171 protein-coding genes, 2 tRNA genes and 2 pseudogenes (1 of these 175 cut by a window edge) are annotated in these 208,457 nt (G+C 36.5%); 65 read left to right on the forward strand and 110 right to left on the reverse strand.

What is annotated here, in order from left to right; translation table 11 throughout:
- Positions 1–2,097, reverse strand: partial view of a translocation and assembly module lipoprotein TamL gene (gene tamL / locus LVD47_RS07375; RefSeq protein ID WP_236974936.1) — the 5' portion only. The gene continues 222 nt to the left of window position 1, outside the view; the window shows 2,097 of its 2,319 coding nt (coding positions 1–2,097); the start codon lies at positions 2,095–2,097; the stop codon falls past the left edge of the window.
- Between the two features lie 28 nt (positions 2,098–2,125).
- Here tamL and LVD47_RS07380 point away from each other — a divergent pair, with 28 nt between their 5' ends.
- Positions 2,126–2,881, forward strand: a complete 756-nt coding sequence (locus LVD47_RS07380; RefSeq protein WP_236974937.1) for a TrmH family RNA methyltransferase — start codon at positions 2,126–2,128, stop codon at positions 2,879–2,881.
- Positions 2,882–3,228: 347 nt separating this feature from the next.
- Here the strand turns inward: LVD47_RS07380 and LVD47_RS07385 are convergent, their stop codons facing one another.
- Together LVD47_RS07385 and purL are read right to left on the reverse strand one after the other, a co-directional pair.
- Positions 3,229–4,299, reverse strand: coding sequence for a peroxiredoxin family protein (locus LVD47_RS07385; RefSeq protein ID WP_236974938.1), 1,071 nt, complete (start codon positions 4,297–4,299; stop codon positions 3,229–3,231).
- Positions 4,296–6,530: a phosphoribosylformylglycinamidine synthase subunit PurL gene (gene purL, locus LVD47_RS07390; protein ID WP_236974939.1), complete on the reverse strand. Its 2,235-nt coding sequence runs from the start codon at positions 6,528–6,530 to the stop codon at positions 4,296–4,298. Before purL ends, LVD47_RS07385 begins: the two co-directional genes overlap by 4 nt.
- 445 nt (positions 6,531–6,975) lie before the next feature.
- Here purL and LVD47_RS07395 point away from each other — a divergent pair, with 445 nt between their 5' ends.
- Both LVD47_RS07395 and LVD47_RS07400 read left to right on the forward strand, forming a co-directional pair.
- Entirely contained in the window at positions 6,976–8,013 is a 1,038-nt protein-coding gene (locus tag LVD47_RS07395; protein WP_236974941.1) for a PA0069 family radical SAM protein, read from the forward strand.
- 74 nt (positions 8,014–8,087) lie between these two features.
- Positions 8,088–9,053, forward strand: coding sequence for a DUF3078 domain-containing protein (locus LVD47_RS07400; protein ID WP_236974943.1), 966 nt, complete (start codon positions 8,088–8,090; stop codon positions 9,051–9,053).
- On the opposite strand, the gene LVD47_RS07405 is transcribed toward LVD47_RS07400, so the two are convergent.
- The 8 genes from LVD47_RS07405 to LVD47_RS07440 form a co-directional block, all read right to left on the reverse strand.
- Positions 9,036–10,766 carry a dynamin family protein gene (locus LVD47_RS07405; RefSeq protein ID WP_236974945.1) on the reverse strand — a complete coding sequence of 577 codons (1,731 nt, stop codon included), beginning with the start codon at positions 10,764–10,766 and terminating at the stop codon, positions 9,036–9,038. The two genes, LVD47_RS07400 and LVD47_RS07405, sit on opposite strands and share 18 nt — an antisense overlap.
- A gap of 362 nt (positions 10,767–11,128) precedes the next feature.
- The gene (locus LVD47_RS07410) at positions 11,129–12,889 is read right to left on the reverse strand and encodes a MutS-related protein (protein WP_236974947.1); all 1,761 of its coding nucleotides are present in this window, start codon (positions 12,887–12,889) and stop codon (positions 11,129–11,131) included.
- A gap of 27 nt (positions 12,890–12,916) precedes the next feature.
- Positions 12,917–13,390 (reverse strand): OsmC family protein, encoded by a 474-nt coding sequence (locus LVD47_RS07415; RefSeq protein ID WP_236974949.1) that lies wholly within the window; start codon positions 13,388–13,390, stop codon positions 12,917–12,919.
- A gap of 9 nt (positions 13,391–13,399) precedes the next feature.
- Positions 13,400–13,786, reverse strand: a complete 387-nt coding sequence (locus LVD47_RS07420; protein ID WP_236975191.1) for a hypothetical protein — start codon at positions 13,784–13,786, stop codon at positions 13,400–13,402.
- Positions 13,764–14,522, reverse strand: coding sequence for an SDR family NAD(P)-dependent oxidoreductase (locus tag LVD47_RS07425; RefSeq protein ID WP_236974951.1), 759 nt, complete (start codon positions 14,520–14,522; stop codon positions 13,764–13,766). The genes LVD47_RS07420 and LVD47_RS07425 overlap by 23 nt, the downstream gene beginning before the upstream one ends.
- A gap of 119 nt (positions 14,523–14,641) precedes the next feature.
- Entirely contained in the window at positions 14,642–16,414 is a 1,773-nt protein-coding gene (gene sppA / locus LVD47_RS07430; protein ID WP_236974953.1) for a signal peptide peptidase SppA, read from the reverse strand.
- A 160-nt stretch (positions 16,415–16,574) separates the two neighbouring features.
- Positions 16,575–17,054: a 2-amino-4-hydroxy-6-hydroxymethyldihydropteridine diphosphokinase gene (gene folK, locus LVD47_RS07435; RefSeq protein WP_236974955.1), complete on the reverse strand. Its 480-nt coding sequence runs from the start codon at positions 17,052–17,054 to the stop codon at positions 16,575–16,577.
- Between the two features lie 15 nt (positions 17,055–17,069).
- A complete protein-coding gene (locus LVD47_RS07440; RefSeq protein WP_236974957.1) occupies positions 17,070–18,692 on the reverse strand; it encodes an alanine/glycine:cation symporter family protein in 1,623 nt (540 codons plus the stop codon).
- Positions 18,693–19,080: 388 nt separating this feature from the next.
- Here LVD47_RS07440 and LVD47_RS07445 point away from each other — a divergent pair, with 388 nt between their 5' ends.
- The 15 genes from LVD47_RS07445 (at position 19,081) to LVD47_RS07515 (ending at position 36,290) form a co-directional block, all read left to right on the forward strand.
- Positions 19,081–19,875, forward strand: coding sequence for a thymidylate synthase (locus LVD47_RS07445; protein WP_236974959.1), 795 nt, complete (start codon positions 19,081–19,083; stop codon positions 19,873–19,875).
- 128 nt (positions 19,876–20,003) lie between these two features.
- Entirely contained in the window at positions 20,004–21,410 is a 1,407-nt protein-coding gene (locus LVD47_RS07450) for a c-type cytochrome (protein ID WP_236974961.1), read from the forward strand.
- Between the two features lie 53 nt (positions 21,411–21,463).
- Positions 21,464–24,691 carry a TAT-variant-translocated molybdopterin oxidoreductase gene (locus tag LVD47_RS07455; RefSeq protein WP_236974963.1) on the forward strand — a complete coding sequence of 1,076 codons (3,228 nt, stop codon included), beginning with the start codon at positions 21,464–21,466 and terminating at the stop codon, positions 24,689–24,691.
- 23 nt (positions 24,692–24,714) lie between these two features.
- The gene (gene nrfD / locus LVD47_RS07460) at positions 24,715–26,145 is read left to right on the forward strand and encodes an NrfD/PsrC family molybdoenzyme membrane anchor subunit (protein WP_236974965.1); all 1,431 of its coding nucleotides are present in this window, start codon (positions 24,715–24,717) and stop codon (positions 26,143–26,145) included.
- Positions 26,146–26,155: 10 nt separating this feature from the next.
- Positions 26,156–26,686, forward strand: coding sequence for a DUF3341 domain-containing protein (locus LVD47_RS07465; RefSeq protein ID WP_236974966.1), 531 nt, complete (start codon positions 26,156–26,158; stop codon positions 26,684–26,686).
- The gene (locus LVD47_RS07470) at positions 26,687–27,538 is read left to right on the forward strand and encodes a c-type cytochrome (RefSeq protein ID WP_236974967.1); all 852 of its coding nucleotides are present in this window, start codon (positions 26,687–26,689) and stop codon (positions 27,536–27,538) included.
- Positions 27,539–27,573: 35 nt separating this feature from the next.
- Entirely contained in the window at positions 27,574–28,881 is a 1,308-nt protein-coding gene (locus LVD47_RS07475) for a hypothetical protein (RefSeq protein ID WP_236974968.1), read from the forward strand.
- Between the two features lie 21 nt (positions 28,882–28,902).
- Positions 28,903–30,402, forward strand: coding sequence for an OmpA family protein (locus tag LVD47_RS07480; RefSeq protein WP_236974969.1), 1,500 nt, complete (start codon positions 28,903–28,905; stop codon positions 30,400–30,402).
- 21 nt (positions 30,403–30,423) lie between these two features.
- Positions 30,424–32,283, forward strand: coding sequence for a cytochrome c oxidase subunit I (locus tag LVD47_RS07485; RefSeq protein WP_236974970.1), 1,860 nt, complete (start codon positions 30,424–30,426; stop codon positions 32,281–32,283).
- 47 nt (positions 32,284–32,330) lie between these two features.
- Positions 32,331–33,224, forward strand: a complete 894-nt coding sequence (gene cyoE / locus LVD47_RS07490; protein WP_236974971.1) for a heme o synthase — start codon at positions 32,331–32,333, stop codon at positions 33,222–33,224.
- A gap of 18 nt (positions 33,225–33,242) precedes the next feature.
- Entirely contained in the window at positions 33,243–33,812 is a 570-nt protein-coding gene (locus LVD47_RS07495; RefSeq protein ID WP_236974973.1) for a cytochrome c oxidase subunit 3, read from the forward strand.
- A 10-nt stretch (positions 33,813–33,822) separates the two neighbouring features.
- Positions 33,823–34,674 (forward strand): cytochrome c oxidase subunit 3, encoded by an 852-nt coding sequence (locus LVD47_RS07500; RefSeq protein WP_236974975.1) that lies wholly within the window; start codon positions 33,823–33,825, stop codon positions 34,672–34,674.
- Positions 34,675–34,689: 15 nt separating this feature from the next.
- On the forward strand, positions 34,690–35,127 hold the full coding sequence (locus LVD47_RS07505; protein WP_236974977.1) for a cytochrome C oxidase subunit IV family protein: 438 nt from the start codon (positions 34,690–34,692) through the stop codon (positions 35,125–35,127).
- Between the two features lie 88 nt (positions 35,128–35,215).
- A complete protein-coding gene (locus tag LVD47_RS07510) occupies positions 35,216–35,764 on the forward strand; it encodes a hypothetical protein (RefSeq protein WP_236974979.1) in 549 nt (182 codons plus the stop codon).
- Complete coding sequence (locus tag LVD47_RS07515; protein ID WP_236974981.1) at positions 35,754–36,290, forward strand: DUF420 domain-containing protein; 537 nt, start codon at positions 35,754–35,756, stop codon at positions 36,288–36,290. Before LVD47_RS07510 ends, LVD47_RS07515 begins: the two co-directional genes overlap by 11 nt.
- 40 nt (positions 36,291–36,330) lie before the next feature.
- Here LVD47_RS07515 and LVD47_RS07520 read toward each other — a convergent pair whose 3' ends face one another.
- The 10 genes from LVD47_RS07520 to LVD47_RS07565 all read right to left on the reverse strand — a co-directional run bounded on the left by LVD47_RS07520 (position 36,331) and on the right by LVD47_RS07565 (position 45,269).
- Positions 36,331–36,729 (reverse strand): VOC family protein, encoded by a 399-nt coding sequence (locus tag LVD47_RS07520; protein WP_236974982.1) that lies wholly within the window; start codon positions 36,727–36,729, stop codon positions 36,331–36,333.
- Positions 36,730–36,754: 25 nt separating this feature from the next.
- Positions 36,755–37,261, reverse strand: coding sequence for a DUF4199 domain-containing protein (locus tag LVD47_RS07525; RefSeq protein WP_236974984.1), 507 nt, complete (start codon positions 37,259–37,261; stop codon positions 36,755–36,757).
- Between the two features lie 428 nt (positions 37,262–37,689).
- Entirely contained in the window at positions 37,690–38,169 is a 480-nt protein-coding gene (locus tag LVD47_RS07530) for a helix-turn-helix transcriptional regulator (RefSeq protein ID WP_236974986.1), read from the reverse strand.
- A gap of 83 nt (positions 38,170–38,252) precedes the next feature.
- Entirely contained in the window at positions 38,253–38,738 is a 486-nt protein-coding gene (locus LVD47_RS07535) for a DUF4199 domain-containing protein (RefSeq protein WP_236974989.1), read from the reverse strand.
- Between the two features lie 208 nt (positions 38,739–38,946).
- Entirely contained in the window at positions 38,947–39,423 is a 477-nt protein-coding gene (locus LVD47_RS07540; RefSeq protein ID WP_236974991.1) for a papain-like cysteine protease family protein, read from the reverse strand.
- Positions 39,420–41,672 (reverse strand): tetratricopeptide repeat protein, encoded by a 2,253-nt coding sequence (locus LVD47_RS07545; protein ID WP_236974993.1) that lies wholly within the window; start codon positions 41,670–41,672, stop codon positions 39,420–39,422. The genes LVD47_RS07540 and LVD47_RS07545 overlap by 4 nt, the downstream gene beginning before the upstream one ends.
- Complete coding sequence (locus LVD47_RS07550) at positions 41,650–42,453, reverse strand: SagB/ThcOx family dehydrogenase (RefSeq protein ID WP_236974994.1); 804 nt, start codon at positions 42,451–42,453, stop codon at positions 41,650–41,652. Before LVD47_RS07550 ends, LVD47_RS07545 begins: the two co-directional genes overlap by 23 nt.
- A gap of 33 nt (positions 42,454–42,486) precedes the next feature.
- On the reverse strand, positions 42,487–43,821 hold the full coding sequence (locus LVD47_RS07555) for a YcaO-like family protein (protein ID WP_236974996.1): 1,335 nt from the start codon (positions 43,819–43,821) through the stop codon (positions 42,487–42,489).
- Positions 43,811–44,896, reverse strand: coding sequence for a hypothetical protein (locus LVD47_RS07560; protein WP_236974998.1), 1,086 nt, complete (start codon positions 44,894–44,896; stop codon positions 43,811–43,813). Before LVD47_RS07560 ends, LVD47_RS07555 begins: the two co-directional genes overlap by 11 nt.
- Before the next feature lie 58 nt (positions 44,897–44,954).
- Positions 44,955–45,269, reverse strand: a complete 315-nt coding sequence (locus LVD47_RS07565; RefSeq protein ID WP_236975000.1) for a hypothetical protein — start codon at positions 45,267–45,269, stop codon at positions 44,955–44,957.
- A gap of 619 nt (positions 45,270–45,888) precedes the next feature.
- On the opposite strand from LVD47_RS07565, the gene LVD47_RS07570 reads away from it, so the two are divergent.
- The 5 genes from LVD47_RS07570 (at position 45,889) to LVD47_RS07590 (ending at position 53,821) form a co-directional block, all read left to right on the forward strand.
- Positions 45,889–47,805 (forward strand): Na+/H+ antiporter NhaC family protein, encoded by a 1,917-nt coding sequence (locus LVD47_RS07570; RefSeq protein ID WP_236975002.1) that lies wholly within the window; start codon positions 45,889–45,891, stop codon positions 47,803–47,805.
- Positions 47,806–47,832: 27 nt separating this feature from the next.
- Positions 47,833–48,936, forward strand: coding sequence for a family 20 glycosylhydrolase (locus LVD47_RS07575; RefSeq protein WP_236975004.1), 1,104 nt, complete (start codon positions 47,833–47,835; stop codon positions 48,934–48,936).
- Positions 48,937–49,630: 694 nt separating this feature from the next.
- On the forward strand, positions 49,631–51,037 hold the full coding sequence (locus LVD47_RS07580) for a Gfo/Idh/MocA family protein (RefSeq protein WP_236975006.1): 1,407 nt from the start codon (positions 49,631–49,633) through the stop codon (positions 51,035–51,037).
- A 96-nt stretch (positions 51,038–51,133) separates the two neighbouring features.
- Positions 51,134–52,513, forward strand: coding sequence for a putative oxidoreductase C-terminal domain-containing protein (locus tag LVD47_RS07585; RefSeq protein ID WP_236975008.1), 1,380 nt, complete (start codon positions 51,134–51,136; stop codon positions 52,511–52,513).
- A 24-nt stretch (positions 52,514–52,537) separates the two neighbouring features.
- Entirely contained in the window at positions 52,538–53,821 is a 1,284-nt protein-coding gene (locus LVD47_RS07590) for a DUF6807 domain-containing protein (protein ID WP_236975010.1), read from the forward strand.
- Between the two features lie 393 nt (positions 53,822–54,214).
- Here the strand turns inward: LVD47_RS07590 and LVD47_RS07595 are convergent, their stop codons facing one another.
- Both LVD47_RS07595 and LVD47_RS07600 read right to left on the reverse strand, forming a co-directional pair.
- Positions 54,215–54,502, reverse strand: a complete 288-nt coding sequence (locus LVD47_RS07595; protein WP_236975012.1) for an acylphosphatase — start codon at positions 54,500–54,502, stop codon at positions 54,215–54,217.
- Positions 54,474–55,832 carry a DUF389 domain-containing protein gene (locus tag LVD47_RS07600; RefSeq protein WP_236975014.1) on the reverse strand — a complete coding sequence of 453 codons (1,359 nt, stop codon included), beginning with the start codon at positions 55,830–55,832 and terminating at the stop codon, positions 54,474–54,476. Before LVD47_RS07600 ends, LVD47_RS07595 begins: the two co-directional genes overlap by 29 nt.
- 194 nt (positions 55,833–56,026) lie before the next feature.
- Between LVD47_RS07600 and LVD47_RS07605 the strand changes: the two genes are divergently transcribed.
- Positions 56,027–56,515, forward strand: coding sequence for a C40 family peptidase (locus LVD47_RS07605; protein ID WP_236975016.1), 489 nt, complete (start codon positions 56,027–56,029; stop codon positions 56,513–56,515).
- 4 nt (positions 56,516–56,519) lie between these two features.
- Here LVD47_RS07605 and LVD47_RS07610 read toward each other — a convergent pair whose 3' ends face one another.
- Positions 56,520–58,121, reverse strand: coding sequence for a sulfatase (locus tag LVD47_RS07610; RefSeq protein ID WP_236975018.1), 1,602 nt, complete (start codon positions 58,119–58,121; stop codon positions 56,520–56,522).
- A 60-nt stretch (positions 58,122–58,181) separates the two neighbouring features.
- On the opposite strand from LVD47_RS07610, the gene LVD47_RS07615 reads away from it, so the two are divergent.
- Complete coding sequence (locus LVD47_RS07615; protein WP_236975020.1) at positions 58,182–58,844, forward strand: peptidoglycan recognition protein family protein; 663 nt, start codon at positions 58,182–58,184, stop codon at positions 58,842–58,844.
- Positions 58,845–58,877: 33 nt separating this feature from the next.
- Positions 58,878–60,407 carry a glycoside hydrolase family 10-like protein gene (locus LVD47_RS07620; RefSeq protein ID WP_236975022.1) on the forward strand — a complete coding sequence of 510 codons (1,530 nt, stop codon included), beginning with the start codon at positions 58,878–58,880 and terminating at the stop codon, positions 60,405–60,407.
- 61 nt (positions 60,408–60,468) lie between these two features.
- On the opposite strand, the gene LVD47_RS07625 is transcribed toward LVD47_RS07620, so the two are convergent.
- From LVD47_RS07625 to LVD47_RS07640, 4 genes are all read right to left on the reverse strand, one after another.
- Entirely contained in the window at positions 60,469–60,936 is a 468-nt protein-coding gene (locus LVD47_RS07625) for a DinB family protein (protein WP_236975023.1), read from the reverse strand.
- Positions 60,937–61,147: 211 nt separating this feature from the next.
- Entirely contained in the window at positions 61,148–61,966 is an 819-nt protein-coding gene (locus tag LVD47_RS07630) for an alpha/beta hydrolase (RefSeq protein ID WP_236975024.1), read from the reverse strand.
- Positions 61,967–62,395: 429 nt separating this feature from the next.
- Entirely contained in the window at positions 62,396–62,614 is a 219-nt protein-coding gene (locus LVD47_RS07635; RefSeq protein WP_236975025.1) for a VOC family protein, read from the reverse strand.
- A gap of 19 nt (positions 62,615–62,633) precedes the next feature.
- On the reverse strand, positions 62,634–63,587 hold the full coding sequence (locus LVD47_RS07640) for an NAD(P)-dependent alcohol dehydrogenase (protein ID WP_236975026.1): 954 nt from the start codon (positions 63,585–63,587) through the stop codon (positions 62,634–62,636).
- A gap of 360 nt (positions 63,588–63,947) precedes the next feature.
- Here LVD47_RS07640 and LVD47_RS07645 point away from each other — a divergent pair, with 360 nt between their 5' ends.
- Positions 63,948–64,787, forward strand: a complete 840-nt coding sequence (locus LVD47_RS07645) for an alpha/beta hydrolase (protein ID WP_236975027.1) — start codon at positions 63,948–63,950, stop codon at positions 64,785–64,787.
- A 6-nt stretch (positions 64,788–64,793) separates the two neighbouring features.
- On the opposite strand, the gene LVD47_RS07650 is transcribed toward LVD47_RS07645, so the two are convergent.
- Positions 64,794–65,756 carry a glycoside hydrolase family protein gene (locus LVD47_RS07650; RefSeq protein WP_236975028.1) on the reverse strand — a complete coding sequence of 321 codons (963 nt, stop codon included), beginning with the start codon at positions 65,754–65,756 and terminating at the stop codon, positions 64,794–64,796.
- Between the two features lie 416 nt (positions 65,757–66,172).
- On the opposite strand from LVD47_RS07650, the gene LVD47_RS07655 reads away from it, so the two are divergent.
- From LVD47_RS07655 to LVD47_RS07665, 3 genes and pseudogenes are all read left to right on the forward strand, one after another.
- On the forward strand, positions 66,173–67,048 hold the full coding sequence (locus LVD47_RS07655) for a helix-turn-helix domain-containing protein (RefSeq protein ID WP_236975029.1): 876 nt from the start codon (positions 66,173–66,175) through the stop codon (positions 67,046–67,048).
- A 263-nt stretch (positions 67,049–67,311) separates the two neighbouring features.
- Positions 67,312–67,806, forward strand: coding sequence for a (R)-mandelonitrile lyase (locus tag LVD47_RS07660; RefSeq protein ID WP_236975030.1), 495 nt, complete (start codon positions 67,312–67,314; stop codon positions 67,804–67,806).
- A 25-nt stretch (positions 67,807–67,831) separates the two neighbouring features.
- Positions 67,832–68,693 (forward strand): annotated as a pseudogene (locus LVD47_RS07665) (aldo/keto reductase).
- A gap of 269 nt (positions 68,694–68,962) precedes the next feature.
- On the opposite strand, the gene ygiD reads toward LVD47_RS07665, so the two are convergent.
- Positions 68,963–69,865 (reverse strand): 4,5-DOPA-extradiol-dioxygenase, encoded by a 903-nt coding sequence (ygiD, locus tag LVD47_RS07670; RefSeq protein ID WP_236975032.1) that lies wholly within the window; start codon positions 69,863–69,865, stop codon positions 68,963–68,965.
- Between the two features lies 1 nt (position 69,866).
- Positions 69,867–70,736: an SDR family oxidoreductase gene (locus LVD47_RS07675; protein ID WP_236975033.1), complete on the reverse strand. Its 870-nt coding sequence runs from the start codon at positions 70,734–70,736 to the stop codon at positions 69,867–69,869.
- A 117-nt stretch (positions 70,737–70,853) separates the two neighbouring features.
- Here LVD47_RS07675 and LVD47_RS07680 point away from each other — a divergent pair, with 117 nt between their 5' ends.
- The gene (locus LVD47_RS07680) at positions 70,854–71,210 is read left to right on the forward strand and encodes a winged helix-turn-helix transcriptional regulator (protein WP_236975034.1); all 357 of its coding nucleotides are present in this window, start codon (positions 70,854–70,856) and stop codon (positions 71,208–71,210) included.
- Positions 71,211–71,287: 77 nt separating this feature from the next.
- Here the strand turns inward: LVD47_RS07680 and LVD47_RS07685 are convergent, their stop codons facing one another.
- The 15 genes and pseudogenes from LVD47_RS07685 to LVD47_RS07755 all read right to left on the reverse strand — a co-directional run bounded on the left by LVD47_RS07685 (position 71,288) and on the right by LVD47_RS07755 (position 86,190).
- Positions 71,288–72,100, reverse strand: coding sequence for a DUF4349 domain-containing protein (locus tag LVD47_RS07685; RefSeq protein ID WP_236975035.1), 813 nt, complete (start codon positions 72,098–72,100; stop codon positions 71,288–71,290).
- The gene (locus LVD47_RS07690) at positions 72,090–72,485 is read right to left on the reverse strand and encodes a VOC family protein (RefSeq protein ID WP_236975036.1); all 396 of its coding nucleotides are present in this window, start codon (positions 72,483–72,485) and stop codon (positions 72,090–72,092) included. Before LVD47_RS07690 ends, LVD47_RS07685 begins: the two co-directional genes overlap by 11 nt.
- An 11-nt stretch (positions 72,486–72,496) precedes the next feature.
- The gene (locus LVD47_RS07695) at positions 72,497–72,862 is read right to left on the reverse strand and encodes a DUF2200 domain-containing protein (RefSeq protein ID WP_236975038.1); all 366 of its coding nucleotides are present in this window, start codon (positions 72,860–72,862) and stop codon (positions 72,497–72,499) included.
- A gap of 26 nt (positions 72,863–72,888) precedes the next feature.
- The gene (locus LVD47_RS07700; RefSeq protein WP_236975040.1) at positions 72,889–73,278 is read right to left on the reverse strand and encodes a DUF1801 domain-containing protein; all 390 of its coding nucleotides are present in this window, start codon (positions 73,276–73,278) and stop codon (positions 72,889–72,891) included.
- Between the two features lie 237 nt (positions 73,279–73,515).
- Positions 73,516–74,256 carry an SDR family oxidoreductase gene (locus LVD47_RS07705; RefSeq protein ID WP_236975041.1) on the reverse strand — a complete coding sequence of 247 codons (741 nt, stop codon included), beginning with the start codon at positions 74,254–74,256 and terminating at the stop codon, positions 73,516–73,518.
- A 64-nt stretch (positions 74,257–74,320) separates the two neighbouring features.
- The gene (locus tag LVD47_RS07710; RefSeq protein WP_236975042.1) at positions 74,321–74,860 is read right to left on the reverse strand and encodes a Crp/Fnr family transcriptional regulator; all 540 of its coding nucleotides are present in this window, start codon (positions 74,858–74,860) and stop codon (positions 74,321–74,323) included.
- A 58-nt stretch (positions 74,861–74,918) separates the two neighbouring features.
- Entirely contained in the window at positions 74,919–75,302 is a 384-nt protein-coding gene (locus LVD47_RS07715) for a hypothetical protein (RefSeq protein ID WP_236975043.1), read from the reverse strand.
- Positions 75,303–75,408: 106 nt separating this feature from the next.
- A complete protein-coding gene (locus LVD47_RS07720; protein ID WP_369427758.1) occupies positions 75,409–77,058 on the reverse strand; it encodes a hypothetical protein in 1,650 nt (549 codons plus the stop codon).
- Positions 77,059–77,796: 738 nt separating this feature from the next.
- Positions 77,797–78,704, reverse strand: a pseudogene (locus LVD47_RS07725) (pirin family protein).
- 1,024 nt (positions 78,705–79,728) lie between these two features.
- The gene (locus LVD47_RS07730) at positions 79,729–80,079 is read right to left on the reverse strand and encodes a VOC family protein (protein WP_236975046.1); all 351 of its coding nucleotides are present in this window, start codon (positions 80,077–80,079) and stop codon (positions 79,729–79,731) included.
- 104 nt (positions 80,080–80,183) lie between these two features.
- Complete coding sequence (locus LVD47_RS07735; protein WP_236975047.1) at positions 80,184–80,750, reverse strand: DUF305 domain-containing protein; 567 nt, start codon at positions 80,748–80,750, stop codon at positions 80,184–80,186.
- 635 nt (positions 80,751–81,385) lie between these two features.
- A complete protein-coding gene (locus LVD47_RS07740; protein WP_236975048.1) occupies positions 81,386–81,967 on the reverse strand; it encodes a YdeI/OmpD-associated family protein in 582 nt (193 codons plus the stop codon).
- A 562-nt stretch (positions 81,968–82,529) separates the two neighbouring features.
- Positions 82,530–83,273 carry a class I SAM-dependent methyltransferase gene (locus tag LVD47_RS07745; RefSeq protein ID WP_236975049.1) on the reverse strand — a complete coding sequence of 248 codons (744 nt, stop codon included), beginning with the start codon at positions 83,271–83,273 and terminating at the stop codon, positions 82,530–82,532.
- Between the two features lie 552 nt (positions 83,274–83,825).
- Positions 83,826–85,010 (reverse strand): metallophosphoesterase family protein, encoded by a 1,185-nt coding sequence (locus LVD47_RS07750; RefSeq protein WP_236975050.1) that lies wholly within the window; start codon positions 85,008–85,010, stop codon positions 83,826–83,828.
- 79 nt (positions 85,011–85,089) lie between these two features.
- Positions 85,090–86,190 carry a DUF6920 family protein gene (locus tag LVD47_RS07755; protein ID WP_236975051.1) on the reverse strand — a complete coding sequence of 367 codons (1,101 nt, stop codon included), beginning with the start codon at positions 86,188–86,190 and terminating at the stop codon, positions 85,090–85,092.
- A 144-nt stretch (positions 86,191–86,334) separates the two neighbouring features.
- Here LVD47_RS07755 and LVD47_RS07760 point away from each other — a divergent pair, with 144 nt between their 5' ends.
- Positions 86,335–86,946: a hypothetical protein gene (locus LVD47_RS07760; protein WP_236975053.1), complete on the forward strand. Its 612-nt coding sequence runs from the start codon at positions 86,335–86,337 to the stop codon at positions 86,944–86,946.
- On the opposite strand, the gene LVD47_RS07765 is transcribed toward LVD47_RS07760, so the two are convergent.
- From LVD47_RS07765 to ung, 13 genes are all read right to left on the reverse strand, one after another.
- Positions 86,936–87,511 carry a Crp/Fnr family transcriptional regulator gene (locus LVD47_RS07765; protein ID WP_236975055.1) on the reverse strand — a complete coding sequence of 192 codons (576 nt, stop codon included), beginning with the start codon at positions 87,509–87,511 and terminating at the stop codon, positions 86,936–86,938. The two genes, LVD47_RS07760 and LVD47_RS07765, sit on opposite strands and share 11 nt — an antisense overlap.
- A 430-nt stretch (positions 87,512–87,941) precedes the next feature.
- Complete coding sequence (locus LVD47_RS07770) at positions 87,942–88,793, reverse strand: HAEPLYID family protein (RefSeq protein ID WP_369427751.1); 852 nt, start codon at positions 88,791–88,793, stop codon at positions 87,942–87,944.
- 75 nt (positions 88,794–88,868) lie between these two features.
- Entirely contained in the window at positions 88,869–89,255 is a 387-nt protein-coding gene (locus tag LVD47_RS07775) for a hypothetical protein (RefSeq protein ID WP_236975059.1), read from the reverse strand.
- 102 nt (positions 89,256–89,357) lie between these two features.
- Positions 89,358–89,762, reverse strand: coding sequence for an OsmC family protein (locus LVD47_RS07780; RefSeq protein ID WP_236975061.1), 405 nt, complete (start codon positions 89,760–89,762; stop codon positions 89,358–89,360).
- 65 nt (positions 89,763–89,827) lie between these two features.
- Positions 89,828–91,219 (reverse strand): TolC family protein, encoded by a 1,392-nt coding sequence (locus LVD47_RS07785; protein ID WP_236975063.1) that lies wholly within the window; start codon positions 91,217–91,219, stop codon positions 89,828–89,830.
- A 1-nt stretch (position 91,220) separates the two neighbouring features.
- A complete protein-coding gene (locus LVD47_RS07790) occupies positions 91,221–92,597 on the reverse strand; it encodes an HlyD family secretion protein (protein WP_236975065.1) in 1,377 nt (458 codons plus the stop codon).
- A gap of 5 nt (positions 92,598–92,602) precedes the next feature.
- Entirely contained in the window at positions 92,603–94,198 is a 1,596-nt protein-coding gene (locus LVD47_RS07795; protein ID WP_236975067.1) for a peptidase domain-containing ABC transporter, read from the reverse strand.
- Between the two features lie 665 nt (positions 94,199–94,863).
- The gene (locus tag LVD47_RS07800) at positions 94,864–95,331 is read right to left on the reverse strand and encodes a MarR family winged helix-turn-helix transcriptional regulator (RefSeq protein WP_236975068.1); all 468 of its coding nucleotides are present in this window, start codon (positions 95,329–95,331) and stop codon (positions 94,864–94,866) included.
- Positions 95,321–95,809 (reverse strand): glutathione peroxidase, encoded by a 489-nt coding sequence (locus LVD47_RS07805; RefSeq protein WP_236975069.1) that lies wholly within the window; start codon positions 95,807–95,809, stop codon positions 95,321–95,323. The genes LVD47_RS07800 and LVD47_RS07805 overlap by 11 nt, the downstream gene beginning before the upstream one ends.
- Positions 95,810–95,815: 6 nt before the next feature.
- Positions 95,816–96,238, reverse strand: coding sequence for a DoxX family protein (locus tag LVD47_RS07810; RefSeq protein ID WP_369427759.1), 423 nt, complete (start codon positions 96,236–96,238; stop codon positions 95,816–95,818).
- A gap of 1,138 nt (positions 96,239–97,376) precedes the next feature.
- A complete protein-coding gene (locus LVD47_RS07815; RefSeq protein ID WP_236975071.1) occupies positions 97,377–97,826 on the reverse strand; it encodes a hypothetical protein in 450 nt (149 codons plus the stop codon).
- 60 nt (positions 97,827–97,886) lie between these two features.
- Positions 97,887–98,276 (reverse strand): DUF423 domain-containing protein, encoded by a 390-nt coding sequence (locus LVD47_RS07820; protein ID WP_236975072.1) that lies wholly within the window; start codon positions 98,274–98,276, stop codon positions 97,887–97,889.
- Positions 98,277–98,289: 13 nt separating this feature from the next.
- On the reverse strand, positions 98,290–98,967 hold the full coding sequence (gene ung, locus LVD47_RS07825) for a uracil-DNA glycosylase (protein WP_236975073.1): 678 nt from the start codon (positions 98,965–98,967) through the stop codon (positions 98,290–98,292).
- Positions 98,968–99,085: 118 nt separating this feature from the next.
- Between ung and LVD47_RS07830 the strand changes: the two genes are divergently transcribed.
- A tRNA-Arg gene (locus tag LVD47_RS07830) sits at positions 99,086–99,159 on the forward strand.
- 168 nt (positions 99,160–99,327) lie between these two features.
- Here LVD47_RS07830 and LVD47_RS07835 read toward each other — a convergent pair.
- Positions 99,328–99,948, reverse strand: a complete 621-nt coding sequence (locus tag LVD47_RS07835; RefSeq protein WP_236975074.1) for a hypothetical protein — start codon at positions 99,946–99,948, stop codon at positions 99,328–99,330.
- A gap of 150 nt (positions 99,949–100,098) precedes the next feature.
- Positions 100,099–100,818, reverse strand: a complete 720-nt coding sequence (locus tag LVD47_RS07840) for a sulfite exporter TauE/SafE family protein (protein ID WP_236975075.1) — start codon at positions 100,816–100,818, stop codon at positions 100,099–100,101.
- Positions 100,819–100,968: 150 nt separating this feature from the next.
- Between LVD47_RS07840 and LVD47_RS07845 the strand changes: the two genes are divergently transcribed.
- The gene (locus LVD47_RS07845; RefSeq protein WP_236975077.1) at positions 100,969–101,385 is read left to right on the forward strand and encodes an Lrp/AsnC family transcriptional regulator; all 417 of its coding nucleotides are present in this window, start codon (positions 100,969–100,971) and stop codon (positions 101,383–101,385) included.
- A gap of 498 nt (positions 101,386–101,883) precedes the next feature.
- Here the strand turns inward: LVD47_RS07845 and LVD47_RS07850 are convergent, their stop codons facing one another.
- From LVD47_RS07850 to LVD47_RS07880, 7 genes are all read right to left on the reverse strand, one after another.
- Complete coding sequence (locus LVD47_RS07850; RefSeq protein WP_236975079.1) at positions 101,884–104,067, reverse strand: insulinase family protein; 2,184 nt, start codon at positions 104,065–104,067, stop codon at positions 101,884–101,886.
- A 2-nt stretch (positions 104,068–104,069) separates the two neighbouring features.
- Positions 104,070–105,392 carry a M16 family metallopeptidase gene (locus LVD47_RS07855; protein WP_236975081.1) on the reverse strand — a complete coding sequence of 441 codons (1,323 nt, stop codon included), beginning with the start codon at positions 105,390–105,392 and terminating at the stop codon, positions 104,070–104,072.
- A gap of 32 nt (positions 105,393–105,424) precedes the next feature.
- Positions 105,425–105,628, reverse strand: a complete 204-nt coding sequence (gene xseB / locus LVD47_RS07860; protein WP_236975083.1) for an exodeoxyribonuclease VII small subunit — start codon at positions 105,626–105,628, stop codon at positions 105,425–105,427.
- Complete coding sequence (gene xseA / locus LVD47_RS07865) at positions 105,621–106,841, reverse strand: exodeoxyribonuclease VII large subunit (RefSeq protein ID WP_236975085.1); 1,221 nt, start codon at positions 106,839–106,841, stop codon at positions 105,621–105,623. The genes xseB and xseA overlap by 8 nt, the downstream gene beginning before the upstream one ends.
- Positions 106,842–107,088: 247 nt before the next feature.
- The gene (sucC, locus tag LVD47_RS07870; protein ID WP_236975087.1) at positions 107,089–108,288 is read right to left on the reverse strand and encodes an ADP-forming succinate--CoA ligase subunit beta; all 1,200 of its coding nucleotides are present in this window, start codon (positions 108,286–108,288) and stop codon (positions 107,089–107,091) included.
- Between the two features lie 109 nt (positions 108,289–108,397).
- Positions 108,398–108,607 (reverse strand): YgaP family membrane protein, encoded by a 210-nt coding sequence (locus LVD47_RS07875; protein WP_236975089.1) that lies wholly within the window; start codon positions 108,605–108,607, stop codon positions 108,398–108,400.
- A 171-nt stretch (positions 108,608–108,778) separates the two neighbouring features.
- Positions 108,779–110,728, reverse strand: coding sequence for a heavy metal translocating P-type ATPase (locus tag LVD47_RS07880; RefSeq protein WP_439651993.1), 1,950 nt, complete (start codon positions 110,726–110,728; stop codon positions 108,779–108,781).
- Between the two features lie 475 nt (positions 110,729–111,203).
- Here LVD47_RS07880 and LVD47_RS07885 point away from each other — a divergent pair, with 475 nt between their 5' ends.
- The 5 genes from LVD47_RS07885 to rfbD are packed head-to-tail and all read left to right on the forward strand — an operon-like array spanning position 111,204 to position 115,472.
- Complete coding sequence (locus tag LVD47_RS07885) at positions 111,204–111,788, forward strand: hypothetical protein (protein WP_236975092.1); 585 nt, start codon at positions 111,204–111,206, stop codon at positions 111,786–111,788.
- Entirely contained in the window at positions 111,775–112,683 is a 909-nt protein-coding gene (gene era / locus LVD47_RS07890; protein ID WP_236975093.1) for a GTPase Era, read from the forward strand. The genes LVD47_RS07885 and era overlap by 14 nt, the downstream gene beginning before the upstream one ends.
- A 53-nt stretch (positions 112,684–112,736) precedes the next feature.
- On the forward strand, positions 112,737–114,041 hold the full coding sequence (der, locus tag LVD47_RS07895; RefSeq protein WP_236975094.1) for a ribosome biogenesis GTPase Der: 1,305 nt from the start codon (positions 112,737–112,739) through the stop codon (positions 114,039–114,041).
- Between the two features lies 1 nt (position 114,042).
- Positions 114,043–114,591 carry a dTDP-4-dehydrorhamnose 3,5-epimerase gene (gene rfbC / locus LVD47_RS07900; RefSeq protein ID WP_236975095.1) on the forward strand — a complete coding sequence of 183 codons (549 nt, stop codon included), beginning with the start codon at positions 114,043–114,045 and terminating at the stop codon, positions 114,589–114,591.
- Positions 114,591–115,472 (forward strand): dTDP-4-dehydrorhamnose reductase, encoded by an 882-nt coding sequence (rfbD, locus tag LVD47_RS07905; protein ID WP_236975096.1) that lies wholly within the window; start codon positions 114,591–114,593, stop codon positions 115,470–115,472. Before rfbC ends, rfbD begins: the two co-directional genes overlap by 1 nt.
- A gap of 77 nt (positions 115,473–115,549) precedes the next feature.
- Here rfbD and hemN read toward each other — a convergent pair whose 3' ends face one another.
- The 4 genes from hemN to LVD47_RS07925 form a co-directional block, all read right to left on the reverse strand.
- Positions 115,550–116,914 (reverse strand): oxygen-independent coproporphyrinogen III oxidase, encoded by a 1,365-nt coding sequence (gene hemN, locus LVD47_RS07910; RefSeq protein WP_236975097.1) that lies wholly within the window; start codon positions 116,912–116,914, stop codon positions 115,550–115,552.
- 632 nt (positions 116,915–117,546) lie between these two features.
- Positions 117,547–118,116: a MarC family protein gene (locus tag LVD47_RS07915; protein ID WP_236975098.1), complete on the reverse strand. Its 570-nt coding sequence runs from the start codon at positions 118,114–118,116 to the stop codon at positions 117,547–117,549.
- A gap of 359 nt (positions 118,117–118,475) precedes the next feature.
- A complete protein-coding gene (locus tag LVD47_RS07920) occupies positions 118,476–119,783 on the reverse strand; it encodes a cryptochrome/photolyase family protein (RefSeq protein WP_236975100.1) in 1,308 nt (435 codons plus the stop codon).
- Positions 119,784–119,795: 12 nt separating this feature from the next.
- Positions 119,796–120,230, reverse strand: coding sequence for a cytochrome B (locus LVD47_RS07925; protein ID WP_236975102.1), 435 nt, complete (start codon positions 120,228–120,230; stop codon positions 119,796–119,798).
- Between the two features lie 68 nt (positions 120,231–120,298).
- Between LVD47_RS07925 and LVD47_RS07930 the strand changes: the two genes are divergently transcribed.
- From LVD47_RS07930 to LVD47_RS07960, 7 genes are all read left to right on the forward strand, one after another.
- A complete protein-coding gene (locus tag LVD47_RS07930) occupies positions 120,299–123,235 on the forward strand; it encodes an FAD-binding and (Fe-S)-binding domain-containing protein (RefSeq protein ID WP_236975104.1) in 2,937 nt (978 codons plus the stop codon).
- Between the two features lie 284 nt (positions 123,236–123,519).
- Positions 123,520–125,844, forward strand: a complete 2,325-nt coding sequence (locus LVD47_RS07935) for a TonB-dependent receptor (RefSeq protein WP_236975106.1) — start codon at positions 123,520–123,522, stop codon at positions 125,842–125,844.
- Between the two features lie 3 nt (positions 125,845–125,847).
- Entirely contained in the window at positions 125,848–126,684 is an 837-nt protein-coding gene (locus LVD47_RS07940) for a DUF4249 family protein (RefSeq protein ID WP_236975107.1), read from the forward strand.
- A gap of 433 nt (positions 126,685–127,117) precedes the next feature.
- Positions 127,118–127,504 carry a BlaI/MecI/CopY family transcriptional regulator gene (locus tag LVD47_RS07945; RefSeq protein WP_236975108.1) on the forward strand — a complete coding sequence of 129 codons (387 nt, stop codon included), beginning with the start codon at positions 127,118–127,120 and terminating at the stop codon, positions 127,502–127,504.
- Complete coding sequence (locus tag LVD47_RS07950; RefSeq protein ID WP_236975109.1) at positions 127,485–128,900, forward strand: M56 family metallopeptidase; 1,416 nt, start codon at positions 127,485–127,487, stop codon at positions 128,898–128,900. Before LVD47_RS07945 ends, LVD47_RS07950 begins: the two co-directional genes overlap by 20 nt.
- 362 nt (positions 128,901–129,262) lie before the next feature.
- Entirely contained in the window at positions 129,263–131,719 is a 2,457-nt protein-coding gene (locus LVD47_RS07955; RefSeq protein ID WP_236975110.1) for a TonB-dependent receptor, read from the forward strand.
- A gap of 3 nt (positions 131,720–131,722) precedes the next feature.
- On the forward strand, positions 131,723–133,027 hold the full coding sequence (locus tag LVD47_RS07960; RefSeq protein WP_236975111.1) for a PepSY-associated TM helix domain-containing protein: 1,305 nt from the start codon (positions 131,723–131,725) through the stop codon (positions 133,025–133,027).
- Between the two features lie 135 nt (positions 133,028–133,162).
- On the opposite strand, the gene LVD47_RS07965 is transcribed toward LVD47_RS07960, so the two are convergent.
- On the reverse strand, positions 133,163–134,254 hold the full coding sequence (locus tag LVD47_RS07965) for a site-2 protease family protein (protein WP_236975112.1): 1,092 nt from the start codon (positions 134,252–134,254) through the stop codon (positions 133,163–133,165).
- A gap of 41 nt (positions 134,255–134,295) precedes the next feature.
- On the reverse strand, positions 134,296–136,188 hold the full coding sequence (locus LVD47_RS07970) for an amidophosphoribosyltransferase (protein WP_236975113.1): 1,893 nt from the start codon (positions 136,186–136,188) through the stop codon (positions 134,296–134,298).
- Between the two features lie 97 nt (positions 136,189–136,285).
- On the opposite strand from LVD47_RS07970, the gene LVD47_RS07975 reads away from it, so the two are divergent.
- The 7 genes from LVD47_RS07975 to LVD47_RS08005 all read left to right on the forward strand — a co-directional run bounded on the left by LVD47_RS07975 (position 136,286) and on the right by LVD47_RS08005 (position 142,211).
- Positions 136,286–136,621: a hypothetical protein gene (locus LVD47_RS07975; RefSeq protein WP_236975115.1), complete on the forward strand. Its 336-nt coding sequence runs from the start codon at positions 136,286–136,288 to the stop codon at positions 136,619–136,621.
- A 4-nt stretch (positions 136,622–136,625) separates the two neighbouring features.
- Positions 136,626–138,437, forward strand: coding sequence for a DNA mismatch repair endonuclease MutL (gene mutL / locus LVD47_RS07980; protein WP_236975117.1), 1,812 nt, complete (start codon positions 136,626–136,628; stop codon positions 138,435–138,437).
- A gap of 1 nt (position 138,438) precedes the next feature.
- Complete coding sequence (locus LVD47_RS07985; protein WP_236975119.1) at positions 138,439–139,095, forward strand: rhomboid family intramembrane serine protease; 657 nt, start codon at positions 138,439–138,441, stop codon at positions 139,093–139,095.
- 2 nt (positions 139,096–139,097) lie between these two features.
- Positions 139,098–139,964 (forward strand): rhomboid family protein, encoded by an 867-nt coding sequence (locus tag LVD47_RS07990; protein ID WP_236975121.1) that lies wholly within the window; start codon positions 139,098–139,100, stop codon positions 139,962–139,964.
- A 3-nt stretch (positions 139,965–139,967) separates the two neighbouring features.
- Positions 139,968–141,017, forward strand: a complete 1,050-nt coding sequence (locus LVD47_RS07995) for an endonuclease/exonuclease/phosphatase family protein (protein WP_236975123.1) — start codon at positions 139,968–139,970, stop codon at positions 141,015–141,017.
- A gap of 13 nt (positions 141,018–141,030) precedes the next feature.
- Positions 141,031–142,032: a M28 family peptidase gene (locus tag LVD47_RS08000; protein WP_236975124.1), complete on the forward strand. Its 1,002-nt coding sequence runs from the start codon at positions 141,031–141,033 to the stop codon at positions 142,030–142,032.
- Positions 142,033–142,136: 104 nt separating this feature from the next.
- Positions 142,137–142,211: transfer RNA gene (locus tag LVD47_RS08005), tRNA-Val, on the forward strand.
- Between the two features lie 455 nt (positions 142,212–142,666).
- Here LVD47_RS08005 and LVD47_RS08010 read toward each other — a convergent pair.
- The 3 genes from LVD47_RS08010 to LVD47_RS08020 are packed head-to-tail and all read right to left on the reverse strand — an operon-like array spanning position 142,667 to position 144,618.
- Positions 142,667–143,497: an energy transducer TonB family protein gene (locus LVD47_RS08010; RefSeq protein WP_236975125.1), complete on the reverse strand. Its 831-nt coding sequence runs from the start codon at positions 143,495–143,497 to the stop codon at positions 142,667–142,669.
- Between the two features lie 7 nt (positions 143,498–143,504).
- Entirely contained in the window at positions 143,505–143,906 is a 402-nt protein-coding gene (locus LVD47_RS08015) for an ExbD/TolR family protein (RefSeq protein WP_236975126.1), read from the reverse strand.
- A 7-nt stretch (positions 143,907–143,913) separates the two neighbouring features.
- Positions 143,914–144,618, reverse strand: coding sequence for a MotA/TolQ/ExbB proton channel family protein (locus tag LVD47_RS08020; RefSeq protein ID WP_236975127.1), 705 nt, complete (start codon positions 144,616–144,618; stop codon positions 143,914–143,916).
- A 247-nt stretch (positions 144,619–144,865) separates the two neighbouring features.
- Between LVD47_RS08020 and LVD47_RS08025 the strand changes: the two genes are divergently transcribed.
- The 3 genes from LVD47_RS08025 (at position 144,866) to LVD47_RS08035 (ending at position 149,989) form a co-directional block, all read left to right on the forward strand.
- Positions 144,866–147,253, forward strand: a complete 2,388-nt coding sequence (locus LVD47_RS08025) for a 3-hydroxyacyl-CoA dehydrogenase/enoyl-CoA hydratase family protein (RefSeq protein ID WP_236975128.1) — start codon at positions 144,866–144,868, stop codon at positions 147,251–147,253.
- A gap of 284 nt (positions 147,254–147,537) precedes the next feature.
- Positions 147,538–148,707 (forward strand): thiolase family protein, encoded by a 1,170-nt coding sequence (locus LVD47_RS08030; protein WP_236975129.1) that lies wholly within the window; start codon positions 147,538–147,540, stop codon positions 148,705–148,707.
- Positions 148,708–149,062: 355 nt separating this feature from the next.
- A complete protein-coding gene (locus LVD47_RS08035) occupies positions 149,063–149,989 on the forward strand; it encodes an alpha/beta hydrolase (protein ID WP_236975130.1) in 927 nt (308 codons plus the stop codon).
- A 65-nt stretch (positions 149,990–150,054) separates the two neighbouring features.
- Here the strand turns inward: LVD47_RS08035 and LVD47_RS08040 are convergent, their stop codons facing one another.
- Complete coding sequence (locus LVD47_RS08040) at positions 150,055–151,383, reverse strand: T9SS type A sorting domain-containing protein (RefSeq protein ID WP_236975132.1); 1,329 nt, start codon at positions 151,381–151,383, stop codon at positions 150,055–150,057.
- A gap of 1 nt (position 151,384) precedes the next feature.
- Positions 151,385–157,819 carry an Ig-like domain-containing protein gene (locus LVD47_RS08045; RefSeq protein ID WP_236975134.1) on the reverse strand — a complete coding sequence of 2,145 codons (6,435 nt, stop codon included), beginning with the start codon at positions 157,817–157,819 and terminating at the stop codon, positions 151,385–151,387.
- A gap of 881 nt (positions 157,820–158,700) precedes the next feature.
- Between LVD47_RS08045 and LVD47_RS08050 the strand changes: the two genes are divergently transcribed.
- Positions 158,701–162,000, forward strand: coding sequence for a T9SS type A sorting domain-containing protein (locus LVD47_RS08050; RefSeq protein ID WP_236975136.1), 3,300 nt, complete (start codon positions 158,701–158,703; stop codon positions 161,998–162,000).
- A 53-nt stretch (positions 162,001–162,053) separates the two neighbouring features.
- Here the strand turns inward: LVD47_RS08050 and LVD47_RS08055 are convergent, their stop codons facing one another.
- From LVD47_RS08055 to LVD47_RS08105, 11 genes are all read right to left on the reverse strand, one after another.
- Complete coding sequence (locus LVD47_RS08055; protein WP_236975138.1) at positions 162,054–163,700, reverse strand: arylsulfatase; 1,647 nt, start codon at positions 163,698–163,700, stop codon at positions 162,054–162,056.
- Between the two features lie 65 nt (positions 163,701–163,765).
- Positions 163,766–165,238, reverse strand: a complete 1,473-nt coding sequence (locus LVD47_RS08060; RefSeq protein WP_236975139.1) for a sulfatase — start codon at positions 165,236–165,238, stop codon at positions 163,766–163,768.
- Positions 165,232–166,749, reverse strand: a complete 1,518-nt coding sequence (locus LVD47_RS08065; RefSeq protein WP_236975140.1) for a RagB/SusD family nutrient uptake outer membrane protein — start codon at positions 166,747–166,749, stop codon at positions 165,232–165,234. The genes LVD47_RS08060 and LVD47_RS08065 overlap by 7 nt, the downstream gene beginning before the upstream one ends.
- A 12-nt stretch (positions 166,750–166,761) precedes the next feature.
- Complete coding sequence (locus LVD47_RS08070) at positions 166,762–170,271, reverse strand: SusC/RagA family TonB-linked outer membrane protein (RefSeq protein WP_236975141.1); 3,510 nt, start codon at positions 170,269–170,271, stop codon at positions 166,762–166,764.
- A gap of 49 nt (positions 170,272–170,320) precedes the next feature.
- Positions 170,321–171,697: a sulfatase-like hydrolase/transferase gene (locus LVD47_RS08075; protein ID WP_236975142.1), complete on the reverse strand. Its 1,377-nt coding sequence runs from the start codon at positions 171,695–171,697 to the stop codon at positions 170,321–170,323.
- A 10-nt stretch (positions 171,698–171,707) separates the two neighbouring features.
- A complete protein-coding gene (locus tag LVD47_RS08080; RefSeq protein WP_236975143.1) occupies positions 171,708–173,231 on the reverse strand; it encodes a RagB/SusD family nutrient uptake outer membrane protein in 1,524 nt (507 codons plus the stop codon).
- Between the two features lie 13 nt (positions 173,232–173,244).
- Complete coding sequence (locus LVD47_RS08085) at positions 173,245–176,793, reverse strand: SusC/RagA family TonB-linked outer membrane protein (protein WP_236975144.1); 3,549 nt, start codon at positions 176,791–176,793, stop codon at positions 173,245–173,247.
- A 31-nt stretch (positions 176,794–176,824) separates the two neighbouring features.
- Positions 176,825–177,859 carry a FecR family protein gene (locus LVD47_RS08090; protein ID WP_236975145.1) on the reverse strand — a complete coding sequence of 345 codons (1,035 nt, stop codon included), beginning with the start codon at positions 177,857–177,859 and terminating at the stop codon, positions 176,825–176,827.
- A gap of 1,062 nt (positions 177,860–178,921) precedes the next feature.
- Positions 178,922–179,542 (reverse strand): RNA polymerase sigma factor, encoded by a 621-nt coding sequence (locus LVD47_RS08095; RefSeq protein ID WP_236975146.1) that lies wholly within the window; start codon positions 179,540–179,542, stop codon positions 178,922–178,924.
- Positions 179,543–179,687: 145 nt separating this feature from the next.
- The gene (locus LVD47_RS08100; RefSeq protein ID WP_236975148.1) at positions 179,688–181,259 is read right to left on the reverse strand and encodes a bifunctional GNAT family N-acetyltransferase/carbon-nitrogen hydrolase family protein; all 1,572 of its coding nucleotides are present in this window, start codon (positions 181,257–181,259) and stop codon (positions 179,688–179,690) included.
- A gap of 14 nt (positions 181,260–181,273) precedes the next feature.
- The gene (locus LVD47_RS08105; protein WP_236975150.1) at positions 181,274–183,664 is read right to left on the reverse strand and encodes a S8 family serine peptidase; all 2,391 of its coding nucleotides are present in this window, start codon (positions 183,662–183,664) and stop codon (positions 181,274–181,276) included.
- Between the two features lie 113 nt (positions 183,665–183,777).
- Here LVD47_RS08105 and LVD47_RS08110 point away from each other — a divergent pair, with 113 nt between their 5' ends.
- On the forward strand, positions 183,778–184,635 hold the full coding sequence (locus LVD47_RS08110) for a hypothetical protein (protein ID WP_236975152.1): 858 nt from the start codon (positions 183,778–183,780) through the stop codon (positions 184,633–184,635).
- A 245-nt stretch (positions 184,636–184,880) separates the two neighbouring features.
- Here LVD47_RS08110 and LVD47_RS08115 read toward each other — a convergent pair whose 3' ends face one another.
- Positions 184,881–185,789: an SH3 domain-containing protein gene (locus tag LVD47_RS08115; RefSeq protein WP_236975153.1), complete on the reverse strand. Its 909-nt coding sequence runs from the start codon at positions 185,787–185,789 to the stop codon at positions 184,881–184,883.
- A 124-nt stretch (positions 185,790–185,913) separates the two neighbouring features.
- On the opposite strand from LVD47_RS08115, the gene LVD47_RS08120 reads away from it, so the two are divergent.
- The 4 genes from LVD47_RS08120 to LVD47_RS08135 all read left to right on the forward strand — a co-directional run bounded on the left by LVD47_RS08120 (position 185,914) and on the right by LVD47_RS08135 (position 188,992).
- On the forward strand, positions 185,914–186,396 hold the full coding sequence (locus LVD47_RS08120) for a hypothetical protein (RefSeq protein ID WP_236975154.1): 483 nt from the start codon (positions 185,914–185,916) through the stop codon (positions 186,394–186,396).
- An 89-nt stretch (positions 186,397–186,485) separates the two neighbouring features.
- On the forward strand, positions 186,486–187,190 hold the full coding sequence (locus tag LVD47_RS08125) for a DUF547 domain-containing protein (protein WP_236975155.1): 705 nt from the start codon (positions 186,486–186,488) through the stop codon (positions 187,188–187,190).
- A 108-nt stretch (positions 187,191–187,298) separates the two neighbouring features.
- Positions 187,299–187,883 (forward strand): outer membrane beta-barrel protein, encoded by a 585-nt coding sequence (locus LVD47_RS08130; protein ID WP_236975156.1) that lies wholly within the window; start codon positions 187,299–187,301, stop codon positions 187,881–187,883.
- A gap of 149 nt (positions 187,884–188,032) precedes the next feature.
- Entirely contained in the window at positions 188,033–188,992 is a 960-nt protein-coding gene (locus LVD47_RS08135) for an NAD(P)-dependent oxidoreductase (protein ID WP_236975157.1), read from the forward strand.
- Here LVD47_RS08135 and LVD47_RS08140 read toward each other — a convergent pair.
- From LVD47_RS08140 to LVD47_RS08155, 4 genes are all read right to left on the reverse strand, one after another.
- A complete protein-coding gene (locus tag LVD47_RS08140) occupies positions 188,984–189,769 on the reverse strand; it encodes a thioredoxin family protein (protein WP_236975158.1) in 786 nt (261 codons plus the stop codon). The two genes, LVD47_RS08135 and LVD47_RS08140, sit on opposite strands and share 9 nt — an antisense overlap.
- 26 nt (positions 189,770–189,795) lie before the next feature.
- A complete protein-coding gene (locus LVD47_RS08145; protein WP_236975159.1) occupies positions 189,796–190,932 on the reverse strand; it encodes an acyl-CoA dehydrogenase family protein in 1,137 nt (378 codons plus the stop codon).
- Positions 190,933–190,956: 24 nt separating this feature from the next.
- Positions 190,957–192,222, reverse strand: coding sequence for a replication-associated recombination protein A (locus LVD47_RS24050; protein ID WP_236975161.1), 1,266 nt, complete (start codon positions 192,220–192,222; stop codon positions 190,957–190,959).
- Between the two features lie 94 nt (positions 192,223–192,316).
- On the reverse strand, positions 192,317–193,051 hold the full coding sequence (locus tag LVD47_RS08155; protein WP_236975162.1) for a glycerophosphodiester phosphodiesterase: 735 nt from the start codon (positions 193,049–193,051) through the stop codon (positions 192,317–192,319).
- A gap of 371 nt (positions 193,052–193,422) precedes the next feature.
- Between LVD47_RS08155 and LVD47_RS08160 the strand changes: the two genes are divergently transcribed.
- Entirely contained in the window at positions 193,423–193,791 is a 369-nt protein-coding gene (locus LVD47_RS08160; RefSeq protein ID WP_236975163.1) for a hypothetical protein, read from the forward strand.
- 10 nt (positions 193,792–193,801) lie between these two features.
- Here the strand turns inward: LVD47_RS08160 and LVD47_RS08165 are convergent, their stop codons facing one another.
- From LVD47_RS08165 to pnuC, 14 genes are all read right to left on the reverse strand, one after another.
- On the reverse strand, positions 193,802–194,455 hold the full coding sequence (locus LVD47_RS08165) for a WbqC family protein (protein ID WP_236975164.1): 654 nt from the start codon (positions 194,453–194,455) through the stop codon (positions 193,802–193,804).
- Positions 194,456–194,553: 98 nt separating this feature from the next.
- On the reverse strand, positions 194,554–196,380 hold the full coding sequence (locus LVD47_RS08170; RefSeq protein ID WP_236975165.1) for an acyl-CoA dehydrogenase FadE: 1,827 nt from the start codon (positions 196,378–196,380) through the stop codon (positions 194,554–194,556).
- Positions 196,381–196,482: 102 nt separating this feature from the next.
- Positions 196,483–196,830 carry a 4Fe-4S binding protein gene (locus LVD47_RS08175; RefSeq protein ID WP_236975166.1) on the reverse strand — a complete coding sequence of 116 codons (348 nt, stop codon included), beginning with the start codon at positions 196,828–196,830 and terminating at the stop codon, positions 196,483–196,485.
- A gap of 102 nt (positions 196,831–196,932) precedes the next feature.
- The gene (locus LVD47_RS08180; protein WP_236975167.1) at positions 196,933–198,000 is read right to left on the reverse strand and encodes a hypothetical protein; all 1,068 of its coding nucleotides are present in this window, start codon (positions 197,998–198,000) and stop codon (positions 196,933–196,935) included.
- Positions 198,001–198,253: 253 nt separating this feature from the next.
- Positions 198,254–198,814, reverse strand: coding sequence for a DUF4256 domain-containing protein (locus LVD47_RS08185; RefSeq protein ID WP_236975169.1), 561 nt, complete (start codon positions 198,812–198,814; stop codon positions 198,254–198,256).
- A gap of 12 nt (positions 198,815–198,826) precedes the next feature.
- A complete protein-coding gene (locus LVD47_RS08190) occupies positions 198,827–199,405 on the reverse strand; it encodes a YdeI/OmpD-associated family protein (RefSeq protein WP_236975171.1) in 579 nt (192 codons plus the stop codon).
- The gene (locus LVD47_RS08195) at positions 199,402–199,821 is read right to left on the reverse strand and encodes a DoxX family protein (protein ID WP_236975172.1); all 420 of its coding nucleotides are present in this window, start codon (positions 199,819–199,821) and stop codon (positions 199,402–199,404) included. The genes LVD47_RS08190 and LVD47_RS08195 overlap by 4 nt, the downstream gene beginning before the upstream one ends.
- Before the next feature lie 48 nt (positions 199,822–199,869).
- Positions 199,870–200,334, reverse strand: a complete 465-nt coding sequence (locus LVD47_RS08200; RefSeq protein WP_236975174.1) for an SRPBCC domain-containing protein — start codon at positions 200,332–200,334, stop codon at positions 199,870–199,872.
- A gap of 6 nt (positions 200,335–200,340) precedes the next feature.
- A complete protein-coding gene (locus LVD47_RS08205) occupies positions 200,341–200,664 on the reverse strand; it encodes an ArsR/SmtB family transcription factor (protein WP_236975176.1) in 324 nt (107 codons plus the stop codon).
- Positions 200,665–200,798: 134 nt separating this feature from the next.
- Positions 200,799–201,191 (reverse strand): hypothetical protein, encoded by a 393-nt coding sequence (locus LVD47_RS08210; RefSeq protein ID WP_236975178.1) that lies wholly within the window; start codon positions 201,189–201,191, stop codon positions 200,799–200,801.
- A 267-nt stretch (positions 201,192–201,458) separates the two neighbouring features.
- Entirely contained in the window at positions 201,459–201,845 is a 387-nt protein-coding gene (locus tag LVD47_RS08215) for a hypothetical protein (protein ID WP_236975180.1), read from the reverse strand.
- A 41-nt stretch (positions 201,846–201,886) separates the two neighbouring features.
- Positions 201,887–202,459, reverse strand: a complete 573-nt coding sequence (locus LVD47_RS08220) for an NUDIX domain-containing protein (protein ID WP_236975182.1) — start codon at positions 202,457–202,459, stop codon at positions 201,887–201,889.
- 25 nt (positions 202,460–202,484) lie between these two features.
- Positions 202,485–203,027 carry an AAA family ATPase gene (locus LVD47_RS08225; RefSeq protein ID WP_236975184.1) on the reverse strand — a complete coding sequence of 181 codons (543 nt, stop codon included), beginning with the start codon at positions 203,025–203,027 and terminating at the stop codon, positions 202,485–202,487.
- Positions 202,994–203,569, reverse strand: a complete 576-nt coding sequence (gene pnuC / locus LVD47_RS08230) for a nicotinamide riboside transporter PnuC (RefSeq protein WP_236975186.1) — start codon at positions 203,567–203,569, stop codon at positions 202,994–202,996. The genes LVD47_RS08225 and pnuC overlap by 34 nt, the downstream gene beginning before the upstream one ends.
- Positions 203,570–203,813: 244 nt before the next feature.
- Between pnuC and acnA the strand changes: the two genes are divergently transcribed.
- Positions 203,814–206,540, forward strand: coding sequence for an aconitate hydratase AcnA (gene acnA / locus LVD47_RS08235; RefSeq protein ID WP_236975188.1), 2,727 nt, complete (start codon positions 203,814–203,816; stop codon positions 206,538–206,540).
- 605 nt (positions 206,541–207,145) lie between these two features.
- Here the strand turns inward: acnA and LVD47_RS08240 are convergent.
- A complete protein-coding gene (locus LVD47_RS08240; protein WP_236975189.1) occupies positions 207,146–207,787 on the reverse strand; it encodes a thioredoxin domain-containing protein in 642 nt (213 codons plus the stop codon).
- A gap of 196 nt (positions 207,788–207,983) precedes the next feature.
- On the opposite strand from LVD47_RS08240, the gene rbp reads away from it, so the two are divergent.
- Positions 207,984–208,238, forward strand: a complete 255-nt coding sequence (gene rbp, locus LVD47_RS08245; RefSeq protein WP_236975190.1) for an RNA-binding regulator — start codon at positions 207,984–207,986, stop codon at positions 208,236–208,238.
- Positions 208,239–208,457 lie beyond the last annotated feature (219 nt).

The following is a 208,457-nucleotide window of genomic DNA, read 5'->3' on the forward strand; positions in this document are numbered from 1 at the left end:
TGTCATATTGTCCAGGCTCCAGATATTACCCACGTCCAGGAATACCGCACTGTTCAATCTCCAAAATAAGGGAAACCGATACTCCGCATTCATCTCCAGTTTGAGGTCTCCCACCTGAGCATAGGGGATGTTAGATTCTTGATTGAGTACCACGGAGTCAACTAAAGATCCGGGGCCTAATTCCCGAATCCTCCATGCTCTCATACTGGAAGGTCCTCCCAGGAAAAACTGTTTGATAAAAGGTATTGTTTCGGAACCGGGAAGTGGTAAGGCAATACCGACATTTAACCGAGAGGCAAATGATGTGGTTGCAGATAAATCTTTCGAAAATCGCCCATCCAGATCGAGCTTAACAAACTTGGCAAACTCAAATCTATCGAAAAGCCGTATAGTATCCTGAAATTGATTAATAGCATAATTAGCTAACATCATTTCCAGCCCGGATACTTCAAAATTACCATTAAAGGTATATTGTCGACGGGCGTAATCTTTTTGACTTACATGAGTGAAAAGCGCATTATTAAATACCAGGCCGGTAAACAATTGTGGCTCCATGGATCTTCGAATAAATTCATATCTGTCATTAAAATCCGGACCAAGTTCCGGGAAGAATACATTAATACCTAATGTATTAATTCTCAAACTGTTTCGCCCTGCAGCCCAGTTGAAATTATTGCCCAATTGAAACTCGAATGAATGATAGGTATAAAAACTATCAATGAGAACATAATCATAGTCCAGATTGATCGAACTCAGTCCATTGCTTTCCAGTGTCTCGTAAAATTCAGGGAAGGGTTTTTTTAATAGTTTATATGTTCCCAGGAAATCTACAAACCTTGGGATGCTCAGATTATTACGTAAACCAAGGATGAAGGTTTGAAATATATTATTATCGCGGTCCCAGGGATTGAATTCGGAGACAAACTCCAGCCCACTGGTTAAATTTTCCCCTTTACCAAAGAAGTTTCTATTAGAGATTTCAGGGCTCAGTGAAATTCCCAATAAACTTCTGGAGGAGAATTCTGTATTATTAAAGTCAAAGTTAACATTGAATTCGTACTTCTTGGACGGAGTAAGAATAAAATAGATATTGAGTATATTGGGATTCACAGGAGAAGGTATCCTTTGGATCAGTACGGATGAATAGATGTTATAGCGAAGAATATTTTGCCGTGCTTCTTCCAATTCGCCTGCATCAAATACACTTCCCCTCCGGAAAGGTATAATGGAACTCATAACCTGTTTATCCAGTGATTTGCCACTGTCAAAGTTCAGGTGTTGGATCCCATCGATAGTAGCTGTATCACTGACGGCATGAAATTGGAGAGGGTCAAAATTATGGTTAACTACAATATCTCCAAAAAAATACTTTTTAAGGGTGGTACTATCTGTACCTTCCTGGATTTCAATTTTGACATCTACTTCGGTATCTAATTTTACGGCTTCCGGTCTTTTACTGATATTCAAAGGGGTAAAATAGGGATAACCGTTATTTTGCATAATTGACGATATTCGATTCCGCTCCTTTTCATACGCATTGAAGGATAAGACATCCCCAATTTTAATATGGGACTCATTATCAAAAGATGAAATGAGCTCCTGAATTTCCGGGTTGGGAAAAATAATTTCCTTACTGGCTATAGTATATAGCGGTCCTGTATTTATATCATAGCTTATTGATGCTTTTCTCTTCCTAAGGGTTTCAGCAAAACGAGTGGTGGCATCATAATAACCCTTTTCCATTAAATAGCGGGTAATAATATCGGTGACCCCTATACCTGCTCCGGTTTTATAAATATTGGGGGTACTTGCTGCCTGTCTGTAGATAAAGTTTTTTATAGTCCCCGTATCTGCATCCCGATATTTATAATAGAGCCAAATTCTCCAATTTTGTTTTTCAATTTGTTGGAGGGAATCCAGGTAGTAAATTTCACTTTCCAATATTTTTTGATCACGTGTAGGAATTGGACCCTCCACTTCAATTTGATAGTCCGTTAGCAGATATTCATCTTCTCCAATAAATTTGGTAACATTACAGGAAGAAATCAGTAATGCTAGTAAACAAACGGCAAAAATCGGGATTTTGAGATTCCTCATATTACTTCATCCGTAAATTAACCAAACTATGAGTCAATTATTGTCTAAAAATCAAATAAAATTGATTCGCTCTTTAAAACAAAGAAAATATCGATATAAATTACAAAAATACATCCTGGAAGGTGAAAAGATGATTCTTGAATTATCGAATGTAGATCCTGCAAAAATTGATTTCATCGTTGTGGACGAGAATTCTAATTTCCCTAGTTCTGATAATCTATTCAGAACCAGTGGTAAGACTTTTAAAGAACTGTCTTCTTTAATGAATCCACAAGGCGTTCTCGCAGTATGTAATATTCCGGATTATTATTGGGAACAGGCCACAGTAAGAAATCAATTTTCTGTATTTCTGGATGGTATACAGGATCCAGGTAATTTAGGTACAATAATTCGAAGCTCCGATTGGTTTGGTATAACAAATGTCCTTATTGGACCCGGTACGGTAGATCCATTTAATGAAAAAGCTGTTCAGGCAAGTATGAGTAGCCTTTTTAATATTAAACTATCAATGGTTTCATATGAATTTTTACGAACTTCCGGGGTGAAAATGCTTTCTGCAGATATGAAAGGAGAGGATGCTTATACTTTTGATTGGCCGGATGAAGGAATTTTAATAATGGGAAATGAAGGCAATGGTATCTCTCGTTTTGTACAGGAATTAAACCCCGAAAGAATTACGATTCCTTCCAGCCGGAAATCCTTTTCAGAATCGTTAAATGTATCCATGGCTTATACTTCATTGCTGACTTTGCGAAGTGTAAAATTGAGAGGGAGAAAAGGATAATTCTAAGGTTATTGCTATCTGTATTATTTAGCCTTTTTGCCTGCCAACATGGTTCATCTGTACAACACAATCACTTTTCTTTTCAGAATTCAACATTCATATTTATGGGAAATGAAATAGGATTCTACACGATCCCATTTTTTGCAACAATTTTTGCTTTGTAATGTACAGTACTTTTTATTTACTTCAGGTACCAACCATTCCCAAAATATAATAGAACATCCCTGGGTGATGTGTAGATCCGGAATGTCATAAGGTCCAGTAAGCAATTATCATATCAACTAGAATTCAGATATGCTTGACCTCAGGACAAGAGGTTTCTCTCTGTGAGATATTCGTACTGATTCCTATAACAATTCTTTAATTGACTGTTCCAGCGTATTTCTCGGATTTAATTTGCGAATTACCCCTTCACGGTCGATAAGGAATGTGGCGGGAATAGCGCGTACCCCGTATCTTTGGGCAGGGGCGGATTGCCAATATTTCAAATCGCTAACATGACTTTTCCAGGCCAGTTTATCCTGTTCTATAGCCTGTACCCATCTTTGTTTTTGGCCATTTCGGTCCAATGATACGGAATATACTGTAAAGCCTTCGTCTTTGTATTTATTGTACAGGGAAACCACATGGGGATTTGCTCTCCTGCAAGGTCCACACCAGCTAGCCCAAAAATCCAGTAATACTACTTTTCCACGGAGGTCAGACAATTTCATGATTTCACCCTCTGGATTAGGGAGTGCGATATCCGGAGCCGGTTGTCCGATGTCAACTGCAAATCTACCCGCACTACCGGTACTTTGTGCTGCTTTTTTATCGTAGTATTCTACAAATTCCTTGAATTCCCTGGTATAAGGGGAGTTTGGCATTTCTGCGTCAACTTTATTGACAATTTCGCGTACGTATGCATAATCATCAGGACTTCCCATGAGAAAGGCGATTCCAGTCTGAATAGCTACTAATGCATTTTCCTGATTGTTGAAATAATCAACCAGCATCGGTTTGGGCCATTGCTTTTTTATTATTTTTTCATAGGCCAGGGTTTGACTGCCGGTTAATTGGGATCCTGTAAGATCAAAATCATATTGTTCCAGTGTGTGGAATGATCCATTGATATTGATTTTGCGATCCTGCCCATTTAGCACAAAAGACACTCCTTTGCCACCGACGGAAAATTGATAAATTGCTTCCTCAAGGGCTTTGTCAGTTGTAAGTAAAAAATTTCCGCGGTCATCGGCGGTTGTGGATGCTATTAAAGATTTTTGACCCGTTAGGGTAACTCTGTTCAAACTAATGGCTTTATTTCCTGCATCGGTAATTTTACCGGAAAGTTCAAACTGAACTTCTTCTTTTTGTTCAGTACAGGAAATAAAAACTAATGATAGAGAAATGACAAATAGGGTATACCTTAATAATTTCATTTTTCTAATTTTTCCTCAATTAAATTTTCAAATAATTCTTTCCATTTTGAAACGTGTCCAAAATCTATACCTGCTATATCCAGATTCGTTTTGGTAACTGTTCCAAGTCTAGTAATTGGAACTGAATTTTGATGTGAAATGTTTTCTAATGCTTCTAATTTTTTTGGATCAACTGATACAATGATTCTCGACTGAGATTCACCAAAAAGGAAGCTGTCTTTTCTCAATTCTTCCGGGGCGTCAATTTTAACCCCCATGCTATTTTCATAACACGACTCCAATATAGAGTTGAATAATCCCCCATCACTAATATCATGTGCAGACTTTAATACTTTCAACTTGTTGGCTTCATACACTGTCGTTTGAACATCAGCTTCATCTTCCAGAGAGAAATATGGTGCCTTAGAGTCTTTTATTTTATGATTCCATTTTATATATTCGGAATTGTTGAGATCAAAGATATTTTTGCCTATAAGGACAATAACATCTCCTTCATCCTGGAAGCTTAAACTCAAGAAATCATCTACGGAATCCAATAGCCCCAACATTCCTATCGTAGGGGTAGGGAAAATGGGTTCTACTTTGTCAGGTAACACTGTTTGGTTGTAAAAACTTACATTACCGCCTGTTACCGGGGTATTGAATTTCAGACAGGCGTCTTTCATACCTTTTATTGTATTGACAAATTGCCAGTACACTTCTTTATTATAGGGATTCCCAAAATTCAGACAATTGGTGATAGCTACTGGTTTTCCCCCTGAACAAACGATATTTCTGGCACCTTCCGATACGGCAATCATACTTCCAATATAGGGATCTGCATAGACGAAACTGGAATTGCAATCCACACTCATCGCCAATGCTTTTTCTGATTCTTTCACCCTGACTATAGCACTATCGGATTGACGATTTGTTTTCATTGTATTGACACGCACCGTATGGTCATATTGTTCGTATATCCACTTCTTGGATGCCAGATTAGGGGATCTCATTAATTCTTCAGCGGCGGCAATATAATCATTGGGTTCGTCAATGGTCCCTGCATTTATATCTCTGAGTTTTGAGTAATATTTAGCTTCCTCATATTCCCTGTCATAAACGGGCGCACCCCCTCCTAATACTAATGGTTCGGATGGAACGTCTGCAACAATCTTTCCATTGGATAAGAATTCCAATCTTCCCGAATTAGTTACTTCTCCAATAATTTCACATTCCAAATCCCATTTATCAAAAACTTTTAGCAATTTATCCTCCTGACCTTTTTTGCATACAATCAGCATTCTCTCCTGCGATTCAGAAAGCAAAATTTCAAACGGCTGCATATTGCTTTGCCGGGTAGGAACTTTATCGAGATCAATCCGCATTCCTGTTTTGCTTTTAGCACTCATTTCAGATGTGGAACACGTGATTCCAGCTGCTCCCATATCTTGCATGCCGACAATGGCTCCAGTCTGAATAGCTTCCAGACTGGCCTCTAATAACAATTTTTCCTGAAAAGGGTCGCCGACCTGGACGGCAGGCAGGTCATCTGCGCTATCCTCGGTGAGGTCAGCAGATGCAAAGGTTGCACCATGGATTCCGTCTTTACCAGTTGCGGATCCTACAATGAATACGGGGTTCCCCGGGCCATCTGCGCTGGCAGAAACCGTCTGACCTTCTTTTACTATGCCTACGGACATTGCATTGACCAGGATATTTTGATTATAACAATCGTTGAAATATACTTCTCCCCCTACAGTAGGCACACCCAGGCAATTTCCGTAATCCCCTATTCCTTTTACTACCCCCCGAATTAAGTGTTTAGTATGAGGGCGTTCAATATCTCCAAACCTAAGGGAGTTGAGTGCTGCTATTGGACGGGCGCCCATAGTAAATATATCCCTGTGAATACCGCCCACACCTGTTGCTGCTCCCTGATAAGGTTCAATAGCCGAAGGGTGGTTATGTGATTCAATTTTGAAAGCGCATCCCAGTCCGTCTCCGATATCTACCAACCCGGCGTTTTCTTCCCCGGCTCCTACAAGGAGGTTTTCTCCTTCCCGCGGAAGAGTTTTTAAATACTTTATTGAATTTTTATAGGAACAATGTTCCGACCACATTACAGAAAAGATACTGAGTTCGGTAAAGTTAGGTGTCCGTCCCAGAATTTCTTCGATTTTATAGAATTCTTCCTCTGTTAAACCCAGTTTTTGTGCTGTTGACAAATCCGGCATTATTCCTTCTTCAAGCATTTTGCGTGTTTTATTTTCAAAGCACAAATATAATACAATTTGCGGCCATGAATAATTTGTATCATATATTATTTAAGAGTTATATTAACCCGATCTCGACGAATAGTTATAGGTTCAGAGGGATTGGAAGGAGAATATACAAGGCATCTTCCTATGGCTTTATAGAGATAAAGCAAAGGAAGAGAACGCAGTAGTTTCACCTTATCGATCCACTCTTGAATAATAGTATTAAAGAGATACCCCTTGAAAACAGGGAGTTTTTTCCTAACAGGAGCTCTAAATAGTCCACTATGTATCCGCCCCTTTTAGTCGAACCTCACTATTCTCAAGTACTCTGAATCTTAAAATTTCAATGAACACGGGTTGTTTAATAAATATTACCATATTATTTAATCTATTTTATGGAGGTTTTGTTACATTAACATTCACAGAAATTTTTTCGGAAATGGGGAAAAGTTTTAATAGTCGTGGTGCCAGGAAATATACTGAGAATCCATATCACCGATTATCTGATTCACGCATCAATGATCCTGACAAAAAAAGGTCAACAATATTTCGGGAGGTAGAAGCGAAATCCATCGTGAACAAAGTGGAGAGTCCGGATCTTCCTTTTTATTATAGTATGAACCCGTATCAGGGATGTGAGCATGGCTGTACATACTGTTATGCGAGAAAGACCCATTTGTACCTGGATCACGATGCAGGCCTGGATTTTGAATCCATTATTTATGTAAAAACCAATGCTGCTGAATTGCTGGAGAAAAAAATCAGGTCCGGAAATTGGGAAGGGGATGTGATTGCCCTGTCCGGGAATACTGACTGTTACCAACCGGCTGAAATAAAGTATGGCGTGACCAGAAAGATTTTGGAGGTTTGTCTGAAATATGGTAATCCGGTTTCAATTGTGACAAAGAGCGGGTCTATAACCAGGGATATTGATATCCTGAAAAAAATGGCAGAGAAAGGACTGGTGAAAGTACATTTTAGTATCCATACACTGAATGATGAGTTGAGACGAAATATGGAGCCCAGGGCCAGCTCAATTCCTCTGCGGCTGAAAACTGCGGAAAAGTTATCAACCGAAGGTATTAGAGTGGAAGCGTTGATTGCTCCCGTCATTCCGGGGCTTAATGACTACGAACTTATGGCAGTAGCAAAAGAGCTTAAAAATAGGAGAGTGGCTGATATAAATTATATGTTACTTCGATTGGACGAATTTGGATATGATGTATTTGAAGATTGGTTAGAGCATTGTTACCCGGATCGAAAGAACAAAGTTTTGAATTTATTGCGGTCTGTACATAATGGTTCAACGACCTCGACGGCAAGAAATGGAAGGAAATCAGGAAAAGGTACGTATTCCGAGCATATAAAGCAAGTTTTTCATTTAGCCAAAAATACCCATTTTAACAACGTGATTCCCTTTGAATTTCAACGGAATGAATATTATAAAAAAAATACATCCCAGTTATCTTTATTTTAAAAAAAATATATACAATATTTGTAACCAAACTGCACGTTATTTTAGGAATTAATGAAATCAAAACCGATTCCAGAATGAGATTTTTTTTCGCTTTGCTTTTTTCTTTACTTCTTAATAATGTTTATTGCGCCGCCCAGTCTAATGATGGAGAAAAAGCAGATACCGCGGCACAGGAAGAAGAAAAATCATACTGGAGTTTTGAAAATGATGCTACCCTTTATTTATCTCAAATTGCCTATAGTGAATATTGGAAGGGGAGTGGGTTCAATAATATCACTTTTGGTGGAGCCTTTGATTGGAAAGCCATCTATAAAAAGGATAAGAACAATTTTACATATAGTACCAATATCCAGTATGGTTTAATGAAAAGGGATAAGCAGGAGTGGATAAAAAACAGGGATAAATTGGAAATGACTGGAAATTATGGATATAAGTTTTCTGATAAGATGTTTTTATCTGCTGTCATGACGACCCGAACTTTTATGACAGAGACTTACAAAATTAATAAGGCTGGGATGCGAGATGCTTATAACGGTAAATTTGCTTCTCCATTGACTATAGATATCGGTTCGGGATTAAATGTCAAGAATCTCTTACAAAAGAAGGATGAGGAGGAGACTAAAAATAAACTCGATATATATTATACCCCTATAAATGGTAAAATAACTGTCGTAAGAGATTCACTCTCAGCAGTCCAGTATTTACCTGAAAAATTTCGTGAGGATATGTATCGATTTGAGTTGGGAAGTCTAGTGAAATTTGTGGCGTCATTTACGTTAATGGAAAATATAACATTGCAATCCAGAGCTGATTTCTTTACCAATCATTTATCCAATTTCGGAAACTTTGATGTAAATATTGAAAGTAAAATAAAAATGAAGGTCAATAATCACATCACCGTTGATATTCTGGGTAATTTAATTTACGATGAAGATATACAATTTGAGATTTTTGACGAAAATGGAGAGGCAACCGGTCGAACCGGCCCAAGAACTCAATTTAGTGAATCGATCAATGTAGGGTTAACCCATTCTTTCTAACCGATCCCGGATATTTAATATTTCGGCATTTATTTCATCAAAAATTACTTCCATATTTTGAATTTCTTCCTTTTCGTTTTTCAATAATTTGTCAAAGTCTGTGAATTGTTCTTCGATTTTGGTTTTGATGATCAGGATATATTCATTGAGTTTCTGAGAAAGTTCTCCTTCAATTTTTTTTCGCGTATCGATGACTTCTCTTGAAAATGTTTTTAAGATTTTCCTCCTTTTTATTCCTGTAGTGATCCCCGCAAATAAGATTCCTAAAGTAGTAATCAAACCTCCGGTTATATCGAAAACCGCCCCGTTTGTTACGGCGGTGAGAATTATACCTATTACTGCCAATCCACTACCTGTGGCTATACCGGGACTGATCGACTGGCTCTGCGCAATCAGGTCTTTATTTCCAAAATTTTCTGTATCCTTTATAAAATTTTGGAATGAATTTTTCAAATCTTCAATTACCAGGCGTCTTTTTTCTGCAATGTGACCAAAGAGTTCATCATTATCTTTCAGTACGGTTTTATTCTTGAGTATTTTCAATTCTACCACTTTCGCCATATTCTGAATATTATCTGCCAGGTCATTGACGCCATCCTGCAACCGATTGGTCATTTCATCCTTCAGGTTTTTCTCTAATTCATCTTTTATGGACTCCAACCACGCTTGCGGGGATTCTTTTTTACTAAATATACTTTTAAATGATTTTTTGATTAAGCGCATAAAAGATAGACCTTCCTTTAGTTCGCGCTCACTAATTAAGGTAGCTTTATCATATCCGGTAAGAATATTTCCCACCAGCGTATCTACTTGTTTTTCGGCGTTGTGAACGTGGTTGGTGATTGTTTCGTCTACGTCCTTTCGAAAGGCCCTGTCAGATTCAAATTGTTGTTTTCGCGCCTGTAAGCCATCATTTATTTTATTATTTAATGTATTTATTAATTCTAAAAGATTTTGAATTTTGGAGATGAGTGCTTTTGCTCCGGTTATGTTGGATAGTATGTATTCGCGAAGTTTCTTAAACCCGCTTTTTTCAGTCTGCCCTTCTAATTCATCCAGGGCGGATACTGCAAAAACTTCGGGATTGGGAACCCCTTGTCCGGAGGCATGGTTGATCACCCCTTTAATATTTGTGGACAGGTCCTTTTCGTTAATTAAATCCTTTTGTTGTAGGATAAAAATGACCTTTTTCTTCCATTCTTCATTTATGAATTTGAGAAAATCCCAGGCACTTTGCCGATAAGGGTTCTTGGCTTCAAAAACAAATACTACCAAATCAGATATTGGGACGAATCGCTCGGTTATTTGCTGATGGTTTTCGATGATTGTATTGGTACCCGGGGTATCGACGATTGAAATTTCCTTCAGGATCGGTTCCGGGTAATAGATCTGTTTGAGATGATCATTAATTTTTATTTCATCCCTATTTTTCCCATATTTTATTTGCTGGATCGTATCCGTTTTAGGATCCGGAGCCACTGCGCACAATTCTTCCTGGCTTGACAATAAGGCATTAATAAAGCTACTTTTACCCGCTTTAACTTCTCCTACAATCACAAATAAAAAGGGTTCATCTATCCGCAGTTTCAATTGATCTACGGTGGCTTGGGTGTCGCTATTGTCTATTTTTGCCGCTTGTATCCCCAGCTTTACGACTACATCCTTGATCCTTTCGTAATAGGGAAGTAATTTTTTGTTGGTAAGCGATGTCATATTTCTATGGTCTTTGGTTAATAAAGTTCGATTCCTGACAATAGATAAAGATATTTAATAAATTTTAGAAAGACTTACTTGTTGTGAAATGGTGATGGATGCTTTAAGTCTCTAGGCGTAAACTCGAGGTAAATCAATTACCATTGAAGGGTGTATGGCCATTATTAAAATGTTGGATGGGAGCTTCTACATCCTCAGGGGTCCATTGTTTAGTATTTTGTGAAAGGAAACAATAGCTCCCTATTCTCTATAGGAATTGAATATTGGAGATGGGTATTTGCTATATTGCTCCTTAGTATCTTTTTTAATAAAAGGAAGATTAAAAAGGTATTAGCTAACCTATATTACATATTTATACCGGGTTAAATTATTCCCATCTTTTCCATCAGGAATGTGGCATTTTTATTTTTAGCCACTCCTTTTTTTATTTTATAATCAAAGATTAAATCTCCGTCCCGAATGATGCTTTCAAAACTAAAATTTTGAATAATCGGTCCATACTCGTTTTCAAGTTTCGATAGATTGAGGTCATGGGTAGCTAAAACAGTAAGTGCATTTCTCTCCTTTAGCTTCAATAATATTTGATAACTTCCATAGTATTTATCATCTGAATTGGTGCCCCTTAAAATTTCATCCAGCAAAACTAAAGCGGGAATACGGGATTGGTCCAGATTATTGAAGATCATTTTCAACCTCTTTAGTTCATCATAAAATAGAGATGTGCTTTCCTGTATGGAGTCAGACTTGCGGAATGAAGTATAAATATTAAAGAAGTCCGTATTGAAAGTATCTGCAGCAACCACGCTACCAGCGGAAGCGAGAATCTGATTGATTCCAACGGAACGTAAAAAAGTACTTTTACCGGACATATTCGAGCCAGTAACCAGCATTACTTTGAAATCGGGATGCATATAAAAATCATTACCTATATTTTCCCCTTCCGAAATAAAAGGATGTCTGATATTTTTACCAGAAATAGTCCCATTCCCTTCGAAAACAGGAAACTTGTACTGGGGGTTGTTTCGGGCAAATGTAGCGTAGGAAAAAATAACTTCGGCGCTGGCAAGAGCCTTTTCCCATTTGGAAATGTCATTTCCGTTTTTTATATACCATCGGTCCAGGTTGAGGACGGCGTGAAGATCAAATCCAAAGACCCCATTGAATAGCATACCTATTATTAAATTGTTTCTGCTTTCCAGCAAATCTATTTTTCTCTTTAATTTTTTTAATTCCCTGAGCCCGGTCTGTAATTGATCTGAAATATCAATCATTTCATGAGAACGATATTGGTGGCTTGTAATGGCAGCAATTGATCTGTGTAATTTTTCTAGTCTCTTTAGTTCATTAGTGGTAAGTATAATAACTTTATTGGTATGCTTGAGGAAAATTCCGCTGATTCCCAGGTTAAGCAGGAATCCATAGAGAAGGAACGAACTATTCCCACTGACAAAATATAATATGAGGAACACAATGGCCAGCAAGGGGGGAAGCCATCTAATAATCGTCATTTTTTTACGAATAGAATCTGACAAAACTGTTTTATGAGAGAATGAATTGCCTTTGTCGTAGTCTGCGCTATTGAGCCCATGGGCAAGTATCTCTTGTCCCAAATCCATAAACCCCATACACTCGGATATACTTTCCTGGCGTTCAGCTATATCATTTTTATTCTTTCCGGTAATTAATAAGCTTTCAGCCAATGCTTTGAGTCCTTCTGTACTGAAACATCGGTTTATTATATGGAATAATGACCGGTTTCCGAAAATATCGAGATCCATGGAATAAGAATCGGATTGATGGAACTCATTCCCATCATGCAAAAATGAAGGCTTGCCGTTAAAAATCGAGATTTCATTTTCATTGATCTCAATTAATTTATTTAAAGTTAGGTGGTGGTACTTTAATTCCTGGTGATGCCATATTGTATAGAGAAAAGCTGTAACCAAGCCTAACAGAAATAGTATGAATACAACTTTTGGTTCATAGGTGAACAAACAGTAAACGGCCAGTGCTATTAGGAGAAAAACAAGTAACCGTATCCATGAGAATAGAGTTACTTTGCGCTTTGATTTTTTTATTTCAACCTGGATTCTATCCAGATTATCTGTATACATTTCTTTCATAAAATAGTAAATAATAAGGAGTCTAGATTATTCTGCTTCCAGAACCTGGGGTGCATGCAGGATAGGAAAATTTAATGATTTAGCAATAAAGCATTTTTCATTGGCTTGTCTGTGTAGGCTCAATGCCAGTTCTTTATGTGATATGTCTTTAATAAAAACTTTAGGCGAAAGAATGATTTCCACAAATTCTCCTTCACCAAATTCTTTTAATTCCATTTTTCCGAGCGGGTGGTCCGAATAATCTACCACTATAATATTATTTGAAGCGCATAGGTGTAAGTACCAAAGCATGTGACACGATGCTACAGAAGCTACAAACATTTCTTCGGGATTATAACGATGAGGATCCCCTCTAAATAATGGATCTGCAGAACCTTGTAAATTGGGTTTCCCTACTGCTTTAATATTAAATTTCCGATCGTAGGCAGTGTATTTATAAGTTCCGGCACCGCGGTTACCTGTCCAGTTGAGGTCCAATTCATATGAATGGATTTTGGTCATACTTTTTGTTTAATTGTTTTGCATCAACGTTTCCCTGAGACGTTTCATTTCCATTCTGTCTTGTATAAAACCAAACGAAAATACTAAAAATAAAAGTAGTGCAATGATACCGAGACCCCAGGTAAACCAATTCCCATTATTCCCATTTTTCCACATCTTAAAAAACATCCAAGAAATGGAAAGCCAGGCCAGGGAGTGGGAATAATCAAAAATATATTTTTTTACGATCCAATTTTTAGGGTTTTTAGGAATGGTAAGAGGTCGAAGGCGCACTATATAGTATATGATCGCTATCAAAAATGCAAGAATTGTCCAATAGAGGTATGAAATCCCTATAAAAGTGAGGGCGATATGTAGAATGAATGTAATCATATTATTGCATAAAGCTTCCACCATTTATATCAAAATTACTGCCAGTAGCATATTTCATTGACCCGGTACACAACAACGAAACCATGGGCACAATATCCTTTGGTCGTATCCATTCATGTATAGCCTGTTCGTATTTTATTTGTTCCAATTGTTCTCTATCCATTATTTCCGTTGCCATTTTTGTATATATCCATCCCGGTGCTATGGAAAAACAATGTATATTATTCCTGCCACCTTCCCTGGCAATAGTTTTTGTCAACCCTATTAAACCGCTCTTGGAAGCAGAGTACGCTAAATAATTAATAGTATCCCCGCGAAATGCCGCTCTGGAAGAAATATTTATTATGGTACCTCCGTCTTGTTCTACAAAATGATTGAAGACCATTTTAGCCAAATAGGCTGCAGATCTTAGATTAATATTAATAGTTTCTTCCCAAACATCCAACCAATTAGTATTGTTTTTTAGCGGAGCACCTTTATAAATTCCCGCATTATTTATTAAAACGTTTATTGTGCCTAAATCAGCCGTAACGGAATTAATCAATTTTTCGCAATTATCAGTAGATGCAAGGTCGCATTTGTACAGGTTCGATAATGGTTTTGGGTAAGTTTTGTGCAATGGTAACAGTGGTCCCTTATTCTGGTAATATTGTAAAGCTACACATGCATTTTGTCCAAGCAAAGCTTTTGCTATTTCCAATCCTAGTCCTCCGCTTGCCCCTGTAAGTAAAACTTTTTTTCCCGATAAATTATATTCCATTTGTATAAATATACAAATTAAACTTCTTGAAGTAAATGATTTTAGCCCTGCTTTTTACGCCACTACTCCAAAAAGGTATAATCAGAACAAATCAATATAGACCTTCTGTATTGACAAAATTAATCCCAAAGAAACTGTATGGGTAATCTTGCCTGCGGTTTTTGCCAATCTCTGAGTTCAGCTTCTAAATTTTCTTTTGCTATTTCCAGGTGGTGTCCTTTTACAAGTTTTATCGAGGTATTAAGTTCTTCACCGGTGATCTGTTCAAGGAATTTATAAAAGGGTTGTTTGGTTCTTGGATATTCCGTAATCCTGTATTCTTCGATTTCGGCTTCTGAAGCAGCTTTGTCGATAGCATCCGATAAACTCCCCAGCTGATCTACCAACCCCTTATGAATGGCCTGGGTTCCTGTCCAAACTCGTCCCTGAGCTACTTCATTTACCTGATCTACAGTCATTTTTCTGGCGTCTGCCACACGGGATAAAAAGATATCATATATTTGATCGACTTCGCTCTGGAGTAATTCCTGTTCTACCGGCGAAGAAGGGAAAAAAGGAGTGAATGCGGCGCTTAAATTATTGGTCTTGACTGTATCCATATTAATCCCCAACTTATCTTCCATTAGTTCACTTACTTTTGGAAGTAAAAAGAATACTCCAATGGATCCTGTTATCGTAGAGGGTTCGGATATAATATATTCGCTTCCTGAAGCAATATAATATCCACCGGATGCAGCATAGGTACCCATAGAAGCGATTACGGGTATTCCGTCCTCCTGCAGTAGTTTGAGTTCTCTCCATATTTTTTCTGAGGCCAATGCACTACCTCCGGGAGAATCAATCCGCAGTACAACAGCTTTAATATTTTCATCCCGGCGTATGTCCCGGATCATTTTAACATAGGCTTCACCTGATATACTGCCGTATCTTTCTTCCCCGTCGTGAATTTCACCTTCCGCAAAAACTATTGCAATTTTATCTTTGGCAGAATAATTTTTAGAAAGAGGATCGGACTTATAATAGTCATAAACTGACACTGTATTTATTTTTTCATCTTCATCCAACCCTAATTTATCTCTCATTTTTTCCAAAAATTCATCTTCGTAGCATACTACATCCACAAGATTAAATTCCATTGCTTTCGTGGCATTACGTGCCCCGTATGCATTTATTATTTGCTGAAGTTCGATACTGTCTATAGACCGGTTTTGTTCGATATCATCTAATAATACATTGTACATGGAATTAAGATAAGAACGGGTTTGAAGTTTGTTCGCCTCACTCATTTCAGAAAGTCTGAACGGTTCCGTGGCACTTTTAAACTTACCGGCAAAATATGTTTCAAACTCAATTCCAATTTTATCAGAAAGCGTTTTAAAGTGCGGTACAATGGAAGCCAGTCCTCTTAAATCAATTCCTCCGGTGGGGAATACAGCAATTTCATCTGCCAGCGTAGCTAAGTGGTAAGCTGAAGTAGAATAATAATCACTATATGCGAATACGAATTTGCCCGATTGTTTAAATGTTTTTATCGCTTTTTCCAAAATTTCCCGTTTGGTAAGCCCGATATTTACCTGGGACATATCGAGGTAAATACCCTTTATATCTTTATCGTTACCTGCCCTTTCAATTAATTCAGCATAATCGTGAATACTTAGAATTTCTTCCTGCTCTATAAGTTGTTCGAATCCCTGGACATCCGTATTATTTCTTTTTTCAGGTAATACGCCGGCCAGATTAATAGTTAATACGGAATTCGATGAAACCTTAGGTTTTTCACTTCCTTGTGAATAAAAAGCAGACCCTATTCCTGCTAAAATCAAAAAAAGTAAAAGTACTCCTAAGATTACCCCGAGACAAGATCCTAAAACAGATTGAAAAAATGTTCGCATTGGATTATTTTAAATGAAATGCAATGATACAGATTTTTGCCTGTTTGAATGCAATCTAATAGACCAGATCTGTCTGATTATAGATGAAAATCGGTAATTCTATAATTTATTAACAGGTGGTTGAAATATATTTAGCTTTTTGATTCTGTGGGAAAGTTAATTACACCTGAAGCGGGGTGACATAACTTCCATCTTTACATTCCCGTAATAATGTTTTAATATCTTTTTTTGTAATGGGATCTTTCAAGTCCGGTGCAATCTCAGCCAGGGGTTTGAGGACAAAGTTTCGACGGGCAAAATAAGGGTGGGGAATTTTTAAATTATTCATAGATAAAATTATATCGTTGTAAAATAGGATGTCAATATCTATTTCACGCTCATGCCATTTCGAACGGGCAATCCGACCAATTTTACTTTCAATATCCTTTAATTTAGTTAATAATTCTTGGGGTGGTACCTTGGTTTCAACCCCAATGGCCATATTAATAAACTCATTTTGTTTATCATATCCCCAGGGTTTGGTCTTATAAAACTTTGAGCGGATAATTATTGGTCCAATATCTACTTCAATTGCCTCCAGTGCTTTATTTAAAAATTTCAATCGATCTCCTTCATTGGAACCCAATCCCAGATAAATCATAGAAAACAATAACTTTTACAAATTCGTATCAAATCGTTTATTGATAGCGTCCAAATATTTTTTCATTTCTGTTCTCACTTTTGGCGCTAAAAATAATAACCCAATCATATTGGGAAAAACCATTGCCAGGATCATGGCATCAGAAAATTTAATCACAGCATCAAGTGTGGCTGCCGACCCAATAATGATAAATACTAAAAATAACATTTTATAGGTTAGATCTGATTTTTTGGTTCTTCCAAATAAGAACATCCATGCCTGCAAGCCATAATAAGACCAGGAGAGCATTGTCGATAAGGCAAATAAAAAGATCGCAAAGGTTAAAATATATGAAAATCCAGGGATTTCAGTTTCAAAGGCCAAGGAGGTAAGGTCTACTCCTCCTATACCTTCTCCGGAGCTATTAAGAATGACATTAGAAGCTGAATCCAGTACTCCGTATTCAAATTGACCGTTCATATTGAAAAAGATAATTACCAGAGCGGTCATTGTGCAAATGACGACTGTATCTATAAAGGGCTCTAATAATGAAACGACTCCCTCACTGGCAGGATGCTTTGTTTTTACTGCAGAGTGCACTACCGCGGCAGAACCTACACCTGCTTCATTCGAAAATGCTGCCCGCCGGAAACCTGTAATAATTACCCCAATTAGGCCTCCCAGACCCGCAGAAGGGGTAAAAGCTTCGTCAATAATCAATCCAAAGGCAGGTAGTATGAGTTCGTAATGCATTACAATAATAATTAGACAGGCCAGAACATATAATCCCGCCATAAACGGCACCACTTTTTCGGTCACAGTCCCGATTCTTTTAATACCGCCGATAATTACAATGCCAACAAGAACGGCAATAATAACCCCTAATAAAGTTTTTATAAAATCGGCTTCCAGTCCGAATTGAGTAGTAACCTGTGCTACGGCCTGATTAGCCTGAAAGGCATTCCCTCCTCCAAAAGACGCACCAACGCAAAGGATAGCAAAGAGAACGGCTAAAAACTTCCCAAATTTTTTGAATCCTATTTCATTCATTCCTTTCGTTAAATAATACATCGGGCCTCCATAAACTATTCCGTTTTCCACATCACGGTACTTGACCCCGAGTGTACATTCTACAAACTTGGAAGACATACCCAGTAACCCGGCTATAATCATCCAGAATGTGGCTCCCGGACCACCCATTGCTATTGCTACGGCTACACCCGCAATATTCCCCAATCCCACAGTCCCCGATACTGCAGCTGTAAGGGCTTGAAAATGACTCACTTCACCTTCTCTGCCTTCAACTTTTATAGTATCCGGGATGTCACCGTCTCTGGTAATCAATTCTTCGCTGGGATGCGCTTCTTCCGCTCCTTTTTCTACAAAATCATATTTTCCCTGAACAACCCCAATGGCCAAAGGAAACCTACGGATGTTCACAAACCGGAAATACAAGGTAAAAAATACAGCCCCACCAATTAATAATAGGAGTACAATGGGAACTTGAATGGATGCCGTAATGGGAATGGAAGTCAGGACAAGTGTTTCCCATGCATCCGCCACCGGTGAAAAAATTTCATTAATGCGATCATCAAGACCTTGGGTAAAAGACAGTACCGGGAATAAAAATAGTATGGGGAGTAGAGTAATTCTTTTCATAGTCGTAGTTGATATTTGAAATTAGGGCTTGTTGGAAACAACCAAATAAAATATTTTTCTGAAAGAAATAGTGTTTCCAAGTTAAATGTTATTAGACAAAGTAAATTATTTATATACTCTGTAAATATGCTTAAGAAATCTTATTTATTAAAATAAAATTTACAATTAGCATCTCTATCAAACAAAAATTCTGAATAATTGACTATGAAATACTGAATTTATACAAAATCTAATTTGAAATATTATATAAATGTATTGCTAGCAAACATTTCGAATGTTTTGAAATTCTTCTAAAATAAAGTCTTTTTGATTGACGCTTGATCCTCTTTTAATCTGTTTTTTAAATCTCTTCATATTTAAAAAAAATATATATTATATTTGCGATCGTATGAGACAATACATCGACTTACTGAATCATATTTTAGATAACGGTGATCAAAAATCCGACAGAACAGGCACGGGTACAAAAAGTGTATTTGGATACCAGACTCGTTTTAATTTGGAAAATGGTTTCCCTTTGGTAACGACCAAGAAATTGCATTTGAAGTCCATTATTTATGAACTTCTTTGGTTTTTGAATGGTGATACCAATGTAAAATACTTGCAGGAGAAAGGAGTTCGAATCTGGAATGAATGGGCTGATCAGAATGGAGAGCTGGGACCAGTATATGGTAAACAATGGAGAAGCTGGGCAAAACGGGATGGAAGTACAATTGATCAAATCGCCAGGGCAGTAGATACTATTAAAAGCAACCCGGATAGTCGCAGAATAATTGTGAGTGCATGGAATGTAGGCGAATTGGATGCAATGGCTTTAAGCCCCTGTCATTGTTTATTTCAATTTTATGTAAGTAACGGGAAATTGTCTTGTCAATTGTACCAAAGGTCTGCAGATGCTTTTTTAGGCGTACCCTTTAATATAGCTTCATATGCCTTGCTTACCATGATGATGGCTCAGGTGTGTGAATTGGAATCGGGAGAATTTATTCATACGTTTGGAGATCTTCATTTGTACTCCAATCATATAGAAAAGGCCCGACTGCAAGTTTCCCGAAATCCAAGGCAGCTGCCTCGGATGGAATTAAACCCTAATGTAAATTCAATATTCGACTTTCAATACAAAGATTTTACTTTATACAATTACGATCCACATCCCCATATTAAAGCTAAAGTAGCGGTTTAGATTAGAACAAATCTAAATAGCACATGAAATGAAAAGAGTGTTTGTGAAAAATGGAGTTAATTGTACTTTTGTGAAAGTTTGACGAAACGTTAAAAAAACATTACGAAATAAATAAAAGCTGTTATAGAATGTTTCAATCATTCAGATATATTTTAGGGGTCTTTTTGTGCATGACCTTTGCTCTTAGTCCGCTCGCAGCGCAAGAGGGAGATGTGGATTTGGGAGCCAAGCTCTTCAGGGCCAATTGTAACCAATGCCATAATAAAGACATGAAGAGCGACCTTACAGGTCCAGCTCTTGGGCCCGGTTTGGAGGCATGGGCTGATTATCCGAAAGAAGATTTATACGATTGGATTCGGAATTCTCAAGAATTAATAAGTCAAGGGCATCCCAGGGCTGTGGAAATTTGGAATGAGTATAAACCCACTGTGATGACGCCGAATCCAAATCTGACTGATACGGATATGGAGGCGCTGATTGCATATATAGATGGGGTTTATTCCGGTGCTATCGGAGGTCCTCCTGCGGGAGCCGCGGCAGCTGCCACCGAAGACCAGGCCGCCGACAGTTCAAATGCTACCTATTTGGTATTGGGTATCCTATTTGTTTTGGTCTTGTTGGTCTTCATTCTATGGAATATCCTGGGAAGATTAAAGGAGGTATCTGCAGCCCAGGAAGGAGAAGAGTATCAAAAATCATCGCTTCGGGATTTGTTTTCAAGTAAATCTGCGATAGGATTGTATGTATTGCTAATAATTATCTCCGGGGGGTATTTTACGGTTAACCGCGCTGTAGATTTGAACAGGCAAGAGGATTATCAACCTGATCAGCCGATTAAATTTTCGCATAAGACGCATGCTGGTTTACATCAAATTGATTGTCAATATTGCCATGATGGGGCGAGAAGAAGTAAACATTCGGTTATACCCGCTACGAATACATGTATGAATTGTCATAAAGCGATTCGTAAAGGTTCCACTTATGGAACTGCTGAAATTACCAAGATTTATGCATCAATAGGTTATGATCCTATGAATGACGTATATATAGAAGATTATGGAGATCTTTCTCAGGATTCTGTAAAAGCGATTTATACCGCATGGATCGAAGATCAGTATGTTACTGATCAGGGGCAGATGGATGCACGGGGAGAACAAGTGGTACAGGAACAATGGGAAGGGATTGTTAATGCCCTTACCACGGAGGTAAAACCCCAGGTTCAGGGACCTATCCCATGGGTAAGAATCCATAATTTGCCCGATCATGTCTACTTTAGTCATGAACAACATGTTATGGCGGGAGGCGTAGCCTGCCAGAGTTGTCACGGAGCTGTCGAAGAAATGGATGTAGTTGAGCAGCATTCACCGCTTTCTATGGGTTGGTGTATTAATTGCCACAGGGAAACACAAGTGAATTTTAATAATGAGTATTACGAAATTTATACCCATTATCACGATGAAATTAAAAGTGGTACTCGCTCTGGAGTTACCGTAGAAGATATTGGTGGTACTGAATGTCAAAAGTGTCATTATTAATATTGTATAGAAGAAAAGTGTATCGTTAGTTATAATATAAATTTACTCAAATTATGAGTCTTAAGAATAAAGGTCAGATATGGAACGGTGCTGAAGATTTGAGAGGAGATTCTTCTCTTAAAGAAAAAAAACAAAACGAGTTTTTTAATCTACCGATCCTCAACGACTTATCCAATGAAAATCCTGAGGAAAAAAGGGATGAAGGACCCAATCGAAGGGATTTTTTGAAATATGTAGGTTTTAGTATTGGTGCAGCCGCCGTAGCTGCTAGTTGTGAAACCCCTATTCGAAAGGCAATTCCTTACGTTACCAAGCCGGATGCAATTGTTCCCGGAGTGGCTACATATTATGCTTCCTCTTTTTATAAGAGTGGCTACTTCTGTCCTGTTTTGGTGAAAACAAGAGAAGGAAGACCTATTAAAATTGAAGGAAATACTGTATCTGGTTTTAGTGGGGGAGGGACAAGTGCCAGGGTTCAGGCTTCCGTCCTGGATCTATATGATAGAAGTAGGTATAAAAATCCTTCCAAAAAGGATGGAGCAACAAGGACTAAAATTTCCTGGGATGAATTAGATGAGGAAGTCAAAGGGAAATTAGCTTCCAGTAATTCTATTAGACTAGTGGCTAATTCTATTATAAGTCCATCGTATAAGAGAGCAATTCAGGAATTTCAGGCGAAGTATACATCAGCTGAATTGGTTACCTATGATCCCATATCTTCTTCAGCTATTTTATTGGCCAATGAAAAGGATTTTGGTTCCAGATTTATCCCTGGATATGACTTTTCTAAAGCGGATTTGATTGTCTCATTTGGTGCAGACTTCCTGGGGACGTGGATTTCTCCTGTACAATTTGCGCATCAATATGCTAAAAATCGAAAGATAGATCCCTCAAGAGGAGATACAAAAATGAATAAATTGGTTGCGATTGAATCTAATATGTCTTTGACAGGTTCTAATGCCGATCAAAAAGTCCAAATTAGACCTTCAGAACAAGGATTGGCTATTGCAACACTTTATAATTTTCTCAACGCAGGACCAAGGGTAAACGTCTCCGGAAATTTTGTAAATCCTAAAGCCGAAAAGCAATTACAAAATCTCGCCAATGAGTTAAAGAATTCCAGTAGTTCACTTATAGTCTCTGATTCTAATAATACTTCTGAACAGCAATTGATTAACAGGATTAATCAATCACTTGGAAATTACGAGAAGAGTATTATTACGGCTAATCCGCTTTATGTACGAACCGGTGTCGATAAAGATATCATTGAATTCAAAGAAGATTTGAATAATGGTAAAGTGGATACTGTGATTTTACTCGATGATGCCAATCCCGTATACGATACGCCATGGGGAAAAGAAATGGCAGCCGGACTTGAAGGAGTAAACACAGTTATTTCTTGCAGTTATAGTTTAAGTGAGTCTTCAGAGACTTCTGATTATCAGGCTCCTGTAGATAATTATCTGGAAAGTTGGTCAGATTTGCAACCATCCAGGGATTATCTTGCATTAGTACAACCTACGATAGAGCGTTTATTTGATACCAGGAGTGCAGCTGAAAGTTTGCTGGTTTGGGCTGAAAGTGATATCGCGGAAGACATTAAAAAGGATGGAGATGGTGTAAGAGCGTATTACAATTATATAAAAGAAACATGGGAATCAACTTTTTTCCCTTCGCAAAATGAGTTTGGAGCTTTTCAATCTTTTTGGGAGAATAGTTTGCATAATGGTTTCTTTCAAAATTCAAATATTGCCACAACAGGTCTTTCCTTTATGGGAAGTAATGTGAATGCTGCAGGTATTACAAAGCCTGTTAGCGAAGGAGTGGAACTTAAATTATATGAACCAGTAGGGGTCGGTTCTGGAACTTTTGCCAATAATCCTTGGATACAGGAAATGCCTGATCCTATTACCCGTGTCGTGTGGGATAACGTTTTACACGTTCCTATTGAATGGAATGGTGTTGATGAATTTACAGTGTTTAACGGGCTTGATAAGGATGGTTCACTTGTAAATGTCAATATCGGGGAAACGCTTGTAACCTTGCCGACTGTGCAGCAATTTGGTCAGTATTCGAATACTGTTGCAGCTGCATTAGGGTATGGTAGGAAGGTTTGCGGTAAGGCAGGACAGGATATTGGAAGGGATTTTTACCCGGTTTTACCGGTTGATGGAGAAGGAAACATCCAGTACTTTGTATCCCAGGTAGACGTAAGTGATAAGGTCGGAGAAGAAAAAGATTTTGCTATAGTTCAGTATCATCATACCATGGGTGTGACGGGGCCGGATGAAAGTGAAGGAGGTAAAGAAATTAATGTAGATGAAAAAGCAGTTATGCACTTCTTCACTGGTTTCCAGGGAGGGTTGACTGACCGAACAATAATCCGACATTCAACGATAGATGATTTAGAGGAAAATATTGAAAAACTTAAGGAAGAACGTGCTCATGCCCAACATTTAAATGAGCAAACCTTATATCCCGGACATGATGATCAGTATAGTCAGGGACATCATTGGGGTATGGCGGTTGATCTTACCTCTTGTATTGGTTGTGGTGCTTGTCAGGTAGCTTGTGTAGCTGAAAATAATGTTCCTATAGTTGGAAAACACGAGGTCCATCGTCATCACGAGATGACCTGGTTGAGAATTGATAGGTATTACTATGGGGATGTAGAAAATCCAAATGTTGTTTATCAACCCATGATGTGCCAGCATTGTGACAATGCACCATGTGAGAATGTTTGTCCTGTAGCGGCTACTAACCATAGTTCTGAAGGGTTGAACCAAATGGCTTATAACAGATGTGTGGGAACCCGTTATTGTGCAAATAACTGCCCTTATAAGGTTAGAAGGTTCAACTGGTTGGATTATACAACAGCGGATATATTCCCAGTGAATGAGAATAATCCTATGGATGAGGACGAACCTTTTTACGCGGATAATCTTGTGAGAATGGTTTTGAATCCTGATGTTACTGTACGTTCAAGAGGTGTAATTGAGAAATGCAGTATGTGTGTCCAAAGGATACAAGAAGGAAAATTGAAAGCGAAGGTAGAAGGAAGAGCTTTGAGAGACGGTGAAGTGAAACCTGCCTGTCAAACGGCTTGTCCTACAGGTGGTATCTTATTTGGTGATATGAATGATAAAGATTCTGAATTGAATAAGCGGTTGCAAAGCCCTATGAACTATTACGCTTTAGAAGAAGTAAATACTCGATCTTCTGTAGGATATCAGATGAAAGTCTTGAATAAACCTGCGGAGGAGGAACTAATTGAATCATAAATATTGAAGAATAATTATAAAATATGAGTGCAGTTGTATCACCCATACGGGAACCATTAATTACCGGTTCCAAATCTTATCACGATATCACTGAGGATATTTGTGCACCGTCGGAACGGACGCCCAGTTTGACCTGGGTAATAGCTTTTATTGCTGCAGTTAGTTTTCTGGCATTTGGTGTGTTTAGTATTCTTTGGACTATATGGTTTGGTATTGGAACATGGAATTTGAATAGAACAATTGGTTGGGGATGGGATATTACCAACTTTGTATGGTGGGTTGGTATTGGCCATGCCGGTACATTAATTTCTGCCATATTATTGATATTTAGACAAAAATGGAGAACCGGGGTCAACCGGGCAGCGGAAGCGATGACTATATTTGCTGTAATTTGTGCTGCCTTATTTCCTGGAATTCACGTAGGACGGATGTGGGTAGTTTTCTTTTTCTTCCCCGTTCCAAATACCAGAGGGCCGCTTTGGGTTAATTTTAATTCACCCCTTTTATGGGACTTGTTTGCTATTAGTACGTATTTTACAGTATCACTTTTATTTTGGTATACTGGATTGGTTCCGGATTTTGCAACTTTGCGTGACAGGGCTTCCGGATTACGGAAGAAGTTTTACAACTTATTGTCTTTTGGTTGGACGGGATCTGCAAAACACTGGCAACGATTCGAATCCCTGTCTTTGATACTTGCCGGTTTGGCAACACCTCTTGTATTGTCTGTACATACCATTGTATCTTTTGACTTTGCAACTTCGGTAATTCCGGGATGGCATACAACCATTTTTCCCCCGTATTTTGTAGCCGGTGCGATCTTCTCTGGATTTGCTATGGTACAGACCTTGATGTTGATTACAAGAAAAGTTCTCAAGCTGGAGGATTATATCACTATGGCTCATATTGAGTCTATGAACAAAGTCATTCTACTTACCGGTACAATGGTAGGGGTCGCTTATCTTACAGAATTATTTATTGCCTGGTATTCGGGTTATGTCTACGAGCAGTTTGCTTTCCTTAACAGGGCTTTTGGAATCTATTGGTGGGCATATTTTGCAATGATGACATGTAATGTTTTATCTCCTCAGATCTTTTGGTTTAAGAAGATGAGAAGAAGTATTTTTGTAACTTTTGTAATGTCCATTTTTGTGAATATAGGTATGTGGTTTGAGCGTTTTGTTATTATTGCAACTACGTTGGCCAGGGATTATTTACCTTCCAGTTGGAGTTACTATACTCCTACGTGGGTTGAGATCGGAATTTACCTAGGTACATTCGGAATATTTTTTACTTGTTATTTATTATTTACACGGATAGCGCCAGTAGTGGCTATTGCTGAGGTGAAATCAATTTTAAAGTCTTCTGGGGATCAATACGTAAAACGGAATTCAGAGCATTATAAGGAGGTATTGGGAAAAGAAGTTCACAAACCAGTTGAAGAGCATTCATAATCAATTTGAAATGGCAAAAAAGAATCAAAATTTATTATTTGGATTGTATGATGATGAAGAGGTTTTGCTAAAAGCTGTAAAAGAAGCAAATACTGATCATCTTGATATACACGATGTGTTTTCTCCATTCCCTGTTCATGGATTGGACCCGTTGTTAGGTTTGAGTGAATCAAGGCTACATATTGCAGGTTTTTTCTATGGTGCTATCGGGACATTAACGGCTTTTTTGGGAATGACTTGGATATTTACGAAAGACTGGCCAATGATCATTGGTGGAAAACCTTATTGGTCAGTACCAGCGTTTATTCCTATCACTTTTGAACTTACCGTATTATTTGCTTCGATTGGTATGGTGGTTACATTTTATGCTATTAATGGTATGGGACCTGGTGTGACAAATGAAGTATTGCACAATAGGTTAACCGATGATAAGTTTGCCATTGCGTTTGATGCCGATCATTCAACTGAAGAAGATTTAAAGAAATATAAAGCATTTTTAGAGCGATCAGGTGCTTCTGAAATACAAACGAAAGAAATATAGATGGAGAATTTATATAGTAAATTTGCTTTGACAATTATAGGGGCAGTAGGAATAGCAGCTTTACAAAGTTGTTCACCAGCGGATGGTAATGATCCCGGTAGTGAGTATATGCCCGATATGTTTCATTCAATAGCTTATGAAGCAAACCTGGATGATTATTATTCACTTAATACATGGGGCGATCATAAGGATTATTATAAAATTGCTGAACCAAGAAAACCGGTAGAAGGCACTATCCCTTTTGGTGAATTTGGATTGGTCGATGGAAAATATAGTGCGGAAATGGCGAACCAGGTCTTGAATATCACTCCTAATGGATATGTTCCCTTCCATTTTGAGGACTCAGAAGATGGTCGGTTGGATGCGGCAAATAATTTGCTTAAAAATCCATTCCCGATTACGGAAGAATCCTTAAATACAGGGAAAGGACTGTATACCATTTATTGTGCCACATGTCACGGAGATAAAGGGGATGGTTTGGGATATTTGGTAAGAGACGACGGTGGCGTGTATCCTGTAGCACCTGCTAATTTGATTGATGCCAAATTTGTGGATACCACAGTAGGAGCATTATATTATGCAATTGAATATGGTAAAAATGCTATGGGTTCTTATGCGGATAAATTGTCATATAAAGAACGCTGGGATGTGATTCATTATGTGAGATCCTTACAGAGTGCCGAAGGGGATTTAGAATATTCAGCGGCTAAAAATACTTTTAAGCCGGGTGAAGCGAAAACCGCTAAAGAAATGGAAGAGAGTGGAGGAAGTGAAATGATGATGGGAGATTATCATGTAGAGGAGTCCGAAGGAGAAGGTAGTCATAATGAAGAAGGCCACGAAAGTCACTAATTGAAAATAACAGAGATCTAAAAGATTTACACATAATGAAGGAATTTCAAATATCGGGTAGACAAAAATCTGTACTGTTTGGATTTATGGGGTTAGGGTTGTTATGTATGATAATAACATTTATCATAGATGATGCTTACCAACCCAGGTTTTGGTCCAATTTTTTGATAAATAGCGTGTTCTTTACCGGCATTTCATTTATCGCTTTATTTATTCTTTGCGCAAAAGCAATCGCTTATTCCGGATGGCAAACGGTTTTTAAAAGGCTCTGGGAGGCGTATTCCATGTTTTTGATTGTAGGGTTAGTCCTAATGTTGATTGTAATAATCGGTATTTTCGGAGGTTTTCATCATTTGTACCACTGGACAGATGAACATTCTCTTCAAACGGATAAGATTCTGGCCGGCAAGGCAGGATTTTTGAATCCTTTTATTTATACATTGTTTACAATCGTTATAGTGGGTGTGTGGTATTTCTTTGCCAGAAAAGTTCGATCCCTGTCTATATCTGAAGATCATAATCCGGGAATGACTTTTGATATACATCGAAAGATTAAAAAGTATTCTGCAGCATTTCTTCCCATAGGAGGCTTTACGTCTGCAGCTGTAATTTGGTTGTGGGTAATGTCTGTAGATGCGCATTGGTATAGTACGTTGTTTGCATGGTATGCTACAGCGAGTTGGTTGGTGTCTATGGTGGCACTTACCATATTAATTTTGGCATATTTGAAGTCTTTAGGTTATTTCCAAAATGTAACTAATGAACATTTTCATGACCTTGGAAAATATGTGTTTGGTTTTAGTATTTTCTGGACGTATTTATGGTTTTCCCAGTATATGTTGATATGGTATGGAAACGTAGGAGAGGAGACCATTTATTTCAAAATGCGTCAAACACAATATCCGGCTTTGTTCTACGGTATATTGATAATGAATTTTGTGCTTCCTTTCTTTATATTATTGAGAAATGATACCAAAAGAAAGATGGGAACAATGATAGCTACTTCAATTATTGTCTTGATAGGTCATTGGTTGGATTTCTTTTTAATGATCAAACCAGGAGTTTTACATACCTATCATGAAGTTGCCGGTGGACATGGTGAGAGTCATTCTACTTTGACAAATGGAGAATTAAATGCCAGGTTGGTGGCTGATGCCGCACATGGTGCAGAGCATGCTTCTTCATTTCAAATGGGATTTACAATTCCTGGATTTTTAGAATTTGGAACATTTTTAGGGTTTTTAGCTCTGTTTTTATATTTCACTTTTATTCAATTGAATAAAGCGAATTTGGTGCCTAAAGGGGATCCTTATATTGGCGAGAGTTTACATCACCACGTTTAAAATTTAAAATTAGCTTAGGTCATGACATTATTGATCGGAATATTAATATTTGCGCTTTTTGTAATTGTTGTCATTCAAATTGGTAAGATTACAGAGATCTCCAGAGCGCTTCGAGGAGAGGAAGATTGGAAATGGGCTAGTTCGAAAAGGACAGCAAATTTCTTATTGATTTTTGTAGTTATTTTCATTGTATTGAGTTTTTGGTCGGCCTGGCATTATAAGAATTATATGCTTGGTTATGGTCCACATGTATCTGCATCGGCACATGGCGGGCAGATTGATAGTATTTTCAATATTACTTTATTCTTTACAGGTATTGTATTTGTAGTTACCCAATTTTTGTTGTTCTATTTTGCATGGAAATATAGAGAGCGGAAAGGACAAAAGGCTTCTTTTATTTCCCACGACAACAAATTAGAATTGATTTGGACGGTAGTTCCTTCATTGGTATTGGTCGTATTGGTTTTGAAAGGATTAGTTGCCTGGAATGATATTATGGCCGATGTTGATGAAAGTGAGGACGACTTTATGGAGATTGAAGCTACGGGTATGCAGTTTAACTGGATCATTAGATATCCAGGAGAAGATGATCAATTAGGGACTCGAGATTTCCGGATGATTGATGGTGTGAATCCTTTGGGCCAGGATTGGACAGATCCCAAAAACCTTGATGATTTGCAACCTAGTGAAATTGTACTTCCGGTTGGAAAAAAAGTGAGGGTGCGAATTCTCTCCAGAGATGTATTACACAATTTTTTCCTTCCACATTTTAGATTGAAGATGGACGCTGTGCCTGGGATGCCAACCTATTTTGTTTTCACCCCGGATATGACTACACAGGAGTATCGCCAAAAACTAAGTGAATATCCTGAATATCAGGTTCCGGCAGATCCGGACGATCCTACTGGTCCACAAAAATGGGAAGCTTTCGAATTTGAATTAGCATGTGCAGAATTATGTGGTCAAGGACATTTTTCTATGCGTAAGGTTGTTAGAATTGTTGAAGAGTCTGAATATCAGGCTTGGTTAAGTGAACAAACTCCTTATTATAGATCTTCTATTAGAGGAAAGGATGCAGATCCATTCCAAGGGAAACTTTTTGATTATGAAATTGAGGAGCGCAAGAAGAATTTTGAAAATGAGATGTATGAAGTTTTGTATAAAGATCTGGAAGATACGGAAGAACGAGTTTATGAATTATCAAATGTTCTTTTTCAAACGGGTTCTTCAGAATTGGAAGATATTTCCAGGTACGAATTAGATAATCTGGTATCATTTTTACAAGACAATCCCGAAGTGTCCATTGAAATTCAGGGTCACACGGATAATACAGGAAGTCAGGAAACCAATAATACCTTATCCCAGCAAAGAGCGGATAAAGTATTGAGTTATGTAAAGAATCATGGTATTGGTGCAGGTCAGGTAACAGCTAAAGGATATGGAGCTAGTGACCCTGTAGATACGAATGATACAGAAGAAGGTAGAGCAAATAATCGCAGAGTTGAAATCAAATTTCTGTAATAATACAGCCAAGTAATAATTATGAGTACAGAAGTAAAAAATAAAGAATTAGAAACAATTGAGGTGCAAACCGAAGAATTGATCGAAAAACATGGTTTTGATGACCATTTTCATGATCATCATCATGGAGATAAGTATCAATCTGGTTTTTTCAGTAAGTATGTATTCTCGTTAGATCATAAGATTATTGGTCGACAGTTTCTTATAACCGGAATGATTTGGGCTATAGTGGGAGCGGCCATGTCTGTAATTTTTAGATTACAACTTGGGTTTCCTGAAGCCAATCTTGAATGGTTGCAGCCGCTGTTAGGTAAATGGATAATCGTTGATAATGGTATCGGTACTTTGTCACAGGAATTTTATTATGCATTGGTGACTATGCACGGGACCATTATTGTATTTTTTGTACTAACCGCTGGATTGAGTGGAACCTTTAGTAATTTATTAATCCCCTTGCAAATAGGGGCCAGAGATATGGCATCACCTTTGATGAATATGTTATCCTACTGGTTTTTCTTTTTGGCGAGTTGTGTGATGTTGTTTTCATTGTTTTTAAGTACCGGACCATTTGCCGGTGGATGGGTGGCTTATCCTCCACTTAGTGCATTACCACAGGCTTCTACGGGGTCAGGTGCGGGTATGACTTTATGGTTGGTAAGTTTAGTGCTTTTTGTGGTTTCGACCTTGCTTGGAGGTATTAATTATATAACAACAGTACTTAACCTAAGAACGAAAGGAATGACATTGTGGAAAATGCCTCTTACTATTTGGGCATTTTTTGTGACTGCAATTATAGGCTTATTATCGTTTCCTGTTTTGGTAGCGGGTTTTTTCCTTCTAATGTTTGACAGAAGTTTAGGTACAAGTTTCTACCTGAGTGAAATATTTATAGGAGGTCAGGCCTTAGATCACGTGGGAGGTAGTCCGATTTTATATCAACATTTATTTTGGTTTTTAGGACACCCAGAGGTTTATATTATCATATTACCTGCTATGGGGATAGCATCTGAGGTTTTATCAGTTCATAGTAGAAAACCAATTTTTGGATATCGTGCTATGGTGTACTCCATTATGGCCATTGCTTTTTTATCTTTTATCGTATGGGCACACCATATGTTTATGGCGGGTGTAAATCCTTTTTTATCTAATATCTTTACCATTTTTACATTAATTATTGCTGTTCCATCAGCGGTTAAAGTGTTTAACTGGATAACTACGATCTATAAGGGAAATATTAGGTTCAACAGTGCCTCTTTATTTGCTATTGGTTTTGTTTCAATGTTTATCTCTGGTGGGTTAACGGGGATTTTCCTTGGAAATTCCGTTCTGGATATTCAACTTCACGATACCTATTTCGTTGTGGCGCACTTCCATATAGTGATGGGAGTTTCTGCTTTCTTCGGAATGTTTGCTGGTATTTACCAGTGGTTTCCGAAAATGTTTGGTCGATTTATGAATGAGACGCTTGGTCGGATACATTTCTGGGGGACTATGATTGGAGCATACGTAGTTTTCTGGCCAATGCATTATTTAGGGATGTTTGGTGTACCTAGAAGATACTATAGTTTTGATACATTTGATTCATTTGCAGGTTTTGATGGTATCAATCAATTTGTGACCATTGGTGCAATTATTACTTTCTTCGTTCAATTAATATTTGTTGTTAATTTCTTTTATAGTATTTGGAACGGAAGAAAGATGAAGAGTAAAAATCCATATAAAGCAAATACACTTGAATGGACTACTCCCATCGATACCGGTCACGGAAACTGGCCTGGAAAATTACCTGTTGTAGAGCGGTGGCCGTATGATTACAGTAAAAACGGGGAAGATTACGTACCACAGATTATTCCTTTAAAGGAAGGTGAAGAGGAGCATTAAATTAAGGTTTTGTGTATGTATTTTTTTAAGATAATTACAAGGAAAGAGTGTTGAAGACCTTACAGCATAGTTTATATATAATTGGAGATGTATTGAGAGATATGACCCAACTGGTGAAGTTGAAACTGACCATGTTGGTGGTGTTTACTTCCTCATTGGCGTTTATTATGTCCGGTGGTTGGAGCATGGGATTACATTCAATTTTTATTTTTATTTTAGGTGGTTTTTTTGTTTCCGGAGCTGCCAATTCATTGAACCAGATCCTTGAGAAGGATTTTGACAGCCAAATGAATCGTACTAAGGATCGACCATTGGCATCCGGAAGGATGGCTACTTCTTTTGCTATTTTAATGGCTGGAACCATGTGTATTAGTGGATTGATGTTATTGGCATATTTCAATACCTTAACGGCGCTTTTGGGAGCTATTTCTGTTATTTTATATGCTTTTATATATACACCGTTAAAACGGTATTCTCCTATAAGCGTATTTGTGGGTGCATTCCCGGGTGCATTACCTGTTCTGATTGGCTGTGTTGCCGTAACCGGCGAGATTACTGTATTTGCTTTGTTGTTGTTTGCCATTCAGTTTTTTTGGCAATTTCCGCATTTTTGGGCTATAGGATGGCTTTCATTTGAAGATTATAAGAAAGCCGGGTTTAAGATTGTTCCTACTGTTGATGGAAAAATTGACAGGGAAATTGGGAAACAATCAGTAATTTACACGGCGCTGATAATTCCGGCTTCTATTTTGTTTTATCAATTTGGTTTTATTGCCTTGTTAGGATTGATACTTGTATTAGCTGGAGGATTATTCTTTTTGTATAAAGCCTACTTATTTTATAAAGATCCATCAGATTTTTCAGCCAGGAAACTATTATTTGCTTCATTATATTTTTTGCCGATTATTTTTAGTGTTTTGATGTTCAACATGAATTATTAAGCAAATATGGAGAGGACAATGAGCATACATTCAACACAAAGGAATAAAATACATCCATATAAGTTTGCGCTTTATTTGAGTCTTGCGGGGCTTATTATGATGTTTGCAGCTTTGTCCAGTGCCTATATTGTCCGTCAATCCCAGGGAAATTGGTTGGAATTTCGATTACCACAATTGTTTTATGTCAGTACGGCATTCATACTAATGAGTAGTGGAAGTTTGATAATGACTAAAAAATACTTTAAGGCTCATAAGAAAAAGAAATATCAGTTTCTACTGATAGTAACATTTATTTTGGGAATCGGTTTTCTTATTACTCAATACTATTCCTGGATAGCTATGTACGAAAGTGGGATTGATTTAAAAGGAAATCCCGCAGGATCTTTTGTATATGCGCTAAGTATTTTGCATGCATTCCATGTTCTTGGAGGAATTGCGGTTTTGATTGTAGCACTTTATCATGCGTTTACATTAAAATTTGAAGTTACGGCGAAGCGAATACTTCGTTTGGAATTGACAAGTACCTACTGGCACTTTGTAGATATTTTGTGGGTATATTTATTATTATTTTTCATATTGCAAAGATAAATTTTTGAAAATGGCGACAGATACTACTATATCTGAAAAAATGAATGATACGGCAGAGATGAAAGCCGACTGGTCTGGTGGTAAACCACCCATGAAAGCCAGTTATGGTAAATTGATGATGTGGTACTTTTTATTGTCTGATGCATTCACCTTTTCCGGCTTTTTAATAGCATATGGTGCATTGAGAATGAGTGTTCCCACCTGGCCTGTTCCGGATTTTGTATTTCAAAGCTTTCCAGGTGGATTCACAGGGATGCCTTTGATCTTCGTTACGGTAATGAGTTTTGTGTTGATCGTTAGCTCGGTTACCATGGTTCGTGCAGTACAGGAAGGTAAACGGGAGAATAAGCGAGGGGTTGTATTTTGGCTACTTATGACTGCGATTGGCGGAATTGCGTTTTTGAGTTGTCAGGCTTATGAGTGGAATACATTGATAGCCCACGAAAATATGACCGTATTTGAAAATCCTTTTGGAAGTCATACTGTTGATGGAGTGTATATTAATGATGACGGATCCGAAGGCGAAACTTTCAGAGCCGGAGATTCTTATCTGGTACATAAAACACACGGAGACTGGCATTTTAGAAAATTTCGGATTACGAGTGGTGAAAATGCCGGGGAAATGGCTTATGAAACATTAGGACCGCAGGCATTCGGAGCTTTGTTTTATTGTATTACAGGATTTCACGGTTTTCACGTATTCTCCGGTGTGGTATTTTTAATTATTATTGCTGTTAATGCAGCAAGTGGATTATATGTAAAGAGGCGTAACGGATATGAAATGGTCGAGAAGATAGGGCTTTACTGGCACTTTGTAGACCTTGTTTGGGTTTTTGTATTTTTAGTATTTTACTTACTTTAAAAATTGTATTGAGAGATGGCACATCACAGTTATGAAGAAGCGAAAAAGTTAGTGTATAAAGGTCTAATCCTTCTTGCTATAATTACCTTAATTGAAGTAATTGTTTCATTGTTTGGAAAAGGACATTTAGGTTGGCATGAAGCATTTTATCTTACCTGGGTTCGTTATATTGTAGGCTTTGTAATTATTGTCCTTTCTTTGTATAAAGCGTATTATATTGTTTTCGAATTTATGCATATGGGATCAGAAACAAAATCATTGAGTAGGACAGTTTTACTACCAATGTTATTATTGATCTGGGCCATAATAGCTTTTATGTATGAAGGTAATTATTGGAATAATAGCAGGTCTTATATATTGGAACAGAATATGGAAACTTCAGAAAGAGTAGTGCCGGATTTGCCTCAGGAAGGACCGAAAGAAGAAACCCACCATATGGAAGAATCTCATTAATTGTGTTGTTTTGTATATATTAAGTTGAAAAATAAATTTGGGAATAGCGGGTTGAATATCCGCTATTCTTTTTTACTAATAGGATAAAGTGAGGAACAGGACTGGACTTGTAGTAAGTATATTTATATTATTTGTTATCCCTATTATTGGCTATTTCGTCCTTCGCCAGGGTGCTAAGGATAGAATGGAAGTTTCAGGAAGATTGAAACCTAAGGATAGTTTACAGGTAGATTTTGAGGTAATTCAGAATATAGATGATGTAGAAGAAACCGTTCGTTTTATTGATTTGGATTATATACTTAAAATCCTGGTCAAAAATTCTTCTGAATTAGAGACAGAAAAAATAAAGGATTTACTTTTTATAATTAATGATCGAAAGGATCTTGGTTTTATTATTTATGATGATGAACCAAAGGTTTACCAGGGAGATCGGATTCACTATGTGAAGCTTTCAAATTATGAAGAGAAGATTCTTAGTATGGGGGATATAATACTATTAGACGATAAAAATCGTATGGTGATGTCTTACAAGTACGGAGAGGATAGATTATACGGAAGATTATTAGAGGATATTTCTTATTTACTTCCGATGCTTGATTACCAACGGGAAAAGAAATCTGAAGAAGATGGCAATTAGCGAAAAAGATCGAAAGTTAGAGAAAAAGTTAAATGTGGCATCAATACTGGTAAGTATTGTTGTATTGCTTTTGGTCGTATTAATGAGAAGGGTTAAAATCGATGTGGGAATAGATTTTAGTTTTTTGCCACCATTTCATGCATTTCTTAATTCAGTAGCTGCCATTTTTTTAATGTTAGCATTCAGAGCCATTAAACGAAGAAAAATCGAACTTCACCAGAAATATATATACTGGGCCATAGGTTTTTCTGGTCTTTTCCTTCTGTCTTATGTAGTTTATCATTTTACTACTCCTGAAACGGCTTTTTGTAAGTATGGAACGATCCGGTATATCTATTTCTTTTTCCTGATTACTCATGTATTTTTAGCCGCAGCTATATTCCCTTTTATCCTCCTTACCTTTACCAGGGCTTATACTAATCAGTTTCAACGACACAAAAAAATGGCACGCTGGGTATTTCCTCTTTGGCTTTATGTAGCTGTTACGGGACCATTGGTTTATTTTATGCTTGCCCCTTGCTATTAACGGGTAATCTATATCCTGTACCTTTGTAATGACCGTATCGTTATGTTACATTCAATTGCCATGAAATTCCAAATTGGTCTATAACCCATCCGAAATATTCACTAAATCCGTAATTGTCTATCGGCATTGTTACGTTCCCATTTTTTGATAGTTTTGAAAATAACCTTTCTAATTCCTTAATATTTTCACATTCAATAAAATTGGAAACAGCAGGAGTAAAGTTCCAATCATGTATAGGCGGACTATCACTACACATAAATTTCTTTCCGTTTAGAGTAAATACAGCGTGCATAATGGTGCCTTCCTTGCCCTGAGCATTTCTTTCCCAACGATGAATGCCGATAATGTTGGAGTTTTCAAAAATGTTCACGTAATAGTTCATTGCTTCTTCAGCATTACCATTTTGAAATGTCAAAGATGTTATGATGGGTTCTTTCATTTTATATATAGTTTGTTTTGATTAGTCATTTATTTTTCTTCTTGAGAATTAAAGCACTTATAAGTGTAACTATGAGCCCCATTGGCAGTACTTCTGAGTAAGTAATGAGGACTACATAAATGGGATTTTCATACATTTTCCTAAACGCTTCCATTTCTTCTGTTTTCCTGGCTAATTCATTTTCAGAAGTACACTGATGTAATACGTGTTGGGTGTATTGATCGATGAAATCAGGTACAAATAGATAGTAATACAGTAACCACACTACCACATACATAGTGGATGCTACGAGAGCAATGATAAGTCCGGTCATGAAAGCTTTGACGAATGATATGGTACCAGCGAGTTCTTTGTTGCGATAATTCCTGATACCAAAGAAAATCAATGAAAATATAACCAGCATGGTGGTATAGCCCAAAAAATCGTTGCCTTTGAATTCCGGGTTTTTATACATCATGTTTACCATGACGACCATATTTATACAAAGGATGCTACCCATTATTAATCCGAAGATTAGTATATTCCTTTTCATGGTTAGTGTGTTTTGTTATGGAGTAAAACTAGTATGATTGGATAAAATCCCATTCATACTTTAGTACCAAATTTGAATTTTAGGGGTACTTTAATAAGTATGATAACATAAATATTGATGGTTGACTTATGGGCTATTACTATTAATCTGGAATCAACAAATAGATACAGGTGACAGGGAAGCGGAAGGGAATAATCAATGCACCTTTCTGAAATCGGTCCCGATAAAGCAAAGGGAGGGAAAGAAGCAGATACCAATTCTCTATCCAAGCTTGAGTATTTTGTTTGTAGAGAGTTACCACTTGATAATGCAATCTTTTACCAAACGGTTGCGCTAAATAAGGCGCTATTTATTCATCTTTTTTGTAGAAACTACCACTTTACGAGAATATTGAATCCTAAAAAATCATTGAAGTAAGGTGCTATATTTTATTTGACAATTTTAAGTTCTTTTGCCTTTACAATGGCCTGCGTACGTCTTTTTACATCCATTTTTATATACAAATTGGATACATGTGTTTTAATAGTACTAACTGATAAGAATAATTGAGTTGCTATATCTGCATTACTATATCCTTTTGCCAGTAATTGTAAAATTTCATATTCCCGATCCGAGAGATTTAGTTTATCTAATTCCGACTGGTTAATAGAAAATTTCGTTGACTGAGGAATAAAAACCTCCTTTTCAATCACGATTTTTTCAATCCTTGGTTTGTTCAACTGGGTAGCCACCCAAATACCTACCATGGTAAAAAAGAGGGCTATAAGCCCAATGTATATTTCCAGGGAATGGTCTGCAATGAGAAATTTCCACTGTAACCATTTTAATAAAAATACCAATATAGCAAGGCTACATCCATATAATAGAATACGGTGGGAGTTGAAAAGTATATTTTTGATATAGGTCATTGTACTGTTCGGCAGCGTCTATTTCTTTATGTGTATTCCTGAAGATAAACGTTAATTTATTATCCGAAGAATAATAGAGGTTTTTAATTGGTTGGTTTTCTTCTTATAAATAAAGATACTATGGCTGATGTAAAGAAACCCAACCCCAATGTACTTATGGCACTCTGAGCCATATAAGCTTTCAGGTTGAAATAATCAGCTGCTTGTCTTTCAGACATTTTTCCCAATTCCACGACATAATTAATGGCATTATCGAAATAGCTGGGAGAAATGATTTTATGAACGATCAATTGGGTAAGGGGACTGGCAATAGCTACTATAAAACTTATAATGGCACCGCAGATCATACCTTGTATCCAATTCATATACCCATTGTAATAATTGTTCCTTTTGTCAAGTAATGCAAATACGTAAATTAGGATCGCTGGAATTGCAAAAAAATTCGTGTAGATAGGATGTTTGGCAATTTGACTATCGTGCCAGCCCATTATTTTTTCAAATCCCATCCAGATGAGCGAAACCAAAATAAATATCAATGCCCATTTGATTTCAATTAAATACTTCCTCATATTCCCTATATTCTATGATTGAACCGTAAATATAAAGATATTAAAGATTTTGTAATGACTGCAAATCTTATTGAATCATTTGATATTCAGCTATAGTATAAAAAGCTTTCTAATTCAACTAATTTTATCCAAGTTTATCCGCAGACAGGAGATTTACCTGGACAATCTATTTAGTATTGTTACCAAAAAGGGGGGCCGTCCACTATTCTTATAGATCTGTTTCTGAAGTTGACATTTGGGTAGTAAAGGTAAATTCCCAGTGGTAATGTTTGTTATATCCATGGGTGAAAAGTTGTAATGAATAACTCGAATTCCCCATTAAAGGATCGGCAATCATTAATTCATTATTTGGGTCAATACCATAAATAACGACTAAATGCCACCCTACGAAATATTTCATACAGGCAGTTATGGGGCGTTGATTAATTAATTCATTCAGGATTTCTCTTTTATTCAATGGTCTATCCCATTTCTTATTTAAGTTTCCATAAAAAGTCAGTGCTTTTTCCGGATTACAAAATTGATTGTACTGTTTGCCTGCCACGAATTTTGCAAAATCTATTTGACTGGATACATTGTTCACCTTATAAAATTTAGCTATAGCGATGGATACTGCGGCCCAGCATAATCGACTTTCCTTCTGCGGTTCAATGTTGAAGTCAAGTTCAATTGTATTTATATTCATAGATAGATTGTTATACATTTCATTTTTTCCAATTTCCTGAGAACTTGTGAGAGGTTCCTTTGATGTCCATAATTTTCAAATACTGATTTAATCGTATCTATTTCTTTTATATTGCAAAGGATCTCGGTTTCAAGACGATTCAGTATTATTGGTGATTTATATCTTTTAAATGATAGGATTGAACTCTTATTTCTGATTTCTATTCCAGCTATGGCAGGATTTAATTCCAACTTGGAAGAAAGGAATAATTCCTTTCTTTCAATCTTCGATAAGGGGTATTTTTTTGTGCCAAAAATTATTTTTGATATATCATACCGTATTGCTGAAGAAATTAATTCCCTTGAATTAGAAGGAAGTTCATTACCATATTGTGAATCCGAATAAATCGAATTGTAGTGGGGCAATGTGGGTAGTAAATGACAAAGGAATTGGTACGTATACTTTTTCAATTTGTTGTATTCGATACCATAAAAGAAGGAGGGTTCAATTTTCCGGGAAACAGCGATCCCTATGCCCAGGGATCCTATGGCGATTTCAGGATGACCGCTAGCATTTTCAATTCTGCAAAAGGAAATGTCATCAGCTCCTTTGTCAATAGATGGTAAACCTATTTTGACTCTTCTGGCGACCTCTAGAAGGTTGTCATGAAGTTTCCGGGAAATGGCTTCTACTTTTTCTCCATTTGTTGAAAAGTTTTTCTTTATTATTGCCCGGGTAACCCTGGGAGCAAGGGCTTCTGGAATTTCATTGCTTAACCAGTGAATACAGGCTCTCAGCCAATAAATCAAACTAGTCTTTAGATTTTCTTTGAGCGTTTCAAGTTGTGCAAAACATATATTTGAATATAATAAATCGCTTTCTGATTTTAAATGAGTATTTACTTCAAATGCTTTACGATAATATAATTCAGCATCAGAGTAGTTTTTTACTTTTTTATACAACCTTGCGAGGTTAATGGAGTTAATATAGAAAATATGCCAATCCGTTTTTGAAGATTTTTCCAGTGCTTTTTCGATTTCTTTTTCATAGGCAAAAGCTTCGTCGATTTTTCCTAACTTAAGTTTGTTTAATGCAGAAATATTTAATAAATACAGATGAATTCTCGAAAGCCAATCTTTGGCGTAAAAGCTTCTGGCTTTTGCAAATAATTTTTCAGCTTTTTCTGGGTGGTTAATCATGACCAGCCCCCAGGCTTTACTTAAGCTTAATGAAGCTAAATATTCATCAGGTAGGGTATTTCCCGGAATTTGGGCCTTAGCAGCTGCATTGAATTGCAATAATGCTATTCGGATATTTTGGATTTGAATAAGGATTTGAGCTTTCTTTTCAGCGGAATTTACCAGAACTATTAGATTTTCAAGAATACGCAAAGCAATTCCATATCCACCTTCAGAAAACCTTTTGGCAGCTTCCAACTGTAAAAAATCAGTATCTACATTAGTGGTGTCAATTTGAAATTCAAAAGGAATAAGTAGGTGTGAATACATATTTTTAACTCTAATCCGGGAATATATAGCATCACATTCTCCTATTTTTTTATAGTGGGAGGTTGGCATGAAAACACTATGACCTGTTGATAATTTTAGGGTTGATCCCGGTATGTAATTTTGTAGAAGTATTGATAACTCTTTATCCATAATTCCCGGTATCCGAAAGTTTGTATAAGTCTTCTGTCTTTTTGTGGGTTTTGGATGTTTAAAGTGTAATTCCCAATTAGCTGGGGTAGGGACTGGTGTAGTCGTAATGATCCCAATATTACAATTGGTTTGTTTTAAACCTTTTGCAAGCAATTCTATCAGGTAAAGGTTTTCTTTTTCCCAGGAAAATCGGGAGGAGGAAGGTGCAATTATAAGCACCCATTGTATATCTTGTTGCACTAATTGAGAAAGTATTTTCTGACATCCTCGATATGCCAAGATGAAATTTTTATCTCCCGAACTTTCATTGTCGACAATCGCATTAATGGAATGGACATAATCCTGGTATTTACTTGAAATTCCTATTTCTGGTTGGAATGCTATTTCATTCCTGATGTGTAATTGGTTACAGAGTTCCTGTAATGTCCAGTGGCCTTTCCATGCCCCAATGGATAAATCAGAAAAAATACAATTTTTAGCTATATTGGTAATACCCAATTGCCGTTCTAATGTGTCCCATGATTCAAAATGAAACCCTTGCAGTACTGGCGGTTTAAAATCCCTTGGAATCGCAGGTGAGACGACGGTTTTAGTTTCCTTTACAAATGGCATTCATATAAATTGTGGAGTGGTGTAATCCGTCAATATTCAAAAATTGATCGATGACCCTGTCGTGATAACCGCCTATGTTTAATGTACCCAAATTTAGTGACGTGGCTGCCAGATTAATATTTTGAGCAACATGTCCGGCTTCAATAAGTGCAAATCGGTATCCTTTTTCTTTATATTTAAAAGTTGACCGGGCAAAAACGGCGGTAATAAAAATTAATATGGCAGTATCTTGTGCAATATGGGATTGAAAACTCACCAGGGCTTCGGAAAGATCATGATCAAAATCGCCTGCTCTTATTAATTGGATTGCATTTTCAGTGGGAGCATAGTGATACAATCCAGACTTTAGATCCTGTACTTTTTCATTGGAATAAAAATATAATTCCAAGGGATAGAGTGCACCTCCTGATGGTACTGTTCTGAAGGGGCGGTTGATATATTCATGCTCTTTGTTATCTCGAGTGATCCCATATCCACAAAATAATATCGTTTTCAATTGTTCCAAAGTAAGGACGGTAGGTTTTATTTCCTCCGGGCTTTTGCGACTCATTATCGTATCGAGTAGTGTTTTTGCAAAGGGTGCATTGGTCTCAGGTAATGGGATTTTGGAAAATTGTTTATAAGGAAAAGAGTCATATCTTTTATTCATTTCCCGGACGACTTGTTCATTAGGTAATCCTTTATCATAATGTCCCGTTTTGGAATTTTCATGAAAAATCTCCCAACTTGAAATATCAGTCTCTTTTTGCAATTCGGTTTCTTTCCAAAGTGTATGTAACATTGTACTTGTTATTTAAATGTCAATAAATTTGATTCAGGGAAAAGGATGAGGGAATGCATAATCACCGGTTTCTTTTTGAATGCCATCAAATCCCAACTTTTGTGGAATTTCCCATAGACGATTTCCTCCTAACGGCCTTTTGTGGTATCCCATAAAAAGCGGATGATAACCGGGTATAATTGCTCGGATCACTTTCATGCCCAGGCTTTGGACATCTGAAGTGGTAATATCTGTAATGAGTACCTCATACCCCGTTTGCCGTAATACCCCGACCAGATGATTCATTTCATCTGTAGGTGTAGTTTTCGAATGATCTGGTAGTTCTTCGAAATCAATCCATGAATCTGATGCATATAAAAACGCTGCGTGCTTCTGAACGTCGGGATTAACCCAAAAGTTGACATGGTGTACCTGGCCCAGGACATTATCAAACTCTTTATGGACGGATAATCGAGGCAATTCGTTTTTTATCTGATAAGCGTATCGTTCCGTGTGAGCCAATTCTTCAAGAGCTTTTTGTACAGCTTCTTCTGGAGATAATGCTACGGAAGCAGATACTACAAGGGGGAGGAAATCTGTATTTTTCCCTGTAGCTACAGCCATTATTCCCGGAATAGTGGATTCGTTTGAAATGTCCATGAGATGAATTTCGTACCCTACCTCTAAAAACCTATTAATTAAATCAATATTTCTTTTGCTAAGAGAATTCAGCCTAATTCTTTTTCTTGACAATTTTGCCTGCCATGTGATCATAAAGTTGTCCCTCTCAATTACTTCACTAATTCCTCCCACTACCGCTTCTTCATACGAACAATGACAGGATAGTCCTGATGAAATGGGTTGTACAATGGGTGTTTCCTCACCATTTTTATAAAAAAAATAAGGAACGTATACCATAGAAGCGGGAACGTATTCGGTGTTCAGGGATGTCAAATTTTGAGCCGGCATCCAGCGGACAGGTGAATTAACAGTAAATTCGTCAAAATCAAACTCTGGATTTTCATATTGTATCTTTGCATATAGGGCAAATTGATCGGGATGTACGCATGGAAAGGATGCCTTGTTGTAGGTTGATAAAGGAAAGCTGTGCTTATCATAAAGGGCAGCACAATACCTTTCGACACATTCTCCAATAGTTTTGGCCAATGCCAGTTCCCTGGAGGTAGATGCGCCTCCCCCAATAGCAAAATTTCTATAATCGCCAAATGCTTCCGTATTAGCTGCTCTTCCGTTAAATCTAAAGAACCGCGGTGAATCTATTTCCATTGGATGTTCTGAAACCCCGGTAATAATACCTGTTTTGGGATCTAATAGATAAGGTAGATTATCTGTCAATCTTCGAATGGGTGTTTGTAAATCACTCATCATAGCCCACGGTTTGTTCTATTTCAGCCCACGATTCATCAGATGTTAATTGTTGATGAATATTGACTAAAGGAATTTCTTTTAACGGACTGCATACAGGGCATCGAGGAGCTTTTAATAAATTTCGGCGTTTCATCTCACTTGATAATAGATCTATTTCCGTATACGTACTTAGTTCCCATTGAATGTTTGATTGAAACTTTATGATCTCAAATGTTCCTACCTCTGCCAGGATATTAACCATTGATTCGTGATAGGCAGTAAATTTTTGCCCTTCAAAGGCAAATTTTTCCGTCATTCTTTTTTCTGCAAAATCCGGGCTGCTGGAATTTTGCCTTAGTTTTAAGCATTCCAGGCAGGCCCCTTCGTTTTTAATCACTAATGGACCGGAATATCCTACCATATTTTGCAATAACAATGGAAAAAATGGAATGTTATTTTCTATGGCGAAAGTGTTCCATTCCTCTAGCAGGTATAAGCTTCCAAATTCCGATGTAGCAACCAAAAATCCTACTTCAGCTGAGGATTTTTTAAAATTATCCTCAGCTAAGACCTTTAGCCTTGAATCCTTCCAAAATGGATCCTGGATTTCATGATCTTCGTCAAAAAAATCTATATTACGTAAAGAAGGGGCATCGATTACTATAAAAGAACTTTTCCCTTCGCGAAATAGAGATTGTATTACTTTCTTGGTTAACTTATTAATTCCAATGAATGCCCAGGGTTTTTCATTCAATGATTTTGCAATAATATCTTGACAGGTATTAAAGTGCCAGTAAAAAATATCCTGGGAAGTTTCTTGCATATAGGCTGGCGCTTCAGCATCTGCAGGAATAATAAAATTTTTATGAATTAAATGCTCAATAAAATGTACGATTAGACTTCTTATCCTTCCGGCAAATAACCCAGACAATTCATCGATGGATTTAGGATGCTGTAATAAAGCTTTTTGAATAACTTTTATTATTGTCAATACACTTTTATCTGGAATGACCATTGTTGACAGACCTCGTTTTAACACTACCTCATTTTCCCATTCGATAATTTGAATGGGTAGAATTTTAAATTTTCCTTTCATTATTATTTTTTAGTGTAAAAATGCAGGGTAATTTTACACCCTGCATTTTGAATATGTTTTAAACATTTTTTATCACTGCGGTGGCGCAACAACAACATGCCGGCGTACAGGTACAGCAACAACCACCACCCACTACTGGGGATGTAGCACTTCCATATAAACTGCTTTTTGAAAATGCTTCCTCGATAGAGTCTAAATCTCGAACTACTAATTTCTCGGTTCGAGGAGTGTGATTCTTCCAGGCCAAAGCAAGTAGGTCTCCCTCCAATAAGTTTTTGGCCTCTTCCGTCAGGATATCAGCATCCTTTTCATCTAGTAAATCTGTAATCGGCACATTAAAATCGTCATATGCCAACAATTCATTCTTACTCATAATACTTTTCTTTTTGTGTTCAAAAAATAACCTTTTGGAGTTCTGTTTCATAGCAGGATGTCACCCTTATATGACCTTCAGGTATTTAAAAAATGATATAATAATTTAAGCACGATCTTAATTAATAAGTCTGTTGATTTTTATTTGGGTTACAAATACTATCATATGTCAGATATACAGACACATGAAGATAATTTTGATTAAAACTTTCGATTAGGGTTCTTGCGAGAATTATTCTAGAAGGGGATAGCTATTAAACTGTTGGTGAAATTTAAATAAAAAAGTTGTTTTCCCAAAACTTTATTCTTTGAAATTGAAATTATTTTGAGATTAATGTAAATTATTAGGGCTGTAGTTACTGCTCATTTTTGTAATTTTATTACTCTAATGAAAGTCCATTTCAATTAAAACTCTCTTACAATTATAAGCCTCATAAGATCCCATTTGTTTTTACTTTGATGATGAAATCTTGCTTTTTATTATACTCAAACGAAAAACGGTTCATGCTAAAGCTTTCATTCAATGAGTATCTGATAAATTCTTTAAAGGGATGTTTTATCATTATTTTTATCTTTAGGTCAATTCCAAAACTAATTGTAAAACGGCCTAACCTGCATGTATGAAATTTTTCTATACATTTTTGTTATTTTTTATTTGTGCAATTACTTCTTTTTCTCAACAATCATTTCCATTGGATGAGAGTGTTGAAGTAGAATTTCCTTTGTTTATTATGGAAGGGGTCCCTTTTGATATTCTTGTTAGGACAGATAATGCTTCCGTCCAAGAATTAAACGTTGAGGTAAGTGGTGTATCGAAAGATGTTGAAATGGAGGGAGGTAAAGGATCGGTGACTTATACTGTTAACACCCAGGAATCCATCGAAGTAGCTGTTAATGGGAGTACTGTTGTTTTTGAAGCGGAACCAATCCCTTTATGGTGGTCTATTATACCCCCTCTTTTAGCTATTGCTTTGGCATTGATTTTTCGTGAAGTTGTCTCTTCATTGTTTTTGGGGGTTTTTTTCGGAGCCTCTATATTATATTTTTATTCCGAAGGTCTTTGGGGATTAGTAATGGGATTTATGCGAACAATTGATCATTATATAGTTGCCGCATTGTCTGATAGTGGTCATGTTTCAATAATTATCTTTTCAATGTTAATTGGGGCAATGGTGGCCATTATTTCCAAGAATGGCGGGATGCAGGGGGTGGTTGATAAAATTGCAAAATATGCACAGTCACCCAAAAGCGGTCAATTGGCCACCTGGATATTAGGAATTGCTATATTTTTTGATGATTATGCGAATACCCTTGTCGTGGGAAATACGATGCGGCCTGTAACCGACCGTTTGAAAGTTTCGCGTGAAAAGCTGGCTTATATTGTTGATTCTACTGCTGCCCCTATAGCAGCTATAGCTTTTGTCACTACCTGGATAGGGGCGGAATTGGGATATATCGAAAGCGGTATTGAATCGTTAGCAACATTAAATGAAGGTGTTTATGCTACCTTTTTCAACTCTCTACAATATTCATTTTATCCAATTTTTACCCTGGGATTTGTATTGATGATTATTATGACAAATAAAGATTTTAGTGCCATGCACCGTGCTGAAGTCAGAGCCAGAACTACGGGGGTTGTATCATCCACCCGTTCCAAAACGTATGAAGATCAAGACGACTTGTCAGAATTTACAAAAGTCGAGGGGGCGAAGGCCCGGTGGTACAATGCGGTAGTACCGGTTTTAGTTGTTATATTAGGAACAATGATTAGTTTAATCTACACTGGATGGAATCCTGAAATATGGCATGATTCTACAATTACATTTGGTATGAAATTATCAGGGATTATTGGGAATGCAGATTCTTACCTTGCCCTTTTATGGTCTTCAATGTTGGGTGTATTAGTAGCCGGATTTATGACCATTTTTCAAAGAATTATGTCCCTTGAAAAGGTCATTAATGCAGCTACCGGAGGATTTAAAACGATGTTATCTGCAATTATTATATTGACTTTGGCCTGGAGTCTTGCTGAAGTTACTAAAGACCTACATACAGCCCATTTTTTGTCTCAGATTTTATCTGATAATTTTCCAGCCTGGAGTATTCCAGTGATGACATTTGTATTGGCGGCTTTAGTTGCCTTTTCAACGGGATCATCATGGGGAACAATGGCTATTTTGTATCCCTTAATATTACCGGCGGCATGGCTCATATGTGAGGAATCCGGTATGGGATATAATTCTTCGCTCGATATATTTCATAATGTGGTGGCTTCAGTGTTGGCAGGGAGTGTATTAGGGGACCATTGCTCACCTATTTCTGATACCACTATTCTTAGTTCATTGGCATCATCCTGTAATCATATAGATCACGTAAAGACGCAGTTACCCTATGCACTATGTGTGGGTGCCGTTGCCATTTTTATTGGGATTCTGCCGGCAGCCTTAGGAATTTCTTCCTGGATATTATTTCCAGTTGGGTTCTTGTGTTTGTATTTAATAATAAGGTATTTCGGGAAGGTGATTCCTGCTGTTTAAAAATTTGTTTAATGAAAATTATATTCGATGATCAAGTCACATTTCCTTTGCTTTATTCTTTTAATTGGTATATCCAATAAACTTTTTTGTTATAGTATAGACTCTGTGTTCAGCAGCCCTGTTAGAGGACTTTGTATTAAAGCACCAAATCATGATGAAATAAATAATTTCGTAGAATTTATTTCTCAGGAATTAGCCCCCAGGAGTATTAATACCTTAATCTTGAGAATTGATTACAGTTACGAATTTAAAAGTCGGCCTGAACTTGTTGATGAGGGGGCTTTATCTGAATCCGATGTAAATAAAATCGTGACAGTTTGTAAAGAAAATGATATTAATTTGATCCCTCAAATTAATTTATTTGGCCATCAGTCCTGGGCCGGAAGTCTGGGAAAACTGCTAGAAGTCTATCCCCAATTTGACGAAACACCGGATGTCGAATTACCTGATGATTATGAGTGGCCGAATGAAGATGGTTTGTATTGCAAAAGTTATTGTCCGCTACATCCCGAAGTTCACGATGTTGTATTTGATCTTGTTGATGAAATTTGTGAAGCTTTTGAATCTGATGCATTTCACGCTGGTATGGACGAGGTTTTTTATATTTCTGAAGAACAATGCACTCGTTGTAATGGAACCGATCCAGCTGAAATTTATGCAGCTGAAATCACAAAAATTAGAAATCACTTAAAGCTGAAAAAGAGAAGGTTATGGATTTGGGGGGATCGTTTGATTGATGGTAAAATTACAGGGCTTGGGGAATGGGAAGCCAGTATGAACAATACGGCTCGTGCAATAGACATGATACCCAAAGATGTTGTTATTTGTGATTGGCATTATAACAAACCTGTATCAACCCCTGTGTATTTTTCAATGAAAGGGTTTAATGTGATTAGTTGTCCGTGGAAAAAAAGTAGTGTCGGTATCGGACAACAAGAAGATATGGACCATTTTAGGGCCAATGCTACATTAGAAATGAAATCTCGCTATGCGGGTGTAATGCAGACCGTATGGACCAGTGCTTCAAAATTTATTGAAGGATTAAAAAGTATTAATCCGAATACTTCTGATTTGGAAGCGGAAAACTCCTGGACGTGTTTTTATAATTTATTTCCCAACAAGAAGGACTAATCCTAAAGGTGGACCGATTTTCTTGAAGGTGGGATTGAATAGTTTGATTAGTATTCAGCGTAGTAACTTCATAGTACCCATTCTCAATCCTGGATTGATAAGCAGATCTATTTCGTTCTATTCTTTTGTTTTATCCCGATAAAGCTTCGGAAAGGGGTCTTTTATAATCCAATTCCACTACGTCGGGCCTGTAACTATCTGTCGAGTTTAGGTTTAATTACTATTCTAAAACGTTTTCTATATGGATGGGTGTAAAAGCGATAAATGCTCTTCTATGATTTGTATTGATATTGACTATTTGAATTATCAAGGGGCTAGTGTGTATATTGATTTATACAGATCTTTTCGAAATCGTTTACGTAAAATTGTAATTTTCTTTTGAAATAATTTAAAAAATTCAATAGTTGCAGTATATTAGCTCACCAATTAAAATTATATCGATTGGATTTATAAGTTGTTTTAAATTTGAATATTGAGAAATATGCAATGTTTATTAATAGATTTGAAGGTGTTGTGGAGAAGGAATAATTTCATATAATAATTTACGGGTTTATATTTTTTGTGCAGGTATTGAAACGTTTACCTTAATTGATGCTGTATTATTTTATTTTGAAGGGCATTAATTTTTAGTTGTTAGCCAAATTCAAATGGAATTACATGTGAAAATTGAATTTTTTGAATATAATATTTAAAGATGGTAGGAAAGAGTACGTTAAATCGAAGGAAATTCTTAAGGAATACTACATTAGTAGCCACAGGGAGTATCATGGTTCCCAATATAGTTCCGGCTTCAGTAATAGGTAAAAATCCCCCTAGTGACAAGATCCAAATTGCACAAATTGGATTTGGGAGAATAGCACGAAGTCATGATTTGCCAGAGACTATGAAAAATGATATAGCCCGTGTTGTTGCAGTTTGCGATGTTGATACTCACAGAATGAATGATGGTAAAAAATATATCGAAGGATATTACAAAGAGAAAATGGGGGATAGTGGTTATATGGATGTCCGGACATATCAGGATTATCGTGAAATGTTAGAGGACAAATCCATAGATGCCGTAATAATTAGTACTCCGGATCACTGGCACGCACAACCTACTATCGATTCTGCACTCGCAGGAAAAGATATTTACTTACAGAAACCTGCCTCATTAACTATAGAAGAAGGCCGTCAGATGAGTGATATTGTCCATCGGACAGGTACAGTCTTTCAAATCGGAAGTCAGCAAAGATCAGTAAATCCCTGGCCTCAGTTTAAAAAAGCTTGTGAATTGGTTCGCAACGGAAGAATCGGAGAATTAAAACATATTCAGGTAGGTTTGCCAGGTGATCCTGGTGGAGATGAAGAACCCGAAATGCCGATTCCCACCAACCTGGATTATGATATGTGGCTTGGTTCTACTCCCTGGAAATATTATACTGAAAAAAGAGTTCATCCGCATGAAGGATATTCACGTCCTGGCTGGCTCAGATGTGAACAATTCGGAGCAGGTATGATTACGGGGTGGGGAGCCCATCATATTGATACTGCCCATTGGGGAATGGGAACTGAATTTACGGGTCCTGTTGAAATCGAAGGCACTGCTGAGTTCCCAAAATCAGGTTTATGGAGTGTTCACGGTCCTTTCCACATTAAGTCCAAATACGCCAATGGTGTTACAATGGAAGTAAGTGGTGATTTTCCCAATGGTGTTCGTTTTGAAGGAAGTGATGGTTGGATCTTTGTTACGCGAGGAAATGTAGGGGTTACAGCTTCAGATCCTACTTCTGCAAATTCCGAAAAATCTCCATTCAAAGCTAGTGATCCCAAGATATTGACTTCAGTAATTGGCCCTGATGAAATTCATTTATATGAAAGTCCTGAGCAGCACAAAAACTGGTTGGATTGTATTAAGTCCAGAGAATTGACAGTAGCACCTGCGGAGGTAGCACATCGATCTTGTTCTGCTTGTCTGGTGTATCATACGGCTATGAAGATCCCGAGGAAATTATATTGGGATCCTGTTATGGAACGCTTTAAGAATGACGATGAGGCAAATGCTATGTTATCTAGGCGTCAACGTTATCCGTGGGGCACTAATTATTCTTTGGGAAAATAAGGACTTTTGAATATAGGTATCTTGCCGGGGATTTAATTTCATATCCTTAGATTGATTCATTAATTTTATCACATTAATAAAATTAAAATATTTGAAGTGAATAAATTTGGATTTCTATTTTTTGCCGTAGCAGTTTTAGTTGGAAGTTGTACGGAAAATTCCGAAAAAAACGAAGAAAAAAATTATGATGTGGAGATTATGACACTAGATCCAGGGCACTTTCATGCCTCATTGGTCCAAAAAGATATGTATGATCAGGTAAGTCCCGAAGTGTATGTCTATGCACCAGAGGGTCCTGAAGTGAAAATGCACCTGGATTTGATTGATCAATTTAACAATCGAAATGACAGTCCGACTTCCTGGACGGAAAATGTGTATACGGGCGATGATTTTTTTGAAAAAATGCTTGCGGATAAACCTGGTAATGTCATGGTAGTGGCGGGCAATAACAAGAAGAAAACTGAATATATTCTGGATGCCGTGAAAAATGATATTCACGTGTATGCCGATAAGCCAATGGTTATTAATCCCCAGGATTATGAGTTACTTAAAGAAGCTATGGAAATAGCAGATGAGAAAGGATTGTTGGTTTATGATATAATGACCGAGCGCTTTGAGGTCACTACAATGTTGCAAAAACGTCTTTCTAAATACCCTGAAATTTTTGGGGAATTTGAAGAAGGAAGTGTCGAAAATCCGGCTATTACCAAGGAGAGTGTACACCATTTTTCTAAAGAAGTGAATGGTAAACCTTTAATTCGGCCGGCCTGGTTTTTTGATGTGGAGCAACAAGGTGCTGGAATCGTTGATGTGGCTACTCATTTAGTAGATTTGATATTATGGTCACGACATTCTGGAGAAGTAGTTACTATTGACCAGGTGGAAGTAAAGGATGCTGAACAATGGAGCACTGAACTTACACCCTCCCAATTTGAAAAAGTAACGGGTCTCAAGGAGTATCCTGATTATTTGAATAAGGATATAATAAAAGATTCCGTTTTGAATGTTTATTCTAATGGAGCCTTTGTATTTACAGTAAATGGAGTGCATGGAAAGGCCTCGGTTATTTGGAATTTTGAAGCGCCTGCTGGATCCAAGGATACGCATTTTTCTATAATGCGTGGCACCAAAGCCAACCTGGTAATTAGACAAAATAAGGAAACTGATTTTCAAACAATTTTGTTCATCGAGCCTGTTAATGATGCTGCTAAAGCTGAGATCGAAAGTAAACTTGATCAGATCATTCCGGAAGTGGAAAAGGACTTTTCTGGAATTTCGTATAAAAAAGTAGAAAATGGCTGGGAGGTAGTGATTCCATCAGAATTGAAAGTAGGTCATGAGGCTCATTTTGCCCAGGTTACAAGAAAGTTTTTGGAATATATGGAGAATGGAGAAGTGCCTGAATGGGAAAAACAGTTTATGCTGACTAAATATTATCTCACTACCAGGGCGTATGAAATGAGCAGGTCTAAATAGTTATCGATTATTAAAATATGTTTGATGGGATCAGGTAAAAGCTTAATTGTTGTAATATTTTTATTGAATATTTTTGTTGTGAATTTTTCAATAGCTCAAACAAAACATGCCTTTCAATTTGATGTAAATGTAACAGATCGAATGAAAGACATTAATGTTATCGTGAAAAAAAATATTGATAACTTTTACCTAAACCTTGAAGATACATCCCAAATATTCAACTTGTTTGAATTGGTAAATGGAAATAAGATTAGTGTGCCCAGTCAAATTTCTTTGGGTACTTCGAATTTTATTTACTGGCGGATGGATTCGTCAACTTCATCCGGCAATGTTAGGTCCTTTTATCTGGAAAAGGTTGACAAGAAGACAGTTGAAACTGAAAGAAAGGTTCAATTTACGGATAATGGTAAAGAATTGCTTTTTTCTGTAGCTGGTTCACCTGTATTCAATTACAGGTATGCCACCATGCCAGTGCCGGATAATGTTGATCAAATTTATACAAGAAGTGGTTTTGTCCATCCATTGAAAACTCCATCTGGAAACATAGTTTCCCGTATTCAACCGCCGGACCATTATCATCATTATGGGTTATGGAATCCGTGGACCCATACTGAATATAGAGGAGAAGAAATTGATTTCTGGAATTTAAATAAAGGTCAGGGCACTGTACGCTTTTCTGATATCATCAATATTGCCCATGGTGATTTATTTGGAGAATTGACAGTATCTCATGATCATATTATTCATCCGGGTAGAGGAGAACAGGTTGTTCTTAAAGAAGAAATCAATTACAAATTATGGGCGGCTGATCCACAAGGAGAGTATTGGATATTAGATGTTGTTTCCAAATATAATTGTACAACAAAATATCCCCTAACAATAAAAGAATATAGATATCAGGGGTTTTCGCTGAGAGGGCCGGAGCACTGGCATGACAGTAATGTAAAAGTACTTACTTCAGATGGAAAAGATAAAAGTACAGGGAATGCTACCCGGGCTCAATGGATCCAAGTTACTGGTCCGGGTAATGAAAGGGGGGAAAGTGGTGTCGTAATGATGACTCATCCCTCCAATTTTAACCATCCTGAATTGTTGAGGATATGGCCTACAGGAGCTAATAACGGAAAGGAAAATGTATTTATAAACTTCAATCCTGCGCAAGACCGTGACTGGGTAATGAAGCCTGGAAATACCTACACTATGAAATATCGTACCATTATATCTGATCGAAAATTTTCAGATTCTGAATTAGACCAATTGTTGGATAATTTTGTAAGTAGCCCGGAAGTAATCCAATCCCACCCATAGGAATATTTATCTAGTCATCAATAGGGGAGAAGCAAGGATGAAATTGTGCTATTGCTTTGCTCATATCCTACAACACGTTACGTAGGTAGCGCTGCAAGGAGTTGTCGGTGAAATTAGGATATGGGTTTGTATTTTCCATTCATATTTTTGACAAAAGATATATTCGTAATGTACAGTTACCTGTGGCGGAAAATATACACCATTGTATCATCCTTTTAGTGATGCTTTATGAATGTTTCTTGATCATAGGGATCCTTAATGTATAATTGATTGACATGTAATTATTTGGTAATTTAGCAGAGATGGTATCAATTCATTTTTTATGTATTAATTGAGGGTATATAATACAGGATTTTTGCCCGGTGAGTAGAACTTTTGGGTAAACAAATTAAGTTAACGATCTATAGTAAAGTTTTCATATTGATGTTCCCAGACTATTTTGTTGACTATAATATCTTTTACCATTGCTCTGGATGGACCTGATCGACACCATTCGACGAGCGCCTCTATATTTTTTTTATGACCCTGTACGATGATATACACAGATCCATCAGGTTCATTCCTTACAAAGCCATGTAATCCCAGGGATGTGGCTTTCTCTTTCGTTGACGCACGGTAAAATACCCCTTGGACTTTTCCAAACACAAGAATGCTATAAGTCGGAATTTTCTTTGGAGTCATTTTCATTTATTGGTTGTATAATTAGTTTAATATTATTTGTTTCCAAACGTGTAGTTATCCATTGTTGCAATTTTTGTTCTGAATCCGGATCTAAGGGCTGTTCAGATCCCAGGAATAAAACAGAATATAAGGTAGGGCTGTCTGAACCGGTATTAAAACCCTTTGCTTCCGAATATGAACAATACTTAACCTCGGGGAAAAGAACATTTATTTCAGATAATAATTGTTGTCCCATTAATTCTCTGTTCAGAACTGAATCACGCGCTTTTTCCATATTATTGATGACTGTTTTCAGCCTGACTATTTCTTCGTTTAAGCTGGCATTTTCATTCATCGCAGAATTGGCTTCAGAAAATGAAAATCCTTCTTTTATCGCTATGAGGTTTTTATCCAATCCATAATCTTCTGCTTTCTGATATATTCGGGATTTGTCAGAATCAGTAATTGAATGTCCTCCGTATACTAATGTTATTTCGTGCTTACCGGGTTGGATATTTTGATTTAGAAGGTAGTTACCTCCGATTATATCCACACTTTTTATAAATAACTCTGCGTTCTCTATAAACTTCTCTTTTTGAACCAGGCTGTATCCAAAATATATACTCGGGATTAGAATAATTATGATCACGGCCGATATCCACCTGTTAACCATTTTTTTCCGTTCTTCATTTACAAGTGTTCGAAATGGAAATTTTAGAATTTGTGAAATAAGGACAGAAGAAAGGGCAATAAATACTGTATTAATCGTGAATAAAAACAAAGCGCCAAAGAAGAAAGTAAATTGGCCTGTTGCCAATCCGTAACCTGCTGTGCACAAGGGAGGCATTAATGCGGTGGCAATCGCTACCCCTGGAATTACATTCCCCTTTTGCTTACTGGTTATGGCTACAATTCCTGCTAATCCTCCGAAAAATGCAATTAAAACGTCGTAAATCGTGGGACTTGTTCTTGCTAAAAGCTCTGAATGAGCAGTAGATATCGGACTAATTGAAAAATAGAGAGTGGAGGCTATCAAACTTGCAAAAACAGCAAATCCATAATTTTTAAGGGATCTTCTGAATAAATTAAAATTATAAGTGGCTACACTATATCCCATACCATTTATTGGGCCCATTAGTGGTGAAATTAACATAGCTCCGATGACTACAGCCGTAGAGTTCATATTCAACCCCACAGAAGCTACTATTATTGCAAACATGAGAATCCATAAATTGGTACCTTTAAATTCCAGGTCTTTTAGGATATTCTCATGAATTCTTTCAAAATCATCGATTTCGCTATCGAGATTGAAGTAATTTAGTATAGTTTTAATTATCTGCCTTGTCTGCATATTCCTTGAATTGAGAAATCTGTAGAATTAGTTAAATCTTATCTATCGGAGCAATAATGGGGGCGTAATCTAATGTTTAAAAATAGCAAATATTGATATTTTACGAACAGTTAGACACAAAGATAGCAATATATTAACATTTTATGTATTAATAAAATATTTAATTTGATTATATTTGAGAATAATTTTCTTATATGAACCGAATGTCTATATACCCATTTTTATTGTCATTTTTTGTAGGGATACTATTTTTTCAGTGTTCTCCCACGGTAGGTAAGAAAGTCCATTCTGATGAACACTTACCGGTCCGACAAAGAATTATTGAAGATGCCGCAAAAACTGTAGGCAGTAGGTATAAATATGGCGGAACCGGGAATAGGGGATTTGATTGTTCTGGTTTGGTGTACACTATTTATAAAAATCATGAGTTTTTTCTTCCCCGTTCTGCCCGGGATATGATAAAGTACGGTCAAAAGATTAATAAAAGACAAGTTCAACCCGGGGATTTAGCGTTTTTTAAAAATATAGGTAGAAAAGTAGATCACGTTGCTATTGTATACAAAATTGACAGGGATGGAATTTGGTTGATACACAGTACTACATCTCGAGGTGTAATTACCCAAAACCTGGAAAGCTCTAGTTACTGGAGTAAAAGGTTAATACAATTTAATAGTATTATTTAGTGCATTAATTTTCAACAGCACTTCCCCACCAATCATTATTGGGTTTCCAATCCTCTTTTAACATCGCCTGCCTTTGATTTTCAAGATTTTGCCAACGTTTGGTCTTGATATTATTTTCCCATTTTTCCCGGGCCTTGGGATCAAATTGGGGGTCTGGTTCAGGGAATTTTGCATTCACTGTATGTAACCAATCAAATAACTGCTTTTTCATAGAAATTACTCTATCAGGCTTTTTACCTGAAATATCGTTTGTTTCAGACAAATCCTCTGCGAGGTCGTATAATTCTGTTGTATTGGTTTCATAATAATGGATTAGTTTCCATTTTCCTGTGGTTATAGTGGAAGAGGGTTTGCCACCCTGGTTACCGTAATGAGGATAGTGGGTATAAAAAGGACGTTCGCTATATGTTTCTCCATTGAGTAGAGCTTTTAGGCTTATTCCATCGATATGTTGGTCTGCCTTTGGAGAGGATCCGGTTAAGTCAAGTAATGTGGGATAAAAATCTGTTGAAAATACAGGTTTGTTTATCGTAGATGTATTTTTTTTCATACCAGGTGCATATATGATGTAAGGAACCCGGGTGCCTCCTTCCCATTGATAACCTTTACCACCTCTAAGTGGGGTATTGGAGGTAGCATAAGCATCTCCCGAGGCTACTCCACCATTATCAGATGTAAAGACTACTATGGTGTTGTTTTCCAGGTTGTTTTCTGTCAGGGCATTTATCACAATTCCTACGGCCTGATCAACAGATTCTACCAAAGCGGCATAAACAGGCTGATCCTGGTATTTTCGGATGGGTAATACTTCTTCCATTTCAAAACCTTGTTGAGGAATATCTTTGTCTTCTAATTTTGCTCTATATTTTGCCCAACCTTCTTTGGTGGACTGAACAGGAGCATGAACGGCATAAAAGGCAAGGTATGCAAAAAAAGAAGTATCCTTAGCTGAGGTAATAAATTTTGCTGTTTCTCTTGCCAGTCTTTTGGTAAGGTTTTCTCCATTTGGTCCATCCTCCATTTTAGGATTTTTGTATGGAGAAAAGAATCCACCAGGAGGACTTCCTCGTTCAAAACCTCCTATATTGATGTCAAATCCATGGTCTTCCGGATAAGAACCTTTATCTCCTAAATGCCATTTACCAGCAAAAAATGTCAGATACCCATTTTCCTTCATTGCTTCGGGAAGAACGATCTTCTCTTTTGGTAATTGATGTATATACGGACTGGGCAATAACTTATCGTGCCTCCCCCTTGATCTCCAGGCTTCTTCAGAAGCCGCCCCGATCCAATCAGTTATTCCATGCCTGGCCGTAAACATCCCAGTCATTATGCTGGCTCTGGAAGGACTGCAAACGCGACTGGATGAATAACCCCTTGTAAAAAGAACTCCTTTGGCTGCCAATCGGTCAATATTGGGTGTTTCATAAAATTCACTTCCCATGCAACTCAAATCCATATACCCCATATCATCAACGAGTATAAATAAGACATTGGGCTTTTCGGTATCTTGGATCGTCTTATCCTTGTCTATTTTACAGGCAGTTACTAATAGGGGAATTATAAAACTAATTAGCAGAGAGTGGTTTTTTTTATGTAGGTTCATTTATAAAATGTTTAGTATTATAGAGAGAAAGATAACGATTAGATTGTAAATGGTATAACTATGTTGAAATTCTACTTATATTTAGTTATGATTGCTGGTCTCTCCATATCCGGATGTGAGCGTGCTACTTTCCGTATATTTGATAAACCGATCGTTTTTGATAAAACACGCGAGGAATTGTCTTTATCGTATATGAAGGATCGCTATGGCATCAATAAGGATTTTCCAAGTATTGATCCCAAAATGGTGGTTGTCCACTGGACTGCCATTCCTACGCTTGAATCTTCTTATAATGCTATGAACCCATCATTACTACCGGGGGCCAGGACAGGTATTGCTTCAGCCAGTTCGTTAAACGTGGGAGCTCATTTTTTAATTGACAGAGATGGTGTGATTTTTAGGCAACTCCCTGATACTTTGTTTGCCAGACATGTTATTGGATTGAACCACTGTGCTATTGGGATTGAGAATATTGGAAGTAGTAATAATCCCCTCACCAGGGCGCAACTAAGAGCCAACACAGAATTAATCCGTTATTTAAAAAGACTTCATCCAGGAATTGAATATGTTATAGGACACCACCAATATCGAGAATTTGAAAATCACAACCTTTGGATGGAAAAAGATGAAGGGTACCGGACGGAAAAATCAGATCCGGGTGATAAGTTTATGGAGCACTTGCATAAAAGAATAAAAGACCTTGGATTACGAAGTAGACCCTAAAATTTTATTTCTTTGCATGAAAGTAAACGCGATATGTTCAAGTTTCTATCTTGTGAATCCATTTTAATTCTTATTGCAGCCTTGTTTGTACAGACAGGTGCTACTTCACAGGTTATCAACCCTAAAAGGGAACTGCGCGGAGTTTGGATTGCCACTGTTGCCAATATTGATTGGCCCAGTTCACCGGGATTGACTGTAGAGAGACAGAAAAAAGAGTTGTTGAAAATTTTAGATCATCATGAAGATCTTGGAATAAATGCTCTTTTCTTTCAAATTCGTCCTACTACAGATGCTTTTTATGCAAAAGGAGAGGAGCTTTGGAGTTATTACCTATCGGGAAAACAGGGAAAAGCACCGGATCCTTTTTACGATCCCCTGCAGTTCTTAATTGATGAAGCACATTATCGGGGTATGGAATTGCATGCATGGTTCAACCCGTACCGGGCAGCCAATGATAATGATCCAAACAAAGTTTCCGAGGACCACATATCAAAATTAATGCCGGAGTGGTTTTTTGAATATGAAGGTAAAACCTATTTTGATCCTGGCATTCCTGCTGTGAGAGAATATATTGAGTCTGTTGTTTTGAATGTAGTTGAAAACTATGATATTGACGGTATTCATTTTGATGATTATTTTTATCCGTATCCGGGTAAAGAAATGTTACCTGACAGTATATCATTTCTTAAATATGGTGAAGCAAATTTTGACCGTATTGAAGATTGGCGCAGAAATAATGTAGATCTGTTAGTAGAAAGCCTGACTAAAGTAATCCATGATGCAAAGCCGTATGTTAAGTTTGGAATAAGTCCATTTGCCATTTGGAGGAATGAAAAAGAAGATCCCAGAGGGTCAGAAAGCAATGGATTTACTAATTATGACGGGTTATATGCAGATGTATACAATTGGATGGAAAATCAATGGTTGGATTATGTTATGCCGCAAATTTATTTCCCTTTTCATTACACACCAGCACCTTTTGAAAAGTTGTTGAAATGGTGGGGAGATAATAGGTTTGGCCGTCATGTATATGTAGGTCAGGGAGTGTATCGGGCTGAACAAAATAAAAATGGATGGGAAGATAGAAGTCAACTACCAAGGCAGGTAAAGTCTATCAGGCAAGATGCGAATGCCCAGGGGAGTGTATATTTTAGTTCCAAATCCTTAAGTAATAATCTCGGCGGGTTTCGGGATTCCCTACGCCATCGATATTACAGGTTCCCTGCACTTCTTCCCCCGATGCCCTGGCTGGATAATGCAGCTCCAGCTTCTCCGGTGAATTTGAGGCATACCCAGATTGATCGCTTTGTCCGGTTGCGGTGGGATGACCCGGAATCCAGAGATACCCCTTATGGGTATATTGTGTACAGATTTGGTGAAAATGAAAATATAAATTTTGAAAGACCCGATAATATTATCCATATTTCTTTTGACAGCGATAAAACCTTCTTCTTTGATACCAATGTAAGGAAGGGGAAATCATATAGATATTATGTATCTTCTTTAGATCGGTTGAAAAATGAAGGGCATGCGATCGGAATTCAAGTGCAGGTCCATGAATAATTTATCGGTAAAAAATATAAGCAGTGCGTTAGTAAATGGTAAATAACTTTCACTAATAGGATTAATCCCATATCATAGGCCGGGGAATATTCATTTCTCGAAGATAGGATATAAACTGTCCGGCATGAACGGCTTCATGGTATCCAATTCTCATTAAATATGGTCCTAAAACCTTCTTTTGGCCATTACCCGGATGAATGATTTCAGTAGATTTTAATTCCGATTCAGAAAAATTTTGGATGGTCTGTAGGAATTGTTTTCGATAGGGTGCGGAAAATTCTAATTCCTCCTGGACGCTTGTCAAAGGTCGATTTTCCCAGGGGGTTCTATAATTTTCCATTGATTCACCTTTTATGATCATATTCCATCCGTAATCAGCTTCTAATACATGTCTAACCATTTGGATGGCTGACATGGCATGACTGTCTGGTTGCCAGTTAATCAATTCGTCAGGGAGAGATGACCATAAAATAGAGCTACGTCTTCGGATTTCATTAAGATTGCAAAGAATTAGTTCGGCTTGATTCATATAGTATGTTATTGTTTATATCAAATGTTAGTTTCATTTGACAGGCCTGGTACCCTGGCTGTCATTTATTGTTACTGCTTTCTTTATCTGTATAGGGAGATGATACTTTTTTTCCATAGTAGATGAGGCAGAAATTTCTTTTTATAGAGTGACTACAATAGGATTGATCATTGGGGACCATTTCAATAGCTTCAATAATCTGAAGGTGTATTCATCGGGTACCTATTATTCTTTCAATTTCATTAAGTAAAAGTGGAAATGCAGGGGCTGTCATTAAATGTCCGTATCCGTCCATTTCGTAAATTTTGGTATCATTGTGGCCGGCCACTCTCATCATTCTCATCATAAAAGCATTTTCTTCATACCTTCCCAACAATTCCAATTCGAGATCCCCGGTGATTAGTAAAAGGGGGGGAGCATCCGATCTAACGTGGTATAGAGGGGCTAAATCATCGATAATGGGTTGTTTCCCGTCAATACCCATTTCTTCCCTCACGGTAAAATGTGTAATAGTATGACCACTAAAAGGGATCAAACCTGCTATCCTATTTGCGTCTATGCCATGAGGAATAAGCCATCTTTTATCCAGGCCGACCATACTTGCCAGGTAACCACCTGCAGAATGTCCGGAAATAAATATCAAAGAAGTATCTCCACCGTAACGTTCTGTATTATTAAATGTCCAGGCAACTGCTGCAGCGGCGTCTTTAATATATTCTGGAGCTCCTACCTTGGGGAACAAACGGTAATTAACCCCCACAACAGCTACCCCTTTATCTTTCAATGCTTGTGGTATTTCCTTCTCACCGGCCCTGAGGCCCCCTCCGTGAAACCAGACGACGGTAGGGTAGTTGGTTTTATTATCGGGGTAATAAAAATCTAATAAGCACCTTTCCTGTATATATTGATTTCCCCCACGGACAGATTCACTGTAGTATGGAATGTTTTCCTGGATATTATAAATAATATCCTGTCCGTAAAGACCAAATGACATTGTGTATAAAACCAATAGAGTGAATAATTTATTCATCGGGTTATTTTTGTTATTAATGTGGTAAAATTACTGACTCAATTTACTGATGTTTTTCCTATTATCGCTTAAAATGGAATTCCTAAGGGAATGTAGATCTATGAATATAAAAGTAAAAAAAGTGAAGTGAAAAAGTTAAAATAATTTATCTTTCAATTAGAGGGTATGTTACACTTTTTCGAGAGCTTTATTAACAAATTCGTTCTACCCTGAATTCATCCTATTGATTTTATCTATTGGAAGGATTAGAGATAAAACGTTTGATATATTATAACTGATAGTTTCTCTTTTGCGGTGAATTTATAAAATGTCTTCTGTCTTACCATGACTCGGATCGCATATTGTAGACAAAATTAAATTTATACTATTTATATTTTATAAGTATTTTGTCATTACCAGCTTCTTCTTCTAAGTGAAAATATGAATGAATTATTGGGCTTTCCCAATTGTCCCGTATGTATAATGTGGTATTAGCGCTTGCGGATTTTCCCGGTAAGGAAAGGTCTTGCCCCATCCCAAATCCATGGTGATTTCCAATCCCCCAAAATCGCTATAAAATATAATACTCACTACTGAATAATTGATATATAAATCCGGAACTATTCTCCGAATTAAAATTATATTATTTGTATAACCTAATTCTGTCATTCAATAATTGTAGTTAAATTCACAGATCTTTCCATACCATAACTACCTTACCTTTTGTTCGCATTTTTTCTATATATCCAATGGCTTCAGGGATTTTTTGATAGGGGTATATTTTTTCAATATTCACTTTTATTTTGTCTTCTTTAATTAGGTTTGCCAAGGAGTCAAGGTCCCGGGTACGAGCTTTAGCCGTAAATTGTTTAAGGCTAAAAGAACTTAACGAGCTTTGTAATAATAGCCGGGCCAAATGCTTTAAAGTTGTAAAACCAATGAGGATACCTCTTTTACCCATTCGTTTGAAATCATCAAATGTCAAATTTCCATGGGTGTCGATCACCAGGTCATATTGAGTATTTTGCTTGTGAATGTCTTGTCTGTCATAAGGGATGACTTGATCTGCGCCCAGGGATTGAACAAATTCAATATTCTTATGAGAGCAAATTCCGGTGACTTGTGCTCCATAAGCTTTGGCTATTTGTACCGTTAAATGACCAACTCCACCGGAAGCCCCATTTATTAGGACGGACTCTCCTTTTTCCAGTTTTCCATGTGTAGTGAGAGCTTGCAAAGCGGTCAACCCTGCAATCGGTAATCCAGCCATTTCCCTGAAATCCTTTGAATCGGGAATCCTGGCACATACATTTACTGGGGCACAAACATATTCAGCAAATGCTCCTCCGTCAATTAATTCTCCGAAAACCCGATCTCCAGGTTTAAATTCAGATACATTTGGGCCTATTTCCACAACGAGGCCTGCAAAATCTGCGCCCAGGATTTTATCCTTTGGTTTAAATAATCCAAATGCAAAACGGGCAAAATATGGTTTACCCCTGAGTGTATGCCAATCCGCGGGATTAGCAGAATTAGCCATTACCTGGACTAGGATTTGTTTTTCTTGAAGGATTGGCTTTTTTATGTCTTCCATGTTAAGAATTTCTGGCCCTCCGTATTTGTACTTAGTAAATGCTTTCATATTATCAGTATGAAGTTTATATTATAGATTATGTTTGATAAAATATAATTTTCATTAGAAGCAGTGAATTTAATTAGATAAAAGGCGAGAGGAATTTTACAAACTGGTCCTTTTTCTGAAAGTTTAATTTTTAGAAAAAACGGATCGGTTTAAAATTTTGATTAGTTTATACATGGGTGAGGGAGATTCCGAACGGAACCTTGTTTTTTACTTAAAACTGAAATGTACAGCTCGGATATGTAATATGCAATAATAATACACTATGGATTCCCTGTAATTGTTTATTTACTTTTGAGTTGGATTGGCTGTTGTCATTAAAATATTTAAATTTATATTCTTTTCTGACCCAAGCCATCGTCAATGCTATCAATAATTGCCCTTCGGATCGTAGGATTTACTTTGAATTCAGGAAGTAAAATATTTCCAAAATACACCCGTAAGAAAGGTTTAGACTTATTCAGTAAGCCCGCCAGGTTGAAATTAAAAAAGGAGCAACTTGATTTTTTTAATACAGCTGAGAATTTGATTATTCCATTTAACAAGGAAAAAATAAGAATTTATAAATGGGGGGGTGGTAGCCAATCTGTATTATTTTGCCATGGGTGGCAAAGTCATAGTTATAGATGGTTCCCCTATGTTGAGAAATTGGATAAGCAGAGATTTACTTTATATGCTATGGATGGACCGACCTCAGGACAAACTACAGGAAAATATTTAAACCTGCCAATTTATGCAGCTTATGTGCAGCAAATTATACAGGAGATTGGGGAATTTGATTTTTATGTTGGTCATTCACTTGGAGCATTTACTCTTCTCTATACGTTATCCAGGAAGAATAGTTTATCACCAAAGGCTGCAGTAACTTTAGCCAGTCCTGGAAATGCGCTGGATTTTACCAAAGGATATGTTCGGAGGATGCGGCTGGCTGATAGCACATTTGATATGATAAAAAATGAATTTGGAGAAGTGTATGGTCATCATCCCTCTGTCTATCATACAAAAGAATTTGTCAATAGTCTGAGTATACCAGGTTTAATTGTTCATGATAAGGAGGACAAGAGGGAATCATATCAACATGCTCTGGAAATTCATAATACCTGGGAGAAAGCAAAATTAATTACCACTAATGGATTGGGACATAGATTAAGGAGTGAGGAAGTAGTAAATAAAGTGGTCGATTTTATCGAAGGACATTACTGATAAAGTTTACATTCCATTTTTTTTCAAAGGTTTGGAAGTGGCCAATGCAATGACTCTACCTTCCGACCCGACCGCATTGTAAAAATGATAAACCGTATCGTTCCATTTAATTACCCAGGGTTTGTGAGCATATTGTCGGTCATAGTCTTCAGTGGACGATACAAGATCTTGACCTTCCCAATCTGTCCAATGAATCAAATCATATGAACATGCGAAACGTTCAAAAGCACCCGGCTTCCAAAATGCGCCGAAATAGAACATAATGTAGAGATCTCTATATCTGGCAATCTGGGCATCTCCGCAAATACCAGCGCCTTTAGAAATAACCGGCTTATCACCATATCTTTTCCACTCCTTCATGTCTTTTGAAACGGCCATTGCAATACTTTCATAATGGGCGGTATCCCCTTTGGCATTATAATACATTACAAATGGGTAGCCTGTATGATTTTCTTTATCTTCAATTACAAGGCTTTTGTAAATGGTTTTGTTATCATACCAACGGGCATCATCGTCTTCCGGTGATAAAATAGGATGTGTTTCCGTTTGCCAATCATCAATAGTTGAAGAAAATTTTGAATATGCTAAGCCTGTTTTTAGTGTTCCTGCTTCATATCCGGATGATTTACCACCCAGGTACGTCATCCAATACTTACCGTCATGAGATGCAGGTGAATAGTCACCGCCCCATTTTGTATTTACCAATGACATATATCCTGCTTTTTGATTTCCGTCCCAGGTGCCTTCTGTGAATGAAAGAATTTTCCGATTGTCGGTCCATTCTAATAAGTTTTTACTTTCTGCTATCCAGGTTTCATATCCTTTACCGTCAAAAATGATATATGTCATGTACCAGGTATTGTGTTTTCTAAAAATAGTGGGAGAATCAATCATTTTACTGGTATCAGGATGTTTCATTACAACACCGTATTTGTAAGGGGTCTTAATTTCCTCATAGACGGAATTCATTGTTTGAGGTTCCACTATTTTTGGGGGGGATAATTCTTGTGCATGTCCGCAAGAGACAATCATGAATAAGAGGGCCAGATTCTGAAGTATAGAAATTTTAACGGAAACGGTCATTGATGCAAGGATTAAGGAATTTAGCGAAATATAAATATTTAGCAGCATTTCCAAACAGGTATATGAAATTTTTTAAATTTTTCATCAACCGTAATTTGACAAATGGATGGTATTGTCATTCAATTTGTGGTGGAAGATGATAAAAGGATCGGGTAATATGATATTGTAGATGAAATTATTACAATCAGTGATTAATTTATCCCACGTGATTTAACCTATTAATTATCATTCTACCGGTTCGCAAAATACCGTATGCAATAAGATTATTCAAAATGGTTTGATTTTCGTAATTTTGTAAATGTATGGAAAAGAAAAATCGATCGGTATCAGAATTTAATAACGAACTAAAATTAAGAGGGTTTAATGTCTTTCAAATTGAGAAAGACGGTAATTCCACAAAGACCTATAGCCGAAAAGATTTTTATAAAATATGTTTGACTACCGGACAAAGTAAAATTCATTATGCAGATCAGAGTTTTGATCATCATGGGACCATTTTGTTTTTTGGTAATCCCCATATACCGTATTCCTGGGAGACTATATCCAGGACTTACATAGGATATACGTGTCTTTTTTCCGAGGAGTTTTTAAAGATCTCCAATCATACTGATAGTATTCTGCAATCGCCGTTGTTTAAACTTGGAGGCACTCCGGTTTTAAGAATTTCCGACGGGCAACGTGATTTTCTCAATGGCATTTTTGCAAAAATGATTGAGGAACAGGATACTGAATACCAGTTTAAGGATGAGATCATCAGGAATTACATACATCTTATTATCCATGAAGCTATGAAGATGGAACCTTCCGAGAACATTCAACATAAGCAAGATGCTTCCTCCAGATTGACATCAGTTTTTCTTGAATTACTGGAACGTCAGTTTCCAATTGAAACACCCGACACTCCGTTGAAACTGAGAACAGCCCGGGACTATGCTCATCAATTGGCTGTTCATGTAAATTATTTGAATCGAGCTGTTAAAAGTGTTACTGGTAAGTCTACCTCAAACCATATTTCTGAACGAATAGCTAGTGAAGCGAAGGCCTTGCTTCAACATACTGATTGGAATATAAGTGAAATTGCTTTTGCATTGGGTTTTCAATATCCAACTTACTTCAATAATTACTTTAAAAAGGCTACCGGAAGAACTCCAAAGGCTCTACGTGTAAAAAATGTTTGAATTTCTTACTTTTTAGTTTGAATTTCATTAACTACGACCGCTTAAGAATGTTGAACTTTATATTTATATTATAAATTGTCAACCATTGAAAGATTTAATGGTCATTTTAAATTGATAATGACTAATGATATATTAGTATATTCAATAGTAATTTTATTTAGGTAGGAGAATTAGTGACTAAATGAATTTGTTCAAAATCAAATTATTGAGTGACTTGCTTACCATTAATCGTAACATACATTTTAAAACTAAACACCAGGTTTATGGAATTATTGAATATGAGATTAAATGTTTTACTAGTTACTTTTCTGACTTTTGGGGTATTTTTAGCTTGTAAAGCACCTGAAGAAGAATCAGGTAGATCTACTGCAAATGCTATTTTCCCAAAAGGAAGTAAAGGTCCCTCTCAGTTCTTTACCGGAACGGTATGGGTAACAGGTCTAGTAGATAATGATTCGATTTTTACCACCTCAGCGGGAAGTGTCTTATTTGAGCCTTCGGCGAGAAGTAATTGGCACTCACATCCTGCCGGTCAGATACTAATAGTTACCGAAGGGGTTGGGTATCATCAGATTAAAGGTAAGCGAAAAGAAGTTATTAGAAAGGGAGATGTGGTAAAATGTCCTCCAAATACTTCACATTGGCATGGTGCATCCAAAGATAGTAGTATGACTCATATATATCTATTACCAAATACGGAAAAAGGAATGGTTAAATGGATGGAACCTGTATCTGATCAGGAATTTCTTAATGAATAATATTTTATACTAAAAAGTAATACGTATGATACTTCAAGAAAATTATATTCTTTCCAATCGTGTTCAAATTCCAAAAATAGGTTTGGGTACCTGGTTTAATTGATGATGATAGTGTGGAGAAAGCTGTCAAAGATGCCGTAAAAATAGGATATCGTCATATTGATACAGCACAAGCCTATCAAAATGAAAAAGGGGTAGGAAAAGGCGTAAGAAATAGTGGTATCGATAGAAAAGAGATTTTTGTAACTACTAAATTGGCCGCGGAAATAAAGTCCTATAGAGATGGCGTACAATCAATTGATAGTTCACTGGAAACTATGGGGTTGGATTACATTGATATGATGATTATTCATAGCCCTAAACCATGGAAAGCATTTTTGGAGGACAATAATTTTGCAGAAGGTAATATCGAAGCATGGAAAGCACTGGAGGAAGCTTATAAAGCAGGTAAACTCCGGGCCATTGGGGTATCCAATTTTGAAAAAAATGATATTCAAAACATTCTTGACTCGTGTACTGTGAAGCCAATGGTTAATCAAATATTGGCGCACATTACAAACACCCCAACAGCGTTAATTCAATTTTGTAAAGAGAATGAGATCCTTGTAGAAGCATATTCTCCCATCGGTCATGGTGAATTATTGAAAAATCAAGAAGTTGCCACGATGGCAGATAAATACAAAGTATCCGTTCCGCAACTTGGTATTCGGTACGCATTGGAACTGGGACTTCTTCCATTGCCCAAAACGGCTAATCCTGAACATATGAAGATTAATGCGGATGTTGATTTTGAAATATCAGGTGAGGATATGAAAACGTTGAAGAACCTGGATAAAATTAAAGATTATGGTGAAGCCAGTGTGTTTCCGGTATATGCAAAAGAGTAATTAGGATATATTTTAGAGTGTGAAGACTCTTGTTAAGCAATAAGGTAACTGTAAACAAGAAAATGTAAATCCGAAAAGGGAGGAATTTTTTGATTAAAGTGCCTAGAAAGTCATAAAAGTAGATATACAATCTATTGATAGTCCGTATGCATGTTTTACGCCGTAACAATAATAATTATTCCTGGAAAGAATGGATAGATTATAGGTCATTACAATTTACCACATAATTGATATGAATTTCATTTAAAAATTTTTTCCAGGATCATTTTTTACCCCAATTTGACACTAGTCATAGTTAATGACCCACCTAGTGATTTATTATTAAATATTATTGGATTGTCACCCTGTTGCTTTAGTCCCATTGTATATAGCAATGGTAAATAGTGCTCTGGCGTCGGGACAGCTAACTCAAAGGCCTTACCTTGCTTTTTATACTCAATAAGACTTTTGTGATCTCCATCAAGGATCCATTTTTTCATTTTAGAATTGGCCTCAATTGCCCAGTCGTATCCATAATTCTGGTTTAACTTATTCCAGGCAATCATACCCAAATTATGAACTATGTTTCCACTCCCGATAATTAGGATGCCCTTATCCCTGAGAGATTTTAGTTGCTTTGCCAGTTCATAGTGTTGCATTGGACTGAGGGACACATCCAGACTTAGTTGAATGACCGGAACATCAGCATTGGGAAATAAATGTTTTACTACAGTCCAGGCCCCGTGGTCAAGTCCCCAATTATGATCTAATTCTACAGTACCTGTGGGTTGAACAATATTCGAAATTTCACCGGCCAGTGCCGGACTTCCCGGTGCGGGACTTCCCGGTGCGGGGTATTGAACTTCATACAAGGCTTTTGGAAAACCACCGAAATCGTGAATAGTTCTGGGGTTGTCCATTGCTGTAACTTTTGTGCCTTTTGTTTCCCAATGAGCGGAGACAACGATAATGGCATTAGGCTTTTCCAATTTAGCTACCTGGCTCTTGAATTCACGTACAAATTCATTATCCTCAATACCATTCATTGGTGATCCATGCCCTAAAAATAACACAGGCATTCTCTCTGTAATTTTGTATGAATCGGTTATTTTTTGAATGGATTGGAGTGAATTGACTACAGGTATTGATGTTGTTGTAACTCCGGATAGATATAAAAACTCTTTTCGCGTCATATTATCCATAAATTGATACTAAAAATTCTTTAACAGTGTAGGGTTTTCTTCCTAATATTTTTTCTAGCGTAAGGTCCTTTAATTCTAATTCCCCCTTAGCTTGAGCCAATGAAAATGCAGTTAAAAGGTGTATGTACTCATCCGGCACATTGTATTTTTTTAATTGATTCGTAAATTCGTCAGGGGCAGGGGAGTGATAGCTGATTTCCTGACCAGTGATGTTTGATATTTCTTTGGCAATATCGCTATATGATAGTGATTCATTATTCGCCAATGAATATACCTTATTTTTATGGCCACTGCTCGTCAGGATATTAGCTGCTGCTTCTGCTAATTCTTCTCGCAAAACTGAGCTTGATTTGCCTTCTCCCGCAGGAAGAGAAATTATTCCGGTCTGCAGAACTGATTCTCCTATGAACATAGGAATCATATCCATATAAGTTGAATTTCTAAGTATCGTATAAGAAATTCCACTTTCTTTAATCCAATTTTCAGTCTTCATATGAGAAGCCTGCAAAAAAGATATCGCCGAATCTTGAACGGGAATATTTTGAAGAAATGAAGTATATACTACATAATCGATGTTGGATTCTTTTGCAGCATTCACTACATTCCTATGTTGTTGCTCACGATTTTCTACTTCACTACCAGAAACAAATAAGAGTTTATCTACTCCATAAAAAGCAGTTAATAATGAATCGTAGTCATTATAATTTCCTACTCTTAATTCTATTCCTTTTTCCTTTAAATCACTGGCTTTTTTGAGATCCCTGACCAATGCAATAATTTCATTGGTATTAACTCCTTTTTCAACTAAATTATTGATTACAACTTTTCCATATTCGCCAGTAGCTCCAGTAATTAATATCATTTTGATTCATTAAAATTTAAGAATGTCACAAAATTAATCATTTGGTATATAAAATATAGTTGATTTTCTAATTATATTAGTATACTTTTGTATAGTAGAATGTAAAATATGTTTTCAATGAGTAATCAAAAATCTATTTCTGAGATAAAAAAATGTCCCCGGCAATTTGTTCTCGCCATTAACGATACCCTAAATGTAGTGAGCGGTAAGTGGAAATTACCAATCATTGCTTCATTGCTATATGGAAAGAAACGATTTAAGGATATTCAGGATAATATTGAAAAAATCACACCCAGAATGCTTTCCAAAGAATTAAAGGAATTGGAGCTAAACGGTGTAGTAGAAAGAACTGTATATGATTCCAGACCCATACGGATTGAATATACCTTGACAGAATCCGGCGAAAAGATATTATCAGTACTTGATGCGATGGTAGAATGGGGAATGGATCATAGGAAAGTTACGATGCTGTAAGCGGTTGAAGATTCATTTAGAAAATATGACTCATTAGAAATCAGTATTTTCCTTAATTCTTTTTAAAAAATCTTATTTCAACTTCTTTTTTTTCTCCTTTTATACCATCTAATTCCTAATAGCAAAATTATGCTAATAAAAATGAATGGCCAGATGTTAACCAACATTACAAAAAACCATATCAGATTGTTCCAACCGTTTGTAAAACCGTTTGTAAATTTTTCTCCAAACTTTGTTTGATGGGGAATACGTTGATAAAATGTGATGGTTAGGGTGGAATAGGATACCTGGTTTTGCAGATATTCAAATCTACCTTCAATAGATTCAATTTCAGATCGCAATTCCCCTATTTGCTTTTCAATTTGAAGGATTTCGCTTACTTGATTTGCTTCTTGCAGTAAATCGTGATACCGTTTTTCAAGTTCTTTTTTTGTTTTTAACCTGGCTTCAATATCCAGAAATTCTTCGGTAACATCCTTTGCGGTAACTTCCTTACTATCAACTTTTTTTACAGCGTTGGTAGTCTCTGTCAATAAAGTATCAAAGTTGCTGGCAGGAACCCTTATTACAATAGTATTGCTAAAACGTCCGGGCGATTCGAATTCCCTGTCGGATGAAATATATCCATGGTAATTTTCAATTACCTGAATAATTTTTTCCCGGGTGGTTTTCAGATCCACCGTTTCAAACACAACTCTCCCTTCCTTGATAAGTTTTCGTTCAATATCTGTGAAGTCGGCCTGATTTTTAGCAATGGGTGTAACGGCTCCTTCTCTTGCAGCACTGACACTAGATTTATTTGAATGGTCAGAACATCCCAGGAACATAACAAAAAAACATAATGTGAGAAGATTCAATGGATAAGTACTGAAAACAGTGTCAACCTTCATACTTATGATATTCTGTTATGGTAATAAAGTACCCTTCGGGATCTCGAACGGAGAACTCTCTTTTTGTAGAATTTGAATTGAAATGAATTTCTTCTTCCACCGGCCAGTTTATATTCTGAATGTTCTGTCGAATTGCTTCCAGGTTATCAGTTCTAAAATACAAAATTAACCCATTTCCCGGATTTAGTTCGGGATTTTTCATTGTTGGGTGCTCATCTTCTCCCCACTTGTGGAGACAAAGCATTATTTCTTCGTTTTCTCCTGTTAAAACAACAAATCTTTCTGGATTCCCATGAATATTTTTAAATCCCAATACATCTTGATACCATTTTGAACAGATGGTTAGATCGTGTACAGCTATTATAGGATCAATTTTAGCAGGCATAATACAATTTACTACTCGGTTCGAAGGATTTTTTCCATTTTCTTTCCCTTAGCCAGTTCGTCGACTAATTTATCAAGATATCGTACCTTTTGTGTCAATGGATTATCAATTTCTTCCACCCGGTAACCGCATATTACACCGGTAATCAGATGGACGTTTGGGTGTAAATCCGCATTTTGGAAAAAAGTTTTGAAAGTCACCTTATCCTTAATCAATTTTTGAATTGATTGATTATTATATCCTGTTAACCATTTTATTACTTGGTGCAATTCTTCTTTGGTTCTGCCTTTTTTTTCAACCTTTGCAATATAATGTGGGTAAACGGAAGCAAATGTTAGTTTTGCCATTCGCTCGTGATGTTTTTGGTTTTTATCCATATCTTTCATTATTGATCTTTCTTTTGCTATAGTCTATGCAATAATCCTTTTCTTTTGACTATATTTTTATAATCCCATTGGATTTCTCTTGACTTTTTCAGCCATCGTTGTAGTTTTTTTTCATCTATTTGATCCGGGGATTTAAAAATAATAGATGCGTCTTTAAATTTTTTACCAATTACATTGAGTTGATCTTCTTCGAAATCTGCGCCACTCCAGAACATTAAGCGTATACCCATTTTCTGATGACTGTAACCTACGACAGGATTTCCGTTTAAAAACCAAACGGGGTGACCATGCCAGATTTTACTTTCTGCTTCGGACAATTCCCTGTCAATGTTTATGGCAAGAAGTTGGCAGATTTCTTTATAGTCCATAGACTGATTGTCATTATATTCCTGAATCTTCGGGTTCATTCGATTTTTACTTTAATCCCAATAGATAATATCTACTAATATACATTTTATGGTAAGATTAATAATGGTATTTATTATTCTTTGAAATATACTGTTGAAATGGATAGTCCCAATTTCAGGTTTGTATTGCATTTAATTATGGAATGGCCGTTGATACGGCAGAATCTCTTATCCAGTACTGCGCAACAAATTATTTTTTGTTAATTGTTTTTATGATAATAAAATCCGATAGTATTACTACTTTAGATTATTTACTTTCCTAAATGCAAATTTTGGAGCAATTCTGGAAATTCTATATAACAGTTTGGCAGCACCCACTTTTATTTCATCTTTATTTTTTTGCAATCCAGTTAACATTTCCGATACTGCCTTTTCAGGAGTAATTGCCATCTGTGGTGGGTGTCCTTTGTGCCAGGGTGTTTTGACAGCCGGGAAGAAAACTTCTGTCACTTTTACCCCTTCTTTTTCTGTTTGTTTTCTCAGCACTTGTGTGAATGAGTGAATGGCTGCTTTGGTGGCGCAATAAAAAGGATAATCACTTCTGGGAACATAAACCAATCCGGAGGTAATGTTGATGATATTAGCATTTTGTTTTTTCCGCAGGAAAGGATATAGTTTTTTTATCAAATTGATCGGAGCCAAAACATTGACTGATAATTCTTTTTCGGCCATCTGAACAGCCTCTTTGGTTTCAACAAAATTGATTTTATGCACAATGGCGGCATTGTTTATTAATATATTAATTTGGGGATATCTGAATTGAATTTGCTCAATTAACCCATTGCATTGGGCTAAATCTCCCAAATCGCATTGTATTATTTTAATTTGGGGGACAAGTTTTTTTGCTTCTTTCAGCTTTTCCATAGAGCGACTACAAATTATAATGATATTGTTCCATTTCGATAGTTGTTTGCATAATTCAAGTCCTATACCTGAACTACCTCCCGTAATTAATATAGTATTCCCTGATAAATTCATGATAAATATTTTGATGATTCAGGACAAATCTATAGTATGAAAAGGGAATAAAAATTGACTTATGTTAGGTTGCTAATTTTTTTCTTATTCTACTTAAAGATTCGGGTTGAATTCCGAGAAAAGAGGCAATTAAAGTCAGATTAATTCTATTATCGAGATGGGGATATTCTTTCAGAAATTTTATGTACCGTGTTTCTGCGTCTAAAAATAATAAATCACGTTCCCTTTGCTCTTTTTTAGCCATTGCTTTTTCGAGATTGGCAATCAATAGGAAGTTCCACTTAGGATCTTCATTCCTTATTTTCAACCAATTGTGGTAGGTGATTTCTACAATAACTGAATTTTCCAATGCCTCTACAGTGAAATGGGACGGTATATTATGAACCATAGAAGTATAGGAACTGATAATGTTCTTTTCAGGCATAAATACTTTAGTATATTCTTTCCCGTCCTGTGTTAAATAGTAGTAACGAAATAAGCCTGACTTTACAATAGCTAATTTATTCGGAATACTTCCTTCCCTTATAAATATCTGGTGGGGCTGAAAATATTTCTTTGTACCGTATTTCTCAAGTTCTTGAAGTAATGATGATAGTTTATTCATATAAGCAAAATAGATAACATCTTTATATTTGAATGTATTTTGGTTTATATCGGTCTTGTTATTGTAGAGTTGTAATGTGCGTTCTTATACTTTTTACCGGTGAATAATTCCGGGAAGATTTAAATCGGACAATATCACAAAAGGATACTTTCTTCCCGTTTTCAAATTCCAGTTGTCCCTCCACTACACCATCATACCCATGGGTGATAATGGTGGTGATCGTTAATGCTGAAACTGTAATACTACGATATTTTTGCAGTTCGGCAAGGACAGACGATTGCCCTGTAAAGGATTGAGCTCCGACTATACTCCAATGTATGTCTTCGGTGGTATTATCCTGAAGGTAATTAGTATCAAATGTGACTATTGCAGAGATAAAGTCTTTTAGATATACAATCTTCGGAGCATTCCCACATTGAGACGGAACATTTATTTTTACCATGTGTATAATTAGGTCTTTTCTAAAAATTTATTGTAGAAAGCAAGGTTGTAATAAATAATCTTTTTAACAATTCAGGTGCTTCCTATGAACGCTTATACTTCTCGGGTTATTGAGTATTTATTTCTATATTCCTGAACATATACATATTGTCACTCACCCTTAATTTTTTGCCACTGGTAGTAGAAATATTTTGCAGGGTTACTTCGTCGGATACGACGTAGGGGAATTTTTCCCGATATGTATCATCGTTCAATTCTGGATTGAAATTTTTGAACAAGGTAGGTCCGTCATAATCATCAGGAAAATTTGAGTCGTCAATTTCAAGCGATTCAATGGTAATTTTTTTAGGCATATAGCATGTATAACCAAAATCGTGTTGACCTGAATTGTACCCTCCAATTAAGCTTACATTATTATGTCTGTTAGCCCTGGGGATGAAAATACAATTCCGAATAATGAAATCGCCCTCCCAGGTGCTGCCATAATCTGACCGGAGGTTAACAAGAGTAGTCCCGCGAATGGTACTATTTTCCACAGTCAGGGTCCCGGTACCGATAGCATTGATTCCCATGTGTCCCAACGTAGAATTGCGTATGGTGGCATTCGCCACGCCCATATGGGCGTCGAACCTGGAAAAGATACAACCGTCGAACAAAAGGTTTTTGGAATAGTTTGACCCCATAATTCCCCAATAGGTCCTGTCATTGATATCATTGGTTTGACTGCAATTTATGAATGAGACATTGAGTGCCCTGTTAACCAAAATATCATAAGATCCCATCGATACAGAATCTCCGGCTGAACCAACTGTCCGGTAGGTTTTGTGTCCAGTAAGTACGGTATTCTTAACCATTACGTAGGAACAGTCTTGTATCCTCAAAAAACCCCCGTACGGTGCACCGTTTTCTGTTTCGCCGGTAATGTGGTGTTCCAGGCCATCGATTACTACATTTGAGCGCTGGATTAAAATATTCCGATCGTAGTAAGTATATTTTGATGGAGCCTTATTTGCAATAGTAGTAAAATGCCCACCGGAAATAGTTAGTCGATCTTCGTTTATGGGTAAAACTTTGATGGCAGTAATTTGATCAAAATCCCATATTATAGGGGCATTCATATCTACATAACCGTTTTGATCCACTACAAAAATATCAGTTTGCGAGGAACCATCATTATGGTTGGGACCATATCGGATGTATCTTCGGGTATTGGAATCGGTAACGGTGACTAAATGAGGACCGTTAAAGGAAGCATCAATTTTTAACTGATTTTTCTTTAGGGAAGAAATCCCTTTCAGGTTATAAGATTTCAGACCGGAATTTATCACAAAAATGGATGCATTCCGGTTCTCCACTTCAGTGTCGTCAATAATAAATTTTGCTGTCCCGAAATCGGTAGATGTGCGTATAATCGCCGTCCGTTCTTTACCACTAATATAGTAAATGTATCCATCGTCGGCTTTTACCGGCAGGGCTTGTTGGTTCGCAAAGGCATGAGTAGCTGCGATATTGTCCATATCGTCTGATTTACCATCGCCTTTGGCGCCAAAGTCACTGTACTGAATAAATCCTTTATTGTTTAATTTTTTTACAACTTTTGGTGAAACATTGAGTTGTAGTTCCCCATTCTCATTTGTTATAATACTGGTTTTACCTTTTTTCGACGTAATTATTACTTCATTACCTGAAATACCAGATTGTCCCCTTACTATAATGGCAAATGATATAATACAGAGAGATAGTAAAAAGCACTTCATCATTATATTTTATGTTTATTTGAAATTTTTTTATGGAAATGTTGGCAGATAAAATAAATTATTTTTTAGGAATAGCTGTGATAATCTGACAATTGGCGTTTGTTGAAAGTATTCTCCATTTTTCGAATAATTAAATAGAGCTCCATTAAGTGACTTGCAAATGATTATACTTCCTAATCCATCAGAGAAACCAGGTACCTTTATAATACCATAAAGGGTAGAAATTAGGGGAGCTAACCTTTTCCCTTTAATTAGATTAGGTAAGTATTTATTCATGTCTTTTAAGGCTTGTGGTTTTTATTGTTAATCATAGCTATTGACCTAAGATAACTATCTTTGTACACAGATTAAAATTCAATTGACATTATTGTTTTTTATTCGGAATAAGGTATTATGTGTCATATATAATTAAGTTTAGAGAAGGGGGGAGATACAATATCACAATGAGTGACAAAAAATTATAAATACGGAGGGAATTTTGCTATTGGACTTGAAGGGAAGGCTAACCTTATGTATTAGGATTTGTACTGGAAATTTATTGACTGTAAAGGAGTACAAATTATTCCTTTTGTCATAAGTTGAAAAAAATAAAGGCTCAAATACTTGTATAAATTTTATATGCGACGGAGCGGTGAATAATGTACTGATATTCCTTCAGATCTCGTTCCTTTATTAGACTTATTAATGGCCTGGAGTTTTATATTTTCATTTAGGCATTAAAGTTATGATGCCTACCAATCAGTTTCTATTCTTATTCTTTTTCAGATTTGGTAGCGGAACAAATTCCTTATTATCTCCAGGTATTTTTGGGAAAGCATCCAGGTTTTGAATTTTCCAATTTTCTTTTGCTTGCTCCAAAATAGATTTGTCAGAATGAACAAAATTCCAAAACATAAATCGTTCTTCATCAAAAGGTTCCCCTCCAAAAAGATACAGGGTTGTTTTGCCATTTGTTTCAAATTCACATAATGTTGCTTTTTTAGCAATTAATAATTGTTTACTTCCATAATCCTTATTTTCAATTTTTACAGTACCTTCTAAAACATACATGCCTACCTCGCCAAAAAGTTTATCTCCGATATTGATTATTTTAGGTGTTTCGGTTTTAATTTCCAGAAAATATAAGGGACTATGGACAGGGACCGGCGATTTTTTAGTTTTAATTTCACCGGCAATCAATTTATAATAAATACCTTTTTCTTCCCAGGTTGGTATTTTTTCTTGGTTAATGTGATGAAAAGATGGTTCTGATTGTTCCAGGTGTTTGGGCAGGCCTATCCATATTTGAAAACCGTGTAAAAACGAATCTTTGTTTCGAAGGTATTCAGGTGTCCTTTCTGAATGGACCACTCCTTTCCCAGTTGTCATCCAATTAACTTCACCGGGCTTAATCTCTATCTCATTACCGAGACTATCGCGATGGAATATCGCACCATCTAATAAATAGGTTAAAGTGGAGAGGCCTATATGTGGATGGGGAGGCACGTCCAGATTTTGATGGTCCTTGAGGCAAGCCGGTCCCATATGATCGATAAATACAAATGGGCAACAGCCCTTTTCTGTCGGAAAGGTAGTAGCCTGCCAACCAAAAAATTTCCAATATCTGCAGCTTTTTCTTCCAATATGAGTCCTACGTTTGATTGCATTGAAGTTGTTTAATATTGAATGTTAAATTAATGAAATGTTGTTGATTCTTTCCAACTCAAATCCCAATGGGATAATACGGACCTCACTATGAGTTTGGTCCCCATAAGCCCGGGATCAAAAATAGGTGATTCTGAATGCTTTCTGGGTACAGGTAAGTAACTTAGCAATTTGTTTTTAAAAGGCGTCATTATTGCCTATTTAAATTTCGAGTATGTTTTCAATAGTTGAATAATATAATTATTAAATCGATTTAAATAGCAAAATTCTGGTTTTCCGAATTTATTCCAGGTAATGCCAATATCTCAATATGATTTTTTTCTATCTTTTTTCGGGATTGAACAAACATAGTTAATCAAATTCATTAAAACTTTCCAAAAGATATAGTTCTATGTCTTATGCGGTCATAATTTCTATTAATGCGTTCTTTTCATCCTTGTTGAAGTATTTATAGCATTCCATCATAAGGGCAGGTTGATAATTGAGTTAGGATTTGAGGAATAGTTTTTAGTATTGCTATGTCCATATCCCCTTTGCATCGATTTTAATTTGCTCCAACCTTTTTAAATCATTGCTATAAGACTTCAAAAGATAGTCGTATAAGTTTTTGTCTATTATATTAAGTATATCGCGGTGCTATGGTTTCTAGATTTTATCCTGGAGGAAATTATTGGTTTCCAGTGCTCGTACCCTTCCCGATTTATAAGCCAAAGAGCCATAGGAGTTTTTGTATCAGCGGTATCAATTACAAAAGATTCTTCTTTAAAGAGTTTTGGTAGAAGGAGATATTAGATCTCGATATTTCCTTTGCTCTCTCGAATGGATGTAACCATTGAGCATATTCAATTTTCCTATACTGTGGAATATCAATTTTTTTTATTTCACATCAGTATTCATTAAAAGTCTTTTTTACACGATTCTTTCTTAGCTTTTTCTTTAGGTGATTTATGATTATTTCTTGCTTTACAACTATTAATGCTGCTACAACACTATACGCTATTTCGGAAATCAAAGGTATGTATTCACCTACTCCGACCAGACAGCAAGTTCATAACCATCGGGATCGGAGAATTGAAAGCGTTTGCCACCCGGGAAGCTAAAAATATCCTTCAGGATGGTTCCTCCCGATTTTAATACTTTTCTTTTGCTTGATTCAATATTATCTGAATAAAGTACGACCAATATACTGCCTTTTGCAGGTTCACCGATCGTAAATCCGCCGTCTACATAATCTCCTTCAAAGGCTGTATATTGGGGGCCATAGTCTGTAAAACTCCAACCGAAACATTTTGTATAAAATTCTTTTGCCCGTACTATATCTGTTGTGAGAAATTCAATGTATTGGATTTGCTCGTGTTTTAATTTTATTGGCTTCATGGTTTAATATCCTTAAAATATCTTGGAAAAAGTTTGAAATATCATGTTTAATTTTCAAATTAAGTAGTTGTATTACTGGAATCTAATCTTGTGTTATATCTACTTCACCGGTTTCTTAGGTTTTCTGACTCTGTGGTATTTAATCCTTCGAATATGGGCACGGGTCGATGTTCACCTTCTTTTTCTGTACGAGCAATTCCATGTTCTCTAATGTCATTTATCAGCCATTGCATTTCCATTATTTCCTTGCGTTGCGCTTTGATAATTTTATCAGCAAGTTCCCGTACTCTAACATCCTTTATCTTTGATTTTTCGCTTGTTAATAATGCAATGGAGTGATGTGGAATCATACCCTTCATATAATCCACATCTGAGACGGTTTTCTGGCTCCTAACCAACCATATACCACCAATAATAAGGATAAGACCCAAACTAAAAATAGCTATATTTTTCCCGCGTTTTCTGTACATACTAAGCATGTAAAGTAGCATGATAATGATCATAGCTCCACCCATGACAAGGGTCATAAACAACCGGGTTTCACTAAACCAGAAATGCTCAATGATTTGATATGAATGTGTATACATTAAAAAAAACATAGCAGCCATGGAAGTAGTGATCATTGCAAAGAATTTAAAATAATTATGACTGTTTTTGTTATTACCCTTCATGGTAGAATTTTTTTATTTAAAAACTATTTCTAATTCTTCAGGCTTGCTTTTGTGCTATAATTTTTGCTGATTTTATTTCATTTCTAGGTCTTTCCAAACAAACTTTAAGCATCTAGTGAATATTTTAATGATTTTGTTAATATAAAAAATTAAATTAATAGGAATGGCTCACGGAATGATGATTAGGTTATTATATGTCCACGATTTATGTTGTTTCATAAAAGTGAACCATTTGTTTTAGGAATTTCTCGGATGGAACCCATATTTCCGTTTTTTTTTATTCTTCATCTTGAGTAGAATCTCGGTATGATAGAAGGCATGAAAAGTTATGTTAAATACCTTTTCGAACTAAATGTATTCAGTGGTGTAATATTTTATAAATTGTTCCTGTTACAAATTCCGATGAATTCGGGGCGATATAAGCACATGGTAGTTACCTGAAGCATAATAAGTTTGAATGTTGATTCTCGTTTCGATCAGAACCCTCAAAAGGTTCCATCTACCTGTTACGTGTGTTCGAATTCCCAGGGATAATTAATACCTAAACATGAATCTTGTTAGCCTCCCAATCCTAATAAATAAAATTTTCATACTTATTTTTTGTTGAATGTATGCGTTTCTAACCGTGGTTTCTTTTATTCAAATTGCTTTGGTCTTTTCCCTTGAGAAGCCAATCTGACTATTTCATCTATTCTCTTTTGTCTGGTTTCTTTACGTTTAGCGATTACAATCCAATACAACATTCCTTTCATTGTTGATTTTGATTGTGATTCAAAGTAATTCTTGGCAATATTATTTTCCCCCAATGCAATTTTTAATTCCTTTGGAATGATAAGGTTTTCAATATCGTCCATTATTGACCATGTGCCGTTTTGTTTCGCCGTTCTAATGGTTTCATAACCTGCATCAGTCATTCGACCTTGTTGGATTAGTTTGCTAACTTTCTCCTTGTTTATTTTTGACCAGGTACTGGTTGGTTTTCTTTTACTGAAATATTGGATATACCTTTCTTCGTCAATCGATTTTTTTGTACTATCTATCCATCCGAAGCAAAGGGCCTCATCAACTGCTTCACTCCAACTAACAGAAGGTACCTGGGAGGAAACTCTAAAATACATTAGCCAAACTGATTTTTTTGACCGGTGATTTTTTGTTAACCATTTTCTCCATTCTGATTGGTTTTTGGGACAATATGTTTCTATTTCCTTTTTGCTCATAAAAATTGATTCATTTCAGTAATGTAAGAATATTAAGGAGTGAGGTTAAGATAATATTCAACAAAAATATTGACCCTATTGAATATCTTCTAATTTCAATTTGGATCAATGTATATAATCAATCTTCATTTGATTAACTTCTGCAGATATAAAATCTTGCCAAACCTTTTTTGAAATATGACTATTTGGAATAACGACCTTACTGACAGGTTTTTTAAGTTCGATACTTTCAAGCTTAAGTCGATTACCTATGTTAAGGTACTGATTCGGACAATGCTGGAAAGGTTTTACCTTTTCAATCAGGACCATCCCCCTGAAACAATTTTTCTACCAACGTATCAGGAATTTTTATATTTCAATTAAGTACCGGGGTAAGACATAGTATCCCTGGCAGTATCTCAAAAATCATCATCGCTTTTTGCCGACTAGTACAGTTAATAGCTGCCTTTGAAAACCAATGAACTACTAACCAAAGATAAAACCTGTATGTGACAACCCTATGTCATGCCGTATAAATAATTAGGTGGGATTCAATCTGATAATCGAGGCTTGATTTTAGGATTCAATATTTAGATTCTTTCTTTATATTTTGATACACTGTTGAAAAAGTAGTTGCATTTATAACTATGGTTGCAGTTGTAAAGGTTGAATATAGTTTTTTTAAGAGTTCATTGTATAGGTTGTCTTGTCCAAAAGTTTTCAGCAGCAGATAATAATGTTCCCTGGATGAAAGTAACAAATGCGATAGATTTTTTAATGATATTTCTAATGGTATATTATTCGTGAATCTGCCTTTGATCCTAATGGGCTTGTCGTATAACTCATTAAAATCTATTTGGTGATCATAAGATGAATTCTGATGATGAGACCTTTTTAAATTTAGTTTTTCTAAAATCCAATCTAGTGATAATTCAAAATCATAAATGACAATTCTGGAAGAATTTTTGGATACCCTGACAACCTCATTAAGCAAAGCCTGTGATTTAGCATAGAAAAGGGACCCTGCGAAAGTAATTACATCAAAGTAATCATTTGGAAAGGTGAAATTCTCCTTGTTGTAATATTTATATTCTATCCTGGGATGGTAAATGGCTTTGTGCAACATCTCTTTACTTGGCTCAATTCCTACAACATTATTACAAAAACGGGTTAAAGCAATAGATGACTGGCCCGTTCCACAACCGACATCCAACCCTAAAGAACAAATATTTTCATGTTCTAAACATTCCTTTAATATTATGAAATGTAATGAAGGTCGATATATGGAGTAATGAAAAGCTGTAGTTTGATCGTAATTATTGGTCATATTTAGACATTCGATTGAATTATTCTAAAGAATATTTTACATCTCGTTGGGAGAAACTGAATCATTTGCTGACTATCCATAATTTATATGAATTTAATTATTAATTGTTGTTTTCAATAATTATGTCTATTTCCAATAACCAGGGACAATTGTAAAGCAAGCAAATTTTCATTGTCTGAATCAACCATTTAAAATGATTATCCCTGGTATCATCGATAGGTTCTTCTTTGTATTTCTTTTGCTTTAAGCAGAGCTGAAAATAAAATTTTTAAGATAGACTTACTACAAAGGGATGCTTTTCATAAGTCTTATATTCTGATCATTAATTGAACTCCAGCAGTAATTGGCCTAATTGAAAATAAGGACTATAGGCAGTACTATGGAGTAATGTCATATGTATGAATATATTTTCAAAAATCAGTCTTTTATAGGATGATACTATCCAGAAATTAGTTCCTGCTTAACCGTCCGTCTTGATTAATATATTGGTATCTTGCTGAATTCAAAATTATTCCTGGTATTGCTGAATAGCAATATAATCTGAAGAAAAACTTAGTCTTCCGAAATCAATACTCTTGGTATTTCTGAAAGGATTTTCGGATTATTATTTTTTCTGAATACAGGGCCTGCATATTCATTACTAGTTTCGTATTTAGGTGAAAAATATCCTTTTCGGTTGAGAAAAAGTTTACCGTTTTTTTTATTAATGGTCACGGTTCCCACCGGATAAAATCCCTTGTCTTTATCTGCCTTCGAAATGGTTACTTTTTCCAGTGGCCTATTATTTTTAGTTTGCCATAAATGATTTCCATGTGGTAGTATATCGATCTCTTTTATTTCCAGCTGAATTTTATCTTTTTTCACCTGTACAACCATGTAATTCGTACGTGTATTGTATCCAATCAACCCACCATGAGCTACTTGCATTATTCCGTCCCTTTCGGTACATGTAATAGCGTGTACTTCTCCGCATAAATAAGCATCTACCCCGTAATTTTTCATAGCCTGCCAAAAACCTGATTCCCTGCCCTCCTTAATCATCAGGCCACTCGAGCTCCACTTTCTTACGGGACCCAGGATCGGCGCATGGCCCAGAACAAATTTATGATCTGCATCGGCATTTTCTTCGAGTATGTTGATTAGCCATTTCAGTTGTTCTCCGGTTACACCGGCTTTAATCAATCCCTGGTCACTTTGACCTTTTTCGAATATATCAGTAGAAATGAAAAGGACATTTTTGTGTTTCCACCAGAAAGCCGTACCTTTCATATGATCAGGGCCATTCGCGGGCATTTCCATATGTCGGGCAAAGGCTTCTTTATACAATTTTACAGCTTCTATTTTTTTTGTTGTCCTCCAGGCATTGTCACCTATTTCGTGATCTCCAATGGAAGTGTAGAATTTTATACCATGGTCTTTCATCCTGTTTTTCCAGGCTGAATAATATCTATTGGCATACTTGTCAATAGTATCTCTATCATTCCACTCCGGATCATCCCAGTGCCCCATAACCAAATCACCAGGTACTACCAAAAAATCAGGATCTTCTTGTTTTATGGATTCCAATATATAGGATACTGCATTTTCCCAACCTTCCTGCGGATAATCACAATCTACATTAAGAAAATCAGGCATACTTACGAATATCCATTCTTCCTCATTTGAAGCAGGATTAGATTGGCAGGCAAGTAGAAAATATCCTGTGATGGCTATAATGTATATATTAATTTGTTTCATTTACCTGATATTGTAGATTTTCTGAAATTTTCATCTTGTCTTAGAATAATTGTTCTTCCGTATATGATAATCTATATCATTATGGTATTGCTGCTATGTTATATGATATGTCGACTATTTTTACTTTTAACCAGGTCCATTTTTCACCATTTAACATCCAACTCACTTCACATTCTACAGGTACTTTTATCCCCTTGAAATCTTTAAATTTGATAGCTTCCACGGACCATTGTGTAGGAGTAGGGTCTTTTACATCTTTATAGCGCATGGCCACAAATTTTACAAACTGACCATATTCATTAAAGTGAAATATACCACTAGCTTTTGTCCCCTGAATATCCATCGTTGCTTTAGCGGAATGGTCATTCAAAGCTTCCCAATGAATGTCGGGAGATAACGCAGCTGAAGGAAACCATACAATTTCTGCCAGATATCGCTGTAGGGTTGCTTGATTTACTTTGAAATTATTATCAGCATGAACAACCGGAAAAAGGGAAAATAGCTTTATTGTCATTTCCCCTTTCCCCTTTACGAGTTTGTCCCGACCTTTTGTTGAAATAAGAGAGTATATAGAAGTGTTGATAACCCAATTAAATCCGGGAGGTTGAACAGTAAAGATTTGATTCGCAGTACCAGAACTCCAATCCTTTTGTCCTGGATTCATTTTTAGTTTCAATTCCTGGGTTAGATATACATTGGATACAATAGGTTGTCCAAATTCTGTGCTTGAATGAAGCCATTTCCGAACAACCGGGGGCAAATCTGCAATTTCCTGAGCTATTATCGGATTATTAGTCACAGTTTGAGCCCTTTGAAAAAGATCTTTTCTTTCGGCTAAAATTTGATTAGTAAAGCGAAAATCTGAATAGGAAACGATAGATGCCAGCAGTATAAGTATATTAATGAGGGTTCCAAATTTGGCATCGGACCAAAAGTAGAATATCAATGCCTGGGAAACCAGGATAGCCATAAACCCGCCTAGCCACCAATAATCTGGTTGCCAAATAAGAAGGATAATTGTGATTGAGAAAAGGATAAAGCTGACTAACCAAAAGGCTCCCACAGGTTTGGAAATTGGTTCAGATATTCCCTGGAATGTGGTTATATCGTAAGCCTTTAGGAACCCAAAAAGGTGAATACTCCCGTGTAATCCCATGACCAGTATTAAAATTATCCTCATTTCCAGATGATTTATGGTTAAACTGATTATTGAATTGCGCAACTAAGTTGAAATAAACATACAATTTTATTGTGTTGAATTTCTTGATAAAAGTCAATGGAATTGTGACTCCACGCATCGACTTTTGTATTAAATATAAAAATAATGAGTCGAAATACCTACATGTTTTTTGTTGTTTTCCTGTTGTCTGGTGTTACTATTGACGCCCAAACTAATGATGAAATTCCGGAAAACAAATATTTTATCGGTAGTACATTTTTTATGCTTGCTAACCTGGTCGATGACCCGGAGCCACCAGCTTATTATCAACTAAATGGTGGCTATCGAATAACTGCAAAAGATGTTGTATCAATTGAATTAATCACATGGACTTATTATGAGCCATTGGGAGTACCCTTTAATAAAAAGAAAACGGCTTCCAATTATCCGGGGAAGGTGCAGTCATATGGGGCTGGTCTTGCGTATAAAAGATTTATCTGGAAGGAGGCTTTTGTCCAATTTCATGCTACCGCTTTTCATCAGGATTACCTAGATAAATCCGGACGAAAAATCCAAAGTGGTTTTCAGCTATTTAATACTTTACGGATTGGTTATCAATTTCAGTTTTTTGATAATAGAGTGTTCCTTGCACCCTCAATAGCTTGTACTTTCTGGCCTGTGAATACCCATTTGCCATCATCTTTTCAGATTCAAGAAAATAAGTGGAATGGATTTTTTATTGGTGAACCAGGTTTACATTTTGGGATTAACTTTTAGTAATGCGCTTCCTGATTCTGCTTAAGGATTCCGGTTTGATTCCCAGATAACTGGCAATTTGATGTTGGGGGACCCGATTAAGAAGATCCGGTCGTTCTTGCTGTAACTTTTTATATCGTTGCTCTGGTTTTAATACGATGGTTTGAATTAATTCCTCTTGTTGGGAACCCATCATTTGTTCCATTCCGCTTCTACAAAAGGTTTCAAATCGTGGGTGTTTCTCGTACAATTTGTTTTCTTTTTCCGTATTGAGTATGGCCAGGGTCGTTTTCTCCATGCATATATAATTTACCTCAGAGGGTGCCTGCTTGGCAATGCTATTAAAATTGACAGCAGATTGATTTTCTGTATAAAAGGCTGTAGTTTTTTCTTCTCCGTCATTGATTTCATATTCCCTGACACATCCTGAAATAATATAATAGGCATTTCTTGCAACCTGGCCTTCCCGGAGTAAAAATGTTCCTTTTTCAAAACTTTCTATCGGGAAACTACTTTCAATATCAAATTTTTCCTTTTCTGATAGTGGCGTTAATTCCGATAGTAATTTTATGAGTATATGTGTCATGTTCAATATTTTAACGATCGACTGCTAATTTATTTATTGAATTTTTACGGGATTTTAGATGTCTAAAAATAGATAATTTTTATTCTGAATAAAACGCCGGGGAAAGCTATTTACTAAATCACTCTTTATGGTGGCATCTCCAATTACCTTACATATAATAGAACGGCTTTTATTTTCAACAGTTGAAAATGATTCTATTCTGGCTTCTCAATTGATTCCATACGTTCCGGATATGTCTATCAGGTCAATTTCTTTTAGTGTGTTTTCAAAATGTAATCATTTAATTGCAATTATAACGGTTTAATATCGTGCAAAATATTAAGCGCATTTTGGGAGTATAATGAACATTATATGCATATTCCTTATAAGATCCAAATTATTCCTTCATGCGCTTAATGTTATTTCAAAGAATCTATTTTATGTTTTTAATCTAATGCCCGGGTTCCCAGATAAGTCGTATAAAAGTACTAAATCTTTCATTTTCTCTCTTTACCGGGATCCCTACAACAATTCCAATTAGGGTGTTTTCGGAAATTCCCAAACGCAGTTGGGGCCTCATAGTCATATCAAAATCCATACGATCATATGTTTTATTAAACTCAATACCTATAAAGTTTTTTGTGCCTGTTATCGTATAATGTATGCTGGTATTCAGATCATAAATAGTATGGAATCTATTGGAACCAAACTTTTGCTTTACCACAGGCCCGGTGTAAATGAGTGAATGGAAATTGTTTCCCCATCGCCTGGCAACTACCAGGAAAGGATTGTATGAATTACCTGTGATTAGAGGGGTGCCAAAGTTTTTAAAATCGGAAAACTCCACTTCATTAATATACCCTAATGCCATTGAGGTAGCATGTGGTTCGCTCACGTAAAAGGTCCATTGGGTTGCCATCTTGACACTGTTGAGTCTATGAGATGGAATCGACTCAGGTAAAGATCCGTTTACCGGGGAATAGAAGGTGAAAGGCAGTTCTATTTCCAATCCCAACCTGTCTATGGGCGCCCATTCGTATTCTACAAGAGCCTCATATGAATCAAAATGTAAATGGTCTGCTAGCCCTAATCCTAAATTCCATTCCTTTTCACCCTTTCTTGCCCCTAAATCACGAATGAGATCAATATAAAGAGGTTCTGCATGGAATACCTTTGCCGGTAGTTGCTGCTGCTCCACCTCTTGAACGTAAGTGCTATCTTTTTCAGCAGCCAAATTTTGTGCAATAGCAATTTGAGAAAAAGCCAATACTAAAATTGGCATCAAAAATATTTTGATGTTCATTATTATTTGATTTCATAATTTTAAAAATTTTCACCTTAGTATGGTGACATTGATTCGAAGATTATTTTATGATAATCAAATTTTTGGCGGGGGCGTATCGAGTTTTAAAAATCCGGAAGACAAAAAGGCTCTAAATTGCCGAAATGTTTTTTTTGGGCCTTCAAAAATTAGGTGCATACAATCCCAATGACGATATTGATAGAAAACTTGTTTTAATTGATGGCTACTATTCTTATTATGTTCTTGGGAGTCATTGTCATCATACTCTTTAAACGCATTTTCAAATCCTAACACTTTTTCAATAACTAATTCAATAAGACTTTCCTGATCATTGATAGATAAATCTTCTGAGATATGTTCTGGATAAAGATCTTTTGTATCAACACTGATGTTGAGGAGGTAAAGTCCCAGTAGACCGCATGTGAGTCTAATTAATGTAGTGTTTCTAATTTTATTAATCACCTTTCAAAAATGCATTACTGGTTTTTAATATATCGGTAGAAGGAACCATAAAATAGCTGCAATAAATATTGGTCCAAAAAGGTGTAAGAATAGAAAAATCTATTATAACAATACAACTTTTACGACTCCAACAACAGAACAAGAAGCTTGTATCGTATTATATATAGTACCGAATTTTTCTATATTTTTTTTCAGCAAGTTAATATTCAAACTTTTGTCGTCACTATGAATTAATAATTCGTAATGAATATTATCCAATTTAGACGGTTTGTCCAGACGTACTGCATTTACAGTAATTTCAGCATGGGTATATTTAAATTTCATCAAACCTGAAAATCTCTCTACGTTTTTTAGAATGCAGGAAGAAAATGCACTCAAAAATATTTCTGCAGGATTTACAAAATCATTATCTGTTTCGGATGTTATACCAAATATAATTTCTGATTTTTTGATTTTTATAGAACCCTTTTGATTTTTAATCGAGCTGGCTTTAATTGAATATTTCATATCTCAATGATCTCATATTACCAATTAAAAATGGATATTTATTTCTTAATTGTATCTAATAACTTTTATTCTTCTGTCAATGTATTAGTATAATATAAATATTTTAACTGTTCTATATTCATTTTTATTTGGTTGCCTATTAATTTTAGTCGGGAAGTTATGTATTTCTCTTGTCTTTTGTTAAGAAGAAATACGGAACTTTCCCCGTAGAGAAATTTTTCATTTTCCCCATCCAGTAGCCTCTTGTAATTTTGTGTATTAACTTCTAAAATGTCATGTTGTTTGCGTAGTAGATTTTGTTGTGCCAGGGTATTCTCTATCTTGTTCTCCAATTCATTCTTTTTGTTCTCAATTTCTAATTTTTGATCAAACATCTTTATTTTTCCCTGTTGGATATCTGCTCTTTCACTTCGAAGAAATAATGGCATCGCAAAGACAAATCCCCAACTATAATTGTCAATGGAATAATTGGGAACAATACTATTGGAAGTGGTATATAATAAAGGGTTGTATTTTAATTTGAGTTTTGGTTTTAGTTTCTCTCTTTTTAGCTTTTGTTCTATTTCAAGCATAGAAAGTTTGTTTATAGATGCAAGTAAAGAAGGATTGTTTTCGATGGAGATATCATTTCTCTTATTTACTGACAGAAAGTTGAGTGAGAAATAATCTTCTGGATTTATATTAGGCTGAAGTTGCATCGGTTGGTTATCATACCAAAGGAAATTTTCAATATTCATCCGGGATTGAACTAGTTCCATATCATTTTTTTGTAACTCAATTTGTGCATTTTGCGATAGGATATGAGCTTCGAGAGTGTCCATGGCCGTCTTATCTCCACCAAAGAAGGATTGTTTTGTGTTTTCGAAATAGGTATTAGCAAGTTGGAGATTTTCGTTTAATACTTGGTCAAAATGATGGAAAAGTTGCCATTGCAAATAGGCATAAGTTGCATTAAAAAGGAGTTCATTCAAGATAACCTGCTTTTCATTTTTAGTTAGTTGTTGAAATACTTTTGCCTGGGTTAAAGTTGTTTTTCGCTCATTGACAATAAGCCCTTGTAAAATATCTAATTCAATACCAATATGCCACAATCCGTTATCATCTGTATTTAGTTCTGGATTGAGGTATTTACCCTCTGTATTTTCATATCCGGCTACCAGATCAAGACCAAGGACAGTTGGTATCCTGAGCTTAGTAGAATACTGTCTATAATAAAGGCTTTCTGAGAAATTTTTTTCTCTCCAACTTGAATTAATATTTGGATCAAAATTGCCCTTTGCTTTGAGCATTTCTGCATCACCCAATTGCACTTTTAAATCAGCTTGTCTCGCCACTGGATGAAATCTTTTTATCGCATTAATATATTCATTGTAGGAAAGAATAACCTGATCGGTTTGAGAATATCCCTGAATACAACAAAGAATCGGAATAATATGTGCAATCCATCGTTTCCTCATATTACTTAACTGATTTTATCGGTGCTTTGCGTTTGATCTCAGTTTGCTGATTATTTTTCACTTGATAGTAGTTTGGAGGGAACCCATTTAATTTCCTCCATATTTCATACCATATTGGTACTTTTTCCAGGAGTAAAAAAGCTTGTGCCCCGGTCCCTATACTTAACAGTTCAGGCCAATATTTATCTTTGCTATTTGGGCTGACCATTACTCGGTAATTTCCATTTGTACCGATGAATTTATCAATGGCAACAACATTTCCATCAAAAATTCCTGTTGAAGATTCTGGCCATCCGCTAATCACGACTGCTGGCCAACCGTCAAATCTAAGTTTGACCAGGTTCCCAATACTTAATAAAGGTATGTCCTGGGGTCTGATCAAAAGTTCGATCGCCAGGTCGTGTTCGGAAGGCACTATCGTAGCAATATCGGCGCCCTCTTTGACGGTTTCTCCCAACCCTTTTCTTATGGTTTGGGTAAGGTACCCTGTCTGAGGAGCTGTGATATAATAGAATTTCTGTCTTTCCGTGTAATTGCTTAGCTGATTTTGAAGTTTGGCGGCACTGGCAGTACTTTCCATCTTTAGAGATATGGCTGATTGACGATCAGAAAGTGATTTGAACATCTTATCGGCATATTCCCTTTCTATTGCTGAAAGTTCAATGGTTAAATTACCTAGTTCATTTCTTTGATTGATTAACTTGTTTTTTTGAACATTTACTTTTGCTGTTTCGTTCTGTATTTTATATCGTTTTTCTTGTAATTCAGTAAGGGATTTCAATCCCTTATCGTATAGTTCTTTCGTCCTGTCTACTTGGTTGCGAGTGATTTTTAAATTGGTTTGAAGCGCTTCCAGGTCAATACTATCCATACTAATTTTATTATGAGCCTGGGATATTTTATTTTGTATTTGTTGTCTCTTAAGATCGAGTGCATCCTGCAATGCTAAGTATTGACTTTTTAGTGCTAAAATCTTTTGATCATAAGCTTCAATACTTTGAGATTTTGCCTGCACCTGTTCAGAAGTCCTTTGGACTATGTTCGGATCGAAATAACTATCTTTAATTTCTGAAAGGTATACAATCGTATCCCCCTTTTCTACAAAATCACCTTCTTGAATATACCATTTTTCAATTCTTCCGGGAATAACAGATTGAATGGATTGAGGTCGATGTTGAGGTGAGCGCGTAGTTACATATCCTTTGGCACTTATATTTTGTGTCCAGGGTAAAAACAAGGTTAGAATAAATATAAAAAACAATATCCCCAGAATCCAAAGAGTAAGCCTTTTTGCAGAATTCTTTCGCAATAAATTGTACACTTTGAAATCACTTAATTTAATGAAATTATTAATACTATTATTTGAGATATTCAGCATACGTCTTAGTTTTTTGAAAGGTCTAAAATCTTGTCACACTGCTTTTTCCAATAATTAAAGTCGGATATCACGATAACTGTCCATTCACGATCTTTGGACATTATATAATCTATTATCCTTATTTTTTCAGCGTCTTCAATAAATTGAAGGGGATCCTCCATTAATAATAATTTAGGGTTCCCAATTAATAGCCTGGCGATAAGTATTTTTTGAATTATGCTTCTCGGAAGTCTGCGACCACCACTTTCTACTTTACTATCAATTCCCTTGGGTTGTCTTATATGATAATCGTTAAGATTTACAATGCGTAAAACATTAGAGAGTTCTTTTTCTTCACAATTTCTTCCAAGCAGAATATTTTCTTTGATAGTCCCGTCAAAAATTTGGTTAATAGGAAAATTTACTCCGAGTATTTTATATAAATCCTGGCGCTTGTAATGGGCTATTGGGATATCATTAATAAATAGTTGACCTTTCTGTATTTGATGTATACCGGCTACTAGCTGAAGTAAAATTGACTTCCCTGTACCTGATTTTCCTGATAAAACGACTTTTTCATTATGAGCTATTTCAAAATTAAGTTTATCAATAATGACTTCTTTCTCATCGGGAAAACCAAAAACCAATTCTTTTGCTTTGATACTAATTCCGGTGTCAGGCCTTATAGTAGCATTGCCTTTGTCTGTATCTAATTCAAGATCCGTCATATACCCTATTTTTTCAAGAGCTGTCAGAACATCATATATGACATCAATGGTAAATATAACCTTCTCTATAGAATTGATTATCATTATAATAACAATTTCCGCTGCTACAAATTGACCAATATTCATCCGCTCTTGATAAACCAACATACCACCGAGTAATAAGAGTCCGGCTGCGACAATAACTTTTAATCCAATAAATAATTTAAATTGACTTAATAAGACTTGAAAATGATTTTCTCTGGCTTTTACATAGTTACCTACAATATTATCTGTTTTATGAAGGTGGAATTTTGTTTCATTGTGAATTTTAAAAGTTCTGTTTAGTCTTGCTATCTCTTCTAACCAATGAGCCAATTGATATTTGTATTTGCTTTCTTTCAGGCTGGTAGACATCCCTTTGGGACCAGATATTCTCACGATCAACCAGATGACAGATGCCAGAATAATGCCCAAAATGATAAAATACGGACTGTATATTGTCAGGAGTATTAAACCAAAGAATATCTGAAAAATGGCCAACGAAAAATCAATTAATATTTTGGGCACCCCTTTCTGGATCGTCAGCGTATCAAAAAACCTGTTTACTAACTCCGGTGCATATATTTTGTCTAATTTTAAAAAAGAAATTCTGGGTATTCGATAGGCAAATTCAAACGCGGACCGGGCAAGTAAATCCTGTTGACTATTTTCGACCACACGCAATTGCATTACATGTAAAATTCCACTTACTAAAATACCAAATAATACAAAGCCAACCAATAGTAGCCAGGTCGAAGAATATTCCCCTGTTTGTAAAAAGTTTATAATGGCTTGAATACCTAAGGGAAGAGTTAGATTGATTAAACCAATAAATAAGGCATATGTATAGATTTGTCTTACCTCAATTTTATACACCTTAAGTAAATTCCTAAATCTTTTTATTGGGCTTAAATTCATTTCTTTTGTCTGTAAATATTTGAAAAATTACAATAATTATGCAGTCATCTCTACCAAATGTTAGTGCAAAACATAGTAAAAAAAAAGATCAAAAATATATATCATGGTTTAAGGAGTGAAAATTTTCTTCTTAATTTGTTACTTGTAATTACGCTTTTTTATGGAGAAGTTATTAATAAAGTTATTTGTAATGGGGTAAGTGTGAAATTATATTTTGCGTTAAATAATTCCTTGGTTGTTATAGAATCTTACTTTGTAAAAACACCATTTAACGTGGGGGGATATTTATGGCCTAAATTGTTAAATCAACGTAAGCTCAACAAATAATTGTTTTCCACCCTGGGTTGGTCCCCATGATTAGGTATAATTCGCTTTTCGACAATTTCATGTCGGGACAGGTTCTTCAGAGCTTCTATTTTTTCTGTCGAACTCACCTTTAATTAAATGTATTGATCTCATCTAAAAATGATTTATTATTACGATCGCACAAGAATAACTTCTGATAAATGTCTTAAATAGGGGCTACCTTTATATTGAAAGAGCTGATATTCAGGTACAATTTACTCAGTTAGAATATATATAACGTGATTCTAAATCGATGTGATTTTCTTCGAAGAAAAAAATTACTTTTGCCCGGCAGTCGCTTTATTTGCTAGTATTCCTACGAGATTAATAAGGGTTTCCTGAAAGGTTTTTAATTCCTTTTCTTTAATGGATGAATTCTGAAAGGATTCCATAATCTCAACAGGAACGAAGAGAACTTCTTCCTTAAGCTTGTTTCCTTTGGATGAAAGGGACACAAGTACTGTACGTTCATCTTCTTTGGATCGTCTCCTCTTAATTAGTTTTTTAATCTCTAAACGTTTCAAAAGGGGTGTAAGGGTATTAGACTCCAAAAAAAGTCGCTCACCGATTTCTTTAACACTCTGCTCATTGTATTGCCAGAGCACTAACATTACGATGTATTGCGGATACGTAATATTCAATTTCTTCAGGTAAGGAGAATAAATTTTGGTGGTAAGGCGAGAAGCAGCATATAACGGAAAACAAAGTTGGTTTTCTAAGTAGAGTAAAGCTGATTTATCTTTCATTTTTCAAAATTTGCTGGATGGTTTTTTCCATTCTATTCGGATGGGTAATAGGAGAGAAGCGTTTTATGGGTTTTCCCGTATGATCAATTATAAATTTGGTGAAATTCCATTTTATACTCCGCCCTAATAAACCACCGGAAAGCTCTGATTTTAAGAATTTGAATATTGGATGCGCATTGTTTCCATTCACTTCGATTTTTTCAAACATAGGGAAGCTCACTCCGTAATTAATTTGGCAGAACTCTTCTATTTCATTTGCTGTTCCCGATTCCTGGTTCCCAAATTGATTGCAGGGAAATCCCAGAATGACAAGCCCCTGATCTTTGTAGGCCTTATATAGATTTTCCAGGCCTTCGTATTGGGGGGTAAGTCCACATTTGCTGGCTGTATTTACCACTATGATTGTTCTCCCTTCATACGCCCTCATGCTTGTAATTTCCCCGTTGAGTTTCCGTGCTTCCAAATCGTAAAATTTCATAAGTATTTATCTGTTTGCTCTATTAATTATGTATTTCAATCCTCCTGTAGACCAAAGAGCCCAAAGAATTAGTACGGGTTGGAAGAATAAACGTATCAATCTCTTGGTATCAGTATCAAGGCCAAATGCATCTATCCCATTGGCATATTGAGAAATATTCCCTGGAAAAATCAAAACATAGAATATGGCCAGAATGAATCCCACTTTTATTTTATATTTGGTTAAAGAAATCATGGCCAATCCAAGGGCAATCTCAACAATTCCCGAAGATATCACCACCAAATCCATAAAACTTTCCTCATCTGGTAACCAACCAGGGACTTGAGCTTGAAATTCTTTGCGTAGAAAACTAAGGTGTCCAATGCCTGCAAATACCATAAAACTCCCGAGTAGGATACGCATACTATTTTGAAATAAACTTGTTTGAATTTTCATCTTGAGCGAATTAATCGTGCACGATGTAAATATAGCAATATTTTGTTCATTACAATAGTTTTGATAAGATATCGCAGCACTTAATATCCTTTGCTCAATATTGATTTAAGATATAAAAGAATGTTCTTACTTTTTTTTCAGGAAATAGTATGCGTATGTATATTTTTTAAGTTAGATCAAACTAGTAGTATAATCTGAAGATTGAATGCATGGAGACATCCAGTAGCGGAGCTGATTCAGTATTAGAGATATATTGCAGTTTACTAGATAAAGGGGGGGAATGCCATTTAAATCTAACCTGTTTCCGGCAAGTATTTAGGGGCTCAGAACGTTTGAGAATTGGGAAATTCAACTATAACAAGTGAATGCATAGTGGGGACTATTTCGTGCCCTTTGTAGGAAGTAGATCGCCATTTTCAAGCAGAAAACAAAAAAATCAAATACTTGTATCTTAGAATCGAATCTACGAGGTTGTCTCTCTTCCCTTCATTCTTTTATAGTTTCAGCATTGTGCATTAAATATTAGCCTCAAGCTCTATCTGAACCTGTATTCTTCTTCGAAATCACTTTACTTACTAATTAATCCCTTATATAACGCTACATAGTATTATGGTGTCCTGTTCGTGTTGGATGTGATATTAAACGAAAAGGACATGACGGGTATATCTTGGGTGCCATTTCCTGGTTGCAGTGGCTGCTTGAAATTAATAAAAAAGATTGTTAAGACCTTGCACCTATGGGCCCTAAAACGAGAGGGGGATGTTTGTTCGTTAAATTTATTATATAAGTTTATTATGTCTGAATAACCGTTTGATATTGCCGTTTGAATATTGATGATTGATTGAATTTTTCTTATCTTTGAAGGATGAAGCGAAGCATTTTTAAATCGATCTTAATTATTGTATTTGCAATTGTAATTTTTGCGGTGCCTACATCAGAAATTTTAGCGCAATGTCCGATGTGTCGCATTTCAGCCGAATCGAATTTAGCCAATGGTGGAACAGCTGGGAATGGTCTGAACAAGGGGATACTATTTTTATTGAGTTTACCTTATTTATTAATTGGTACTTTAGGGTATGTTTGGTGGAGAAACAAAAAAAAGAGCTCTTCCGAAACTTTTGATAAATAACGGTTAGCGGTCTAAAATATATCTTAAGCTAACTCCTCCACCTCCCGGGGCAAATCCTCTTCCTCCAACGATAAAGATATTGGGCATCCAATCAAGGGAAATATTCAAGGGAATATCACGAAAACTATAATCTAGGCCTAGTGCCCCTACAACGCCTACTCCCAATCCTCCATTATTTAATAATATACTTCCTCCGACACCCCAGTACCAGGTAAGACCAGGTACATCGTTTTGAAAATAATTATGTTTCTCATAAACCAAACTCGCATAAACGTCACCAAAATAAAATCCTCCCATAAGTTCAAATGCTGATTGTGGTCCTACAAAAGACTTATAAGTGACATTGGCTCCAAGCCCCCCTCTGATTCCAAATGCTTTAGAATAATCCTGAGCCTGGATATCATTAATAAACAAAAACCATAATGGCAAACAGAAGAATAATACTTTTTTCATAAAATTCAATTTCGTAACGATAATAGAAAAACTGGGTATAAACCTTACTCTTAATACTACTTATTTCCTTAAAAAAAATACAATCATTAATATCCATGCTACTATAAAAAATAAACCGCCTAATGGGGTTATAGGACCCAATATTTTTGTTGGAATAGCATGAAGTTCTTTGGTAGCTAATAAATACAATGAACCTGAAAATAAGATTATTCCAGCTAATGAGCAAATCCAGGCGTAATTTAATGAATTGGGATATTTAGTATTTTGCCATGAAGCAATAATTAAAATAGCGATCATAAACAGAACATGGTAAAAATGGTATTTGCTACCGGTCTCAAAAATTCCTTTTGAATAATCATCCATATATTTATTCAAAGCATGAGCTCCAAATGCTCCTATTCCCACGGCGAGAGCTCCCAAAGTAAAAGTTATTATCCATTTTATATTCATAGGTTGTTATATTTTATAGCGTCCAATTAATTGGGGCCTTATTTTGCCGGGTAAGATAGTGATTTGCGGTTGAAAAATGATTATTACCCTGGAACCCGTTTCCAGCAAGAGGAGAGGGGTGAACACTTTCAAGGATCAGGTGCTTCGAGGAATCAATAAATTCCTTTTTCTTTCTGGCAAAATTGCCCCATAATAGGAATACTACTCCGTCTCTCTCGTATGAAAGAGTCTTAATTACAGCATTGGTAAATTCTTCCCATCCATATTTGGAGTGCGAGCGTGGTTTACTTTTTTCAACGGTTAGTATAGCATTCAAAAGGAATACGCCTTGACTTGCCCAGGATGTAAGGTCGCCGTGGGCTGGAACAGTGAAAGATACACTCCGATTTAACTCTTTGTAAATATTTCGTAGTGACGGGGGAATTTTTATGTTTTTAGGTACAGAAAAACTTAATCCCATTGCCTGTCCGGGTCCATGATAGGGGTCCTGACCGAGAATGACTACTTTCACTTCTTGAAAGGGAGTGGTATTAAATGCATTAAAGATTAATTTTCCATTAGGGTATATGGTCTTTCCATTTCTTTTATCTTCTTTAATTTTTTCTACCAATGTATGAAAGTAGGGTTTGTTAAATTCCTCTGAAAGTACCGATTTCCAACTCTCCTCGATTTGTACATTATTTATACCCATTGAAATATATTTTGCCGACAAAATAACGCACTTATATGAAGAATTAAAAATATAATAATTTGATCTAAGTTTATTACTTTTTTTGAATATGAATTCCTAATTTTGTCGCGCATTAAACGGCTCCGTAGCTCAGCTGGATAGAGCAACTGACTTCTAATCAGTAGGTCGCAGGTTCGAATCCTGCCGGGGTCACTTGAAAATCAAAGGGTTGTGAATTATTTTCACAACCCTTTTTTCATACGCGCACCTAGCAATAAATTTCCTTTCAATTAAATTCTAACAATTTGGTTAATACCCCAAGGGAGTTAGAGATGAAATTCACAAATTATATATTGGAAAGGTGAAAATTTTTAATAAACCTTATTTATTGCCCTGGTCTGATATTAATTCACCCTTATTTTTTAGATAATTTAATGTTTCCTTGACATTTAGCATGATATTTCGAAAGTCCTTCTTTTTCATTTCATACACAGAATTGTTAATTTCCATGTAGTATATGGTTTTACCACTGCTGCTAGTATCGTATTCTCCTTTTAATTCCACACCTGAGGATTCACATTCTGTAATACTGGCATTGTCGTAATTATTGATTTTTAAAGATTCATTATACCTCAAGACTTCATTGGCACAACTGTACAATGACCTGAGTTCTACTGGTTTGAGCTCAAAAAACTCTCTTTTCACCTGAGAATTAACCGAATATCCGATATTAGCCAGAGAACTACCTGTTCCTAAATAGCTTATTATATCAACATCGGTTTTAATATTACTAATTCGTATTATGAAAGGATAAGTGGTATCATTCGTCCCCAATTCAAATTTTTTCACAAGATCCATTTTAATAATACCGTCTGTACCGAAGATTTTACTGTAGCTTTCCTTATACGAATGTACTAATTCAGTAACTTCCTGGCCATTAACATTAGAGATATGTATTAATAGGAATAAAGACAGAATACACTTAGTCAAAATGGAATTCATAGCAAATAAACTTTTATAAAATTTACTGCTTTTAAATATATATCTTACTCTAAATCAATAAATTAACATATTTTTAAAATATTATATCAATGAAATTTGTGAATTATGCACTTGGACAGTTAATTCCCTTACAAAAGACATCTGCGAGTTTTATGATTTAAGCATCAGCATAAACGATGAAAAAAGAAGTAAGAGTAATAATATTTGCTTGAAGGTAGCCTCATTGAGCATTCCATAGGCCTTTTTACCCAAAAATTGGGATAGGAGGAAAAAGGGTATAATCACAATGCTGTGCATTAAATGCGTCTTGGTCAATACTCCTCCAATACTTAGAACTGGTACCCTGATCACTGAGATCATTCCTAAAACGCCTATCATTGTCGCCCTGAATGCCTTTATATCTGAAGCACTACTTCTTACGGACATAACATATAATGGACCGCCTGTAGAAAATAAACCTGAAAAGAACCCTCCTAAAAGGCCCAGCGGTAAGGTATATCGTGGATTCTTAATCTCGTTGTTTTGTTTGAAATATGAATATACAACATAGAGGAATACAAATACACCCAGTAATCTCCTGAGGAAAACGGGTTTTGAAAAGGTGAGTACATATACTCCGATGCTTATGCCTATAATAGAGATAAATAATAAACGCTGCAAAATCATTTTGTCAATATTATTCCACTCTTTATAAACCAGGTATATGCTGGATAGTAAATAAAAAATTGAAATAATAGAGATAGCGTCTGGCATATTCATAACCGTAAGTAAAATGGGGAGAGCTATTAATGCACCAGCAAAGCCAATCATTGTATGGACAAAGAAGCCTAAAAAAATTCCTAACGCCACAATCAGTATCGTAAGATCCATTATATTTTATCTCTTAGTCAATTAAAAAATGGTATGCTTTAGAAGCTGTAAATTTAGGTAAGAAGTGGTATTAGATAATATATAATCATAGGTATAAATGATTAATTTTTATGGATTCAATGTATTTTTACTCAAAATACACTTGATTTTATGGTAGATTCGACAGATAGAATAATCATCAAATGCTTGGAGGAAAATGCAAGAACCTCATTTGCCGAATTAGGTCGGATGGTATCTCTTACTCCATCTTCTGTAAGGGAAAGAGTAAAAAGACTTGAAGATTCGGGTGTAATTAGAAAATATACTATAGAAGTTGATTCTGCACAGCTGGGGTTTGGGATGGAAGCATTTATAGTAGTTAAACTTCGTTCCGGTACTTTAAAATCTTTTACAAGTTTGATAGATACCTGGGATGAAATACAAGAGGCGTATAGAATTACCGGTGAACATAATATTCAAATGCGAGTAGTTTTAAAAGACCAATTGCACTTACAATCATTTATTGATGAAATGCTTAAATATGGAGATCCAACCACTTCTTTAATTTTATCGAAAGTCAAGGCCTGAATGTAAGGAATGGTTACCGTTTTAGCTTAATTAGGAAGTGGAGGCGAAAGTCATAGACTTGCTGCGTTGTCCCCCTGAGATATACTCTTCATGTCTGTTAGGTTGATTTACAGGCTCTTTCCGATAACTTCAACAGGATTTGGAAATAGAGGGAATGATAGGAAACTACATTCCCTCTATTAGTTGGTACTTTATTCTGAATGTGGATGTTTTCTTCTAAATGAAGACTGCTATTTTCTTGCTACCATTTTGGATCCAAAAGAATATCCCGGGTTTCCCATAATTTGTTCTATGATACATCCGACAAACAACAGCAAAGGGTGCGAAGCATTTTCCTGGGATTTCCATTACCGAATTGTGGCAACGAAAACCTTTAGTGCAATAAATCAGACACATATCTGAGAACTTTGATCTCGCCCTTCACTTTTAGATTTCATAATTTTGATGAGGTCTGAATCCAAAATATTCTTCCCGTATAGGGGGGTAAATAAATCGATTTTATTCTACCTTGAAATCATCATTAGTTATTTCCGGATTAATTTCTATTTCTTCTACTTTTTGAACCATTTCAAAAGGCATCCCACCTCCTGAAAAAGTAACGGAATGCGGAATCAAAAATCCTTTAACTTCTTTGTATTCTTCAAAGACTTGCTCTGTTGATATTTGTTGACCATTGACTTCGGCATTACTCACTACCTTTTCCTTCAACCCGGTTTCTTTGTTGTAGTACTCTGTAAGGGTAGACCCATCAATCGTTTTAACGACGATCTTATAAACATCGGTGCCATCCAGTTTCTCACTTCCTTTCATTTCTACATTATAATCCCCTGAAGAAAAATAGTCTAATTCAGGGGCAAATTTCGCCATATTCCTAAATCTTCCAAACTCCTTAGGGTCATCAATAACCTGGCTTCCTTGCATTCCGCCCATTTTAGCTTTTAACCCATTGAAAACAATTTCCTGTACAGTCATTCCTTGGGCTTCAACCGTCATATTCAATTTTGAATTATCAGCTGTTTTTATGGTGGTGGTGACATTCCCCATAGGTGTTTCAGCTACAGATTTTATAAACATTCCATTGACTTGTTTAATCTTTTCTTTTCCACCAATAGCCTCCAGATACTTGTCCACTACCTCTTCTGCTGAAATATCATTTGATTCATCATCCGTATTTTCAGAAACAGATTTATCTATTTTATTCGCTTTCACGTCGTAAAAGTCAATTTCACCATTTCCATCAAAAGGTATGAGTTTGGATGCTACTTCATCTTCATTTCCCACTACCAGTATTTGCATCTTTTCTGGGTCCAAATATTTTTTGGCGGCCATTTGTATATCTTCCGGTGTAAGTTTTTCCAATCTTTCAAGGTATGTTTTGTAATAGTCTTTGGGTAAATCATACCGTGCGATATTTAGGGCATATTGTGCTACTGTCTGGGGCGACTCCAATCCCCGTGCATATTTCCCAGTCAGTACGTTTTTTACGAGTTCCAATTCATCTTGATCCACTGGCTCTGTCCTCATAGTTTCAATTTCCCTGAAGATTTCGGTCAGGGTACTATCTGTAACAGCATTTCGGACACTTGCAGATGTAGAAAATGAACCAATGTGGAGATCAGGAGATAAACTGGACCCGATACCATACGTATACCCTTTGTCTTCCCGAATATTTTTATTTAAGCGCGATCCAAAATATCCTCCCAGGATGGTATTCATTACCGAAGCTGCCAGTCTATCTTCCGCATTGGGTTTATATCTAGCAGTTTGAGATACGCTTAATACAGATTGCACAGCACCATCTTTATTAACAAAATTTACTGTATTTGATTCCGGTCGCTCTACAAAAGGAGGTATATGCTTTTTGAATGTGGGATCAGCCTTCCAATCGCCAAAATATTTTTTTGCCTGGTCCAATGCATCGGAGGAGGTTATATCACCCACAATAATCAGATAGGATTCATTGGGGAAATAATATTTTCGATAATAATCTTTGACGTCTTCCAGTGTTATATTATCAATAGTCTCTTCCATTACAAACTCACCATACGCATGATCCTTGCCATATAACACAGCCCCTTTGACATTGCTGGCAATCGTATTGGGATCGGATTTTGAAAAAGCCAGACCTGATTTAGTAGTTTGTATAATCTTGTCAAATTCTTCTTGTGGAAAACTGGGATTGTATAATAGATCTGTAGCGATTTCCAGCAATTCCTCGCTGTGTTTCTTAAGAGATGTGGCATAGAACCCCGAAGAATTTGTATTCACAGAAGCTGCAATGAAATCAAGTGCTTCATCTATCTCTGATTTTGTTTTGCTTTCCGTACCTCGTTTGAGCATTTGTCCGGCTACAGAAGCCAAACCTGTTTTATCCCCTTCTACGATAGCACCTTTGTCAACAAATAACTGGTATGATACAACCGGAAGTTTGTGGTTTTCAACTACAATTATATTCAAATCATTTTCCAGGGTAAACTGTTCGTAATCACCAAGGTTAAATTCTGGTGCAGGACCTGGATCAGGAGCATTTGCTCTCCATTCAGTTGACAAGTTTTCGGGCTCAACCTCGCTTGTTTTTTCTGTTACTTGATTACCCACTTTAGGGCTGCATGAAAATATGATGGCTCCTAATAATAATAAATAGAAATATCGATTCATATTGATCCTTTGTATAGATTTCATTTCTATTGATTTTGTTGTTGAGGTAAATAGTACAATATTACGCGATTTTCAGGGGTGAAATATTTCCTGGCAACATTCCGGATATCTTCGCGACTTACATTCAAATACCGTTCTATCTCAGTGTTTATGAGATTGGCATTTCCGTAATAAGTATGATAGTTTGCCAACGATTCTGCTATAGAAACCATTGACGTGTTTCCCCTTATAAATGAATCTTCAATATTATTTTTTAATTTTCTAAATTCTCTATCTGTTATCAATTCGTTTTGGACTTTTTCAATTTCAGTATCAATTCCAATTAATAAATCCTCCAGGCTTTTACCCATATTGGGCAGAGCAATTATAAAGCTGACACCTGGATCTTCAAGGTCCATTGGGTAATTTGAAACTTGAATGGCTAATTGTTGCTTATCTTTAAGTTCTTTGACCATTCTCGAACTCTCACCACCTGATAACAAACTGGTTAGTAGCTTAATAGCATACATGTCTTCATCTGTTTGTTGAGGTATTCTATACGTGAGAAACATAGCAGGTAAAGTGATATTATCATACACAGTATCGACTATTGGTCCTTCTAAATCCGGTTCATTTACTTGAGGCATTTGTGGGGCCGGACCTTGCGGAATTTCACTAAAATATTTTTCAACCAGCGTTCTTGTCGTTTTAATATCAATATCCCCGGCAATTGATAATGTTGCATTGTTTGGCACATAAAACCTGGCATAAAAATTTTCGAAATCTTCATTGGATGCTGCATTCAAATCCTCCATGGATCCAATTACACTCCATTTGTAAGGGTGAGTATTATAGGCTTTTTCAAAGGAGTTATTGAGCCAGGTACCATAGGGTTGATTGTCGATACGTTGTCTTTTTTCTTCTTTTACAACTTCCCTTTGTGTTTCAATTCCCTTTTCGTCAATTTTTGCGTGTAACATTCTTTCTGACTCCAACCAAAGTCCCAACTCCAATTGATTAGAAGGAAATATTTCATAATAAAAGGTCCTGTCCTTTGAGGTATTTGCATTGTTGACACCACCTGCATTAGAAATATATTTATCAAATTCACCTCTGTCCACATTTTTGGAACCTTCAAACATCAAATGTTCAAAAAAGTGAGCAAAACCTGTTCGGTTAGGATCTTCATTTTTGGATCCCACATGATATAGGACTGAGACGGCTACTATGGGAGTAGAATTGTCTTTATGTAAAATGACATGTAATCCGTTGTCCAAATCGAATTCTTCAAATTCTAAGGTATTCATTTGTGCATGTACGAAAGTGGCTGCACAAATGGCCCAAAAAATTACAAAAACAAATTTTCTCATACTAATTATGATTTATAGTTGTTGATCAAGTATCAAATGTTAAAACTTTTATTTATCTTTTCTTCAATGTTACGTAATTTTTTTTCACAATATTCGATCAGAAACTGTCCTCTATCGATTAACGATTCAAGTTCGTCAATTTCATATTCATTCTTCTCCATTTTTTTCTGAATTTCATTTAATTCCTTTTCAGCTTCTTTATATGATTCCGGAACTTTTTGATTTTTATCAGTCATTAATATCAATTTTATCTTTATTCATTCGCAATGAAAACTTTTTATCCTTCTCTAATGAATGTAAATTTTTAATCCATTTACCTTTTTGGTGGATCATAGAATATCCTCTGTCCATTATCTTTATGGGATTGAAAAGAGTTATTTCGGATTTAATAGAATTTATTCTTTGCCATTCTTCTTTTGAAATGGTGTACATCTTGCGTGTCAATTCCAACTTTTGTTGTTTTAAATGGTCCGATTTTTTGTAGACTTCATTGCCGGAACGCAGTGCCAGTTTGTTTACAATATTACTCAGGTTAGATCGATATCCATTAATCTGAGTTCGTGCAAATTGTTGGATATGCTGATATATACTTATTAGTGAAGATTCAAACTGGTAATTATGGTTAACTATATATTCGGCTGCTGCTGTAGGTGTTTTTACAGAAGCAAAAGAAACCATATCTGATACAGAAACATCCCTATCGTGTCCGATTCCGCTTACCACTGGAATTGGACACTCTGCTATTTGTTTGGCAACAGAATAATCATCAAAGTCACTTAGGTCTACACTTGAGCCACCACCTCTTACTATAACAATAATATCAAAATGTACGGGAGAAGATTTTATTTCATTCATCACTTCTGTGATGGAGGATCGGACTTGATCACCTTGCATTTTTGAATGAAATAGTTGTAATGTAATCTTGTAACCAAACGAGTTGTTTTCAATTTGACGGTAAAAATCCCCCCAGCCAGCTGCTTGTTCAGAACTGATTACTGCAACCTTTTGTATAACCTGGGGTAATACAAGTTTTTTATTCAAATCAAATAGTCCTTCCGATTTAATTTGAGCAATGGTCTTTTGTTTTTGAATGTACAACCAACCCATTGTAAAGTCGGAGTCAATATCTACTATATTTAAAGAATATCCATATCGGGGATGGAATCGAACCCTGGATAGAATTTTAACTTTTGTCCCCACCTGGGTCATCTTTTCGAAAACATTCCCAACCTTTTTTTTCAATCCCATGACCTGGCTTCTCCATATAGAAGCTGAAGCTTTTGCCAGGAACTCGCCATTTTCATTTTTTTCTATTAACGAAAAGTAATAATTGCCATTATTTAACCGACTATCCGCAATTTCCGCCTCGATCCAGACCTCTTCTTCAAAATTTAATAAAAATACCCTTTCTATAAACTGGTGCAACTCGAAAAGGGTGAAATGTTTCATAGAATGTCGTGTATTGATCTAAAGTAATTTGTTGAATGATGTTTATCTTCAAATATCAATATTATAAAATTAATTTATATTATAATGAAAGTTTAATCGAATTAAATGAAATTTACCTGATATGGTTGTTTATTGAATTAAACCCTGTAAAAGGGTAATCATTACTTGTGGATTTGATTGTTGCCAAAAAAAAATCCCGATATAGTCAAATATACCGGGACTTGTATTGAATCTTAATAAGATTTATTTAATGGATGGCCTTACTTACGGCATCGGCAGCATCTTTAAGTAATATTGCTGATTCTACTTTCAAACCACTTTCATCAATGATTTTCTTGGCTATATCGGCATTGGTGCCCTGTAACCTTACAATCAAAGGCACTTCTATATTAATATTGCTTGCTGCCTGGACAACCCCTTTTGCAACCCGGTCGCACCTAACAATTCCACCGAAAATATTAATGAGAATAGCTTTCACATTGGGGTCCTGTAAAATTATTCTAAATGCTTGTTCTACTCTTTCTGCATCTGCAGTTCCACCGACATCGAGGAAGTTCGCAGGTTCACCTCCGTACAATTTGATCATATCCATTGTCGCCATTGCCAATCCTGCTCCATTTACCATACAACCGACGTTCCCATCCAATTTGACGTAACTCAAACCATATCTCTTCGCTTCCACCTCTGTGGGATCTTCTTCGTGTACATCCCTCAATTCTGCAATATCCTTATGGCGGAAAAGGGCATTGTCATCTATTGTTACCTTGCAGTCAACTGCCAGTATTCGATCATCACCGGTTTTCAAACAAGGATTAATTTCAAAAAGAGAAGCATCTGTCGAAGTAAAAGCAGTATATAGTTTGGAAATAAATTTAACCATTCCTTTAAAGGCAGTGCCAGATAATCCCAGGTTAAATGCTACTTTTCGGCTTTGAAAGGGAAGGAGTCCCAATTCCGGATCAACAAATTCTTTGAATACTTTTTCAGGTGTTTCTTCCGCCACCGTTTCAATATCCATTCCTCCTTCGGTAGAATAGATAATAACATTTCTTTTTTTGGCTCTGTCGTTGAGAATAGAAATATAAATCTCTTCATTCGCATCAAAATCAGGCGCATAAACATCTTCTGCAATCAGAATTTTTCTGACCAATTTCCCTTCACCATCCATACCACCTGGGGTTTGAGGGGTTTTCAACATCATACCCAGGATATTACCGGAGTGTTCTTTAAGCTCTTGAATATTTTTAGCTAATTTTACACCACCACCTTTTCCACGGCCCCCAGCGTGAATTTGGGCTTTCACGACTGTAAATTCGGTTCCCGTTTCTTCTTGTAATTTTTTATACGCTGATTCCACTTCAGCGGTGTCCTCAATTACAATCCCTTCCTGAACGGTAACACCGTACTTTTTTAATAATTCCTTGCCTTGGTATTCGTGTAGATTCATAGTGTATTTCTTTGTTTCCCCAAAAGTAATAATATTCCCTTAAATACAAATTGCAGAAAGAATGAAAGTTAGAAGACAAGAATAAATGAAACTATTTTCGAATTAAAAATCAGGTTTTTTGTTTTCTACAGGTAGAAATACCAAAGGGTGCGTAAAGTGGACAAAAACTAATAAATGAAGTAAGAATAAAAATACCAGCCAGCACCAACAAGACCGCTGCAACTGTTCCCCCGATCGTTCCGGTAAAATACAATATAATGATCAGCGCTGCAATAAGAATCCGGACAATTTTATCTGTTGAACCCATATTCTTTTTCATAACTTTAATGTTAATGGTTAATTAATATTATAAATGTACCATAGAACATTCTGAAAATTAATAATATAAGTCACTTGAAGTGATGATCTTTATCAATTCATTCTTGCGTATCAGAAAGCTTGAATTAAATCGGTGAGGTATTATTGAATACCCGTATTTATCAAAAGGATATTAAAACATCTTTTGTATTCTAACGGCATTGAGAACCGCTAATAGTGCAACGCCAACATCTGCAAATACGGCTCCCCACATAGAGGCCATTCCCAGTGCTCCGAGTGCAAGGACCAATAATTTCACCCCAAATGCCAATCCTATATTTTGCCAAACAATTTTTCTTGTTGCTTTTGAAATTTTTATTGCGGTGACTACTTTTGAGGGTTGATCAGTCTGTATTACCACATCGGCGGTTTCGATTGCCGCATCACTTCCGAGTCCCCCCATAGCAATCCCAATATCTGCTGTGGCCAAAACGGGCGCATCATTAATTCCGTCTCCTACGAATGCTATTACATTTGAAGATTCTTCCTTTATTTCTTTAAATTTTTCCACTTTTTGTTCCGGAAGTAAATTTCCAAAAGCTTTTTGTATCTGTAATTCGGAGGCAATTTCTTTCGTTACAGATTCTTTATCCCCCGAGAGAATGACTATTTCTTTGATACCGTTGTCCTTTAAATGTTGAATCGTTTCATGGGCATCATCTTTTAATTGGTCTGATATCAGGAAATATCCTTTATAGTTGCCATCTACTGCTACAAAAATACAAGTAAGTGTTTCGTTTTTATGATTTTTGCCAGTAGGAATGCTGTATTTTTCTAATAACTTTTGATTGCCGACCAAGACTTCATGTCCTCCCACAATCCCTTTTAGACCGTGTCCGGCAATTTCTTGTTGTTTACCCGGCTCTGGAATATCCAATTTCTGATCCTTTACATATTTAATGATTGCTTCAGCTACGGGGTGATTGGATTTTGATTCCAGTGAAGCTGCAAGAGCCATCCAATTAGATTTAGAATCCTGCATAGACTCGACTTCCTGGACCTCAAAAATACCTTTTGTAAGGGTCCCTGTTTTGTCTAAAACAATGGTCTGCAGTTGGTTCATAAGATCCAGGTAATTGGACCCTTTGAATAAAATGCCATTACGGGAAGCTGCACCAATACCCCCAAAATATCCCAGAGGAATGGAAATGACGAGTGCACATGGACATGAAATAACCAGGAAAACGAGGGCCCTATAAAACCAGTCTTCAAAGACATAATTTTGTACAAAAAAATAAGGGAGTAGTGCCAACCCAATCGCCAGAAACGTTACAATCGGTGTATAAATCCTGGCAAATTTTCGGATAAAATTTTCAGTTTTCGCTTTTCGGGCAGAGGCATTCTGTACCAAATTAAGTATTCGAGAAATTGAACTTTCATGGAAGGGTTTAGTGACAGTGACCTCTATGAGTCTATCCCGATTTATCATACCTGCCAGGATCATTTCTCCAGAGCTGATAGTTTGGGGTTTGCTTTCACCAGTGAGAGCCGATGTGTTGAAAGAGCTTTTTTCTGTAATTAATTTTCCATCAAGTGGTACTTTTTCTCCTGGTTTTATCTGGATAATTTCTCCTGGATTTACTTCAGTGGGATGTACCTTTTGAAATTTTTCATTCCTTTTGACTATGGCTGAGTCAGGCCGTAAATCCAAAAGTGATTTAATATTACTTTTGGCTTTTTTCACTGCTGCACCTTGCAATAATTCACCAATGGTATAAAACAGCATAACAGCTACACCTTCCGGGTACTCGCCAATGGCAAATGCTCCTACAGTAGCAATTCCCATGAGGAAAAACTCCGTAAATATCTCACCTTTAGCAATTAATTGAATCCCCCTTTTTACAACGGGCCAACCAACGGGGATATACGAAATAAGATAATACAATAATCTTATCCAACCGTCGAAAAATGGTAGTTGAACAAATTGGTCTATTGTTATTCCTACCATTAAAAGAATGGCACTTAATATTGCTGGAAGCCATTCATTTGTTGATTTTTCATGATGGTGATCATGGGAATGAGAATGAGATTCTTCGGAGGGAATACAACAGCTATCCTGATCGTTATGATTATTGGTTTCCATTGTCGTGCTTTGTAATAAAATATCAAATACAAAGGTAGGATTAATTACCGTGCACTGGTATTGCATTTTTTGTATTACAAACTAATAAGCGTAATAAAATCTGTATCTGCTCTGGGTATTCCAATCAATTATTTTTATTTTCATTTGGAATTTCTAAAAAGGAGAACTATTGAAGAAATTATTCAATGTAGACTTTAATTTTTAACCGTTATCGGGGATAGGTGTTAAACAATTAGATAATCTCGGCATTGATTATTTTAGCAATTTGAGAGGCACATGAAGAGTATCGGAGGAGTATGGATTTGCCGATAGTCAAAGTTTTATTTCTCTGGATAATTTGTATGAATTTGAAACTTGTTTTCGTTTCGCTTTAGGATACATAATTTCCAGCGATTATTTGTCTATAAGTATTTTAGAAATTAAATATTCAAAAGCTTTTGGTGTGGCCATTAAAAAAATTAAAAACCGGACTTGAATGCATGACATAGAGCCATTTTATAACTGGAGGGAATTTTATGCAGCTGAAGAAGACCAGGATTCCCCATTTTACGGAAAGGAATATGATGAATTCTATTTCACAAATCGCGTATATAACTATTATATTCATCCCCAGTGGGATGCTTTTGGTTCTGATACTTTGTATATGAAGATTTTATATGCGGATTATGACCAGGGTTTTTGTATTATTGAAATGATAGGAGAATGGAATGACTGCCTACACAATGACATAATGTTTTTCAAAAGGAAGATATTAGATGCTTTGATGATCAAGGGAATTTATAAATTTGCCATTATTGGTGAAAATGTTTTTAATTTTCACGGAGGAGATGATTGCTATTATGAAGAATGGTATGAATCGGTGTATGATGAAAACGGTTGGATTATTTTTTTAAATCTCTTTCAACACGTATATGAAGAAATGAGAAAAGTGAATATTCATCACTATGTAAATTTATTACCTCATTTGATGAATTTTGAATGGAGAAAACACGAACCGCAATACTTATATAAAACATTTGAAGCACTCATAAACAAAAATAAATTTATTGAATCTGAATAAGAATAGCAATGATCCTGTTCACAAATCGGGGTTTGTCAATATCATTGGTTTGCCTAATGTAGGAAAGTCTACTTTAATGAATTTCTTACTCAATGACAAATTGAGTATCGTAACACATAAACCCCAAACTACGAGACATAGAATTCTGGGGATTTTATCAGGAGACAATTATCAAATGATACTTTCGGATGTGCCCGGCTTTGTAGAAAACGAAAGTTATCAAATGCATCGAAGGATGAATACATTTGTTTCGGAATCCTTTGAGGACGCAGATATTTTGATTTTAATGGTAGACGCTACTGATGATCAAGAATTACATCCCCGGCTGATTGATCGGTTTTCTAAAACCAATATTCCCAAGATTTTGGTCATTAATAAATCCGATCTTGCCGGATCAAATGATCTTGAAGAAAAAAAGAAAAAATGGACCGATATTATTGGTTTCGACAAAGTATTTGTTATTTCAGCTAAAGAGGGGAAAGATATAGAACCGCTATTACTTTCACTTTTTGATTACCTGCCGGAAGGACCTCCGTATTTTCCGAAAGATCAAATATCAAACAGGAATGTCCGTTTTTTTATAAGTGAAATGGTGAGGGAGCAAATCTTTCTTCAGTATCGCCAGGAGATTCCCTATTCATGCGAGGTGGATATAGAACGGTTTAAAGACAAAGGGGATATTATCCATATTGAAGCCATGATTTATGTTAACCGAAAGAGCCAGAAATCTATTATTATCGGGAAGGGGGGAAGTGCTATCAAACAATTGGGAATAGATTCCCGCCAACAAATTGAGGAATTTGTCGGTAAAAAGGTATTTTTGAAGTTGCATGTAAAAGTGCGGGAGAAATGGAGGGATAATGAAGACTTGTTAGAAAAATTTGGGTACCATTAAAATCGAGGCAATTAATTACTCTTTCAATTACGGGAAAATTTAACTTCAAATAAATGTCAAATTTAGTGGCTATTGTCGGTCGGCCTAATGTCGGAAAATCTACTTTATTTAATCGAATTATCGGCGAGAAAAAAGCAATTATTGACGATGTAAGCGGGGTGACCAGAGATCGGATTTATGGGAAAAGTGAATGGAATGGGAAAGAATTTTCTATAGTTGATACCGGGGGATTTGTTAAAAATTCTGATGATATATTTGAAAGTGAAATTCGAAATCAGGTAGAATTAGCTATCGAAGAAGCTCAACTTATTGTATTTGTAGTGGATGTATCAACAGGGATTACAGATCTTGATGAGGATTTAGCGAATTTACTCCGTCCCGTTAAAAAACCCGTAATATTAGTAGTCAATAAAGTGGATAATTTCAGTCGCCAATTGGAAGCTAATGAATTTTGGAGTATGGGGTTTGATACGACTCTATTTATGTCGTCTCTCACGGGAAGTGGAAGCGGTGAAGTAATGGATGAGATAGTTGAGTTGTTGCCAGAAGAGAGTTCTGAATTGGAACCCGACATTCCAAGGATTGCAATAATCGGCCAACCAAATGTAGGGAAGTCTTCCCTTACCAATGCATTACTTGGAACAGAAAGAAATATTGTGACAGATATTGCGGGTACAACCAGAGATTCTATACACACCTATTACAATAAATACGATAAGGAATTATATTTAATAGATACTGCGGGTATTAGAAAAAAAGCCAAAGTGCATGAGAACCTTGAGTTTTATTCTGTGATGAGAGCAGTGAGGGCGATTGATGATAGTGATATTTGTGTCTTGATGATTGATGCACAAATGGGTATTGAGACCCAAGATCTCAAACTTTTTAGTATCGTTCAAAAGCGTAAAAAAGGAGTGGTCATAGTTGTTAATAAATGGGACCTGATACCAAAGGAGACTAATACAGCCAGAGATATGGAAAAAGAAATTTTGAAAAGACTTCGACCATTCGATGATGTCCCTGTAGTATTTACCAGTGTTGTGGATAAACAAAGAATTATGAAGGTATTGGATGCCGCATTAGTGGTTTATAAAAATAAAACACAAAAGATTAAAACCTCAGAACTCAATGAGAAAATTTTACCGATTCTGGAAAAAACACCCCCTCCGACTTATCGCGGGAATTTTATTAAAATAAAATATATCACACAACTTCCTTTGTCTTATCCTGCATTTTCATTTTTTTGCAATCACCCCAAAGCTGTAAAAGCGTCTTACAGAAATTTTATCGAAAATAAATTAAGAGAAATATTTGACTTTACCGGCTCACCGGTAGGAATTGTGTTTAAACAAAAATAAAATGACTTTTGAAAAAACAGGTATTGAAGACCTTATACTTATAAAGCCAAAAATTTTAGGAGATGACAGAGGCTATTTTTTTGAAAGTTTTAGATCAGATGTATTCAAACGAAATGGGATCCCCTCAAATTTTCTACAGGAAAATCAATCGAATTCTAAATATGGTGTAGTCCGCGGGCTACATTATCAAAAAGGAAATTCTGCCCAGGGTAAGCTGGTCAGGTCAGTTGTGGGTACGGTTTTGGATGTAGCTGTTGATATTCGTCCGGGGTCGGCAACATATGGCCACCATTACTCTGTAAAACTTGATGATATTCATCATTGGCAATTATGGGTGCCACGTGGTTTTGCACATGGTTTTGCTGTCTTATCAGAAGAAGCAGTCATCCAGTATAAATGCGATAATTTCTACGATAAAGATTCCGAAGCGGGTATAGCATGGAATGATTCAACATTGGGGATTGATTGGGGAGTACCTGAGAAAGATGTAATTTTGTCTGAAAAGGATCTGTTACATCCTGAATTCCACCAACATAATCCTGTATTTTGATGGTTAGAATTTCGGTGACAGGAGCCAATGGTCAATTGGGTAAAGAGATTCGAAATATACATAAGGATTATGCCGGAATTGAGTTTACATTTTACACCAGAACTGAATTAGATATTACAAACAAAGATTCCTTAAAAAAATTAAAAGAATCTAAATGTGATGCACTTATCAATTGTGCAGCTTACACGGCAGTTGACCTGGCAGAAGACGAAATAGATAAGGCATATGCAATTAATCTTCACGCGGTTGGTAATTTAGCTGATTATTGTAAAAATAATAATTGTACACTGATCCATGTATCTACGGATTATGTATATGGTGAATCTAATACCCCGCATAAAGAATATGGAAATATTAATCCACTGAGTATTTACGGTAAAAGTAAATGGGAGGGAGAAGAAATAATCAGGTCTACCTTATCAAATTATTATATTTTAAGAACTTCCTGGTTGTACTCTTCTTTTGGAAATAACTTTGTAAAAACAATGAGACGGTTGGCTGTAGAAAAAAATTTCCTTACCGTGGTTAATGACCAAAAAGGGTCGCCGACATATGCTCGCGATTTGGCAAAAGGGATTATGCATGTAATAGTTACGAAATTATCTAATATCACAGGTAATAAAAAAGAATATGGTACCTATAACTTCTCTAATAGAGGGGCTACTACCTGGTATGAATTTGCCAAAAAAATAATACATAAATCGGATCCGGATTTCCCCATTTACCCAGTAACTTCTGATGAATTTGTGACGAAAGCCAAAAGGCCAGAATATTCTGTATTAGATTGTTCCCGGTTTGAAAATACATTTGCTTATAAAATCCGGGAATGGGAAAAAGCCCTGGAAGAGTGCCTTGAATTACTAAATGTAGAATCAACTTAAAATAATTGGAGAAAAATACAGTATAATTTATTTATATATAGATGTTTGTGTATTTTCATTTAAACCTTTCATTTAATCTATATAGTCATAGAAAAAATTCTTTTTTCCGGATTTTTCTTCATCAAGTGAAGGTCGAATGCCATGCAAATGTTTCTCACAAACGGTCTGGCATGGTCGGGAACACGAAGAGTTTTATTTTCAATAAATACCAGCCCGTCTTTTTGCATTTCAGATAATCTTTCAATGCATTTATCCAATTCTGAAAATTGCATATGGTCATGTTTCCAGGAAGTCTCAAAGTGGCACATAATATTGAGTATATGCTGTCGGATAACCAAATCTTTATCTGATAGTTTATGTCCCCTGAAAATAGGAAGAAGGTTTTTATTTACTGCATTTGTGTACTCTTCAACCGACTTTAAATTTTGCCCAAACCCATACCATGAGTCACTAATCGCACTCATCCCCAATCCAATCATAACCTGGGTCTTGTTCGCAGTATACCCCATAAAATTTCGGTGAAGGGTTTTGCTTTTCATGGAACTATACAGGGAATCTGAATCAAGTGAGAAATGATCCATTCCTATCTCTTTATACCCCATTTCACTCAGCATTTTTTTACCTATTTCATACAGTTTTCTTTTTTCTTTTCCTCCGGGTAAATCCTCTTCATTATATCCACGTTGCCCAACATTTTTTATCCATGGAACGTGAGCATAACTATAAAAGGCAATCCTGTCAGGAAGTAATTCTTTTGTATGTTCAATGGTATTACTTATTGTTTCAGCCGTTTGATGAGGAAGCCCAAAAATTAGATCGTGAGCTATGGATTCATACCCCACCTCACGGGCCCATTCCGTAACGGTTTTTACACGTTCAAAAGGTTGTATCCTGTTAATCGTTTGTTGGACTTTTGGATCGTAATCCTGTACCCCAAAGCTCGTTCTTCTAAAACCCAGATCATACAATTCCTGTAAATGTTCCCTGGTAGTATTATTAGGGTGTCCTTCAAAACTAAATTCAAAATCTTCACAAATCTCTCCAGTTTCAAATAATCCATTAATCAGGGTTTTTAGATTACCGGGTCGGAAGAAAGTAGGAGTACCTCCACCAAGGTGGATTTCTTTAATTTTAGGAGTATCACCTAATAAATTAGAATATAATTTCCATTCCTTTAGAAGCGTAGCTATATACGGCTCTTCTACATTGTGCCTTCGGGTAATTCTTTTGTGGCAGGCACAAAAAGTACAAAGCGATTCACAAAACGGTAAATGAATATAAATACTAATACCCTGTGAATTGTTACTTTCTTGATACGACCGAAGTATAGATTCTTTCCAAATTGAATGGTTGATCGTATCCTCCTGCCAATAAGGTACTGTAGGGTAACTCGTATATCTGGGGCCGGGAATATTGTATTTGTTTATTAATTCTGAAAGCATATTTATGATATTTGGATTAGGAGTAAAAATATCCCTTCTTTTAATGAAAAAGGTATATTAACTGATAAATCAGTTCATTTTCATGAAATGTATTTATATTTCTATAGTCATTTTTCTTCTAAACTTTAAAACCATAAGGTAATTTGGTGTAGAAGAGTTCTCTCCCAAGAGCTAAGTATTATACGGCGGTAAATCCTGACATCTACATTATTGTAAAGAATTTAATACTAACATGATTTTGAGAGAAATTTAAGTTCCTGCTCTTAGTAAATAATCATGAGATCCGAATTTCTAGTGCATTCGTCAGGGAATCTAATCAGAGCACTGGGTGGATTTATAAACCATTTGTCGCGAATAAATTTACTGGTGCTTATCTGTTTTTGAGTCTATAATTATTTGGAATAAACATGATTGTTATAAAAAGAGCAGTGAATCCAAAATTACAAAATGATTCATATGAAGAGACAGTGAAATTATCACGTTCTGACCTTCCGCTTTATGAGTATTTATACGCGGGAACAAACCATCGAATATACCGTAAAGGCAGACAGTGAAAAGCCCCGAAGGGTAAGATGAATACCTGGTTCTTCAGGGCTAATTGTATTATTCCAATATCATTTCCCATTGTAAGGTTAAAAGATCAAATTTTCTTTAAATAACTTTATAGCTATCGCAAGAAGGATGATCCCAAAAACTTTTCGTAGAATTTCTGCCCCGCTGCTACCAAGTTTTCGTTCAATCAAATCAGAAAATTTAAGCACCAGGAATACCAGAATTATATTTATTACAATTCCGGCAAAAATATTTACATTATCGTATTGCGCTTTCAAGGAAAGAATGGTTGTCAATGCACCTGCACCGGCCACCAGTGGGAATGCGATTGGGACAATACTACTACTTGTGCTTTCCGGTTCTTCTTTGAAAATATGAATACCCAATATCATTTCAATTCCTAATAAGAACAATACTATGGAACCTGCCACAGCAAATGATTGGATATCAACTCCAAATAACGTTAATAATTTCTCACCTGCGAAGAGAAAAAGTATCATTATGATACATGCCACTATACTGGCTTTTCGAGACTGGATTTTAATCCCTTTTTTCCGCATGGATATTATAATGGGAATGGAGCCCAGAATGTCAATCACGGAAAACAAAACAAGACTTACAGAGATAATATCTTTTAATACCAAGTTCATAGAGTAATAAATTTTCAAAATTTCATGCAAAATTGATCACAAAAAACGGCACTTCAAAGATTATTGTTTAAAAAATTTGCAACTTTTTAAAATTTATATTGGCTATTTATGAAGGTGAATATTTTAACCAGTTTAAAAAACTGCTTATTAAACGATGGATATTATTAAATCGGTAATTCGGCTTCCAATAGATTGTAACTTTTGATTAAGGGGAGAAAGGCAATTTCCCCTATATCATCATTTCATCTTTTCCATAACCTTTAAATACAAATGAAGGTAGGAATGTAGAAGATAAATGTTTTCGAAAATAGGTACCACAAATAGTAAATCAAGAAAGGAGTTACTGTTGGGAAAGAATATCAATTACCTGACACTGCTTTCTTATATACTTCAAGAGCTCTTTCACGGGCTTCTTTATGATTTACGATGGGGGATGGGTATGTATCTTCACCCCATTCCGTGACCCATTTTTTTACATATTTTCTATCCGGATCAAATTTCTCCAGTTGTGTCGTCGGATTGAAAATTCTAAAATATGGAGCTGCATCACATCCACTACCGGCTGCCCATTGCCATCCCCCAACATTGTTTGCCAGGTCAAAATCATCTAATTTTTCTGCAAAATACCTTTCGCCCCATCTCCAATCAATTAAAAGGTGCTTAGTAAGAAAGGAGGCTGTAACCATGCGGACTCTATTGTGCATATACCCGGATTGGTTGAGTTCCCGCATTCCTGCATCAACCAATGGATATCCTGTTGTACCCGCACACCAAGCGTTGAATTCGTCCTCATTATTCCTCCATTCTATATTGTCATATTGTGGTTTAATCGCTTTATCAACAGAATCGGGATGATGAAAAAGCACCATTTGGTAAAATTCTCTCCAAATTAATTCATTAACAAACTTGGGGTTAATATCTTTTACTTTCCGGAATACTTCCCGAATGCTTATAGACCCAAACCTGAGGTGGATTGACAACCTACTCGTTCCCTGTTTTGAAGGGAAATTCCGGGTTTTATGATAATGATTTATAAGATCTGTATCGATTGTAGAAGGCGGGAAATCCAATTTTTGAAATTCAAAACCAATTGATTCCAAAGTCGGTAAATTTGAAGTTTTAATCGGAATGAATTGATTGATTTTTTCTTCAGAAGGAAAGTTTTCAAAGTTGGGATGGGATGATTTCCATAATTTCATGTAGGGAGTGTAGACCAAATAGGGAGTACCATCTGATTTTATAACTTCGTTTTCTTCAAATATTACCTGGTCTTTAGATGCCTTAAAACCAATTCCTTTTTTCTGAAGTAATTTATTTATTTCACGGTCTCTTTGGCGGGCATAAGGTTCATAGTCTTTATTATAAAAAACATTGCATATATTATATTCTTCCGTAAGACGTTGCCAAATAGTTACGGGGTGACCATGTTCGATTATGAGCCCTTTTCCCTGTGAATTTAATTCTTCTTCGATTTCCAACAATTGTTCATAGATAAAAATAACACGGCGATCATTTTTATTGGCTAATTTTTCTAAAATCTCGGTGTCAAATATAAATAGCGGAACAACTGGATATTCATCGTTCAATGCCTCGTATAATCCTGCATTGTCATGAAGTCTCAAATCTCTTCTGAACCAAAATACATTTACCGTAGGCTTTTTAGACATTTATTTTTAAAATTAAAACCAGCCTGAACCCAATTCGCGAAAAGGCCATGGAATGGAAATTAGTATGAGAATTAATGCTATAAAGTAAAAGTTAAAGGCGGAGTTAAATGGTTTAGTAGCTCTTTTAGACCTAGAATAACCTATATTAATGAGAGCTACAGCTACAACCATCATTAAGATATGTTCGACTGTAAAGAACCGTATAATGTCATTTTGCATGGTATTACTATTAAATTGTACTTTCTCACTTATAAAGTACAAAATAAGTCCAACGATAAATTGAAGGTTGGTCAGGATAAAAGTGATTAATACAGATTTGGTTTCAGAAATATCCCCAAATTTCCCCCTTTTTGAAAAGGTCTGAAAAATAGCTACTAATAAAGCAATTAATACCAACCAGCGCAATCCCGAATGAGCATGAAGTAAAATATTGTAAAAAGAGTCCATTATTTCTTTAAATTAGTTTTTTGATATGGTAAAGTTACATTAAATCTTTTCCAAAAAGAAAACAACTGATGCAAATAAACACCCTAAATCCGGACAAACTTAGACATGAAATTGAAGGTGAATTGTTTATGGACGATCTACACCAAACGATATATTCTACAGATGCATCCATCTACAAAGAAAAGCCTGTTGGTGTGGTTTTTCCAAAATCACGTGAGGATCTGCAGCGCATAGTCGTATTTGCCAAAGAGAATAACTTATCCTTAATTCCAAGAGCGGCCGGAACATCCCTTGCAGGTCAATGTGTGGGCAATGGATTGGTGGTGGATATTTCACGATATATGACTAATATTATTGAAGTAAATGTTGAAGAGCAATGGGTCAAGGTACAACCCGGCGTAATTCGGGATGAACTCAATAATTTTTTAAAACCTTACGGCTTGTTCTTTGGTCCTAATACTTCAACAGCCAACCGCTGTATGATAGGTGGAATGGTAGGGAATAATTCTTGTGGTTCTACTTCTATTGAATTTGGAAATACTCGTGATCATGTGTTGGAAATAGAAACTGTATTATCAGATGGAAGTATTGTGATATTTAAAGAAATTGATAACCAAGAGTATGAACGAAAAATAAAAGATGATTCGCTCGAAGGGCGAATATACAAGTGGTTTGACAGCAAACTGAAGAATGAAAAAGTGGCTAAATTAATAGCTGAATGTTACCCTCATCCTGAAATAAAAAGAAGAAATCAGGGGTATGCTCTTGATCGATTACTCGAGATGAAACCATATTCTACGAGTAATCAGGAAAATATTAATTTATCCAAATTTTTATGTGGGTCAGAGGGCACCCTGGCAATAACCGCTTCGGTCAAATTAAATCTGGTCCCGTTACCTTCACCTCAAGTAGCTGTTTTATGTATTCATTTTCAAAGTATAAATGAATCTATGAAGGCGACTGTAGAAGCGATGAGAAACTCTCCATCCAAATGTGAGTTAATGGACAAAACGGTTTTGGATTGTGCTAAGACGAATCCTGACCAACTAAAGAATATGTTTTTTGTACAAGGTGATCCGCAGGCCATACTAATGGTGGAATTTAGAGGTGAAGACCTAAAAGAAGCAAAGATGAGGGCTGATAAACTGAAGGAAGTTCTGCAATCTAATAATATGGGTTTTGCTTTCCCTATAATATTGGGTGAAGAAACCAACAAAATATGGGAACTCAGAGCTGCAGGTTTAGGCGTTTTATCCAATGTAAAAGGGGATGCAAAACCTATAGCTTGTATTGAAGATACCGCTGTGAGAATTAAAGATTTACCAGAATATATTGCAGAATTTGAAGAAATATGCTCCGGATTCAACCAAAAGGCAGTTTTTTATGCCCATGCAGGTGCTGGAGAATTACATTTACGGCCTATACTCAATCTCAAAACTCAAGAAGGAGTGAAAGGATTACGGGATATTAGTTTTGCCAGTGCCAAATTAGTTAAAAAATATCGGGGAGTACTTAGTGGAGAACACGGTGATGGTAGGGTAAGAGCAGAGTTCTTACCATTTATGGTTGGTGAAGAAGTATACGGTTTATGGAAAGATATAAAAAGGACCTGGGATCCAAATAACCTGTTCAATCCGGGAAAAATAGTAGATGCCCCTCCTATGGACACCAGTTTGCGTTATACAACAGTGGAACCTGACTGGGATCAGGAAACTGTTTTTGATTATTCGGATAGTGGAGGAATGATGAAAGCAATCGAAAAATGTAACGGAACCGGTGATTGTCGGAAAATTGCGGAATCGGGAGGAACAATGTGCCCGAGCTATATGGCTACGAGAAAAGAAAAAGATACGACCAGGGCACGAGCCAATGCTATGCGTGAATATATGAAAGGGAATGGTAAGGAGAAGTCATTTGAATCCCGGGAAGTAATGGAAATTCTGGATTTGTGCCTGTCTTGTAAAGGTTGTAGTTCTGAGTGCCCTTCTAATGTAGATATGACTAAATTAAAAGCGGAATACCAGTATCATTATTATAAAAGCAACCGTAGAAAATTACGAGATTATTTAATTCTCCATTTTTATTCCCTGTATAAAGTTGCCGCTATTTTGCCGGGTTTTTCCAATCTCATTATCAATACTTTTAGTTCATTAATAAAATCAATATCTGGCTTTGCCCCGGGGCGTTCATTACCTCAGGTCTCCAAAGTCTCCTGGGGTAAGTATATGCATAATTATATGAGAAGGCATGGTGATACTGTTGAAAGTGTTAAGAAGGTCACTGTTTATATGTTTATTGATGAATTTATTGATTTGAATGAAGCCTCGATTGGAATTAAAACTGTTGAATTGCTAAAGAAACTGGGATATAAGGTTGTGTTTATTCCGCATAAGGAAAGTGGGCGTGCTGCATTTTCCAAGGGGTTTCTTGAAAAGGCGAGAAGTTATGCGGAGAAAAATGTAGAAATATTTTCTTCAAAATTGGATGAGAATAATGTTTTGGTAGGCATTGAGCCCAGTGCTATTTTAGGTTTTAGAAGTGAGTATCCGAACATACTAAGGGGAGATTCTCGCCAAAAGGCAATAGACATGAAACCTTTTGTATTTACAATTGAAGAATTTTTATGGGATCAATATCAAAAGGGTAAATTTGATATTGATGTTTTCGATTCGAAAACTCGCAATATAAAGCTCCATTTACATTGCCATTATAAGTCTATTTCTGATAAAAGTATTCCTATTCAGGTACTGTCTATTCCCAGAGGAAATCATGTAGAATACATACCGTCCGGATGTTGTGGGATGGCAGGATCATTTGGTTTCGAAAAGGAACATTTTGATATCTCCAATGATATTGCTGAATTGGTTTTATTCCCATCCATTCGCGACTCAAAAGAAGAGTATATAATTGCCGCTCAGGGCGTAAGTTGCAGACACCAGATTCTTGATGGTATAAATGCACATGCCGTTCATCCGATTGAAATATTATATGATGCACTAGTATAGAAAGACTCATCATTTTTGCCGGTAAATATAAAAGTGAAAATAGTAGATAGCTGATATATCTTACCATCCTATAATTTAATATATATTAAAATAATTTCAATCTGTTGGCAGGTTGGTATAATAATTGTTTTCTATAGTTTGTTGAAATAAACGAATAATCTGTTGGAGATGTATTGTTCAAAATTTAAGTTGAACTGTAAAATTTTGACTATTAAACATTAACGTTTTTGAATCCAACATCTCATTAGGAATTCCGTTTAGAAAACGTGCATCAATAAATTAATATGAAATTATATCCAGTAATTTTATTGGTGTTGTTGACCCTTCCTTTGATGGGACAAACTGAAAAGTCATTGAAGGGAGTTGTTAAAGACGCCAGTAATGAAAAACCCCTGGAAGCAGTTTCAATATTTTGTAAGGAATGTGCAAATGGAACATACACTGATTCCCTTGGCAGGTTCGAAATTCCTATTAATAATCAGATTTCAGTTCACATAAAATTTTCATATGTAGGTTACAAAAGTAGATCTATCCTCATTAAAGAAGGTACCGATAATTTGAATCTTACGATTTCTCTCCAGGAGGAAGTGAGCACACTGAAAGAAGTGGTTGTGACCAATGATTCGGAAAAAGACCGCCTCCTGGCAGCCGATTTGGGAAGTGAACAATTAAGCGCAAATGAAATAAAAGAACTACCCTCAATACTGGGCGAGTCCGATGTATTGAAAACATTTCAATTAAAACCCGGGATATTATCAGGTAGCGAAGGAAATTCTACATTGTTTATTCGCGGTGGGAAAGGAGACCAAAATCTGGTCTTATTAGATGGAATCCCAATATATAACCCTAATCATTTACTGGGATTTCTCAGTACTTTTAACTCAAGTGTATTACAAAGTGCAAAATTATACAAGGCAGGTTTCCCATCGAATTACGGGGGAAGAATTTCATCGGTAATAGACATAAAAACACGACCGGGAAATGATAAGGGGATTCATGCCTCAGGAGGCGTCGGATTAATAAGTGCTGATCTTACGATTGAAGCCCCTCTAAAAAAAAATCACACCTCTCTTTTAATTTCAGGTCGTAGGACCCATATTGATTATCTGTCCGGTGTCATTGAAGACAATTTTGATATTGGAAATAGTTTGCAGGAAATACCGGATTACCATTTTTATGATTTCAATTTCAAACTTAAATCCCAATTGTCGGATAATGATAGGCTTGAAGTAAATGGGTATACAGGTCGCGACGATTTCAAAACTTTATATGAAGTGCATGATATTGACGTCGATTGGGGAAATTCTCTTGGGTCCCTCATTTGGAATCATAAGTTTACGGACCGACTCTTTCTAAATACTACTGTCTCCTATTCAGAGTTTAGTCATAATCTCAATAATAGAATAGATGAATTTGATTTTGTCTTAGGGTCTAAAATACTAAACACAGGCAGTAAAATGGACCTTACCTATCAGCCCCGGCATAATCAGTTAGTAAAGGTAGGGGTGAATTATTCCATGTACAAATTTGATATAGGCAGACTGCAAGTTGATAACCAGGGAGGAGAAGTTGAATTTTCTTCCGGGGAAAAACCTCAGGTGCAAGAATTAGCTGCTTACATAGCCAATGACTATGAGATCAAAGATCGTTTTCACATAGTCTCAGGTGTACGTTTTAGTGGTTTTATAAATAAAACCAATCGTTTCTTTAGTATTGAACCGAGGATAGGAGCATCATTTGTAGTTAATACGAATTTTTCAATAAAAAGTGCCTATACCAGAATGACGCAATATATTCACCAGGTATCAAATAGTGGATTGTCACTTCCAACAGATATCTGGTATCCATCAAACGAAAATATAGCCCCTCAGTACAGTGATCAAATTTCAGTTGGCTGGAATTATCAACTTAATGACCAATTTTTATTGACCCATGAATTATATTACAAAAGTCTTGAAAACCAGATTGAGTTTAAGAATCATTCTATCATCTTTGCCAGTAATCAATTGGATGATAAATTCACCTTTGGAAGGGGAGATGCATTTGGAACCGAATTATATTTAGAGAAAAGAAGCGGGAAACTTACCGGTTGGATTGGATATACACTGGCTAAAGTTCAAAGGGGTAAGTTTGATGGTATATCGGGTGGAAATTACTTTCCTCCGAGGCATGATAGAAGACATGATTTGAGTATTGTAGCCTCCTTTGCATTTAATAAAAAATGGTCATTGTCTTCAACTTTTGTTTTCGGGAGTGGTGATAAAACCTGGTTGCCGACAGGACGTTTTCATTTTCAGGATATGCCGGGAAAAAATTCAACACCCGTTGTCCCCGTCTACGAAGACCGTAATTCCGTTTCACTTCCGGACTACCACCGACTGGACGCATCAATTGTCAGGAAATTTTTTACAGAATGGGGAGACCATGAAATAATCGTTGGTGTTTACAATGCCTATAACCGTAAGAACCCTTATTTTTTGTACCTGGACACCCAATATCATATTGATGAAAATGGAAAAGAAAATAAAGAATTACCAGTAAACTCAAGCATCAAACAAGTTTCCCTATTTCCTATTTTACCAAGCTTTCGTTGGAATTTCAAATTTTGAATTATGAGATTTATTTTCAGGATTATTTTTATTCCTATTTGTTTTTTTGGTATTTCTTGTGAACCTGGTGATGGCGCTTTAATAGATCTTCCGGAGTTGAAAACAAAATATGTTGTTGAGTCGTATTTAATGCCTGGTGAATCTCCAAGATTCCTGATCACCCATACAGATGGTTTTATAAAAGACTATGATATTAATTCTCAGGATAATGATATATCAACTGAAATGGTAGAGGGGGTAGTGGGGGCGCTTTATATAAATGGAGAGTCGCATGAAGTGGTAAATAAACATCTCGAATATGAAGGGAAGTTTTACAACTATCAGGTATCGGGAGTTGATTCTCTTGGCCAAAATGATGTTCTGGAATTGGAACTTACATTTCCTACCGGGGAAAAAGTTTATTCCAAAAGCAGAGTACCGGAACTAATCGAAATTGACAGTATAGCATTCAATAAATCAGAAAACAGGTATGGTGATGTATTGTATATTACTTTTGATAAACCGGAAACCCAATATGTTCGGAGAATACTTTTACGTGTGCGGGGGAAATATACCCAGTTGATTCAGGATCTTCCCGTATCCGGCTCCCTTTCGAATAATGGAAAAATGGTTTTTGGTTCCGAGATGGACTTTCGAAGGGGGGATACCGTAATCAGCAGAATATATAGTATAAATAAAGAATATTATGACTATTATAATAGTATTTTTATGAACCTCCAATCCAATACAAACCCCTTTGTCCAACCCGGTCAAATTTCAGGAAATATTGTAGGTTCAGATAAAGTAGTAGGTATATTTACGGCAATGCAAATGGCGGATAGTTTGGTGGTTGTTAAGTAAAGGAAAACAAATATCTTTTCTTTACACATTTTAAAGATACCAAAGGAAAAGAAGATCCTAAGAAAAAAGGGAATCCTTCCTAAGCCAGGAAATCCTTGTTACAATTTTTTCTTCCCCTCGCAATTCCTGTGAGAGACCTGTAATTTTTATCTTGTTTTTTACATGAATAGATCCCATAGATGTTTCAGTCGACATCTTAGCGATACGCCTTTCATCTCTTTGATATCAATTTCGCGTTGCTCAGAGTTTTTAATACTAATTATTCTCTACCATTTCCTGTTGTATTGAAACCCGGAAGTATTATCAATCAAGTTGTAATCCTTACCCTTTAGTAATAAGCATTGGATTCCCTAATGGATTGAAAAGTAACTATATACTTGTGTATATAATAATTTAATTCTATATTTGTAGAATTAAATCTATAGTTATAGAAATGAAACTATCTAAATCTGAGGAGCAATTAATGGAATACATCTGGCAGGCTGAACAGATATTTATGAAAGACTTGATTGAAGCTTACCCAGAGCCCAGGCCTGCACCAAGTACTATTGCCACCATGTTGAAAAGAATGCAGGAGAAAGGGTATGTAGGTTATAAACTATTTGGGAATTCAAGACAGTATCATCCACTCGTAGATAAGAAAGATTATTTCAGAAATCATGTAAAGGGGCTTATTCGTAATTTTTTTAATAATTCTTCTGTACAATTTGCCTCCTTTTTTACAAAAAATACAGATCTGACAGAAGAGGAGTTAAATGATCTAAAAGATTTAATCGATCAACAGTTAATGAATAAAAAAAATGATAGTTTATATAAGTAAATATATACTGTGTTCCCTTATACTGATCGTATTTTACTTTCTGGTCCTGGAGAGGGAGAAAACATTTATTTTCAATCGATATTTTTTATTGTTCTCTATTGTCTTTTCACTCGTATTGCCATTACTGCCCGTACATCATATTAATAGTTCTCACCTTCCAGAATCCATACCCCTTATTTATAAAAGTTTAGAAACTTCATTTTCTGGAGTAGATAATCCAATTAATCAATCCGGAAAACACTCAATGCGGATGGGACTGGTCATAATTTACCTTGTTGTTGCAGGATTTTTGATAATAAGGTTTACTATGAATCTACACCAGATTTTTTACCTAATTAATAAATCACGAATCATAAAATATAAGCAAGTGCATTTAGTCCTTGTATCGGATCAACAGTTAGTTTATAGTTTTATGAATTATATTTTCCTACCGGAAAAAGATTATAAGAATGGAGATATCAACAAACAAGTCATACACCACGAAATGGCTCATATCAGTCAAAAACATACCTGGGATGTGGTTGCATTGGAATTTCTAATTTGCTTTTTATGGTTTAATCCGTTGCTATTATTGTATCGAAAGGCTCTAACTACAAATCATGAATATTTGGCGGATGATAGTGTGGTGCGCATTACCGGTGATCAATATTCGTATCAGTATCTTTTGATACAAAAAGCGTCAGCTGTCAGGTCAAATCTTGTGCATTCATTTAATTATTTACGAATAAAAAAACGATTAAAAATGATTACTAAAAACAGTTCTACTTGGATGGGAATGCTAAATAATACTTTATCCATTCCTTTATTTTTGCTACTTTTTATGCTTTTTTGTTACACGCCTAAGGCTTTGTATTCAGAGTCTTTGTCTTATTTCCCGGATGAAATAAAATATGTATTCTTAGTCGATGGAAATGAACAAGATGACCTCGTGACACAATTCAATTCCATTATCAAGAAATATGAAGAACCCGGTGATTGGTGGCGGAAAGTTTTACATAATAATATCAGCAAGGAAGATGAAAAGAGCCTGCTGGAATTATTCCTCCAAATGAATGAAGAGCAAAAGGATCAAATCCATTTTGGATTTTTAAAGATTTCGGTACCCCACGCAAAGATTCCTTCTATAAAGCAATTTGAAGAGTGGAAAAACACTGATAAATATGGTATTTGGTTAAATGGAAATTGGATTCCCAATGACCGGTTAAACAACTATAAAGCTAAAGACATACAATACTATACCGTAAGTTATTTGCATAATAATGCGAGGCATGGAATTAATGAACACAAGGAATATCAGGTTGATCTGAGTACAAAATCTGAATTTGAAAAGCAGCGAAATAAATTTGAAAATAAACCAAAATATCTTTTAGCAGCTAAAACCATAAAGAACCAATAATCTATAATAGGATGTTGATTTTTGATAATAATTTTTTCTTTGGAAATAAAATATTTTTTATTCAAAAGGCTTGTAAACACCGGTGTCGTCAAAGTCGACATCGGTGTTTCTGAATAGAATGGGTGCCTCTTGAAGTTACTGCCTCTCGTTTTGTTTTTTTCACATAAAGGGTTTAAAATGAGCAACTATATTATCAATCGTTGTCATTGAATGTAATTGAGTTAGCCTATCTGAACGTAAAATACTGTTCGGATCCAGTTTTTAAAATGATTTTTGACCAATCTATATCAATCAAATTTATTCTATTTAAAAATGGTCTAAATAAATAAACATTCTATCTTTGCTAGAAATTTGGAATATTTATGAGATTGATAATTTTTACAATTTTAGCTAGTATTTGCATCTTTAATTCGATATTGGCACAATCGGGTTCCATAACCGGTATTGTCAAAGATGAAAATAATAACCACTTAATGGCAGCTACTGTCCTGGTATTGGAAAATAATATTGGGACTACTACGGATGAAAATGGTAAATATTCAATTAATAGTATTGATGAGGGCACATATACCCTACGCGTTTCCTACCTGGGATATGAACCTGTTGAAGTAACAGTTGATATAATTTCTGGCAAGGAAACACAGCAGGATATTGCCCTTGAATCAGCGGATAATACCCTACAGGCTGTTGAAATTATTGGTAGGAGAGCAAGAACATACAAAAACGCTGTATCTTTTGCAGGAACCAAGACAGCAACCCTTATTAAAGATATTCCCCAAGCCATAAGCTATGTAACAAAAGAAATTTTTGCAGATCAACAAGCCTATCGGATTGGTGACATAGTTAAGAATATCAGCGGTGTTAATATGTTTTCCGGGTATGATGATTTTACATTTAGGGGGTTTAGAAGTGGAAGTTCAGATAGTAAAATGATAAATGGCCTGCGAACAGTAGGTATTTTTGGGCCCCAACCCATCCTAACCAATATGGAAAGAGTGGAAGTTATAAAAGGACCTGCGTCCGCTTTATTCGCAAATACACAACCTGGAGGAACAATGAATTATGTAACGAAAAAGCCTTTGGATGAAAGTAGAAAAGCAATTAGTTTTACCGTGGGAAGTTTTAATACATTGAGAGCAACAGCTGATTTTACCGGAAGGATGAATGAAGACGGCAGCTTATTATATAGAGTTAACCTTGGTTATGAAGACGGTGATTCCCACAGAGATTTACAAAAAAATAAAACTTTTATGATCGCACCGTCTGTTTCATTTATTCCCACAAAAAATACCCGTATTAATTTTGATCTGGTAATATCACAGTATAAAGGCAAACTGGATCGTGGCCAACCAATATTCGGAGCGACTTCTGGAACAGACCTAACAAGCACACCTCCTTCATTTGCGATAGGAGAAGCCAACGATTACCATACGAATAATGTTCAATATTTTACTTTATCCTTAAATCATCAATTTTCTTCCAGGCTGTCTTTTAATTCATCTTACATGCGGTTTACATGGGATGAAGATTTGTTTGAACACAGGACTTCTAATAGTTTTGCGCTTGATAGTGCCGGGACACAAATTCCTACTTTAATGGGTATGCAGGTAATAAACAGGGTTAGAAAGCAGGTAAGTGATAATTTAACGAATTATTTGGTATATAAGGTCCAGACAGGTAAAATCAGTCATCAATGGGTGGCAGGTCTTGACTACATCCAGCAAACACAGCCTATCGGAGGAGGGCAATCCATTGCCCGGGGATACAGGAAAAAGGATGGTAATATTACTACCACTTATAATCCATCTGACGCTGATAATTATGTTTTTGAAAATGGATTACCCGTTCCAAATATACCCCATTTCAGTTTGGAGAATCCACAGTATAACGTTAGTTATCCCCATGAGTATATTTTTAATGTAAAGCAAAGTTATTCTCCTACAAAATACTATACATTCGGTGCTTATCTCCAGGGACAATTATCTATTGACAGATTTAAAGTCTTATTGGCATTGCGCCAGGAGTTCTACAGGGATGTTTTAAACTTCAAACAACCATCTGAAGACAAAGTAAAGCAGGAGAAACTTTTGCCCAGATTGGGACTTGTGTATGATATTACTGAAAATATTAATGTATATGCTACATATACGGAAAGTTTCCAACCTCAAACATCATCCATATTATTAAATCCTGAACTCGGTGGTCCGTTTGACCCATTATCTGCACGTATGTGGGAAGTGGGTTCCAAAAATGAACTTATTCAGGATCGATTATCGCTTAATGTGGCGCTTTATCGCATAGAACAAAATAATATCCTGGTCAATGCCAATGACCCATCGAATCCTGACCTTCTGCAACAACGGGGACAGGAAGTATCCAAAGGGATTGAAATAGATGTGATGGGGAATATACTTTCCAATCTAAGCGTAACGGCTAATTATTCTTATAATGATACGCGTATAACTGAGAGTGATAATGAAGAAGAAATAGGCAGGATCAAAGAAAATGCTCCTTTCCATCAGGGAGGGTTTTGGACAAAATATACGATGAATAGTGGGCTATTAAAAGGATTAGGGATTGGAATAGGATCTAATTTTGTAACCAATAGGGTTACTTTTGATACTTATACATTAGGCTTGAAATTACCGGGGTATGTAGTAGCTGATGCTGCTGTATACTACAAAGTGGATCGATTTAATATTTCGGTTAATTTCAATAATATTTTTGATAAAACACATTGGACCGGGGGATATAGCTATACACGGTTATTCCCGGGTGCACCTAGAAACTATCTTTTGAATGTAGCGTATACCTTTTAATGTATGGTTAATAGGAAAAACAGGTTTATATCTAAAAGGGTACTCTTTAAAATCCACAGTTGGATAGGAATTAATTTGAGTATCCTTTTTTTTATAGTTTGCTTTTCAGGTACATTGGCAACATTGAGTCATGAAATGGATTGGTTGTTCATTCCATCTATGCGAGTAACACCAGAAGAAACCATGGCGTCTAAAAACCTTATTGTTTCAAACCTGGGCGTCCAATATCCCCATGGAAAGATACTATACTGGGAAAAAGTAGAAGAACCCTATTTAAGTAATATCATCCATGTAGATTTTGACGGTCATAGAAGATATGTTTTTGCCAATCAATATACTGGTGACATCCAGGGTATTTCTAATTTGACTTTTCAAAGATATTTTAGGGATTTGCATTACTATCTTTTTATTCCAATAAATCAAATAGGAAATTATATTGTACTCGTGTTCGGGTTTTTATTACTCATTTCTTTGATCACTGCGTTGTATTTTTACAAAGGATGGTATAAAAAATTCTTTACTCTTTCTAGAGGAAAAGGGGCTATGGTTTTTTTTCGAAGTTTACATAGGTTCATCGGTATTTGGTCAGCACCTTTGATATTAGTTTTTTCGATAACTGGAATATGGTATTTTATAGAAAGGGCCAATATCGCAGATGTATCTTCATTGATTAATACCAAAATCCCTTCTATTGGTGAATTTGATTCAGCAAGATTTGCGTCTGATGAATTCTTGTATTCAATTGATTATGACAAAGCGGTAAGGATTGCGAAAAATGAAATTCCAGGGTTGGAGATCGGGGAGATTATTCCCCCAATCAATTCTACGAGCCCATTATATATAAATGGAAATTCACATGTTCCGCTTGTCCGCTCAAGAGCCAATCGAGTCTATTTGAATCCATATGATTATAGCATCGTTCGTATTCAAAAGGCCGAAAATGAAAATATTGTATCATGGATCAATGATATTGCAGACCCCATCCATTTTGGTTATTGGGGTGGAATAATTACCAAACTAATTTGGTTTGTTTTCGGTAGTACCATTTCAGGGCTCATTTTGACAGGTATATGGATATCGTTAAAGCGAAACCTTAAAAAAAACCAGAAAGGATTTGGTCTTTGGAAGGTATTTAATTGGCTTGGATATTTGGCTATTATGGGTTTTATGTATTATTTGTTGACCTCTCGTTATCGGGTTTCTTTTGATGTATTGTTGCTTGTTTTTGGTATTTGGGGGATTCTCCTGGTTTTGACGTATTATATTTTTGTTATCCGTTTGAAAAAAGCAGCTATAGGTACAAGATAAATACGGAGAGTATTGCTTGAAAATAACTGCTATAAGTGTCTTAGTAGCGAGAGTAACTATAAATGTTAATATTCAAAAATATCGTATGGCTAAATAATGAATAGAAAATTCTGTTACCAAAGTGGCGTAGAATCTCTAGTATTTGAGCGTAAGGAAGTTCTGTAAATCCCTTCTTGATACGACCCCTAAAAAAGACCCGTTCCCAAACACTGGAAGGGTGTGATACGTTTGCGTGTTGAATATGTAGAATAATTGTTTAATGGGTAATTCGGGGGACACAGGTTCAAAGTTATTGGTCATATACCTTCGAATAGGTGTAAATATATCTCCATCTTTACGGGCTTGATTAATTACTTCTTGGTTAAGAATCCCTATTATTTTGTTGTTTTCATCCTGTACAAGATATGCATCGTGTCCCGATTCATCTTCCTTTTTAAAAACGTCTTGCATTAAATCATCCTCGGTTAAAATATGTACATTATTGGTCAAAATATCTGCTACTCTTCCCGATCGCAACCGTTCTTCGATGGCTACGCTACGGTATTCCGAACGAGCAGCAAAAAACACAAAGACCCCGATGAAAATAAGTCCCAGATGATTGGTGTAGATGCCGTAAACCAAGAAACCACCGGCCAGGATTCTTCCCACCCAGGACGCGATTAAAGTCCCTTTTTCGCGCCCTTTGAAAAGGGCAATAGTAGCGCGTAAAATTCTACCGCCGTCCATTGGGAAGGCCGGTATAAGATTAAATACCAATAAAAGTAGATTTAACATTAATAATAAGATCGGGAAATTACTGTAATATTCAAAATAGGTAAGTTCTGAAGTTCCCTGAGGTAAAAACCCATGGCCAGAGAAGTACAATGCCGCTGCAATAATAATAGCAATTACCAAATTTACAGCAGGTCCGGCAATGGCAACTACCATTTCTTGCCAGGGATTTTCCGGCAATCTTTCCAGACGTGCAAGGCCACCAATGGGAGTTATTAAAATATCCTGAGTTTTTACACCGTAGTTTCTTGCTGACAATGCATGTCCGAATTCATGTAACACCACACAAAAGAATATTAGCAATGTGAAAATCGCAGAATTAATAATGGCTAAATTAGACATTCCCATATTTTGTCCGGTGTATACTACGTATAGTAACAACAGGACAAAACTCCAGTGAACTTTTACCGGAATCCCAAAATATTGTCCTAAATAGAGTGATCCTGCTTTAAACATCTGTGTGGCTGATTTATCTTAAGTAATTTGTATAATTTCTATTAATACGCCCTGGCTTCTACACGGTCCATATAGTTAATGAATGATTTATTAACTACTTTGTTCCCTCCTGGAGTCGGATAATTTCCACTAAAATACCAATCTCCTTTATTATCAGGACAAGCTTTATGTAATCCATCAATTGTTTGATAAATAATCTCTACCTCTGCATCAATATCTGGTGGGGTTAATATTTCAGAAATTTTTTGTGAAACTTCTTCATACGTAAATGGTTCAAATACGTCTTTAACATAGTTAACGACTTCTTCTTTAGGTAAATTGGCTTGTGCAACACATTTTTCATAAATGATTTCAAGCTGATCTTCCATCCCACGTTCTTCAATCAGTTTTATAGCTGCCTGAAATGCGATAAATTTTCCAAGTTCAGACATATCAATACCATAACAGTCCGGAAAACGTATTTGAGGAGCTGAAGAAACAAAAATAATTTTCTTGGGATGGAGTCTGTCTACCATTTTAATAATACTATCCCTGAGGGTAGTGCCACGCACTATACTGTCATCAACCAGTACAAGTGTATCCACCTGGTTATTTACAATGCCATAAGTAACATCATACACATGTGAAACCATTTGCCCCCGAATTTCATTATCGGCAATAAATGTTCGCATTTTAGCATCTTTGACTACAATTTTTTCAACCCTGGGACGGATTTTTTCGAGTTTTCTCAAATCCTCTTCCGTCGGTTTTTTGTCCATGTCGAGAATCATTTTCATTCTCAACTTATCAGCTTCTTTTTCCATCCCTTCCACTAGTCCCAAAAATGCTGTTTCTGCTGTATTGGGAACAAATGAAAAAACGGTATTTTCAAAATCATAATCTATACTTTTTAAGACCTGATCAACCAATTGTTTGCCCAGTTGTTTTCGTTCCAGATAAATATCGCGATCAGTACCTCTTGAAAAATAGATCCTTTCAAAGCTGCAGGCTTTTTTCTCCAAAGGTTCAGTAAAAGGTACTTCTTCCACTAATCCACTATTTTTGACAATTAATGCATTTCCCGGTTGTAGTTCTTTAATATATCGAAAACGGATATCGAAAGCAGTCTGGATAGCCGGTCTTTCACTGGCAGCAACAGCTACTTCGTCGTCGTGATAGTAGTATGCCGGTCTTATCCCATTGGGATCTCTCATCATAAAAGCATCACCGTGACCAATAAATCCACTCATCACATACCCTCCATCCCATTTTTTGCTGGCACGTCTTAACAATCGCTGCATATCTAAATGAGAAATGATCTTCCGGGTAATTTCTTCGTTATTAAAACCATCGGGCTTAAACCAGGTAAATAAACGTTGAACTTCATCGTCAAGGAAATGACCTATTTTTTCAAGGACGGTAACAGTATCAGATTTTTCCTTGGGGTGTTGCCCCAATTCTACTAATTCGTCGAATAACTCATCTACATTTGTCAGATTAAAATTCCCCGCAACCACCAAATTCCTGGATATCCAATTATTTTGACGCAAAAAAGGATGACAGGTCTCGATCCCATTGGAACCATGCGTACCATACCTGAGATGCCCCATTAGTAATTCCCCAGTGTACGGTTTGTTCTTCTTGAGCCATGCCGCATCTGACATTAGTTCGGGAGGGAGATCGTTAAAATGTCTGTAAACGTGTTGAAATAAATCTGAAATATAATTTTTACTATTGGTTCTGTACCTTGATATATATCGCGACCCTGGTTTCGGATTCAGTTTTATGGTAGCAAGACCAGCCCCGTCTTGCCCGCGATTTCTCATTTTTTGCAGTAATAATTGTAATTTGGTAAGACCATACAGGGCATTACCATATTTTTCCTGGTAAAATTCCAACGGTTTGAGTAAACGAACCATTGCGATCCCACACTCATGTTTAATAAGCTCGCTCATGCATACGTTTTAATATGTCACAAATTTAATCTATAATTTACAGAATAAACAATGAATCAATAATAATGGTTAAATTTGTAATAATACAATTGGAGATATGGGTTTGTTTAAATTTAATAAAGTAGCAAAATACAAAAAATTTAATTATGTTCCTAGGTATTACGATCCTGAAAAAGAAGAGCGTGACGCCATTATCAGAAGGGCTCAGGGGGAAGCGGGATTGATTAATGAAAACGATGAGGATTCGGATGTGGAAAATGCAAAATTTCGAATTTCGCGAGCTTTTCACTCCAGGGGTGTATCCAATGAGTATTCCCGAAAAAGTCATAAAAAGTCCAATATTAGGATTATTATGATTGTCATTATACTTTCCGCAATTGTTTACATTATTTTAAATACTAATGTAGAAGGACTTATAAAATTGATAGAGTAATTTTATGGATAGTGTGGTAAAAATGCTTCCGGATAATGTTGCCAACCAGATAGCAGCGGGAGAGGTGGTTGTGCGACCCAGTTCGGTAGTCAAGGAATTGATGGAAAATGCCATTGATGCAGGTGCAAAAAAAATTGAAGTTGTCATTCGGGATTCAGGCAAAGGGTTGATACAAGTAAAAGATGATGGAAGCGGTATGAATGAAATGGATGCCAGAATGTGTCTGGAAAGGCATGCAACTTCTAAAATTAAATCAGGCGATGACCTTACAAAAATTTATACCTTGGGATTTCGTGGAGAGGCTCTTCCTTCCATCGCTTCGGTAAGCCAAATGGAAATAAAAACTAGAATTGACGGAGAAGAACTAGGGTACGGTATAAGAATTGAAGGATCAAGGGTAGTCGAACAGGATTATTGCCAGGCCGAAAGAGGCACTTCCATTTCTGTTCACAATTTATTCTATAATACCCCGGCCCGTAGGAAATTTTTGAAGTCGGATACGGTTGAATTCAAACATATAATGGACGAGTTTCAATATATGTCCTTAGCCAACCCCGATGTATATTTTTCCCTGTACCATAACGATAGGCTATATCATCAGTTATACCCCGGTTCGTTGAAGCAGCGCATAGTTCAAATCTTTGGCAATCATTTTGAAAACCGTTTAATAAATGTAAAAGAAACAACAGATTATCTGCATGTAAACGGATTTGTAGGGAAACCTGATAATGCCAAAAAAAGCAGGGGAGAGCAATTTATCTTTGTAAATAACAGATTTATAAAGAGTTATTACCTAAATCTCGCTGTTTACCAGGCCTATGAGAATTTAATTCCAGATAAAAGTTACCCTTTCTTCTGTTTATTTATTCAAATTGATCCTGAAAGAGTAGATGTCAATGTGCATCCTGCAAAACAAGAAATAAAGTTTGAGGATGAAAAATTTGTTTTTAATATCATCCGCGCTTCTGTCAAGCATGCTCTTGTCTCCTATAGTGTACCCACAATAGATTTTGAACAAAATCCCGGACTTTTGTACAAACACAAACTGGACTCTGTTTCTACCAAAGAATCTTCCAGTACTTCCAGTAATCCTCCTAAACAGAATGTCGATTGGTCGAGGAAAAGTCCTGGAAAAGAAGACTGGGATGATTTTTACAATAATGTGAAGTCAACAGGTGAAGAATTAACACAAGGGATTGATACACAAATTGACGAAATTGATTTTGAAGAGGATTTAAATAATCCCAGCGAAGGATTTGATCCCATTCAAATAAAAAGCGCTTATATATTAAATTCAATAAAATCAGGTATAGTCATAATTGATCAAAAAAATGCTCATGAAAGAATTTTATATGAGCAGTTCAGAAAGCAACGAACGAATGTGAAAAATAATTCACAATCAGCATTGTTTCCCGAAATGATAAAATTAAATGCACAAGAATCAGAGGCTATGGAAGAGCTCATTCCCAGCCTCAAAGATTTTGGTTTTGTGATTGAACCATTTGGTGTAAAAACCTTTATTATACAGGGCACGCCTGAAATACTTCTAAGTGGTACAATAAATAAAGTTGAATATTTGACTGAAATCATCTCAGAATTTTTAGAAGAAAAAGATTCTGCAGAAAACTTTAATGATAAAATGGCACATATATTAGCACGAAATTTGTGCGTACGCAAAAACCAGGTACTTAACCAACAAGAAATGAAACAATTGGTCAATCAGTTGTTTGGATGTGAAGATCCTACGTTGAGTCCTTCCGGAAAAAAATGTTTTGTCACCTTTAAATCAGAGGATTTAGAAAAATTATTTGCCTAAAATGATCAGACTTACTGAGACTGTAAAACATCTGTTAATAATAAATGTATTGGTTTTTGTGGCCGCATTTTTTGTTTTTCCCGGAATTCCTGGGAACAATCCCCTGTTTGAATTTTTGAAAAATTTTCAGGAAGAAGGGGCTTTATATTATCCTGGCTCCAAGTTTTTTCATTGGTACCAATTGGTGACTCATATGTTTTTGCACGGAAATTTTAGTCACCTGTTTTTCAATATGTTTGCTTTGTATATGTTTGGTAGCGCACTAGAGGCCAGATGGGGTCGTAATAAATTTCTTCTTTTTTATTTCTTTGCAGGGTTGGGAGGAGCTGTTTTTCAAATTTTAAGTTGGCAATTCGGATTGATGGGTATGAGTCCAATGGAACAGCAAATGTTTCTCAACACGCCCTTCCGGGTGATTGGTGCTTCGGGAGCTGTTTTTGGTGTTTTAGCAGGTTTTGGCATGCTCTATCCAAATGCTGAATTGATGTTGCTTTTCCCTCCAATTCCCATTAAAGCAAAATATTTTGTAGCCATTTATGCGCTTATCGAAATTGTCATGGGATTCGGGAACTTTAATACCGGGGTGGCCCATTTAGCCCACATTGGTGGATTGGTTTTTGGTATAATCTTGATTTTATACTGGCGTAAAAGGTCATAAATATGTTTGATTCTATAAAAAGAGATTTAATTTTCCAGTTTCGCCATGGTGGAATGACTACCCGATTAATTCTGATTAATGTCGTGGTATTTGTCACCATTATGATGATACGTTTGATTGGATTTATAGTTAATGGAGGTGAAGTACCTGGGTTTTATCATATTCTGACAAATGGTCTTTCTATATCGAATGACTGGAAATCAGTCCTTTTCCGGCCCTGGAGTATAATTTCCCATATGTTCCTCCATCTTGGATTTTTCCACATATTATTTAATATGCTGTATTTGTTTTGGTTTGGTAGAATTTTGGAAAATTTATTGGGTGAACGTAAAATCCTTAATATCTATATTATTTCAGGATTAATTGGCGCGTTTTTTTTCTTTATTTTTTCCAGACTTTTATATGATGGGGAGATATATGCACTGGGTGCGTCAGCGGCTGTAATGGGTATCGCAGTCGCTACAGCCACTATGAGCCCGGATTACGAAATGCGACTTTTGTTTTTAGGTGATGTGAAATTAAAGTACTTGGTTCTAGCGTTGGTATTGTTGGATCTGATTATGATACCCACTATGAGTAATTCAGGTGGTAGGGTAGCGCACCTGGGTGGAGCTTTGATGGGATTTTTGTACATTAAATTATTGTATAATGGTATTGATTTGGGTGATATAAATTGGAAGCCATCTGTCAAGAGGCCTAAATTCAAAGTTTATGTCAATAAAGACAAGCCCCAAGATAATAACCGGTATAACAGGCCACAGACTGTTGAACAAAGAGTGGATGAAATTTTAGATAAAATACGAAGTAGTGGTTACGATAGCTTGACCCAGGATGAAAAAGACTTTCTTTACGATGCCAGTAAAAAATAATACGTGAAAAGGATTTTTCGTATCTGTCTGATATTAATGAATGTATTCTTTCTCATGGCTTTAGCACTTGGGTACTTTGCGCAATTTGTATCACCGGATGAATTTTCAATTCTAGCTTTTTTCTCTCTTATTTATCCATATTCCGTTTTTGGAATTTTTATTACGGGTTGTGTATTAATTTTTCTGCGATCCAAATTAGTATGGGTTTCCTTTCTGGCTTTAGTTTTTAGCTCTGCTACTACCGTTCGTCAGATTGGTTTCCATTTTCAGCCAGACCTTCCCACCGACAAGAATATATTTAAAATCGCAACTCTGAATGTAAAAAATGACTTCAATCATGAAAACACTAATCAAATAGAAGAATTTGTAAATGATTTTCAAGGAAGTCTTCCCGATGTATTTTTGTTTCAGGAAATAAGCAGGAAAAAAGCCAGTTACATTCAAAATGCATTAAAATATGATTTTTCCAGTATAGATGAACATCAACGGTTAAATAATTCTATGGCTATTTTATGTAAATATCCTTTAAAGCCGGTAGATGTATTACTCAATGAAGAAAACCATCCATTTGCCCAAATATTTGATATTGAGTTTCCCGGAAAGACAGTAAGAGCGATTAATGTGCATCTGCATACAAATGCAGTTACATTAAGAGCCGAAAAATTTTCCCCTGAATCGATTTCGCGTAAGGACGGGTTAAAAAAATTGTTTGAAATGATTCGTTCTTATGGGAAGAACGGTAAACTAAGAATGCAAGAAATCGATAAAATTATACCCTATATAAAAGAATCTCCATGGCCCGTATTAATTGCTGGGGATACAAATGATACGCCCTACTCCCGGATCTACAATGAATTGAAAGGGGATTTTTCAGACGCTTTTGTAAAAGGCGGGGTTGGATTTGCACAAACGTATAACGGTTTATTTATACCTCTCAAAATTGATCATATTTTCACTGATTCCAATTTTTGTATTTACAATACGGATATTAAGAAAGTCGATTATTCCGATCACAATCCTATCTCTACGACGTTTGAATTTTGTAAATATTAATATTAACATTTAGATGAGAATTATAATACTTTTATTCACAGCCATTATTACACTTGGTTCCTGTAAAAACGATCCGGGAAATAGTAATAATGCAATGGAGAGTACATCACCGCAATTGGAACGAAAACCATTGTCAGTGCCTGCATTCTCTGCTGATTCAGCCTATCTTTACCTGAATAAGCAATTGGAATTTGGTCCGAGAATTCCCAACACGAATGCCCATGTTGAGACCAAAGATTGGTTGGTAACCCAATTGAAAAAGTTTACGGATAAAGTCAACGTTCAGGAATTTACAGCAAACAGGTTCGATCGCACCAAATTAAATGGATATAATATTATTGGATCTGTGAATCCGGATCAATCTAGAAGGGTACTATTATTGGCTCATTGGGATACCCGGTTCATAGCCGACCACGCTATTGATCCCGCCAATGAGGGGAAAGGAGTTATGGGAGCAGATGATGGAGCCAGCGGCGTGGCTGTCTTACTGGAGATTGCCCGTATATTAAAAGAAAATCCTATAGATGTAGGTGTTGACTTTTTACTCACGGATCTTGAGGACCAGGGAAAAAGTAATGATCCTGACGGAGTCTCCTGGTGCCTTGGAGCCCAGTACTGGGCGAAGAATCCACATAAAAGCGCTTACAATGCCAATTTTGGAATTTTACTCGATATGGTCGGGGCAAAAGGAGCTAAATTCAAGAAAGAACAAATCTCTCTAAATTATGCCCCTGAGATTTTGAGATATGTATGGCAATTAGCCAATAGCATGGGGTATGGACAATATTTTATAAATGAAAAACTAAGCGGAGGAGTAGTAGATGACCATATGTTTATAAACAGGATTATCGGAATACCTACCATCGATATTATTAATAAACCCACTAATAATTCCTTTGGAGATCACTGGCATACTGAAAATGATAATATTGATATCATTGATAAATCTGTATTACGGGCAGTGGGTCAGGTAGTTACGGCAGTAGTCTATCGTTTCGATGCAAATTATCTATAATTTTTATAAAAAATGTTTGCAAATATGGCTAAAGAAGCTATATTTGCATCCGCATTTATAGAGTAGTGAATTACTTACATTCTAAGTGCAAAACGTACCATAATGGGCGATTAACTCAGTTGGTTCAGAGTGCCACCCTTACAAGGTGGAAGTCGTAGGTTCGAGTCCTACATCGCCCACATTTATATAGGGAGTCATTTATTGGCTCCCTTTTTTATTTCTATCAATCCAGGCTTTTTGTAGCCGGGAATATTGTTCTTTATCCTTGAGGGCTCCTGATTCAATTATAGTTAACTTAATTCTTCCTGAAGTATTGAATAATATAATCCTTCAAGGGTTTATAAATATGGTATATTTTCCATTAACAAAATTTTCCTTCAAATGATATGAGGTAGTGTACCGCAATGTTAATCTAATCAAAACATTTTTAGAAATAAAGTGATAATGCGAAACATGAACAGAAGGGTAATGTAGCGTTTTTTCTAATTCTTGCTTAAAAGCTAATAGCCCCATTTTTTCTATCAACCTACAAAACTACTGATGCGGTTTTAAAAATGAAAAGTTCGAGACATTCATCCCTGTGATTTGGAATTATTCACACCTTGAAAAGTACCTTGTTTTCATTGAATCTTCTTTATCGAACTTTAAATTCAAATGTAATTGTACCACATTGTTTGGAAACACTACTTTGTGAAAATTTGTATTGGCGGGCAAATTTTAAGGCGGTATTTATAAGTTGAGAATCTCCCGTATTACTCCCTTTTTGAGTAAAGGAAGATTCTGTGACATTTCCCTGTTCGTCGACACAAACCCTAACAACAACGCGTCCTGTTTTTTGTGATTGCTCAATTACTTTGGGTATGTGCCTTACCGCTCTTCCTCCCAATCCGCCACCAACGTTTCCACTGCCGGTGCTCAGGCCTTCCAGGTTATCTGAATTCGGATCGCCCAATGGATCACCCTGATTTCCCGGTTTATCTGTTTTTCCTTTTCCTTTACCAAATAAATCACCAAATTGCTTTTTAGATTCTTCGAATTCGGCTTTTTTCTTAGCTTCTTCCTCGGCTTTTCGCTGTTCTTCTAATTCTTTTTGCCGTTCCAATTCCTCCTGTCGCTTTCTTTCTTCCTCTTCTTTCTTTTTAAGTGCCACGGCAGCCGGGTCTTCTTGAGTGACCACTTCCTCCTCTATGGCCTGTTCTTCCACGATTTCAGGCTCCTGAGGTGGCGGAGGTGTTTCTTCCACGGGTTTGGGTTCTACTTTTTCTTCTTGCTGTGTATCGGGAGAATCATTACCACTACCCATATCAGGTGCTCCGAAACTTACCAAAATTCCCTGTTCACCAGGGGGAGGTACCTGAAAGGACATAAAAGGGAATAGTAATAGTATTAGTAATATCGTATTCACGATAATACTGGTTCGCATGGCCTTCTTCTTGTCTTTTGGATCGGTTTGAAAATCCTCCATGATACTTTTATTTTGATGGTTCTGTAGCTATTATCGCTTGTGTCCCCAATCTATTCGCTAAATCCATTACTTTAACGGTATATTGCAATTGACTAGCTTGGTCCGCTGCGATAACTACAGTAGGTTTTTTTTCAGTACTGTTCTGTAAATCAACACGCAATTGGCTTTCAATGTTCCCCAAACTCATTTCTTTTCCATTTAAATAATATGTACCGTTGTTTTTAATACTTACGGTATATGACTGGGGAGCAACGGTCTTGGAACTGGAGCTGGGTAATGTAAGTCGAAGTGCATTGGGACTTACCAGTGTTGATGTCAGCATAAAGAATATCAATAACAGGAAAATAATATCTGTCAGTGATGACATGCTGAATTCAGCACTAACTTTACTTTTCTTCTTTAAACCCATATCAAATTTATACGTTTGAAGGTTCTTGCAATAAGTCCATAAATTCAACGGAAGTCTGTTCCATTTTATATACTACCTTTTCAACATTGGTTACCAGTAAATTATACGCGATAAAAGCAAAAATTCCAACAAAAAGACCAAAGGCAGTTGTGATCAATGCCTGATATATTCCCCCAGCAAGGACATCCGGTGTTACATTTTCTGCAGTGGCCATTTTGTAAAAAGCCAAAATCATTCCTGTCACCGTTCCGAAAAACCCAATCATAGGAGCGGCACCGGCTATAGAAGCCAGTGTACTGAGATTTTTTTCCAACCGGAAAAGTTCAAGATTTCCGGCATTTTCAATGGAGGCATTAATGTCGTTAAGTGGTTTACCTATACGCATGATGCCTTTTTCAATCATGCGGGCAGCAGGTGATTTGTTACTTTGACAAAGGGCCTTTGCTCCGGCAATATTACCTGCCTGCACACTTGCCCTTATATTATTAATAAAATTATTGTCCATTTTTCCGGCTCGTTTAATCGCAGAATATCTTTCCACGAATAAATACACGGCTACCACGAACATGACGATTAGAATGAGCACTATAATAATTCCAATCCAACCGCTTTTGGTGATAAGTTCAAATAGACTTTCTCGTTCTACCGTTGTTTGCTCTTCAAGTTGTGCTGCAGCTTGAGCTTGTAATGCAATAAAAAGTGCTGTGTTCATAGATGTTGAATAAAGATTTCACTGAATTAATAGTTGAAAATAGGATACCAAATTTAATCAGAAATATATATTAATTAAAATTTTAATACGTTTTTGTTATAATTTATTTCTTATACTGGTACATTAAATGTTAATACTTTCGAATTTATTATTCAATACACTAGAAATAATCTCAGAATAGTTATTATTTTAGTTGAGTTTGAAATTACGAGACAAGTTTTTTAACTTTAAGTCAAAAATATATAAAATGCGAAGAATACAAAAAGTTGCAGTTTTGGGTTCTGGATTAATGGGATCAGGAATATCTTGTCATTTGGCAAATGTTGGTTTTGAAGTGTTGATGTTGGATATGGTACCCAGAGACCTGACTGAAGATCAAAAAGATATAAAGGAATTCAGAAATTCATTAGCTGACAAGTCTTTAAAACAGGCCCTGAAAGGAAAACCCGCTCCACTTTACAAAACGTCCTTTGCAAAGAGAATTACCACAGGGAATTTTGAAGATGATCTGGGAAAAATCTCGGAATACGATTGGGTTATTGAAGTAATCATAGAAAGACTTGACATTAAAAAGGATTTATTCGAAAAAGTAGATAGGTATCGAAAGAAGGGAAGTTTGGTGTCCTCTAATACTTCAGGTATACCGATACATATGATAGCAGAGGGTAGATCAGAAGACTTCAAAAAGCATTTCCTTGGGACCCATTTCTTCAATCCTCCTCGTTATTTGAAATTACTTGAAATTATTCCAACTGCACATACGGATAAAAGGGTCGTTGATTTCTTTATGGAATTTGGTGAAAAGTATCTGGGAAAGGATACTGTATTGTGCAAAGATACACCGGCATTTATTGGAAATAGGGTAGGGGTAACTTCAATGGCCAAAGTTTTTGAACTTACTTCAGAACTGGGACTTAGCCTTGGAGAAGTTGATAAATTAACCGGACCCGCGATGGCTCGTCCCAAAACAGGAACTTTCAGACTGGCAGATCTTGTAGGATTAGATACAGCAGTAATGGTTCTCAAGGATCTCAAACAACGATGTACGGATGACGATGCATTACAACAAATGCAGATTCCGGATTTTTTGGAATATTTGGTTGATAATAAATATTTGGGAAATAAAAGTGGCCAGGGATTTTATAAGAAAACCGATCGAAAATCCGATTCAGGGAAGACCATTATTGAAGAACTGGATCTAAGGGAAAAGGAATATACTGAAGCGGATTCATCTAGTTTGGAAAGTCTGAAAGTCTCTAAGCAAATAGAAGATCCTGAAAAAAGATTGCGAGCCTTATGGAAAGTAGAAGATAAAGGAGGAGAACTTATCAGGAAATCGTTGGCATTTAGCTTTCTATATTCTGCTAACAGAATTCCTGAAATTTCAGATCAGATATTCGGTATTGATCAGGCAATGAAAGCTGGTTTTGCCTGGTCGTATGGACCATTTGAGTATGCGGATATTATTGGACTGGATAAAATGATTAAAGTAGGCACCTCAATAGGCCTTGATGTACCAGAATGGTTAGAATCATTTATGTCTAAGGGACATACAAATTTTTACAAGCTTGAAGAGAGCAACGTATTATATTATAACCACCAGTCCGAATCTTATGAGCAAGTTCCCGGGACTAAAGAACAAATAAAAGTTGCCTATTTTAAGGATAAGGAGCCCGTCTTTGAAAATAGTGAATTGACGTTGCACGATATCGGAGAAGGAGTCCTTTTACTTGAATTTACCAGTAAATCAAATTCCATAGGAGAGGGGATTCTTAAGGGGATAGGAGAATGTATAACCATTGCTGAAGAGGAAGATTGGAAAGGAATAATTATTGCCAATGACGGAAAGAATTTTACGGTAGGGGCTAACCTTATGTTAATTGGTTCTATGGCGTATCAACAAGATTTTGATGAATTAAACCAGGCTGTAAAATTGTTCCAGGATACCAGTATGAAAATTCGCTACTCCAAGATACCTGTTGTTGCTGCCACACAGGGATATGTATTCGGTGGGGGGTGTGAATTTGTAATGCACACGGATAGTACTATTGCCGCGGCTGAATCATATATTGGATTAGTGGAAGTAGGTGTGGGAATTATCCCCGGTGGAGGTGGAACCAAGGAATTTGCTCTCAGATCCTATGAAGAATATAAAGATACTGATGTTGAAAATGGCATCCTTCTCGAAAGATTCAAGAATATTGCTATGGGCAACGTTTCTACTTCTGCGCATGGTGCCTTTGACTACGGGTATTTAAGTACTAAAGATCAGGTAGTCATCAATAGTAGTTATAGAATTACAGAAGCCAAAAAGAAGGTGTTGGAATTGGCAGAAAATTATATAGCTCCCATTCCTCGAAGGGATATTAAAGTTCTGGGTCGTTCGGGAATAGCTACTTTGGAATTGGCAATCAATGAACTTAGATTGGGAAAATATGCTTCCGAACACGATGCTAAAATTGCTAAAAAAATAGCTTATGTCATGTCCGGGGGTGATTTAACTGGTATGCAAGAAGTTAGTGAAAAATATTTGTTGGAGCTGGAAAGAGAGGCCTTTTTAAGTCTATGCACTGAACAAAAGACATTAGAACGGATTCAACATATGTTGGAAACAGGTAAGCCACTGAGGAATTAGTTATGAGATACAAACTATAAGCTACAAGTCAATGTTTTAGTGGAAATAAGGGATTTGATAGCTACCATAATGAGAAGTGGTTAGCACGAAGGTATCAGGTAGAATTCCTAAGATGTAAGAATGGACACAATCAGTCCTCAAATGAATCAATTTAAGTGTTCGAAAAAAAATAATGGAATGAATGAAAGGAAAATAAAACCGGAAAATATAATTTAAGGTTAGTTGAGTTAATAATACTTTTTTATACGTATAAAATTATTGAACACAAATAGAAATAATACAATATGGAAGCATACATAGTAAAATGTTACAGAACGGCGGTTGGGAAAGCTAATAGAGGTGGATTTAGATTTACACGTTCGGATGATTTAGCTGTAGATGTCATTCATCACTTAATGAATGAAATTCCTCAATTAGATGCTGAATTAGTAGATGATGTATTAGTTGGTTGCGCCAATCCGGAAGCTGAGCAAGGGCTTCAGATTGGACGTCGAATTAGCTTGCGGGCATTAGGTGAGAAGGTGCCTGGTGTGACGGTTAACAGGTATTGTGGCTCCGGATTGGAGACTATTGCCATGGCTGTTTCAAAAGTAAAAGCTGGTATGGGGCATTGTTTTATAGCGGGAGGTGCTGAAAGTATGAGTATGATACCAATGACAGGAATCAAATTGGCACCTAATTACAATGTAGTAAGCAATACTCCGGATCACCTGGTTTCTATGGGATTGACAGCTGAAGCAGTAGCTAAGAAATATGAGATAACCCGAGAAGATCAGGATGAATTTGCTCTTCGTTCGCACCAGCGGGCCGCAAAAGCATTGGACGAAGGGTATTTCAAGAGTCAAATTGTACCTATTAATGTAAAAGAAGTGTATGTAGAGAATGATGAAAAAAAGGAGCGTACATTTACTATTGATACGGATGAAGGTGTCCGGAGAGATACTTCGATGGATGCTTTGAGTAAATTACGGCCTGTTTTTGCACAAGGGGGTTCGGTAACAGCAGGGAATTCTTCCCAAACTTCTGATGGAGCCGCTTTTGCATTGGTAGTTAGTGAGGAATTTATTAAGAAATATAAGTTAGAACCAATTGCCAGATTAGTAAGTTGTGCTTCAGCCGGGGTAGATCCTTTATATATGGGCTTAGGGCCTATAGCCGCTGTTCCAAAATCATTGAAGCAGGCGGGGTTAACACTAAATGACATTGATTTGATTGAACTAAACGAAGCCTTTGCAGCTCAAAGCCTGGCGGTAATCAGGGAGGTGGACATGGATATAGATACAGTGAATGTTAATGGTGGCGCCATTGCTCTTGGGCATCCCCTGGGCTGTACAGGAACCAAACTTAGCACTCAGATACTATTTGAACTGGAAAGACAGAATAAGAAGTACGGTATGGTGACTGCTTGTATCGGAGGTGGACAGGGAATTGCGGGAATCTTTGAACGACTTTAGAGGTTATTTTTATTACTGTAGAGTTTACAGGAAGAAGACATAGAACTAACGTACTTCTGTGGAATATGTTCCACTAACAGCTAATGTTGCTAGTAAATAGATAGAATAAGCATCTTCAAATCTTTTGGGAGGGTTTTGATATGGTCCTATATATTTCAGAAATCATATATTGTGGAACAAAAATGAAAATACCCTAGCGCAATTTTCGCTCCAATAAAAATTTTCTGTAGTTACGCTTTTGTAATGTTAGACCATCGCTTCGCTTTTATCCTTTAAGTTCTATACAAAAATGTATATTTGAGCTGAAATTTTAGGAAATAACCGGCTCCGCTCAGGTTCGAAAATTAATTTAAATATGCATTGGAAGTTGCGTCTTTTTTTATATTTCCTTCATCGAGCGGAAAGTTCAATTCCCGAATCAATACAAGATTACAGGAATACTTTAAACAGCAACTGGAAAAAATATCGACGAATTCTAGACGGAAAATTGGTAGCAGTTGATCAAACAAAAGATATTACGATTTTAAACCGTGATAGTGTTCCCTTGCGGGTACGGGAATACAAAATGAATCGTCCATCCAGTCAAATTATATTTTATCTGCACGGTGGTGGATGGGTAGGCAGATCGATTGATACGTATGACAATGTATGCAGAAGGATGTGTAAGAATACAAATTCTACTGTGTACAGCATAGGTTATCGTTTGTCACCTGAAACCAAATTCCCTGGTGCGATAAATGATTCCATTGATACAATCGAATACATTTTTACAAAATATATCAAAACGAATACTGACCAAAAACAAGTAGTTCTATGCGGGGATAGCGCGGGTGGCAATATGGCTATTGGTGTCCTCAAATATTTTGAGAAAAACCCAACTATTACTTTTGACAAATTAATTGTGAAATATCCTCCCATGAAAGCTGATTTAGATCAACTTTCCGTAAAGAAATTTGGACGGGGATATATTATCGAAAAACAAGATATTGAATGGATGCGTGATCAATATCTCCCCTCTGCCATAGATAGGGAAGATCCACTTGTTTCGCCATTGAATTATAAGGATTACAGTTTTTTACCACCTTCAAGTTTAGTTATAACATCTGGATATGATCCCCTTCAGGATCAAGGTATTATATTTAAAAATAATTTGAAAAAGCATAAAATACAATATAGACACATTCACTATGAAGATCTTCCTCATGGGTTTTATTTATTGAATGGATTGTCTCCTGAAATATCTAAAGCTTATCGCGACCTGTATAATTTCATTCAGGAATAAGAAAGGGTCCTGTTTTTATACAGAACCCTTTTAACCCAATAAACACTTCTCCCCAGAAGTAAATATTAATCTGAAATTTTAATAAGTTTTTTGGAAACTATCATTCTATTGTTTTTATCTTTTGCTATTGCGTAATAGGTTCCCTGTGAAAGATTCTCAACTGAAATATAATTTACTTCATTTATAGCCTTGTGAAGTACCAATTGACCTACGATATTATACAATTCTACGGTTTGTACATCTGTGTTTGATTGTTTTATATATAGAATACTATTGACAGGGTTGGGGTATAGTAATCCTTTTCCGGCATCCCCACAGGCAATAGTAACTTCTTCTACGGAAGAATAGGATTTATCTCCATCAAAATCTATTTGTTGCAAGCGGTAGAAATATTTACCACCCGTTACATTTTGATCTTCAAAGGAATATTCTCTTTTTGAGGTAGAAGTTCCCCCTCCATCTACAGTACCAATAGTTTCGAAATTACTTCCGTTCGAACTCCTTTGTATACGAAAATGACTATTGTTGATTTCTTGAGCTGTGGTCCATAACAATTTAGTACTGCAATTACTGGAGGTTGCTGTAAAAGATTTTATTGCGATAGGGAGTGCAGAACAAATTTGACCATTTAATACTATGGTGTCTTGTGAGATACAACCATTATCATCTGATACAGAAACAATATATTCCCCTGAATATATTGTTTCTTCTCCACTAGAAATTATAATGCTTGGATCTTCAATTGAAGAAGTAAATCCATTTGGTCCGCTCCAAGAATAGCTTTCTATATTCCCACCGTTATTTTCTCCTGGTTCAACTGAAAGATTTATTCCTAACTCATTATTTATACATTCTGGTTGAATATTTGTAATTAGCGGTGCATCAGTTTGAATTACAAAAGCTGTAATCGATTGTTCATCATTGCCTGGATCACAATCTGATACAACATTTGAAACAGACTGAGTTATATTAACTGTTGCAAAAGGATCAGTCGTAACCATATCCATGTCAGAAATGACAATACTAATAGTTATCCCTTCTGGAATAATACCCTCTAATGGAACCTGGACTTCATGATTCTCAAAGGATATATTACCTGCATTCCAATAGGTATTTCCGTTTGTGGCTGTTACGGCTAAATTCCCAGTGGTGCCGAGAAATTCACTTGGTAATGATACAATTAGCGTTGATTGATGAAAATCAGAATCAAAATCTATTTGTCCTTGTAATAACCATTCAGCAGTAACAGTTACTTGTCGACAAGAATATAAAGTACTGGGTGAATATCCTAAATTTTGAGCATTCAAATCTCCAACCGTGCATTGTGCCTTAAGATCACTTTGAAAAAATATGATAAAAGCTAATAAGGAAGTATTTATAATTATCTTATTCATGTTAATTTATTTGTATGAGTTGATTATCAATATTATTATCTCCATTTATTTCTCCTCCAGCACCTATAATAATATCAGTGACTAATTCGATTACAGCGTTTTCATCATCACCATCGTGTACAAAAATTCCATTAAAGGATATTCTATTCTCTGATCCGACAAGAATAATATTTGTTGACTTTAATGAATAATAGTTCCCTTCATCAGTCAAACTCCAACCTGATGGGGGTGGATCAATAGAAATGGATCCAAATGTATTAACCTTAAATATTCTAAATTCTATTTCTGTACCTCTAGAATTTTCAGGACCCAAATTTGTATAATTATACGTAATAGATACACTTCCTCCTTCATTTATGGTTGCAGTATTAACTTGAATACCTGGTGTTAAGTCCGGATAAGTCGGCCCCACTAACACATGTAAAGTCGCCGTAGCACACGCTTGTGGATCACCATTGTCACAAGTCGTATATGTGAATTCTGCCGGACCGGAAAACCCGGGTTCAGGAGTAAATACAAAATCACCCGAGTTACTGGTAATTTCCAGGGTCCCTACACCGGTTTGCGTACTGGTACCGGTAGCGATTGTTTGGGAATTACCTTCAGGGTCGGTATCATTAGCGCCCAAATTACCCGTTCCGGTATCCCCGGGCTGGATATAGACAAAATCATCGGCAGCTTCTGTTGTATTTCCTGAATCAAGTGGCAATACTGTAAAGAATTGTTGAGCACTACTACACGAACCATTGTCATCACATACCTGGTAAGTAAGGACATCCGTTCCTGTAAAACCAGCATCTGGTGTGTATGTAATTTCGCCTGTTGAAGAATTCACAGAAATACTACCATTATTAGGACCGCTTGTTACACTTACGGATGCCGAATTAAGCGGATGACCATCGCTTCCCGGACTATCATTACTTAAACTATTCAATACGATACTTTGACCTTCCTTGGTAGAACCATAGTCGTGATTGGCAATGGGATCTGTATTCGAATCGTCCGGATCATCCACTGTAATCGTAAGAAGGGTCGTTTCTTCTATTGTACACGGATCGTCTCCGGTTATACAAATGGTAACCGTATAATTATATATACCGGGATTAGTGGCTGTAAATGTATAACTTCCATCCGGGGTAAGCATCAAGGTGCCACCAGCTGGATTACTGCCATCAGGCGTAGCGGATGTATATTCTGCTCCCGGGGGTGCATCATCATTAGTACTTACATCTCCATCTACCGGAACATTAATTAATGTTGCGTTGAAATCCGGATTTAAAATAGGATCGGGAGGGCCTACTAAAATATATAATGTAGCATCTGCACATGAAGAAGGAGTTCCGTCATCACAGATTGTATACTGATAGGATGTAGTACCGTAAAAATTTTCATCGGGAGTAAAAGTATATTCACCCGATGAATTGGATATTACCAATGTGCCACCAGAGAGGTTGAATGTTCCTGATGAGATACTTTGAGAATCACCTTCGGGATCAGTATCATTGGCACCCAGATTTCCCGAGGCAGTTTGCCACGGTTGTATATAAGCAAAATCGTCTTCTGCTTCTGTCGTATTTTCACCCCCGGGTGGAACGACTGAAAAAAATTGTTGCGCAGATGCACAATTATTATCTTCATCGCACACTTGATAGGTAAGTACATCAGTACCCACAAAACCGGCATTCGGGGTATATTCTATTGAGCCATTGGGTAATACATTCGCAGTTCCATTATCAGATCCATTGATAATAGACACTGATCCGGGATCCAAAGGAATTCCATCGCTTCCCGGACTATCATTACTCAATGAATTCAAGGTAATCGTTTCATTTGCCACTCCGGAACCGTAATCATGATTGGCTATAGGATCAGTATTGTTGTCGTTCTTATCTTCTACGGTAATAGTTAATAGGGTAGTGGGGCAAGGATCCGGTCCATCGGGGATACAAACCGGAATATTATAATTGTAAACGCCAGGGTTAGGTGTTTGAAAATTATATGATCCATTAGAGTTCATATTTAAAGCTGCACCCGAAGGATTCCCGCTAATGGGTATAGGAGTTCCATATGTCGTACCTGATGGAACTTCGTCATTGGTATCTACATTTCCACTTACGGGCACATTTATTAACGTAGCATTGAAATCTGGGTCCAGATCGTATTGTGGACAAGCAAATTCTCCACTCATTACAAAACGAGTATCTACATAGGCCCCATATACACGTGTTTCGTTGAGCAGATTTACATTTGCAATTCCGGTTAATGTAATTTGTACTTCATCAAAGGGCAAAGAGGTTTCAAAACCTACATTATATATGCCTCCACTACCACCGAGAACAGGTAATCCCAATAAGCCTAAGTTAATTAATTGTGAGCCTGTAGCAGACTGCTGAAATGAACCATTTAGGTAGGTTGATATTGTGACAGCATCAAATAAATCCAATTCTACCAGGAGGGTATTAAAATTTTCAATAGTGAATCCGGCTACGGTTCCAGCCGGATATTCTGCCAAAGCATCAACTACAGAAAGAGATACTGAGCCCGCTACTCCTACATCGAGAATCATTTCGGCGTAATCAGATGTACTGGAAGAAACGACATTCCAGGGATCATTTACTAAACTGCTTACATCTGCTATTCCACTAGTTCCTGTTCTTTCAGAGTTGATAAATGCGGGAAATTCGGTTTGATTGAGATAAAAAGATTGATTACAAGTTATAGTAGCTTCACATGTTGTAGAAAAAAGGGCATTATAAATTCTTATCTCACCTAAATCAGCACTTAATAATTTCTCAAAAGATATTTTGACTTCGTCATAAGGTTGATTGGATATTATTCCCACTGGCTGTCTATGCAAATCATTTCCCAATAATGAGGTAGTAGCACCTACCAAAAGAGCATTACCAGAACCGGATTGTACCTGAGAACCATTGTTAAAAAGTTGTATAGTGGCAGATCCAATTAGATTGGCGGATAACAGGGAATTTGTTGCAATTTCAAATCCTGCAAATGTATTCGCGCCGTAGGTTGTAATTTCATCCTTGACTGCCAGACTGATTTCTGAACCGACATCAGCTGTTATGGTAAGTTCAGCATAATTATCAGGATCATTATCCACTACATTTTCTGTATTATTTATCGCACATCCCACGCATGTGGATAGTCCGGAAACGCCCGTTTGTTCCCAATCAATATAGACGGGATAATCCGGATTGGAAACTATTTCTGGAGCATTGGTGCAATCATCCATATCTCCTTCACAAAGTTGTTTTAGGACCACATTGTATATGCGGGTATTACTCAGCAATGAAACATTGTCGTCAATTTCCAATTGGATTTCGTCAAAATCCTGTGTCGTAACAAAACCTAAAACCTGTCTAATTTCACCATTCAATAATCCAGTAGGTGCCGTTAGTAAGTCTGCATCTGATAGGACATCCCCCGTTGGTGATCCATTCAAGTAGGTCCTAATAGTAAATTCGCTCAGTGCGCTTACTGATGCTAGTGAAGGTCTTCCTATATCAAACCCTACATATAAACCTCCATCGTAATCGGACTCAACGTCTTTTACAGAATAATATGCACTACCACTTGCTGATGCTACGGTTTGAATAGTAGTATAATTAGTGGAGTTGTTGTCGATGGCATTATTGGGTTCAAGTATCTCCCCAAGGGTCAATAATCCACCAAAGCCCGTATTATCTTGACTTATTACCAAGGGGTATTCCGGAGTAGTCCATTGAATATTGGTGTTTTTCGCCGGTCCGGAAGAGCTGTTGCAACTTGTAAATGAAGGACCTGAGGTAAAACATTTTACAACCAGATTATAAATTTCAGTTTCACCCAGGCTGACACCCACCGTTTCATCAAAGGTAATTACTACTTCATTGAAATCACTTTGCGGTATCATACCCACTACTCTTCGATTCGCTCCTCCGACTATATTGCCGGTCAAAATGATATCTTCGTTGGAGGTACTCCCGGTCGAATTCCCATTGGCGTCAAAAGTTTCAATAGAAATGGTGGAAAGTAATTCTGCGTCTACAAGTGAAACACCTGACTCTATTTCAAATCCAATAAAGGTTCCTGCTAGTATGGGATTCCCAGCTTTTTTAATTCCAATAGTTGCTGTTGAATTGATACCTGCTGTCTGATTTACGGTAGCAGATGTTGAACCATTCCCGTCGAGAATATTCCCCGCATTCAGTATCGAATTATTGAGGCCCAGTGTTCCGGTTACCCCAGTTGTACTTCCGTCCAAATAATATGGATCATTAGATTCATCAATAATCGTGAATTGATTATTACAGGGAATTGCGCTTCCTTCCTGAAAACATTTCACTACGAGGTTGTAAATATAAGTTTCACCCAAACCAAGTGATAATAAACCTTCATCCAATGTCAATACAATTTCATCTATCGGACCTGATGTAACTAATCCTACTACTGATCTATTGGATCCCGAAGAAAGCCCCACATCTACGGCCAGGTCATCGCTGGAACTTTCGTCAACGGGGGTTCCGTTATTAAATGTTTCAATAGAAATAGAACCGAGTAATTCCAGATCCAACAAAGAAGATGAAGATTCGATTTCAAATCCAACAAATCTACCCGTCGGAATTTCACTTAATTCTTTTTTAATAGCGATAGTTGCGGCTGCATTTCCAGATAAGGTTTGATTAACCGTAGCAAATGAGGTACTACTTCCATCCAATATATTCCCCAAATCTTCAATGGTGTTACTTGCTCCCAAGGTGCCTGTAACGCCTGTTTTACTCCCGTCAAAATAATACGGTGAATTAGAATCATCAATGTAGGAAAATGAATTATTACAGGTAATTGATGGATCTGAACCAAAACATTTCACTACCAGATTATAAATATTTGTTGATCCCAGGTCTACCGATACTCCTTGTGTTAAAGTTAATTCTATGGCATCAATATCACCTGAAGAAATAATCCCAATAACTTGTCGATTTGCTCCGCCCGAAATTGTAGCATCAATGGCTATATTCCCATCATCACTATCATCGATTTCCGTTGTTCCGTCAAAAGTCCTTATCCTAAGGGCATTTAGGAGTTGAAGGGTAAGTAACGCCCCCGAAGACTCCAATTCAAAGCCTACAAAAGTTCCCTCATCGATCACTCCCAAAGCTTTTTTAATTCGGATCGTAGCTGTACTTCCTACTCCTACTGATTGGTTAATTGTGGCAGCAGTAGTACTTGAACCATCGATTAAATTCGACACATCTACTATTGAATTATTGGCCCCAATTAAACCTGTTATAGAACTTTCTTCAATGTAAAATGGATGTTCGGATTCGTCAATATTTGTAAAATTATCATTACAGGTGATGGAGGTATTTTGAAAACACTTTATTACCATTCCATAAATATCAACTTGTTGTAAAAGGGAGAGCCCGTTGTTTATTGTTATGATGACTTCATCGTAGGCTGCAGTAGAGACAAGTCCAACAGACCCTCTAGTTGAACCTGAAATCAAGCCTACATTTAATACTAACTGATTCCCTGAAGCTGCATCTCCGGTTGGATTGCCATTATTATAGGTTTCAATTGTTAAATTTGACAACAAAGATAAGTCAAGTAAACCAGAAGAAAATCCAATATCAAATCCAACATATTGATTTGATCCATAACTACCTCCATCTCCTCTTTTAATGGAAAAAGTTACACTGCCTGATAGTGAAACGCCAAAATCAATACTCGCTGAAGTATTAGGATCATCATCGACAGCATTTTCAATATCGGAAATGGTACCTGTTGATATACCCGTAAAACCAGTTTCATCCGGATTAACGTAAACCGGGTCATTTGTTCTACCTATTAAAGTATATTCATTATTACAGGGAATAGTTCTTAATTCTTCAAATTTCATTACTTCTGCATAATAGACATCTAAAGAACCGGCTAGGCCACCATATGTTATTCTTATCCTGTCAAAATCAATGGTTGTATAAAAACCAACTCTGTCCGCGGATCCAGTTAATCCCAAGGATAATAAATTTGATCCATCTAAAGTTTCACTGTTGGTGCCATCAGAGACTTCAATTGATAATCCTGCGACTAGTGAAATACCAGATTCTATGACAAATCCGGCGTAACTACCTGCTGGTGCGGTTTCATTGAATTGATTTTCGATCCAAACATCACCGGAAGCAAGTACACTTATTGTGGCCGCAGAACCTAAATTGCCATCAATATTACTTAAATTATCAACGCAATTGAAAATAGTCAAACCTCCACATTCATCACTTGCGCTGAGAATTGGTGCCAATCCATTTGCTGTTGTTACAGGCGTATATTCATTGGATACCAACTGGGCAAAGCTAATGTTCGCTGTACAAATCAATGTGAGCAGCGAAGCTATTACTTTTATCTTTTTAAAGATTACAATTTGAGGTAAATAATAATTCATACTGGGTTACGTATTTTTAATGGGTAAAATTTTCATTAGGAATGAAGCATACTAATGCCACCATTACTCAAGTAATTACATTGTTTTTTTGGCATACAATTATTGTCTCTACATGACTGCATATAGAGAAAATCATTGTACTCTTACATAATACATTAGTTCTTCTTAACCATTCAATGCTGCACATGAATCAAAGATCCAGTGGACACAATAGTGTTAACATTGTAGCTTAGTTAGATTAACTGGTAATAAGGTTAGAATGGATAAAACGTTTATTTCACGGGCAGGAATTTATTCAGGGTTACAAAATAGTCTGTCGCTTTTGGATCAATTAAAAATCAAGTTTAAGTATGAGGTATTACTTAAAATTCAAACGTAAATTCAAATCAGTATGCAATTTTATCTGAAGCGCGAAAAAAGAGGGTGTTAGCATCATATATTATCATGTTAGGGTTATTCAATTTTATGAATCAGAGAAGGAATTTTTACATCCTTAAGCTGAAATCAATATTGTCTCTAAAATAATAATAAAATTTCAATTTAGTGATAAAAAAGCAGGTAATAAGAAATTTTAGAATATATACATTTTTTTCATAATTCAATTTAAAGCAATATAATTGTGAAATATCTATAAAAACAGTCTTATCTTTATGAATAATTAAATGTTTGTATTACAATTATATTTATGAGTTCAAAGTGTTAAAGTTCTTATGATCCCTGTTTTAAGCCATATATAATTAAAATACAATCCCTGCTTTTCATCTTTTTCTCAATTTCTCAATAAATATTGACTTATACTGCTAAATTACTTTGCTGGCTATTTTCTGTTTAAGGAATTTTTAGTAGTTTACTAAGCAATATATACCAATAGTATTTTATACATGAAGACCCTGAATAAATTTTATTTCTCCAAAGCCATTTTTATATCATTAATTGTTGTTTGCATAATTTGCCAGGGCCAAGCCCAGGAGTTGAAAAATGCCAGTGATTTTGAGCACAAGGAACCCCTGGCTGGCTTATCTGATATTAGTACTTCCCATGAAATATATATATTATGGGGCCAGGATAATTTGTTCAAAAATGAAATTGTGGATTATTTACCTACTGCTCAACAAGATATTTCACTTTTGGAAAATACAATTTCTGATGTCTATGCCCCTTCAGTTATTCGACAAGGGGATAATATTAATGAAACAACGAGAGTAGCTGTTACAGCTGCAGATCTGGAAGGTGACGGACGGGATGATATTGTCAAAGTAACCACAACAGAATCTGGGGAACTTATACTTAGCGTTACCAGTGTTTTGCCACAATTGAATGTCAGTGGTAATTCGGTAAATCTTCAAATACCGACAAATGTAGCATTGGAAACAAGACTCAATATTCACATCCTTGGGGGAAATTTCGATAATGATATTGAAGAAGAAGTGGCATTGATATGGCCCGAATCTGGCGAAAATTCAACGAATAAAATTCAGGTAAGAATATATAATTGGGAAAACGGAAGTTTAAAGGAAACAGCCAATTTTAGTTATCAAAATTCGGTTATTGAATATAGTGTTGAATTGACAGACCTGGATCTTAATGGCCTTCACGAATTGGCTTTGGCTACAGTAGAAATGGAGGATCAATCCCCTGTAATTGTTGTAAATATATTGGGAATGGAAGTTGGTGAATTATTACTGGTTTCAAAAAAGATAATTCAGGAATTTGATAATCAGACCCCTTTTTCAAAGGATGTTTCACTAGCGATCAATACTGGCGATTATGACGGAGATGTCGCCAATGAGCTGGCGTTGGTATATCGCCAGAAAAGAGATAATGTTGATGTTGAAATTATTCAATTAAGATTAATTCAATCCCTGGATATTGAAGGTAATTCGACAGAAAGCGTTTTTGAAACTTTACGGATAGTGAATAATCAATTAACATTATTTGAATATTCCGGTGAAAATATTCCTGAATACCAGAACATATATGCTGCTTCAGGAGACGTCAATGGTGATGGAGATGCAGATTTGACTGTCTACAGTCCTTCAAGAGATTTATTACTTTTTACGGCATTAGATAGTCTGGAGGTCTCCCAAGTCAATGATTTTACAGATTTTTTGAAAGGCAATACATTAAAGCCTGTTTTTTGTTTTACCAGGGGCGGCCTTCAATCATTGGGCATCCAAATGGCCGATCTCGATCGGGATGGAATTGAAGAATTAGTTTTTGCGGGTTTGAAGGGATGTACCGATGATTTATTTTCTAACAATATGACTAATTCTAAAGTGTCAATTGAAGTTTATGACCTGAGAACAGGGGCTCCAGAATTAACCGGAATCACCAATATTGAAAACAGTAATACTTCATTCTTCGGCCGCGCTGCAGCAAGCTTTGTTTTAGGTGATTTTGATGCGGATAACCTCCGTCTGGGAAAGGGACAATATTCGCGTCGATCTGAAATTAGTCAACCTCTTATAATATTAAATGCACCCCCGATACACTTTGATCAACTTCAAAATGAACTATACGATATCAATGAATGCTATCAAAATTCGGATTGTTCTTTTGCTTCTAATTATCTGACTTCTTCATCTGTAAGTATGCAAACATCTACCACGGTCTCCTCTGCCTGGGGTGTAAGTGCCAATGTAAGGGCAAGTGCAGGTGTAGATGTTGAGTTGGTTAAATCAGAAATATCCGCAAGTGTCTCTGCCCGGTATGGTGAGGGCTTTTCTAAGTATCGCAGTAGTGGGAAAAGACTGGATATCTCTACTCAAGTATCAGCTATAGAAGACGACCAAATATATGCTATGGTCACAGACTATGATATATGGGAATATCCGGTGTATAAAAATGATAGTTTAGTTACGCATTTGGTGAGTATAGTACCAACAGTTACTGAGCGGAGATGGTTTCCAAGTAAATCCTACAATGCCTATGATTATTTGCCTGATCACGAAGTAGGTAATATTCTATCCTACCGGACACAAAAACCCGATTACTCCAGAGTAGATCAAATTATCAATAGTGATAATTTCACCCTAAGTGAAAATTCACAAAGCAAATGGGTTGTTAATCAACAATCTTTTAGAGAATCGGGAAGTTCCAGGGTACGAGAATTTGGAATTGGTGCTTCTTTAGACATACAAACTGATGTTAATTTCAAGATTTTTGGAGGAAGCCTGGGTGCCACTATTTCTGGGGAATATGAGACTTCAGATTTGACTACTCAAAGAACCAGTATCTCTGATGAACTTGAATTAGAGATTGAACTCGGAGGAGTTGATGAATCCCTTGGGGAAGTGAAATATGCAGTAAACCCTTATTGTTATTGGGCGAAAAATGGTGCCTTGGTTGTAGACTATACCGCGGAACCTGAAGTACCTGCACCCGGTGCTCCGGATACATGGTGGTCTTTTCATTACGGTCAAAAAGCCGACCCTGCTCTTATTCTACCCTGGAAATACGATCCGGAAAAAGGACTTTCCTTACAAGATGAAATCGTTAAACGTTTTCAATCAAAATCCATTGGGTTTTCAAATAGCAAACCTCTCCCCGGTGATACGATAACTATCTACACCGAAGTACATAATTGGAGCCTATTGCCTACTACCGGTCCTGTAGAAGTCGGTTTTTATCTCTGTGATCCTGGTCAGGAAACTAATCGAATGACAGGTATCCATGGAGAAACTACAGTTTCTACGATTCAAAAGCTTGATCCCAGGGGTAATGATATTGTGTCTTTTGAATGGAAGGTGCCCGATAACCTATCTACTTTCCCCCGGATTTATGCACGGATCGATCCCAATAATAAAGAGGGTGAAATCCATGAAAATAATAATTATGGTTTTGCAATACTCGATTTACCTACTGCCAATGGTAATTGTCCACCCCCATCCATTTTAACCAATAATTCGGGATCTGGGTTTAGTAATCCAAAACAAGTTTTACTCTATCCAAACCCGGTAAACTCTTTGCTTTCCGTGTCCTTTGATTCAATACTTGCGGGTACATTTAATGTGGATATTTATAACCAAATGGGCCAGATTGCTTTAGAACAGTCTGGTCGGTTGGATACAACCGGACACCCAAGCCTTCCTGTGAATGTTTCATCACTTCCCAGTGGGATGTACTTTTTTCGGTTACAATCTAATGGCAATGTTTATTCAGGTAAATTTGTGAAGGAATAAATAGTTCCTGCAAATACGATTTATATTTCAAATTTTATTTGAGTTCAATCCAATTAAGGGGAATGAATATCACCTTGTACATTGTACAATGAATCTAATTCATACCATCGAGTTTTCATCTTGTCCAGGCGATTCATATGCTCCTCTTTCCAGGATGGGTTTCCAAAATTATAAAACTTATCGGCCAGGTTATTTAATTCGGTTCTGTCCTCTTCCATATTATACAGTTGCCACCTTGCATCTATATCTGTAGATATCACTGCTTTCCATTTCCCTTGTCGCAAGGCTTTGTTCCCCTGATGGCTAAAATAAATCTCTCGATTTCTTTCTTCATCTTTTTCAAATAAAGGGACAAGGCTCTTACCTGGCAACATCGGGGCTTTAATGTCATTTCTCTCCTGAAGTGGAGGAATACCTGCAAGGTCCAAAAAAGTCGGCAGGAAATCTATAATATGTCCAGTCGATGATCGAATCCCCCCTGGATCATCTATTTTATTTTCCCAGTATATAATGAGTGGAGTAGTAATACCCCCTTCGTGTGTCCAATATTTATGGCGACGGAAAGGTGTATTACTTGCGGTAGAAAATCCAGGTCCCAGACAGAGATATGTCTCATTTGAACCAGGTGGCGCATTTTTATTATGGCCATTTCCTCGGACAATTTGTTCCGCACTGGCTCCATTATCAGATAAAAATAAAATTATGGTATTTTCCAATTTTCCATCTGTATCGAGCTGGGCTAAAAGACGCCCTATTTCTTGATCTATTCGATCGATCATGGCTGCATGAATAGCCATTTTTGTAGCTTGTAAATATTGCTGCTGTCCAGTCAATTGTTCCCATGGTTTCGCTAAACGAATTTCCCCTGGGATGGTATCTTGAAGCCATTTCAAGGGCCAGCTCCACGGGGCCGTTACAAGGTATTCAAAAGGGCTATTGTCTCCTACATTCAATCCCAGTTCTTTTTGTTTTTGATATCTAATCGATTTCAATTCATCCCATCCATCCAAATACCGCTGGCGATATTTGTCAATATCCTCTTGTGGTGCTTGCAAAGGAAAATGAGGGGTAATATAGGCCAGGTAGAGAAAGAATGGGACTTCAGCGTATTTACTTTCGTGTTCACTAAGAAAATCTATGGCGTAATCTGTAATGGCAGTTGTAGAGTAATAATTTTTGCTAGAATCCAACGGTAATTCTTCATCGTCCAAATAATGATTTATTCCAGCAAAATGATTATTATAGGTTTCAGTATGATAAGATCGATCAAATCCCGCATCATCTATTAATTTCGGTACATTCCCAACGTGCCATTTCCCACTGTGATAACTTTTGTATCCCGCTTGCTCCAAATGATGGGGTAGGAGATAGCCCCATTTCGGGAAATCAGAACGATTGTCTCCCATATTGATCTGCTCAGGATAATATCCGGAAATAAGAGAGGCTCGCGTTGGAAAACAACGTCCACAATTGTAAAACTGGGTAAACCGAAGTCCATTGTATGCCAACCGATCCAGATTAGGTGTTTTGATTTCACTACCGTAACAACCCAGATCTGAAAATCCCAAATCATCCGCCATAATGACAATAATATTGGGTTTGGTGGTGTCACTTAATATTTTAGTTGTTTTTCCAAGTATTACATTCGAATACATTACTAATATGGAAAATAAAATAGTTTTTAAATCATAGAATCTCATATCCTATTTTTTTAATACCCACTCAAATAAATTACTGAATATTTGGTCAGTAAGGTAATTATTAATTAATCTTCTTTTCTGGGAGGTAATTTAGCATGTATGTTTTCTCGCCAATTATCCATTACCCTCAACAGTTCTTGAGTCTTGACATTATTTATGTCAATAAGATTGTTTTGTTCTCCTATATCATCTACCAGGTTATAAAGTTCCAGTTCTTCCGTCTCAAAGAATTGCAATAATTTCCAATCCCCGTATCGAATCGCACCAACCGGTGTAGTTCTCCAACTTCCTTCCTCACGAGTTTGTAAATAACCAGGGAAATGCCAAAATAATCCTTCGCGATTTAATTTAGCCTCACTATCCCTAAGGATTGGTAGAATGCTTTCACCATCCAATATGTGAGAAGTTGGAATCGTACCATCAGCTACTTCCAAAAAGGTAGGGTAAAAATCTATGCTAATTACCGGTTCATCGGACTCTGTGCCCGCCTGGATCACAGATGGCCATCTTATTATTAAGGGGACTCTAATCCCACCTTCATACAATTGTCCTTTACCGCCACGCAATGGTGCATTGTGAGTAATTTCTACGGTCCCGCCAAACCCGTCATCTAATGGGTCCAATCTCGGCAAACCTTTCATCCCCTGATCAATATATCCCCCTAAACCACCATTGTCGCTATAAAAAACAAATATTGTATTTTTGGCCAGATCCCACTCCTCCAACTTTTTCATTATTTTTCCGACACTGTTGTCCAGTGATTCCACCATGGCAGCATATGTGGCATGATAATGTCCCATGACCGGGCGTTTATTTAAATATTTTTGTACTAAACTATCCGGTGCCTGAAAAGGTGAATGAACGATATAGTGTGCTAAATACAGAAAAAAAGGTTGATCTTTATGCTCTTGTATAAAGTCTACGGCTAGATTATTCAATTCATGGGCTACAAAATCATTTTTAAAATTTAATTTATTGTTTTGATTTAATATGTTTTCCCCGGAACCAATTTCTACGACACTGGAAGAATGGAAGCCTTGTTCTTCCGGCCCAGCCTTTCCCAAATGCCATTTCCCAAAATGACCAGAGACATATCCGGCATCCTTCAAAGCTTCTGCCATCGTATAAGTTGATGAGGAAATGCCATTACCATTAGGAAGAGGCACCAACTTCCGGTTTTCTTCTTTCCCCCGTGCCCCGGTACTTACAGTATATACAGGTTGCCTTGGATAATATTGTCCAGACATAAAAGCAGCCCTGGTAGGTGCGCAATTGGGCCCGTTGGTATATGCCGATGTAAACTTTATCCCCTGGGAAGCTAATTTGTCGATATTAGGGGTTTCGTAATAGTCAGCATTTCCTATACCGTTAAAGCAATTAATATCGCTGTACCCCAAATCATCAGCCATAATGAAGACAATATTGGGTTTTGATACGGTTTTATTTTCCGATTGATTGGAAGTATTTTGAGAAAACCCTGAAAAGGCCCATAAATGTATGAATATAAAGGGTATATGAATTTTTAACGATTTTACCATCCCGGGTTTTGTGTTAGATTTGGATTCAATGTTATTTCTCTTTGCGGAATAGGATATAAAAATTTATGCTCTTCAATGACATAGGCCGGAGAGGCAAAGTGCGGTTGACGCCCTCTGTATATTTCACCGTGTCGTTCCATAGTTTCCAATGCTTTTCCGGTTCGCAAAAGATTAAACCATCGATGATTTTCAAAAGCTAACTCCAATTGCATTTCACGGTAGACTGCTTCTCTAAACTGTTCTTGTGACAGCCCGGAAACCAGGGGTTCAATCCCTGCCCGCATCCGCACTGCATTAATGGCATCATAAGATTCAGTAGTCGGCCCTTCTATTTCATTTATACATTCAGCTGACATCAATAGTATATGGGCATATCGATATACAGGACAGTTGTCATTTGTCCTTCCCTGTACGGCATGGGTATGATCATATTTTTTGATATAGAGAATGGTATCACCCATTGCTATTCCCTGTCCTACATTACTGGGATCTACAAAATGGCCAATAGAGACATCTTTTCTCAAATCATCATCCGAATAGGCATTGTAGATCTCAATTGAAGGGATATTCAATCCCTGTGTTGAAGCATTGTGGCCTGTAATTTGAGAACCAGAATTCCACGGAGCAAAATTATAAATGAATGTACTTCCAAGCCCGGGATTACTTTCAATACTGGAATAATTTACGTCAAAAATAATTTCAGCATTATTTTTACTACCTGGATCAAATACTTCTTCGTAATTCGGTAATAGTTCATAATTCAATTGATGCAGTTCATCCAATTCCTGTTTTGCAGCCGCAAATTCGCCTTGTGTCATCAGAATATCAGCTTTTAATGCCCGCGCAGCGCCTTGGGTAGCCCTTCCGATATTTCCTCCTGTATAACCGGAAGGCAAATTCGAAATAGCTGCGTCAATATCCATATCTATTTGATTGTATACTTCTTCAACAGAATGTCTTTTTTCAATCGCAGCAAAAGCTTCAGCCGGGGATTCTACCTGATTTAGGACCAAAGGAACTTCCCCAAATAACCTTACCAGGTGAAAATAAAAAAATGCACGCAAAAATTGACTTTCACCCTTTAACTGATTTTTATACTCTTCATTGGAAAATTCTACATTATCTATATGATTCAAAACGGTATTAGCCCGTTGAATCCCTACATAAGTATCATTCCAGTACGGGGCAATATTCTGATTACTGGCGTCCATTGTAAATTCCTCCATCAACCATATGGGATGGGGGCCCCTGTTCGCCGGCCAAAATTGTACGGTTGTATTATCTGACCGTTGCTCAGCAAATTTCCAGTGGTTGTCATACACATTTTGCAGACTGGCATAAATGGATACAACCCCCTGGTCAACCTGCTGTTGATTTTGGAAAAATTCAGAAGATCCAATTACATTGGCAGGATCTTTTGTGAGAAAATTTTCACAACTAAAGCCTAATGAAGTACAAATGATAGTGATCCCTATTTTTAAATATTTATTTATTCTTCTATTACTATTCATTGCTTTATAGTTTTAAAGATTTACATTAATTCCCAGGGAATAAACCTTTGATATAGGATAATTTAGATTTCGTGTTCCGCCTGGTCTTAAAGGATTTTGAACCTCATAGGCTTCTTCCGGATTTTGAAAATTTGTATTTGAAATCCACGGGTTCAAGATATTTAGATAAATTCTCAATCTATTACCTGATTCCAAAAACCTGGCACTATTCTCATCCATAGAATAACCTATACTGATATTCCTAATCCATATATGGGAACTGTTTTCCACCCATTTACTATGATTATATCTGTGAATTACCCTGGAAATTGCGCGAGGAACCAGGCCATCACCGGGGTTTTCGGGAGACCTCCATCTATTCAAGGCATCGGTATGTACATTAAATACGCCATCCAAATTGTGAAAGTCCTGGTAGCCATTTTGGATTTTCTGACCTCCCTGAGACCCTGTAAATGCAATATTTAAGTCCCAACTCTTTAAGTTAATTGAATTGTTGAGACCCCATGTGAAGTCAGGGTAGGGATCCCCAATCCTTGTGAAATCTGTAATAGGATCGATTTGGCCGTCCCCATTTACATCTTCATATCGATAAGAGCCAGGTATAGCACTTGGATGCAGAGGCGCATTATCTATTTCCTCCTGGGTATCAAAAATTCCTAACACATTGTAACCATAAAACTGACCAATCGGATATCCTTCTTCTGTAATATGCTGCGCTGTTGCAACAGGAGCAAATATTGGACTGGCCAATCGAGTGACTTTATTGGAATTATGGCTTACATTCAATCCCAGGTCCCAGGTGAAGTCCCCTTTTTGTATTACTGTTGTATTGTAAGAAAACTCAACTCCGTGATTTGTCACTTCTCCCCGGTTGACCTGTGCACTTTGAAACCCCGAAGTATAAGGAGTCTCTATACTCAATAACATATTATTTGTTATTTTCCTATAATATTCCAATGTAAAAGTGTGCCTGTCATTGATACTTGCATCCAATCCTATATTGACCTGGTCTACTTCCTCCCAACCCAGGTTCGGATTCCCCAGGTTGTTAATAGACCGACCAGCTACTTCCACATCATTTAAGACGTAGCTTGAAGTACCTACCCTTCCTAAATGCGTATAATTTCCTATGCTAAAGTTCCCGGTTCTTCCGTACCCAGCTCGTAGCATTAAATTGGTAAGCGTTGAATTTCCTTCGAGAAAGCCTTCATTGGATATTCTCCAACCCAATGAAATCGAGGGGAAAGATCCCCAACGGTTATCTGCCCCAAATTTAGAGGATCCGTCCATACGCATGGCAGCCGTTAGTAAATATTTATCCCGGTAATCATAGATTAATCTGGCAAAACCAGATACTAAGCTCCATTCGGAAATATTAGTACTCCCCGTGATAGTGGGTGCTGCATTGAATGTTCGAATTTCATCATCCGGGAATTCCCTTGCATTAAATGATTCTGATTCGAATGTTTCATTTTGCAGGGAAAAGCCCAGAAGAGCATTAATATTGTGGTCTTCACCTATTTGGGTGTTATAATTGAGTGTGTTTTCATTGACCCAGTTAAGCGCAGTAGAAGTATTTAATGAGGCTATAGCAATATCCGGGGGATAAACATTAAAGGCCTGACCAACGGTAGTTGGTTCGTATTGCTCTCGCTTTAAAGTTCTCCAGTCAATATTAAAGGAAGATTTAAAATTCAAATTTTCAATTATCTCAAAATTTAAAAATGTATTGAATAATGCCCTTCCCGTTTTTAGAGTGTGGTCAACTTCTTGCAATTTCAATACTGGATTTACATATGCTAATAAACCTGGTCCGCTGACCATCGAAGTCAGCGATCCGTCTTCATTTCTCAACGGGGCGATTGGATTGACTAAGTATGCACTTGCCTGGGGACCGGCCCGGCCTTCATCCCCGTCGGTAGCAGCCAGTTTTTGATTTTCCAGTGAAGGTGCTAAGTTGAATCCCATGCTTAAGCGGTCAGTCAAATTTGCGTTAACATTTATTCGCAGATTGTATCGATTGTAATTGGTCTCTAATAAGGTTCCATCCTGATCCAGAAATCCAAACGAGACCATAGTTCGAATTTTCTCATTTCCACCGCTGATATTTAAATTATGATTTTGCATTAATGCTGTTCGATAAATTTCCTCAACCCAATTGGTACCTTCCCCGTATTGTTCCGGATTCCTGTACATCTCAGGTATATCATCCACTGTAGGTTCCCTGTTTTGATTATATCGAATATTGTCAGAAATCCGATCATTCATGAATTGTGCAAATTCTGTGGCATTTAAAACCGGAATCATCCCTCTTCTCCGTATATTCTGGAGACCTATGGAACTATTAAAATCAACATTTAACCCCATTGATCCTTTTTTCGTAGTAATTAGAATTACTCCGTTGGCTCCTCTGGATCCATAAATTGCCGTTGCAGATGCATCTTTTAAGATTTCAATAGATACTATCTGGCTAGGGGCAATACTATTTAATGGATTTGAACGCTGATCAGGGGAATTTGAGATGGGAAAACCATCGATTACATATAAGGGATCACTACCTGCGCCAATGGAACTTACTCCACGAATCCTGATGGACGGTCCTCCACCCGGTGTGCCACTTACTGTATTTACCTGAACTCCGGCCACTTTCCCGTTAATTGCCTGGTCTACTCCTACAATCGGTTTGCTCTCCAAGTCTTCCATAGGAACTGAAGCTACTGATCCCGTTACACTTCTTCGCCTTTGGGTTCCATACCCGACTACTACCACCTCATCGAGTGTTTGACTATCTTCTTCCAGCGTAATCTCCAGAGTTGTATTTCCATCAACTGGAACCTCCTGGGTTTTGTATCCAATATATGATACTACCAAAATGGCGTCATTATCCACATTTTCTAACGTAAAATTCCCATCAAAGTCTGTAGCAGTTCCCAGGTCTGAGCCTTTGACCAAAACATTTACGCCAATTAATGGATTACCTTCCACATCGATGATTCTACCCGATACATCCAGAATCTGTCCTGCGAAAAAGTTATAAATTGTCCTATTCGTCGGGAGATATTCAATTCTATTGACAGAAGGGCGCGAATCCAATTGCAAACGTTTATTGGTTATGGATTTAATGGTATTTGATTTGTTGGGCTTTTTTAGGCCACTATCTTTTAAAAAGATTACGTAGAAGCCCTCACCGACTTTATTATAGGTAAACTGACTATTTTTGAATATCATATCCAAAGAAAATTCCAGATCTTCTTCCTGTAACCATCGAAAGGGTACCGCTTTCATTGTTTTCAAATCTGAGAGGTAACTAAAGTTCACTTCAAATTTCTCTTGAAGGTATTTTAGCGCCTCATCTATTGCTACCGTATATCGTGTGGATGTAGTAGACATATCAATTTGATATTGATCCTCCCGGTGATTAAGATCCGGAAAGTTTGAAACAAGCGATTGTCCATGTAAATTTATCGAAGACAAAATCAGCAATACTAATATTATCTTTAATGTATATTCCATTTTTCCCATAATTGTATTTTGGTAAATTATTATCGAATCTCTTTAACCATCCTGGATGTTAACTTTTATCCGGATTCCACCATTTATTGAGCTCTTTTTTTAATTTTTTTACGAGCTTCTCATTCTGTTCTGCCACGTTCCTTTCTTCATAAGGATCTTCCATCACATTATAAAGTTCAATTTCTTCAATAACCGGAATAAAATTTCCACCACCACCAGAAGACATTTCCCCGGCAGATTCCGAATCAACCGGAACGATCAATTTCCAGGGAGATTTTAACATTATTCTGTGTTCAAGACTTAAACCAGGTTTATCTAAATCTACCATATCATGATGTGAATCCTGACTGAATATAGCTTCCCTTTTAGTTAATTTGTTTTCGTCCAACACATTAATTCCCTGCATATCTTTCGTTGGTTTGATTGCCACAGCCTTTAGCGCTGTTGGGACCATATCAATACTACTGACAAAATGAGAAGTGTCGAGACGAGGTTTTATTTTTCCAGGCCACTTATACATGATTGGTGTGCGAATCCCTTTATCATATGGTGATTGTTTTGATGGCCACATATAGCCGTTTCCATCTGGATTCTGGATCCATCCGTTATCACAAACATACACGACCAGTGTATTCTGTTCCATGCCTCGATCCTTTATCCCTCCGAGTAATTGTCCCACTGTAATATCAAACCACTCACACATGGCCCAATACTTGGCAATGGATTCAGTGGGGGCCTTATCAATGTATTTTTGCAAAAGCGAGTCAGGTGGATTATGTGGAGTGTGGGGCAGGAAAGGAGCGTACCAAATGAAAAAGGGAGTATTTTTACTTCCGGCATCATCTATAAAATTAAAAACCGGATCCAATCCCTCTCTGCCTATTTTCAAGCCTTCATCACCGTGTCTTCCACCGTGTGCGGGATCGCCATATGTCATACCATCAGTAAAACCGGCATCTTCCCAACTACCTTCCCACCATTTACCAGACTGAAATGATACATACCCTTTTTGCTTTAACAATTCCGGAAGCGTTGGATTACTATTAAAATTGTCAATAAATGGTTGGTTATGAGGTAACCTCTGCTCCAACCAATCTTCCCTGTATTTGGGGCCATCACCCTGATAGGCAAATTTTGGATCATTCCCTGTAATTCCGTGTTGGTGGGGATACAGGCCAGTTATTATTGATGCTAATGAAGGGCTACAAACTGGAGCAGTGGTATATCCCCTCGTAAATGTCAAAGATTCCCTGGCTAGTTGATCAATGTTAGATGTTTGAATATGAGGATGTCCCATAAAGCTATAATCAGTCCATGCCTGGTCATCGGACAAAATAAATATAATATTGGGTGTTTCTGCATTTGTATTCTGTCCGGACAAATGGACACTGAAAAGAATGCAGGTAATGTACAAAATGTGAATTAGGTTTTTCATGATTTACTCTTTAATAACCGGGATTTTGTTCCATATTTGGATTTACAATAAGTTCGTTTTGTGGTATTGGAAAAAGAAGCATAAAGGGCTCCACTTCATACGCCCTGGGATCTAATGGTAGCACTGAAGTAAGGGTAGTGGTAGGATTAGAGATTTCTATGGCCCCGTGCTCTTTGATGACGCCTGTAGCGATGTTGAACCTTACTAAATCAAACCATCTTTTGTTTTCGAAAGCCAACTCTATACGTCTTTCCTGTATTAAAGCCTGTCTAAAACTCGATTGATCAGGAATTTCAGAAGGCGTTTTTGGATCCAGTCCCGCTCGTATACGTATCCTATTTAATAATTCAAACGGTTCTCCGGAGCTAAACCCCTGTTCATTAACCGCCTCTGCCAATAGAAGAAGAATTTCCGAATATCTAAATAATGGCCAGTTATGATTTGTTCTGGCGAAATTTTCATCTGTAGCTTCAGGCCATTTTCTAATATATGGGATATTCTCTGTATCTGAGCGATCAAAAAAGCCAATGGAAGCTTCCAGTCTTTTGTCCCCTTCTTCATATGCTGAGACCAATTCACGGGTAGGTAGGTTTTTACCCCATACCCCATCACCCACCAATGTCGGTATAACCTCAGGAAACGAACCAACCGGGGAAAACTGGTAGATAAAATTACTGGATTCCCCTTCACCTCCTTCTTTGAATCCAACTTCAAAAATTAATTCCGAATTAAATTTATTGTCGGGGCTAAAAATCTGTGAATAGTCCTCTAACAACTCATACATTCCGGAATTAACAATATTTCTCAATGTATTTTCAGCATTGGAATATTCGCTATTCCACATTAAAACACTTGCCAGTAAGGACCTGGCGGCATTTTTCGTTGCCCTACCTCTATTTCCACTGTCGTAGGTATCGGGTAATTGGTTTACTGCTGTTTCAAGATCAGATTTAATGACACCTAAGATTTCATTTTTTGGAGATCTGACAATTTCGAAAGCTTGAAGTCCATTGGTGATAGGTTCGAGAATTAAGGGTACATCTCCCCAGAGTCGAATGGCATTGAAGTAATAAAAAGCTCTTAAAAATTTCAACTCACCTTCCATTCTGGAACCTAAATTTTGATCTAATATTCCATTTGAAACCGCTTCATCTATTACAGATAATGGCACATTCGTTTCTTTGATACCCCTGAATAATAAATCCCAGGCATTATTTACCTGCGGAATATCAGTATTAGGGATAAACCAGTCCACTCTCGCCAAATGTTGGGAAACCCCTAAATTTAATTGATTGTCATAGGTCGTATTGTCGCTTCTTGATTCAAGAAGTACGTGAGCTTGAAGAACCCATTCTTGTAGTCGCGCATAAGCACTATTTACTGATAGTAAGAACTGATCTTCTGATTGGAAGAAATTCTCTTTTGTTTCAAATGTTTTGGGTTCTGGTTCCAAAAAATCTTCACAACCTAAAGTAATAAATAAACAACTCGCTACACCTATTGCAAAAACTAATTGATATATATTCTTTTTCATAATAATCATGGATTTAAAAGGTTAGATTAGCGCCCAAAGTGTAAAAACGACTTAATGGGTAAACATAGTCATCAAGTCCCGGAGCTAATGAATTTCCTCCACTTCCCACCTCCGGATTGAAACCTGAATAATTATCAAAGCGTGCCAAATTGTTTATGCTGAAATAAAATCTTAACTGTTTGCTGCCAATTTTTTCAACAATATAAGAAGGCAGGCTATAACTCAATTTTACATTTTTAATCCAAAGGTGATCCCCGGGTTCAAGCCAGGCATCCATCCACTCTCTGGAACCCGGATTTACTTCTGACCTGGGGACAATTCCATCTCCCGGATCTTCAGGAGACTTCCATCTGTTTAGAACCAATTTGTTTACATTGTAGCGAGCTACTTGATTAAAATCGACATCCCTTACTGTAGGCATTATATCATACCCCAACATTCCTGTTAATAGACACGTAAAAGACAAGTTCTTCCATGAAACCTGATTATTGAATCCAAATATAAAATCTGGGTGGGGGCTCCCGATGACCGTCATATCATTATTTCTGTCTACTACGCCATCACCATTAAGGTCCTTAAAAATATTAGTTCCCAATATTTTATCCGCACCCATAAACCCATGTAAATTGGGATCGTTAATAGTGTTTTCATCAAAAAATCCCAACCGAACCAATCCATGCAGAGCTCCTACCTCTTCCCCTACCATTGTAATATTCGTGCCTCCTCTTCCCCCTACAAGTATTTTATCAATCTGGTCCGGCATTTTCGTAACTTCATTTCTCATAAATGAAATGTTTAAACTACTATTCCATCGGACTTTATTAAATTCAGCAAAAGAGGATATTTCAAAGTCTATACCATCATTTACCATTTCTCCGATATTTACCCGGGAGCTAGAAAATCCTGAAGCACTGGGTAAGTTTACATTGAACAACATGTTTTCTGTTGTCTTCTTATAGTAATCTACTTTAAGGGTAATAAAGTCATTGTATAACCCCAGATTGAGACCTACTTGATATTGTAATGAAGTCTCCCACTGTAATCCTTCATTACTCAATGTGGTGAGAAACTTACTTTCCATAACTGCATCCCCGATTACTGTTCTCACTGAACCTAATCTTCCCAATGACTCAAAATTACCAATTGCATTGTTTCCGGTTTTACCAAAACTACCTCTCAACATTAATTCGCTTATAGTATTTTCTTTTGGGAAAAATGATTCTTCGGAAATTCTCCATCCTACAGCTCCGGAAGGGAAATTATCGAATCTATTGTTTTTACCGAGTCTTGAAGAACCTTCTCTTCTAAAATTTACTTCCGCTAAATATTTTCCTCTGAAATTATAGCTCAATCTTCCAAATCCGGCCAGGAGGGCCCATTGCTGAAAATCGTTAGAACCGGTAACTTCACCCGCTTCATTATAATTTATGATGTCATCTGAAGGAAATACATTCCCATTAATTTGTCGCAGGAAAGCTTCTTCATATTGTATAGTGTGCCCCAGAGTAAAATCGATGTTGTGATTTTCTCTCAATGAAAAATTATAAGTTAATAGATTATCAACGCCCCAGTTCTCCAAACTATAACTGGAATATGATCCATTATTTATTTGGGGGGGTGCTCCCCTTGACAAATCGCCTACACCACTAAGACTTATTAATCCAATGGTAGTAGGCTTGAATATATCGGTTTCCCGTGTAAATTGTCTTCCGTAAACTCTGGGTCTATAATGGAGGTTATCCAGAATAGTAATGTCCAAATCTATATTTACCTGTAAATCCCTTTGAATTTGTTCATTGGTTCTTTCAAGTGATTCAAAAATAGGATTCGGTTTAGAAAAATAGCCTGGTGCATCTGCCGCAATAAATTTTGTTAATCTGCCATTTTCATCATATGGTGATTTCAATGGACTTGACGCTATTGCCGCCCAAAGAGTACTTCTTAGTCCATCCGTAGGAATTCGGTTATTTACAGTACGGGCCCCGCTCAAATTTACACCTAATTTAATTCTTTTTGACAGGTTGGCATCAAACTTTCCCCGAAGGGATAATCGATTAAAATCATCACCGGGCAATAATCCATTTTGCCCCAAATAGCCACCACTTATCACCGTTCTAAGTTTTTCATTGCCGCTTTTGTATGTGAGATTATGGTTTTGGGTAAGTGATTCCGTACCTTCCCTGATGTATTCATCAAACCAATCAGTGCCACCATTACGCCATTGATCCGGGTTATTTACAACATCCAGGAATATTTCCGGTATGGGGGTAGGGGATGTAGCTCCCGAAAATTCATCTAATTCTTCAATTCGTTCTATGTTATAATTAGCGTATTCCAGTGCATTCATCATTTGAGGTCTCCAGTTTTGCGGAACTTGATTTACCCCCACATAGGTGTTGTAATTAAATTCGCTTACACCAATTCTCGCACTGGTAGTTTCAATCAGAACGACCCCATTGCTCCCTCTTGCCCCATATATTGCGGTGGCTTCCGCATCTTTTAATACTGAAATTGATGCAATATCATCAGAATTTAAAGTCTGTGGGAACCCATTACCAACTGGAAATCCATCAATGACAACCAACGGTTCCAATCCAGCATTGATAGAACTAATGCCCCGAACGCGAATTGATGGTGTTGAACCGGCTGCACCAGTACCTTCTCTTATTGATACGCCTGAAACCCTTCCTTTTAACAAGTCACCAGCAGTCGGTGTAGGTTGGTCAATTAATCCCATTTGCTCAGTACTAAGGGAGGAAATACCGGAGATTATATCCTTTCTTTTTTTTGCCCCGTACCCCACAACAACCACCTCATCTAGTGTCTGGCTGTCTTCCTCCAGTATTATTTGGATATCTGTTCTACCATCTACTGCAACTTCCTGCGATTTATATCCTATGTAAGAAATAAGCAACACTGCATCTTCGTCAATATTTTCCAAACTAAAGAATCCATCAAAATCTGTGGCTGTACCAAGGTCAGAGCCTTTTACCAATACATTTACTCCAATTAAAGGATTTCCATCCACATCAACAATCTGTCCTTCAATATTCAATACGTCATCTTGTAAAAAGTTATAGATTTTTGTTTTGGACGGAAGGATCTCAATGATTTTTTCTGCGGGACGGTAGGGTTTGTATTGGTTTTTGTTATATGGATTTACAGAATTTAATTCCTTTACCTCTTCGGGACTCTCAATTCTCGAAAAAATCACATAGAACCCGTCACCTACTTTATTGTAGTTAAACTGACTACCCTTGAATATCTTCTCCAGAATATATTCTATATCCTTTAAATTCAATAAATGAAATGGTATCTCCTCCATAGATTTTAAATCCGGGAGATAACTAAAGTTTACCTGGAATTTTTTCTGAAGATATTCTAACGCCTTTTCAATTTTTACCGTACTTGTTTCTGAATTATCTAAAGTACTCCCTTGAAATTGATCATTCAAATGGGTGTAATCTGAGAAGTTAGAAACCAGAGACTGTCCCTCTAAGTTTACCGCATATAAAAGCAGCAATAAGATAAGTGATTTTAATTTGTATACCTTTTTTTCCATAATTGTATTTTGTAAGATTATTATCGACTTATTACTTTTTAGGATTAATTACAATGGTATTGGATACGCTGTCCTTTGTTATTTCTATTTGTTCATTAAATAGGATTTCAATAGTTTTTATAAAGGTTTCCGGATTATCACTAGGCACCGAAAGTTTATCGATATCCAGGCCATTAATTTCCGGGTCCTTAAGCAAAAATTTTACCCCGAAAACGGTTTCCATTTTATCAATTGCTTTTCGAAGAGTTATATGATTGAACTCAATGGTTTCAGGACGCTTGTATGTTTCCTTATATTGATTTGGGTTATTACTAACTTCAATGGTTTTGGTTTTAGGGTTGAAAATGGCCATTTGGCCAGGTATTAATAAGGATTCAGCCCCTTGTTGACCTTGAGGAATTAATTTTACCGAACCTTCATCCAAAATTATATTGGTCAAGCTATCGGATGAATAGACATTGAATTGAGTACCTAAAACCTCCACATTAGGCCCTTTAGTTGACACTGTGAACTTCACTTTATGGTCATTATCACTTTTAATGGGTCGTACCATAAAATAGGCTGTACCCTCAAGTGAGACATGCCTGTGATTTTCATTCCATTCAGGGGCGATCTTTAAATGTGAGTTTTCACCTAAATAAACAATTGACCCGTCAGGTAACATTATCTCTTCAGATTGATTCTTATCAGTATAATATTCAACCGCATCCTTGGATGTAACTAAAAAGAAAATTACCGTTATCAATAAAAGAAGACTGGCAGCAATTGAAATAATAGCTAAGGTGCGCTTTGTATTTGTTTTTGACTTCTTTTCTAATTTCGGTACCAGTTCAAGATAGCTTGGTATTGCTTTTTTGCGTCCCTCTTTTTCATATTCCAAGTACAATCCGTTTAACGACCGAAGTATACTTGAGGCTTCATCCATACGTGATTTTAATTCACTATTTTCCTTGGAAAGTGTATTCCAAAAATGAGTTTGCTCTACGTCATTATCGAGTATGTATTTTCGAAATTCAGTATCGTAAATGAAATCCTCAACTGAATAAAATCTATAATCTTTGTGCATATTCTAAATTTTATAAAAAGGGTGTTTCTCTAAGGTTTGTAAGGAAGAGTAGAAAAGTTCAATGATATAATGCTGACAATGGATTTTTTTTTCAATTTTTATTTACCAAGGTTCTATTGGTCTAATTCCAGAAATTAAGATGTTGTTTTATTCGGGAGTGCCGGGAAGTGGATATTTATTATCCTCTGATAATTATCCTATCAATTAATGAAGGCAAAACTAAACACTCCCATCATCATTGTACTTTACATCGAGGATATCCAGGGCACCGCAATGATTTTTCCCATCACATCACAAAAGATAACACTTGGTTCCTCTATCAATTCTTTACTCTTTAAAAGATGGGATACTTTCCTTTTTGCTTTATCCGGCATTATTCATAAAAGGCTTATGAATAATGGAAAAGATTGATCATAAAGAGATAATTCTCAATCATTGTTCCCAGGATTACCCCTCATCCTGTAGCCATTGCCAGACAAAATTTTGAAAGTCCAAAACTGAGGATCAACTGAAGACCTAGAAATAAATGTTGAAATTATCAATCAAATTTTGGATTCGCAGGTCACTGGCGTTTCAGCCCCTGACTACAAGGCATAGGGTTAAGATCAAGGCCGTAATGTCTATAAGGAATTTCCTGATTTATACATTATTCTAAATTTTTTTCAGCTCATACTCTAAGCAATTCATCCATTAAAGTAATTCCATTTGCAAATCAACATTTCGTGTACTACGCCTTTTTCAATGGAATGGTCGATGAATATATTATTATGAACGTGAGAGCGTCGAATAATTACTCTTGGCATTATTTTATCGAAAAAAGCAATTCCCCGGGAATAATTATATGAAAATCAATGCCAGAATCAACTATTTCACTTGTTTTCCTCCCTGGGTTTCTACCAAGGGTGAATTATATTCCCTCCTTGCTCTACTGCTAAAGCAAAAGGCAGCACGCGATCAAAGCTCATTTTTCTTCTGCCTATATAATGATTATAAACAACTGAAAATAAACACTTTGATGCAATTTTATTAAAGTAATTATTTAAATGAAAAATTAGTTTGTACTTACCCTATACTCCAATTAGAAGTTAACATTTTAGAAAGTAGGAGAATAATGGCTATTGATTGTGTTGAGTACAGTAAGAATAGGTGATCAGAATAATTTTTACGTAGTGATTTAATACCTTTATAAATATAATTTCGAACCATCTCTTCGCGTATACCCATGATATCACTTATTTCCTTAGCGGTCATATCTTTATAAAATTTGAGATAAATCGCTTCTCTGCGTCGGGATGGAAGTGTTTCCAACGCCTGACGGATTTCCTTCCTGATTACGTATTCGGATTCTGATTCAATCAACTTTTCCTCAGGGCTACGTTCGATAGTATTATCTCTACTCAATTTGGTATTTTGAATAGAAAACTCATTGGAATTACGAATCGAACGGATTAATTGTCTTCGAAATGAAACTAAGATATACCCTTTAATGGATTGTACCCTTTTTGGTGGTTGATTCCATAACCGTACAAATAAATCTTGAATGGCATTATCTATAAGGTCTTTATTTTTAGAAATGGAAAGTCCATAGGCATACAGGTTAGGATAGAAGTACAGATATATTTCTCTAAATACTTCCTTATCTCCTCTGATAAATCTTTTCCAATCACATTCAAATGATTTCACAAAGCCTATTTTTTAATCAACCGAACCTATGTAAAATTATATAATTATCCATCAATTCCAAATTTACAGATGAAAAAGGGTTAATATTTATTATTTTTCAATGGCTGGTGATGGTTAAAGCATAAATGAATCTTTAGAAAAAGTTTTATTCCAGAATAATCTTTGATTTTTGTTCCTTTTTCTGTTTCCAGCTTAAGCCGTATAAATCGCTTCTTCGATCTTTTAAATTTCGAACACTACCATATTTATGAAGTTGGTGCAACAAGTCAAGATCCAGATCAGCAATAAGTATCATTTCTGTATTGGGAGTTGCTTCTGCTTTAATTCCATTAGCTGGGAAAGCGAAGTCACAGGGCGTAAATACCATAGACTGGGCATATTGAATATCCATATTATGTACCCTTGGGAGATTGCCGACGCTACCTGCTATAGCTACATAGCATTCATTCTCAATTGCACGTGCCTGGGCACAATATCTCACTCTGGAATAGGCGTTTTGGGTATCCGTTAAAAAAGGTACAAATAAAATATTAATACCCTCCTGGGCTAGTAGTCTCGGAAGTTCGGGGAATTCCACATCGTAACAAATGAGTATTCCAATTTTTCCGCAATCTGTATCGAATACTTTTAATTGGCGTCCTCCATTTAGACCCCAGGCCTGAATTTCATCAGGAGTGACGTGGATTTTCTCGTATTGATCGTACGTCCCGTCTCTCCGGCATAAAAAACCAATATTGTATAAGTGGTCTTCTCTCATTTCCGGCATACTTCCGGTAATAATATTGATATTATAATTAATGGCTAATTGAATAAATCGGGATTTTACTTCATCTGTGTATTCTGCTAGTTTTCGTATGGCAACAGCTTCATTTAAATGATTGTAATTGGCCATTAAAGGAGCTATAAAATATTCTGGAAATAAAGCAAAGTCTGATTGGTAATCGGAAACAGCATCCACGAAATATTCAATTTGCTGGAATACTCCGTCCAGGGATTTGTATGGACGCATTTGCCACTGAATGAGTCCCAGGCGCACGTTTCCTGAAGCCTTTAAATCCTCAGCATCACTTGGTTCCGGACTTTCATAGTAAATATTATCCCATTGCAAAAGAATGGCGTATTCCATTGATTCTTTATCACCGGGCATATACTTTCGAAGAATTTTTTTCGCATGAAAATCATTCGAAAGCTGAAAGTTTAGAACCGGGTCATCTATTTCCTTGTTCCGTACTTTATCAATATATTCTTTAGGGGCAATTTCATTGGCGTATTTAAAATAATTGGGAATTCTGCCGCCGAAAATTATGGCCCGAAGATTTAGTTGCTCGCACAATTCCTTTCGAGCATCGTATAGTCTGCGCCCGAGTCTCATCCCCCGGTACTCAGGATTCACAAAAACATCAATTCCATATAATACGTCTCCATCAGGGTCATGGGTTGAAAAGGTATCGTTCCCTGTTATTTTGTTATAAGTATGTGTATCACCGTGTTTCTTATAATCCACTACTATAGACAGCGCACTTCCGGCTACTTTACCATCAACCAATACCACTAATTGTCCTTCCTGGAATTGGGTAATCAGGGTTTTAATTTGCTCTTCAGTCCAACTTACATCCTGCCACTTCTCATACGCACCTTTCATTGAAGCAACTAATTCTTTATAGTCTGACAACTCAAGGTTTCTTACTTCTACGGAAGTATATTGCTTTTCATTCATTAACTATATCCTGTTTATTTTACAACCAGCTTTTTCACTCCAAACTTTTCTCCGTTACTAATCCTAATAAAGTACACACCACCTGTCAGATGAGACAAATCTATGGGGATAGTATTTGAAATGGGTCGAAACGGGTTTTGATAAACCTCTTTACCTCCTACATTGTATACCGAAATAAGTATCGGCTTAATTCCGGAAGCAAATTGCTGAGGGATTTTAATGGTAATGATATCGCTTGTTAACGGATTAGGATATATTGAAATTTCGTTGCCTATATCCTGTTGTTCATTGCTTGTCTGACAATCAGTCATAAACTCATACGAAAGGGTATAAGCACTAGTATCGTAATAACACACGCTTCTAACCTGAAATTCATAGGGTGTACATTGTTGGAGGCCGTTTAATTCAAACATTTTTGCAGTATCGACCATTTCATCTTCCCATTCATTGCTTCCCATCGCTCTGTATCTAAAAATATAAGCGACCGAACTGTCTACCATTTCCCATATAATAGTTGCAGAAGTGTCCCCGATCATCAACGTATCTACTAACGGAGGATCCGGACATAATAGTGGATTTAACTTCACATATAGGGAATAGTCTTCATATTCGTAATCATCGATTCCTTCTCCACATGCGTTGATACTATCTGTAGGTTCTGTTATAGCTACCCGTAAATTATAGTACCCACTGTCGATATTTTCTGGAATAAAAACCCTTTGTTCAATGACTGATAAATCCCTTTCATATAGTAATAATTCATTTTGGGTGAAAAGTGAATCTTCATTAGAATCAAGCCAAATGGCAAAGTCCAGCGAATCAGTATAAGCATCCGGACCTTTTAATCTGACATCAATAAATCTTCCTTGCTCAACTGAATCTGCCATGACAATAGTTGGCTTGTAGCCCAAATTATCACCAGATGCAAAAGATTCTTCAGCAAAGTCGAAAGTATCAATCCAGATTTCATGCGGTCCTTCAATGCTATCAATATGACAATAGAGATCGTTATTTAATCCAAAAAATTCCAATGCTGCATAAACTGCTTTTTCCGCATTCAGACGGCCCGGACTTTGAATTTTTCCTTCCAGTTCGGAAATAGGATCATAACTTCTTAATAACAACTGCCGCATGGTTTGTGCTGTTTTCTGCGGGTTGGTTATAATCTCGCTGGCCAATATTGCTGAAGGCACGCTATACATCAATGCCACGATGCCACTGGCCACCGGAGCCGCAAATGATGTTCCGGCATCGGTGCCATATCCCTGGTTTTTTAATGTATAAATATTTTCGGCTGGTGCAGCTACATCCACATTTAGAGGACCATAACCTCCTGATAAGCGGTCCTGATCATCTGTATTTGTCACGACTATCAGGGATTCACTGCTGCAGAGGGAGGGAAGGTCCCCGGCATCATCAACATCGACTATAGAATTATCCGTTGCCACACAATTTATTATTCCTACTGTATTCAATGTATCATATACATTACACCACACTGGGAATTCATCGGGAAAGTAACCGGATACACCCCAGGATGAGTTGGTAACAGCAACGAATGCACCGGTTTCTCCGTTGGATTCATTAAATAGCTTCCGCATTTTATAGGCATAAATATAACTTGCCAGTAATCCCGCTTCCGTGAAATCATAATCTAATAATAATGGCAAAATTCGAACACTCCAGTTGATTCCGCTAATACCAATATCATTATTTCCACTAGCGCCAATAATTCCTGCTACGGGATTCCCATGGTTGCCGGTATCAATAGAATCATTGTCCGTTTGGAAATTCCACCCTTTGTAATCGTCTATATATCCATTGTTATCGTCATCTTTCTGATTATTACGTATTTCTCCACTATTAATAAATATATTATCCATCAAATCAGGATGATCAATATTAAAACCATCGTCAATTACAGCTACAACAATGTCGTATTTATTGCCTACTTTTCCACCTGTGGTAATATTCCACGCATTTTCTATTGAAATATCTTTTCCTGCAATTCCACCCAATGAACCGTCATTGAAAAAACTCCATTGCTCATGGTACAATGGATCGTTGGGTTTTCTTCTTGATGATAAATAGTGATTAAATTGAGCACTTATTATATTTTCATGATTCCTTAATTCATTCAATACTTGATATTCATCTACTTTTTCGGGGTCAAAACGGATGGTGTATAACCCCATAGATTCGAGTATGGTTTTTTTGTTTATGTTTGAACTGCTTCTATCAGTGCCGCCGATTGAACTCAAAATCTCGGAAATAGGGGAGTGGTCGGTCTGTATAATTAATTCACCGGGTACATATCCCGAATTTTGGGCATAGATATTGCTCGAAATAGAAAAACAGAAAATAAACAAGTAGATGAATGATGAAATTCGCGCGCGTTTATTCATTTTTATATTTTAAAGGTTCAATGTTTTTATTCAAAAATAAAGCGAATTATATTTGAATCATGTATGATCTTATTTATAAATATAAAAGATTAACATTTTATATCTGCATATCGTTGTCGATATCTTTTTGTTCTTCTGCCAATGGGAATCAAATCTCAATATATATCAAGTCTCTTGAATCCCAACTACCATTAAAGGGAGCGGTCATAGATCTACACGCGTGTAATTTAGGAAAATTTTTATCAGATGAAAATGGTGAAGTACAAATCCAATCTGACCATGTAAGATCTTGTGTCATGTACATCAGTGCTTCAGGCTATATTAGCCTCGTCCGAAATCTATCTATAAGTGAATCTACTTCAGGGGATAAGTTGACTTTTTATATGCAGCGTCAAGATCAATACAAATCGGGACGAATATGGTCTTCCGAAGATCAAAGTCCCATACCTAATGTAGAAGTTCAAATCCGGGAAATCAATAATAATGATAAATATACCGTATTTACGGATAAATACGGCCAATTTAGTATGGTTCACAGTTCTAATAAGCCCGTTCAGTTAGCATTCTACCACCCTAAATTCCAAAACCTAGAGAAGATTATTTACTTCCGGGAGGATATGTCAGGGTTGGGAGCGTTTTTCATGACTCCGGTGAAGGTAGAAAAAGATACGAAAGAAATGGTACCTCCTAAATTAAAGGGATATACATCTAAAAAATTTACTTTTCGAAAGAAAAATCTTTCAAATAATATTGAATCAGTAGAAAAGACGGACCAATATATTATCGTACTTGCCTTACTAAAGAATTTGGATGATTTACCTACACGATTCCCTGGGTTGGATCTAAAGACGAAAAGCAAAGGGAATTGGACACAAGTATATCTAGGCCCCTATGCGACGGAAAAATATGCCCTCCAAAAACTCAATGAAGTCGAGAAAAAATATCCCACTGCAAGAATTAACAATTTATAACGACAAGTATAGTGTCCTCAATAATAGAGTAGGGATGGTGAAAATTAATCGTTGTCTTATAGGGGGAACAGGGATAATTACCCCAACCTTCTGGCGGAAAGTACATGTTTTGGAATCAAATGCAGATTGAATGTAAGGTCATTTATTTAGTTCTGTACAGAACCCTCTGTACGAAGTATATTATTCTGTTAACTCTTATCTAGCTAATGCCAATACTTTAGATTCAAACTGTACGTACCCCCTTTCTAATCGAAGTATACCACGATCTGTCGTACGCTGGGACTTACTTTAAGTAAACTGCTGTTGTCGGAATAAATAATTTTATCTCCTATTAGAAATGGATAAATTGACAATTCACCATCATAGTCAAACGAGACTTTAAGGTTTTCGTCTAATTTACCACCCTGCCAATTAAGCACTGTGCCGGAATAATCCCACTGAAAACCAGTCATTTGAAAAGGTTTTCCGTTTTTTTCTGTAACGGTAGTGATTGAACTACCTATATGAATACCACTAAGGGTTTGCCAGGCAGATCCTGGTTTTGATATAACTACTTGTTTTAATTTTTCAAAATTTTCTTTTTGCCAGAAAATCTTCAATTCTTCGTTGGAATTGGGATAAACAATGGTTCCTTTCACTGTTTCACCTTCACCAATATTGAGATTAGCCCGCATAATATTGTCCTTTCCAATTTTAGTAATAAGGGTTTCCTCTGTATCATCGAACGAAATTATTCCCACTCTTTCCCCCGGAATAATCAGGTGATCATTTGATAACTCTGTTGACAGGTCATCACTTAAGATCTGCATACCACCACCATATATCCAGCCAGTATCTCCATTAAATTGTATTTCGTACCAATAGTAAGGTTTTCTTTCCCCTCTGATTTCAATGGACTCGGTTTCATGAGACCGCATACCCGTGAGGGAAACCGTCTGGTTTTGACCAATTTGGGTGATTTCTTCTCCCGAAAGATCCGGTGAAGTACGCATTCTTAAATTATCTACTGTAATTCGTGCATATGATAATGTATCTTTCTTTTCATTTACAGCATTATTCTCCGCTGTATTTGAAGAATTTTTATCCCATCCGCATCCAGAAATAGAAGTAAATACACATACAACTGAGAAAAAAATAATTATTTTGAAAGACATAATTAAAGTATATTTTGGCTTTTAAAAGACTTGTCAGCAAATTTGACAATAATTTTGTAAATAAGAAATGGAAATATCCAATATAAATTTAAATTTGTCCGAGGAAGTAAAAAATGATTAAAATATGTTAGACCAGTTTAAAGGAATATCAGAGAAAGAGTATAGATTACTAATCAATGCAGTTTCAGAAATTACCATTCTTATTGCCAGTGCTGATGGAACGATTGAAGAAAGCGAAAAAGAATGGGCTGAAAAAATTACAAAAATCAGATCCTATAGTCTCCCCGAAGGCCTAAGAGGTTTTTATAAAGATGTAGGTCAAACTTTTCACGAAGATATTGAAAACCTGGTAGTTCAATATAAGGAGGATAATGATGAACTGGTTCAGAATTTAAAATTCCAATTGGCCAAACTAAATGAAATTTTCGAGAAAATAGAAGATAGGTCTATTGCCTATGAGTTATATAAAAGTTTTTTGAGTTTTGCAAGACATGTTGCCCGATCCACAGGAGGATTTCTTGGTTGGGGGGCTGTTGGACCAAAAGAGGGCGAATTGATCGAATTGAAAATGATTCACGAAATTAAACCTCCGATTGCCGATCACTAATTTGTTAATATTGGCTTAAAAGGTATTTACTAAGAATCAAACCAATGCTCTAATTCTTCTGTATATATATACAAAAGACAATAACTCATATGAGACAATCAATTTTAGTAATGGTATTTACTTTTATGGCTTCAACTATCTTCGGTCAGGTGGATTATACAAAATGGAATAATATACTTACCAATACAGTGTCTGATAAAGGACAGGTAGATTATAAAAAAATTAAATCTTCGTTCTCAGACGAGTTCACCGATTTCCTTTCTATTCTAAGAGATACAGATCCTAATAGCCTTAGTAAAAACGAACAATTAGCCCTGTGGATAAATGCCTATAATGCATTTACGGTCAAATTGATAGTTGATAATTATCCAGTATCCTCTATTAAAGATATAGAGAACGGGAATCCATGGGATAAAAAATGGATTGAGATAGGCTCTTATCGATCTCTTTCTCTAAATGATATAGAACACGAAATAATCCGGAAAGAGTTTAATGAACCCCGGATTCATTTTGCTGTAAATTGTGCTGCCCAATCATGTCCTCCCTTACTAAATACTTACTACTCTTCGAATAGTCTGGACGAACAATTGGAAAGGCAAACTATTAGTTTTATTAATAATTCCAAATTCAATACAATTAGTCAGAATAGTATTGAGGTTTCACAATTATTTAACTGGTATAAGGATGATTTTGGAAATATTATTGCGTATCTTAACAAGTACATACAATCCCCAAAAATTAATTCTAAAGCTCAGGTAATCTTTAAAGATTATGACTGGAGTTTAAACAATTGATTAATAAGCTTAATATGTTTATGAAATTCTAAAATTTAAACATTTTAAGGTGTTTCTCTTTACGTATATGCAGGAAGTCAACTAAATTAGAAATTAAAATATCTCGCTATGAAAAAAATTATTTTGAGTTCATTATTGGTCGCTATGTTTTTTATAACTGGCAAAGCTCAATCAGACCTTTTAATCAGAGCAGGCATACATTCAGTACTATCTTCTGAATCAGAAATTAATTCGGCTAACATCAAGGGAGGGAGAGTTGGCTGGAATGCAGGACTGGATTACAGAGTAGGTAATCATCTGTTTTTTCAGCCGGGTTTACACTACTATTCCTCATCACTTTCCCTATCAACAGATAATGGGAATGTAGATGATTTTAAAAATTCGGCTCGTCTACAAAGTCTTAAAGTCCCTTTGATGGTAGGTTTGTCTCCCTTTAACCTGGAAAGATCTGATTTTGCCATTGTGGTAAATGGAGGAATTGTTCCTACTTTTAATCTGGGTATAGTAGATGATAACGATTTTATCAAAGACGATGACATAACAAACGTTAATTGGAGTGGTAAAGTAGGAGCAGGGCTGGAAATTGGCGCATTTATTCTGGGCGTTGATTACGAGTTTGGGTTAAATAAATTATTTGAAGATGCTGACGCTAATTTTTCAATAATTGGGGCTACAGTCGGTCTTAAGTTTTAACCTTAATAATTTTATTATTTACCGGTTATAATTTATTTTGCAAGTACGTACATTATTTAGTCGATTTATATTCGATGATTAATGAATAGTAAGGAAATAATCCAGGCAACTATCAAAAGTTGCCTTTTTTAATTATATGAAATCATAATATGGCAAAGATAATACTTATTGAATCCGATACAGTAACTACAGGCGATCTAGATATAACTCAATTTCCCATATTTCAAAATGCTGTTGTACTCAGTACTAATGATACGGATGCTCTATTTTCCGATCATTCGGATGTAGAAGTTTTAGCTGTAAATAAATTACAGATAACCAAAGCGGTTTTAGACCAGTTACCAAATTTAAAATTAATTCAAATTTTAGCTACCGGATACGACAATGTTGACCTGGAAGCATGTAAAGAAAAGGGAATACATGTTTTTAACGTTTCGGGCTATTCAACTCACAGCGTAGCTCAACATGTATTTGCCTTACTACTTTCCATTACCAATAAAGTCAATTATCATTGGCAAATGAGCAGAGATGGCATTTGGTCGAATGAATCAAAATTTTGCTTTTATGCCCCTAATATTCCCGAGCTAAATAATAAAATCTTTGGAATTATAGGATTAGGGGATATTGGGCTAGCTACTGCCGAAATTGCCCTTGCTTTTGGAATGGATGTTGTGACTTATACCCGAAGTCCTGAAAAAATAAAGAACGACAGGATAAAGCCTCTATCATTGGAAGAAGTTACTCAAATATCAGATGTGATTTCTCTCCATGTTCCGCTCACGGAAGATACCTCTGAAATGGTTGACACTCAATTTCTGGAAGCCATGAAAGATTCAGCAATTTTAATAAATACCGCCAGGGGAGGGCTCATTAATGAAAAAGGCCTGTATGATGCTTTACGAGCTAAAAAAATCAAGGCTGCCGCATTGGATGTTCTTACCAGCGAGCCTCCTGAGCAAGATAATCCACTGTTGGAATTAACGAATTGTATTGTTACCAGCCACATGGCCTGGGCCAGTATCGACGCAAGGAGCAGATTGCTAAAATGGGCAAGTGATAATATTTCCGGGTTTATTAATGAAGGGAAAAGTGATAATGCATTAGTCTAGTCGATTATTCATTTGACTGGAATATTTTTCATTAAGAGGGTGCTCTCCCAGGTAGTATTGAAATGCTAATAGAGTGAGTTTTGGCATTTGATCGAGATATACTGCATCTATTTTATGAGCCTGTAACAAAAATTGATAGGTTGCATCCAGGTCTTTACGGTTAAAGGAATTTTTGGCTGCCCATAATTTTTTATGAACCGGGCTTTCCTCAAACTCTATTTCTAACATCCTGATCAGATCCTGAAAGTATAAGTAGTCCTCAACAAATTCAGGATCGGATTTCAGCGGGACCATAAAATTATAACATTTACTCAAATCCTCCGAAAGATAGTATTTGATAAGCGGTATACCATAAGAGGAAAGCAGGTTGTTGTTTCGATAAAAAGTTTCTAATCTACTTATTGCGTCCGAGACAACCACCTTATCAATATCCAGTCTCTTTAGACTATGCGCCAATACAAGATTTTTTGCAATTCTAGCCTTGAAATTACTTTCATTTATGTTTTCGGAAAATTCATCCATTGATTTTCCGCCAAAAAAAAATTTTACGTTGGGTACCCCCATAACCTTGAAATGAAGGGCCAGATCCGTATGGGTATCAACATTGACTTTTACATATTTTACTGGAAATTCTCCTTGCTTTTCCACCTTTTCAATGGTCTTCATGAGCGATAAGCAAGGACTGCACCAGGGAGCCCAGAAATCTACCACGACTAAACGATAATAACTCTCTTCTAATACCTCTACTCCGAAAGTAGAAAAATCAACTTCATTCATGCAAGGTTCATTTACTTACTCTGAAATTACAGAATATGTCTTGAAATAACGATTTTTTGTATTTCACTTGTTCCTTCGCCAATCGTACAAAGCTTTGCGTCCCTATAAAATTTTTCAACGGGAAACTCTTTTGTATAACCGTTTCCACCGAAAATCTGAACAGCATCTTCAGCAATCCTGACGCAAGCTTCAGAAGCATAATATTTAGCCATCGCAGATTCTTTCGTAACTTTTTTGTTGTTATTTTTTAATTCAGCTGCCTGGTCTGTAAGTAACTGGGAAGCTTCTATTTTAGTGGCCATATCTACCAATTTAAAACTAATGGCCTGAAAATTTGATATGGGTTGTCCGAATTGTTTTCTTTCCTTCGAATATGACAAGGCTGCTTCATAAGCGCCAATTGCTACTCCCAGACTAAGAGCAGCGATAGAAATTCTACCACCGTCGAGAATCTTCATAGCCTGTTGAAAACCTTGTCCCTCTTCACCGAGTAATTGAGACTTATGAATTCTGCAATTATCAAAGATCATTTCTGCTGTTTCAGATGCCCTCATTCCCAACTTATCCTCTTTCTTACCGGCACTAAACCCTTTGGTACCGCGTTCAACGATAAATGCACTCATCCCTTTGCTATCCAACAGTTCACCAGTCCGTGCAATAACCACTGCTACCTGACCACTCTTGCCATGAGTAATCCAGTTTTTAGTTCCATTGAGTACAAAATAATCTCCATCTTTTTCTGCGGTACATTTCATTCTCATGGCATCACTTCCTGTATTTGGTTCCGTAAGTCCCCATGCTCCAATCCATTGTCCGGAAGCTAGTTTTGGAAGATATTTTTCTTTTTGTTCTTCCGTACCAAAAGTAAGGATATGATTTGTACACAGCGAATTATGAGCGGCATATGAAAGTCCAATAGACGGATCTACCTTTGATATTTCTTTAATAATAGCTACATATTCGTGATATCCAAGACCAGCTCCACCATATTTTTCAGGGACTAAAACCCCCATTACACCCAATTCACCCAATGCGTTAAATAGCTGCATTGGGAAAAACTGGGATTCATCCCATTCATTTACATTCGGTAAAATATTTTCTCTGGCAAAATCTCTTATACTTCCTACGATTAACTGTAATTGTTCTGAATTTTTATCTGTCATCAACTTTCGTTTTAATAGGTGGATTTATTTTTTTTTCCACCATCCTTCTATTCTATTTTTAATTTTAATTTCCATTGAATTATCCTGCGGTTTGTAATAACCAACATTTTGTATTTTATCCGGTAAATACTGTTGGTAAACAAAGTTATCGGGATAGTTATGCGGATAAAGATAATCTTTTCCGTAATTATTTTCTTTCATTAACCGGGTAGGGGCATTGCGCAAATGAAGAGGTACAGGCAAAGGGCCTGATTCGTCTACATTTTTCATTGCGGCATTAATAGCAGTATAGGCTGAATTGCTTTTAGGGGATGTAGCGAGATATATAGCTGCTTGGGACATGGGTATCCTACCCTCCGGCATCCCAATGTTTTGTACCGATTGAAAACAATTATTTGCAATGAGCAGGGCATTGGGATTGGCAAGCCCAATATCTTCAGCTGCCAATATGATCATCCTTCTGCAAATAAACGCAGGATCCTCGCCGCCTTTAATCATTCTTGCCAACCAATATACAGCGGCATCCGGGTTGCCTCCGCGAACGGATTTTATAAAAGCAGAAACAATATCATAATGTTGATCACCTTTTTTATCGTAATTCAAAGGATTGGTACGGGCCACCTCTTCAACCACTTCAGCTGTAATTTCTATGGAATCGGTAGTAGGAAATTGACGAATTACCTGTTCTAGTAAATTCAATGTCTTCCGGGCGTCACCTCCACCATATCTGATTAAAGATTCTATATCAATATTGGTGATTTTATATTTTTTGAGCTCTAAATCCGTTTCCAAAGCTCTTTTGATAATAATCTCCAAGTCCCTTTCACTTAAAGAATTCATTGTATAAACCTGGACACGCGATAAAAGGGGTGAAATAACCTCAAATGAGGGGTTTTCTGTTGTAGCCCCAATTAAGGTAATAGTACCTTGTTCTACTGCTTTGAGGAGAGCATCTTGTTGATTTTTACTAAATCGATGGATCTCGTCAATAAATAAAATAGGAGAGGGGCTATCAAGAAACTTTTCTTTAGAAGCCCGGTCAATAACTTTTCTCAGTTCTTTTACCCCAGAGTCTACAGCTGATAAAGTATAAAATGGACGTGACAATTTTTGAGCCAGAATACCTGCAAGTGTGGTTTTCCCCACTCCTGGAGGTCCCCACATTATAAATGATGGAATATAACCGCTTCTTATATTCTTTTGTAAGATACCTTTATCACCGGTCAGATGCTCCTGACCGTAAAATTCCTTTAAATCTTTTGGACGTATTCTTTCAGATAATGGCTCCACCTATTTTTTATTTATATAAACGCAAATACTAGTGATAAATGTTTTGATATATACGATCAAATTACCCTATATGGATTTAGGAAATCCAATAGTATTATTTATTAAGTATTTGAGATCTCAACCAACCGGGCCGGTCCGTCGTTATTCCGGCAATCCCCAGCGCTATTAACCTATTTGCCGTTTTAAGGTCGTTGATAGTCCAGGACAATATCGGTATGTTGTCATTTTTGGCATTTAACATTAATTCCTGCGTTATGATCTTGTGGTGAAGATTAATTCCATCCAGAGCATTTTTTTTAATCAACATCCATTTATCCATTACATCGTCTTTATTAGAGCTTAACCAGTAGCAAGGTTGTTGGGGAAATAACCTCTTAGCTTCCAGGATTACCTCCCAATCAAAAGCGATAAAAATAGTTTGTTCTTTTTTGGGGTGATTATATACCATTTCTTTAAGGTACGGCATTATTTCCAGTCCCGACTTGATTTCTATTACCAATTCCTTCCCGTGAGGTATAGCATCCATTATATGAGAAAGTAAAGGGATCGGCTCACCTTTGTATTCCGGAGATTTCCAGGATCCGGCGTCGAGGCTTTTGAGAGAAGAATAAGGGGTCTCGGTAATCTTATAATCTGCATTGGTCGTTCTTTTTGTCGTCTTATCATGAAAGGCGATTATTTTTTCGTCGGTAGTTAGGTAAATATCAATTTCGACTGCATCGGCTCCCTTTTCCCATCCTAACTTCGCAGACGCCAATGTATTTTCCGGAGCAATATAAGAAGCTCCACGATGGGCAATGATCATAGCTGATTGTGCCGTTGTAAACATAGGTAAAATTGATATACAAAAAATAGAAAATAGGTTATTGAATTTAAAAAACATCATCAAGCTATTTTGATTTTATTCGGTTAAATTAATGGAATGCCAATCTAATTAATTTGTATATATTTTTGGTACAGATTGCATTTGTAAAAAGATTTTTTTTATAAATATTTTTGTCTTATTGGTTATCAATTTTTATTCACATCATCCCTAAAAGGAGAACATTTACAAATATTTCAGATTGAAAAAAGGAATGAACTAGACAGCAGAAATTTTAACATTTGGAACTAAATCCCTATCTTATTGTTGTATAAATTGTAACGGAGAGAAGTCTCCTGATTTTTAGTAAATATCTTTTATTAATTTAAAACAAGAATATGGTTTCTATCGAAGAGAAAAGGGATTACATTGAAAAAGCAGTTGAATACGCCAAAGGAAAAGGATTTAAAGAATTTAAAGCAAAAATTGATGAATATGACGATCCCAAAGCTTTTACTAAAGTTTCTTCGGATAATGAAGTCCTTCCCGATTTCACGGCAAAAAGAAGAGGGAAAAAACATTATTTTGATATCGCAATGAAGACTGATAATGTTCAGGCTCTTGTCACAAAGTGGAAATTATTGAATCAGTTAGCTGAAATAAAAAACAGTAAATTAATATTATTTGCTCCCAGAGGGCATAAAGCTTTTACCGAGCGCCTTACAAAACAGTATAAGATTGATGCCGATGTATTGGCATTAAGTTAGCAAATAATATTTATGGTATCTCCATCTTATGTAAAAGTGAACCGGTTTCCGGACCATACTTGAATAGTGCTTCTAATATTGAATGTCCGGGATTTATTTCAAAATAATCTACAAGGGCATAAGTGTGTAGTATTTTATTATGGTTGAAAAGCTTAGGAGTAATTGTATCTCTAAAATCAACTGTAGATGAAGAAGGTACTTTTTTGTAATTAACAGACCAATCCGGGGGTGGGGTACCAATTGTATCGCAAAGATAAGTCAACAACTCTTTATTCAGATTGAAAAGAAATGAGTATTTCCCGGAAATAATATTTTTAATATCATCTATATAATATTCGAAGAATGGGTATTTTCCAAATTCTGTCTGAAGGGTATGGAGTAAAATCCGTATCCAATCGTCGTAATAGGCTATTTCTACTGATTGTATGGAAGTATGTGAGTTTTTACCTTTTACCAGCGGAATGGAAATAATTTGAGATCCGACATTGCTTTTGATAATGCATTTATTTCTAAAACTTCTTTTATTATAATTTTCTTTTGTTTCAATTTCAAATCGATTCGAGTTCCACAAAACCCAGAAATAAAACAAAGAAGGAGCAAAGTGTAATTCAATTAAAATGTTCTTCCCTTTATTCAGATTTAGGCCCGTAAGTTTATTTCCCATTATAATGAAAGTTAAAATACGGTTCAAAGCTAAGTTGATGGGAGCAAAATACAAAAGCGTATATAATAATCTTTTGCAATAGGTTTCCTCCCACCATGCTATAGGTAAAAAGGATATGAATTCTCTGCAATAACTTTATCTGCAATTTTCCTTCTCAACACCAATACATTCTGCAAGGGATATCCTGTAAACCTTTTTACACCCATATCAAATGTTTTTAACAGGTCACCGGAAGATATGGAGGCTATTATATCTCTTGCATTTTTAGCCATTCTGGCGGAAGCATCGTGAAGATATACCTTCAACATCGCAGTATATAGATCAGTTAAATTTTCGTTTTTATGATTTTTAACTTTCTGAATTCTCAATAAAGCGGATTCAGAAGCGTATGTGTCAATAAGCATATCCGCTAATCCTATAACTATTTCCTGTTTCTCTTCCAGATTAATTTCTCCGTCCATTTGCTTCTTTACGGCAGCACCCGCCACTAATAAAAAAAGTTTCTTGAAATCTTTTACTGCTTTTATTTCAATGGCCATAGGGTCATCAGACATTTCCGGTTTTGGAAATGAAGTTAATTCCTTTTGGACCTCCCAGGCTGGTCCTGTCAAATCAAATTCTCCATTTTGAGCCCGTTTTAATAACATATTAATACTCAAAAGACGATTAATTTCATTGGTACCCTCAAAAATCCTGTTGATCCGGGCGTCTCTATAAGCTCCGGCAACAACGGTTTCTTCGGAAAACCCCATGCCTCCGTGAATTTGTACGGCCTCATCTACTACGAAGTCTATAATTTCCGAGCCAAATACTTTCAAAATGGCACATTCTATAGCGTATTCCTGTGCAGATTCCAACTTTGCCCGGCCATAGGAAACACCTGTGCTTATCAATTCTTCAGATTTGTGATTCATTAAACTTGACGTCCTGTAAAGCGTGCTTTCCCCGACAAAAGTCCGTATCGTTTGTTCCGCTAATTTTTGCTTTATAGCACCAAATGTTGAAATAGGTTTCTTGAATTGGATTCGATCATTTGCATATTTTACCGAAACATCAATTAGGGATTTTGATCCCGAAATACAAAGTACACCGAGCTTAAGTCTTCCAATGTTCAAAACATTAAAAGCGATTAAGTGTCCTTTCCCAATTTCACCAAGTACATTTTCCTTTGGAATTTTTACATTTTCAAAAAAGACTTGTCGGGTAGAGGACCCGTGAATTCCCATTTTTTCTTCTTCAGCACCCAAGGTTATACCGTCTGTTTGTGCATCCACTAAAAAGCCAGTAAAACCCTTTTCACTATCTTCCAACCCTTCACCCTTTATTTTTGCAAAAACAATAAATAAATCGGCAAACCCACTATTGGAAATCCACATTTTTTGTCCGTTGAGAATATAACCATCATTATGGTCAGATAATGTAGCATATGTCTTGACGGAAAGAGCATCGGATCCGGCAGTGGGCTCCGTAAGACAATACGCGGGTTTAATTTCACCTGAAATAATTTTTGTTAAATATTTTTCCTTTTGTTTTTCTGTTCCGAAGAATAATAAAGGCAACATTCCTATACCTACCTGTACAGAATAACTGACATTAAAAGAATTGAGTCCGCCTACGAGTTCACTAACCAAAATATCTGTATTGGTATCCAATTCCATACCCCCGTATTTTTCAGGCATATGCAATCCGAGGAACCCCATTTTCCCTAAATTCTCAATGATCTTTACGGTATGGTGAAATTCCCTGTTTTCAATCAATTTTAATTTAGGTTTTATCTCAGAGTCAATAAAATCCTGGAGAGAAGATATTATCATTTTTTGATCATCGCTAGCATCTTCAGGAAAAAATATTCTGCTTACATCCTCTGTCTCTATGACAAACTCACCGCCCTTTATAATAGTTTTATTTTCTTTTATAGCATCCATTCCATTAATTTTTAATTAGCACAACTAAATATATAGATTTTTTGAACTAAAGTCAAAATTAATTCAAAAAAAAAGCTGCCCAATCAGGGCAGCTGCATTCTTTTATAGGTGTAGAGCTGCTTTCCGCTCTAATAATTTCTCATCAGACTCTTCTCTGTCCGGATCTGGTAGACAACAATCTACGGGGCATACGGCAGCACATTGGGGTTCCTCGTGGAATCCTACGCATTCCGTACATTTGTCGGGAACAATGTAATAAAAATCCTCTTCTACAGGATCATTCTCATCGGATGCATCAACTTTAGAACCGTCTTCCAAAACATAACTTCCCGAAACATCAGTTCCGTCGGAAATTCGCCATTCAACACCGCCTTCATATATTGCATTGTTGGGGCATTCCGGTTCACAAGCTCCACAATTAATACATTCGTCTGTTATAAATATTGCCATTAATAATTTACTTTTTATCCAATTTGAAAATGTAAAAATAGTAATTCTTCGCTTAAAAATATAAGCTTCCTCATAAATGAAATAAAAACCAAATAGAATTGTTTATTCTTCTTCGTCCAATAAAATGGCATCATCCACTATTTCGTTTCCATCACCATCCGCATCGACAAACCCAGGAGCAGGAGGGGAGTCTTTCTTAGAAGATCCGGATTCTTTCTTGGTAATTTCCACATCTTTGACCCTGTCATATTCACCATCAGCATAAGATTCGGCCTTTCGCCAAAATTCATCTTTATTATCCATTAAGGAATCTTCGAGGTTTGCTTTATCCTGTTCGGAAGGACGATAGGTTTTCCCTTTATTTTCTTCATATTCTTTGGCAGCTTGCTGGGCTTTGTCGACCGTTTTCTTCCATTTGGTTTTCAAATCATCAATAGCAGCTTGAGCTTTATCGGCCAAGCTTAGTCCCGATTCGTCTTTTTCAAATATATACTTTTGCGCCCGCTGGTATACCTGATCGCTTTTCTTTTCTAATTTACCCCCAATGTCTTCAGCATGATATTTAGCACCCTCAATAAATTCTGCTGCTTTGGCTAGAATAGTATTCCCAATCGCTTCAGTAGAATCTTTTAACTTGTCCATTCCAGATCGTGTACTTTCATTATTGATTTTCTCAGTAGCTTTTTGATGCAGATTTTCTGCTTTGTTGCGGATCGATTCAGCCTCATTCTTAAGGTCTTCTTTAATTGATTCCGACTCTGTCTTCAGCGAATCAATAGTATCCTGGATTTCTTCATGTGATTTTTCACCTTCGCTTTCGTTTAATTCCGCCCGAAACTCATCCGCTCGTCTTCTCAACCTTTCCAATCTTTCGTCTGCATGAGATGAGGCACTATTATATCGATTATCGATTTCTGATTTCAATTCATCTGATTTTTCGCGCGCTTCAGACTTCCAGGAATGATATTTTTCTTTGAGTTCATCGACTTTTTTTTCAGCCATGGAACCCAAATCATCTATATTTTCTTTAGCATCCCGCATAAAATCCTTAGTTCTGTTCTTTACATTCTCTACAAACTCGTCTGTTTCAGTATTGAGTTTGCCCCGGGCAGATCGTCCAACAGACTTTGCTCCGAATACCATTTTTTTTATGTCTTTTAAAATTCCCATGATATCAATTTTGATCTATTATTAAAGATATATATTTAATATCAATAGGCCATAAGATGTGTGTACCAATTTTGGTATAGAGGGGAGTTTTGCCATTAGTACAAAACATGGAATTTTACTATTTAACATAATATTAATTATAGGAAAAAACAACCCATACATAGGATTCTAACATTAACTCCTTTTAAGTAGGTTATTCAATAGTGCCATTGCTTATTTGGCAATTTTGTTACCTAATACATTTGTATATTGATTATATCTTCAAACTCCCCCTGAAACCTCTGGCACCGTAATAAGAATCGGCGCCATTGTGATAAATAAAGACGCGTCCGAATCGGTAGTCCCCGAAAATCGCACCACCGTGTTTTCTGACATCCGGCGGTGTTTTCACCCAGCTTGAAGTCTTGTTGTCAAAATTACCGAGTTCCTGAAGACTAAAATATTGATTCTCCGTAAGGATTTCTATACCCATTTCATTGGCCAGGTCTACAGCACTCGTATCGGGTTTATATTTTTTCCGGGACTCCAGGGCCTGCCGGTCGTAACAAATGCTTCTTCTCCCTTTAGGACTTTCCGGTGAACAATCAAAAAATATAATTTCACCTGTTTTATCATCGACATCCACTACATCGGGTTCCCCTCCGGAAGCTTCCATTTCATTCAATGACCATAGCTTATCTTTATTATTTTCCAATCTCGACTGCACATCATCCCAGTGCATATCGGGATGGCGATTCACGTGTTTTGCAAAGCGGGAACTAAGGATTTTCAGCAGTTCATCAATCTGTGCTTGCGATAATTTTTTTTGATTCATGTCCCAAATTGTTTAATCATTAAGGCCTTTACCATTGAGAATATCATCGATACACTTTTCCACCCTTGACTTACGGGTCCTGGATTGTTTCGCACTGGAAAAATGAAGCAAATACCCGCGTTGCCGCCCCGGGCTCAAGGACTTGAAAGCCCTTTTCAGGCCGGGATCATCATCCATTGCTTCCCGGAACTCCTCAGGCACTTCGTATTCCTTCGTTTTCTTGAATTCCACTTTCAGTCCGGCTTTTTCCACCTCAATGGCTTCCCTAATATACGATTTTATGGATGGTTCCAATTCTATAATTTCGCGAACATTGGTAAATCGCATTTGCCGCGCTGATTGAACATTTTTCGTTTGTTGAACCAATATTTCTTCAGGATCTTTCAATAAAACCCCTTTATGAAACAATATGGCGCAATACTTTTTAAACGTATGGATCAATACCACATTATTACTATCATATGTATAACAAGGGACACCCCATTTCAGCTCTTCATTTAAACCACAGTCGAGAATAATCATCCTCAATTGCTCCAGTTCATCCCTCCATTTTTTACTCTTATTAAAATAGAAATCTACGTCCGGATTCATACCAGTTCATTTTTATTTGATTTTAGGAATGTTTTCGGCGTCGGCCTAAAATACCACGAAATAATGGTAAGTACCAAAAGCAATACCGGTCCGAAAAAGGTTTTTGCTTCATCCTCCAAGGCTAAATGTGAAAATATTGCCCCTGACATAACAAAGAAAAAACCAGCATAGGCCCATTCTTTCACCAATGGAAATCTAGGTATGAGGATAGCAAAAACGCCCAAAACTTTCCAAATTCCTAAGATAGTTAGCAAGTAAGTCGGATAGCCCAGGTGATTCATCATATTTACTTCTTCTTCCATTTGTATTAATTGGACTATACCGGTGGAAACCATTCCCAAAGACAACCATATCGTGGTTATCCAGTATGTTATCTTTCGCATTTTTCCCCGCCTATTGCTTTGTTTTCTTTTCATATCTATTGGTATTAATCAGTTAGTGTCCTGCAAAATGTATAGTAAAGCTTATATCAACTTGCTCAGGATTTCCTGTAAGCGATCATGAGCCATATTTACACCATACTCAAAAGGTAATTTCAACACCTGATCCCTTATGGTTACAGACCTGTATATAACATGCATGCTTAAGCGACTCCTGGTCCCGGAGCACTTTTCGAACTCGAGGAATTCGAGTTGCGGCCCGAAATCCGAATTCAACATTTCAAAGGTCCGGGTGATTTTTGAACCGTGTACAAACTCGTGAATCACTCCACTGAAGCCGTGTTTATTTCCGGCCGGATCTGTCGTCTCAAATTCCCAGCCTCCGTGACTTCTGTTTTCTAATTTCAATACTTTTGTTCCCATCCATTGTTCGACAATTTCAGGTTCTATATACGCTTTAAATAATAAGTCTACAGGCAAATCAAATTCCCTTGTGATTAAAATATCCTGTTTCCCATTTTCGGCATGTACTTTTGTTTTTCTCTCCATCGGATTTTATTTTTTGGATTGGTAATCTTTCATGATATCTTCCAATTTATTAAACCGATCATCCCACATTTTTCGGAAAGGCTCAATAAATTCTGCGACCCCTTTTAATTTTTGTGGATTTAGCTGATAGTATATCTCCCTCCCTCGTTGGTCCTTTTCCAACAATTCACATTCTGTAAGGATCTTAATATGACGGGAGATTGTCTGACGGGAAGAATCAAATTCCTGAGCTATGGCACTGGGGGTAAGTGCCTGTATGGCTAATAACATAATTATGGCCCGTCTGGTCGGATCCGCAATGGCCTGAAAAACATCTCTTCGCAATTCCATTTATGCAGCTATTTGACTGCGAATATATTCGCAGCTATTTAACTGCGCAAATAATTTATAATATTTAACAAAAAAATCCGATACTTTCCCTTTCAAAAGAACGTACCGGACTCAAATTTTGAAAAATATAGACGTTAACTAGATATATAACCAGATACGATCGAATCCCATTTTTGTATTAACTCCCATTCTTTTTTTCGCACAGGATTTTCATTGCGACTATAAAATTCAATGGATTCTTCTTTACCGGTACTACCCAAACGGAGGTTTAATTCCAATAAATCAAGCACTGTATTTTCCCCCACCGTCTCAGCTTTTACCGGACGACTTGCGTTGAATATGGTGCTGGATGACAGATCATGCAAATCAATTAATATTTCTTTTTCGCTTACATTTTGCCTCTTTTTCATATAAAATAATCTTTTTAAATTCTTATCAATACCAATACAATACGCTCCACCCCAGGTCTCAAATTCATTCAATTGCAAGCCTAGACTGTTACCTGTTTCCAAAAATTTTTTTAGCATTGTGTGGCTCCTCTTTTTTTGCAGCCAATTATAATAAAATATGGGGCCGATAAAACAACCTAGCAGGATCAGCCCTATAATCAAAGATCCAATATCCATTTTATATTTTTTTAAATGTAGTTTGGTACAGTAAAAATTATTCAATCGATTTTTACTGTTTTAATTTAATACGTTATATGTCACTACCAGGTGTGAAATCCTGTAATCGATATGGTATTATACCTGGTTTTATATATACAGATCCAGGATTAGACTGAGAAGAAGGTATCAAAGAAAACTATGAAATGGAAAAATAATCACCAGGATATTTAATGACGGTATAATTAATTGTGTAGCTGATTCTGAAAGCAATGCCAGCTGTTGCAGCCACTTGGAAAAATATCCTAATGTAGTTTTAGTGCTATCACAAAATTGTTCAGAATCAAAGGACCAGGTATTCTTGGTAAACTGACCTTCGCTAAACAATAAACTTCGAAAGGCAAGCCAATTTATCGTTTTATTTCCCGTAGGAGGGGTTGTGAGAGAAAATTCAGTGTTGCCATCTATACTGTTGAAATTTTCAACAGTCCCCAGTGTGTTTATATGTTGATAAATGGTACAAAATAACAACTGGAGAATAATAAGGACGGCTAGATTTCTAAATGATACTTTCACATCTAAAAGATAATACTAAAAGCTAATATATAAACTATTCTTTATTTTCGGTATTTTAATTCAAACCATTGAAGTGCTATAATCGTTTTCGCATCAACGATTTTATTACTTTTTACTTGTTCAAAAAGATCTTCAGGTGCAAATTCCCTGACTAAAAGATGTTCATTCTCTTCTTCTACCCCACCCCCATTCTCACTCTTATCTTCTCGACTAACTTCCGCGTAGTACAAAAGGATTCTCTCAGAACAGAAGCCGGGTGAAGAGTAAAACTCCATAATAAAGTCCCAATTGTTAATTGAATAGCCCGATTCTTCCAGAACTTCACGCTGCAGGGCATCCTCCACATTTTCGCCATCTTCTACTATTCCTGCCACGATCTCAGTAACTATGTCATGGCCTTTGTAATGAGCAGGTAGTCTAAATTGATCAACTAGTATTAATGTATCTTCATCGGGATCGTATAGCAATACACCTATCGCATCATTTTGGGGGATGACCAATCTCTCCATTGTACTGGACATGGTTCCGTCGAATAATTCATGCTTCAATGTAATTCTTTCCAATTTCAAAAAATCATCGAAAAGAATATCTGTATCAAGGATTTCTATCTTCATACCCATTAAAACGATAACTCAGGACTTATATTCCAGTTGTATGTAAAAATTCGAGTACTGCGCTTTCTGCAAACTTATTTCTCTCCGCTCCCATTCCGCTAATGATTGTATAATTCGCATTTAACTTATTAAGTTCCTGCTTCCAGACATCGAAAAAATATTCTCTTTTATCCGGGAAATCCCGGAGTGGGTCATCTTCCCAGGGCATATCGATATCCATTAATAAATAATAATCATACGTACGGATAGACAATTCATCAACTACCGGCTTCGGGGTAAAACCAAACAAATAATCTGACCAGATTTTGATAGTTATAAAGGTAGTATCACAAAAAATAAATTTTCGGTCCTTTGAAATCGAAAGGATACTGTCTTCCAAAGCAATTTGGCCAAAAAACATATTGAGTTCGTCCTGCAGGGTATATTCTCTTTGAAGCGTTTCACAGTAATATCTTGCATATTCCGGTACCCATAGGGTATTAAAACTATTCGCCAACCACTGGGTTGTAGTGGATTTACCCGTTGATTCGGGACCTACGACAGCGACTTTTTGTAATTTTTTTTCCAATTTTTTCTCCATTCCAAATATCCAAAAATAGCTACACCGATGTATACAGCATATAAAATAGTTGTGGGGTACAATCCTTTGCTTATATATAAATAGACATAAACTATATCAACAAAGACCCAAAGTAACCAATTTTCAAGGATTCTTCGAGATAAATAAAACTGTGCAACCAGGCTACAGGAGGTGCAAAAACTATCCAGATACGGGAAATGTGCATCTGTGCTTTGTTGTAAAAAAAATCCAAAACCCGAAGTGAAAATAATTATTGCCAGTAATCCGATAGCGACTTCCAATTTGTTAATTCTCCTTACAGGCCTGACCAATTGATCATCTCCCCTTCTGTTAATCCAATAGTACCACCCATATATGGACATCCCTAAAAAATAAAATTGGAGCCCCATATCCGCATATAATTTAGCTTCATAAAAAATGAAGATATATATTATGACACTTATAATAGCGATGGGGAAATTCCAAAGACTATTTCTTGCTGCTAACCAAACGCAGATAAAACCTGTAATTACCCCAATATATTCAAGCATTGACCGTCAATTATTTTGTAGCTAGAAAAGCATCGAATATAAAGTGAAATACTTATAATATCAACATAAAATCATACCATAAATCACCTTATTTTTCTTATATTAAGGCCACTATTTAGTATAGTTCTAATTTAACATATTTGATATTGAAACATATCAAAAATTATTATATTCACCGCTTTACAAATCAAGTAAAATTTCGTAGTACATATTACGAAAAATTTTAAGTTATTAAATACAGTGTATGAGTTACAAAATTGCATCTTTAAAAGAACACAACGAAAATGGACAAGTCGACAAACTCCCGTTTTCCATTAGGATATTATTGGAGAATGTCATCAGAAATCACGATGGTTTTGCGATAAACGATCAACATCTGGATACCCTGAGAAATTGGAATCCTGCCGGAACCACGAATGAAGTACCATATAAACCGGCCCGGGTACTGATGCAGGATTTTACAGGTGTTCCTGCGGTAGTTGATGTAGCTTCTATTCGTTCGGAAGTGATTCGCAAAGGAAAAGACGGTAGCAAAATCAATCCCGCTATTCCTGTAGACCTGGTAGTTGATCATAGTGTTCAGGTAGACTTTTTTGGTACTTCGTATGCCTATTCAAAAAATGTTGAATACGAATATAACAGGAATAAAGAACGCTATCAATTATTGAAATGGGGGCAGCAAGCGTTTGACAATTTTACCGTTGTGCCTCCGGGCATGGGAATTTGCCATCAGGTTAACCTCGAGTATCTGGCGCAGGGCGTAATTGAAAGAGAGGGTTGGGCATTTCCGGATACTCTTGTAGGAACTGATTCTCACACCCCTATGGTCAATGGCATCGGAGTTGTAGGTTGGGGTGTAGGAGGTATAGAAGCTGAAGCTGCTATACTGGGTCAACCTATCTACTTTACCTGTCCTCAGGTAATTGGGTTGAAATTAAAAGGGAAACTACCCAAAGGAACGACAGCGACAGATATGGTATTGGGAATTACCCAGTTACTTAGAGAATATGGTGTCGTGGGTAAGTTTGTTGAAGTTTTCGGTGAAGGGTTGGATCATCTTACCGTACCTGACCGAGCTACAATATCGAATATGTCTCCTGAGTTTGGATGTACTGTTACGTACTTCCCGATCGACGGCCAGACACTGGACTATATGAAGCGTACCAACCGGTCACAGGAACACATTGACCTGGTGGAGGAATACTGCAAATCCAATATGCTTTGGAGAACAGGTAATGAAGAAATAACATATTCTGATGTAGTAGAGTTGGACCTGTCAAGTATAGAGCCAGCAGTATCTGGTCCTAAAAGACCTCAGGATAAGATTTTTGTAAAAGATCTTAAAGAAAAGTTTGGCCACTTACTGAAAGATGAATTTAAACGACAGTATATTCCTGCAAGTGAACGAACCGAGTGTGCATGGCTGTCAGAAGGGGGGTCAGGTACTCAATTTACCTGGAGTTCGGCTCATGATGATCCTAATACCGTCGTAATGAAAGAAAATTCACTTAAAACGGTTAAAATCAAAAAGAACAACGAAGAATTTACATTAAGTGATGGTTCAATTGTTATTGCAGCTATTACTTCCTGTACGAACACTTCAAATCCCAGTGTAATGATTGGAGCAGGTTTGGTGGCCAGAAAGGCAGTCGAGAAAGGATTGGACGTAAAACCATGGGTAAAGACTTCGCTGGCTCCCGGATCAAAAGTAGTAACTGACTATTTGGAAAGATCCGGTTTGCTTCCGGACCTGGAGGCTTTGAGATTCCATACGGTGGGATATGGATGTACTTCTTGTATTGGAAATTCAGGTCCACTACCTCCCCATATTGACGAAGCAGTGACCAAAGGGGAACTGGTTGTTTCTTCAGTATTGTCCGGGAACAGAAACTTCGAGGCCAGAGTTCATCCTAAAGTAAAAATGAATTTTCTGGCGTCACCCATGCTCGTAGTAGTGTATGCACTGGCTGGGAGAACTGATATCAACTTATTCGAAGAACCCATTGGTTATGATCCAAACGGACAGGAAGTATTCATGAAAGATATCTGGCCTACGCAGGAAGAAATCAATGATATTATGCTTGAAGCATTGAAACCTGAAGACTTTGAAAAAGCCTATAGCGTTATTTTTGATGGAGAAGAACAATGGAAGTCATTGGAAGCACCGGAAGGAGAGAACTATGCCTGGTCTGATGAATCAACTTATATCAAAGAAGCACCATTTTTCCAGGATATAAGTGATGATCCGGAAGAGGCAAAAGATATTAACGGTGCAAGAGTGTTACTTAAATTGGGTGATTCCGTAACCACCGATCATATTTCTCCGGCGGGTTCTTTTGCTACAGATTCCCCGGCTGGACAATATCTTACTGACAATGGTGTAGGACGTGCAATGTTCAATTCATACGGTTCCAGACGAGGAAATCACGAAGTGATGATGCGTGGAACCTTTGCTAATGTCCGTATTAAAAACCAATTATCTCCAAAAGAAGGCGGGTATACCAATTACCTTCCGCAGGACATTATTATGCCTGTTTATGATGCTGCACAAGAATATGCCAAAACGGATACTCCATTGGTGGTTCTTGCGGGAAAAGAATACGGTAGCGGTTCGTCTCGTGATTGGGCGGCAAAGGGCACTACTTTGCTCGGTATTAAAGCCGTCATTGCTGAAAGTTATGAAAGGATACACAGAAGTAATCTCGTAGGAATGGGAGTTCTTCCCCTGGAGTTTGAATCGGGAAAAACTTCGGAATCCCTGGGACTTGACGGAACTGAAACTTTTGACATCTCCGGCATTTCGGAGGGATTGGAACCTGGTAAGGTCCTAACAGTAAAAGCGACTAAATCAGATGGTTCGACTATAGAGTTTAAAGCAGTTTGTAGGTTAGATTCAGGAATTGAAATCGAGTATTATGTAAACGGAGGAATTCTGCACTACGTACTTAGACAGTTTTTGAAGAATAACTAAATAAATATTCCAAATCTTACAAAACCGCCGCAGTAAATTTACTGTGGCGGTTTTTTTTTACTCAACGGGTTTAATTTCCATATTTTTTTAATCCCAAAGCAAGGTTATCCCGCTACCTACATCCATCTATGATTCAATCCATTAGTATCTGATCCGATAATATTAGAGTAAATTCGGATTGAAATATAAGGCAACATCCTCCTGTTTTCCAAAGTTTGGTACATACGTGCACGGACGAGGTCTTTTGGGCTCTTTTCTTGTTTAGTACCATAATTTAACCTCACGGACTTCATTCCAACTATAGCAATATTTATATTTATGAGCAGGTGAAGGATTTGACAGTTTCTACCATTCTATAAATCTCGTAATTGAATTCTACGTAGTTTTCATCCAAATCCCTTCGTTAATAGTCCGGGGTGCCCATGAGAAAAGGAAATGGGTATTTCCTCTCACATATTACACCTTTTTTTCTCGCTGGGATATTTCCGCATAACTTCGTACTCATAGGTATCAACTTCCTAATCCGGCCTATTTAATGGAATACTTCGCCAGTACTACGGTACTGATACCTCTATTCTCATAGCAGGCTAATTAACTATTTCAACTTAGTTCATGCTAAAATCAAACTTCCGGGTTACTTCATCATAGACTTGCTCCAGTTTATCCAGTGTAATATATCCCTGATTTAATTGAACCAATTCACCATTTACATCCAGTATTAAAACCGGAGTACCTCTCAAGTTTGCAGCTTCAAACCACTGAAAGTCCTGGAAGGCGATATATTTTCCATTATCACTATTAAGATAATTTATACTGTCATTATAATTAAAATTATAGTGTTCCATTATATTCGCTATTGCATTCTTGTCGTCAGGCGAAATACCTTGTTGAAAAATACGGTTTGAAATATCCATTGAAAATGCCAATGCGTTTTCTTTATCTAATTGTTTTATACCATTTACAGCAGTAGATCCCGGAACTGAGTTTAAATAAATATCGTCTCTATGGAGATTTTTATAAAATTTATCTCCAAATGACATTCCTGATTTTTTTTCAATCGCCTGGGCCGCATTCCAAAGCTTATCAGATTGTGTGGCCATACTTGTTACCAAATCCCCTCTAACCATCCCACTACACACTACACTCGTAAAAAATTCATTTTCATGCCTTTCTACGAATTTTTTCAACACAGGGCTAAACGCATGGCTCCACATACAGAGGGGATCTGTCACATATATTAATTCCATTTACTTAATTTTAAGTATAACAAAATCAATAATAATTCTGTTCACAGGAAAAAATAATTATTAATTGATTAAATATGAAATGATTTAATTATATTTGCACAAGCATCTGAAAATTTCTATATGTGAGATGTAATTTCCCATTCATAAGTTGTTTCCGGTTGTGATAAGTTGATTTTATTATTTTAATATATTTTTTATGAACATTTTTGTAGCCAGTTTAGATTATGGCATGACCAATGAAGATCTTCAAGACTTGTTTGAAGATTACGGCAGTGTTTCATCTGCTAAAATTATTTTCGATAAATTTACAGGACGTTCGAAAGGTTTCGGATTCGTGGAAATGGATGATAACCAGGAAGCGACAACTGCTATTGAAGAATTAAATGACAGCGAAGTCCACGGACGTAGAATTGTTGTAAAGAAAGCAAAGCCGAAAAATTCATCTTGGTAAATAACCAAACGGATATTTAAAGTAAATAATTGGACTCCGGAAACTATTTGTTTTCGGAGTTTTTTTTATTCATGTAGATTAATTTTGTTTATTTTCTGAGGAGTAAAATGGCGGACCTCATCATCGAATCCCGTATCCTTTCGCATACGGACGAAGAAGAAATTAACATATAAGTTGATTAACAATATAGATAGTTGAGATTGAAGTGTTGTGAAGTTA

It is taken from the genome of Membranihabitans maritimus, from assembly GCF_021729145.1.
Taxonomy (GTDB): domain Bacteria; phylum Bacteroidota; class Bacteroidia; order Chitinophagales; family Saprospiraceae; genus Membranihabitans; species Membranihabitans maritimus.

Coding starts and splice junctions, on each gene's coding strand:
- LVD47_RS07380 (WP_236974937.1), top strand. CDS start 2,126: ATGAGTCAATTATTGTCTAAAAATCAAATAAAATTGATTCGCTCTTTA.
- LVD47_RS07385 (WP_236974938.1), bottom strand. CDS start 4,299: ATGAAATTATTAAGGTATACCCTATTTGTCATTTCTCTATCATTAGTT.
- purL (WP_236974939.1), bottom strand. CDS start 6,530: ATGCTTGAAGAAGGAATAATGCCGGATTTGTCAACAGCACAAAAACTG.
- LVD47_RS07395 (WP_236974941.1), top strand. CDS start 6,976: ATGGGGAAAAGTTTTAATAGTCGTGGTGCCAGGAAATATACTGAGAAT.
- LVD47_RS07400 (WP_236974943.1), top strand. CDS start 8,088: ATGAGATTTTTTTTCGCTTTGCTTTTTTCTTTACTTCTTAATAATGTT.
- LVD47_RS07405 (WP_236974945.1), bottom strand. CDS start 10,766: ATGACATCGCTTACCAACAAAAAATTACTTCCCTATTACGAAAGGATC.
- LVD47_RS07410 (WP_236974947.1), bottom strand. CDS start 12,889: ATGAAAGAAATGTATACAGATAATCTGGATAGAATCCAGGTTGAAATA.
- LVD47_RS07415 (WP_236974949.1), bottom strand. CDS start 13,390: ATGACCAAAATCCATTCATATGAATTGGACCTCAACTGGACAGGTAAC.
- LVD47_RS07420 (WP_236975191.1), bottom strand. CDS start 13,786: ATGGTGGAAGCTTTATGCAATAATATGATTACATTCATTCTACATATC.
- LVD47_RS07425 (WP_236974951.1), bottom strand. CDS start 14,522: ATGGAATATAATTTATCGGGAAAAAAAGTTTTACTTACAGGGGCAAGC.
- sppA (WP_236974953.1), bottom strand. CDS start 16,414: ATGCGAACATTTTTTCAATCTGTTTTAGGATCTTGTCTCGGGGTAATC.
- folK (WP_236974955.1), bottom strand. CDS start 17,054: ATGATTTATCTGGGATTGGGTTCCAATGAAGGAGATCGATTGAAATTT.
- LVD47_RS07440 (WP_236974957.1), bottom strand. CDS start 18,692: ATGAAAAGAATTACTCTACTCCCCATACTATTTTTATTCCCGGTACTG.
- LVD47_RS07445 (WP_236974959.1), top strand. CDS start 19,081: ATGAGACAATACATCGACTTACTGAATCATATTTTAGATAACGGTGAT.
- LVD47_RS07450 (WP_236974961.1), top strand. CDS start 20,004: ATGTTTCAATCATTCAGATATATTTTAGGGGTCTTTTTGTGCATGACC.
- LVD47_RS07455 (WP_236974963.1), top strand. CDS start 21,464: ATGAGTCTTAAGAATAAAGGTCAGATATGGAACGGTGCTGAAGATTTG.
- nrfD (WP_236974965.1), top strand. CDS start 24,715: ATGAGTGCAGTTGTATCACCCATACGGGAACCATTAATTACCGGTTCC.
- LVD47_RS07465 (WP_236974966.1), top strand. CDS start 26,156: ATGGCAAAAAAGAATCAAAATTTATTATTTGGATTGTATGATGATGAA.
- LVD47_RS07470 (WP_236974967.1), top strand. CDS start 26,687: ATGGAGAATTTATATAGTAAATTTGCTTTGACAATTATAGGGGCAGTA.
- LVD47_RS07475 (WP_236974968.1), top strand. CDS start 27,574: ATGAAGGAATTTCAAATATCGGGTAGACAAAAATCTGTACTGTTTGGA.
- LVD47_RS07480 (WP_236974969.1), top strand. CDS start 28,903: ATGACATTATTGATCGGAATATTAATATTTGCGCTTTTTGTAATTGTT.
- LVD47_RS07485 (WP_236974970.1), top strand. CDS start 30,424: ATGAGTACAGAAGTAAAAAATAAAGAATTAGAAACAATTGAGGTGCAA.
- LVD47_RS07495 (WP_236974973.1), top strand. CDS start 33,243: ATGAGCATACATTCAACACAAAGGAATAAAATACATCCATATAAGTTT.
- LVD47_RS07500 (WP_236974975.1), top strand. CDS start 33,823: ATGGCGACAGATACTACTATATCTGAAAAAATGAATGATACGGCAGAG.
- LVD47_RS07505 (WP_236974977.1), top strand. CDS start 34,690: ATGGCACATCACAGTTATGAAGAAGCGAAAAAGTTAGTGTATAAAGGT.
- LVD47_RS07515 (WP_236974981.1), top strand. CDS start 35,754: ATGGCAATTAGCGAAAAAGATCGAAAGTTAGAGAAAAAGTTAAATGTG.
- LVD47_RS07520 (WP_236974982.1), bottom strand. CDS start 36,729: ATGAAAGAACCCATCATAACATCTTTGACATTTCAAAATGGTAATGCT.
- LVD47_RS07525 (WP_236974984.1), bottom strand. CDS start 37,261: ATGAAAAGGAATATACTAATCTTCGGATTAATAATGGGTAGCATCCTT.
- LVD47_RS07530 (WP_236974986.1), bottom strand. CDS start 38,169: ATGACCTATATCAAAAATATACTTTTCAACTCCCACCGTATTCTATTA.
- LVD47_RS07535 (WP_236974989.1), bottom strand. CDS start 38,738: ATGAGGAAGTATTTAATTGAAATCAAATGGGCATTGATATTTATTTTG.
- LVD47_RS07540 (WP_236974991.1), bottom strand. CDS start 39,423: ATGAATATAAATACAATTGAACTTGACTTCAACATTGAACCGCAGAAG.
- LVD47_RS07545 (WP_236974993.1), bottom strand. CDS start 41,672: ATGCCATTTGTAAAGGAAACTAAAACCGTCGTCTCACCTGCGATTCCA.
- LVD47_RS07550 (WP_236974994.1), bottom strand. CDS start 42,453: ATGTTACATACACTTTGGAAAGAAACCGAATTGCAAAAAGAGACTGAT.
- LVD47_RS07555 (WP_236974996.1), bottom strand. CDS start 43,821: ATGATGAGTGATTTACAAACACCCATTCGAAGATTGACAGATAATCTA.
- LVD47_RS07560 (WP_236974998.1), bottom strand. CDS start 44,896: ATGAAAGGAAAATTTAAAATTCTACCCATTCAAATTATCGAATGGGAA.
- LVD47_RS07565 (WP_236975000.1), bottom strand. CDS start 45,269: ATGAGTAAGAATGAATTGTTGGCATATGACGATTTTAATGTGCCGATT.
- LVD47_RS07570 (WP_236975002.1), top strand. CDS start 45,889: ATGAAATTTTTCTATACATTTTTGTTATTTTTTATTTGTGCAATTACT.
- LVD47_RS07575 (WP_236975004.1), top strand. CDS start 47,833: ATGATCAAGTCACATTTCCTTTGCTTTATTCTTTTAATTGGTATATCC.
- LVD47_RS07580 (WP_236975006.1), top strand. CDS start 49,631: ATGGTAGGAAAGAGTACGTTAAATCGAAGGAAATTCTTAAGGAATACT.
- LVD47_RS07590 (WP_236975010.1), top strand. CDS start 52,538: ATGGGATCAGGTAAAAGCTTAATTGTTGTAATATTTTTATTGAATATT.
- LVD47_RS07595 (WP_236975012.1), bottom strand. CDS start 54,502: ATGACTCCAAAGAAAATTCCGACTTATAGCATTCTTGTGTTTGGAAAA.
- LVD47_RS07600 (WP_236975014.1), bottom strand. CDS start 55,832: ATGCAGACAAGGCAGATAATTAAAACTATACTAAATTACTTCAATCTC.
- LVD47_RS07605 (WP_236975016.1), top strand. CDS start 56,027: ATGAACCGAATGTCTATATACCCATTTTTATTGTCATTTTTTGTAGGG.
- LVD47_RS07610 (WP_236975018.1), bottom strand. CDS start 58,121: ATGAACCTACATAAAAAAAACCACTCTCTGCTAATTAGTTTTATAATT.
- LVD47_RS07615 (WP_236975020.1), top strand. CDS start 58,182: ATGTTGAAATTCTACTTATATTTAGTTATGATTGCTGGTCTCTCCATA.
- LVD47_RS07620 (WP_236975022.1), top strand. CDS start 58,878: ATGTTCAAGTTTCTATCTTGTGAATCCATTTTAATTCTTATTGCAGCC.
- LVD47_RS07625 (WP_236975023.1), bottom strand. CDS start 60,936: ATGAATCAAGCCGAACTAATTCTTTGCAATCTTAATGAAATCCGAAGA.
- LVD47_RS07630 (WP_236975024.1), bottom strand. CDS start 61,966: ATGAATAAATTATTCACTCTATTGGTTTTATACACAATGTCATTTGGT.
- LVD47_RS07635 (WP_236975025.1), bottom strand. CDS start 62,614: ATGACAGAATTAGGTTATACAAATAATATAATTTTAATTCGGAGAATA.
- LVD47_RS07640 (WP_236975026.1), bottom strand. CDS start 63,587: ATGAAAGCATTTACTAAGTACAAATACGGAGGGCCAGAAATTCTTAAC.
- LVD47_RS07645 (WP_236975027.1), top strand. CDS start 63,948: ATGCTATCAATAATTGCCCTTCGGATCGTAGGATTTACTTTGAATTCA.
- LVD47_RS07650 (WP_236975028.1), bottom strand. CDS start 65,756: ATGAATTCCGTCTATGAGGAAATTAAGACCCCTTACAAATACGGTGTT.
- LVD47_RS07655 (WP_236975029.1), top strand. CDS start 66,173: ATGGAAAAGAAAAATCGATCGGTATCAGAATTTAATAACGAACTAAAA.
- LVD47_RS07660 (WP_236975030.1), top strand. CDS start 67,312: ATGGAATTATTGAATATGAGATTAAATGTTTTACTAGTTACTTTTCTG.
- ygiD (WP_236975032.1), bottom strand. CDS start 69,865: ATGACGCGAAAAGAGTTTTTATATCTATCCGGAGTTACAACAACATCA.
- LVD47_RS07675 (WP_236975033.1), bottom strand. CDS start 70,736: ATGATATTAATTACTGGAGCTACTGGCGAATATGGAAAAGTTGTAATC.
- LVD47_RS07680 (WP_236975034.1), top strand. CDS start 70,854: ATGAGTAATCAAAAATCTATTTCTGAGATAAAAAAATGTCCCCGGCAA.
- LVD47_RS07685 (WP_236975035.1), bottom strand. CDS start 72,100: ATGAAGGTTGACACTGTTTTCAGTACTTATCCATTGAATCTTCTCACA.
- LVD47_RS07690 (WP_236975036.1), bottom strand. CDS start 72,485: ATGCCTGCTAAAATTGATCCTATAATAGCTGTACACGATCTAACCATC.
- LVD47_RS07695 (WP_236975038.1), bottom strand. CDS start 72,862: ATGGATAAAAACCAAAAACATCACGAGCGAATGGCAAAACTAACATTT.
- LVD47_RS07700 (WP_236975040.1), bottom strand. CDS start 73,278: ATGAACCCGAAGATTCAGGAATATAATGACAATCAGTCTATGGACTAT.
- LVD47_RS07705 (WP_236975041.1), bottom strand. CDS start 74,256: ATGAATTTATCAGGGAATACTATATTAATTACGGGAGGTAGTTCAGGT.
- LVD47_RS07710 (WP_236975042.1), bottom strand. CDS start 74,860: ATGAATAAACTATCATCATTACTTCAAGAACTTGAGAAATACGGTACA.
- LVD47_RS07715 (WP_236975043.1), bottom strand. CDS start 75,302: ATGGTAAAAATAAATGTTCCGTCTCAATGTGGGAATGCTCCGAAGATT.
- LVD47_RS07720 (WP_369427758.1), bottom strand. CDS start 77,058: ATGAAGTGCTTTTTACTATCTCTCTGTATTATATCATTTGCCATTATA.
- LVD47_RS07730 (WP_236975046.1), bottom strand. CDS start 80,079: ATGAAGCCAATAAAATTAAAACACGAGCAAATCCAATACATTGAATTT.
- LVD47_RS07735 (WP_236975047.1), bottom strand. CDS start 80,750: ATGAAGGGTAATAACAAAAACAGTCATAATTATTTTAAATTCTTTGCA.
- LVD47_RS07740 (WP_236975048.1), bottom strand. CDS start 81,967: ATGAGCAAAAAGGAAATAGAAACATATTGTCCCAAAAACCAATCAGAA.
- LVD47_RS07745 (WP_236975049.1), bottom strand. CDS start 83,273: ATGACCAATAATTACGATCAAACTACAGCTTTTCATTACTCCATATAT.
- LVD47_RS07750 (WP_236975050.1), bottom strand. CDS start 85,010: ATGAAACAAATTAATATATACATTATAGCCATCACAGGATATTTTCTA.
- LVD47_RS07755 (WP_236975051.1), bottom strand. CDS start 86,190: ATGAGGATAATTTTAATACTGGTCATGGGATTACACGGGAGTATTCAC.
- LVD47_RS07760 (WP_236975053.1), top strand. CDS start 86,335: ATGAGTCGAAATACCTACATGTTTTTTGTTGTTTTCCTGTTGTCTGGT.
- LVD47_RS07765 (WP_236975055.1), bottom strand. CDS start 87,511: ATGACACATATACTCATAAAATTACTATCGGAATTAACGCCACTATCA.
- LVD47_RS07770 (WP_369427751.1), bottom strand. CDS start 88,793: ATGAACATCAAAATATTTTTGATGCCAATTTTAGTATTGGCTTTTTCT.
- LVD47_RS07780 (WP_236975061.1), bottom strand. CDS start 89,762: ATGAAATATTCAATTAAAGCCAGCTCGATTAAAAATCAAAAGGGTTCT.
- LVD47_RS07785 (WP_236975063.1), bottom strand. CDS start 91,219: ATGAGGAAACGATGGATTGCACATATTATTCCGATTCTTTGTTGTATT.
- LVD47_RS07790 (WP_236975065.1), bottom strand. CDS start 92,597: ATGCTGAATATCTCAAATAATAGTATTAATAATTTCATTAAATTAAGT.
- LVD47_RS07800 (WP_236975068.1), bottom strand. CDS start 95,331: ATGAAAGATAAATCAGCTTTACTCTACTTAGAAAACCAACTTTGTTTT.
- LVD47_RS07805 (WP_236975069.1), bottom strand. CDS start 95,809: ATGAAATTTTACGATTTGGAAGCACGGAAACTCAACGGGGAAATTACA.
- LVD47_RS07815 (WP_236975071.1), bottom strand. CDS start 97,826: ATGAAAAAAGTATTATTCTTCTGTTTGCCATTATGGTTTTTGTTTATT.
- LVD47_RS07820 (WP_236975072.1), bottom strand. CDS start 98,276: ATGAATATAAAATGGATAATAACTTTTACTTTGGGAGCTCTCGCCGTG.
- ung (WP_236975073.1), bottom strand. CDS start 98,967: ATGGGTATAAATAATGTACAAATCGAGGAGAGTTGGAAATCGGTACTT.
- LVD47_RS07835 (WP_236975074.1), bottom strand. CDS start 99,948: ATGAATTCCATTTTGACTAAGTGTATTCTGTCTTTATTCCTATTAATA.
- LVD47_RS07840 (WP_236975075.1), bottom strand. CDS start 100,818: ATGGATCTTACGATACTGATTGTGGCGTTAGGAATTTTTTTAGGCTTC.
- LVD47_RS07845 (WP_236975077.1), top strand. CDS start 100,969: ATGGTAGATTCGACAGATAGAATAATCATCAAATGCTTGGAGGAAAAT.
- LVD47_RS07850 (WP_236975079.1), bottom strand. CDS start 104,067: ATGAAATCTATACAAAGGATCAATATGAATCGATATTTCTATTTATTA.
- LVD47_RS07855 (WP_236975081.1), bottom strand. CDS start 105,392: ATGAGAAAATTTGTTTTTGTAATTTTTTGGGCCATTTGTGCAGCCACT.
- xseB (WP_236975083.1), bottom strand. CDS start 105,628: ATGACTGATAAAAATCAAAAAGTTCCGGAATCATATAAAGAAGCTGAA.
- xseA (WP_236975085.1), bottom strand. CDS start 106,841: ATGAAACATTTCACCCTTTTCGAGTTGCACCAGTTTATAGAAAGGGTA.
- sucC (WP_236975087.1), bottom strand. CDS start 108,288: ATGAATCTACACGAATACCAAGGCAAGGAATTATTAAAAAAGTACGGT.
- LVD47_RS07875 (WP_236975089.1), bottom strand. CDS start 108,607: ATGAAAAAGAATATGGGTTCAACAGATAAAATTGTCCGGATTCTTATT.
- LVD47_RS07880 (WP_439651993.1), bottom strand. CDS start 110,728: ATGGAAACCAATAATCATAACGATCAGGATAGCTGTTGTATTCCCTCC.
- LVD47_RS07885 (WP_236975092.1), top strand. CDS start 111,204: ATGCATGACATAGAGCCATTTTATAACTGGAGGGAATTTTATGCAGCT.
- der (WP_236975094.1), top strand. CDS start 112,737: ATGTCAAATTTAGTGGCTATTGTCGGTCGGCCTAATGTCGGAAAATCT.
- rfbC (WP_236975095.1), top strand. CDS start 114,043: ATGACTTTTGAAAAAACAGGTATTGAAGACCTTATACTTATAAAGCCA.
- rfbD (WP_236975096.1), top strand. CDS start 114,591: ATGGTTAGAATTTCGGTGACAGGAGCCAATGGTCAATTGGGTAAAGAG.
- hemN (WP_236975097.1), bottom strand. CDS start 116,914: ATGCTTTCAGAATTAATAAACAAATACAATATTCCCGGCCCCAGATAT.
- LVD47_RS07915 (WP_236975098.1), bottom strand. CDS start 118,116: ATGAACTTGGTATTAAAAGATATTATCTCTGTAAGTCTTGTTTTGTTT.
- LVD47_RS07920 (WP_236975100.1), bottom strand. CDS start 119,783: ATGTCTAAAAAGCCTACGGTAAATGTATTTTGGTTCAGAAGAGATTTG.
- LVD47_RS07925 (WP_236975102.1), bottom strand. CDS start 120,230: ATGGACTCTTTTTACAATATTTTACTTCATGCTCATTCGGGATTGCGC.
- LVD47_RS07930 (WP_236975104.1), top strand. CDS start 120,299: ATGCAAATAAACACCCTAAATCCGGACAAACTTAGACATGAAATTGAA.
- LVD47_RS07935 (WP_236975106.1), top strand. CDS start 123,520: ATGAAATTATATCCAGTAATTTTATTGGTGTTGTTGACCCTTCCTTTG.
- LVD47_RS07940 (WP_236975107.1), top strand. CDS start 125,848: ATGAGATTTATTTTCAGGATTATTTTTATTCCTATTTGTTTTTTTGGT.
- LVD47_RS07945 (WP_236975108.1), top strand. CDS start 127,118: ATGAAACTATCTAAATCTGAGGAGCAATTAATGGAATACATCTGGCAG.
- LVD47_RS07950 (WP_236975109.1), top strand. CDS start 127,485: ATGATAGTTTATATAAGTAAATATATACTGTGTTCCCTTATACTGATC.
- LVD47_RS07955 (WP_236975110.1), top strand. CDS start 129,263: ATGAGATTGATAATTTTTACAATTTTAGCTAGTATTTGCATCTTTAAT.
- LVD47_RS07960 (WP_236975111.1), top strand. CDS start 131,723: ATGGTTAATAGGAAAAACAGGTTTATATCTAAAAGGGTACTCTTTAAA.
- LVD47_RS07965 (WP_236975112.1), bottom strand. CDS start 134,254: ATGTTTAAAGCAGGATCACTCTATTTAGGACAATATTTTGGGATTCCG.
- LVD47_RS07970 (WP_236975113.1), bottom strand. CDS start 136,188: ATGAGCGAGCTTATTAAACATGAGTGTGGGATCGCAATGGTTCGTTTA.
- LVD47_RS07975 (WP_236975115.1), top strand. CDS start 136,286: ATGGGTTTGTTTAAATTTAATAAAGTAGCAAAATACAAAAAATTTAAT.
- mutL (WP_236975117.1), top strand. CDS start 136,626: ATGGATAGTGTGGTAAAAATGCTTCCGGATAATGTTGCCAACCAGATA.
- LVD47_RS07985 (WP_236975119.1), top strand. CDS start 138,439: ATGATCAGACTTACTGAGACTGTAAAACATCTGTTAATAATAAATGTA.
- LVD47_RS07990 (WP_236975121.1), top strand. CDS start 139,098: ATGTTTGATTCTATAAAAAGAGATTTAATTTTCCAGTTTCGCCATGGT.
- LVD47_RS08000 (WP_236975124.1), top strand. CDS start 141,031: ATGAGAATTATAATACTTTTATTCACAGCCATTATTACACTTGGTTCC.
- LVD47_RS08010 (WP_236975125.1), bottom strand. CDS start 143,497: ATGGAGGATTTTCAAACCGATCCAAAAGACAAGAAGAAGGCCATGCGA.
- LVD47_RS08015 (WP_236975126.1), bottom strand. CDS start 143,906: ATGGGTTTAAAGAAGAAAAGTAAAGTTAGTGCTGAATTCAGCATGTCA.
- LVD47_RS08020 (WP_236975127.1), bottom strand. CDS start 144,618: ATGAACACAGCACTTTTTATTGCATTACAAGCTCAAGCTGCAGCACAA.
- LVD47_RS08025 (WP_236975128.1), top strand. CDS start 144,866: ATGCGAAGAATACAAAAAGTTGCAGTTTTGGGTTCTGGATTAATGGGA.
- LVD47_RS08030 (WP_236975129.1), top strand. CDS start 147,538: ATGGAAGCATACATAGTAAAATGTTACAGAACGGCGGTTGGGAAAGCT.
- LVD47_RS08035 (WP_236975130.1), top strand. CDS start 149,063: ATGCATTGGAAGTTGCGTCTTTTTTTATATTTCCTTCATCGAGCGGAA.
- LVD47_RS08040 (WP_236975132.1), bottom strand. CDS start 151,383: ATGAATAAGATAATTATAAATACTTCCTTATTAGCTTTTATCATATTT.
- LVD47_RS08045 (WP_236975134.1), bottom strand. CDS start 157,819: ATGAATTATTATTTACCTCAAATTGTAATCTTTAAAAAGATAAAAGTA.
- LVD47_RS08050 (WP_236975136.1), top strand. CDS start 158,701: ATGAAGACCCTGAATAAATTTTATTTCTCCAAAGCCATTTTTATATCA.
- LVD47_RS08055 (WP_236975138.1), bottom strand. CDS start 163,700: ATGAGATTCTATGATTTAAAAACTATTTTATTTTCCATATTAGTAATG.
- LVD47_RS08060 (WP_236975139.1), bottom strand. CDS start 165,238: ATGGTAAAATCGTTAAAAATTCATATACCCTTTATATTCATACATTTA.
- LVD47_RS08065 (WP_236975140.1), bottom strand. CDS start 166,749: ATGAATAGTAATAGAAGAATAAATAAATATTTAAAAATAGGGATCACT.
- LVD47_RS08070 (WP_236975141.1), bottom strand. CDS start 170,271: ATGGGAAAAATGGAATATACATTAAAGATAATATTAGTATTGCTGATT.
- LVD47_RS08075 (WP_236975142.1), bottom strand. CDS start 171,697: ATGAAAAACCTAATTCACATTTTGTACATTACCTGCATTCTTTTCAGT.
- LVD47_RS08080 (WP_236975143.1), bottom strand. CDS start 173,231: ATGAAAAAGAATATATATCAATTAGTTTTTGCAATAGGTGTAGCGAGT.
- LVD47_RS08085 (WP_236975144.1), bottom strand. CDS start 176,793: ATGGAAAAAAAGGTATACAAATTAAAATCACTTATCTTATTGCTGCTT.
- LVD47_RS08090 (WP_236975145.1), bottom strand. CDS start 177,859: ATGCACAAAGATTATAGATTTTATTCAGTTGAGGATTTCATTTACGAT.
- LVD47_RS08100 (WP_236975148.1), bottom strand. CDS start 181,259: ATGAATGAAAAGCAATATACTTCCGTAGAAGTAAGAAACCTTGAGTTG.
- LVD47_RS08105 (WP_236975150.1), bottom strand. CDS start 183,664: ATGAATAAACGCGCGCGAATTTCATCATTCATCTACTTGTTTATTTTC.
- LVD47_RS08115 (WP_236975153.1), bottom strand. CDS start 185,789: ATGTCTTTCAAAATAATTATTTTTTTCTCAGTTGTATGTGTATTTACT.
- LVD47_RS08120 (WP_236975154.1), top strand. CDS start 185,914: ATGTTAGACCAGTTTAAAGGAATATCAGAGAAAGAGTATAGATTACTA.
- LVD47_RS08125 (WP_236975155.1), top strand. CDS start 186,486: ATGAGACAATCAATTTTAGTAATGGTATTTACTTTTATGGCTTCAACT.
- LVD47_RS08130 (WP_236975156.1), top strand. CDS start 187,299: ATGAAAAAAATTATTTTGAGTTCATTATTGGTCGCTATGTTTTTTATA.
- LVD47_RS08135 (WP_236975157.1), top strand. CDS start 188,033: ATGGCAAAGATAATACTTATTGAATCCGATACAGTAACTACAGGCGAT.
- LVD47_RS08140 (WP_236975158.1), bottom strand. CDS start 189,769: ATGAATGAAGTTGATTTTTCTACTTTCGGAGTAGAGGTATTAGAAGAG.
- LVD47_RS08145 (WP_236975159.1), bottom strand. CDS start 190,932: ATGACAGATAAAAATTCAGAACAATTACAGTTAATCGTAGGAAGTATA.
- LVD47_RS08155 (WP_236975162.1), bottom strand. CDS start 193,051: ATGTTTACAACGGCACAATCAGCTATGATCATTGCCCATCGTGGAGCT.
- LVD47_RS08160 (WP_236975163.1), top strand. CDS start 193,423: ATGGTTTCTATCGAAGAGAAAAGGGATTACATTGAAAAAGCAGTTGAA.
- LVD47_RS08165 (WP_236975164.1), bottom strand. CDS start 194,455: ATGGGAAATAAACTTACGGGCCTAAATCTGAATAAAGGGAAGAACATT.
- LVD47_RS08170 (WP_236975165.1), bottom strand. CDS start 196,380: ATGGATGCTATAAAAGAAAATAAAACTATTATAAAGGGCGGTGAGTTT.
- LVD47_RS08175 (WP_236975166.1), bottom strand. CDS start 196,830: ATGGCAATATTTATAACAGACGAATGTATTAATTGTGGAGCTTGTGAA.
- LVD47_RS08180 (WP_236975167.1), bottom strand. CDS start 198,000: ATGGGAATTTTAAAAGACATAAAAAAAATGGTATTCGGAGCAAAGTCT.
- LVD47_RS08185 (WP_236975169.1), bottom strand. CDS start 198,814: ATGAATCAAAAAAAATTATCGCAAGCACAGATTGATGAACTGCTGAAA.
- LVD47_RS08190 (WP_236975171.1), bottom strand. CDS start 199,405: ATGAATCCGGACGTAGATTTCTATTTTAATAAGAGTAAAAAATGGAGG.
- LVD47_RS08195 (WP_236975172.1), bottom strand. CDS start 199,821: ATGAAAAGAAAACAAAGCAATAGGCGGGGAAAAATGCGAAAGATAACA.
- LVD47_RS08200 (WP_236975174.1), bottom strand. CDS start 200,334: ATGGAGAGAAAAACAAAAGTACATGCCGAAAATGGGAAACAGGATATT.
- LVD47_RS08205 (WP_236975176.1), bottom strand. CDS start 200,664: ATGGAATTGCGAAGAGATGTTTTTCAGGCCATTGCGGATCCGACCAGA.
- LVD47_RS08210 (WP_236975178.1), bottom strand. CDS start 201,191: ATGCTAAAAAAATTTTTGGAAACAGGTAACAGTCTAGGCTTGCAATTG.
- LVD47_RS08220 (WP_236975182.1), bottom strand. CDS start 202,459: ATGAAGATAGAAATCCTTGATACAGATATTCTTTTCGATGATTTTTTG.
- pnuC (WP_236975186.1), bottom strand. CDS start 203,569: ATGCTTGAATATATTGGGGTAATTACAGGTTTTATCTGCGTTTGGTTA.
- acnA (WP_236975188.1), top strand. CDS start 203,814: ATGAGTTACAAAATTGCATCTTTAAAAGAACACAACGAAAATGGACAA.
- LVD47_RS08240 (WP_236975189.1), bottom strand. CDS start 207,787: ATGGAATTAATATATGTGACAGATCCCCTCTGTATGTGGAGCCATGCG.
- rbp (WP_236975190.1), top strand. CDS start 207,984: ATGAACATTTTTGTAGCCAGTTTAGATTATGGCATGACCAATGAAGAT.